This is a genomic window from Reyranella sp. GW821-FHT12G01 (assembly GCF_058806575.1).
Genome location: NZ_JBXAPV010000001.1, coordinates 55857 through 280895 on the forward strand (window position 1 = coordinate 55857; position 225039 = coordinate 280895).

Sequence of the window (225039 nt, forward strand, 5' to 3'; positions counted from 1 at the left end):
CGATGTGGGTCGACGGCCGCAATCTCAATGACATGAAGGAGATCGCGTCCGTGCTGAGTTCGGCCGGCCTCGATCCGGCCAAGGTCGGCGCCCGCATCCAGGACCAGGACGTGAAGGACCGGCTCAAGGCCACGACCGAGGAGGCCGTCGCGCGCGGTGTGTTCGGCGCGCCGACCTGCTTCGTGGACAACATGATGTTCTTCGGCAACGATCGCCTCCCCTTCGTCGAAATGGCCCTCAAGGGAGAGCTCAAATGAAAAGACTTGGCGTCCTGATCGCCCTCGGAACGCTGTTCGCCGCGGCGCCGTCCTTCGCGCAGACCGTCGGCACTTGCCCGCGCGGCGGCGGCAGCAGCCAGCCCAATCCGGTCCGCATCCTGTTCGCCCTCAACAGCTCGGTGATCCCGCCGGCCGAGAAGCCGGCGATCGTGCAGGCGGTGAAGACCGCCAAGGATCGCCAGGTCTCGGCGGTCTGCATCATCGGCCACACCGACAAGCTGGGCGACAAGGCCTACAACCAGAAGCTCGCCCGCGCCCGCGCCCAGTCGGTCGCCGCCGAGATGATCCGCGACGGCTATCCGGCCAAGAACATCACCATCGTGGCCGACCCCGAAGCCTTCGGGAACATGAGCTTCGGCAGCGACAACGCCTCCGAGATCGACCGCAAGGTCACGATCTTTTACGCGCGATAGGCAATTGTCGTCCTGAGCGAAGCGAAGGACCTTACATAGCGGCCAGACGACTCCGGAGCGGGCGCGAGATCCTTCGCTTCGCTCAGGATGACAATGAGGTCATCTCGATCGCGACCTTGCCGACGACCTTGCGGTCGATCAGGACCTGGAACGCGTCGGCCGCCCGTTCCATCGGGAAGCGATGCGAGACGTTGGGGCGCATGACGCCGAGCGCGGCGAGCCGCGGCAGTTCCTCGACATAGTCGCGGCCGAGTTCGGGCGAGAGGCGCAGGATCGTCTCGCCCGCGCGCACGCCCAGGACCGACAGGCCCTTGATCAGAATGTGGTTGGACATGAGCTTGCTTGGCCCGCCCGAAGTGAAACCCACCACCAGCAGCCGCGCGCCGTAGGCTGCAGCGCGCACCGACTTCTCCAGCACCTCGCCACCCACCGGATCGTAGATCACGTCGCAGCCCTTGCCGTTCGTCATCTCCTTCACGGCGGCGACGAAGTCGCCGGTGCGGTAGTTCACGACCTCGTCGGCGCCGTTCGCGCGCACAACGGCCAGCCGCGCATCGTCGCTGCCGGTCGCGATGACGCGCGCGCCGAGATGCTTGCCCAACTGCACCGCCGCCAGGCCGACGCCGCCCGAGGCGCCGTGCACCAGCAGGACGTCGCCCTTCTTCACCGCCGCGCGATGGACCAACGAGTGATAGGCGGTCTGCGCCGCGACCCGAAAGCCCGCGCCCTCGGCAAAAGACCAGTCGGCCGGCAGGCGCATGAGATGGCCGCTCGCCTTGACCTTCACGTATTCCGCGAAGGCGCCGGGGCGCACGCCGAAGATCACGCGATCGCCGGGCTTCCAGCCGGTGACGTCCGCGCCGATCGCATGAATCGTCCCCGCGCCTTCCATGCCGGGCACGAAGGGCAGCTCGGGCTTGTGCTGGTAGCCACCGGCCACCATCAACACGTCGGGGAAATTGACCGATCCCGCGCCAACTTTGACGACGATCTCACCCGGTCCCGCTTCGGGGATCAGACGCTCTTCGATATGGAGAACGGAAGGATCGCCGAGACGATCGCAAACGAGGGCGCGCATTACAGAAGCGCCCACCTGACTAGTCGAGCTCGAAGGCGTTCTTGTAGTCGAGCTTGAGCGACGGGTCCTGGTCTTCCTTGCGGAGCAGGCAGTTGCCGACGACCAGCACTTCGATCTCGCTGCCCATGAAGCAGCGCCACGCATCCTCGGGCGTGCAGACGATCGGCTCGCCGCGCACGTTGAACGAGGTGTTCACCACCACCGAGCTGCCGGTCTTTGCCTTGAACGACGAGATCAGGTCGTAGAACGGCTTGTTGGTCTCTTCGTGGACCGTCTGGATGCGGCCCGAATAGTCGACGTGGGTGACCGCCGGAATGTCGGAGCGCGGCACGTTCAGCTTGTCGATACCGAACAGCGCGTCTTCCTCGGCGGTCATCTTGCGGCGGCGTTCCTCGACGACCGGCGCGACCATCAGCATGTAAGGGCTGTCGGTGTGGAACTCGAAATACTTGTCGACGTCCTCGCGCAGCACCGCCGGCGCGAAGGGGCGGAACGACTCGCGGTACTTCACCTTGAGGTTCAGCGTCTTCTGCATCGACGGCGAGCGGGCATCGCCCAGGATCGAGCGGGCGCCCAGCGAACGCGGACCGAATTCCATGCGGCCCTGCATCCAGCCGACCGCCTTGTCGTCGGCCAGCGCCTGCGCGGTCTGGTCGATCATCTCGTCGCGGGAGAGGCGCGAGAACTTGGCGCCGACGGCGGTGAGGCGCTCGGCAATCTCGTCGTCGTTGAAGTCCGGGCCGAGATAGGAGCCGGCCATGCCGTCCATGTGGCCGTTCAGCTTGCGCGGCTGGCCGAGGAAGCCGTGATAGGCGGCATAGGCCGCACCGACCGCGCCGCCGGCATCGCCGGCCGCCGGCTGCACCCAGATGCCGTCGAAGATGTTCTCGCGCAACAGCTTGCCGTTGGCGACGCAGTTCAGCGCGACGCCGCCCGCGAGGCAGATGTTCTTGACGCCGGTTTCCTTCTTCACCGACTTGCCCAGCCGAATCACGATCTCCTCGGTGACGGCCTGGATCGACGCCGCGAGGTCCATGTGATGCTGCGTCAGCATCTCCTCGGGGTTGCGCCGCTTGCCGCCGAACAGATCGCCGAACTTGTCGTTCGTCATCCGCAGGCCGGTGCAATAGTCGAAGTAGCTCTGGTCGAGGCGGAAGGTGCCGTCTTCCTTGAGGTCGACGATCTTGTCGAGGATCAGGCTCTTGAACTTGGGCTCGCCGTAGGGCGCCAGGCCCATGACCTTGTACTCGCCCGAGTTGACCTTGAAGCCGGTGTAATAGGTAAACGCCGAATAGAGCAGGCCGATCGAGTGCGGGAAGTGGATCTCGCGCAGCATCTCGAGCTTGTTGCCGCTGCCCATGGCCAGCGACGTCGTGGCCCATTCGCCGACGCCGTCCATGCAGAGCACGGCGGCCTCTTCATAAGGCGACGGGAAGAACGCGGACGCGGCATGGCTCTGGTGGTGCTCGCCGAACAGCAGGCGCTTCTGCCAGTCGAAGTCGGGCTGCCACTTCTTCATCTCGTCGCGCAGCAGCGTCTTCTGGAACAGCTTTTCCTTCAGCCACAGCGGCATGGCCATGCGGAAGGAATTGAAGCCGCGCGGCGCGTAGGCGAGGTAGGTCTCGAGCAGGCGCTCGAACTTCAGGAACGGCTTGTCGTAGAAGGCGACATAGTCGACGTCCTGAAGCTTGATGCCGGCGCGGTCCAGGCAGAACTGGACCGCGTTCTGCGGGAAGCCCGCATCGTGCTTCTTGCGGGTGAAGCGCTCTTCCTGCGCGGCGCTGACGAGATGGCCGTCCTCGATGAGCGCGGCCGCGCTGTCATGATAGAAGGCCGAGACGCCGAGCACCCGCATGGAAGTGTCCTTAGCCGCTTAGAACAGCGTGTAGATGAAGGGCGCGATCGCCGAACCCTTGGTGAGCACGATGAGGCCACCGAAGATCACCATCATGATCAGGATCGGCAGCAGCCAGAACTTCTTGCGCTCGCGCATGAAGGCCCAGAGTTCGACGATAATGGATCCCATTGCTCGGTCCCTTTTTGGATCAGAACTGGTTGCGCATGGATTGCGGGGGCGGGCCCGGCGGGCTGCGATCGATCCAGTAGCTCTTGGCGTTGCGATCGAGCTTAAGCCGCAGGAAATCCTTGCCGGCCGCGCGCATGATCAGGCCGATCGGCATGATGGTGACGAAGAACAGCAGGCCGAGGACCAGCGGGTTCATCACCTTGTAGAGGAGCAGTCCGAACTTCAGCCACAGCCGGTTCAGCGGGCCGAGCGCCTTCGGATAGACGAGCGCCACGACGAGGAACGCCGCCGCGACCGGAAGCATCCACTTCCAGGCGGCGCCCTGTTCCATCCCGTGGTGCCACAGGTTGATTACCGTCAGGATTCCGAAGAACCCCGCGAAAACGAACCCGAAGCTGCGATCGGAGCCCGCCTTGACGTGCTCCTCGCGCGAGAAATCTTCATGAAGCTGGCTGGTCGCCATTTACCGAGCGTTCGTCAATTGAATGGGGCTCTTAACTCTCTGATCCCATACGCCAAGTCAATCGGCGACCAGCAGTAAGGTGGCTATTCCGCCGCGACCGAGGCGAAGCGGTGCGCCAGGAGCGCGGTGAGGGTCATCCGCCAGACGGCGGCGGCCCGCTCGAAGCTCAGATTGTCCCGGCGGCGCAGGACGACCCAGGCATCCAGGGAGAGGGCGGCGCCAATGGCGTCGGCCAGCTCTTCACGGGCCTGCTCGCCCAGATTCGCGAATTCCGGGGCAAAAGTCTCGAAAGTCGAGGCCCGCAGCTCCTGCTTGAAGGCCTGGCCGCGCTCGATCAGGGCCGGATGGCCGACGAACTGGCCGGCGGCGACCCGCAGCGGGACGATCTTGTCGAACACTTCGGTCAGGCTCTGGACCACCGAGGCGACCCGGTCGGCCAGCGGACGGGTGTTGGCGGTCGGCGGCGGGACGACGATGTCCTGACGGATGGCGTCGGTGACAGTTACGAAAAGTGACTCAACGTCGCCGAAATGCTGGAAGACCGAGCGGACCGAGACATCGGCCCGGCGGGCGACCGCCACGACGGTCGGGGCAGTGCTGGTCTCGGCGATCATGGCCTTGGCGGCCTCGATGATCTTGCGACGGGTCTCCGCGGCCCGGCGGTTACGCCCATCGGGACGAGCCGTACCGTTACCGTTCGCGTCCGTCGCTGCCGCCACTACCGCCACTGCGTTGCCGCGCGGCATCACCGCTGCTTCGCTCATGTGTAAATTCCTAATCAGGTGTTCAGGCCGATGGTCAACGCACGACCGCTCGCCTATGGAGGGCGTGAGATAAGGGCCGACTGAGGCAGCAACAAGGTAAAGACCGTCGCACCACCATGAATACGAGCCATGCAAAAACCCCGCTCGCGGTACTCTGGGACTTCGGCGGCGTGATCCTCTCCAGCCCCTTCGCAGCCTTCAATCGCTACGAGGCCGAGGCCGGTCTTCCCAAAGATTTCCTGCGCGGCCTGAATGCGCGCAATCCTGACACCAATGCCTGGGCGAAAATGGAACGAAGCGAAGTTTCCCTGCAGGGCTTCGTCGACCTGTTCGAGGCAGAAGCCCGCCTCCAGGGACAACGAGTCGAGGGCTGGAAGATATTGCAGGCACTAAGCGGCGACATTCAGCCGCAGATGGTCGAAGCGCTGCGGCGCTGCAAGGCGGCCTTCCGTGTGGCCTGCATCACCAACAACATGAAGGCGGGCGAAGGGCCCGGCATGGCGCGCAGCCCCGAGAAGGCCAAGGCCGTGGCCGAAATCATGTCTCTTTTTGAGCATGTCATAGAATCGAGCAAAATCGGCCTGCGCAAACCCGATCCGCGCATCTACCAGCATGCCTGCGACCTGCTGGGCGTGCCGCCCGACCGCTGCATCTATCTCGACGATCTCGGCATCAACCTGAAGCCGGCGCGTGCGATGGGCATGCGCACCATCAAGGTCGGCGATCCCGACGTCGCGATCGACGAACTTCAGGCGATGGTGGGTATCCCGCTCAGAGGCTGATGCCGTGAAGCGCACCGCCTCTCCGATCACGGCGAAGTATCTGCAGAACGCCGCCGTGTTCTATCTCGAGCGGTACGCCAGTTCGGCCGAAGGCCTGCGCCGCGTGCTGCGGCGGCGGGTCTCGAAAGCGAAGATGCTCGACGCGCCGGTCATGGAGAATGTCGAGGAGGCGATCGAAGCGGTCGTCCGGAAATTCATCGCGGCCGGCCTGCTCGACGACACCGCGTTCGCGCAGACCAAGGCACGGTCGCTGCACCGTCGCGGCATGTCGGGCCGCCTGACGCGCCAGCGCCTGCAGGTGGCGGGCGTCGGTCGCGAGGATGTCGACAAGGCGATGGCCGGCCTCGACGAGGAACTGGGCACCGATCCCGCCAAGCGCGAGATCCAGGCCGCCCTCGCCTTCGCCCGCCGGCGCCGGCTCGGCCCCTTCCGCATGAAGGACCGCGACGAGAACAAGGCGCGCGACCTTGCCTCGATGGCACGCGCGGGCTTTGCCTACGAGCTCGCCCGCAAGGTCGTCGAGGCGGCGGACCCTGATGCGCTGGACGAAGGCTGAACGGCTCGCCATGGTTCGATCAACGAGGAACCCATGACCGTCACGATCTGGCACAATCCGCGCTGCACCAAGTCGCGGCAGATTCTCGAGCTGCTGAAGAGCAAAGGCGTCGAGCCCACGATCCGCGAGTATCTTAAAGAGCCGCCCAGCAAGGCGGAGGTCGAGAAGCTGATCGCGCTGGTCGGCGGCGATCCGCGCGAGCTGATCCGCGACGGCGAGGACGAGTTCAAGGCGCTCAAGATCAAGAAGGCGGATCTCACCAAGGCCGACATCGTGAGCGCGATCGCAGCGCATCCGATCCTGCTGCAGCGTCCGATTGTCGTGAAGGGCAGCCACGCCGCCATCGGCCGGCCGCCCGAAGCGGTCCTTCCCGTCCTGAAATGACGTCATGATCGGACGGCTTCGCCTCTGGTCGGGCTACGTCCTTTTCTTCTACGTCGTCACCCATCTCCTCAATCACGCGCTCGGCCTGATCTCGCTGCGCGTCCTGGAAGCGGGCCGCAACTGGTTCGCCTTCCTCTGGATGAATCCCGTCGGGCAGACCGTGCTCTACGGCGCGCTGTTCGGGCATTTCTTCCTGGCGCTGTGGTCGCTGTACCGGCGCCGCGCGCTGAAACTGTCGCGCTGGGAATGGACGCAATGGATCCTCGGCGCGTCGATCATTCCACTCGGCACCGTCCACGTCGTCGGCACGCGACTGGCGGAAACGCTCTACGACGTCGACTCGGGCTATCCCTGGGTGCTGGGCTCGCTCGTCGCCGGAAGCTGGACGAGCATGCTGCGGCAGTTCTCTCTGCCGCTCGTCGTCTGGATGCATGGCTGCATCGGCCTGCATTTCGCGCTGCGCCTGAAACCCTGGTATCGCGACTGGCTGCCGCTGCTCTATGGCCTCGCGCTGTTGATCCCCGCCGCCAGCCTCGCGGGCACCGCGGTGGCGCTGCGCGATGTCGCCGAGCTGGCACAGCGCCCCGGCTTCCTCGAAGCGCTGTTCGAACGCGCGCGCATTCCCGCGCCCGACCAGATCGCCAACCTCTATTCGATCGCGGCCGGCCTGGAATATGCAGCGCTTGCCCTGCTGCTCGCCGCGATCGCCGCGCGGCCCTTGCGCGATCTGTGGGAGCGGCGCGCTGGCGTCGTGCGCCTCGACTACGGCGAGCGTCGCAGCGTGTCGCAGCCCGCCGGCCACACCATCCTCGAGATGAGTCGCATCGCCGGCATTCCGCACGCGTCGGTGTGCGGCGGACGCGGCCGATGCTCGACCTGCCGCGTGCGCATCACCGGCGACGAGCGCCACAAGCTGCCGCCGGCCTCGCCCGAGGAGGCGAAGGTACTGGCGAGGGTGGGCGCCCCGGCGAACGTGCGCCTCGCCTGCCAGCTGCGCCCGCCGCCCGGCCATTATCGCGTGACGCCGCTGCTGCCAGCCGCCGCCGGTCCGGTCGAGGCCTACCGCCGGCAACCGCAAGCGCACGGCGGCGAGCGCTACATCGCCGTGCTGTTCGCCGACATCCGCGGCTTCACGACGATCTCGGAGGGCAAGCTGCCCTACGACGTCGTGTTCCTGCTCAACCGCTACTTCCGCGCCACCGGCCAGGCGGTCGAGGCCGCGGGCGGGCGGCTCGACAAGTTCATCGGCGACGGCGTGATGGCGATCTTCGGCCTCAACCAGGAGCCGCAGGTCGCCTGCCGCCAGGCGCTCGATGCGGCGCGGCGCATGGCGCTGGCGCTCGACGATCTCAACGAAGCGATGTCGGGCGATCTCGACTTGCCGCTGCGCATCGGCATCGGCATCCATGCTGGGCCCGCCATCGTCGGCGAGATGGGCTATGCACGCGCCGCCCAAATCACCGCGATCGGCGACACGGTGAATACCGCGAGCCGACTCGAATCGCTCACCAAGGAATTCACCGTCGAGCTGGTCGTGTCGCAGGAGCTGCTGGATCGTGCGGGCGTCGATCTCGGCGAGGCGCCCAAGCACGAGGTCGAGATCCGCGGCCGGCAGGGACGGCTCGCCGTGCGCGCCGTCGCGAGGGCAGCCGATCTCACGGCAATGTCATAAGATTTTCGTTGTCCGGCGGCCGGGCCGGGCGAGAATCGCACCACCTTCAGGAGGTATCCCATGCGCGCCCTTTTCCTTGCTGCCGCGATGACCGTGACGGCCCTCGGCCTGTCCCTGCCCGTTCACGCTGCCGGTGGCGGCTCGATGGAATCGACGCCGGCCAAGCCGGTCGACGCCAACTTCACGCGCGCCAAGGCGATGATCGAGGCCCGCGACTACAAGGGCGCCCTGCCGCTCTTGCAGCAGGTCGTGGCCAAGGACCCGAAGAACGCCGACGCCTACAACCTGATGGGCTTCGCCACCCGCAAGTCGGGCGATCCCAACGCCTCGCTGCAGTACTACCAGCAGGCGCTCTCGATCGACGCCCGCCACATCGGCGCGCACGAGTATCTCGGCGAGGCCTATCTGATGCTGGGCCGCCTGCCCGAGGCCGAGCAGCAGCTCGCCCGCCTCGACTCGCTCTGCACCTTCGGTTGCGCCGAATACCGCCAGCTCAAGGCCGCTGTCGCCGACTACAAGGCCGGCAAGCGGCCCGCCACGAACTAGAATTCAGTCCCTTCCCCATTCAAATGGGGAAGTGCCCCGTCTTACGGGGCGACGGGGTCATGGGCCGAGCGAAGCTTATGACCCCTCCGGCGGCGTAAGACGCCGCCACCTCCCCATTTGAATGGGGAGGACAGCTCCCGAAGCGAAATTCACCACGCCCAAACGCCTCGACAGGCTTTTGCGCCGGCGGCTTCGCCCGCTATGCTGGCGGCAATAAACGCCCGTTCACGCCGCCGCATCGGAGGGCTCCCGCGATGAGCACCGTCACCCCAGTTCCGCTCGTTTTCGGCGACTACGCCCTCGAGGACCGCTACCGGCTCGGCAAGGGCCGGGTCTACATGACCGGCATCCAGGCGCTGGTGCGCCTGCCGATGATGCAACGCCAGCGCGACCTCGCGGCCGGGCTCAACACCGGCGGCTTCATCTCCGGCTATCGCGGCTCGCCGCTCGGCATGTACGACAACGCGCTGTGGGGCGCGAAGCGGTACCTGAAAGAGAACAACATCCACTTCCAGCCCGGCCTCAACGAGGACCTCGCGGCGACAGCGGTGTGGGGCAGCCAGCAGACCAACCTGTTCCCCGGCGCCAAGGTCGATGGCGTCTTCTCGATCTGGTACGGCAAGGGCCCGGGCGTCGATCGCTCGATGGACGTGCTGAAGCACGGCAATGCCGCCGGCACCTCGCCGCATGGCGGCGTGATCGCGCTCGCCGGCGACGACCATGGCTGCCAGTCCTCGACCCTGCCGCACCAGAGCGAGCAGGTCTTTGCCGCGGCGATGATCCCGGTCGTCAATCCCGCGACCGTCCAGGAATATCTCGACTTCGGCATCCTGGGCTTCGCGCTGTCGCGCTACTCGGGCTGCTGGGTCGGCTTCAAGGCGATCTCCGAGACTGTCGAGAGCGGTGCCTCGGTGTGGGTCGATCCCGAGCGCATCCAGATCGTGATGCCGACCGACTTCCAGTTGCCGCCGGGCGGCCTCGGCATCCGCAATCCCGATCCGCCGCTCGAAGCCGAGCGCCGCCTGCACGGGCCGAAGATGGCGGCCGTGAACGCGTTCGTGCGCGCCAACGGCTTCGATCGCACGGTGATCGAGCCGACCGAGACCGGCACCAAGGCCCGCATCGGCATCATGACGACCGGCAAGGCCTATCTCGATACGCGCCAGGCGCTGGAAGATCTCGGCATCGACGACGCGCGCGCGCGGGCGCTCGGCATCCGTCTCTACAAGGTGGGCGTCACCTGGCCGCTCGAAGCCGAAGGCGCGCGCCGCTTCGCCGAAGGCCTGCAGGAAGTGATCGTCGTCGAGGAGAAGCGCTCGAACCTCGAGGACCAACTCCTGCGCATCCTCTATCACCTGCCGGCCGACCGCCGCCCGACGGTGATCGGCAAGGCCGACGAGACCGGCCGCATCATCCTGCCGAGCGAAGGCGAGCTGACGCCAACCGGCGTCGCGATGGTGATCGCCGGCCGCCTGATGAAGCACGAGGGCGATTCGCCCGAGTTGCGCCAGCGCCTCGCGCGCCTCGAAGCCAAGGAGAAGCTGCTGGCCGCGCCGCCGCCGAAGGTCGCGCGCACGCCATTCTTCTGCTCGGGTTGCCCGCACAACACCTCGACCAAGGTGCCGGAAGGCAGCCGCGCCATGGCCGGCATCGGCTGCCACGGCATGGCGATCTGGATGCCCGAGCGCCGCACCTCGCTGATCAGCCACATGGGCGGCGAGGGCGTGGGCTGGATCGGCCAGGCGCCGTTCCATTCCGACAACCACATCTTCCAGAACCTGGGCGACGGCACCTACTACCACTCCGGCCTGATGGCGATCCGTCAGTCGGCCGCCGCCGGCGTCAACATCACCTACAAGATCCTGTTCAACGACGCGGTCGCCATGACCGGCGGCCAGCCGCATGACGGGCCGCTGACGGTTCCCGAGATCACGCGGCAGGTCGAGGCCGAGGGCGCCAAGAAGGTCGTCGTCGTCACCGACGAGCCGGACAAGTACCCGATGAACGCCGGCTTCGCGCATGGCGTCACGATTCGCCATCGCGACGAACTCGACGCCGTGCAGCGCGAGCTGCGCGAGATCCCCGGCCTCACCGTGCTGGTCTACGACCAGACCTGCGCCGCCGAGAAGCGCCGCCGCCGCAAGCGCGGCACGTTCCCCGATCCCGACCGCCGCGTGTTCATCAACGACGCAGTCTGCGAGGGCTGTGGCGATTGCTCGGAGAAGAGCAACTGCGTGTCGGTGAAGCCGCTCGAAACCGAACTCGGCCGCAAGCGCCAGATCGACCAGAGCAATTGCAACAAGGATTTCTCCTGCGTGAACGGCTTCTGCCCGAGCTTCGTGTCGGTCCGCGGCGGCGTTCCCGCCAAGGCCCGCCGCCCGAAGCTCGAGGTGGTGAAGGAAGATCCCTTCGCGTCACTGCCGATGCCGACGCTGCGCCCGCTCAACGAGGCCTACGGCATCCTGGTGACCGGCATCGGCGGCACCGGCGTGATCACCGTCGGCGCGCTGATCGGCATGGCCGCGCACCTCGAAGGCAAAGGCTGCACCCTCCTCGACTTCACCGGCCTTGCCCAGAAGAACGGCGCGGTGATGAGCCATGTGCGGCTCGCGCCGAAGCCTGAGGACCTCCACGCCGTGCGCATCGCCGCCGGCGGCGCCAACCTGGTGCTGGGTTGCGACATGGTCGTGGCCGCCTCGCCCGCCGCGCTGTCGCGCATCGAGCAGGGCGTGACCAAGGCCGTCATCAACGGCTACGTCCAGCCGGTCGCCGCCTTCGTCATGAACGGCGACATGGATCTCGGTGCCGAAGCAATGATGAAGGCGATCCGCGACGCCGCCGGCGACGAGGCCACCTCGTTCATCGACGGCACCGGCCTCGCCACCGCGATCCTGGGCGATTCGATCGCCACCAACCTCTTCATGCTGGGCCACGCCTGGCAGAAGGGCCTGGTGCCGCTGTCGTTCGAGGCGCTGATGCGCGCCATCGAGCTGAACGGCGTCGCCGTCGAGAGCAGCAAGCGGACCTTCAACTGGGGCCGCCTCGCCGCGCACAACCTCGCCGCCGTGCAGGCTGCCGCCAAGCCCGCGCTGCGCATCGAGAAGCCAGTGGCGCGCACGCTGGCCGAGATCGTGTCGAAGCGGGTCGAGCTGCTGACTGCCTATCAGGACAAGGCCTATGCCGAGCGCTATCGCGCGCTGGTCGACAAGGTCGCCAAGGTCGAGAAGGACAAGGCGCCGGGCCGCCGCGGCCTCGCCGAGGCGGTCGCCAAGTCGCTCTACAAGCTGATGGCCTACAAGGATGAGTACGAAGTCGCCCGCCTCTACAGCGACGGCGAGTTCCACAAGAAGCTGCGCCAGCAGTTCGACGGCGACTACAAGATCAGCTTCCATCTCGCGCCGCCGCTGTTCTCCGATCGCGACCCGGTGACCGGTGAGCTGAAGAAGAGCGAGTTCGGCGCGTGGATGATGCCGGCCTTCCGCATCCTCGCCTCGCTGAAGCGGCTGCGTGGCGGCACGTTCGACATCTTCGGCTACAGCGAGGAGCGCCGCATGGAGCGCCGTCTCATCGGTGAGTACGAAGCGACGCTCGACACGCTGCTGGCGACCCTCAGCCAGGACAACCACGCGATGGCGGTACAGATCGCCGGTGTGCCGGAAACGATGCGCGGCTTCGGCCACGTGAAGGAAAAGAACGTGAAGGCCGCGAAGGAGCGGGAAGCCTCGCTGCTCGCCGCCTACAAGAGCCCTGCGACCCAGTCGATCGCCGCCGAGTAACGTTCCGGTGGGAATGCCGGCCGCATTCGTAGAACCCGGTGTCGAGCTGTCGCGCAATCAGGTGGCAGGACGAAGCAGAAAGAGAAACCTCGCCGCCGCTTCGCGCACCTTGATCCAACCGGGATGGTCGATCACCTCCTGCCACGGCAGTTCGGGACCACCGATCTTGTCGAAGTCCCGCATGCGATCGACGAATTCCTTGCCGGCTGCCTTCTGAGCCTCGTCGAGTGAGAGGTCGGGATCGGCGTACTCGTCGATGATCGCGTCGCTGAAGACGTTATTGTAAATCTCTTCAGGCCACGAGACGTAGCGGCTTTTCCCCGACCAAGCATCTCGCAGAAAGTCCGGATCGGCAATCGCGTCGAGGATTTCGCACGCATTTTTCAGCCAGATCTCTTTGATAAATGGCATCTCTCATCTCCAGGAGAAGCAAACATCGTGGGGAATATGAGCGTCGGCCTCGTGTCCTGGCCTCGGCCCACCGATCCTTTGACCGGCTCTGTTCACGGTTGCGCCCCAGTTCTGATCGCTGCAGGTTGCAGCGGCGGCTGCTTTGCCGATGGAGACTTCGGGGATTACGGCGAGGACCGCTGCTTTGACGGCGTCTCCTGACGAGCTTGGGCCTGGTGCCATTGCACGCTCGCCGCAGTCCTTGAGCGCCATCGCGCTTCGCTTACGGATACGCAAACCGGCGAGGCGAGCGTCGTCCCCAGCCATTCCCTTACTCAAACCAGCAGATATCGTTGATGTTGGGGTCGCCTTTTGTGGGGTCCCACTCTTGGTCGATTCGCGCGACAACGGCGTCAGGCGCCTGGTCCGGCCACAGAATGAGCCTGGAATCTCCATAGCGCTCGAATTGTCCGGCGCGGAATCCGCGCTCCATCAGAATGTGGACGACCTTCAGAGAAAGCCGCTTTACCTCGTCGTTGTCGGTAATATCACAGCGACGCCTGACAAAGTTCGCGACCACCACGAGCCCCAACCAATCTTCGGCGCGACCGGCTTCACAATTGGCGATGAAATCCTTCACCTTAGCGTCGAACTCAGTCGTATTCATAACATCCTCTCTACTTATAGTAGAATCTTATTGAGCCCGTGTGCGGCGAGTTTATGTCTATCGTTGGCAAGCCGTCCTTGTTGATACGATAGCCGACATACATATCCCTGCCCGGCAGTCTCAAAATGGATTGCGATGCCGCATGCTGACCAGAAGAGACCGCATGGGGCGTCGCCTGCTTACTCAACTCAGCAAAATCGGCCTCAGCTTTGGCGTTGCCTCCCTGCAATATCGAACGTCCTCTCCGTTGCCTCGTTCACCATTCAGCGTCTTGTCGTCGGGATATTTGCCGTAGTTCTTGAAGACGAACCGACCAAGCTTTCCTTGGACGACAGCCTCGACCTCCTTCTGAATGCCATCGACGATTACCTGGTCAGGTGGCACGCCGGGCACCGGTTCGAGCTTCAGCAGAGGATTGTCCGGATCGAGCTTCTGCAGGTGCTCGCGGTAGGTCGTATAGGTGTCCATCCTCTCACGGGCCGCCTTCTCCTCCACGGCAGCTGCCGGTCCGGCCGTATCGGGCGTGGGCTGTGTGCCCGATGGCTGAGGTGAAGGCGGAAACCAATGCCGCCAATTCTCGATTGCCTGTGGCAGTCCGGGCTGCACCTCCCGCGGCTGCCGATTATGCCCGGGGCCCGGTGTGGGCCGTTGGCTTGGCGCCGCAGGTGGACGGGACGGTGGAGGAACGCGGCCACCACCACCACCACGAGCACCACCACCTCCGGCTTGCGCGAGAATGATGTTCTGCGGATCGAAGGCTTCACCTACCTCCGCGCTGCTGTCTTCGTTGTGAGTAATGCGGGGCTCCGCCCCGTCGAGCGCTTACTTCGCTTCGACCACTTGCAGCGGCGCTTCGTCCAACTGGTCGCCCGAGACCTGTATGACATTCGGATCGGGTTCCTGGCTTGGCAGCATGCCGCCCACGACGTCATCGACGAGGCCGCGAATGTCGGCCATCGTCGGCGGCTTGCCCTCGACCGTCTCGAAGGCGCCGAGCAGCCTGTCGAATTTCTGCCGGGCGGTCCGTGCCTCCGCTCCGTCGGGATCGACGTTGGCAGCTCGCAGTCCCTCGCCGAGGAACAGGCGGCCGAGACGGTGGCGCTCGAAGGCGGGATCGGGTTTGCCCTCAGCAAGAACCTGCTGGAGCTCGGTCAGGCGGTTGTACTCGATGTCGCCGAGCGACAGGCGGTGTTGAGCGAGATCGAGACCGGTGAACTCTTCCGGATTGTTCACGGCCTGGTCGTCGAGCCTGTCGTAGAGGTCGCGGTCCGTGACGACGCGGCCGCCGTTCATCGCCGTCCGGTCGAGCGCCTCCGTTTGCTCCGGGCTCAACCCGTCGCGCAGGTCCGCCGGCATCGCCATCAGCGGCGCCCCGGGATTGGCGCCGAGCCAGTCGAGCGCGCGGGTGGCCGCGCGGCCCCGCGACGCCTGCCATGCGCGATCGGCGCGCGCCTGTTCGATCCGCGCCATCCTCGATATCTGCGCCCGCACCTCCGGCGAGGCGTCCGGCGGCGTCGCGTCGATGGCTCGCGCCTGGTAGTCGTCGGGGGCCGGACGCCGCGCCGGATCGTCCGGCGTGTCGGCCAGGTCGCCCACGATCTCCGTCACGCGACGCTCCTCGCGCGCCCGGTCGATCCGGCGCTCGACCGCCGCCTGCCGGTCCGGCTGGATCACGTCGCGCGCGTGGTCGTAGAGCTTCGCCGCGCGCTCGGGATCCTGGCCGAGCGCGGCCTCGACCGCGCCGGCATAGAGATCGCTGAGGCCGGTGCGCACCGCCGTGTCGGTCCGAACCTCGTCCCAGCCCTTTCGTTCGCCCTGATAGCGCAGCTCGCCCACCGCCGTGCGGCCCAGCGTGCGCAGATGGGCCCGGTCCTGCCAGGACAGCGCCGCGTCACGCCCCAGGTCGGCGAGGCGCTCGGCCACGATGCGGTCGTCCAGCACCGACGTCGCCTGCGCCACGATCCGGCCGAGGTCGCCGCCCGCGCGGTCGAGGCGGCGGTCGATCAGCGGCTCGAGCATCGCCTTCTGGCGCGGGCCGATCGCCTGCGAGAGGTACCGGTCCTTCAACTCGGCCAGCAGCGGGATGGTCCCGGCGATACCGGCAAGTGCTCCCTCGGGGTCGCGGCCCGCGAGGCCCGTCGCCGGGTCGTTCACCAGCCCGCGCACCTCGCCCGCGAACCCGGTGTCGAGCTGGCGCGCGAACATCTCGTCGGCCTGAAGGCCCAGCGGATGATCGTCGCCCAGCTCGTTGCGCGGCCATGACTCCGCGGCCGGGCTTTCCGGCACCGACGACCAATATCTGGCTCGCCGGAATCGCCTCTGCTGCGGCAGTTGCTCGCTAAAAACTCTTCCCGACGTCAGACCTTTGCGAAAGCTGGCTTCTCGACGCCGGTCATCGTGTCGTAAGCCTTGAGGATGGTCTCCTCCGGCGTCCGCGTGACGCCGCTGTCGTGGTAGATCGCCTTCAGCCACATCGCCATCTTCGTATGATAGCCGTTCTCGATGAAGCGTTCCGACATGACCTTGCGCAGCATCTCCTCACCCTTGGCAACATAGACCGCGTCAGCCTTGCCGCCATCGGCGAGATGACGGCAAGCCCATTGCCCGTACATCAGTTCCGCCCGCACGATGGCCGGTGCCGACGAAGGCTTGGTGGTGAGTCCCGCCTCCTGACAGAGCTTCAGGCCGACGTCATAGCGTCGAGCCGCCATGTTGAGCGGCAGCGCGAGTTCGAGCCCTTCCCGCATCAGCAGCTTCGCCCCGTTGGGCAAGAGGCGGTCGAACTGGTCCCACTGTCGCCAGTCGGCTTCGCTCCCGCGGGTGAACTCGGCCACTGCCGGATCACCATCGATCAGCCACTTGCATAAGCCCAGCGTCTGCCACCATTGATAAGCGTCAAAAGATTCATCGGAATCCTTGCCCTCTGGCGGCGCCGTTTGTACTTCCATCCAGGCCACAAGCGCCTGCGCCGTCGGCAGTACCCGATCGCGCAGGCCCAGAAGATGGGCCCGAATCAGATCACTTAATCTAGACGACATATAGCCTGCTCGATTGAACGAGCCGGTCTTTTCAGGCTCGAACTTCGTTACCCGTGGCATATGGAAGTCGAGGTAGAATTTGCGGTCATCCACGGGGTCAAAGTTTCTGGGCATCAGGGCCTCCGCTCTGGATGGACGACGGCGCGCTCGCCACCCACGATTCGTTCAACCACACCGTTGCGCGCGCTTCCAGTACCGACCGTGATGATGGTCACGTTCCTGTTGTCCACATTCTCCATGGCCTTGGCCCCGGCTTCAGGCGATAGACGTCCGCTCTTCACCGCTGCATCGATACTGTCTCTAGTGTGTTCTCGTGCATCCTCGGAGGTCGGGGCGCTTACGGGTGCAGCCCATGGCGAGAAGAGCGAGGCCTGGCTGGCTCAGCGCACTGGCGATCGCGACCGGGACTGCGAGACGCGGGCCGACACGGTCGAGCTGCGCATCTCGAAGCTACGCGGTCATCGCCTCTCCGGTCTTCCTGAGATTCCAGTTCTCATCGGTTGATCTGCCCGTCATCGAGCGCATCAACGCGTGCTTCGGCTTCATGGAAGGGCGTCACGGGCGACTTCGGATACTCGCGTCGACCGCCGAGGACGGGACGCCCGCATTCCCTGTTTGGGGTTGGGGAAAGGAAGGCGGACGTCCCGGGTACGCACGTCGTCCGCGAAGGGAGGCAGGCGGTCGACGTCCTTGCGCTATAGGCCCGTTTGCCTGGGGAAGTTAAGTACAATCCAGACGCGAACACGCACACCTGATGCACCGCAATGCATGCAGGTTTTCTGCACTCGCAGATCAGCTGTTTTGGAAGCTACGCCCGGCCCGATTGGGGAGAGAAGGACGCCAGGTCGAACTTGGCGCCGGGGCCGCCGCGGCCCAGGCGGTCGAGAGCACGCTGCCACTTGGCGGCGAAGTCGGCGTCGAACACCAGTTCGGCATCGCCGTCGACCACGAGCCAGGCATTGTCCTGCATCTCGCGATCGAGCTGGCCCGGCGCCCAGCCGGAATGGCCGAGCGCCAGCCAGGCGTTCTTGGGGCCGCTGCCGCCGGCCATGTCCTTCAGGATCTCGAGCGAGGCGGTGAGCGCCATGCCGCCCTCGATCAGCAGGGTCTCGTCACGTTTATAGTCGGACGAATGCAGTACGAGGCCGCGCGAGGTCTCGACCGGGCCGCCGAACAGGACGGGCCAGTCGGCCGCGGCCTTCGGAACCGTGATCCCGAGCTGCTTGTAGACCTGCCCCAGCGGCAGGTCGTCGACCTTGTTGTTCACGATGATGCCCAGCGCGCCGTCGTCGTCGTGCTTGCAGATGAAAACGACGCTCTTCTGGAAGCGCTCGTCGGGCATCGACGGCGCGGCTACCAGGAAGCGGCCGACCAGAGTGGCGGCGGGAGAGCTAGACCCGGGCATGATCAATCATCTCCTGAATCCATGGGGATTGTCCGGTCTAAACGCAAGGCCTGTGCCGCCGCCTCCTCGCATGGACAAAAACCCCACCCCGGCCTAGGGTCCGCCGGTTCGCAAAGGCCGCGGTTGGGCGGCGCTATATTAAGGAGCTAATAATGGCGAAAGTCGGCGACAAGGTCCCCAGCGCCACGCTGCGCACGATGGGTCCCGAAGGCCCCAAGGCCGTGACCACCGAAGAGCTTTTCGCACCGGGCAAGAAGGTCGTCGCCTTCGCTCTGCCGGGCGCGTTCACCCCGACCTGCTCGGCCAAGCACGTGCCGGGTTTCGTCACGGAATTCGACAAGCTGAAGGCCAAGGGCGTCGACACGATCGCCTGCATCTCGGTCAACGACGCGTTCGTCATGGGCGCCTGGGGCAAGGACCAGAAGGCCGGCGACAAGGTCATGATGCTGGGCGACGGCAACGGCGAGTTCACCCAGGCGATGGGCCTGACGATGGACGGCTCGAAGTTCGGCCTCGGCACGCGCAGCCAGCGCTACGCCATGGTCGTCGAGGACGGCACCATCAAGCAGCTGTTCGTCGAGAAGCCGGGCGCATTCGAGGTCTCCTCGGCCGAGCACGTGCTGAAGAACCTCTAGCGCTGGGCATCCCGCACAGCCAAGATCGACGGCGGAGCGCAAGCTCCGCCGTTTTCTTTTGAGGGCGCATGAATCTGAACGATCCGCAGCTCTTCAACGGCCTGTTCCAGGTCAACGGCGCCACGCGCCTCTACGGCACGATCGGCGATCCCATCCGCCAGCTCCGCATGACCGGCGTGATGCCGCAGGTCTTCGCCGCCACCGGCGCCAACGCCGTGTGGCTGCCGTTCGAAGGCGGCCCCGACCTGCTGCCGCTGATGCTCGATGCGCTCTCCAAGATGCGCAACCTGGGCGGCTTCACCGTCACCATCCCGCACAAGACCGCGATGCTCGAACTGCTGGGCCGCGCCACGCCGCGCGCGCTGGCCGCCGGCAGCGTCAACCTGGTGCGCCGCGATCCCGACGGCGCGCTGTCGGGCGACAATGTCGACGGCGTGGGCTTCGTGCGCGGCCTCGAAGCGCAGGGTCATCGCGTGACGGGCGCCAGCGTCTGGCTGGTCGGTCTCGGCGGCGCCGGCGGCGCCATCGCCGCGGCGCTCTGCGAGGCCGGCGTCGGCCGCCTGCTCGTCACCGAACTGCAGGAAGCGCGGGCCGGCAAGGCAATCGACCGCCTGCTCAACCACTATCCCGACGTGCCGGTCGCCGAGGTCCGCTCGCCCCCCAAGGGCATTCACATCGCGATCAACGCCACGCCGCTCGGCCTGCGCCCCGACGATCCGCAGGCCTTCGATCCGGTGACGCTCGATCCCGACGTCGTGGTGGCGGACGTGATCATGAGCCCGGCCGAAACGCCGCTGCTGAAGCGCGCCCGCACCCACGGGCGGCGCATCCACCATGGCCGGCACATGCTCGACCACCAGGTCCCGCTCTACCTCGACTGGTTCGGGATCGACGCCAAGGGCATCGACATCATCCGCCTGGTGGGCTCGATCGGGTGAGCGACCGCCCGCACCACCTCATCCTGAGGAGGCCACGAAGTGGCCGTCTCGAAGGATGGGCACAAACGTGGTGCGCGCGCCCACCCTTCGAGACGCGCTCCTGCGGAGCGCTCCTCAGGGTGAGGTCGTTGTTTGAAGGCTCGATGTGGATTCTGCGGGCTTCGATTCCGCGCTACAGCGTCACGCCGCCGTTCACGTGGACGGTCTGGCCGGTGATGTAGCTCGCGGCCGGCGAGCACAGGAAGGCGATCAGCGCCGCCACTTCGGCGGGCTTGCCGTAGCGGCCCATCGGGATCGACTGGGTGATCTTCTCCATGCCAGCGCGCGGCACGGCGGCGTGCGCATCGGGATCCTTCTCGATGAAGCCGGGGGCCACGCAGTTCACGGTGGCGCCTGAGCCTGCGATGTCGACGGCGAAAGCCTTGGAGAAAGCCTCGACGCCCGCCTTGGCCGCGGCCGAGGCCGGGAAGGTCATGAGGCCGCGCGCGAAGGCGTGCGCCACGAAGGACGAGACACCGACGAGGCGGCCTGCGGCGCCTGCCTTCACGAGCCACGGCTTGGCGGCCGTCGCCAGTTCGAAGAAGGCGGCCGTCATCGCATTCTGGCTGGCGTCCCAGGCGGCGCGGTCGAGCTCGCCCACCGGCGTGCGATTGGCAAAGCCCGCGTTGCTCACGATCACGTCGAGATGGCCGAACTTCTTCGCGGTCTCCTCGACGAGGCGCGCCGCCGTTCCGGTCTCGGCGAGGTCGCCTTCGAGGATCAGCGTCTGCCCGCCGGCGCCGGTGACGAAGGCCGAGACACGCTCGAGGCCGGCCTTGTTCCGCCGCGCATGCAGGGCGATCGCCGTGTCGGGCGCGGCCAGCGCGCGGGCGGTTGCGGCGCCGATGCCCGAGGAGGCACCGGTGATGAGGATCACGCGGGACGGAGAAGTCATGCCACAGAAGTAGAATCCCGCGCAGCGACCGGCAAGCCTTCTACCGACACGTCTCCCGCACGACGGGCGTGAGCAGATCGGCGAAGCGGCGCGCGCCCGCCGCCGAGAAGTGTCCTTCGTCGACGAAGTCGGCCGGGCCGAACGCACTGGCGGGCAGCGCGACATAGGTGTCGCCCAGCGCCCTCGCCGTGCGCTCGAGCAGCGCGTTGGATCGATCCAGCAACGTCCCCAGGTCGCGGTCGCGCACCCGCGGCAGCCAGCCATAGAGCCCCTCGCCCTTCAGCCGCTCGCGGTTGACGACCTGTCCGACCCAGATGGTCGGCGTGCCGCGCTGCCGGTTGATGGAAGAGATCGAGCGAACGTTGCGCTCGAAGATCGCTTCCTGCGCCGCATCGGGCCCGCTGGCGGGCGGCAGTGCGTAGGGGTCCTTGGCGTAACGCACGGTGTCGATCTCGGCGGAGACGAGGCGCGTCAGCACGGTGAGCAGCGGCGAGAGCGTGACGTTGGAGCCGCCGAGCCGACGCACCTTCAGCGAATCGACCTGGCTCGGCAGGTGGAAGTCGGCATAGCCGGCGTCGAGGCTGGGAATGTGCGCGTTGCGCAGGTCGTTCCAGCCCACGAAGTAGAGGGCGCAGCGCGGCGCCTTGCCGAACTTCTCCGGATAGAAGGCGGTCTGCAGCACGTGCTCGGCCGTCGTGTAGCCCGGCACGCCATGATTGACGACGAGCAACCGGTCGCCGCGCAACGCCGCGTCGAGACGCTCGGGCCAGGTGTCGCCCTCGCCGTTGCCGATATCGTAGGTCGCCGATCCGCCGAACGCCGCCACGACGCCGCTGTCGGCCAGTCGCGCAGGCTCGGGATCGCGTCCGCGCGTGCCTTGCGCGGAGTGGCGGATGGCGAGCCCGGTCGCGCTGGTGAAGGCGAGGCCGGGCACCGGTGCGGCCTGCAGCAGCGGGTGCCATTCGAAGCGCGCGGGCTCCGCGGTGACCGGCGGCAGAAGCGACGGCGCGCCGGACGGCGCCAGCGCCCACGAGCCCAGCCCCCAGGTGAAGTCCACGCAGGCCAGCACCAGCAGCACGCCGGACAGGCGCGGCCAGCGCGCCACGAGGGTCGCGCCCGCGAACAGCGCCGCGAGGTAGAGGAAGTAGTCGGCGCGGGGACCGCCGAGCCTGAGCTCGTCGAGCCGCGCCAGCCAGATCGCGGCGCCGGCGAGGACAGCAAGGCCCAGCAGGCCGGCGGAGCGCAAGAATTTCGACACCTTGCCCAAGTCTAGGCCAGGCCTCGCCGTTTGGGCAGGCGGGAGGTTTGTGCCACAAGAAGGCGATGTCCGTGCTGCAGCGCTTGCTCAAATCGACCCGATCCGGCCGGCAACGGCGCGTGGTCTTCGATTACGGCTATCATCCCCGGGAGCGGGACTGGAGCCGGTCGCCCGGCGTCAACGCCCTGACGCGCAAGGCCTATGAAACGGCCGACGACTACAAGGCGCTGTTCGCCCGCTTCACCGCCTATCGCCCCTGGTTCGAGAAGATTCCCGCCCGCGCAAGCGACGACGATCCAGCGCCGCGCTGGATCAATGGCTCGTTCCCAGGCCTCGACGCCGTCTCGCTCTACGGGCTGCTCGCGCTGAACAATCCGTCGGTCTATGTCGAAGTGGGCTCGGGCAACTCGACCAAGTTTGCCCGGCGCGCGATCCAGGATCATGGCTTGCGGACCCGGATCGTCTCGATCGATCCGCATCCGCGCCGCGAGGTCGATGCGATCTGCGACGAGGTGATCCGCCATCCCTGCGAGGACATGGACATGGGCTTCTTCGCCGGCCTGCCCGGCGACGCCATGCTCTTCGTCGACAATTCGCACCGCGCTTTTCAGAACTCCGACGTCACGGTCTTCTTCATGGAGATCCTGCCGGTCCTCGCGCCCGGCACTGTCTGGGGCCTGCACGACATCTTCTTTCCCTGCGACTACCCGCAGGCCTGGCGTGGCCGCTTCTTCAACGAGCAATACCTGCTGATGGCCTACCTGATGGGCGGTGGCGGCGACGACACGATCCTCCTGCCCAACGGGCTGGTCTCGAGCAGCCCCGCGCTGATGCCCTACGCGCTGAAGATCTTCGAAGGACCGCACTTCGGCGACGTGGAGAAGCACGGCGGCTGCTTCTGGATGCAGCGCAAGGCGAAGGCGGCCTAGCCGTTCTTGTACGCGCCGACCGACGGATCGAGGAACTTGTTGTTCGCTTCCCGGAGCCGGGCGGCCGCCTCGTCGTAGAGGAACGGCAGGAACGCGTAGCGCCGGCCGCGCGTCACCGGGGAGACGGCATGCATCAGCGAGCAGGAGAACACCACGGCGCCGCCGGGCGGCGGCTTGAAGCCCTGCGGGCCGTATTCGGGAAAGCTCACGTCGCCGCCGTCGAAATCCTCGTTGAGGTTGATCGAGATCGCGAAGCGCCGGTGCGCCGTGCCCTTGGTCGTGTTGTCGCGATGCTGCGCGAAGTGACCGCCGTCCTCGGCCGTGTAGCAGCCGACGAGATAGCGTTCGATGCGGGTGGCCTCGAAGAAATAGAGCCGGGCGATCTCCGGCACGATGCGTCGCCTGATGCGCTGCTGCACCGCCAGGATGATCTGCTGGTCCTCGACGATGCAGTCGCGGCGTCGCTTGCGCGCCGGATCGACCAGTTCGACGGTCTTGCCGTCGACCTCGCTCATGAACCCGGTGTCGCGGCCACCGTCGGTCTCGTGAAGCGCGATGAGACCGCGGCAGAAGGCGGGCTCGAAGACGTTGGGCAGCAGCAGCACCGGCGCCTGCAGCGACCGGCCGGCATGCAGGGACGGCGGCGGCAGCGAATCGAGATAGGCGAACACTTCCGCGCAGTCCGCGCCGCCGGGCTTGAAGGGAAAGATCTCCAGCACGCGCAGGGTCGGGTCGAGCACCAGCCAGAACTGCCGCACGTCGATCGGCGTGCCGGTCGTGGCCTCGCGCGGCACCGCGCCGTAGGTCTTCGACACCGCCCCGTCGAAATCCCAGAAATAGCGGATGCCGGGAACGCTCGGCACGGCCCGGCCGGTATCGCGATCGGTCGGATCGACGGTGACGCCAAAGAAGCACGCCCGCTCGTCGTCGAACTTCTGGCGATTGGCCGCCACGGCCTGCAGCGCGGCCGCCCCGCCGGGCGAGGTGCCCGACACGAAGAAGCAGAGCACGACATAACGGCCCGCCACCGTGTCGAAGATGTAGCGCGGGTTGCCGGTCGTCGCGGCCTGGAAGCGGGGAGCGGGATCGCCCCGCAGCAGATTGACGTAGCTCTTTTCCATGGCTCGGCGCCCTCTCCCATCCGGGCGCTACCGGCAGGATAGTCGCTTTACCGCCGGCCTCAAAAGCCGGCCGACGAGCGCCGCCTCCTATTCGCGACGCCAGTCGGGATAGACGAAGCTCTTCCAGCCCGAGCGGTCGAACTTCCGCCACTGGCCCTCGGGCTGCGCCAGGCGGTCGGCCACGGCGAACACCGCCGCTGGATGATGACCGAGGCCGCAATGGCTGCCGATCACTTCGATGTTCTCGGCGTTGTCGGCCTCCTCGTTCAGGCAGTTCTGCCACGCGCAAATCCCATCAGTCCGGCTGAAGATCGAGGTGGTGGGAACAGGCGGCGCCTCGGCGAGCGCGCCGCTGCTCAGTTCCAGCTGGTCCTCGACCCGGGTGCCGGACGCCCATTCGTAGACCTGCCAGGCGTTCGTGCTGAGCGGCGAGCCGTTGAAGGGGCTGCCCAGGCTGATCATGCAGCGGATCTTGTCGGCCCTGATCTTGGCGATGTGGCGCGCATAAAGCCCGCCCAGGCTCCAGCCCACGAGGCTGATCCTGCGCCGGCCATGGCGTTCGAAGAGTTCGTCGACCCTCGCCACCATCTCGGCCTCGACATTCTCGCGCAGTCCGCAATTGCGGCCCTGCTTCCAGCCGTGGACGCGATAGCCATGGCCCTTGAGAAAGTCGCGCAGTGGCCGCGTGCTGGCGTCGTCGGCGAGCAATCCCGGCAACACCAGCACCGGATGACCATCGCCGCCGGGCGCAAGCGACAGCCATGGCCGCATCATGCAGAAGGCGCTGAACTCGGGGAGCGCCCGGCTTTCGAGGAAGAACAGGGCTTTCGAGGGCGGCGGGACCGCTTCAATCACGGACATCGAAAAACCTCACACTGGTGGAACACCACCAAGAAACGGGATGGGGCTGGAAAAGGTCCACAGCCGCACTGCGGCGAAGTGGCTGCTCTTCGATCATCCGTGCGTTCCGCCGCGCACGCGGCCAAACTGAAGCGGGATTACCTCCCCGGCAAAAAGATATTCCGCGGTAATGCCCGGAGCCCGTTTCCGGCCGAACAGACCGCCACCAGCAAAGAGCGTTGAGTGCGCTTCATGTTTCCGGCCTAGCCCGGAACCCAGCCCAGAACCCCAGCGAGGAAACATGCGTCTCAAAACAGGCCTTCTCGGCGCGCTCACCGCTCTGTCCCTCGCGCCGGTTGCGACGGTGGCGAGTGCCGCCACGATCAGCGGCACCTTCTATGCGACCCAATACGACTTCCAGGATTTCTGGACGGCGGCCGACGGAAAGAACTTCCGCGTGGTTCTCGCCGGCAATCCCTTCGACGCGTTGCCGCCCGAGCAGGCGGCCGCGGGCTTGCTTCCCGTCATGCAGGCGGCCAAGCCCCGTCCCAGGCTGACCTTCACCTACGCGGCGCCCGTGGACGAACCGCGTCCCGACTATCGCCTCGTGCTGGTCTCCAACGCCGCCAACGACCTGAACGGGGACAGCGTGTGCAAGGGCACCACGCGCTTCAAGGCGGGACGTCCGGGCGCGCTCAACCTGTTTGCCGTCTACTGTCGCAACGACATGGCGATGTCGATGACGACGGCCCGGACCGCGGCTTCGACGCCGGACGATCCCAAGGTTGCGGAACTCTTCCGCGAACTGTTCCAGGTCGTGTTCAGCGATTCGCAGGCAATGAGGCCGAGTACCGGCGGCCCGGTGCGACGCTAGGACGATATAACGAAGGGCAAGGCTATCTGCCTGCGCCTGGTCACACGACAGCCCGCTCCGGATCCCCGGGGCGGGCTTCTGTTTGGGGGATGCAGGTGATGTTTCCGCCGGACAGCAAAACGGGCCAGCGTTGGAACGCTAGCCCGCTTGGAGACGAGAGAGAATGGCGCGCCCGGAAGGAGTCGAACCTCCAGCCTTCTGATTCGTAGTCAGATGCTCTATCCAGTTGAGCTACGGGCGCACGGCCGAGCCCCGAGGGGTCCGGCGAAGAAGGGCGCAACCTAATGAAACTGTTCCGGCGTTGCAAGCCGAGTACGGCCAGATTCGCAGCTGCGACGCGGCGCCGCCGCGGATGCGAAATCACCCGGCAAAAAGCCCCGGAAACAGCGTGCAAACGACCGGCAAGTCATTCAACTCGTTGGGAAAACGACCTGTCAGTTTTGCTTGCTTTCAGATAGCATGACTGCCATCTGGATTTGGGGACACGTGTCCCGAGCTGGCCTTTCCTGCGCGCGGGAGCCGGATCGGAGCACCAGATCGATGCTACCGGGGCAGGTTCGAGGCCAAAGATGGCGCTAAGAGTTCCACGATCAGCGCTTCTCCTGGCTGCGATCGTCCTGAGTGGATGCGCGGAGAACAACGTCTTCGCCCCCGCCCCCAGCGCGCCTCCGCAGAATTCCGCCAATCCGCCGATCACCCAGATCGGTACGCAGACCGTCCGCCAGCGCATCCAGCAGCTTCGCAGCGACCAGGCGTCGTTGAACAACGGCATCGCGACCCAGCAGGCCCAGCTCAACGCCACGCGCGGCCAGCTCGCGGGCGACACCCAGGCCTATTCGAGCCTGGTGAGCGGCATCACCTCCCGCCTGCAGGCCGGCACGACGCCGGGCAATCCCGACCTCGTGAACCAGTGGAACGCCGCGCAAGCCAAGCTCGACGCCATCACGCTGGGCGTCGGTTCGCTGAATTCGCTGGCCAGCCAGGTCACGACCCAGGCGTCGGTCACGGGCTACCTGCTCGAGAACGTGCGCGCGACCTTCATGGTCGGCGGCGCCGTCGACCAGGATCACCGCGACCTGCGCGCCATCGAGGCCGACACCCGGCGCTCGATGCAGCAGATCGACAAGCTGATCACCGATCTCAACGCCGAGATCAGCCGTGACAACGCCTTCCTGGGCCGCGAGCGCAGCAATCTCGCCGCCCTCGCCTACGGCGTGAACATCGGCCGTCTCGGCGCGCCGGCGGGCGGCGCGGGCAACGCCGTGACGCCGCAGCCGACCCGGCGTCCCGTTCCGCTCCAGTAGCCTCCCATCAGTCACTCACCGATCGGTGAGCTGATCTGCCGTCAGAGCAGTCGCGTATCCAGGACCTGGAGCGTAACATGACGTGCATGGCCCTTCGCTTCTTCGCTCTTCTCGGCGTGATGCTCGCCCTGGCGCTGCCGGCCGCGGCGCAGGTGGTCTCGCCTTCCGACCAGACCGCTATCCGCGAGGCGATCGAGGGCCAGGTCGAGGCCTTCCGCCGCGACGACGGCGATGCGGCGTTCGGTTACGCCTCGCCCAACATCCAGGGCATGTTCGGCAGCTCCGAGACCTTCATGGACGTAGTGCGGCAGGGCTATCGCCCGGTGTACCGGCCGCGTGTCTTCGAGTTCCGCGAGATCGTCACGCTCCACGGTATGGTGACGCAGAAGGTCCATGTGATCGGTCCCGATGGCCGGCCGGTCAACGCCTTCTATCCGATGAGCCAGCAGCCCGACGGAAGCTGGCGCATCGAAGGCTGCTACCTGCAGGCGCCTGAAGAACACCAGGCCTGATCGCTTCCATCCGCTGATGTCTCGTGTTTCGCCCAAAGTGCTGGCGCTGCTCGGCGCGTTGACCCTCATGTGGGGGACCAACTGGCCGCTGTTCCGGATCGCGCTCAGCGAGCTGCCGGTACTGACCTTCCGCACCCTCGTCCTGTCGTCGGGCATCCTGATGATGAGCGCGATCCTGCTGGTGCGCCGGGAGAGTCTCGCCGTGCCGAAGGGCAAGTGGCCGGCGCTCCTCCTCGCCTCGACGATGAACATCGGCATATGGAACATCGCGACCTCGTTCGCGGTGCTCTACATTCCCTCGGGCCATGCCTCGGTGCTGGCCTATACGATGCCGCTGTGGGTGGCCGTGCTGGGCTTCGTGGTGTTCGGCCAGAAGCTGACGGGGCGGTTGCTGGCCGCCATCCTGATTGGCGCGGCCGCCGTCGCAGCGTTGATGATCCCCAACTTCCAGAGCTACGCCTCCGCGCCGCTCGGCCTGTTCTGGGGCCTGCTGGCGGGCTTCTGCTGGGCGATCGGCACCTTCGTCGTGAAGCGCACGAGCTGGGGCGGCATGGGGCTCTCGCTCACCTTCTGGCAGCTCCTGCTGATGCTGCCGCCGATCGCGCTGGGCGCCCTGATCTTCGACGGCCTGCCGACACACTGGCCCTCGACCACGGTGCTGGTCGCCACGATCTACACCGGCGCCATCCCGATGGCGCTGGGCACCAGCGCCTGGTTCATGCTGGTGAAGCTCCTGCCGGCGCAGGTCGCCGCCCTCTCCTCGATCGCCATTCCCATCGTGGCGATCGTGAGCGGCATCGCGATCCTGCAGGAGCCGTTGTCCGCTCTGCAGGCCGTCGCCATCGCCTCGACCGTGATCTCGCTCTGGCTCGCCTTGATGCCAGGACGAAATCGGTAACCGACAACGGTAGTTGCCTCCGGCCAAGGCAATTCCCACATTGGGGTGGGTATTGGAGGCCCGGGCTTATGACGAGAGGCGATCCCCGAGACTGGATGTGGTCGGAAGCGCTGCAGATGCTGGCGCAGGCCGAGCGACTGCATCAGCAGGTATTCAAGCCGCAGGTGGCAGGCCGCCTGCGCCCCAACTGGGAGCCGCCGGTCGACGTGCTGGAGACCGAGCGCGAGGTGCTGATCCTCGCCGCGCTGCCCGGTGTCGACGTTCAGAAGGTCGAGGCCGTGATCGAGAACGGCACGCTGGTCCTGTCCGGCGAGCGCACTGTTCCGGCCGAGCTGCGCACCGCAAAAATCCATCGCATGGAGTTGCCGCAGGGCCGGTTCGAGCGCCGCATCGAGCTGCCGGCCGGCCGGTATGGCGAAGTGCGTCGTTTCGAAGTGAACGGTTGCCTGGCCGTCACACTGGCCAAAGCCGTCGCGCGGAGGCAGCCATGAGCCCGCAGGACGAAGTGATTCAGCCTATGAGCGCGAAGCCCGAAACCGCGGCGCCGAAGCCCGACGCCAAGCCCCTGCCGTCCGATGCGCTGATCGTCGTGCCGGTGCGCGACCTCGTGCTGTTCCCCGAGATGGTGTTCCCGGTCAGCGTCGGCCGTCCCTCGTCGATCGCCGCCATCCAGCAGGCCGTGCGTGAGCAGCGCCAGGTCCTGCTGGTGCTGCAGCGCGATCCCGCGAAGGAAGACCTCGTGCCCGCCGATCTCCATTCGGTCGGCACGATCGTGAACATCCTGCGCTACGTCACGACGCCGGACGGCAACCATCACATCGTCTGCCAGGGCGTGCAGCGCTTCAGGATCAGCGACTTCGTCGAAGGCTATCCCTTCATGCTGGCGCGCGGCCTGCACCTGGCCGAGCCGACCACGACGGGGCCGGAGATCGAGGCGCGCTTCAATGTGCTGAAGCAGCAGATCCGCGACACGCTCGACCTGCTGCCGCAGGTACCGCAGGAGCTGCGCCAGACGGTCGAGAACACGACATCGGCCGGGTCGCTGGCCGATCTCGCGGCCTCCTATCTCGATTCCAAGCCCGACGAGAAGCAGGAGATCTTGGAAGCGCTCGACCTCGTGCCGCGTCTCGACAAGGTGACGGAGCTACTGTCGAAGCGGCTCGAAGTGCTGCGCATCAGCAGCGAGATCGGCAGCAAGACCAAGAGCTCGCTCGATGCCCGCCAGCGCGAGATGGTGCTGCGCGAGCAGATGGCCGCGATCCAACGCGAGCTGGGCGAGGACGATTCCAACAAGCAGGCGATCGCCGATCTCGACAAGGCGATCACCGAGGCGAAGATGCCGCCGGAGGCCGAGACCGCCGCGCGCAAGGAACTGCGTCGCCTGCAACGCACGCCCGAGGCGTCGGCCGAGCACGGCATGATCCGCACCTATCTCGACACGCTGGTCGAGCTGCCCTGGGCGCTGCCCGAGACGCAGCCGATCGACATTGCCGAGGCACGGAAGGTGCTCGACGCCGATCATTTCGGCCTGGAGAAGATCAAGAAGCGCATCGTCGAGTATCTCGCCGTGCGCAAGCTGGCGCCCGAAGGCAAGGCGCCGATCCTGTGCTTCGCGGGCCCGCCGGGCGTCGGCAAGACCTCGCTGGGTCAGTCGATCGCCAAGGCGATGGGCCGCAAGTTCGCGAGGGTGAGCCTCGGCGGCGTGCATGACGAGTCCGAGATCCGCGGACATCGCCGCACTTACATTGGCGCGCTGCCGGGTACGATCATCCAGGCGATCCGCAAGGCGGGCTCGCGCGACTGCGTGATGATGCTCGACGAGATCGACAAGATGGGCAGCGGCGTGCACGGCGATCCGTCGGCAGCGATGCTCGAAGTGCTCGACCCCGAGCAGAACGGTACGTTCCGCGACAACTATCTCGACGTGCCGTTCGACCTGAGCCGGGTCGTGTTCATCGCCACGGCCAACATGCTCGACACGATCCCCGGCCCGTTGCGCGACCGCATGGAGATCATCCAGCTCTCCGGCTACACCGCCGGCGAGAAGCTGCAGATCGCCAAGCGCTACCTCGTGCGGCGCCAGCTCGAAGCCAACGGCCTGACGGCCGAGCAGGCCGGCATCGACGATGCCGCGCTTAAGCTGATCATCGAGGGCTACACGCGCGAGGCCGGCGTCCGCTGGCTCGAACGCGAGATCGGCCGTGCCCTGCGCCACGTCGCGGTGCAGGTGGCCGAGGGCTCGGCGACCAAGGTGCAGATCGGCACCGCCGACATCGAGGAACTGCTGGGACCGCTCCGTTTTGAGAACGAGGCGGCGATGCGCACCAGCGTGCCCGGCGTGGCGACAGGCCTTGCCTGGACACCGGTCGGCGGCGACATCCTGTTCATCGAGGCGACGCGTTCGCCCGGTGGCGGCCGGCTGATCCTCACGGGCCAGCTCGGCGAGGTGATGCGCGAGAGCGCGCAGGCCGCACTCAGCGTTCTCAAGAACAAGGCCAAGTCGATCGGCATCGATCCGGCCCTGTTCGAGAAGAACGACATCCATGTCCACGTGCCGGCCGGCGCCACGCCCAAGGACGGGCCGAGCGCGGGCGTCGCGATGTTCATGGCGCTGTCGTCGCTGATGACGGGCCGCACCATCCGCAGCGATACCGCCATGACCGGCGAGATCAGCCTGCGCGGCCTGGTGCTGCCGGTCGGCGGCATCAAGGAGAAGGTCGTGGCTGCCGCCGCCGCGGGCATCACGCGCGTGATGCTGCCGGCGCGCAACAAGCGCGACTACGACGACATCCCCGAAGAGGTGCGCAACACGCTCGAGTTCATCTGGCTCGAGAAGGTCGACGACGCCGTGGCGCAAGCGCTGACGCCGGATGCACCGGACGAGAGCAACGACGGCTGACTGTCGTCCTGAGCGTTAGCGAAGGACCTAGCCGAGCGACCAGAGTACTGCGTAGCGAAGATTAGATCCTTCGCTACGCTCCAGAGCGGGGGTTACCCCGCTCGCGATGACAAGGCTAGGCAATCGGCAACGACAGCGGCGAGATCTCCTCGCCGGGGCGGTTGGCGTAGTCGAGCTTGACCGAGTCGCGCAGCATGCGAGCCTGCGCCTCGGCCAAGCGCTCCGCGGCAGCGGCCGGGTCGAGATGGACCGGGTCGCCGTCCTTCAGCACCACCTCGCCGTCGACCAGCACCGTCCGCACCGCGCGATCGGCGGCATGGAAGACGAACGATCGCAGCGGGTCGCGTGCCGGCTGCATCAGCAGATGGTTGAGGTCGACCAGCACGATGTCGGCCGACATACCAGGCGCCAGCGCACCGATATCGTCGCGGCCGAGCGCCGCCGCTCCGCCGAAGGTTGCAGCCTCGAAAGCGCCGGCCGTGTCGAGGCTGCGGATGTCCTCGCTCATCAGGCGACCGGCAACGATCGCGAGCCGCATCTCCTCGATCAGATTGTGCGGCGCGCAGTCGGTGCCCAGCCCCACGTTGACACCGCGCGCGCGGTAGCGACCGACATGATCCATGGCGAGGCCATAGCGCGCGAACGGCTGCGGGCAATGCGCCACCGACGCGCCGGCCTCGGCGATCAGGTCGAGGTCCTTGCGCGTGTGCCAGTTTATCTGCGGATGGTCGTCGAGCAGGATGCAGTGCGCCATGATCGTGTCGCCCTTCATCAGCCCCTGCTGCGCCGCCCACTGGATGGGCGTCATGTTGTGGCGGCGGATCATCTCGCGCACCTCGACCACCGACTGGCCGACATGGGTCGAGAAGCGGCGACCCGTATCGTCCGCGTGCTTGCGCCCGGCGGCGAACAGTTCCGGCGTCACCGTGTCGATCTGCGCCGGGAAGACCACGGCATCAAGGCGTCCGGAATTATGCGCCTCAGCCTCGTCCATCACCCGCTTCGCCTTCTCGAATTGCGCGAGGCCGGCCGCTTCGTCCCACTTCCAGGTCACGGTCTGCGGCGAGGCCATGCCCCAGCGCGCCGAGGCAAAAGTCGGCGCCGCATGAAAACGCATGCCACTCTGTGCCATCGTCTCCAGCCAGCCGTCGAACGGCACGGTGACGTCGCACGCCGTCGTGGTGCCGGCGCGCAGCATCTCGGAATAGGCCATCGTCGCCGCGCTTTGGCGACCGTCGTCGCCGAGACGAAACGCCTGCAGGCGTTCCATCAGGCCGGTCATCTGCTGCTCAGGGACCCCATGATCCTCGCGCACGCCGCGATAGCCGGGCTCGGTCGAGGGATGGGAATGGATGTTGATCAGGCCGGGCAGCGCCAGCATCCCGCTGCCATCGATCACCGTCTCGCCCGGCCCCGTGGGTCGTGCGCCGGCCGGCGTGATCTCGACGATGCGGCCGTCCTTCAGGTGCAGGTCGATCTCGCGGCGATAGATGTGGCGCTTCTCGGCGCCGTCCCGGACCACGGCCCAGGAAACGTTTCGGATCGAATCGGGCCGGCCATCCATGTTTTTGCGCTCCTGCAAGGCATGCCTGTTGCATAGGCACCGCAACGGGACGATAGAATCGGGAAAACGAGAGAACAAGGAGGCAGGTGATGCGGAAGATGAAGTGGGCGGCGATTGCCGCGGCGACGACGGCGCTGTTCGCGGCCTCGGCCGAAGCGCAGACCCTGAAGGTGGTCATGCATTCGGACGTGAAGATCGTCGACCCGATCTGGACCACCGCCTACATCGTCCGCAATCACGGCTACATGGTCTACGACACCTTGCTCGCGGTCGACGACAAGCTCGACGTGAAGCCGCAGATGCTCGAGGGCTGGAAGGTGAGCGACGACAAGCTCACCTACACTTTCACCCTGCGCGACGGGCTCAAGTTCCATGACGGCGCGCCGGTGACAGCCGAGGATTGCATCACCTCGATCAAGCGCTGGGCCTCGCGCGATGCGATGGGCCAGAAGCTGATGACCTTCACCAAGGCGATGAACGCCGTCGACGACAAGACCTTCACGCTTACCCTCAACGAGCCCTATGGCCTGGTGATCGAGTCGCTGGGCAAGCCCAGCTCGAACGTGCCGTTCATCATGCCCAAGAGGGTCGCCGAGACGCCGGGCAACACGCAGATCAAGGAGTTCATCGGCTCCGGTCCGTTCGTGTTCCGCGCCGACCTGTGGCGGCCGGGAGAGAAGGCCGTCTACGACAAGTTCAAAAATTACAAGCCGCGCGCCGAGCCGCCTTCGGCCCTGTCGGGTGGCAAGACCGTCTATGTCGATCGCGTCGAATGGGTGAACATTCCCGATCCGCAGACGGCGGCCAACGCGCTGCTGACCGGCGAGATCGACGTCCTCGAACAGCCGCTGATCGAGATGCTGCCGCTGATCGAGAAGGACAAGAACATCGAGGTGAAGGACCTCAATCCGCTCGGCAGCCAGTACAGCCTGCGCTTCAACGTGCTGCACAAGCCGTTCGACAACGCGAAGATCCGCCAGGCCGCGCTCTACGCGCTGAACCAGAAGGACTTCCTGCTGGCCGCCATCAACGACCCGAAATACTTCAAGGAGTGCAAGGCGCTCTTCATCTGCGGCACGCCCTACGCGACCAACGCCGGTTTCGAGGACAAGCTCGAATCGAACTTCGCAAAGTCGAAGGAAATCCTGAAGCAGGAAGGCTATGACGGCACGCCCGTGGTGCTGCTGTTCGCCACCGACACCAACACCGGCCGCTTGACCCCAATCGCCAAGTCGCTGCTGGAGCGCGGCGGGTTCGTCGTCGACATGCAGGCGATGGATTGGCAGACGGTGCTGTCGCGCCGATCGCGCAAGGAGCCGCTGAACGCCGGCGGCTGGAGCGGCTTCATGACGTCATGGGTTTCGGCCGACCTGCTCGATCCGATCGTGTCGGCCTTCATCGGTGCGGCCTGTGACAAGGCCGCCATCGGCTGGCCCTGCGACGCCAAGCTCGAGGAACTGCGCGACGCCTTCGCCAAGACGACCGATCCCGCCAAGCGCAAGGAACTGGCGACCGCCGTTCAGGTGCGCGAGTCGGAATATCCGACGATGGCGCAGCTCGGCCAGTTCAACATCCCGATGGCGATCCGCAAGAACATCACCGGCAGCCTCTCCTCGCCTGCTCCGGTCTTCTGGAACGTCAAGAAGGCCCCTTAGGACCTGACAGGCAAGGATCAGCCGAGCTCCAGGCTGGTCACGCCGAACAGGCCGGCATAGTCGACGTCGGGGTCCGCGCCCGTGTACATGCGCGCGGCCTCGAAGGAGGGCTTCAGGCCCATCTTCTCGAACAGCGTTACTGCCGGCTTGTTGCGATCGGGCACGTCGATCGCGGCGGCCTTGACGCCGAGGCGGCCCGAGAGCGCGCCGACCAGCGCGGCGGCGATCTCCGGCGTCGCGCTGTAGAGCGGGCCGACGCGCGCAGCCGACGCCGAGTGGCGCATCACCGCGAAGCCCACGATCTCGCCGTCGCGCACCGCCACCAGCGCGGCCCGTTCCGGCAGCGAGATCCAGGAGGCGAGGAAAGCGTCCCGCGGTTCGGGGAAGAAGCGGCGGTCGTAGGCGGCCAGCCTGTCGAAGGCGATGCTGCGCGCATCGACCAGAGTGACGCCCGCCGGCGGCAGCGAAGCCGGAACGGCGCCTTCGTAACGGACGTTGTTCCAGGCGCGGCGAAAGCCCGACTTCTGGTAGTTGCCCTGCTGCGCCACGACGCCGTCGAGCCCGACATTGCGTCCCGCGAGCCGCGCCATGCCGGCGCGCCAGACTTGTATGCCGTAGCCCTTACCACGCACCGCCGGCCGGGTGATGTAGAAGCCCAGGAAGCCGAAACTGGCGCCGTACTTCACGACCGAGATGCAGACCTGCGGCTCACCATCGAGGCGGCCGATCAGGAACGCAGCCGGATCGGCGGCGAAGAAGGCGTGGGCATCCGTGTTGCCGGGGTTCCAGCCTTCATCGTTGGCCCAGGCGGCCATGCGCTGAACGTCGTCGGCGCTGCCGACCGAGATCTCGAAGCTCATGGGCGCGGAGCTTACTCCGCCGCCTTGGCCGTTGCCGCGAAAAAACGGTTCTCCGGTCGCGGCAGCCCGAGATTCTCGCGCAAAGTGGTGCCCTCATACTCTGTGCGGAAGAGACCGCGGCGCTGCAGTTCGGGCACGACCTTGTCGACGAAGTCGTCGAGCCCGCCCGGCAGGTAGGGGAACATGACGTTGAAGCCGTCGCAGGCTTCGCGCTCTAGCCACTCCTGCATCTGGTCGGCGATCATCGACGGCGTGCCCAGCATGCCGAGCCCGCCATAGCCGCCGAGGCGACCGGCGATCTGGCGCACCGTCAGGTTCTCGCGCTTGCCGAGGTCGATAACGCGATCGCGGCCGCTCTTGCTGGCCTCGGTCTCGGGAAGATCGTCGGGCAGCGGCTTGTCGGGATCGAACTTGCGCGCATCGACGCCCAGCGCCATTGAGACGGCGGCGATCGAGCTGTCGTAGTTCACCAGACTGTCGAGACGCGCCCGCTTCTCCTTCGCCTCGTCGAGCGAATCGCCCACCACCACGAAAGCGCCGGGCAGGATCTTTATGTGATCGGGGTTGCGGCCGATCTTCGCCGCACGGCCCTTCACGTCGGCATAGAAGGCGCGCGCGCCGTCGATCGGACCGCCGGCGGCAAACACCATCTCCGCCGTCTCGGCCGCGAGCTGGCGGCCGGCATCGGATGCGCCGGCCTGCACTATCACCGGCCAGCCCTGCACTGGCCGCGCGATGTTCAGCGGCCCACGCACCTTCAGGTACTTGCCCTTGTGATCGAGCACATGCAGCTTCGACGGATCGAAATAGATCCCGTTCTCGACGTCGCGCACGAAGGCGTCGTCGGCCCACGAATCCCACAGGCCCGTCACCACGTCGAAGAACTCGCGGGCGCGCGCGTAGCGCTCGGCATGGGGCATCTGGTCGTCCATGCCGAAGTTCAGCGCGGCGTCGGGATTGGACGTCGTCACCAGGTTCCAGCCGGCGCGGCCCTCGCTGATATGGTCGAGCGAGGCGAAGCGGCGCGCGATCGTATAAGCCGGCTCGAAGGTGCTCGACGCGGTGGCGATCAGGCCGAGATGCTTGGTCGCCATCGCCAGCGCCGGCAGGAGCGTCAGCGGATCGAACGAGGTCACCGTGGCGCTGCGCTTCAGCGCGTCCATCGGCATGTTCAGCACGGCCAGGTGGTCGGCCATGAAGAAGGCGTCGAACTTCCCGCGCTCCAGGGTCTGGGCGTACTTCACCAGCGCCTTGAGGTTGAAGTTGGCGTCCGGTGTGCCGCCGGGATAGCGCCACGCGGCGGTGTGGATGCTGACAGGGCGCATGAAGGCGCCGAGGCGAAGCTTCTTCTGGGTCATGGGCAATATCTTGCCCCCGCCGGGCGGACCGGCAAGGCCCGCTCGGACGACAAGAACTAATTCAACGAATTATTTCCCCAATCAGAGGATCGGCGGATGCTTTTTGTCCGTCCCGGCCACGCGCTCCCAGGCGCGCGCCACCTGGAAGACCGTCGCCTCGTCGAAATAGCGACCGACGAACTGGACCGAGACTGGCAGGCCGTTCACGGCGAGGCCCGCCATCATCGCAAGCGCGGGATGGCCGGTGACGTTGAACGGCGTGCGAGCCTGGCGCGGATAGGTGCGCTCGACCTCGGCCAGGTCGTCGATGCGGCTGGCCGGGTCCATCGAACTGGCGCAGAGCAGCACGTCGACGTCACGCAGCGCCGCCTCGACCTCGGCGATCATCTGCAGGCGACGACGGCTCGCCAGCATGTAGTCGCCCGCGCTCATGAAGGCGCCGGCCATCAGGCGGCGACGCGCGAGCTGGCCATAGTCGCCGGGACGCTCGCCGAGCCACGGGCCGTGGATCGACCAGGCCTCGCTCTGCAGGATCACGCGGTTCACCGCACCGAACTCGTTCAGGGTCGGCAGGGTGATGTTGCGCACTTCCGCGCCCTCGACCTGCAAGCTGCGCGCGACATGCTCCAGCGCCGCGGTGACTTCCGGGTGGGCCGGCGTGTCGATCTCATGGAAGTGACGCACGAAGCCGACACGAAGCCCGCGCAGGCTGCGGTCGAGCGCGGCGCCGTAATGGCCCTGCGCCGCGGCCGCACTGCCGGGGTCGAGCGGATCGTGGCCGGCGATCGCGCCCAGCATCAGCGCGTTGTCGGCGACGGTGCGGGTCATCGGCCCGACATGGTCGAGCGTGAAGGAGAGCGGGAAGACGCCGCGGCGCGAGACGAGACCATAAGTCGGCTTCAGGCCGACGATGCCGCAGCAGCTCGCCGGGTTGCGCACGCTGCCGCCGGTGTCGGTGCCCAACGCCATCGGGAACAGGCCTGCGGCCACGCCCGAGCCGGAACCGGACGAGGAGCCACCGGGATGATGATTGGTATTCCACGGGTTGCGCGCCGGCGGCCACGGCAGATCGAAGCTCGGACCGCCGATGGCGAATTCGTGCGTGGAAAGCTTGCCCAGCACGATGGCACCGGCGCCACGCAGCTTCTCGACGCAGACCGCGTCGGCGCTCGCCATGTTGTCCTGCAGCACCTTCGAATGGCAGGTCGTCGGCAGGCCCGCGACGTTGATGATGTCCTTGATGCCGACCGGCACACCGTGCAGCGGCCCGCGCAGGCGGCCCGACGCGGCTTCCGTCTCGGCCGCCAGGGCAGCCGCCATCGCAGCCTCGCCATCGACGAGGATGAAGGCATTGAGCCTGGGATCGAGTTGCTCGATGCGGTCGAGCAGCGCCTTGGTGAGATCGACGGGCGAAAGTTCCCTGGCGGCGATGGCGCGCGCGGCTTCCGTCACCGTCATCCAGTGCAGGTCGCTCATAGCGTGGTCCCCGCCTTCATCGGCGGCCAGGGTTCGGCCGTCGGATCGGCCGGGCGCTTGATCTTCTGCGCTACATCGGCCGCCTGTGTCGCAGCGACGGTCACATCCTCGGGAAAATCCGCCAGTGCCTTGGCGAGCCCGGCGGAACGCGCGAGCACTTCAATCGTTTCCTTGTTCAAGCGATTGTCTCCTTCAACCCGGAAGAGGTCAGCACGAGTCGTGCCAGCCGTCCATCCGTGACAGGAAGAGAGGCGGCGCGACCGGGGGAACGGCGTGGCAGATCATACGACGGCAATCTTCGCAGCCGAGCTGATCCTGCTGCTGTTCTTCGGTCGCCTGATCGGCGAGCTGATGACGCGGATCGGCCAGCCCGCCATCTTCGGCCAGCTCCTGGCCGGCGTGCTGCTCGGGCCCTCGGTCTTCGGCCTGCTGCTGCCCGACCTGCGGGCCATCGTCTTTCCCAATACACCTGCGCTCAAGAGCATGATCGATGCCGTCTCGCAGATCGGCATTTTGCTCCTGCTGCTGCTCACCGGCATGGAGACCAATCTCGCGCTGGTGAACCGCAAGCGTCGCGCCGTGATCTCGACGTCGCTGCTGGGCATCGCCATTCCCTTCGCCTGCGGCGTGGCACTCGCCTACCTGTTGCCGATGGAGCTGATCCCTTCGCCCGCCGCCCGGTTGGTGACGGCCTTGTTCCTCGGCACCGCGCTGTCGATTTCTTCCGTGAAGATCGTGGCCATGGTGCTGATGGAAGTGGGCGCCATCCGCCGCGACCTCGGCCAGTTGATCCTGGCGACCGCCATTCTCGACGACACGCTGGCCTGGGTGATCATCGCCGTCATCTCGGGCATCGCCGCGCACGGCACCGTCAGCCTGGCCGATGTCGGCTCCAGCCTGGCGCTGACCGCCATCTTCCTCGCCGCCAGCCTCACCGTCGGCCGTCGGCTGGTCGCGCGCATCATCCTGTGGTGCAACGACAACCTCACCATCGAGATGCCAGTGATCAGCGCGATCCTGGTGATCACGCTCACGATGGCACTGATGACCGAGCTGATCGGCGTGCACACCGCGCTGGGCGCCTTCATCGCCGGCATGCTGATCGGCCAGTCACCGATTCTGACCGAGCATATCGAGGGCGAGCTGCGCGGCTTCATCATCGCCTTCTTCAGCCCGGTCTTCTTCGCCGTGGCCGGGCTCGGCATGGACCTGCGCACGCTGTTCGACCCGACCCTGGCGCTGTTCACGCTGGCGATCATCGTGGTCGCCAGCGTCGGCAAGTTTCTGGGCGCGTTGGCCGGCGGCAGGCTGGGCGGGCTGACCGGACTCGAATCGCTGGCCCTTGCGACGGGCCTCAACGCCCGCGGCTCGACCGAGGTCATCATAGCCAGCATCGGCCTGTCGATGGGTGCGCTCAGCAACCAGCTCTACACGATGATCGTCGCCATGGCGGTCGTCACGACCATGATCATGCCGCCCACCCTGCGCTGGGCGATGGCGCGCGTGCCGTTGCGCGACGACGAGCTGAAGCGGCTCGACAAGGAAGACGCCGAGCAGAACCAGATCGTGCCGAAGATGGAGCGCGCGCTGGTGCTGGCCGACGACAGCGCCAACGGACGCTGGACGACCGCCGCCGCCGGGCTCTTCGCGGGCCGCCAGCAGGTGCTGACGACGGTGCTGCAGCCGGCGAGGACCGACGGCGCAAACGAGGAAGGCAAGCTTTCGGCGAAGGACAGGCTCGCCGAGGCGATGCGCGCGGCCCTAGACCGCGGCTCGCCGCCGTCGGCGAAGGCCGAGGCCTCCGAGGGCGCTGCGCCGGTCCGGGTGCCGGTCGAGGAGCTGCTGCAGGTGCGCAGCCCGACGGCCGAGGACGCGATCGAGAAGGAAGCGGCCAAGGGCTACAGCATCGCCTTCGTGGGTCTCGACCAGCCGATCTCCCGCGAGGCGCCGCGCTTCGAGGAGCGACTGCAGCGGCTGGTCGCGTCGTTCGACGGCCCTGTCGCGATCCTGGTCAATGGCGGCCATACCGCCGTATCGACCGGTCCGCTCGACATCCTGGTCCCGACCGGCGGCAGCCCCGACGCCCGCCTTGCCACCGAGATCGCCCTCACCCTGGCAGCCGCCAGCCACGGCAAGCTGACCGCCCTGCACGTCTTCGATCCGAGCGAGGACACGCTGCTGCTGCGCGGCCGCGCCCGCCGCCTCGGCATGTCGGTGCTGGTCGACGTCCATCGCCTCGGCAAGCGCGGCGGCGTGCCGGTGCGCGGCCTCACCGCGACCAACACCCATCCCGAAGCGGAGATCCGCCGCGCCGCCTATCGCGGGCGGTACGACCTCGTCGTGCTGGGCACCTCGCTGCGCCATGGCGACGCGAAGTTCCTGAGTTCGCGCAGCCTATCGCTGATCCGTGCGATCAGGAGCCCGGTGCTGCTGATCGCCCGCTGATCCGGAGTCAGCGGGTCGGCACGGCGGTCAGCGTTCCCAGGCCGGGCGGTTGCTTGTGCCAGGCCTTGCCGTCGACCATCTGGCGCACGCCGTATTCGTAGAGCGCGTTCATGTAGGTCTGGTCGAACTCGCCCTTCTTGGGCGCATCGAAGTCGGAGCCGATATAGGCCAGGTTGTAGTCGACCTTGTCGCGCTGAGCGACGAAGTAGGTCCGCAGCACGTCGTTGGTGCCGCTGGCGGCCAGCATGGCGATGATCGCGCGGCCGGCGATCGAGATCGTCCGGCGTTCGGACATCGCATAGTCGGGGTCGAGGCGGCCGTTGCGGATGATATAGGCAATGCGCGGCCGCTTCAGGCTCGCGATGTCGATCGACGGCGGATAGAGGAAGAGCTGGGCGATGGCGCCGCCGTCGACATGCATCTCCTGGTACTTCTTGCCGTCGAGTTCGACGTCCATCATCACCGGCTGGAAGAGGCCGGGGATGGCGGCCGAGGCGCGCAGGATCTTGCGGAAGAGTTCGAGCGCGCCGGGATGGCCGCTGGCGGCGATGGCACCGATGTTCCAGATCACCGGCCGCTGGGCGTCGAGATCGGTCGTGCCGATCATCAGCAACCGGCCCTTGTTGTATTCGACGGCAATCGCATCCAGCAGCTTCTGGTCGGCGTAGCTGGCGATCACCTCAGCGAGCGGCGCCGAATCGGCCATGCTGTCGTCGAACACGGCCGCCGTGATGAAACGCCGGCGATAGACCTTCTCGGCCGTCATGGTCGTGTAGACGTCGCGCAACTGCCTGTCGTAGGCGGAGCCGAGGAAGGCGAACGGAGCGATCAGCGCCCCGGTGCTGACGCCGGTGACGATCTTGAACTGCGGCCGCGTCCCGAGCGCCGTCCATCCGTTCAGCAGGCCCGAGCCGTAGGCGCCGTTGTCGCCGCCGCCAGAGATGGCCAGGAAGTAGGCCGGCGTCATGGTGGTCGGCGCCTTGCCTTCGGCCCGGAGCGCCGCGGCCTCGCGTATGCCCGACTGCACGCCCTCCTCGACCATCGCCTTCGGATCGGCGTCGGCGAAGAAGCGCGCGTTGGGAATGCCGAGCGGCATCGCCCGCGTAGTGTCGGCGCGCGGCACCGCATCGCCACGGTCGGGGATCGAGCAGCCGGTTCCGACAAGGCAGACAATCGCAACAGCGAGAAGAAGCTGGCGCATCATGGTGCTGTCTCTTCGATCACTTCGGTGGCTGGGCGCCGGGTTGATTGGAGGCATAGAGGCAGCTGCGGATCTTCCAGCCATCCGCTTCACGCCGGAAGACGATCATCTCGTTGAACGAGTCGGTCGTCTCCACGCCGGTCGTGAGGAGCTTGATCTTTCCCCTGGAGACCGCGCGCAGCCAGCCCATGTCGCCGGCGATCTCGGCTTCAACGACATCGAAGGTGAGATCGAGCTTCAAGGTGGCGAAAATCTGGCGATAGGCCGCGCGCAAGGCGTCGCGCCCGACCACCGCGGGCATGTCCTCGCGCATGAAGACGCCGTTGGCGGTGTAGAGGGACACGAGAGTATCGACATCGTTGGCGCGAAGGGCGGCGGCGTAGCGCTCCATGATCGCACGCAGCGGCGCCGCATCGGCTGCCGGCTGCGCTTCGACCGTGCCGGCAAGGGCGATCAGTGCCCCGGCAACGATGACGCCGCGCCGCGACGGCGCGTTACCTTGTGTCGACATCCCCTCTCCCCCGTCACGCGATCAGTCGAGTTGCAGCACCATGGCTTTCAGATAGGCCGTCTCCGGCAGGGCCGGATGGACCGGATGGTCGAGCGCCGCACCACTGGTGCGCAGGATGCGGCCGCTGCGCTCGGCATCGCGCAGGCCGCGGCGGACCTGTTCGGCGAACAGCGGCACGTCGACGAGATGCGAGCATGAGGCCACGAAGAAGAAGCCGCCCCGGGTGACCAGCGGCGCGGCCAGCCGCACCAGCTTGCGATAGCCCTGCGCGCCGATCTTGAGATCCTTGCGGTTCTTCACGAAGGCCGGCGGGTCGCAGATCACGACCTCGTAGCTGCGCGGCTTCTGCTTCTCCAGCGCCTCGAACACTTCGGTCTTCTGCAGCGTCACGATCTTGCCGACATCGTTCAGCTCGACGGCCCGTGCCGCGGCATCGAGCGCGGGCTGCGAGCGGTCGAGGCAGAGGACCGACTTTGCACCATGCTTCGCGGCCAGCACGCCGAAGCCGCCGCTGTAGCAATAGGCGTCGAGGACGCGCGCATCCTTGGCCAGCCTCGCCATGAAGCGGCGGTTGTCGCGCTGGTCGTAGAACCAGCCGGTCTTCTGGCCTTCCGAAAGGTCGGCCACGAAGCGGGCGTCGTTCTCGATCAGCTCGATGCTGCCGGCCTCGCCCTTGGCGACCACGACCTCGCGCGGCAGGCCTTCGAGCACCCGCACCGGCGAATCGTTCTTGAGGATGATGGTGGCCGGCTTGAACTCCGCCTCCAGCGCCTCGAGCAGGACCGGCGTCAGCGCATCCATGCCGGCGGTGTTCACCTGGACCACGAAGGCATCGCCGAAGCGGTCGATGATCACGCCCGGCAGCCCGTCGGCCTCGGCATGGATCAGGCGGTAATAGGGAACGCCCACCAGCCGGTCGCGCAGGGCGGCCGCCTGGGTCAGCCGGCGGCCGAGGAACAGCGCATCGACTTGGGCTTCAGGGTTCGTGGTGAGAAGGCGGGCCGCGATCAGCGAGTGCGGGTTGAAGGTGCAGAGACCGAGCGCCTCGCCACCCGGCGCGCGCAAGGTCGCCAGGCTGCCCACGGGGATCGCCTTGGCATCGGCGTCCATCAGGATCTCGTTGGAGAAGGCCCAGGGATGGCCGCCGCGGACACGGCGATCCTCGCCGGCGCGCAGGATGACGGAGGGGAGTTTCTTCAGGGCCACGTCTTATTCTCCTCGGGCGACGCCATCGCGTCGCGGGTCGGCGCCCCCTTCCCACCCGTCGCCCGTGCGCCGGAGGGCCGTCAGGCCGCCTTCATGCCGGCGGACTTGTACTTCATGGCCCAGCGCGCGCAAGGCACCCGCCTGGTCGGCGATCGGCGTCCCCTCCTCCAGCTCGGTCGCGTCGTTCATGTTGGCGACCCGCGGCAGGTCGACCGCCGCCTGGGCCGACAGGTCCCAGTCGAGCATCCCGATCAGGGCCTGCAGGGTGTCGCCGATGATCCGCGGCCCGCCCGCCGAGCCCGCGACCACCACCAGTTTCTTGTCCCGATCGAACACGAAGGACGGCGACATCGAGGAGCGCGGCCGCTTGCCGGGCTGCACGCGGTTGGCGACCGGCTTGCCGTCCAGCTCGGGCCGCGGCGAGAAATCGGTGAGTTCGTTGTTCAGCAGGAAGCCTCGCACCATCATCCCGGCGCCGAACGGCGCCTCGATGGTGGTGGTGAAGCTGACGGCATTGCCCCAGCGATCGACGATGCTGATGTGGCTGGTGCCGCGCTCGACATAGCCCGGCGGCACGCCGGGACCGACCTTGCCCATGCTGCGGTCGGGCGACATCAGCTTGCGCCGTTCCGCGAGATAGGCGGACGACAGCAGCCCGGCCACCGGCACATCCACGAAAGCCGGATCGGCGACGTAGCGGTCGCGGTCGGCGAAGGCGAGCCGGCTCGCCTCGGCGATCAGATGGGTGGCCCGCAGGTCGTTGGGCGCATCGCGCTGGATGTCGAAAGGCTGAAGCAGCTCCAGCACCTGCAGGATCGCGATGCCGCCCGACGACGGCGGAGGCATGCCGCAGACGGTCCAGACGCGATAGGGGCCGCACACGGCCTCACGCTTGACCGGCTTGTAGTCGGCGAGATCGGCAAGGGAGAGCGTGCCGGGTCGGCGATGGCCATGCACCCGCTCGATCATCTCGGCGGCGACAGGGCCTTCGTACATCACGCGCGCGCCCTGCTGGGCGATCAGCTCCATCGTCGCGGCAAGCGCTGCGTTGGTGATCTTTTCGTTCAGCTTGCGCGGGCTGCCGTCGGGATTGAAGTAGGTCGCGACGATGCCCGGCTCGTCCCGCAGCAAGGGCATCATCCTCTGGAGCCAGGCGGCGAGACGCGACGAGACCGGGAAGCCGTCGCGCGCCGCGACGATCGCCGGCCCGAACAGATCGCCCCAGGCAAGCTTGCCCTTCTCCTTGTGCGCGAGTTCCAGCATGGCCATGACGCCAGGCACACCGACGGAGATGCCCGAGAAGACGGCCTCGCGATAACCCAGCGGCTTGCCGTCGGGCGCGAGGAACATGGTGGGCTTCGCGCCGGCCGGCGCCGTCTCGCGACCGTCATAGGCGGTGATGGTCTGGGTCGCGGCGTCGTAGTGCATCAGGAAGCCGCCGCCGCCGATGCCCGAGGCATGCGGTTCGACGACGCCTAAAACCATCTGCACGGCGATCGCCGCATCGACGGCGGTGCCGCCACGGCGCAGCATCTCCAGTCCCGCCTCGACGGCCAGCGGATGGGCGGCCGCCACCATCGACTGCGGCGCCGCCTGCACGGAGGGCGCGCGAGCGGCCGCGAGCAGCAGCAGCGCGAGGCCGAACAGGCGGCGCACGCTCATGCGCGGCGCCCCACGATGAACAGGCGGCGGAACGGGAACAGCGTGATGCCGTCGGGCCGCGTCGGATAGGCCTTGGCCAGAAGGGCTGCGTAGGTGTCGTAGAACTGCGTGCGCTCCGGCTCCTGCAGCAGCTCGAGATAGGGCCGAAGGCCAGTCGACGAGGTGTACTGCGCCACCGGATCCTTGCCGGTGAGCGGCTGCTGGTAGATCGATTCCCAGACCTCGAGATCCGAACAGAACGGCTTGAGCACGTCGTAATAACGGTCCGGTTCCTCGACCCGCACGATCGGGCGCACCTTGGTGAGCTTGTCGCGCCACGGGCCGGCGATGGCCGCCTCGTGCATCGAGGCATGCGAGGGTGCCTCGTGGTTACGCGGCATCTGGATCGCGAGCTGGCCGCCGGACGGCAGCAGCTTCATCAGGCCGGGGAACATGTCGATGTGGCCGTCGAGCCACTGATAGGCGGCGTTACTGTAGAGGATGCCGGCCGGCAGGTTCGGCTTGAAGTGCGCGAGGTCGCCCTTCTCGAAGGTCACGCGCGCATCGACCGTCTGGCTGCGTGCCTTGGCGAGCATCTCCTCCGACGAATCGATGCCGACGACCTGCGCCTCGGGGAAACGCTCGGCCAGGATGCGCGAGATGTTACCGGCGCCGCAGCCCAGATCGTAGACCGCATGACCGGGGCGCGCGCCGTTCGCCGGATCGAGCCGGCCCATCAGGTCGAGCGCCGGCCGCATGCGGTGATCGGCGAATTTCAGGTAGAGATTGGCATCCCACGTCGTGGACTTTCCGTCGCTCACGTCACTTCTCCTCGAACGCTGCATCGACTGGCACACGATAGGCCGTCGCGATCTTGTTGCCCTTCTGCGCGGCCAGCACGACCGCCATGAACTCTCCGAACATCTCCTCGGTCATGCCCTTCTGGCGCGCCATCGTGCCGTGCGAGGCGATGCAGTAGTCGCACTGGTTGGCGACCGACACCGCGAGATAGATCAGTTCCTTGGTGAGGCCGTCGAGCGTGCCGGGCGCCATCACCGCCTTCATCTCGGCGGCGAAGCGCTCCATCGTGTCGGGATGGTGGGCGAGCGCCTTCCAGACATTGTTGATGTTCGCCGGATCGCTACCGCGCGCCTTGGCGATGCCTTCGACCACCGCCTTGGCCCGCGGGTTCATGTCCTTGTACTCGGTCAGCTTGGCCACGTGTCGCTCCCACGAAAGAACACGAATGAAAAGGGCCGGCAGAATATGCCGGCCCGCATCTTGGCGTTTTCGCGCCGGTTGTCAGCCCCAAGCTGACGTCAGTACATGTGCTGGCCGCCGTTGATCGACAGGGTCGAGCCGGTGATGAAGCCGGCATCGTCGGCGATCAGGAACATCACGCCGCGGCCGATTTCCTCGGCCTTGCCGAGACGGCCGACCGGGATCTTGGCCACGATCTTCTCCAGCACGTTGGCCGGCACCGCCGACACCATGTCGGTGTCGGTGTAGCCCGGCGCGATCGCATTGACGGTGATGCCCTTGGGCGCGCCTTCCTGGGCCAACGCCTTGGTGAAGCCGTGGATGCCCGACTTGGCGGCGGCATAGTTCACCTGGCCGTACTGGCCGCCCTGGCCGTTGATCGAGCCGATGTTGACGATGCGACCGAAGCCACGCGTGTTCATGCCGTCCCACACCGCCTTGCTCATGTTGAAGCAGGAGCCGAGGTTGGTGTCGATGACGGCGTCCCACATGTCGCGCGTGAGGCGGCGCATCGTGGAATCGCGGGTGATGCCGGCGTTGTTCACGAGCACGTCGACCGGACCGAGATCCTTCTCGATGTCGGCGATCACCGACTGGCAGGCCGCGAAGTCGCCGACGTCGAACTTGTAGACGTTGATGCCGGTCTCGGCCTTGAACTTGTTGGCGGCCTCGTCGTTGCCCGCATAGGTCGCGGCGACCTTGTAGCCCTTGTCCTTCAACATCCGGGAGATGGCGCCACCGATGCCACGTGTTCCGCCCGTTACGACTGCTACCCGTCCGGCCATTGTTTCCTCCCTGATGAAAACGCCCCCACACTCTAGCCGGTTATCCCCCATCGCGGGCAAGCGTCAGATTGATGTCGCTTCGATATCTGAATTGAGCGACGCCGGCGGATAGAGGCGCGCGGCAACGCGGCCCTAGAACGGCGGCATGAAACCTTTCACCGCCCTGCTCGGCGCCGCCGCCGGGACCCACGCCGCCGACCAGATGGCGCTCGCAACCCTGCCGCTGACCGCGACCCTCGTCCTGGGCGCCGGTCCGGACCTGCTCGGCCTTCTGGTGGCCGCGCAAAGTGCATCCTGGCTGCTGGTCTCCCTGCCGGCCGGCGCCTGGATCGACCGCATGCCGCGCCGCCGCATGCTAATCGTGGCGCTGGCGCTCGGCCTCACCGCCTCGATGGTCGCGGTCGCGGCGGCGGCCACCGGCTACGTCTTCCTGCTGGGCCTGGCCGCCATCGCCGGCGCCTCGGGCACCGTGGTCTATGTCCTGACCTCGGTCTCGCTGCTGCCGAGCCTGGTCGCGGCGGGCGACCTGCCGCGCTCCAATGCGCGCCTCGAACTGGCGCGCGCCGTAGTGAGCCTTGCCGCACCGTTCGTGGCGGGCCTGCTGGCGCAGCACCTGTCGCCGACCTGGGGCTATGCGCTGGCGGCGCTGGGCGCGGCCCTGGCGCTGGTCTGCGTGCTCGCCCTGCCGGAGGGCAAGGCCCCGGCAGCGGGCGCCGAGCGGCCGAGCCTCGCCAGCGCCATTCGGCTCGGCACGTCCTTCGTCGTGCGCAACGAGCTTTTACGCGGCATCAGCCTCTGCGCGATCTTCTGGAACTTCGCCTTCTTCGCCCTGCTCGCCATCTGGGCGCCGCTGGCGCTGGGACCGCTCGGCCTCGACCCGGCGCATATGGGTCTCGCGCAATCGACCTACGGCGCCGGGCTGATCCTCGGCGCGCTGGTGGCGCCGGTCACGGCGCGCCGCCTGCCGCCGCTGGTGACGCTGATCTTCGGACCGGCCGTGTCGATCGTCGCGGCGCTGCTGTTCCTCGCGGCGCCCTCGGGCAACGGCCTCGTCTTTGCGGCCGGCGGCTATTTCCTCGTGGGCTTCGGGCCGATGCTGTGGCTGATCTGCCAGACCACCGTGCGCCAGCTCGTGACGCCGTCGCCGCTGATGGGCCGGGTCAACGCCACGGTGCAGACCGCGATCTACGGCGTTCGCCCGCTGGGCGCCCTGGCCGGCGGGCTGGTGGCGGCGCAGGCCGGGATGCACGCCGCCCTGCTGCTGATCGTCGTGGCTTTCGCCCTCTCGACCCTCGTCATCGTCCTGTCACCGCTGGCACGGCTGCGCGTCCTGCCCGCGCCAGCGACAGGCTGAGGCTTGACCCGCAGGCCCGTCCGTCGGAATTTGCCGGCGGAGGTCGTTGCATGAAGAAGTTTCTGGGCGCCGCGTTGCTGGTGCTTTCCCTGTCCGCCTGCCAGCCCGGCCCGGGCTCGCCGTCGCCCTGGTACCAGGCCTATGGCACGAACTCCTTCCCGGTCGCGAAGGACGGCATGGCCGCGCTCTACATCGTGCGCGACACCGCTCCGCCGGATGCGCCGAACATCCCCATCACCATGAGCCGCAACGCCGTCGGCAGCCTAGCCGGCTCGACCTGGATGCGCCTCGACCTGCCGCCCAATCCCTACGACCTGCGCGCCTACGGCAGCCAGGAAAACACCGAGCTGATCATCACGGTCGTCCCCGGCGAGACCCGCTTCCTGCTGGCCCAGACCAAGGGCACCAACGACGCCCAGCTCACCTGGCTCTCGCAGGACGACGGCCGCGCGCTCGTCCGCAAGGGAACGCAGGTCGGGACGCAGATCAGCTACTGAGCCTCTGCCAGCCGCCAAAAGAAAACGCCCGAGGGATTTCTCCCTCGGGCGTTTTTCATTTCGGCGCGGACCGGACTAGTCGCGCTGGACGCACATCGCGATGCCCATGCCGCCGCCGATGCACAGCGTGGCGAGGCCCTTCTTGGCGTCGCGCTTCTGCATTTCATAGAGCAGCGTCGTCAGGACGCGCGCGCCCGAGGCGCCGATCGGATGGCCGAGCGCAATGGCGCCGCCGTTGACGTTGAGCTTGCTCTCGTCGAGGCCGAGCTGCTTGCCGACGGCCAGCGCCTGCGCGGCGAAGGCTTCGTTGGCTTCGACGAGGTCGAGATCCTTGACCGTCCAGCCGGCCTTCTTCAGCGCTTCCTGCGAGGCCGTGACCGGGCCGATGCCCATGATCGACGGATCGACGCCGGTGGTCGCCCACGACACGATCTTGGCGAGCGGCGTGACGCCGCGCTTCTTGGCCTCATCAGCGCTCATCAGCACCAGCGCCGCGGCGCCGTCGTTGATGCCCGAAGCATTGCCGGCGGTGACCGAGCCGCCTTCCTTGGTGAAGGCCGGGCGCAGCTTGGCCAGCGCCTCGACCGTCGTGCCGTGACGCGGGAACTCGTCGCTGTCGACGACGACCTCACCCTTGCGGGTCTTCACGGTGACCGGGACGATCTCGTCCTTGAAGCGGCCGGACTTCTGCGCCGCCTCGGCCTTGTTCTGCGACGAGGCCGCGAACGTGTCCTGCTCGGCGCGCGTGATCTGGAACTTCTGCGCGACGTTCTCGGCGGTGTTGCCCATGTGATAGCCGTGGAACGCATCCCACAGGCCGTCCTTCAGCATGGTGTCGACCATCTTGAGCTCGCCCATCTTGGTGCCGTCGCGCATGTGCGCGGCGTGCGGCGCCTGGCTCATGCTCTCCTGGCCGCCGACCACCATGATGCTGGCGTCGCCGTTGCGGATCGCCTGCCAGCCGAAGGCGACGGCGCGCAGGCCGGAGCCGCAGAGCTGGTTGATGCCGAGCGCGGTCTTCTCGACCGGGATGCCCGAATTGACGGCCGCCTGGCGCGCCGGGTTCTGGCCCTGACCGCCGGTCAGGATCTGGCCCATGATGACTTCGTCGACTTCCTCGGGCTTCACCTTGGCGCGCTCGAGCGCACCCTTGATGGCGACCTTGCCGAGATCGTGCGCCGGCACTGCGCTGAACGCGCCGTTGAACGAGCCGATTGGCGTGCGCGCTGCGCTCGCGATAACGATGTCCGTCATAAAATCCTCCATGGCAGGCCGCCCTTGCGGATATTTATAGGCCTGCCGCGCGGCGGGGCAAGGACCGCCGGGTCGCCGTTCCGACGGCCTTCATTCCGAACAGCGGCCGGATCCAGCGCCACGGGCGCACCAGCCCTGCATAAATCGCCCATGTCCCCGCGAAGGTCGCGACCACTGCCACGATGAAGCCTAGGACCGGCGAAGCACCGGCCTTCAGCAGCGCCCAGACCGCGATCACCGTTACCGTCTGGTGAATCAGATAGAACGGATAGACCGCTTCGGTCGCCTCGGAGAGGAAAGCCGGCCGCCGCGTCAGATAGCGGTGCGCGAAGCCGATGATCGCGAACAGCCACGCCATGACGTTGATCGCCGACAGCAGCACGAAGACCGGCCGCGCCGCCGGCGGGATGGTCGGCCGCACCGTGCCTTCGAAGTAACCGAAATAGAGGAACGCATAGGCCGCGACCCCGACGACGAGCGAGACAAAACGCTGCCGCTGCAGGGCGCTTAAAAGGTCGGTCGAGCCGAAGAGGAAGGCGCCGTAGAGCAGCAGCGCGCCGTAGGAGACGAGCCCGTTCCAGTCCCCTACCAGCCCGTTGATGTTCCAGGAGATCGGCGCCAGCCAGAGGTACGACGCGGCAAGCGGCAGCACCATCAGCCACTGCAGGCCATGGCGCGCCGCGATCCGGCCGGCCTTCGCGACGACCGCCTGCCCGGCTTGCGATCGCGCCCACAGGAAGACCGGCAGCAGGACCAAGGTGAGCACCAGCACGTAGGCCACGAACCAGAGGTGATGCCAGCTCATGTTGCCCTTCGGGTAGACGCCCTCAAAAGCATGCGGCAGCCATTGCAGGAACGAGCCGGTGAACTGGCCGCTCGACAGGCGCTCCAGATAGACCTGCGGCGGCACGATCACGACCATGCCGAAGGCGAGCGGCAGCAGCAGCCGCTTCAGCCGGTCGCGCACGAAGGCGCCCGGCGTGCGGTCGCCCAGCGCCAGCATGATGGCCGCGCCCGAGACCACGAAGATCAGCGGCATGCGCCAGCGGTTCAGGAAGCGCATGGCCTCGCGCAGTCCTTCCAGACTGTCGGGGCTGGTGACGTGCCAGCTCCAGCCCGACCAGGCCATGCCGGCGTGGTAGAAAATCAGCAGGCCGAAGGCGAGGACGCGCAGCCAGTCGAGGTCGGCGCGGCGGTCAGAAAATGCGACAGGGGGCATGGCGGGCTCCGGAGGAAGGACACCCTCGACCTATCCTGCAAACCGTTGATTTCACGTCGTTTTGTGACGACCGGCGTGGCCGGTGGGACGACCGGCAGGCCTCATGGGACGTCCGGTCAGGCTCTTACGGGGGCCAGCGCCTCGAACCGCTGGCGGTAACGGCGGCTCAGGTTTACCTCGGCGCCGCCCTGCAGGCGGATGCGCCAGTCGCCGTTCACCCAGGGGGTCACCTCGACCACGCGGGCGATGTTCACCAGATGGGATTTGTGCACCCTCACGAACCGCTTCGGGTCGAGCTCGCCCTCCAGCCTGGTGAGCGAGGAGCGGATCTCGAAGGTCTCGTCGCCGACATGGAGCACGGCGTAATTGCCCGACGCTTCGATCCAGTCGATGTCGGCCACCTCGACCATGATCTCCCGGCCCTTGCGGCGAACGGCGAAGCGTTCGGGCAGAGGCGCCGATACAGGCTCCGGCGGCGCGGCCGCTTCGACGGCCTCCGACGGCGCCGGCCGCGTCAGGTAATGACGCAGCGCCACCGTGCCGGCGCTCAGCAGGCCGTAGGCGATGATGTCCTTGGCGAACTCGTAGAGCATCCGATCAAGGGTGAGCGGAAAGCTGTGCGGTTCGCCGACGATGCCGCCGAACCACAGCAGCCGAAGGGCCGCCATACCCAGCGTATGGGCGATGCTGAACGGCACGATCGCGGCGACATGGATCGCGAGGTTGCGCGGATGATGCGGGATGGGCCAGCGCCGGTGCAGCCAGTAGATCGCCGGCAACAACGCCGCCACGACCAGATGGCTCGACACCTGGATCGCCATGGCGCCGCCGAACGACAGGCGCACACCGCGCGCCGCTTCGTTGGCGATCTCGACATAGACATGGGCGAAGACCGAGACGGTCAGCAGCGCCGCCCAGACCGCCGGCACCCGCCAGTCGAAGGACCTAGCCGGTGACGACACGGGACCGTCGCGACGGAAGGTTGCCCAGCCACTCGATCAGCGGCGTCCAGCACAGTTCGCGGGCGCGGCCGCTCACCACCATGCCGATATGGCCGAGCGGCAGGTCGATGCGCGTTGCGTTCTTGAGGCCCTTCTTTGGATCGGCCAATGCCGCGGCCGAGAGCGGCGGCACGATGCGGTCGCCCGAGGGGATCATGACCAGCGACGGCACCTTGATCTTGGACGGCACGATGCGGCGGCCGCCGACGACCCATTTGTTGCTGCCGGGAATGTTGTCGCCGTACCAGCCGACCAGGCATTCGCGCGCCGTCGGACCGGCCAGCGGCGCGCCGCCGTTCAGCCAGTCCTCGAGCAGCACGAATTCCTTGGCGTGCTCGCCGTTCGGATCGAGGCCGAGGAACCGGCCGAACTTCTTCACCGATAGCCAGGGATCGAGCGACCAGAACAGGGTCTGCAGGATATCGACCGGCAGTTCGCCGACCTTGTCGGCGACCTCGGCGAGCAACGGTCCGGACGACAGAAGGAAAGCGTGGCCGGTGCGATCGGCGTGGAAATCCCACGGTGCGGCCATCAGCGCGAGGCCCGCGACGCGGCGCGGCTTGCGGGCGGCCAGCGCCACGGTGAGCGTGCCGCCCATGCAATAGCCCAGCACCGCCGGCGCCCGACGCGCGCGTTTGGCCACGAAGGCGAGCGCCCGTTCGAGCCGCGCCACATAGGCCGTCGTGTCGAAGCCGCGCTCCTCGCCGTTGGGCGTGCCCCAGTCGACGAGATAGGGCCGCAACCCCTGCGCCGCCATGGCGCGCAGCAGGCTCTTCTCGGCGGTGAGGTCGAGCACTTCCCAGCGGTTGATCAGCGAGGGCACGACCAGCACGGCGCGCGTGCCGCGCTTGCGCGATGCGCGATTGGTGGCGCCGTAGTCGAGCAGCCGCGTGTTGCCCTCGCTCCAGACGGCAGGCGGCTCGTCCAGGGTGCGATGGATGTCGTTGCGCTGATAGGCGAGCACGCCATCGGCCAGCCGGCCCATGCGGCGCAGGATCTCGCGCTTCAGCGCCTCTTCGAACTTGCCCTCGCCTGCCTGCGCTTCGAGGGCGCCGATCTCCGGCAGCAGCGCCGCCAGCGACTCAGGAGGTTGTTGTGCGGGACTCGAGTTCTGCGAGCCGGGCTTCAAGAGCTTCCACGCGCTTTCGGAGCTCGCCCAGGTCATCAGGGCCGTTCCCAGATGGAGCGGCAGCGGGCGGGGGCCTAGTCGTGCCAGCATGAGAAGCTCCTTGGGCTGCCTGCAACGCTGAGGCGACTTGCGTGTTCGCAGCCGCAAACAGGCGGGCGATCTGCTCGGTCACGGCCTGGTCCGACGCCAGCCCGGCCAGCTGGGCCTGCCACAAATCGAGGTAACGCCGGGCCAGCTTGTCGAATTCGGCGCCAGTTCCCTCAGTCTTGTCGTCGTTTCCGGAGGCCATGCACTCACTATAACGCATCGGAACGCCACGTCGCGCTCGCGCTGCCTTCGCAGCAGCAAAGCCCGTCTTGTCGCATTGCGGCATCGGCGCTAAGGTGAACGATCCCAGTAAACGAGCGTTCACTGCGCTTGGGAGCTAGAGGAGCGAAGCGTAATGGCCGACCAGGCAGTACCCGAAGGCGGACCGAAAGCGGCGCCGGTGGTGATCAAGAAGTACGCGAACCGGCGGCTCTACAATACCGCGACCTCGGCCTATGTGACGCTCGACCATCTCTCCCAGATGGTGAAGGACAAGACCGACTTCGTCGTCTACGACGCCAAGACCGGCGACGAGATCACGCGCTCGGTGCTGACGCAGATCATCTTCGAGGAAGAAAGCAAGAGCGGCCAGACGCTGCTGCCGATCCCCTTCCTGCGCCAGCTCATCTCGTTCTACGGCGACAGCCTGCAGGGCGTGGTGCCGCAGTATCTCGAAATGTCGATGACGCAGTTCGCGCGCAATCAGGACCAGATGCGCCGCTACATGCAGAATGCCTTCGGGTTCAACCCGTTCCAGCAGTTCGAGTCGATGGGCAAGCAGAACATGGCGATGTTCGAGAACGCCATGCGGATGTTCAACCCGTTCGGCACGACGCCCAACGGCCAGGCCCCGAACGGCGCGATGCCCAACGGGCAATCGCCGTTCGGACAGATGCCGGTGCCGACCGCCGCCAACGGCCACGAGCCGGAAAAGACCGAAGCCGCCGCTCCCGCCAACGACGCGGCGATCGACGACCTGAAGCGCAAGCTCGACGAGTTGCAGAGCCAGCTCGCGGAGCTCGGCAAGAAGACCTGACCGCGCCATGCCTCCATCGACATCGTCGATGACCCGCCGGGTCGTCTCGCCCTGCATCGGCATCTGCAAGCTCGATCAGAAGAGCGGCTTCTGCATCGGCTGCAAGCGCACGATCGAGGAGATCGGCCGCTGGGCGATGCTGGAAGACCCGGCACGCCAGGCCATCATCGACCAGCTTCCGACACGGAAGCTCTGATCATCCGGACCGCGGGCCTCCGGCCCGCTCATGAATGCGGGCCTGGAGGCCTGCGGTCCGTTCAACGCCCCTTGAACGACGGCTTGCGCTTTTCGCGGAAGGCCGACGTTCCCTCCTTGTAGTCCTCGGTGAGCCCCGTCAGCACGTTCTGGTCGGCATCCATGTGGCTGCCGAGATCGTCGAGCGCGTGGGCGAGCCGATTGACCGTGGCCTTGGTCATGCGCACGGGAATCGGCGGCTGGCGCGCGATGCGTTCGGCGAATGCCATCGAGGCGGCCAGCGCCTGGCCATCGTCGACCACGTTCTCGACCAGGCCCCAGTCCAGCGCTTCCGCCGCGCCGATGCGATCGGACGCCAGGATCACCGCCTGCTTGGTGCGCGCCGGGCCCATCAGCGCCAGCATGCGCGGGATCGAGCCCCAGCTCATGTTCATGCCGAGCTCGACCTCGGGAATGCGGAAATGCGCCGAGCGCCCGCAGGTGCGGAAGTCGAGCGACACGACCAGCGCCGCGCCGCCACCGACGCAATGGCCTTCGATCGCGGCGATGGTGACCTGGTCCATGTCCTGCCAGGCCTTGCACATCTTCGGACCGACACGCTGCTTCTGGATGCGCTCGCCCACCGGCAGGGTCGCGCGCGCCCATCCTTCAGGGTCCTTCAGATCGAAGCCGGCCGAGAAGGCCTTCGCCGTGCCGGTGAGGATCACCACCGTCGTCTCGATGTCGTCCTCGAAGTCGCGCGGCACGTCGCGCAGCTCGCGCATCGCCTGCTGGCTCAGCGCATTGATGTTGTCGCCGCGGTCGAAGCGCACGACGGCGATGCGGCCCTGCGGCCCCAGGCCCTTCTCGATCTTCACGAACTGACGATCCATCGCGCGTTTCCTCCGTCGTTTCGTCCGAAGGTACCGGCTCGCCTTTACAAGGGCGAGCCGCTTCGATTGACTGGCTTGCATGTCGAAAGCCATCGAATCCACCGTCTTCGAACGTCGCGTCAACGCGCTGTTTGCCCCCTACACCAAGCCCGGCTCGCCGGGCGCCGTCGTCGGCGTGATGCGCGGCGGCGAGATCGAGTTCTGCAAGGGCTTCGGCCTGGCGAGCATCGAGCTCGGCGTGCCGATCCGACCCGACACGCGCTTCCGCATCGCCTCGGTGAGCAAGCAGTTCACCGTGACGGCGGCGCTGATGCTGGCGGCCGAGGGCAAGCTCAAGCTCTCCGATCCGCCACACAAGTACCTGCCCGAGCTGCCGCCGCTGCCGGTCACGATCGACCAGATGATGCGCAATTCGAGCGGCCTGCCCGATTTCCTCGAGCTGCTGCGGCTGGGCGGCCACGGGCTCGACAAGCCGGCCCGGCCCGAAGACCTGTTCGACGCCTGCACGCGCAACCGCCATCTCAACTTCGCGCCCGGCAGCCGCTTCCTCTACAGCAACACCAACTTCCTGCTGCTCGGCCGCATCGTCGAGAAGCTCGCGAAGAAGAAGCTGGGCGATGTGCTGGCCGAGCGCATCTTCAAGCCACTCGGCATGGCGCAGACCTCGCTGATCGCCGAGATCGACGCGGTGATCCCGAACCTCGCCACCGGCTATCTCGGCGATCGCGAGCAGGGTTTCCGTCGCGCCGCGCATGCCTATCCGCAGGGCGGCGAAGGCGGCCTCACCTCGACGGTCGAGGACCTGCTGATCTGGAGCCGGCATTTCGACAAGCCGGTGCTCGGCAAGACGATCCCGGCCCAACTGACCGCGATTGCACCGCTGACCGGCGGCAAGGCCAACGACTATCGCCGTGGCGTCGCCGTGCAGGAGCTGCGCGGCCTGACCACGGTCGGCCATGGTGGCCTGTGGCCGGGCTTCCGCACCGAGTTCCTGCGCGTGCCGAAGGCCGATCTCACCGTCGTGGTGATCGCCAACCTGGGCAGCATCGATCCGTGGCGTCGCGCCCGCGCCATCGCGGCGCTCGCGCTCGAAGACAACAAGAGGATGAAGCCCGCTCTGCCGCCGATTACGGCGGCCGAGACCCGGCCGCTCACCGGCACCTGGTTCAATGCGGCGGAGCCGTCGCTGTTCGACCTGGCATGGCGCAACGACGAGGCGATCGTGACGCAGAACGGCCTGCCCTTTGCGCTCGGCCGTCGCGCCGGCGGCTGGTTCGCGGCCGAGCGCGGCTCCTACGAGTTCGCCCTGAAGCCCGGCCCGAAGGGCACGCTCAAGGTCGATCTCGGCGCGGGCCGTGTGCTCGCCTTCAGCAAGGTCGGCAAGCGCGCGGCCGTGCCCGCGGCGATCGCCGGCACCTACGTGTCGTCCGATTGCGCCGCGGTGTGGCGTATTTCGCGGGCGGGCGCGGACTGGCAGGTCGAGGTCGGCGGCCCGCTGATCTCGGGCGGCGCGCCGTGGATGGTGCGCGGCCTCGACGCCGACACGGTCGAGCTGGAATCGCCGGGCAGCTGGATCAAGGCCACCCAGCTCGCCCATCTCGTGCGCGACCGCGCCGGCAAGATCGTCGCCCTCGAAGTCTCGACCGGCCGCATCAAGAAGATGCGCTTCGATCGCGAGGATTGAGTTTGAAAACGCCGGGGCGTCCGCGCCCCGGCGGCTCACGTTCGACGATTTAGCGGAACGGGATCGCGTACATCAGGCCGCCATTCGTCCAGAGCGCGTTCTGGCCGCGGTCGAGCTTGAGGGCGGTCGCGGGGCCGACGTTGCGGTCGTAGCTCTCGCCGTAGTTACCGACCTGCTTGATGACGTTGTACATCCACTTCTCGTCGACGCCGACCGCCTTGCCGAAGCCCGGCGTGATGCCGAGGAAGCGCTTCACGGCGGGATCGTCGCTCTTCATCTTCTCGTCGATGTTCTTGGAGGTGATGCCCATCTCCTCGGCCTCGATCATGCCCATCAGGGTCCACTTCACGAGATCGAACCACTGGTCGTCGCCGTGGCGCACGATCGGGCCCAGCGGCTCCTTGGAGATGCGCTCGGGCAGGATGACGTGCTCGCCCTTGCCCGAGAGCTGGCCGGCGCGCGCCGCGGCGAGGCCCGACGCGTCGGTCGTGTAGGTGTCGCAGCGGCCGGCAGCATACGCCTGCAATAGCTCGTCGAGCTTCTCGATCAGCACCGGCTTGAAGGTCATCTTGTTGGCGCGGAAATAGTCCGCGAGGTTGAGCTCGGTGGTGGTGCCCGGCTGCACGCAGACCGTGGCGCCGTTCAGCTCCTTGGCGCTCTTGATGTTGCTCTTGGCCGTCACCATGAAGCCCTGGCCGTCGTAGAAATTGACGCCGGCGATGTTGAAGCCGAGCGAGGTGTCGCGCAGCAGGGTTTGCGTGGCGTTGCGGGTGATGACGTCGACCTCGCCCGACTGCAGGGCGACGAAGCGCTGCTGGGCGGTGGTCGGGGTGAACTTCACCTTCTCGGCGTCGCCGAACATCGCGGCGGCAATGGCTTTGCAGAGATCGACGTCGAGGCCGGTCCACTTGCCCTGGCTGTCGGCGAACGAGAATCCCGCCAAGCCGGTGTTCACCGCGCACTGGACGAAGCCCTTGGCCTTGACCGCGTCGAAGGTCTGGCCGGCCGACGCCGGACCGGCGGCGAGCGCCGCGCCCGACAATACGGCAACGGCTGCGATGGATTTGAGTGTCATGGCTGAAGCCCCCTGTTCTGTCTCAGGGCTTCAGCATAGCAAAAGACGAGCCGCTAGACGGTACGTTCGACCATCAGCTTCTTGATCTCGGCAATCGCCTTGGCCGGATTCAGGTGCTTCGGGCAGGTCTTGGTGCAGTTCATGATCGTGTGGCAGCGATAGAGCCGGAACGGGTCCTCGAGGTTGTCGAGGCGCTCGCCCTTGGCTTCGTCGCGGCTGTCGGCGATCCAGCGATAAGCCTGCAGCAGGATGGCCGGGCCGAGATAGCGCTCGCCGTTCCACCAGTAGCTGGGGCACGAGGTCGAGCAGCAGAAGCACAGGATGCACTCCCACAGGCCGTCGAGCTTGGCGCGCTCTTCCGGCGACTGCAGGCGCTCGCGCGTCGGCGGCTGGGTCGACGACTTCAGCCACGGCTCGATCGAGGTGAGCTGGGCGTAGGGCACGTTGAGGTCGGGCACCAGGTCGCGCACCACCGGCATGTGCGGCAGCGGGTAGATCTTGATGTCGCCCTTCACCTCGTCGATGAACTTGGTGCAGGCCAGCGTGTTGGTACCGTCGATGTTCATCGCGCACGAACCGCAGACGCCCTCGCGGCAGGAGCGGCGGAAGGTCAGCGAGCTGTCGATCTCGTTCTTGATCTTGATCAGCGCGTCGAGAACCATCGGACCGCAGGTGTCCATGTCGACTTCATAGGTGTCGACCGACGGGTTCTTTCCGTCTTCCGGCGTCCAGCGGTAGACCTTGAACTTCTTGATGTTCTTGGCGCCCGCTGGAGCCTTGTAAGTCTCGCCGACTCCGACCTTGGAATTGGCGGGGAGAGTAAACTCGGCCATTTTCTTCCTCAACTATGCGCACAGGCGCCTTGAAAAACATCGACCTTCAAGCGCTTTGCGTCACGAAGAATGTCTTCCTCAACATTGCCTCCGCAAACAAGCTTCGCTCGGATCGTCCACTTTTCACCGCTCAGTCGAGCCATTGCAGCGAGAATGCTTCGATACTTGACACACTGATAAAGGCCTTTTCGATGCTCTAATCCCGCGGCATTCGAGGGCTTTACTTCAACTAAATCGAAAGTCGATTTGTCATGAAATAGAACGTCTATCTCATCACCTGAAGGCAGGCGAAACTCGCCTTCATCGATAGGATCAGGCTTTAGTCTCTTCGAGATACCAAAAAGATGGGGTTTCCGCCTGACAATTTCCTTAAGTCTCTTATGTTCTTCGCCTTCGGGACCGCCGCCAAACGAAGCTTGAATTGCTTTATTTGCAGCCTTAGCTCGGAGCGTACGCCTTCTGCTTTTTGAAACTTCGGCATCCCATGCCGATTTTGTTAGTGCAGCACGTTTTCTCGCAAAGGCAAAAACTTCATTCCACTGCCCAAAAGTTCTTACCTCGCGATGAACAACTGCTGTCCAATACTGCTGAACGGAAAGTGGCGCATCCGCGAGACTCGCCAGTTTCAGACCATATCTCCGTTCAACAAAGGCGTAGAAGCCATGCCCTGGGACTTCTAACTTTCCGTTTACAGCAAACGACTGAAGCTCTGGACATTCAACGCCTCTCTCATCGCCCCACTCAATCAGAAGGCCGCCAAGCGTCCCTAAGATTTCACCCACTCGAACAGGAATCCAATTTAGCTTGGTCCTGCCCTTTACTGCAGCGCAAAGATCGCCGTAAGTGATTGGCGCGTTGTCTTGAACACGCGGCAAAAGTACGGAGGCAACGATAAGAGCCTCGCGAGCTCCGAAAGGCGTTATATCTCCGTTTGTGTCACGAAGATCTTTCAAGCCATATCGAATCGCTTTCGGCACTTAGGCCTCAGTACACGCGGGCCTTGGGAGGGAACGACTGAACGTCGTTGCTCATCGGCTGCAGGTTGACCGGGCGGTAGTCGATCTTGGTCTTGCCCGTAAGCTCGTCGACCCAGATGACCGTGTGCTTCAGCCATTCCTTGTCGTTGCGGTCCGGGAAATCCTCCTGCGCATGGGCGCCGCGGCTTTCCTGGCGGTTCGCGGCCGAGCGGATCGTGCCCTGGGCCTGGAGGATCAGGTTCTCGAACTCCAGCGTCTCCATCAGATCGGAGTTCCAGATCATCGAGCGATCCTTGACGCGGACGTCGCCCTTGCCGGCGAACACCTTGTCCATGTTCTCGCAACCCTCGTTGAGGGTCTTGGTCGTGCGGAACACCGCGCAATCGTTCTGCATGGTCTTCTGCATCATGGCGCGAAGCTGCGCGGTCGGCGTGCCGCCGTTGGAATGACGCGCCTTGTCGAGACGGGCGATCGCCTCCTCGCCAGCGTTCTTCATGTCCTTGTGCGGCTGGCCGGGCGTCAGCTGCTCGGCGACGCGGTTGGCGGCGGAGCGGCCGAACACGACCAGCTCGAGCAGCGAGTTCGAGCCCAGGCGGTTGGCGCCGTGGACGCCGATCGACGCGGCCTCGCCCAGCGCCATCAGGCCGGGGACGACGGTGTTGGGATTGCCGTCCTTCACCGTCATGACTTCGCAGTGATAGTTCGCCGGGATGCCGCCCATGTTGTAGTGGCAGGTCGGCAGGATCGGGATCGGCTGACGCGTGACGTCGACACCGGCGAAGATGCGCGCGGTCTCGGCGATGCCGGGCAGGCGCTCGTGGATGATCTTCGGATCGAGATGCTCGACGTGCAGCTCGATGTAATCCTTGTTCGGGCCGCAGCCGCGGCCTTCGCGGATCTCGACGGTCATCGAGCGGCTGACGACGTCGCGCGAGGCGAGGTCCTTCGCCGTCGGCGCATAACGCTCCATGAAGCGTTCGCCGCTGGAGTTGGTGACGTAGCCGCCCTCGCCGCGCACGCCCTCGGTGATAAGGCAGCCCGCGCCGTAGACGCCGGTCGGATGGAACTGCACGAACTCGAGGTCCTGCAGCGGCAGGCCGGCGCGCAGCGCCATGGCGCCGCCGTCACCCGTGCAGGTGTGGGCGGAGGTCGCCGTCTGGTAGACGCGGCCGTAGCCGCCGGTCGCCAGCACCACCTTGTGGGCGCGGAAGCGATGGATCGTGCCGTCGTCGAGGTTCCAGGCCATGACGCCGCGGCAGACGCCTTCGTCCATGATCAGGTCGAGGGCGAAGTATTCGATGAAGAACTCGGCGTGGTTCCTGAGCGACTGCTGGTAGAGCGTGTGCAGGATGGCGTGGCCGGTACGGTCGGCCGCCGCGCAGGTGCGCTGGGCGATGCCCTTGCCGTATTCCGTCGTCATGCCGCCGAACGGGCGCTGGTAGATCTTGCCCTCGGGCGTACGGCTGAACGGCACGCCGTAATGCTCGAGCTCGATGATCGCGCCGATGCCGTCGCGGCACATGTATTCGATCGCGTCCTGGTCGCCGAGCCAGTCGGAACCCTTGACCGTGTCGTACATGTGCCAGCGCCAGTCGTCCGGGCCCATGTTGCCCAGCGCCGCCGAGATGCCGCCCTGCGCCGCCACGGTGTGGCTGCGGGTCGGGAACACCTTGGTGATGCAGGCGGTCTTGAAGCCCTTGTTGGCCATGCCGAAGGTCGCGCGCAGGCCCGCGCCACCGGCGCCGACGATGACCACGTCGTATTCGTGATCGATCACCTTGTAGGCGGTGTTGCCGATGTTGATGACCCCAGCGACCGGCGGGGTGCTGTTGCTCGCCTCGGCCATGTTCAGCTCCCGAATCCAATACGCAGGATGGCCACCGCTGCGGCCAGCCCGAAGAACACCGCAATGAACTTGATGCCCACGATGCAGGCCAGCTTGAGGCCTTCGCTATGGACATAGTCCTCGATCACGACCTGGATGCCGAGCTGCGCGTGATGCAGCCCGATGCAGATGGTGAGGATCAGCAGCACCATCACGACCGGCGAACCGATCCAGGCGCGGACCATCCCGTAGTCGGCGCCGCTCAGCATCACCAGCGAGACGGCGAACCAGGCAACCAGCGGGATCAGGGCGACCGCCGTCAGGCGCTGCACCCAAAAGTGATGGACGCCGCTCTTGGCCGAGCCGAGACCGCGCGCGCGGCTGAGATGACTTCTGAGATCGCTGTTCATGGAGGGCTCCTCAGATCAGCCGAAGGCCGACGATCCAGGTGGCGGCCGTCGCCACGGCGGTGACCGCCACGACGATCCAGCCGCTGCGATCGGCATCCTTCAGTTCGAAGCCGTAGCCGAAATCCCAGAAGAGATGACGGATGCCGTTGAACAGGTGGAAGAAGAGGCTGAACAGCCAACCGCCCAGCACGATGCGGCCGACGATCGAGCTGTTGAAGGCCTGGAACTTCGCATAGGTCTCGAAGCTGCCCGAGGCGAACACGACCCAAGTCGCGAGGTAGAGCGCACCCACCGACAGGGCGATGCCGGTCGCGCGATGCAGGATCGAGAGATTCGCCAGGAACGGCAGTCGATAGACTTGCAGATGGGGGGAAAGCGGCCGACTGGTCGGCCGATTGGCAGCGCTCATCGCGTGATGACCTCTATTGCCGATATCGGCTGGCGCTGTTTTTAGCGCGCAGCCGTATCAAGTCAACGAATGTCGGCGTTGCACGTGCGTTAAGCCCCGGATTCGCAAGCGAAAATCCGCCTGATGAGCGGCATTTTCAGGCAATGCGCCTCGGCATGAGCAGCCAGTAGTCGAGATCGAGCACCACGGCGGGATGGTACTTGCCGTCGGCGCCCTTGCCCGGCCACGTGCCGCACGGGCAATCCTTCGCCGCAATGCTTCTCATTCGCAACGCGCCGACGTCCGAGCGGCCCGGCAGGGGCGCCGTCTCCAGCACCTCGGACCAGGCGTAGATCGTGTCACCGCCAAAAGTCGGCGCGACATGGCTGCCGGCATTGAAGGCCGCGACCCGGAAGCCGTTGGCCAGCCCGTTGAACGACAGCGCCCGCATCAGCGAAATCACGTGGCCGCCATAGGCGAGGCGACGGCCGAAGCGCGTGTCCTTGCCGGCGAAGGCGTCGAAGTGAACGCGCGCGGTGTTCTGATAGAGCCGCGTCGAGAACATGTGGTCGGAGTCTTCGAGCGTGATGCCGCTCACATGGTCGATGCGCTCGCCGGCGACATAGTCTTCCCAGCGATGCGACGACCCGGCCGCACCGTCGTCGTAACCCGCCAGCGACAGGCCTGCCGGGACGACGAGGTCCTCCGGCTTCACCGACGGCGCCGTCTTCGGCACGGTGGTCGGCTGAACGGCAGCGGCGGGATCGCGCTTGTGCACCATCACCCAGCGCACATAGTCGAGCACCATCTCAGCCCGTTGATTGACGCCCGTCGAGCGCACCCAGACGACGCCGCTTGCCCTGTTGGAGGTCTCGCGCAGGCCCAGCACCCTGGAATGCGCCGACACCGTATCGCCGGGATAGACCGGTACGCCCCAGCGGAACTCGGCATAGCCGAGATTGGCGACGGCGTTGGTCGAGATGTCCGGCACGGTCTTGCCGATCACGACATGGAAGACCAGCAGGTCGTCGAGCGGCGCGCGCGGCAGGCCGATCGCCTGCGCGAACACATCGGACGAGTTGATGGCGAAGCGCGATCCGTAGAGCGCGATGTTGAGCGCCGCATCGGCCTCCGTCAGCGTCCGCGGCGTGGCGTGGCGGAACTCCTGCCCGACGCGGAAGTCCTCGAAGAAGTTGCCGTTGCTGGTCTTGCTCATGCCGCGCCCTGCAGCTCCTTGATCGCGGCGGCGAGCGCCAGCCCGCGCTCGGCCTGCTCGACATGCAGGTTCTCGATCATGCGTCCGTCGACGGTGACCACGCCCTTGCCTTCGGCCTGGGCCTGCTTGAAGGCGGCCACGATCTTGGCCGCCATCTCGAGTTCGGCGGCAGATGGCGCAAACACCTCGTTGCAGGGCTCGACCTGGCTGGGATGGATCAGTGTCTTGCCGTCGAAGCCCATCTCGAGGCCCTGCTGGCAGACGGCGCGGAAGCCTTCCTCGTCCTTGATGTCGTTGTAGACGCCATCGAGGATGGTGAGGCCGTGCGCGCGGGCGGCGAGCATGCCGAGGCCGAGCGCCGTCACCATGGGCAGGCGCATCGGCGTGTGACGCGCGCGCATGTCCTTCACCAGGTCATTTGTGCCCATGATGAACAAAGTGAGCCGCGGATGTGATCCCGCCACCTCTTCGGCACGCAGGATGCCCTTGGGCGTCTCCATCATCGCCCACACCGCCATCGTCTCGGGCGCGCCGGCGGCATCGAGCAGGCCGACGACGCTCGCCACTTCGGCCGCGCTCTCGACCTTCGGCACCACTACTGCATCGGCGCCTGATTTCGCGATAGCGGTGATGTCGGCGGCGCCCCATTGCGTGGCAAGACCGTTGCAGCGGATCGCGATCTCGCGCTTGCCGTAGGCCTTGCTCTGCGCGGCGGCGACGACGTTGGCGCGCGCGGCTTCCTTCGCATCGGGTGCGACGGCGTCCTCGAGATCAAAGATCAGCGCATCGGCCGGCAGGCTGCGCGCCTTCTCCAGCGCGCGCGTGTTGGCGCCCGGCATATAGAGAACGCTGCGGCGCGGACGGACGGACATCGACATCTTATAAAGCCTCCCCGGAACGCGGCGGACTATAATGGCGGACCTCCTTGTGGCAAGGTGGCGCCGGCCATGCGCTTCCTGTCCCTCCAGAGCCATGTCGCCTACGGCTATGTCGGCAATCGCGCAGCGACCTTTCCCCTGCAGCGGTTGGGCCACGAAGTCTGGGCGGTGAACACGGTCGAGTTCTCCAATCACACGGGCTACGGCGCGTGGCGCGGTCGCGCGGCATCGGCGGAACAAGTGGGCGAGATCGTCCAGGGCATCGAGGCGCTGGGCCAGCTCGCACGCTGTGACGCTTTGCTGACCGGCTACGTCGGCGATGCAGCACTTGCCGACATCGTGCTCGATACCGCAGGCCGCGTGCGAGCCGCCAACCCGCGCGCCGTCTGGTGCTGCGATCCCGTGCTGGGCGACATCGACACCGGCGTCTACGTGAAGCCCGGCATCGACACCTTCTTCCGCGACCGCGCAATTCCGGCCGCCGATCTCGTGACGCCCAACCATTTCGAGCTGGAATTGCTGACCGGCCGCAAGGTCGCGACCATGGACGAGGCGCTGGCGGCGGCGCGAATACTGCTCGGCGGGGAACGACAGGGCCCACGTCTTGCGCTCATCACGAGCCTGCGCCGTGCCGATGCAGCCCCCGACACAATAGAAATGGTGGCGGTGTCACGCGAAGCGGCCTGGCGCGTTGCAACACCGATGATCGGTTTTCCCATCGCCCCGAACGGCACCGGCGACGCGGTTGCAGCGCTCTTCACCGCCCATTGGGTGGCCGGCGACGAGATCGGCGAGGCACTGGGCAAGGCTGCCTCCTCGATCTTCGCCGTGCTCGAAGTCACCCAGGCGATGGGCGAGCGCGAGCTTCAGCTCGTGACGGCCCAGGAAAAGCTGGTCGCGCCGCCGCGCCCCTTCAGGGCCGAGAGGTTTTAGGCGCGATGACCGTGCCGGGCTTCGCCTTCAATCCCATCGCGCTCGCCATCGAGGGCGCGGCGATCGGCTTCCTCATCGCCGTGCCGGTCGGACCGGCGGCGGCGCTCTGCATCCGCCGCTCGATCACCGTCGGCGCGATGGCGGGCTACATGACCGGTATCGGCGCGGCTTTGGGCGACGCGGTGTTCGGCGCGGTCGCGGCCTTCGGCCTGTCGTTCGTGCAGCGGTTCGTGATCGAGCGCGAGGCCTGGTTGCTGGGCATCGGCGGGCTGGTGCTGGTGATCATGGGCTGGACGACGATGCGCCACCGGCCGCGCAACGTCGGCGATCCGGTCGCCGACGACCAGGAGCACACTTTCTCGACGCACTTCCACTACGCCAGTTCGAGTTTCTTCATCACCGTGTTCAATCCGCTTACGGTGATGGCCTTCGGCGCGGCCTTCGCGGGCCGCAACCTGGCGGGCGTCGGCTCGAGCCTGCCCGACGCCACGCTTCTCGTCGCATCTGTGTTCTGCGGCGCGCTCGCCTGGTGGACGATCATTTGCACGGCGTCGGTGTCGCTGCGCGCGCGCTTCACCGGCACCGGCCTGTTGTGGCTTAACCGCGGATCGGGCGCGGTCATCCTGGGCTTCGGGCTGGCGGCACTGATCTCGCTGCTGCCGCTGCCCTGGAAGAAGATCGGCGCCTTCGTCGGGCTCTAAGCTCAGACGATCTTGCAGACCTCGTCGAACTCGAAGCGCGGGCTGCGCGCGAACACCTTCGAATGGTCGCCGTAGCCGATGTTGCACAGGAAGTTCGTCTTGAACTTGCCGTCGGGGAAGAAGGCCGCATCGACCTTGGCATTGTCGAAACCGCTCATGGCGCCGCAATCGAGACCCAGCGAACGCGCCGCGATGATCAGGTAGGCGCCCTGCAGGGTGCCGTTGCGGAACGCGGTCGGCTCGGCCGACGGCTTGCCCTTGAACCAGTGGATCGCCGTCTGGTCGTGCGGGAACATACGCGGCAGGTGCTCGAAGAACTCGGGATCGTAGGCCAGGATCGCCGTGACCGGCGCGGTCATCGTCTTCTCGGTGTTGCCCGCGCTCAGCGCCGGCTTCAGCTTCTCCTTGCCCTCCTTGGTGCGCACGAAGATGATTCGCGCAGGCTGGCAATTGGCCGAGGTCGGACCCCACTTCATCAGATCGTAGATCTCGTGGAGCTGCTTGTCGGTCACCGGCTTGTCCTGCCAGCCATTATGCGTGCGGGCATCGCGGAAGATGGTGGCCAGCGCCTTGTCGTCGAGCATCGAATTCCCCTTGGAAGTTGACGGACCGTAGCGAAGCTTCACCGAACGGTCGAGACGCACGCGCGTGATCGAGTTACCGTCCGGAACCCGCCGTTCCGCCGCCGGTTCCGTTGCACGAACTGTGCTAGGCTTCCCCATCAATGTTTGCGCAGGATTCAATGCTGCCCGTTCTGCTCGATCCCGCGAAATTCAAGGATGCCTGGATCACCGCCAAGGGCGAAACGCGCGCCCATGTCGGCCTGAAGGCGCTCGAGACGCTGTGGTTCAACACCGGCACGCTGTGCAACCTCACCTGCCGCAACTGCTACATCGAATCCTCGCCGCGCAACGACCGGCTCGTCTATCTGACGGCCGCCGAGGTCACGGCCTATCTCGACGAGATCGAGCGCGACGGTCACGCGACCAGGCTGATCGGCTTCACCGGCGGCGAGCCGTTCATGAATCCCGACCTGCCGGCGATGCTGGACGACGTGCTCGCGCGCGGACTCAAGGCGATGGTGCTGACCAACGCCATGAAGCCGATGCACAAGATGAAGCCGGCGATGCTCGACCTGCTGGCGCGGCACGGCAGCGACAATCTCGCGATCCGCGTCTCGGTCGATCACTACGAACGGGAGCTGCACGAGGAAGAGCGTGGCCCCAGAAGCTGGAAGCCGACCATCGACGGACTCGTCTGGCTGGCCGAAGCCGGTTTCGACCTGCATGTGGCCGGTCGACATTTCTCGAACGAGACCGACGAGGAAGTCCGCGCGGGCTATGCGCAGCTCTTCGCGCGGCTGGGCGTGCCGATCGATGCGCGCGATCCCGCGACACTCGTTCTGTTTCCGGAAATGGATCCCACCGTCGATGTTCCCGAGATCACGACGGCGTGCTGGGGCATCCTGAAGAAATCGCCCGACAGCGTGATGTGCGCGTCGGCGCGCATGGTGGTGAAGCGCAAGGGCGCCGAGCGTCCCGCCGTCGTCGCCTGCACCCTGCTGCCCTACGATCCGCAGTTCGAACTGGGCGAGACGCTGGCGGAAAGCGTCGGCGAGGTGCGCCTCAACCATCCGCACTGCGCCAAGTTCTGCGTTTTAGGCGGGGCCGCCTGCAGCGCGTGACGACGGAAATCGACATCGTCATTCCGACGCTGAACGCAGGCTCGACGCTTGGCCGCACCTTGGCGGCGCTGCCCCATCATCCCGATCTCGCCGTTAAAACGACGATCTGCGACGGCGGATCGCGCGACGACACGGCCGCAATCGCCCAGCAGGCCGGCGCGCTTGTCGTGACGGCGCCGCCCGGTCGCGGCGGCCAGCTCGGCACGGGGGCGGCGGCCGGTAAGGCACCGTGGCTCCTGTTCCTCCATGCCGACACGCAGCTCGATGTAGCCGCCGGCGAGACCATCGCGCGCTTCATCTCGGCGAGCGCAAACGGAGACAAGGCCGGTTACTTCCGCCTGCGCTTCGATGCCGGCGAAGCGAGCGCCCGCCGGATCGAGCGGCTCGCCGCCTGGCGCAGCCGAACCTTCGGCCTGCCCTACGGCGACCAGGGCCTCCTGATCGCGCGGACACATTACGACCGGCTCGGCGGCTTTCATCCGCTGCCACTGATGGAAGACGTCGATCTCGTGCGCCGCATCGGACGCAAGAATCTCGTCGCGCTCGAGGCCGAGGCCGTCACGTCGGCAGAGCGCTACCGGCGCGACGGATGGTTGCTCCGCCCGATGCGCAACCTGAGTTGCCTCACGCTCTACTTCGCCGGCGTCTCGCCGAATGTCCTGCGCAGGCTCTACGGATGAGGCAGCGCCACCTCGTCATCTTCGCGCGTGCGCCGCAGGCCGGGCGGGTCAAGAAGCGCCTCGGCAGCGAGATCGGCACGATGCCGGCGGCGCGCTTCTATGCCCGCACGCTCAGGCAGCAGATCGACCGCATGGTGCGCGATCCGCGCTGGACGGTCTGGCTGTTCGTGACGCCCGACACCGCGCTCGACCATCCGGCCTGGCAGCTCGTTCCCGCCTCGAAGCGACGGCCGCAGCGACAGGGCGATCTCGGCCATCGCATGAAGCTGCCGTTCGAAACGCTGCCCCCAGGTCCGGTCGTGCTGGTCGGCAGCGACATCCCCGCGATGCGCACGCATCACATCGCGCGCGCCTTCGCTCTGCTGGGCCGACACGATCTTGTCTTCGGCCCGGCGCGCGACGGCGGCTTCTGGCTGGTCAGCGCGAAGAGGATGCGGCCTTTGCCCTACACGCTGTTCGACAAGGTGCGCTGGTCGACGCCGACGGCGCTGGCCGACACGCTGGCCAGCCTCCCCTCGCACGTCACGACTGCATTGGCTGACACGCTGGACGACGTCGACGACGCCGAGGCGATGCGAAAATCGCAATCAAAAAACCCACCGTCGTCCTGAGCGGAGTGAGCGAAGCGAACGCAGTTGAAGGACCTCTCTTCCGGCGCACGGTGTGTCGAAGCGAAAAGAGGTCCTTCGACTACGCCGCCCTGCGGGCGGCTTCGCTCAGGACGACGGTGGAGTGCTTTTCAGCACGTCGAGCTCGCGCGCCACGTCCGCAAACACGTCGTTCCAGTTGCCCGCGACCGTCTGCTGGAAGATCCGCGCCGAGGGATACCAGGGCGCGTGGTTGCCGCCGAGCTGCCAGCGCCAGTCGGCGACCGAGGGCAGCAGCACCCAGGTCTTCACGCCCATCGCGGCCGCGAGATGCGCGACCGGCGCGTCGATCGAGATCAGCAGGTCGAGTTGCGAGAGCGCGGTCGCGGCTTCGCCGAAATCGAAGATGCCGCGACCGACATCGTGCACCAGCCCGCCCGCGCCGAACGCCTGGATGTCCTTCTGGTGAACGCCGCCCTGCAGGCTGAAGACCAGCAGCTCGGGATCGCCCGACAGAGCGAGGAATTGCTCGAACGACACAGAGCGTTGCCGGTCCTGCGCCTGGCCGGGCATGGCGGCCCAGTAGATGCCGATGCGCAGCTTCGCCTGTTCGAGCTTGCCGAGCTTGATGCGGCTTTCATCGGGCGCGCGCAGATACGGCGGCTCGGCCGAAAGTGCGGCGAAGTCCGCCTTGCAGAGATGCGGCAGCGACACCATCGAGGCGTGGACGTCGAACTCCGGCAGCTTCTCGCCCTCGGCCACGACTTCGTCGACATAATCGACGGCGCGCAGCAATTCCTTCAGCAGCGCCTGGCACAGCACGATCACCGTGGCGCCGCGCCGCTTCAGCTCGCGCGCGAAGCGCACGAACAGCAGCACGTCGCTCAGACCCTGCTCGGGATAGAGCAGGATGCGCCTGCCCTGCAGCGGTTCGCCGTCCCAGGCAGGCTGCGCGAACTCCGGCGTCGGGATCTCGGGCAGGCGCTTGCGCATCTCGTAGGACGCGAAGCCTTCCGCGAGGTCGCCGCGCATAAGCAGCGCGATGGCGAACTCGACACGGGCCCGCCGGTTGTCGGGGTTGATCGTCAGGGCGCGGCTGAAACAGCCGATGGCCTCGTCGAGCCGGCCGAGGTCTCGCAGGCAAAGCGCCAGATTGAAGAAGCCCTCGGCATAGTCGCGGCTGAGCGCGATCGACCGGTAGTGATGCTTCACCGCCTCGTCGAAACGATGCGTCGCGCGCAGCGCGTTGCCGAGATTGGAATGCAATGCCGGGTTTTCAGGATCGGCGGCCAGCGACAGGCGATGATGCGACACCGAGGCTTCGAGCTTGCCCGCGAGGCGCAACGCGACGCCGAGATTGTTGTGCAGCTCGGCATGATCGGGACGGACGGCGAGCAGCCGCAGATAGGAAGTGATCGCCTCGTCGAGGCGTCCCGCGCGATGGGCCTGCGATGCCAGCCGCATCTGCTGCACGAAGCTGTCGGCCGCGCTGCCGAACAACGGCGTCGGCGCGTTGGCGACCGCTGATTCCGGCTTTGTCGGATGGATGTGAGGCGTGTCGTTCACGTTGCCGGCAGTCTACCTCAAGCAAGCTCCACAAGCATCCGCCCACAAATGACAATGGCGCGAACCTTTCGGTCCGCGCCATTCGATCTGCGGTAATTCCGAAGATGCAGCTCTAGACGTAGCCCTTGATCAGCTCTTCGGCGATCTGGACGGCGTTCAGCGCCGCGCCCTTGCGCAGGTTGTCGCTGACGACCCACATCGCCAGGCCGTTCTCGACCGTGGGATCGGAGCGGATGCGGCTCACGAACACGCCATCCTGGCCGGTGACTTCCTTCGGCGTCACGTAACCGCCGGGCTCGCGCTGGTCGACGACGAGCACGCCGGGCGCCGCCGCGAGGATGCGCCGCGCCTCGTCATCGTCGAGCGGCCGCTCGAGTTCGAGGTTCACCGCCTCGGCATGGCCGACGAAGGTCGGCACGCGCACGCAGGTCGCGTGGACCTTGATCTTGGGGTCGAGGATCTTCTTGGTCTCGACCACCATCTTCCACTCTTCCTTGGTCGAGCCGTCATCCATGAAGACGTCGATCTGGGGAATGACGTTGAAGGCGATGTTCTTGGTGAACTTCACCGGGTCGAGCGTCTGGTTGACGAAGAAGCTCTTGGTCTGGCTGACCAGCTCGTCCATCGCTTCCTTGCCGGCGCCCGAGGTCGACTGATAGGTCGACACGACGACGCGCTTGATACCGACTGCGTCGTGGATCGGCTTCAGCGCCACAACCATCTGGATGGTCGAGCAGTTCGGATTGGCGATGATGCCGCGGCCCTTGTAGCCGGCGATCGCCTTCGGGTTTACCTCGGGCACGACCAGCGGAACGTCCGGGTCCATGCGCCAGAACGAGGTGTTGTCGATCACCACGGCGCCGGCCTTGGCCGCGCGCGGGCTGTGCTCGGCCGACACCTTGGCGCCCGGCGAGCTCAGCACGATGTCGATGCCCTTGAAGTCGAACTTGGCGAGGTCCTGGACCTTCAGCACCGATTTGTCGCCGAACGATGCCTGCAGGCCGACCGAGCGGGCCGACGCCAGCGCCACGACGTCATCGGCCGGGAAATTCCTCTCGGCCAGGATCTGCAACATTTCGCGCCCGACATTCCCGGTCGCGCCGACGACGGCAACTCTGTAGCCCATGACTATATGCGCTTAGCGTGCGCGCACCCCTGTTTTGAAGGACAGGGGGAGATACGCGCACGGCCCCCCTTTGGCAAGGAACAGGGCCGGAAGCCCTGCTATTCGGCCGTCGCGCCCGACGCCTTGATGATCGGCACCCAGAGCGCCAGCTCGTCGCGCACCAGCTTGTCGACGGCGGCTGGCGGCTCGGGCGGCATCAGGTCGATGCCCTGGCCAGCCATCTTCTCGCGCACCGCCGGCAGCCTCGCGATGCGGATGAACTCCGCATTCAGCTTCTCGACCACCGGCGCCGGGGCGCCCTTCGGCATGGCGAAGCCCATCCAGGTGTTGAACACGTAGCCCTTCACGCCCTGCTCGACCATGGTCGGGACCTCGGGCAGCAGCTCGGAGCGCTGCTCGCTGGTGATCGCCAGCGCCTTCAGCTTGCCGCCCTTGATCTGACCGATGACGGTCGGCGTGTTGTAGAAGCCCATCGCCACTTCGCCGTTGGCGACGGCCATGATGCCGGCCGGCGTCGTGCGATAGGGCACGTGCTGCATCTTCACGCCGACGTCGCGCTCGAACAGCAGGGCCGACATGTGATGGCTGGTGCCGGTGCCGCCCGACGAATAGGTCATCTCGCCGGGCTTGGCCTTGGCCTGCGCGATCACGTCGGCGACGGTCTTCGCCGGATTGTCGGGATGCACGACCAGGATGTTGGAGACCGAGCCCGCGACGGCGACGGAGTCGAAATCCTTCACCGGGTCGTAGCCCGGCTTGGGATAGAGCCCGATGTTGAACACCACGGTGCCCTGCGAGATCAGGATCATCGTGTAGCCGTCGGGCGCCGCACGCGCCGCCTCGGCGGTCGCGATGGTGCCGCCCGCGCCGGTCTTGTTGTCGACCACGATGTTCTGGCCCAGCGCCTTGCCGAGTTCGTCGGCATAGATGCGCGTGATGATGTCGGCGGTGGCGCCGGGCGCCAGCGGCACGATCAGCCGGATGGGCTTGGCCGGCCAGGCTTGCGCCATGGTCCTCGTCGAGACGGCAGTCGTGACGGCGCTCAGACCAGCCGCCAAAAGGGTTCTCTTCGTCAGGACCATGGCTAACTCCTCCTAGAGGCCGACGGACCTCGCGACCAAGGCGGCGAGTTGCTTGCGTAATCGCGCGACCAGCCCCTGCTCCGATCGCTTGCCGATCAGGTTCTTCATTTCGTAGGGATCGGTCTTGAGGTCGTAGAGTTCGTCGCACGCGACGCCGTCGAGCGACTTCTGCGTCCAGTGGATGTACTTGTGACGCTTGGTGCGGATCGCCTTGTAGCTCATGCCCACCAGCCACGGCATGGCGTTCTCGCTGAAGTATTCGCACATGAACGAAGTGCGCCAGCCCTTCGGCTTCGCCCCCTTCGCCAGCGGCTTCAGCGACAGGCCCTGCATGGTCTTGAAGTCGGCGGCCTTGCCGCCGGCGAGATCGACCAGCGTCGGCGCGATGTCGAGCGCCAGCACCAGCTCGTCGCTCACCGTGCCGGGCTTGAACCAGGCGGGATAGCGGATGAGGAACGGCGACTTGATGCCTTCTTCGTAGGCGAAGCGCCGCTCCGGCCCGAGCCCGTGCTCGCCGAAGAAGTAGCCGTTGTCGCCCAGGAACAGGATGAAGGTGTTGTCGAGTTCGCCGTTCTCCTCGAGCACCTTGAAGATGTCGCCCATGCCTTCGTCGACCGAGGCCATCATCGCGGCGCGCAGGCGGATCTCCTCGTCGGTGCCGGCCAGGATGCCGTCCAGCACCTTGCGCGAGGCCTCGTTGACCCGCAGCGCATGGGCTTCCGTCCAGGCCGGCTTGTCCTTCACGACGTCGGCGGCCGGCAGCGCATTGGGCCGGCGCGGGAAGTGCTCGCCCTTGTAGAGATCGGCATGGCGCGGCGCGGGGCGGTAGCCGCCGTCGGTGAAGTCGATCGTGCCATCGGCCGCCTGGTAGGCGTCGGGATGCACGGCCTTGTGGGCGAAGAACAGGGCGAAGGGCTTGTCGCGCTTCTGCTTCAGGAAGTCGACGGCATGATCGTTCAGGAGATCGGTGATGTAACCTTCGTACTTCTTCTCGTCGCCGTCGATGTTCAGCACCGGATCGATGATCGAGCCGTGGCCGGGGAAGCTCACCCACTTGTCGTAGCCCGGCCGCGGGCCGCCGGAATTGCCCATGTGCCACTTGCCGATATGGGCGGTCTCGTAGCCCAGCCGCTGCAGGACGACGTGGTAGTTGGGCAGGCGGTGGCTGTGGGCGTCGCGCGCCACGTTGTCGATGATGCCGTGGCGGCTCGCATACTGGCCGGTCAGGATCGAGGCGCGGTTGGGCGAGCAGAGCGGCGTCGTGTGGAACGCCGAGGTGAACATCGCGCCTTCATGGCCGATGCGGTCGATATGCGGCGTCTTCATGTAGGGATGGCCGCAGATCCCCAGCTCGTCGAACCGCAGGTCGTCGATCAGGACGATCAGGAAATTGGGCTTGCGCTTCTTTGCCACGATGAAGTCCCCACACTGGAATTCCGCCAAGCACACCGCGTGCCGAAACGAGGCTAGCGAGCGGTGTTGACGGAGACCAGAGCCCCGCGCCCATATCGGCCGCGAAAGGGAAATTCCATGACCGAGACTGCCCTGCCGCTGGCGGGATTGCGCGTACTGGACATCAGTTCATTCATCGCTGCACCGGCCGCGGCCGTTGTGCTGGGCGACTGGGGCGCCGACGTCATCAAGGTCGAAGGGCCGGACGGCGATCCCAACCGCCGGATCATGCACGATTCGGCGAACTACCCGAAAAGCGAGGTCAACTATCCCTGGCAGATGGATTCGCGCAACAAGCGCTCCATCGTGCTCGATCTCAAGCAGGCCGACGCGCGTGCGGCCCTCGACCGGCTGATCGCGGTCTCCGACATCCTGATTTGCAACTTCCCGCCGCCGGTGCGCGACAAGCTCAAGCTCGCCTACGAGGACGTGAAGAAGGTCAATCCGAAGCTGATCTATGCGTCGCTCACCGGCTACGGCGAGAGCGGCCCCGACCGCGACCGGCCGGGCTTCGACGCCACCGCCTATTTCGCCCGCTCCGGCCTGCTCGATGCGCAGCGCTATGAAGGCGGGCCGCCGGGCGTACCCGGACCCGCGCAGGGCGACCGCGCCACGGCGATGGCGCTGGTGTCGGCGATCCTGATGGGCCTCATGAACCGCACCAAGACCGGCGAAGGCTCCTGGGTCGGCACGTCGCTGCTGGGCAACGGCCTGTGGTCGTGCGGTGTGATCGCGCAAGCAGCCCTGGTCGGCGCCTTCCTGCCGCACCGGCCGCCGCCCGACCGGCCGCGCTCGGCGCTGGGCAACATCTACCGCACTTCTGACGACCGCTGGCTGCAGCTCACCATCGTGCGCGCCGACAAACTGTGGGCGCCGCTCTGTCGGGCGATGGGGCTGGAAGCCCTGATCGAAGATCCGCGCTTCGCCACCGAGCCCGAGCGGCGCGCGCGTGCCGGCGAACTCGCCGGCATCCTGAGCGACACCTTCGCCACCAAGCGCTACGAGCACTGGCGCGAGGCGCTGGCGACGCACAGCGTCACCTTCGGGGTCATCAGCCGCCCGCAGGACGTGCCCGACGACGAGCAGGCCGTGGCCTGTGGCGCCGTGGTCGAGACTTCCATCCCCGACATGCCGCGCACCCTGGCCGATCCAATTCGCCTCAGCTTCGCCAGCCAGCGCGTCGCGCATGCCGCGCCAGCACTCGGCGAGCATGGCGAGCAGGTGCTGAGCGAAGCCGGCGTCAGCGCCCAGGAGATCGCGACCCTCAAGGCAAGCGGTGCGCTGCGATGAGCCCGTCGATGACCCCCGACGAACCGCTGCCGCTGGCCGGCCTCACCGTCCTCGACATCAGCTCCTTCATCGCCGCGCCCGCGGCGGCGGCGGCGCTGGGCGATTTCGGCGCCGACGTGATCAAGATCGAGCCGCCGGTCGACGGCGACCCGCATCGCAACAGCTTCCGTAACGCCAGCTACCCGCAGAGCGACCAGAATTTCCCCTGGCAGCTCGACGGCCGCCACAAGCGGTCGATCGCGCTCGACCTCAAGACCGATGGCGCCCGCACCATCCTCGAGCGGCTGGTGAAGCGCGCCGACGTGATGATCGTGAACTTCCCGCCGCCGGCCCGCGAGCGGCTGCGGCTGCGCTGGGAAGACATCGAGCCGATCAACCCTCGCCTCGTCTATTGCTCGCTGACGGGCTACGGCGAGACCGGTCCCGACCGCGACCGCCCGGGCTTCGACATCACCGCCTATTTCGGCCGCTCCGGCATCCTCGACGCCGCGCGCTATGACGGCGGACCGCCGGGCGTCTCACTGCCGGCGCAGGGCGATCGCGCCACCGCGATGACCCTGGTCGCCGCGATCCTGATGGGACTGCGCCGCCGCGACCAGACCGGCAAAGGCGGCTGGGTCGGCACCTCGCTCTATGCCAACGGTGTGTGGGCCAACGGCACCACCGCCGCCGGCGCCCTGGTCGGCGCGCAGCTGCCGGTGCGGCCGCCGCCCGACAAGCCGCGCAATGCGCTGACCAATCTCTACCGCACGAAGGACGATCGCTGGCTGCAGCTGCTGATGGTCCGCGACGACCGGCTGTGGGCCACCTTCTGCGGCATCATCGAGCGGCAGGATCTGGTGGCCGATCCGCGCTTCGTCGGACGCCCGGAGCGGCGCGCACATGCGCAGGAACTGCACGACCTGCTGCAGCCGGTGTTCGCCGGCCGCACCTACTCGGAGTGGGAAAAGCTGCTGTCCGGCACCGGCATTCCCTTCGGCGTGATCGGTCTGCTGTCCGACGTGATCGAGGACGAGCAGGCCGAGCATGCGGGCATCTTCGCCGACACGACCAACCCGGCGATCCCGCGCACGGTGAACACCCCGATCCGACTGGGCTTCGCCAAGCCGCGCACCGCAGGGCCGCCGCCCGAGGTCGGCCAGCACAATGACGAGGTGCTGCGCGAGACCGGCTTCAGCGAGGCCGAGATCGAGGCCCTCAAAAAAGGCGGCGCTTTGGGTTAAACTGTCGGCATGGCCTCCCGCTTCCGGACCTATGCCGAGTTCTGGCCCTTCTACCTGCGCGAGCACGCGAAGCCGTCGACGCGGGCGGTGCACTATGTCGGCACCATCGCGTCCGCGGCCCTCCTCATCTATGCGGTCGCCTCCCAGAACTGGTGGTGGCTGCTCGGCGTGCCGCTGTTCGGCTACGGACCGGCCTGGTTCGGCCACTTCTTCATCGAGAAGAACAAGCCCGCCACCTTCGAGGCGCCGTTCTGGTCGCTGATCAGCGACTACAAGATGTGCGGCCTGTTCCTGAGCGGCCGGCTGGGTGACGAACTGATGAAACACCAGGTCCGGGCGCCCTGAAATTCGAAGGAATCCCGGGGTTGCGTCCCCGGGGGTGCGACGCCACATTGCAGTCGAACCACCCCATTCCGGTTGAGGATTTATGGAAACGATGCTGCAGGGCGCCGCGCCGCAGGCTGCCCCCGCCGACCTGATCAAGGACAGCGACCAGACGAAGTTCGCCAAGGACGTGCTCGAAGCCTCGCGGACCGTCCCGGTCATCGTCGACTTCTGGGCGCCGTGGTGCGGCCCGTGCAAGACGCTCCAGCCGATGATCGAGAAGGTCGTCAAGGAGGCCAAGGGCGCGGTCAAGCTGGTCAAGATCGACATCGACAAGAACCAGATGCTGGCCCAGCAGCTGCGCATCCAGTCGATCCCGGCGGTCTATGCCTTCTTCGGCGGCCGTCCGGTCGACGGCTTCATGGGCGCGGTGCCTGAGAGCCAGCTCAAGGAATTCGTCGACCGCCTGATCCAGGCGTCGGGCGGAGTCACGGGCGATCCGGCCGCCGCCGAGGTGGCCGAACTGCTCGAACATGCCAAGGCCGCGGTCGCGCAGAACGACATGGACACCGCCGCGCAGATCTACAGCGAGATCCTGGGCGTCGAGCCGACCAACGTCGCGGCCCTGGCCGGCCTCGCCCGCTACCAGGTCTCGCTCGGCGACGTCGAGCAGGCCAAGGAGCTGCTGGAACAAATCCCCGCCAAGGAGCGCAATGGCGCCGACGTCGTGGCCGCGCAGGCCGCGATCGACCTCGCCGAGAAGGCCAAGGATGCCGGCCCCGTCGCCGACCTCAAGGCCAAGGCCGAAGCCGACCCGAAGGATTTTCAGGCGCGGCTCGACCTCGCGATGGCCTACTGGGCCGGCAGCCAGAAGCAGGAAGCCGTCGACGAGCTGCTCGCGATGATCAAGGCCGACCGGAACTGGAACGAGGCGGCCGCGCGCCAGCAGCTGCTGAAGTTCTTCGAGGCGCTGGGCTTCACCGATCCGATCTCGGTCGATGGCCGCAAGCGCCTGTCGACGATCCTGTTCTCGTGAGCGCCTTCGTATGAGTGATCGCGCACCGTCGTCGACGAGTCCGGGGCGCAATCCTTTCGAGCCGAGCTTCGAGCAGTTGCCCGAGACGCTGCCGATCTTCCCGCTGTCGGGCGTGCTGCTGCTGCCCGGCGGCAAGCTGCCGCTCAACATCTTCGAGCCGCGCTATCTGGCGATGATCTCCGATGCCCTCGCGGGCACCCGCATGATCGGCATGGTGCAGCCGCTGCAGCCCGGCGGCTTCGCCGGCGACGGTCTGCCGACCGACGATGGCCGCCCCAAGGTGCACCGGGTCGGCTGCGCCGGGCGCATCACCAATTTCAACGAGACCGAGGACGGCCGGCTGATGCTGGTGCTGAGCGGCGTCTGCCGCTTCGACATCGTGCGCGAGCTCGACCTCGCGCAGGGCGGCTACCGGCGCGTCTCGTCGGTGTTCTCGCCCTATCGCGCCGACCTCGACCATGCCGACGACATCGTCGAACTCGACCGCGACCGGCTGATGGCCGCCCTCGCCGCCTTCTTCCGCGGCCGCAAGCTCTCGACCGACTGGGACGCGGTGAACCAGGCGGCCGACGAGAACCTCGTCACATCGCTGTCGATGGTGTTGCCGCTGGGTCCTGCGGAGAAGCAGGCCCTGCTGGAAGCCGCCGACAGCACGGCGCGCGCCAAGCTCCTGATCGCGTTCCTGGAAATGAACGCTTTCGGCGATCCGTCCGACACACCGTCCGGCCGCAAGAACTAAGACCCATCCGTCAGCGGGTCTCGACCGTCACGTGCGCGAGTTCGTCCACCGGCGCGAGACGCTGGCGGATCGTCTCGCCGTCGACCGAGCCCGCGACGCTGACGATCGCCGCATGGGCGCCGGGACCGATCCGCCAGATATGCAAGTCGGTGATGCGCGCATCGCCCGGCCCTTCGACCTGCTCGCGGACTTCCGCCTCCAGGTGAGGATCGCTGGTGTCGAGCAGCACGGCGGAGGTGTCGCGCATGAGGCGCCAGGCCCACACCGCGATCACGATTCCGCCGACGATGCCCATCACCGGATCGAGCCAGACCCATCCGAGATAGCGCCCCGCCACCAGGGCGGCGATCGCCAGAACGGAGGTCAGCGCGTCGGCCAGCACATGCACGAACACCGAACGCAGGTTGTTGTCCTGGTGGGCATGGGCGTGTCCATGCTCATGCTCGTGGTGATGATCGTGATGTCCATGATTACCAGACAGCAGGAACACGCTCGCCACGTTGACCGCCAGGCCGAGCACGGCGACCAGCGTCGCTTCGCCGAAGGCCACCGCTGACGGATCGAAGAGACGGCCAACCGATTCCGCGGCGATCCCGACCGCGATCAGCGCCAGGACCAGCGCCGAGGCGAAACCCGACAGATCGCCGACCTTGCCCGTTCCGAAGGTGAAGCGCCGGTTGGCGGCGTGCCGGCGCGCGTAAGCATAAGCGCCGGCCGCCACCGCGAGCGCGCCGGCATGCGTGGCCATGTGGAAACCGTCGGCCAGCAGGGCCATCGAGTTGAAGGCGATGCCGGCGGCGATCTCGCCGACCATCATCAACGCGGTCAGCACCACGACCCACAGCGTGCGCCGTGCGTTCTCGTCGTGCCGATCCCCCAGGAACACGTGATCGTGGGAGAGCCGTTCGATATCCCGCAACGTGGTCATGATGTGCTCCTCACTTCGCGTAGCGGCGGACGACGGCGATCAGTTCCTCGGCACCGGCCGCACGGGCCGCGCTGTCGAGGCCCGGTCGCGCGACATGCTCGCGCACATGATCCTCGATCAGCTCGCCCATCAGGCCGTTGAGCGCGCCGCGGGCGCCCGCGACCTGCTGCAGGACCGCCGCGCAGTCGGCCTCCTGTTCGATCGCCTTCTCGATCGCCGCCATCTGACCCGCGATGCGACGGACCCGCGCGACGAGCTGCGCTTTCTTCTTCTGGAGATGTGCCATGATATACCCCCCTATACTATCAGGCACTCGATGGAAAGCCCCGGCACCCTTTGGTAGGCTGGCGGACGCTTCCGTCCGACCGTTCAGGATCAGCCCCTCATGCTTCCCAAGACCGCCGCAGCCGCCGTCCTTGCCCTGACGGTCCTTTCCGGCACGCCGGCCGATGCCCTGGCCTGGGGTGCCACCGGCCATGAATGGATTTCCGGCATCGCCCTCGAGAAGCTGCCCGACACCGTGCCGGCCTTTCTCCGCACGCCGCAGGCGATCGCCGAAGGGGCGGTCATGGGGCGCGAACTCGATCGCTCCAAAGGATCTGGCCGCACGCACGATGCCGAGCGCGACGCCGGCCACTTCGTCGCCCTGGCCGACGACGGCTCGGTGCTGGGCGTGCTGCCGCTGGCGCAGCTTCCGCAGACCCGCGAGGAATACGACACGCTCCTGCGGGCCAAGGGCTTTACGCAATACCGGGCTGGCTACCTGCCGTACGCGATCGTTGATGGCTGGCAGCAGCTGCGAAAAGACTTCGCCTACTGGCGCGCGGCGGTGAAGGGCGCGGAGACCGCGACGACGCCGGAGGAGAAGGCGTGGTTCGAGGCCGACCGGAAGCTGCGCGAGAAGCTCACGCTGCGCGACCTCGGCATCTGGAGCCACTATGACGGCGACGCCTCCCAGCCGCTTCATGTCTCGGTGCACGGCAACGGCTGGGGCAACTTCCCGAACCCCGGCGGCTACACGACCGAGAACATCCATGCCTATTTCGAGGGCGAGTTCGTGAAGAACAACCTTTCGCGCGCCGCCGTGGCGGCCGAGGTCGGTCCCTATCGGTCCTGTGGCGGATGTTCGGTCGAGGCGCGCACCAGGCAGTTGCTCGAAACCACGCTTGCCCAGGTCGTGCCGCTCTATGCGCTGGAGAAGGAAGGCGGCTTCAAGGCGGGCGATCCGCGCGGCATCGCGTTCGTGACGGGCAGGCTCGCGGCAGGTGCAGGCACCCTGCGGGACATGATCGTCGATGCCTGGGAGGCCAGCGCGGAAACGCCGATCGGCTATCCCATGGTCAACGTGAAGGACATCGAGAGCGGCAAGGTCAGGGCCACGATCGACCTGTTCGGCGCCGACTAGGGCCGCCGCCGGCCGACGTGCTATAAAGGAGGCCGCTCAAGAATCAGGAAAAGAAACGCGCGATGAGCCCTCCATCGGACGACCCCGCCGCCCCGCGCCGTGCCGGCGTGGACCCCAAGCTGCTCGAGATCCTGGTCTGCCCGGCCACGCATACGACGCTGGAGTACGACGCCGCGGCCGGCGAGTTGATCAGCCGCAAGGCGGGCCTCGCCTATCCGATCCGCGACGGCATCCCCATCATGCTGGTGAGCGAAGCCCGCCAGCTCCGCGACGTGCCATGACCGCCGAGTTCCCCAAGGCCGTGCCCGACGACGGCAGCTACGAATCGACCACCGCACCGTGGCCGACCGAATTGCGCGTCTTCAAGGAGGAAGGCCGGCTGGAAGTCGATTTCTCCGACGGCCACGCCTGCGCGCTCTCCGCCGAATATCTGCGGGTCGAGAGCCCGTCGGCCGAAGTGCAGGGCCACGGACCGAACCAGAAGAAGATCGTCGCCGGCCGACGCCACGTGAAGATCGTGTCGGTCGAGCCGGTCGGCCACTACGCGATCCGCATCGTGTTCGACGACCGCCACGACAGCGGCATCTACAGCTGGGCCTATCTGCGCGAGCTCAGCGAGACGCGGGCCGAGCGCTGGGCGACCTACGAGGCGGCGCTGGCGCAGCGCGGCCTCAATCGCGACACCTGACGTCCGGTCGATGAAGATCGTCATTGCCGGCGCCGGGATCGGCGGGCTGACCGCGGCGATGTGCCTGCATCGCGCGGGCTTCGAGGTCCATGTCTACGAGGCCGTGTCGGAGATGCGGCCGCTGGGCGTCGGCATCAACATCCAAGCCAACGCCGTGCGCATCCTGAGCGGGCTCGGCCTCGAACCCGCACTCGCCGCCACCGCCGTCGAGACGCGCGAGCTGCGCTTCGCCAACCGGCACGGCCAGACGATCTGGGCCGATCCGCGCGGCCGCCATGCCGGCCTGCCGTGGCCGCAATTCTCGATCCATCGCGGCGAGCTGCAGATGATCCTGTTCCACGCCGCGCAGGAGATGCTGGGCGCGAACCGTATCCGCTTCGGCCGGCGCATCGCGCGCTTCGCGCAGCATCACGGCAAGGTCACGGCGCACTTCACCGATCGCGACGGCATGCCGGCCGAGAACGTCGAGGCAGACCTGTTGATCGGCGCCGACGGCATCCATTCGGCGGTGCGGGCGCACTATTATCCCGACGAAGGCCCGCCCAAGTGGCAGGGCATCCTGATGTGGCGCGGCGTCACCGTGGGCAAGCCGTTCCTCGGCGGCAACACGATGGTGCAGGCGGGCCATCACAACCAGAAATTCGTCTGCTATCCGATCAGCCGCGCCCATGCCGAACGCGGCGAGGCGCTGATCAACTGGATCTGCGACCTGCATCTGGGCGGCGGCGAGCTGCCCTCGCGCGAGGACTGGAACAAGCCCGGCCGGCTGGAGGATTTCCTGCCGCGCTTCGCCGACTGGAACTTCGGCTGGCTCGACGTGCCGGAAGTGATCCGCACCGCGCACACGATCCTGGAATTCCCGATGGTCGACCGCGATCCGCTGCCGCGCTGGAGCCGTGGCCGCGTCACACTGCTGGGCGATGCGGCGCACCCGATGTATCCGATCGGCTCGAACGGCGCCTCGCAGGCGATCTTCGACGGCGAGGCGATCACGCAGGAGCTGAGCGTGGGCGACGATCCGGAGAAGGCGCTGCAGCGCTACGAAGAGCGGCGCCTGCCGCCGACCGCGCGCATCGTCGAGAGCAACCGGCGCAAGGGCATCGACGTGATGCTCGACATCGTCGAGCAGCGCGCACCGCAGGGTTTCACCGATCTCGAAAGCGTGCTGCCGGCGGACGAACTCGAGAAGATCGTCGGCGACTACAAGAAGCTGGTCGCGCAGGATCGCGAGACATTGCTGAAGATGGCGGGCGCCCCGACGTGAGGTGCACAAAAGAAAACCGGCCCCTCTCGGGACCGGCCGTGGTGATGGTTTAAACCGACCATTACATCGCCGGCCACCACCGAGAGAGAATATGCCAGAGAGCGATGACGGATTTATGGCTATCAGATCGGCTTTTCCGTTCCTCTCCCCCGATAGGGGGAGAGGCTAGGTGAGGGGGTTACAGGTGGTGCGTCGCCCCCTCACCCAACCTCTCCCCCTATCGGGGGAGAGGAGACAGAGGAGGAGAAGGGCGTGAGTCTCGCGCGATCCATCGCAACGGTCGGCGGCTTTACCCTGCTGAGCCGCGTCGTGGGTTTCGTACGCGACATCGTCCTGTCGGCGGTGCTGGGCTCGGGCGCCGTCGCCGACGCCTTCTTCGTCGCCTTCAAGCTGCCGAACTTCTTCCGTCGCCTGTTCGCCGAGGGTGCCTTCTCGGCCGCCTTCGTGCCGCTGTTCGCGCGCGAGCTGACGGGCGGCGGCCGCGCCGAGGCGATGGCCTTCGCGCGCCAGGCACAGGCGGCGCTGCTGCTGGTGCTGATCCCGTTCACCGTGATCCTGATCTTCGCGATGCCCTGGGTGATGGGCCTGCTCGCGCCCGGCATGGTCGACGACCTCCCGACCTTCGCCATGGCCGTCGATTTCGGCCGCATCACCTTCCCCTATCTCCTGTTCATCTCGCTGGCCTCACTCTATGGCGGCGTGCTGAACGGCATCGACCGCTTCGCCCATGTCGCGGCGACCCCGGTGCTGCTGAACCTCGCGCTGATCGCCGCCGTGCTGGGCCTGACGCCGCTGCTGCCCAACTCGGGCTATGCCGCCTCGATCGGCGTGGCGATCGCCGGCGTCCTGCAATGGGTCTGGCTGCTGATCGCCTGCGCCCGCGACGAGGTCGGCATGGCGCTGACGCGGCCGCGCTGGACGCCCCGCGTGGCGCGGCTAGTGAAGCTCGCGACGCCGGTCGCCATCGGCGGCGGCGTGCAGCAGATCAGTGTCGTGCTCGATGTCGTATGGGCCTCGCTGCTGCCCGTCGGCACGATCTCCGCGCTCTATTATGCCGACCGCATCGCGCAGTTGCCGCTGGGCGTCGTCGGCATCGCCATCGGCACGGCGCTCCTGCCGCTGCTGGCCCGCGAGCTGCGGGCCGGCAACACGCAGTCGGCCATGACCAACCAGAACCGCGCCCTCGAATTCGGCCTGCTGTTCAGCCTGCCGGCCGCGGTGGCCCTGTGGTTCCTGGCCGATCCGATCATCCGCGTGCTGTTCGAGCGCGGCCGGTTCACGAGCGAGGACACGCTCCGCACGGCCGGCGCCCTGGCCGCCTTCGCCGTCGGACTGCCGGCCTTCGTGCTGGTCAAGGCGCTGGCGCCTGGCTTCTTCGCCCGCGAGGACACCCGCACGCCGCTCTACATCGCGCTGGCGGCGATCACCGCCAACATCCTGTTCAACGTCTACTTCCTGTTCGCGACGTCGCTCGCCCAGGTCGGCATCGCGCTCGCCTCCTCGCTGTCGGGCTGGCTGAACGCGGCCCTGCTGGCGGCGGTGCTGCGACGGCGCAATCACCTCGTTCCGGACCGACGCCTGATCTCGCGCACGATCCGCGTCGCCGGCGCGACCGCCGGTATGGGCGTGGCGCTGTGGCTGGGGTTGATCTGGCTGGCCAAGCCGCTGTCGCACGCCGATGTCGCGGGCGGCATAGCGCTGGCCGGCATCTGCCTGATCGGCATGGTGGCCTACGCCGTGCTGGGCACGGCGCTGGGCGTCGTTCGGGTCTCGGAGCTGCGCTACGTGATGCGCCGCCAGCCCGGCCTCAGGTCAGCCGACCCAGGCGAACAACCGTAACGCCCGGCCGCAGCGGCCGGCTCGACGAGGGCATGACCAGCACGCAGTTGTCGTAGGGCGTCGTCACCGGCTCGTCGTCGTCGTGGCCCAGCACGGTGCCCGCCTTGGCGATCACGTCCTGACCCTCGAAGCGCTGCGCCGCCGTGAAGTTGCCGCGCTTGGTGGCGACGGCATGGGTCACCTCGACGACGCGCTGCTTTTCCGGCGTCGGCTGGCGCCAGCCGGCCGGCAGGTCGCTCTCCTCGAGGATGCCGGCCACGACCAGGAAGCGCGCCGTCACGTCCTTGGCGACGACCACCGACGAGGCGCGCCAGTGCTGGCCGGTCTCGATCAGCAGCGCGTTCTTCGGGCTCTTCGGGTCGCCGAAGCCGCCATAGTCGCGCATGCGCATGCCGGCGGCGTGACCGGCGTCGCGCACGATGTCGACCGGCGTGCCGATCGCCTTGGCGAATGCAACGCCCTTGTCGAGCGGGCCCGACAGCATCAGCGGCACGCAATCGTCGTGCATCGAGTGGAGGTCGAGCAGCAGGTCCGCACGCTCGACGAACGGCTTCAGGACCTGCGCGCGCTTCGTCTCTACGGTGGTCGCGGGCTCGTCGATGCGGCCCCACACGCGGTTGAAATCCTCGTCGACCAGGCGCGACTTGAAGGGCGTCTTGTGGTCGAACGAGTGATAGGCCTCGATATTGTTGAAGGTCAGGATCAGCGTGCCCTTGCGCGGCTTCACCTTCGCTGACAGCAGCGCATCGACCACGATGGCGCCCGACACCTCGTTGCCGTGCGTCAGCGAGGTCACCATCACGGTCGGCCCCGGCTTGCCGCTCTCCAGCACGTGGATGTAGGGCGCGGCGCCCTTCTCCCACTTGCGCAGGTCGGGGAAGGCAAATTCGATCGGCGGCGGCGTATCGGGCATGTTTCTGACCATCGGCAGGTTGCACCGTTCCTTCGCATGCTAGTTTAGCGCCGACAAGGAGAAGCAAATGGCGCGCAGCCGTTACCGGTGGTTCATCATCTTCCTGCTGTTCGCGATCACGGTCGTGAACTACGTCGACCGGGCGGCCCTCTCCTACGCCATTCCCCTGATCCAGCGGGACTTAGGCCTCTCGCCGGCCGAGACCGGCGGCATCCTGGGCGCCTTTGGCCTCGGCTATGCCATCACCACCCTGATCGGCGGCTTCGCCGTGGACCGCTACGGGGCGCGGCTGATCCTCACGATTGCAGCCGTGCTGTGGAGCCTCTCCATCGGCGCCACCGCGCTCGCGAACAGCGTCGCCATCCTCTATGCAGCCCGTGTGCTGTTGGGCGTCTCCGAAGGCCCCAACTTCCCGGCCCTCACCGGCGCGGTCAGCCACTGGCTGTCGCCACACGAGCGGGCGACGGCGCTGGCCAACGCCCTGCTGGCGGTGCCTCTGGCGCTGGCCATCGGCGGCCCGCTGGTGACGCAGCTGCTGGGCTGGCTCGACTGGCGCATGACCTTCGCAGCACTCTTCGTGCTCTCGGCCGCCTGGATCCCGCTCTGGTACTTCTGCTTCCGCGACGATCCCTCGCAGTCGCGCCACGTGAACGAAGCCGAGCTCGCCCATATCCGCACGACCGAACCCGGCATGACCGCCGCCCCGCATGCGGTGCTGAAGTCGTGGCCCGAGGCCTCCGTGCTGAAGGAACTGCTGACCAACCGGACCTTGCTCGCCAACTACTGGGCGTTCTTCGTGTTCGGCTATTTCCTGTTCTTCTTCATGACCTGGCTGCCGAGCTACCTGGAGCAGAAGTACGGGCTGAACCTGGCTTCGGTCGGCCTGTTCTCGGTGCTGCCCTGGCTGTCGGCCGCGGTCCTGCTCTGGGCGATGGGACGCTGGTCGGACCATCTGCTGAAGACCACCGGCAGCCTGCGCATCTCGCGCTCCTACCTGATCGCGGGCAGCCAGTTCGTCGCCGCCCTCGCCGTCATCCCGGTGGCGCTGACCAACGATCTCACCGTCGCCATCGCCGGCATCACGCTTGCGGTCGCTTCGTCGATGGGCTCGAACGCCGCCTATTACGCAGTGAACGTCGACATCGTGCCGCAGCGCGCCGCGACCGCGCTCGGCATCATGGATTTCGCCTTCGCCATCGCGGGCTTCCTGGCGCCCGCCGTCACCGGCTGGGTGCTGAACCTGCGCGGCGACTTCGCCGACGGCTTCCTGCTGATGACGGCACTCGCGCTGTCGTCGGTGCTGGTGGTCCTGCTGTTCCACCATCCCGACCAGGATCGCGAGGCAGCAGGCCCGGCCTGACCAGGCCGGCGCTCTAGACGACGATCTGGCCGCGCCGCGATGCAACGCCGATCGTTGCTATGGCCCCGCTGTTGAAGGCAAGGCGGTCTTCTTCGATGCCATCGCTGAAGATCGTGCCGTTCTCGGGCATGAGCGATGTGATCCGCAGCGTCTCCCCTCCCGTCACGCGGCCGAACACCAGATCGGCCTGCGAGCTGCGACTGGGGAACGGCTCGCGGACACAGAAGCGGAGTTCCCTCGCATTCCAGGCGAAACGACTGTCGAGAGAGGTCACGGTTCCGCTCAACGCGGCGTTCATGCCGGCCCATCCCGCATAGATGCTTCGCATCCAGCCCGTCGACCCGAGGCCGGTCGAGACGATCACCCCGCTCGAGGACTGGCGTTCCTCGCGGTCGCCGAGCGCCAGCACGTAGCGCGCCGAGACGTGGCTGCGCGGTCCGATGAACAGGTCGTTGACGGCGAACAGCTCCTGGCCGTCGTTGAGCGTCGCCCGCGCCATTGCGATCTCTTCCGTCCGCCGGCGGCCGGCGAGATGGTCGCGCAGGGCAGCGCCCACGTCCCGGGGCGTGAACGGCAGCAGCACGCCGTCCCAACGTGCCGGATCGGGATTCACCCCGACGACGGCCTGCGTATCGAGATACTTCAGGGCGTTGGCGACCAGGCCGTCCTGACCGAGCGCCACCACGACGTCCGTCGGACCGAACACGTAGCTGGGCAGATGCTTGCGCTGCAGGCGATGAATGCGCCCGATCTCCCGCAGCGCGTCCTCGGTTTCATGCAGCGCTTCACGATAACGGTCGTGCTCGGCGACATAGTCCGAGAAGTCCGCACCGAGGCTTTCGACATAGAAGCGCGCCTGGCCGATCGTGTTGAACCTGCCCACCAGCTCATCCAGCCGGGAGGGCCGGACGACCACCACGAGGCGTCTTTCGGTGATCTGGGCCATGACCCGCCTACCGGCTCTTCATCAGGTCGCGGAGCAGGTCGGGCTGGATGTTCAGCTCGCCGATCCGCTGGGCGTTTTCGGCGAGAGAGCGGAACGCCGTCGCCACGATCTGGTCGGGTTGCATGCCGGCGGTGGCCAGGGCCTGGACGACCGTCGGGTTGGCATCGGCGAAAGCTTTCATCGCCGCGGCGATGCCGTAGGCTCTGGCGTCGGCCTCTTCGCGCGCGTTCTCGGTAACGAGCGAGATCAGCTGGCGATTGCGCTCCTCGATCTCGATCTTGCCTTCCATGCCGGCGCGAGCGATCTCCTGCTCCTTGGCCTTGACCGCGCGCTCGACGTCCATCTGCGCTTCGCGAACCTGCTGGCGCTTTCCCTCGACGGCGATCTCGGTATTGAGTTCGTTCTCCTTGATCGCCCGCTCGTGCTCGACGGCGGCGTTCCGGCGGCTGTAGGTCGCCTCGTCGGCTTGTCGCAGCAGCGCCTCGCGGGCTTCCGCTTCGAGAGCCCTCGCCGTTTCGGGCTTGGGGCGTACGGCAAGCACCGACAGGCCCAGTACCTCGACACCGAGTGCAACGATGACCGGGTTGGCCTTCAGGGCTTCGCCCACGTTGAGGCCGAGCCTGTCGCCGGCCGCGAGCACCGCGCGCAGATCGAGAGACTGGACCTCCGAGCGCATCAACACCTGGACCTGATGCATGACCCGCTGGCCGAGCTTGCCGGGATCTTCCGACACGTACTTGCCTTTGGCATCGAGCGTGAAGTTCATCATCTTCGCCAGCCGGTGCGGGTCGTTGACCCGGTACGAGACCTGGCCCTGGACGGTCACTTCCTGGAAATCCGCCGTGGTCTCCTGGACGATGAACGGCTCGTCGACACTGGCGGTCGGGACCAGCGCGATGCCGGCCGTCGGGGCGAAATAGAAGAACGACTGTCCCGTGCCCTCACGGCGCAGCCGTCCGTTACGGAAATACAGGATGTGCTGGGTGGGCTCGCTCTTGATGAAACGCATTCCGAACATCGGTTCCTCCTAGTTAGTGTCTATTATCTACTAACTTATATTCCCATTGTCAATAACTGAAATCTCGCGCAAATAGCGAGCGTGGGAGGAAGCGATGGCGAGCAGGGACGAGAGCGGAAAAACGGCAGGCTGGACGACCCCGATCGCTACCGTGGACGTCGTGATCCTGCGGCTGGCCGGGCAGGCATTGAGCGTCCTGCTGTCGCAAAGGAGCGAGGAACCGGCGAAGGGAGCCTGGGCGCTGCCCGGCGGCTTCATTCGAAGCAACGAGGACGGCTCGCTCGAGGATGCGGCACGGCGCGTCCTTTCGGCCAAAGCCGGCGCGCGGTCTCCCTATCTCGAGCAGTTGCAGACATTCGGCGGACCAGATCGCGACCCGCGCGGATGGTCACTGACCGTCGCCTACTTCGCTCTGATCGGCGGCGATGCCATCGACCCTCCCGACATTGGCCGCTGGTTCCCGGTGCGTGAAAGCGGCGTCGAGGCCGACCTGCCATTCGACCATGCCAACATATTGGCGGCCGCGATCGAGCGCGTGCGACGCAAGGTCGAATATTCAAGCGTGCCGGTGCACCTGCTGCCGGAAGCCTTCACGCTTTCGGAGCTCCAGGAGGTCTACGAGATCTTGCTGGGCAAGCCGCTCGACAAGTCCGCCTTCCGCAAGAAGATCGCGGCCATGGACTTCTTGGAGCCGATCACCGGCGAGCAGCGGCGCGGCAGCAATCGGCCGGCCCAGCTGTTCCGCGCCCGCGATCCACGTGGCCTGGTCTTGTTCGATCGTCTCGTCTGACCGTTACCCGTCGCGATACCAGTTCGCGAGGTCCCAGGTGTTGTTGTCCCAGCCGCTGATGTTGGCGACGAGGTTGTGGATCAGCGCGACGGCGCCGGGTCGCGCGACCAACGGGATGACGACCTGGTTGTTCACCACCAGCTCGTTGCACTTGATCAACAGCGCAGCCCGCTTGATGGGGTCGAGTTCGGTCTGCGCTGCCTTGTAGGTCTCGTCGTATTCCGGGCTCTGCCAGCGCGTGATGTTGCGGCCCTGCCACTTGTTCTCTTTCTGCGCGGCCTCGAACGAACAGAACTGGCGCAGGAACACCTCCGGGTCGGGGGCATTCATGCCGTTGTTGTACATCTGCAGGTCGGCATAGAAGTGCGGATAGGTGTCGGGATTGGCGACGTCCGACGAGAAGAACACCGACGCCGTGACCGACTTCAGGTCGACGTCGATGCCGGCCTTCTGCAGCGCCTGCTTGATGATCTGCTGCGTCTTCTGGCGCGGCTGATTGATCGAGGTCTGGTAGACCCATTTCAGCTTCTTGCCGTCCTTGGCGCGGATGCCGTCGGGACCGCGCGCATAGCCCGCCTTGTCGAGCAGGGCGTTGGCCTTGTCGATGTTGAACTCGTACTTCGTCGTCTTCGAGCGGAACTTCTCGGGATTGTTGATGTAGTTCGCCGTCGCGAGGCCGATGCGGCCATAGATGTGCTTCTCGATCGAATCGCGGTCGATCAGCAGCGCCAGCGCCTGCCGCACCGCCGGATCGGTGAGCGTCGGGTGCTTGACCTTGAGGCTCGACCGCTCGCCGTCGATCTCGACATTGGGGTCGGTGTTGTTCACCTGCAGGTGCTCGATGCCACCGCCGGGCGAGATGACGACGCGGCCCTTGCCGCCCTTCTCCATGCGCACGAGGATCTCGTCCTCGACCTGCAGGTTCCAGGCGAAGTGGAATTCGCCGGTCTGCAGCACGGCGCGCGCCGCCGACACGGCATCGCCACCGCCCTTCATCTCGATCGCGTCGAAGTACGGCCGGTTGGGCACGTGATAGTCGAGGTTGATTTCGCCCGCGACCAGGTCGCCCGGCTTGAAGTCCTTGTACTTGTAGGGGCCGGTGCCGATCGGCTTCAGGTTGGCCGGCGCCTCGCGCGACTTGGCGCCGATGTAATCGGCGAACAGGTGCTTGGGAATGATGCCGCCCGCCCAGCCGACGAAGGCGTCGGCCCAGAACGGCGTGGGCTGCTTGAACTTAACGACGACGGTGTAGTCGTCGATCTTCTCGACCACAACGTCCTTGTAGGAGCCGCTGCTGACCGCCGAGGTCGCGGGATCGCTGGCATAGGCCCAGGTGAAGACGACGTCGTCGGCCGTGAAGGGCTTGCCGTCATGCCATTTGACGCCGCGCTTCAGCTTCCAGGTCACCGACTTGCCGTCGGCGGCGATGCCGTCCTCGCGCGTGGGGATCGACGCGGCGAGCTTGGGCTGGAGATTGCCATCGCGGTCCCAGGCGCCGAGCGGCTCGTAGAACAGGCGCGACGCGTCCTGGTCCTTGGTGCCGACGGCGAAATGCGGATTGAGGAGCGTCGGCCCCTGCCACCACATCACCTTCAACAGGCCGCCGCCGCCGCGCTTGGTCGGTTTGTAGGGCGCGTTCGATTGCGCCATCGCCACGCCCGAGAAGGCGAGAAGCTGGGTCGCCATCGGTGCGGTGAGCCCGACCGCCGCCATCCGTTTCACGAAGCCACGACGGGACAGCCCGCCCGCCTTCACCTTGTCGATGAGACCACGCAAGCCACGCTCGTCCATTGGATGCCTCCAATCAGAGTGTCGAAGCCGATTTCCCTGACGCTCCTGCTATCTTGCAAGATGCGTGCAATTCGATCCGATCAGTCGCGAGCGACGCCGTCAACCTGCGATGGGTAACCGAGGACACCATGAACAACCGCAAGATGGCTTCCGGCGCTCTCGCCGCCTTGATCTCCGGCGTGCTGGCGACCGCTTCCCTGGCAGCCGATCCGCCCGCCCCCGATTGCCATCAGGTGACGGACTACGCAGCGATGGTCGAGTGTCACACGCGTGACGCGGAAACGACCAATGCCAGGGTCGCGCAGGCCTATGAGCTGCTCATGAAGAGACTGGGCGCAGCACCCGCCGCCGAAACGCTCGCCCGGTCGCAGAAGGCCTGGCTCGACTATCGATCGAGCTATTGCGACTACATGGCCCTGGCGAACGAAGGCGGCAGCATCGTGCGGCTGATCCGGGCGCAATGTTACGCGGCCATTTCGAAAGCCCGCCTGGGTGAGCTCGAGTATCAGGTCGATTGCCGGGAAGGCTTTTTCGGCTGCTTCCGGCCGCGCTGAATGCCTTGATTACGCCCCCCGACTGCGCGATACCCGCGCGCCCCTGACCTTCCACCGGCGGGGTGCGCGGAGGTCCAAACCCCGCGCCATCGACCTGAACCGGAGTCCACATCCAATGACCGACACCACGACCGCGGCCGCCACCGGCGCGCCCAACCCGCACCTCGCCGCCTACGAAGCGCGCGGCCTCAAGGGCCGCATCCTTTCCGGCGTGCAGCCGACGGGCAACCTCCATCTCGGCAACTATCTCGGCGCGATCCGCAACTTCGCGCGCCTGCAGAACGATTACGAATGCCTCTACTGCGTGGTCGACCAGCACGCGATCACCGTGTGGCAGGATCCCGCGCAGCTCGCCGCCCAGACGCGCGAGATCGCCTCGGCCTTCCTCGCCGCCGGCGTCGACGGCGCCAAGCAGATCGTCTTCAACCAGTCGATGGTGCCCGAGCACGCGCAGCTCGCCTGGATCTTCAATTGCGTGGCGCGCATGGGCTGGATGAGCCGCATGACGCAGTTCAAGGAGAAGGCCGGCAAGGACCGCGAGAACGTGTCGCTGGGCCTGTTCGCCTATCCGGCGCTGATGGCCGCCGACATCCTGATCTACAAGGCCACGCACGTGCCGGTCGGCGAGGACCAGAAGCAGCATCTCGAGCTGACGCGCGACATCGCGATCAAGTTCAACAACGACTTCGCCCAGCCCGACTTCTTCCCGATCACCGAGCCGCTGATTTTTGGCGCGGCGACGCGCGTGATGAGCCTGCGCGACGGCACCAAGAAGATGAGCAAGTCCGATCCGTCGGATTACTCGCGCATCAACCTCACCGACGATGCCGACGCGATCGCCCAGAAGATCCGTCGCGCCAAGACCGATCCGCTGCCGATGCCCGACACGTTGGAGGACGCCGAGAAGCGCCCCGACGCCGACAACCTGCTGGGCATCTACGCCGCCCTCGCCGATCAGGAGAAGGACGCCGTCGTCGCCCAGTTCGCCGGCAAACAGTTCTCCGAGTTCAAGACGGCGCTGACCGAGCTCGCGGTCGCCAAGCTCGGCCCGATCGGCGCGGAGATGCAGCGGCTGATGAAGGACCCCGGCCATGTCGACAGCGTCCTGCGCAGCGGTGCCCAGCGCGCCCGCGCCGTCGCCGCGCCGATCCTCGACGAGGTCTACAAGACGGTCGGCTTCCTGAAGCCGTAGTCGTCGCCAACCTGAGAGGGGATCACGATGGTTAGCCGTCGGCATCTGGCGGGCCTGATGCTGGCCTGCGCGGCAATGACGGTCCAGCCGTTCGCCGCGAAGGCCGATACGACGATCGGCGCGCGACTCCGGGCGATCCTCGACGGCCTGTCTCGTCAGGCACCCGATCAGGGCAGGCTGATCGACCAGGCCTTGAATGCCTCGCCGCAATTGATGGGGCAATTCAATGCCGCCGCGAACAGTGGACGCCTGACCGCGCTCGAACTCTCCTCCCAGCGGCCGGGGCCGTTCGCCGCCACGGCATCTCGGGGAAAGCTTCTGTTCGCGCCGGACTTCGTGACCCAGCAGCGCAAGCAGCGTCTCCACGACGTCGTGCGCCCCGACGACATCCTGCCGGACAATCTGGTGTTCGCCCTCGGCAGCCTGATCTTCTACGTGGATGCGCCGCCCGTTGCGTTCGGCTCCAACCCGCAGGCTTTCGTCAAAGCCGCGACCGAACGCGACGCCAAAGCCTTCATCAACGGCTGGAATGCCATGGTCGATGCCGCGGTGAAGGAAAATCGCGGCAAGACACTGTCGCCGCAGCAGATCAGCTCGCTGCTGCTCAACCTGAAATACCGGCAGGTCTTCGCGAACCAGACGGCGCTGGGGAAATACAAATTCTCACCTGACGGCAAGATCGCGCCGGATCAGCAGAACGTCGAGGCCGTGGCCGCCGGTCTCGGGAAGCTCGGCCTTCTCGATATCGGCGTCGCGCCCGGACCGTAACTAGCCTTCCATGCGCGTGAGGGCCCACTTCACCGTGGTGCCCTCGGCCGGGACCTGGCCCACCAGCACGATCTGCTCGGTGCGGCGCACCCTGCCCTCTTCACCGAGATAGATGCTCTCGGCGAGGCCGATGCCCGCGCCGGTGGCGCGCAGCCGCCAGCCGCGGCCGCTCGGCAGGCGCATCAGCACGGCCTGGCCGCTCTGCGCCAGCGTCGCCTTCACCGTCGGATGGAGATGGAAGCGCACGATGTAGCGCTGGTCCGGCGAGGTGACCGGCCGTCCCTCGTAGCCCAGGAACGAATCCTCGCCGCGCAGGTCGCCGCCATCGGGCGACAGCCACAGGCGGCGGCGATGGATGATGCCGTAGAGCGAGCGATAGCCGTCGTGGCACATGTCGAGCCACTGCGCGCCGGCATCGTCGGCGCGATCGATCAGCACGTTGCCCGCGCGATACTCGAGCGAACCGTGGTTGGTGATCTCGGTCGAGTTCACGTCGTCGACCACGGCCGTCGAATGCGCGGCCGTGTAGCGCATGAAATGCTGCCAGTCGCGCGGCGCACCGGGATAGGTGCCGCAGTTCACGACCAGCCGCTCGTGCGCGGCGCTCATCTCGAAGCTGAGCGTGCCAGCATGGGCGATGCCGTCCATGCCGCGGCCCGGCGGGCTGCCGGCATCGGCGATCACCAGCGACGTGCCGGCGGACAGGCGCTGGAAGCCGCTGGCCAGCGCCATCGTCGGCGCGACCTCGCCCGAACCGGAGCGCGCCAGCACGAGGTCGATCAGGCGGCGGTCGCCCTCCCAGGTGCCGTTGAACAGGGAGAGCCCGCCATCGCCGTGGCGGAAGAAGCGCAGCATCGGCGCCATGCGATCGATCGCGGCGACCAGCTCGGCGGGCGCGCGACGCTCGGCCGAGGCAAGGGCTGCACGCACGTCGATCAGGTGACGCAACACGGCGAGCTGAAGATGCGGCGCGCGCTCCGACACGATGCCGTCATGCAGCACATAGCGCTTCAGGAATTTGGCGAGCCGCCCGAGCGACTGATCGAGGCTCTTCTCGAAATGCTTGCCGTCGCGGATGAACGCCAGGTCGGCGAAGACCAGCGCCTTGTAAACGGCGACCGCCTCGTGCCCGACCATGCCGCGGCGCGCGACGCGGCGCAGATGCATGCGCTGGCGACCGAGCGAGAAGACGAAGCGGGCCGCGAAACCGGAATCGGCGGCCGACGCCATCCACTCGTAATGGCGGATCCACGAGACGATGCGCGATGCCAGAACATCGCGCTTCCAGGTGATCGGCGACCAGCGCCATTCGCGATTGGTCCAGTCGTCGACCAGCTTCGCCGCGAGCAGGGCGCCGTGCGGATCGCCGTTGTCGCGCAGGTCGCGCAGCCAGGCGAAGCCGTTCAGCGCATCGAGCCACAGCGGCGCCGCGCCGGCGCGCTGCCACGGCGGATCGTCGGAATCCGGAAGCACGGTGCCGACGCTGCCGGCGGCCGCGAACTCACCGGCCAGCAGGAGCCGCTGGCCCAGCACGGCATCGCCCGGCCAGGCATCGGCCGCCACGGCGAAGAAGCTGCGCGGGGTGCCGTAACCCAGGGTGAGCGAATAGAGGGAGGAGCCGAGGAACCAGCGGCCGAAGGCGCGCCGTTCCTTCTTGGCCGCCGCCGAGGGGCGCACGGGAACCGAACGGATCGGCCGGGCTCCGGAAACCAAAGGCTCCCCGGGCCGTCTTGTGTCAGAGGCGACCAGCGTCATCGTTTCTGTTCTTTGGCCCGGGAGGCTCGAGTAGCCGGGCAGTGGAGGGGTTTGTGGACATTTTACCCCAGCCCGAGCCCCGTGGCGATGGGCTGGAGAGCCGGGCCTTGAACCCGGCCGTCCGCACCCCAGATTCATCACAAGGGAAGGCCCGTACGGGGTTCCCGGCCACTCGCTCCACGGAGGGGGGTTCTATGAGTCGTGTGTCGATGTTCAATTCGCCCTTGTTACTGGGCTTCGACCAGCTCGAGCGGACGCTCGACCGGCTGGCCAAGAACGCCGAGGGCTACCCTCCCTACAATATCGAGCGGATCGGCGAGCACGGCCTGCGCATCACGCTCGCGGTCGCCGGTTTCACGAGCGACGGCCTGGTGATCGAACTGGTCGAGAACCAGCTCACGGTGCGCGGCAAGCAGGCCGACGACGCCGACCGGGTCTATCTCCATCGCGGCATCGCCGCGCGCCAGTTTCAGCGGGCCTTCATGCTCGCCGACGGCATCGAGGTGACGGGCGCCCGTCTCGACAACGGCCTGTTGTCGATCGACCTGGTGCGACCGGTGCTCGAGCCGCGCATCCGAACCATCCGCATCGACGCGGGCAGCCCCGCCGGCGCCGACCACACGATCGATATCACCGCGCGTCGCAGCCGTTGAGGCGGAGCGCGTTGACGCTGCCAAGGAGGTAGCCATGGAAAGCAATGCAGTAGCCTTTACCCCCCTCGCCGATGAGGCCTTTCTCAGCCTCGGCTCCGAGCAGATCGCCTATGTCAGGCCGGTGAGCATGCCCGACGGCGCCCACGCAGTCGGCATCTTCTCGGCCGACGGCAAGCCGATGGCCTCGGCGCCGTCGATCGAGATCGCGGTGGCGCTGATCCGCCAGCACGAGCTCGAGCCCGCGCTGGTGCACTGAGGATCTGGCTAAAGGAGCCTGAGACGGCGGTTCAGGCGGCGCTTTGCGCCTGGACCGTCTCGACGAGCAGCGCGTAGAGCGCCTCGGCATTCTCGGTCGCCCGCAGCTTCTCGACGAGGCTGCGGTCGCGCAGCAGGCGCGACACCCGCGCCAGCGCCTTGAGGTGATCGGCGCCCGCACCCTCGGGCGTCACCAGCAGGAACACGATGTCCACGGGGCGCTCGTCGATCGCGTCGAAGTCGACGGGATGGGCCATCCGCGCGAACACGCCCATCGGCTTCGCCATCGTGGTCAGCCGGCCGTGCGGGATCGCGATTCCGCCGCCGATACCCGTCGAACCCAGCCGCTCGCGCTCGAGCAGTCGGTCGAACAGCTTGCGCTCGTCGATCTGGAAGAGACCGGAGGCCCGGCTGGCCAATTCCGCCAGCAACGCCTTCTTTCCGGTCGCCTTGGCGCTGGCCAGAACGGCATCCGGACCGGTCAGCAAATCGGCGATTTCCACAATGTCACCAATGGGTTAGCAAGCGCGGACTAAATCCGCTCTGCGAGGAGTGCGCCCCTATAAGCGCCTCCCCCGGTCGGGTCAAGCCGTGGTTCCAGAGCACGCCGACGGTCCCGGCGGCGCCATTCAGTCGGCCGGACCGGTCATCGCCTGGGCGGCGACGGCGGCGTTCGACAGGCCGCCCGGCATCGGACGGTTCATGCCGAGGCGTCCCAGGCGACGGCGTTCGGCCGACGAGGGAATGCGCATGGCTTCGCGATACTTGGCGACCGTGCGGCGCGCGATCTCGACGCCCTCGCCCTTCAGCAGGTCGACGATGCGATCGTCGCTGAGCGGCTGGTGCGCGTTCTCGCCGCCGACCAGCAGACGGATGCGCGAGCGCACCGACTCCGAGGAGACGACGACGCCCGGCGTGCGCGCCGGCAGGGCCGAGGTGAAGAAGTACTTCAGCTCGAAGATGCCGCGCGGCGTGTTGATGTACTTGTTCGAGGTGACGCGGCTCACCGTGCTCTCGTGCAGCTCGGTGGCGATGGCGATGTCGCGCAGCACCAGCGGCTTCAGCGCGCTGACGCCGTGGCGGAAGAAGCCGTCCTGCTGGCGCACGATCTCACGCGCGACCTTGAGGATGGTGGTGGCGCGCTGCTCCAGCGTCTTCACCAGCCAGTTGGCCGACTGGAAACGCTCGGCGACGAAGTCGCGATCGGGCTTGGCGCGCGCGCCCTTCATCAGGGTCGCGTGGTAGTTGCGATCGACCAGCACCTTGGGCAGCGCATCGGTGTTGAGCTCGATGTGCCAGCCATCCTCGCCGGTCTCGGGATCCTTGGCCGGCGTCAGGTAGAGATCGGGCTGCACCGGCTGGATCGGCTCGAAGTCGAAGGCCTGGCCGGGGCGCGGATCGAGCGTGCGCAGCTCCGATAGCATGTCGCGCAGATCCTCGTCGTCGACGCCGCAGCGGCGGCGAAGCTGGCCGAGTTCGCCGGCGGCGACGAGATCGAGATTGTCGAGCAGCGCCTTCATCGCCGGATCGAGGCGATTGCGTTCGGCGAGCTGGGCGCCGAGGCATTCCGCGACGGTGCGCGCGAACATGCCGGCCGGCTCCATCTGGCGCAGCCGCGCCCAGATCTTTTCGACCAGCGCGATGTCGGTCGCGACGGCTTCGGCCACGGCGGCCGGGTCGAGGCGGCAGTAGCCGGCCTCGTCGAGGCCCTCGGCGATCTTGAGCGCGATGCGGCGCTCGGCCGGGTCCTCGAACATGATCTCGAGCTGCTCGAGCACATGGACGGCCATCGACTGCGGGCGCTCGGCCACGAAATCGAGGGCGTCGGGCGCATCCTCGCGCTGGCCGACGCGGCTGGCGGCGGCATCGCCGCCGCGGTCGGCATGTTCGCGGGTCCAGCGGTCATCCGCTTCGGACAGGGCGGGAGCCGCCTCGGCCAGGGCGTCGGCGGTGTCGCGCGGCGTCTCCAGGACCGGCGCCTCGTATTCGGCGACCGGGCCCTCGTCCGGGCTGCCCTCGGACAGCAGCGGGTTCTTTTCCAGTTCCTGTTGAATGAAAGCAGCCAGCTCCAGGTGCGAAAATTGCAGGAGCTTGATGGCCTGCTGGAGCTGAGGCGTCATCGCCAAGGTCTGGCGTGACGCGAGAATGAGACTCGGACCGATACGCATTGCACCCCACCCCGAAGGTCGTTGGACCTCCCCGTTGGGCAGTCTAATGCAAGAACCGTGCCAACGTCAGCACGGCCGATTTTTTAGTGGGCGAAAATATCCGTCTCAGGCCAGCCGGCGACGTCCAGACGCGCGCGGGTGGGCAGGAACTTGAAGGCGGCGTCGGCCAGCTCGCGGCGGCCTTCGCGCTCCAGGAGCGCATCCAGCCTGGTTTTCAGCGCATGCAAATGCAGCACGTCGGAAGCGGCGTAGGCAAGCTGCTCCTCGGTCAGGGTCTCGGCGCCCCAGTCGGAGGTCTGCTGCTGCTTGGAGAGGTCGATGCCTAAAAGCTCGCGGCAGAGTTCCTTCAGGCCGAACCGGTCGGTGAAGGTGCGCACCAGCTTGGCGGCGATCTTGGTGCAGTAGACCGGCTCGCAGCGCACGCCCAGCGAATGCTCGAGCACGGCGATATCGAAACGGCCGAAATGGAAGAGTTTCAGCACATTCGGGTCGGCGATCAGGGCCGCCAGCCGCGGCGCCTTGGCGGCGCCCTTGGGCGCCCCGCGCGGGATCTGCACCAGATGGGCATTACCGTCGCCGCCGGAGAGTTGGACCAGGCAGAGCCGGTCGCGATGGGGGTTGAGACCCATGGTCTCGGTATCGATGGCCACGATCGGGCCGAACGAAACGTCCGCGGGAAGATCACCGCGGTGAAGGCTGATCGCCATTACTGGATGCTCCGACTGACCTGCATGCGCCTAGGACTAACGGCGGCAAGAAAGGTCTAAACTACTGATATTCCACGATAAGATGCGGATACGCCGGGAGCTTGTACGCCAGTCCAGTGGCGCAGTCCATCTGGCAGGAGGGCCTCACCTGTCGACTTCCCAAGGTCCATCGCCGACCTTGCATACCCAAAAGGGCATTTCCCCATCTGCCGCCCCATTCAGCCGCATCCGTTTCACACCTCCCGCGCGCTGGCTCAGCTCTTCCTCGAAGCACTTCCATTTCCGGTCAAGTTCTTCCTGGTTGAGTGGCAGCATTTTAGTTCTCCCATAATTAGCGTAGTACGATATCCGTGAGCTTTCTCATCGTCATCGGCCGGCATGGATCATCACTACATTCCGCAATTTTATTTGAAGCAGTGGGCCGATCCTGACGGGCGAGTACCAAACTATCGGCTGATCCAAGACCGAGTGGTATTCGGGCATGTCCCGTCTACCAAGGGCACCGGCTATGAACCAAACCTCTACGCCCAAGAGCATGTTTCACTCGAGAATAGACACAGAGTAGAGACTCATTTCTTCAAACTGCTCGATGCGAAAGCCGCCATCATTCACTCCCGCTTTGTGAACTTGGAGCACTTTTCGCTTACGGCTGAGGAGCGGACTGATTGGGCCATCTTCCTGGCCGCCGCAACAGCGCGAACACCCGAAAAGATCACTCATTTCAAGCAGATCTTGTCGGCCGCCGTCCGCGCCAACCTTCGCGACACGGCGCCGGAGGAGGTCGAAAAGGCCTTGGGCTACAAACCCGAATTCACGCTTCTAGATTGGACAGAGAAGCACTTCCCCGACCAGATCGCCAACTTTCACCTCCGGATGCTTATCAAGCACATGACGCGGCCGGAACTCGTTCAACTCTACATGGATATGGATTGGACCGTGCACAGGGTCCGCTCGCGTCACAAGGAGCTTCTCACTTGCGACCGTCCGCTCTGGTATCGGCATAACCCACCCCATCCCGCCTTCACCATGATGATGACGCTGTCTCCGCATGTAGTGTTCATTGCGGCGAAAGACCCAGCGTTAGCCGACAAAATGGCGGCAACGCCGACAATGAGGCTCGCTCGCCTTGTCAACGAGTCAGTTTTTAATGCGGCTCAAGAGCGTGTGTACGGCAGGACTACTCTTGCCTATGCGCAACGCGCATTCAGTCTGACCAGGAGAGGCCGCCTAGAGAGAGCCCAAAGGTGGGGAATATCGCAAAGGCCATCTTATGACAGAGGGCGAGAAATCGGCTCGTCGTCTTGAGCTGTACAACAGTCGAGTAAACTCGCGGTGAGGTTGGGGCAATGCCAATATATCGGTTCGGCAAGAATGCTATCGAGCGCGTTGAGGAAACCACCTTCAGCAACGAAGGGCTCCGCGAACGTGCCGACCTTCAACGCCTTCTTCGGGAGCACATCGAGGTCATTTCTCCAAACACCCTTATTATTTCGGAAGAATTTGGGGAGTGGGAAGAATCGCGTAGACGCATAGATCTCCTCGGAATCGATGAAGAGGCCAACATTGTAGTCATTGAACTGAAGCGCACTGAAGATGGCGGCCACATGGATCTACAAGCTATTCGCTATGCGTCCATGGTTTCCACTTTGACATTCGATCAATCAGTGGACGTGTACAGCAGGCACTTGGCCCGACTTGGGAGGGACGAGCAGGATGCTCGTCGGATGTTGCTCGATTTTCTCGAATGGGACGAAGCAGACGATGACAAGTTCGCGCAGGATGTCCGGATTGTTCTGGCATCTGCCGAATTTTCCAAAGAACTTACATCGTCGGTCTTATGGCTTCTCGACCACAACATTAATATTCGATGCGTTCGCTTGAAGCCTTATCGTTTGAGCGATCAGATTTTGGTGGATGTGCAGCAGATAATTCCGCTGCCTGAAATTGAGGAATATCAAATCCAAGTTCGGGAGAAGGTTCAAAAGGAGAGAGAAGCCCGAACCAGTAACGCTGACTTTACGAGATTCGATGTTCAAATTGGCGGCGAGCGCAGCGCCTCCATGTGGAAGCGCAACGCCATTCACTTTCTTTGCAAGCGCGTTTGCGAAAAGGGAATTAGCCCAGACGAGGTGACCGCATTATTCAATTGGCGTCCAAACCGAGTTTGGTACGCCGTCGACGGTATAGTCGATGCCACACGATTCAGAGAGCTGGCCACCGAACAGGCGTCTTCTGGCGGACCTCATTTTGATCATCGCCGTTGGTCATGTGACGATGACCAGCTTCTCCGCGTGAACGGGAGAACGTATGCGTTCTCCAGTCAGTGGGGTGGAGCGGGGTGGCACAAGGCGATGAAGCTACTCCAAGAGCGATACCCTCAGTTCGATATCAGCTACTCACCGACTGCGTAAGCAGAGCCACCCACCAGCCCACGCCCTCAATGATGATCCGTAACGGCTGGACCGCCGATCGCTTCTGGAACCAAGTCACTGCGAGCAGACACAGCCCTCGCCACAGAAGCCTCTTTGGCGCCGCTGCGCACTTCCGCATGTCAGATGGAGTACGCTTAACGGACGCGCGATTGCTTTACGGATCGGTGTACCGCACCAATCGGCGCGACATAGCCGGGCGCTCTTCGAATATGTGCCGGTCAGCGCAAGCTCTTGATGCGGCTTGGCTATTTGGTTTCAAAGAGAAACCAGCCGCATGGTGCCCAGGAGAAGACTCGAACTTCCACGCCTCGCGGCGCTAGTACCTGAAACTAGTGCGTCTACCAATTCCGCCACCTGGGCACGGCATGCGGTCTAGTGCGGGCGCTGAGTTAGGGCCGTGCCGCTCAGATGTCAACCGCGCCGGACACGCGCGCGACATCGCGGGCGCGCTTCGCCCTTGAACCTTCATGGGTTTGGGCTATAGGCAGCTACCATGAGCATCAAGCAGGTCACGGTTTTTGGCGGTAGCGGCTTCGTCGGCCGCGCCATCGTTCGGGCGCTGGCGCAGGACGGCTACCAGGTGCGCATCGCCTGCCGCCGCATCGAGCTGGCTGAACGGACCAAGACGGCCGGCGATGTTGGCCAGATCACGCTGATGCGGACCAACCTGCGCAACGCCGCCTCGGTGAAGGCCGCGATCGCCGGCAGCCAGGCGGTGGTGAATGCCTCGGGCATCGCCTTCCAGCGCGGCCGGCAGAGCTACAAGACCGTCCATGTCGACGGCTCGCGGCTGATTGCCGAGGCCGCCAAGGCCGCCGGCGTGCAACGCCTGATCCATATGTCGGGCATCGGCGCGGACCAGCGCAATTCGACCAACAAGTACATCCGCTCCAAGGTCGATGCCGAGGACGCGATCGTGTCCGGCTTCGCCGACGCCACGATCCTGCGGCCGAGCGTGGTCTTCGGGCCCGAGGACGCGATGTTCAATCGCATGGGCCAGATCGCGGCCAAGGCGCCGTTCCTGCCGGTGGTGGGCGACGGTTCGGCCAAGGTCCAGCCGGTGTTCGTGGGCGATGTCGGTTCGGCCGTGGTGGCCGTGCTGGCGCGGCCCGACACGGCCAAGACCGTGTTCGAGCTGGGCGGACCCCGCGTCTACACCTATCGCGAGATCGCGGGCTTGGTGCTGCGCGAGATCGACCGCCAGAAGCGGATCATCGGCGTTCCCGCTGGCCTGATGCGGATCGCGGGCTTCTTCTCGGAATTCCTGCCGGTGCCGCCGCTGACCCACGACCAGGTCGATCTGCTGGTGACCGACAACGTCGCCCGCCCCGGCGCCCCGGGCCTGGCCGCTCTCGGCATCGAGCCGACCGCCGCCGAGGCCATCCTGCCGATGTACCTCGACCGCTACCGGCTCGGCGGCCGCTACAACCTCCACGCCCCCGCTTAACTACGCCCAATAAAGGCGTCACAGATCGCGCCTATGCTTGCCCAAAGCCGTTAGTCCTAAAACGGTATCAAAATAGACTTCCCTTGAATCTCCTTGCGAGACGAGTCGTTTGTGGTCGCTGCACAGACCAAAAATAGGTCAGTACTGTTGACTATCGTCTCGGCGCATGGTCTAAGGCGTCCAACAAAGCAGTAAAGGCGCGATCGGCGCGCTTCTTGCGTAATAAAATTTCACACAATTATCCGAGGAGGCCGGGGATGGCCGAGAGGATGCTGAAGTTCGTCGGAACGCCGCAAGCCATGCCCGACAAGCGGCCGGCCTCGGAGCGTCGTCGCGACTTCGACGAGATCTACCAGAGCTTCGCCAAGGACAAGGCGGCCGAGCAGGCCGCGCGCTGCTCGCAATGCGGCGTGCCCTTCTGCCAAGTCCACTGCCCGCTCCATAACAACATCCCGGACTGGCTGAAGCTGACCGCCGAAGGCCGGCTCGACGAAGCCTACGAGCTCTCCTCGGCAACCAACAACTTCCCCGAGATCTGCGGCCGCATCTGCCCGCAGGACCGGCTGTGCGAAGGCAACTGCGTCATCGAGAAGGGCTTCGAATCGGTCACGATCGGCTCGGTCGAGAAGTACATCACCGACACGGCGTGGGAACGCGGCTGGGTGAAGCCGATCCAGCCGCGACGCGAGCGGCCCGAGAGCATCGGTATCGTCGGCGCCGGTCCCGCGGGTCTCGCGGCGGCCGAGCAGTTGCGCCGGAAGGGCTACCAGGTCGCGATCTACGATCGCTATGACCGGGTCGGCGGCCTGCTGATCTACGGCATCCCGAACTTCAAGCTCGAGAAGGAGATCGTGCAGCGCCGCGAGAAGCTGCTGCGCGACTCCAAGGTCACCTTCCATATGAACTGCGATGTCGGCCGCGACGTCACGCTGGAAGAACTGCGCGCGCGTCATAGCGCCGTGCTGATCGCGACCGGCGTCTACAAGGCGCGCGACATCGCCGCGCCCGGTGTCGGCCTGAAGGGCATCGCGCCGGCGCTCGACTATCTCACCGCGTCGAACCGCCAGGGTTTGGGCGACACGGTCGCCGAATTCGAATCGGGCACGTTGAACGCCGCGGGCAAGAACGTCGTGGTGATCGGCGGCGGCGACACCGCGATGGATTGCGTGCGCACCGCCGTGCGCCAGGGCGCCAAGTCGGTGAATTGCCTCTATCGCCGCGATCGCGCCAATATGCCGGGCTCGCAGCGCGAGGTGAAGCACGCCGAGGAAGAGGGCGTCGAGTTCGTGTGGCTGGCCGCCCCGCAGGCTTTCCTCGGCAAGGAGACGGTGAGCCACGTCCGTACCGTGCGCATCCATCTCGGCATGCCGGACGCGTCGGGTCGCCAGACGCCGCAGGAGATTCCCAACAGCCACGTCAACATCGAGGCCGACCTCGTGCTGATGGCGCTGGGCTTCGACCCGGAAGACCTGCCGGCCGCGATGAGCGCGCCCGATCTCGGCGTCACCGGCTGGAACACGCTCAAGATCGACTGGAAGAGCATGATGACCAGCCTCGACGGCGTGTTCGCCGCCGGCGACATCGTGCGCGGTGCTTCGCTGGTCGTGTGGGCGGTGCGCGATGGCCGCGACGCCGCCGAGCGCATCCACACCTACCTGACCACCAAGGCGCTGGCCGCCCAGCGCATCGCGGCCGAGTGAGAGAGCCATGCTGAAGGTTTACGACTTCACCGGGTCGGGGAACGGCTACAAGGTCTGGCTGCTGATGTCGCAGCTCGGCATGCCGTTCGAGCGCATCGAGCGCGACATCCTGAAGGGCGAGACGCGCACGCCGGCGTTCCTCGCGAAGAACCCGAACGGCCGCATCCCGACGCTCGAGCTGGAAGACGGCACGTTCCTCTTCGAATCGGGCGCGATCCTCTGGTATCTCGCCGAGGGCACGGCGTTCGCGCCGAAGGACAGACTGGCGCGGGCGCAGACGCTGCAATGGATGTTCTTCGAGCAGTACAGCCACGAGCCCTATATCGCGGTGGCGCGCTTCTGGAAGCACTTCTTCGACAAGCTGACGCCGCAGCAGGAAGCCAACCTGCCCGACATCATGAAGAAGGGTTACGCCGCCCTCGACGTGATGGAGAAGCATCTCGCGACGCGGACGTTCTTCGTCGACGAGCGCTACGGCCTCGCCGACATCGCGCTCTATGCCTACACGCATGTCGCCGACGAGGGCGAGTTCGACCTGTCGCGCTATCCTAACGTCACGGCCTGGCTGGCCCGCGTGAAGGCGCAGCCCGGTCATGTCGCGATCGATCACACGTTCTGACCAAGGGAGAAGAAGAAAATGCCGATGATCAACGTCCAGATGTTCGAGGGCCGCACCATCGAACAGCGCCGTGCACTGGCGAAAGAGCTGACCGACGGCGCCTGCCGCGCGCTCGGCTGCACGCCCGACGCGGTGCAGATCATCCTCACCGACATCAAGAAAGAGAACTGGGCCGAGTCCGGCAAGCTGTTCTCCGACACGTAGTTTCCGTCATCCCGAGCGCAGCGAGGGACCCTTATCGGGCGCCGCCCAAAGGTCCCTCGCGGTGCGCGGGATGACAACGATCTCCTGAGCTGGAGTTGACCATGTCCGTCCTTCCCTTCGATGCCGAGCAATTCGTCCGCGACTACAAGAGCGGAACCGACAAGCTCACCGCCGCCTACGGCTACAACCCCGCCGAGGGACTCGATTCCTGCGGCGTCGGTCTCGTGGTCGCGCTGGACGGCAAGCGACGCCGCGACGTGGTGGCGGCGGGCATCGATGCGCTGAAGGCGGTGTGGCATCGCGGCGCCGTCGACGCCGACGGCAAGACCGGCGACGGCGCGGGCATCCACGTCGAGATCCCGCAGGACTTCTTCAAGGAATATGTCCGCGAGGCGAGCGGCGAGCTCCCGCAGGTCGGGCGCATCGCGGTCGGCATGGTGTTCCTGCCGCGCACCGACCTCGGCGCGCAGGAGCGTTGCCGCACCATCGTCGAGGCGGAGATCCTGCGCTTCGGCCACACCATTCTTGGCTGGCGCCAGGTGCCGGTCGACATCTCGGTCATCGGCGCCAAGGCCAACGAGACGCGGCCCGAGATCGAGCAGATCCTGATCGGCCGCGGCGATGCCAAGCTCGACAACCGCGAGTTCGAAAAGCAGCTCTACATCCTGCGCCGGCGCATGGAGAAGGCCGCGCTCGCCGAGAACATCGCCGAGTTCTACGTCTGCTCGCTGTCCTGCCGCTCGGTCGTCTACAAGGGCATGTTCCTCGCCGAGCATCTGTCGACCTTCTATCCCGACCTGCTCGACGAGCGCTTCACCTCGCGCTTCGCGATCTTCCACCAGCGCTATTCGACCAACACCTTCCCGCAATGGAAGCTGGCGCAGCCCTTCCGCGTGCTCGCCCACAACGGCGAGATCAACACCATCCTGGGCAACGTCAACTGGATGAAGAGCCACGAGGCGCGGCTGGAGCACGAGACGTTCGGCCGTTTCATCGAGGACCTGAAGCCGATCGTGCAGCCCGGCGCGTCGGATTCATCGGCGCTCGACAACGTGTTCGAGCTGCTGGTGCGCGGCCATCGCAACCTGCCGATGGTCAAGACGATGATGATTCCCGAGGCCTCGGCCACGAACCCCAACGTGCCGGCCGATCATCGCGCCATGTACAACTACGTGAACGGCGTCATGGAGCCGTGGGACGGACCGGCCGCCATCGCCGGAGTCGCCGGCAAGTGGGCGCTGGTCGGGCTCGACCGCAACGGCCTGCGCCCGATGCGCTATGTCATGACGTCCGAGAACCTGCTGATCGCTGGCTCAGAGGCCGGCATGGTCCCGCAGGACGAGGCCAAGATCGTCGAGAAGGGCCGCCTCGGCCCGGGCGAGATGCTGGCCGTCGATATGGATCAGCCCAGGGTCTACAAGGACCGCGAGCTGAAGGACATGCTGGCCGCGACGCACGACTATGCGAGCTGGACAGAGCGCACGGTCGAGCTCGATTCGCTGATCCGCCAGGACACGCCGGCCACCGAGCATTTCCCCGCCGACGAGTTGCGCCGCCGCCAGTTCGCGGCCGGCTGGTCGATCGAGGATCTCGAAGCGATCCTCCATCCCATGGTCGAGGACGGCAAGGAGGCCGTCGGCTCGATGGGTGACGACGCACCGCTCGCGGTGCTGAGCGACACCTATCGCGGCATGCACCATTACTTCCGGCAGAACTTCAGCCAGGTCACCAACCCGCCGATCGACAGCTTGCGCGAGCGCAACGTGATGACGATCCGTACGCGGCTGGGCAACCTCGGCAACATCCTCGACGAATCGCCCGTCCAGAGCGAGATGCTGTCGCTGCAGTCGCCGATCGTGCTCAACGCCGAGTTCGAGGCGATGCGCAAGTACATGGGCGACACGGTCGCGCGCATCGACTGCACCTTCGATCCGAAGGGCGGACTGGACGCAATGCGCCAGTCGTTCGACCGCATCTGCAAGGAAGCCGAGGACGCTGTCCGCAGCGGCTGCCTGCACATCGTGCTGACCGACGCCAACATCGGGCCGGATCGCGCCGCCCTGCCGATGATCCTGGCAGCGGGCGCCGTGCACTCCTATCTCGTGCGCCAGTCGCTGCGCACCTTCACGTCGCTGAACGTGCGCTCGGGCGAATGCCTCGACGTGCACTATGCCGCCGTCATCATCGGCGTCGGCGCCACGACGGTGAACCCCTACCTCGCCGAGGAGACGATCGCGGCCCACCACGCGCGCGGCCTGTTCGGCAAGCTGTCGCTGGCGCAAGGCTTGGCCAACTTCAAGAAGGCGCTGGACGAGGGCCTGCTCAAGGTCATGTCCAAGATGGGCATCTCGGTCCTGTCGTCGTACCGCGGCGGCTGCAACTTCGAAGCGGTCGGCCTGTCGCGCTCGCTGGTCGCCGAGTTCTTCCCCGGCATGCCCTCGCGCATCTCGGGCATCGGCCTGCGCGGCGTGCAGGAGGAGATCGCCGAGCAGCACGCACGCGCCTTCGACGAGGAGGTGATCGCCCTGCCGATCGGCGGGTTCTACAAGGCCCGCCGCGGTGGCGACCGGCACAATTTCGAGGGCGCGCTGATCCACATGCTGCAGGACGCGGTGAACACCGAGTCCTACGCGAAGTACCGCAAGTACAGCGAGGCGGTGCGCCGCCAGCCGCCGATCAACCTGCGCGACCTTCTGGACTTCAAGCCCGACCGTGCACCGATTGCATTGGACGACGTCGAGTCGATCACCGAGCTGCGCAAGCGGCTGGTGGCCCCCGGCATCTCGCTGGGCGCGCTCGGTCCGGAGGCGCACGAGACGCTGTCGATCGCCATGAACCGCATCGGCGCCAAGTCCGACTCCGGCGAGGGCGGCGAGGATGCCGCGCGCTACAAGCCGCGGCCGAACGGCGACAACGCCTCCTCGGCCATCAAGCAGGTCGCGTCGGGCCGCTTCGGCGTCACGGCCGAGTACCTGAACAACTGCCGCGAGCTCGAGATCAAGGTGGCCCAGGGCGCCAAGCCCGGCGAGGGCGGGCAGCTGCCCGGCCTCAAGGTCACCGAGATGATCGCCAAGCTGCGTCATTCGACGCCGGGCGTCACGCTGATCAGCCCGCCGCCGCATCACGACATCTACTCGATCGAGGATCTGGCGCAGCTGATCTACGACCTGAAGCAGATCAACCCCGAGGCGCGCGTGACCGTGAAGCTGGTCGCGCGCTCCGGCATCGGCACGATCGCGGCGGGCGTGGCCAAGGCCAAGGCCGACGTGATCCTGGTGTCGGGCCATAACGGCGGCACCGGCGCGTCGCCGCAGACCAGCATCAAGTATGCCGGCATTCCCTGGGAGATGGGCCTGTCGGAGACGCACCAGGTGCTGACCCTGAACCGCCTGCGCGACAAGGTGCTGCTGCGCACCGATGGCGGCATCAAGACCGGCCGCGACGTGGTGATCGCCGCGATGCTGGGCGCCGAGGAATACGGTCTCGGCACGGCCTCGCTGATCGCCATGGGCTGCATCATGGTGCGGCAGTGCCATTCCAACACTTGCCCGGTCGGCGTCTGCACGCAGGACCCGAAGCTGCGCGAAAAGTTCGAGGGCAGCCCTGAGAAGGTGGTGAACCTGTTCAGCTTCGTCGCTGAGGAGGTGCGCGAGATCCTGGCGCAGCTCGGCTACAAGTCGCTGCTCGAGATCGTCGGGCGTTCGGATCTGCTGAAGCAGGTGGGTCGTGGCGCGCGCCATCTCGACGATCTCGACCTCAACCCGCTGCTGACGCGCGCCGACGGCGGCCACGAGACCGTGCACTGCACGGTCGAGGGCCGCAACGAGGTGCCCGACACGCTCGACGCCCAGATGCTGCGCGACGTGCAGCCCCTCTTCACGCACCGCGAGAAGATGCAGCTTCAGTACAGCGTGCGGAACACCCATCGCGCCGTCGGCACACGCCTCTCGGCGATGATCACGCGCAAGTACGGCATGGCGGGCCTGCCGCCCGACACCGTGACCGTGCGCCTGCGCGGCACCGCCGGCCAGTCGCTCGGCGCCTTCGCGGTGCAGGGCATGAAGCTCGAAGTGTTCGGCGACGCCAACGACTATGTCGGCAAGGGCCTGAGCGGCGGCACCATCGTGGTGAAGCCGACCATCTCCAGCCCGCTGGTGCCGGAAGCCAACGCCATCATCGGCAACACGGTTCTCTATGGCGCGACGGCGGGCAAGCTGTTCGCCTCGGGCCGCGCCGGCGAGCGCTTCGCCGTCCGCAACTCGGGCGCCGACGCCGTGGTCGAGGGCCTGGGCTCCAACGGCTGCGAGTACATGACTGGCGGCACCGCGGTGATCCTGGGGCCGATCGGCGTCAACTTCGGCGCCGGCATGACCGGCGGCATGGCGTTCCTCTACGACCCCGAGGATGCGTTCAAGCTGAAGGTCAATCCCGAGACGGTGAGTTGGCAGCGCATCGACCATCCGCACTGGGAGGCCGTGCTGAAGGCGCAGGTGGCCGAGCATGTCGCGGAGACCAAGTCGCCGCTGGGCGCGCGCCTGCTCAACGACTGGGACCGGCAGGTCGAGCATTTCTGGCAGGTCGTGCCGAAGGAAATGCTGACGCGCCTGCCGCATCCACTTACCGTGGCGCGAGAGAAGCGCGCGTAAAAGCGCCGCGCACCACAGGAGGAAACATCGATGAGCGACGCGCGGGCATCGCGCGTGGCGTGGCTGCAGCTTGGCGCCGTCGTCGTGCTGTTCGGCCTTGCCTGGCCGGTCATCCGGATCGGCCTGGGCGCCAGCACGCCGATCTGGATGGCGGCGGCGCGCGCCACTTTGTCGGCGACGACGGCGTTCCTCCTCGTCGGCGCGCTGAAGCGGCTGGCGTGGCCCAGCCGCGCCGACTGGCCGATCATCCTCTCGGTCGGCGCGCTGCAGCTGACATGCTTCTTCGCCTTCGCCAATCTCGGCGTGCAGATCGTGCCGCCGGGACGCTCTTCCGTGCTGGCCTACACGACCATGCTCTGGATGGTTCCGCTCTCGTGGATGGTCGGCGAGAAGGTCGGCCGCCGTGGCTTCCTCGGCGCTGCGCTCGGTGTCGCCGGCATCGTCGTGCTGATCGAGCCGCTGCGCTTCGACTGGCACGACCGCACCGTGATGCTGGGTCATGCCTGGCTTCTGGCCGCGGGCTTCACCTGGGCGCTCGCCATCCTGCATGCGCGCCGCCATTCCTGGCGCATGTCGCCGCTCGACGTGCTGCCGTGGCAGATGGGCGTGGCCTCGGTGCTGCTCTGGCTGCTCGCCGTCACGCTCGAACCGGCGGGCCATCTCGACTTCGGCAAGCCGTCGCTTTGGATCGCCCTGCTCTATCTCGGCGTGCTGGCCGGGCCGACCGCGACCTGGGCCGCCGTCTCGGTCGCGCGCGCTTTGCCGCCGGTCACGGGTTCGCTCGGCATGCTGGGCGTGCCGCTGCTCGGCATCGCGAGTTCGGTCGTTCTGGTGGGCGAACCGATCACCTGGCCCCTCGCCTTCGGCACCGCGCTGGTGATCGCGGGAATTGCCATCGTGATCCTGGACAGGAAGAATTGAACGCATGTCCCTGATCGAAATCGAACGGCGCCAAGCCGTCGCTGTCGTCCGATTCAACAATCCGCCCAAGGGCTACATGAACGCCGCGATGATGGGCGAGCTCGATGCCGCCGTCGAAAGCCTGCTGGCCGACGAGACGGTGCGCGTGCTGGTCTTCACCGGCGCGTTGAAGGGCGTGTTCATCGAGCACTATGACGTCTCGGAACTGCTGGGCCTCTCCGAGCGCCTGCGCGCCAAAGGGACCACTTTCTCGCTCGACCGGCCCTCGCCCGAGGGTGCCTATCACAAGATCCTCACCCGCCTCGAAGCAGCGCCCAAGCCGGTGATCGCCGCGATCAACGGCACGGCCATGGGCGGCGGCTTCGAGTTCTGCATGGCCTGTGACATCCGCCTCGCCGAGCGCGGCCCCTATTGGCTGGGCCAGCCCGAGATCAACATCGGCATCCTGGCCGGCGCCGGCGGCACGCAGCGGCTGGTGCGCCTGGTGGGCGAAGCCCGCGCCCTCGAACTGTCGCTGACCGGCCGCACGGTATCGCCTGACGAGGCGGCGTCGCTGGGCATGGTCCACGCGGCGGTCGACGGGCCGGTGCTCGACCATGCGATGACGTTGGCGTCACGCCTCGCCGCACAGCCGCCGCGGGCGGTGGCGCACATCAAGCGGCTGGTCCGCTCGGCCACTGAAACACCCTTGTCACAAGGGCTCGCCAACGAACGGACGCTGTTCATGGACCTCGCGGTGAGCGACGATGGGCATCGGTTGATGGGCGAATTCGTCGCCGGAAAGCGCACGATTCGCGATTGATTGACAGGCAAGCGCCGGCCGCTCCAAATGCCTGCGAACTCGGCGAGGACAGAACCAGGCGATGGCAAACAAGGTCTACAAGGATGCGAAGTCGGCGCTCGAGGGCCTGCTGCGCGACGATCTGATGCTGATGTGCGGCGGCTTCGGCCTGGTCGGCATTCCCGAGCGGCTGATCGGCGCGGTGCGCGACTCCGGCGTGAAGGGCCTGACCTGCATCTCCAACAATGCCGGCATCGACGGCGCAGGCCTCGGCCTGCTGCTCGAGACCGGACAGGTCCGGAAGATGATCAGCTCCTACGTCGGCGAGAACAAGACCTTCGCCAAGCTCTACCTCGAGGGCAAGCTCGAGCTGGAATTCAACCCGCAGGGCACCCTGGCCGAGCGCGTCCGCGCCGGCGGCGCGGGCATCCCGGCCTTCTATACGAAGACCGGCGTCGGCACGCTGGTCGCCGAGGGCAAGGAGACCAAGGTCTTCGACGGCGAGGAATATGTGATGGAGCGCGGCCTGTTCGGCGACATCGCGCTGGTGAAGGCCTGGAAGGGCGACACGTCGGGCAACCTGGTCTTCCGCAAGGCCGCGCGCAACTTCAACCCGATGATGGCGACCGCGGCCAAGATCTGCGTCGCCGAGGTCGAGGAACTCGTGCCGGTCGGCGCGCTCGATCCCGATCACATCCATACGCCGGCGGTCTTCGTGAAGCGCATCTTCTGCGGTGCGCCCTACGACAAGCAGATCGAACAGCGCACAATCCGCAAGGCTTGAGGAGAGAACGATGGCCTGGACCCGCGATCAGATGGCGGCACGCGCCGCCAAGGAACTGGAAGACGGCTTCTACGTGAACCTCGGCATCGGCATCCCGACCCTCGTGTCGAACTACGTGCCGGAGAATGTCGACATCACGCTGCAGAGCGAGAACGGCATGCTGGGCGTCGGCCCCTTCCCTTACGACAACGAAGTCGACGCCGACATCATCAACGCCGGCAAGCAGACCGTGACCGAGGTCAAGGGCACGTCCTACTTCAGCTCGGCCGACAGCTTCGCGATGATCCGCGGCGGCCACATCGACCTCTCCATCCTGGGTGCCATGGAAGTGGCGGAGAACGGCGACCTCGCCAATTGGATGATCCCCGGCAAGATGGTGAAGGGCATGGGCGGCGCCATGGACCTGGTCGCCGGCGTGAAGCGCGTGATCGTCACCATGGAGCATGTCTCCAAGGACGGTGCCTCGAAGCTGCTGGCCGAATGCAGCCTGCCGCTGACCGGCCGCCGCGTGGTCGACATGGTGATTTCCGAACTCGGCGTCTTCTCCGTCGACAAGAAGGGCAACGGCGGCGTGACCCTGATCGAACTCGCCGACGGCGTCACCGTCGACGAGGTCAAGGCGAAGACGAAGGCGAAGCTCTCGATCGCTGCGGGTTTGAAGGTCGCTTAAATAAAAGACCCGTCGTCCTGAGCGAAGCCGCCCAAAGGGCGGCGCAGTCGAAGGACCTCTTTTCCGACGCACGGCGCGTGGAAGCGAAAAGAGGTCCTTCGACTACGCGCCGGAGCCTGCCCCGAGGCACTCGAGGGGGCGCTCCGCTCAGGACGACGGGATTTTTTTATGGAGGCCGCGGTTCGCCCGCGTCCTACCACTTCGACAGATACTGCCTGAGCGGCTCCGCACCCGGGTTGGTGTAGCGGCGGTCCAGCACGACGCCCTTCGCGGTCGCGCCGCTGCCGTAGTAGAGCGCGTTCCAGTCGTTGTCGGCGTCGATGTAGGAGCCTTCGAGCGAGGCGCCCGCGAACAGGCCCTGCGAGTTGGCGAAGGCCACGATGTCGGCGCCGCCGGCCGCCGTCGAGGCGCCTTCGAGGCCGATGCCGACCGCGACCATGGTCACGCCCGCTTCCGCGCCGAACTTGAACTTGTGGTCGATGACCGCCTGCAGGCCCTTCTCGGTCCGGATGATGAACACGATCTCGGAGACCTTGCCGCCGACCTGCAGGCCGACGCTGCCGGAGCCCATGCCGTAGAAGGCCGGGTAGCTCCAGTTGTTGGGCGAGTTGCGGCCCATCAGGACGCCACGGCCGCCGGCGGCGCCGAAGATGAAGCCGCCCTGCACCAGCTCGGGAATGATCATGACGCCGCGTGCCGTGGTCATGACCTTGGCGGCATCGGGAAAGTCCGGACCGCCCAGGATCTTGCGGGCGGTCGCGAGGCAGGAATCGACCAGGGACTGGCGCTTGGCGTCGGCGCGCGCGGGCATGGACGTGAGAAACGGCGCGGCGAACGCGGCCGCAGTCCCCGAAAGGACGGTTCGGCGATCGAGCTTCATTTTATGCTCCGTTGGCTGGCGACCGACGCCGAGGGAGCGCCTGAATGGTCACAAGAGCTGAATCATAACACGTTTGCGGCCGTGTTTCCGGGCCGAATTGCGGCGCTCAGCGCGACAGCGCCGGCCGGTCCTTCATCACCAGCGGCAGCCCGGCGGCCATGAACAGCACCCGGTCCGCGCGCGCCGCGATGCGCATATTCAGCCGGCCCATCGCGTCCCGGAACGATCGGCCGAGCGGCGTTTCCGGCACAACGCCGAGGCCCAGTTCGTTGCTGACGAGGACCACCGGCTGGTTGTGATCATCCAGTGACTGCACCAGATCGTCGGTCGCCTCGTCGACGTCGGCGCCGGCGTGGATGAGGTTCGAGAGCCAGAGCGTCAGGCAGTCGACCAGCACCGGCTGGGCGTGCTGCTTCGCCGTCTCCAGCGCGTCGCTCAGCTTCAGCGGCTCCTCGATGGTGGTCCAGCCGACGCCGCGCCGGGCGCGATGCGCCATGATGCGGGTCGCCATCTCGACGTCGCCCGCCTCGGCGGTCGCAATATAGACCGCCGGCCGCGGCGGCGCGCCGTGCAGGGAGCCGGTGACCAGCCGTTCGGCATGGGTGCTCTTGCCCGACCGCGCGCCGCCCAGGACGAGGGTCACGGCCGGCAGCGGAAAGGTCGAGATGTGCTCCATCAGACGGGGCGTCCGCTCACCAGCCAGCAGGCGCCGGGCAGGCGCACGCCGTCGGGCGTCGCATGCGGCGTGACCGCCTCGCCGATCGCGGCCTTTGCCTTCGCGGCAGCCTCGGGGCCCGCTTCGGCAAAGGCCCGCGCGAGCGCGCCGAAGCGGCCGCTATTCTCCACCACCTCGGCCACGTCCTTGCCGATCCAGATCGGCAGGTCGAGCGGCTCGATCGCCAGCGTGCCGAAGCCCGCTTCTAAAAGGATGCGCTCGACCCGCGCGCGATCGCCGAAGGAATACTGGCCGGGATCTTCCGGGCCGGGCCGCGGCAGCGGCGGCAGGAACGGTGCTGCGGCCTTCACCGGCACGAGGCCCCAGGGATTCTCCTGCGGCGTCCGCCAGCAGACGAAGGCGAGCCGGCCCGACGGCTTCAGTGCCCGCCGCAGGTTGGCGAAAGCGGCCACGGGATCGCCGAAGAACATCACGCCGAAGCGCGAGAAGACGAGATCGCACGACGCCGGCTCGAACGGATGCACCGTTGCGTCGCCGACGGCGAAGTCCGCATTCGTGAGCCCTTGCGCCCGTGCGACCGCGATCAGGGGCCGCGAGACATCGACACCGAGCACATGGCCCGCAGGCCCGACGGACTTCGCCAGCGCCGCCGTCGTGCCGCCGGTGCCGCATCCGACATCGATGACCTTCTCACCGGGTCGCGCGTCGGCAAGAGCGAGCACGCGCGGGCCGATCTCCACCAGCGACCGCTCGATGCGCGCATAGGCATCGAGCCATCCCTGTCCGCCCGGCCCGTTCCAGAACGCCGCCTGATCTGCTGCCAGTTCGGTGGCGCTCTTCGGACCGGAGGTCACGCAGGCCCGCCCTTGGCGAAGGCGAGCGCCCGCGGCATGTAGTTCACGAACGACACGCGCCAGGCATGCTCGGGATTGGCCTGCTCGAAATGCTCGATCAGGGTGATCGAGACATTGTCGATCTCGAAGCGCACCGCGGCCTCGGGATGCAGGTTGAAGGCATGGGCCAGCGCCGCGCGGATGGTGCCGCCATGCGCCGTCGCCACGATGTCGCGGCCCTTATGCTCGGCGGTCAGCCGGTCGATGCTGCGCACCGTGCGATCGCGCAGGTCGACGAAGCTCTCGCCGCCCTCGGGCCGGAACTCCGGCGGTCCCAGCCAGAACAGATGATTGTCGGCATGGTTCTCGGCGATCTCGACATAGGTGAGACCCTGCCACTTGCCGAAATGCTGCTCGGCGAGATCGGAATCGATATGGAGCTTGCCCATCTCGGCGCCGGCCTTGGCGAGATGCTCGGCGGTCTTGCGCGCGCGCAGCAGGTTGGAGGAATACCAGACCGCGCCCTTGGGCAGCAGCTTCGCCTGGTGCCGGAACAGCTCCTCGTTGCTCACGTCGCAATCCATGTCGGACTGGCCGTAGCAGCGGCGCTCCGGATTGGGGACCACGGCATGCCGCACCCACCACCACCGCGTGACCGCACCCGTGATCTTGGCGCCCGTCGCCATGCTCTTCCTCCGATGATCCTTTAAGCGGTGGCCTTCTTAGCGGCCGATGAAGAGCGCCGCCACCACGAGGAAGACGATCTCGGCCTTCTGCTGGACTGCACCGAGAGTATCGCCGGTGTAGCCGCCGAGCCGCTTGGCGATCCAGTGCGTGGCGAACCAGGCCGAACCCATGGCGGCGAGCGGCGCCAGCAGCGCCACGAACAGGCCCTTGCCCAGCAGCAGCAGGAAGGCGAGCCCCGCACCAATGGCGATGGTGAGCCAGACGTCGTTGTCGGTCGGCTTGCCGGCCCCCGCCTGCGCCCCCAGCCCGTCGCCATGGACCGGCGAGAAGGCGAGCAGCGGATAGGCCAGCACGGCGCGCGACAGCGCGTGCGCCGAGATGAGGACGACAAGCCCGGTGGCGCTGCCGAACTGCGCCAGGCACGCGACCTTGATCAGGACAGTGAGCGCCAGCGCCAGCACGCCGAACGTGCCGTTGCGGCTGTCGCGCATGATTTCCAGCCGCCGGGCCGGCTCCAGCGCGTGCGGGCCGAGCCCATCGGCGGTGTCGGCCAGACCGTCTTCATGCAGGGCGCGCGTCAGGATCACCGCGGCGCCGACCGCCAGCACCGCCGCCAGCCAACCCGGCCCCGCGATGCCGCGCACGATCGCGAAGACCAGCCCGGCGCCCAGCCCGATCGCCGCGCCGACGAAGGGCAGCACCGGCAGCACCTCGGCCAGCTGCCAGCGCGGCAGGCCGACATCGAGCTTCAGCCCGGTGAAGAACGTCATCTGCTCCTTGAAGGCCTGCAGCCATTCGTCGAACGACGCGGGGCGCTGGGCGCCGCCGCCTCCAGAGGAGGAAGAGGAGGGTTCGTGGGGACTGGTCATGGTCCCGCGAATATAGGATGGTCCGCCCCCTTCCTGAATGCCCCCGGACAAACAATGTCGGCTGCCTCCTTCGATGAAATGCGCCGGATCCTGCGCGAACTGCCGGGACCCGATCTCACCGCCCAGACCGAGGTGGTCCGCCGCCAGGCCGAGCTGACCAAGCCGCAGGGCGCGCTCGGCCGACTGGAGGAGATCGCCGAATGGCTGGCCTGCTGGCAGGGCCGCGCCCAGCCGAAGGTGGAACGGCCGCGCATCGTGGTGTTCGTCGGCACCCATGGCGTGGCGGCGCGCGGCGTCTCGGCCTTTCCGCCGGAAGTGACGCAGCAGATGGTGAAGAACTTCACCAATGGCGGCGCCGCCATCAACCAGCTCGCCGCCGCCATCGACGCCGACCTGCGCATCTACGAACTCGACCTAGACCATCCCACCGCCGACTTCACGCAAGGCCCGGCGATGGACGAGACGCGCGCGGCCAACGCCATGGCCTACGGCATGATGGCGGCCGAGCCCGGCCTCGACGTTCTGTGCCTGGGCGAAATGGGCATCGCCAACACCACCGCCGCCGCCACGCTTTGCGCCGCGCTCTATGGCGGCAGCGGCGCCGACTGGGCCGGTCCGGGCACCGGCGTCAGCGGCCGCGCGCTCGCGCACAAGATCGCGGTGATCGACGAGGCGCTGCTCCATCACAAGGAAGCGGTCGCGCGGCGCGATCCGCTGGAGCTTTTGGCCACGGTCGGCGGCGAGGAATTCGCGGCCCTGACCGGCGCCATCGTCGCCGCCCGCATGGGCCGCATCCCGGTGCTGCTCGACGGCTATGCTTGCACCGCCGCCGCCGCGGTGCTGCACGCCGTCGACCGCCGCGCGCTCGACCATTGCCTCGTGGCACACCGCTCGGCCGAGCCCGGCCATGCGCGCCTGCTCGACGCGCTCAAGATGCGGCCGCTGCTCGACCTCGACATGCGCCTGGGCGAAGCCTCGGGCGCGGCACTCGCTGTGCCGCTGCTGAAAGCCGCCGCCGCCTGCCACAACGGCATGGCGACCTTCGCCGAAGCCGGCGTATCTTCGAGGAATGCGTAGACGCACCCTGATCGGAGCGCTCCCGCTCCTCGCCCTGGCGCCGCAAGCCGCCCTCGCCCATCCGCCGCGCCAACCCGACCCGGCTGAGGCGAAGCAGTTCATCGCGGAAGTGACCGACTTCCGCGCGAAACTCGCCAAGGCCGTGCTCGCAAAAGACTTCGCCGCGATGCGTCCGCTCTACGCCGACAGCTTCACCCACACGCACGGCTCCGGAAAACTCGACAACAAGGACGCCCGCCTGGTCGCCGCCATGGCCGGCGAACCCTTGATCGAGGCCGCCCCCACGACCGACCTCAGCTTCCGCGTCTTCACCGGCCCGACCGTGATCGTCACCGGCAAGAGCCCGATCCTGAACGTCAAGGAACAGAAGACCTACGATTTCAGGTGGGTGTGCGTTTACGTGACGGCGCAGGACGGGTGGCAGTTGGCGGTGAGTCAGGCGACGCGGCTATCGGGGTAAGCGCGTTAAAGGGTCAGGGCCACCCGCAATGCTGCCTTGGCGCAGAAGGGTAGTAATGCCGGAAGTTAATAAGCGAGCACTCATGTCGGCTAACAATTTCGCACGCTCGCCACAGAAGTTGCCGCCGAACATCGAACCATCGACGTAGGATAAGTACACATTTACCTAGCGTTGGCTGCGACGACTCTCTTGAATTCATTGATCCAAAGCGCGTGTTTGTCGTGTTCGGTTCGTCCAAGCCGCGTCGCGAGTTTAAAGAATCCCGGCCCAGGCATAGGGTCTGACTTATAGACAACCAAGACCGAAATCAGTCCTCGCCCGGCATCATTCTCATCCTCTGACAATTGCCCTAACAGCTCATGAAAAACATGCTCATCCGCTTCGAACCTGATTGAAGAGATCTGCGCTGCGAGATCCGAATATGAGATTGTCTGCTCTCGACGCGCTCTCTTCTGAAGAATTTCCAGAACTTCCTGCTTTGCTGCATCCCATTGAGACTGCGGAAATCCGAAAGATGGCATGCAGCCCCCCTCTCAATCGATCCGACTGTGTTTCTAATAATTATCTCCCGTAGATTGCAATAACCATTAAGCCGCGGCAACTGTTCGGCGACAATCGACCTTGCCACCGGCTCTACCTCTGTTGACATCAACCCACCCCGCCCGCTTCCATTGACGCAACAAAGAATGTCGGGCGGAAACGATGGATCTTCTCAAGACCCTATCGGCGGCGGGTGAGTTCGCGACGCCGATCGTCGATGCGCATCATCATCTGTGGGACTTGAAGGCCGGGCACTATCCGACCAAGCAGGACCAGTACGACAACAACTTCTTCCTCGGCGACTATCGCGCGATCTGCCGCGATTACATGCCGTCGGACTATGTCGCGGCGCTGAAGGGTTTCAACGTCGTCGGCAGCGTGCACATCCAGGCGGCGCGCGCGATGGACGAGCAGGTCGCCGAGACCGAATGGCTGGGGACGATGAACCGGCAGTTCGGCCTGCCCTCCGTCGTTGTGGGCCATGTCTCGTTCATCCAGCCGGATTGCGCGGAGATTCTTGAGGGCCATGCGAAGTCGCCGCTGATGCGCGGCATCCGCTCGCGGCCGACGACCTCGCCGGGGCCGAAGGCCTCGGTCGCTGGCGCGCCGGGCACGATGCAGGACGATCACTGGCGGCGGAACTTCGCGCTGCTGGAGAAGCACGGCATGTCGTGGGACATGCGCATCCCCTACTGGCACCTCGAGGAGGGCGCCGAGGTCGCGCGCGCCTTTCCGGGCATTCCAATGGTGGTCAACCATACCGGCCTGCCGCTCGACCGCTCCGAGGAAGGGCTCGCGATCTGGCGCAAAGGACTGGCGGCGCTGGCCGACTGCCCGAACGTGATGATCAAGATCTCCGAGCTCGGCCTGCCGCACGGCAAGTGGGACGTGCCGAGCAACGTCCGCGTGGTGCGCGAGGCGGCGTCGATCTTCGGGCCGGACCGCATCATCTTCGCGAGCAATCTTCCCGTCGCGAGCCTCAGCACGAATTTCGGCGGCATCGTCGCGGTGATGCGCGACGCGCTTGTGAAGGAGACGCCGGAGACGCTGGCGAAGTTCTTCGCGAAAAACGCCATCCGCTTCTATCGCATTCCGATCCACCTGTCCTGAGAGGACGCGCGATGACCCATCGAGTGACGAGGCGAACCCTGCTGGCCGCCACGGCCGGCGGAATCGCGGCGACGTCCCTTCCGCTCGGCAGTGCGAACGCCCAGGATGCCTGGCCCAGCAAGCCGATCAAGGTGATCATGCCGTTCGGCGCCGGCGGCTCGATGGACGTGCTGTCGCGCCTGTTGGCGCCGATCGTGTCGGAAACGCTGGGGCAACAGGTCGTCGTCGAGAACCGGCCGGGCGCCACCGGCACGGTGACGATGGCCGCCGTCGCTTCCGCGCCGGCCGACGGCTACACGCTGATGTTCACCGGCAGCAGCTATTCCATCATCGCGCTGCTGATGCCCAACCTGCCGTTCAAGATGGAAGCCTTCACGCCGCTGTCGCGGCTCACCGTCGGCCCGACCCTGCTGGCGGTGCCGGCGCAGCTCGGCATCAAGACGATGGCGGAGTTCGTGGCGGCGGCGAAGAAGCAGCCGGGCAAATGGTCGTACGGCAGCTCGGGCATCGGCACGTCGGTGCATCTGGGCGGCGAGCTGTTCAAGATGGCGGCCGGCGTCGACCTGGCGCACGTCCCCTATCGCGCCACGCCGGCGATCGTCGCGGACCTCTTGGAGAACCGGCTCCAGATGTCGGTGCTGGGCGTGGCGGATTGCCGGCAGTACATCGCCTCGGGGCAATTGCGCGGCCTGGCGCTGAGCTACACCGAGCGGATGCCGGAGTTCCCCGACATTCCGACGTTTGCCGAGGTCGGCTACCCGAACGTCCGCGCCAGCAACGATTTCGGCATCGCGATCCGCGCCGACACGCCGGCGCCGATCAAGGCGAAGCTGGAGGAAGCCTATCGCGCCGCCGTACGCCGGCCGGAGATCGTGCAACGGCTGACCGACTTCGGCCTGATCGTCGTGGCGACGTCCTCGGCGGATTTCAGCCGCGTGCTGGCCGAGGATGCCGAGCGCTACACCGCCGTCATCCGCGCGGCGAACATCAAGCTGGAGTAACCGTCGTCCCGAGCGGAGTTTAACGACGGAATTGAAAAGCCCGCCGCGGCTCTCACCGGGCGGGCTTTCCGTTTTCAGGCGACGCGGCTCAGGCGTGCACGTCGAAGCGGTCGAGGTTCATGACCTTGGTCCAGGCGGCGACGAAGTCCTTCACGAACTTCGCCTTCGAGTCGGACTGGGCGTAGACCTCGGCCAGCGCGCGGAGCTGGCTGTGCGAGCCGAAGATCAGGTCGACGCGGGTGGCGGTCCACTTCACGGCGCCCGACTTGCGGTCGCGGCCTTCGTAGATTCCCTCCTCGGCGGCCGGCTTCCACTCGGTCGCCATGTCGAGCAGGTTGACGAAGAAGTCGTTGCCGAGCGTCTCCGTCTTCGCGGTGAAGACGCCGTGCCTGGACTTCGCCGTGTTGGCGCCCAGCACGCGCAGGCCGCCGACCAGCGCCGTCATCTCCGGCGCCGTCAGGGTGAGGCGCTGGGCGTGATCGACCAAGCGCGCTTCGACCGACTGCTCCGTCTTGGTGCCGACGAAGTTGCGGAAACCGTCGGCGGTCGGCTCCAGCGGCTCGAAGGAATGGACGTCAGTCTGCTCCTGCGTCGCGTCCATGCGGCCCGGCGTGAAGGGCACCTTCACATCGTGGCCGCCGGCCTTGGCCGCCTTCTCGATCGCGGCGGCACCGCCCAGCACGATCAGGTCGGCGAGCGACACCTTCTTGCCTGAGGCGATGAACTCCTTCTGGATCGCTTCGAGCTTCTGCAGGACCGCGGCCAGCTCGGCCGGCTGATTGACGGCCCAGTCCTTCTGCGGCGCGAGGCGAATGCGCGCGCCGTTGGCACCGCCGCGCTTGTCGGCACCACGGAAGGTCGCGGCCGAAGCCCAGGCCGTCGACACGAGCTGCGACACGGTGAGGCCCGAGGCCAGGATCTTCGCCTTGAGGCTCTCGATCTCGGCCTCGCCGATCGGCGGCTGGTCGGCCGCGGGGATCGGGTCCTGCCAGATCAGGTGTTCCTTCGGCACGAGCGGGCCGAGATAGCGGGCGATCGGGCCCATGTCGCGGTGCGTGAGCTTGAACCAGGCGCGGGCGAAGGCGTCGGCGAACTGGTCGGGATGCTCGAAGAATCGGCGCGAGATCTTCTCGTAGGCCGGATCGAAGCGCAGCGAGAGATCGGTCGTCAGCATCGTCGGCACGCGGCGCTTCGACGGATCGGCCGGATCGGGCACGGTTTCCTTGCCGTCCTTGGCGACCCACTGATGGGCGCCGGCCGGGCTCTTGGTCAGCTCCCATTCATGGCCGAACAGGTTCTCGAAGAAGTTGTTGCTCCACTTGGTCGGCGTCGTGGTCCAGGTGACTTCGAGACCGCTGCCGATCTGGTCGCCGCCCTTGCCCGACCGGAAGCTGCTCTTCCAGCCGAAGCCCTGCTGCTCGATCGGCGCGGCTTCCGGCTCCGGACCAACCAGCGCCGCATCGCCCGCACCGTGCGTCTTGCCGAACGTATGGCCGCCGGCGATCAGCGCGACCGTCTCCTCGTCGTCCATCGCCATGCGCTCGAAGGTCTCGCGGATGTCGCGCGCCGCCTTCAGCGGGTCGGGATTGCCGTTGGGACCCTCGGGATTGACGTAGATCAGGCCCATCTGCACGGCACCCAGCGAGCCCTGGAGCTGACGGTCGCCGCTATAACGCTCGTCGGCCAGCCACTTGCCCTCGGGCCCCCAGTAGATGTCCTCCTCGGGCTCCCAGGTGTCGGCGCGGCCGCCGCCGAAGCCGAAGGTCTTGAAGCCCATCGAGTCCAGCGCGACGTTGCCGGTGAGGATCAGCAGGTCGGCCCAGGAGATCTTCTGGCCGTACTTCTGCTTGATCGGCCACAGCAGGCGGCGCGCCTTGTCGAGGTTGACGTTGTCGGGCCACGAATTCAGCGGCGCGAAGCGCTGCTGGCCACCGCCGGCGCCGCCACGGCCGTCACCGACGCGATAGGTGCCGGCGCTGTGCCAGGCCATGCGGATGAAGAACGGGCCATAATGGCCGAAATCGGCCGGCCACCAATCCTGCGAATCGGTCATCAGGGCACGCAGGTCCTTGATCACCGCGTCGAGGTCGAGGCTCTTGAATTCCTTGGCGTAGTCGAACGCCTCGCCCAGGGGATTGGAAAGCGCGGAGTGCTGGTGCAGCACCGACAGGTCGAGCTGGTTGGGCCACCAGCCGCTGTTGGGCTTGGCGCGCGGGGCGCCGCCAGAGAACGGGCACTTGCTTTCGGTCGTCATCGTCCATCCCTCGTGTTTCGACTTGTCTCGTTCACTTTAGAATGATTCTAAACGAAACGTCACGTTCATTTTCGAACGGAGCGCATGTCAGCGCCAGTGAACCTTTCTTTGGCACGGTTCTCGCCTTCGTGGTCGCGCAACGACCTCGCAAGAAGGACAGGAACCGTCGTGATGATCATCCAGAAGAAGGCGCTGCTGGGCGCCGTGGCCGCGCTGGCGGCCTTTTCAGCCGCGCCGGTGCTGGCACAGGGCACCCTGCGCATCGGCATGACGGCCTCCGACATTCCGCTCACCACCGGCCAGACCGACCAGGGCGGCGAAGGCATGCGCTTCATGGGCTACACGGTCTACGACGCGCTGATCAACTGGGACCTGTCCTCGGCCGACAAGGCGTCGTCGCTGGTGCCGGGTCTCGCCACCTCGTGGGAGGTCGACAAGGCCGATCCGACGCGCTGGATCTTCAAGCTGCGCGACGGCGTGAAGTTTCACGACGGCAGCGACTTCACCGCCGACGCGGTGATCTGGAACATCGAGAAGCTGCTGAACGACAAGTCCCCGCAGTTCGACCCGAAGCAGTCGGCGCAGGGCCGCTCGCGCATTCCCGCCGTCGCTTCCTACAAGGCGCTCGACGACAAGACCGTCGAGATCAGGACCAAGACTCCCGACGCCTTCCTGCCCTTCCAGATGTCCTGGGTGATGATGTCGAGCCCGGCGCAGTGGGAGAAGCTCGGCAAGGACTGGAACAAGTTCGCGCAGACGCCGTCGGGCACCGGCCCGTGGAAGCTGACGGCCTTCCAGCCGCAGACCCGCGCCGAACTCACGCCCAACAAGGACTACTGGGACAAGGCGCGCATCCCGAAGCTCGACAAGATGGTGCTGCTGCCGACGCCGGAGACCGCGACCCGCACCGCCGCGCTGCGCGCCGGCCAGGTCGACTGGATCGAGGCGCCGTCGCCTGACGCCATCCCGAGCCTCGAGAAGGCCGGCTTCAAGATCGTGAGCAACGCCTATCCGCACAACTGGACCTGGCACCTCAGCATGGTCGACGGCTCGCCGTGGAAGGACGTGCGCGTGCGCAAGGCGGCCAACCTCGCGGTCGATCGTGAGGGGCTGAAGGTCCTGCTGAAGGGCCAGATGATCCCGGCCAAGGGCTTCGTCACGCCGGGCAGCCAGTGGTTCGGCAAGCCCAGCTTCGACGTGAAGTACGATCCGGAAGCGGCCGTGAAGCTGCTGGCCGAGGCGGGCTTCAGCAAGGCCAAGCCGGTCGTCGCCAAGGTGCTGATCTCGAGCTCGGGCTCGGGCCAGATGCAGCCGCTGGCGATGAACGAATACATCCAGCAGAACCTCGCCGACGTCGGCATCAAGATCGAGTTCGAGGTCACGGAGTGGAACACGCTGATCAACCTGTGGCGGGCTGGCGCGAAGTCCGACCTCGCCAAGGGCGCCAGCGCGATGAACTACAGCTACTTCATCCAGGACCCGTTCACGGCCTTCATCCGCCATCTCGATTCCAAGCTGGTGGCGCCCAACGGCACCAACTGGGGCTTCTACCAGGACCCCGGCATGGACGTGCTGCTGGAGAAGGCGCGCACCACCTTCGATCCGAAGGAGCAGGAGCTGGCGCTGCAGAAGGTCCACGAGAAGATCGTCGACGACGCGCTCTTCCTGTTCGTGACGCATGACGTCGCCCCGCGCGCCATGTCGCCCAAGGTGACGGGCTTCGTGCAGGCCCAGAACTGGTTCCAGGACTTCTCGCCGATCACGATGAAGTAACGATACCCGTCGTCCCGATCGGAGCGCAGCGTGGTCGAGGGACCTCTTTTCGCCTCGACAGACGGTGCGCCGGAAAAGAGGTCCCTCGACTGCGTGCCTTCGGCACTTCGCTCGGGACGACGGATTAAAGTCTAAGCCCTTACCCGATCCCACCAGTCGCGGGTGCGATACCAGGCGCCGACGAAGGGCAGCACCCATTCGGGGTTGCCGTTGTAGAACGGCACAGTCGGAAACTCCTGGCCGTCGAACGCATTGATCGGCGCGTTCGAGCCGCCGGCGATCTTCCGGGCGGTCTGGTAGCCGAGATAGGACATCATCGCGACGCCCGAGCCGTTGCAGGCCATCAGGTAATGCATGCCTTGCTCCATGCCCATGTGCGGCAGGAAGTCGAAGGCGAAGGCGACGTTGCCGGTCCAGGCATGGGTGATCTTCACGCCCTTGAGCTGCGGCCAGCGCTCCAGCATGTAGCCGTGCAGCACCGGCGCGCTGACCTCGGGCGTCACCTGCGTGAAGCGCGCACGGCCGCCGAAGATCACGCGCTTGTTGTCGGGTGACTGGCGGTAGTAGCAGAGCACCCGCTTGGTATCCGACACGACGCGGTTCTTCGGGATCAGGCTCTGCACCAGATCCTCGGGCAGCTCCTCGGTCGCGATGATGTGGCTGGCGACCGGCACCAGCTTGCGCCGCAGGGTCGGCGTCAGCTCGGTCGTGTAGCCGTTGGTGGCGATCACCACCTCGCGGGCCTCGATCGGACCCTTGCTGGTCAGCACGCGGAACCCGCCGCCCGCCTTGCGCTCGATCTTCTCGGCATCGCAGTTGGCGCAGAGCTTCGCACCGGCGCGATGGGCCGCCTTCAGCAGGCCGCCATAGTAGAGCGCGGGATGGAGTTGGCCGGTGCGCTCCACGACCATGCCGCCATAGTAGTAGTCCGAAGCGATCTCCTCGCGCTGGCGCTCGCGCGGGATCATGTAGGTGCCGAGTGCCGCCTTCTCGTTGTAGGTCGCGACCTTGGCCTGCTGTTCGGCGAAGTGGCGCGGCGTGTAGGCGCCGCTGAAGCGGCCGTTCATGCGCCAGTAGCATTCGATGCCCTCGCGCTGGATCACCGTTTCGACCTGCGCCAGCGAATCGGCGGCGTCGCTCAGCATGCGCGCCATCACCTTCTTCCAGGCCTCGGGATCGCCGCCGACGCCCTTGCCGGAGAAACCCTTGCCCATGGTCGTTCCGCCGCTGACGCCGCCGCCGTTGCGCGTCGAGGCGCCGACGCCGAAATCGCCGCGCTCCAGCACGGTCACGTCGATGCCCGAGCGCGCGAGTTCAAGGCCGGTCGAGAGACCGCCATAGCCCGCGCCGACCACCAGCACGTCGGTCTTGAGCGGCGGGTCCTGGCTCAGCTCGTTGGAGGGATGCCACCATTCCCACCACCACGGCGTCGCCTTGAAATCCTTGTGGAAGACGCTGTCGGCCATGAAACTCTCCTAACGCGCACTATCCTTGAGGCCCCGGCCGAAGCGGCCGATCAGGACCAGCACGATCGACACCAGCAGGATCTGCATCACCGAGACGGCGGCGATGGTCGGGTCGATCTCCATCAGGATGTTGTCGAACATCTTCTTCGGCAGGGTCATGTTGGCGCCGGCCAGGAACAGCGCCACGACCACCTCGTCGAACGAGGAGATGAAGGCGAGCAGCCCGGCCGAAACGAGGCTGGGCCGCAGCAACGGCAAGGTGACCCGCATGAGCGTGCGCCAGCGGCTGGCGCCCAGCCCTTCGGCGGCCTGTTCCAGCGAGCGGTCGAAGTCGCGCAGGCCGGCCACGATCACCAGCACCACGAAGGGCAGCGCCAGCACCGTGTGCGCGATCGTGAGCCCGTACCAGGTGCCTATAAGCTTCAGCTTGGCGAAGAGGCCGTAGACCGCCACCGACAGGATGATGGTCGGCACGATGACCGGCGCCAGCGCCAACCGATCGATCAGCACGCGGCCGAAGAACCTGCCGCGCACCAGCGCGAAGGCGAGCGGCACGCCCAGCACCAGGGCGAACACGGCGGTCGCGCCGCCGATGTAGAGCGAGCGCCAGGTGGCGTCGATCCATTGCGGATCGTCGAGATAGCGCTCGTACCACTGCCAGGAGAGGCCGGGCGGCGGGAACTGCATGTAAGGCGCCGATGACAGCGAGATCGGGAAGACGACCAGCAGCGGCAACATCAGGAAGAAGTAGATGACGCCGCAAGAGATCACGAGAAGACGACGACCTGGACGGGGGCTCATCGCGCAGCCTCCGTCTCGGTGCGCGTGAAGCGTTGCGCGAACGTATAGACGGCGAAGGTGAAGACCAGCAGCACGGCCGAGAGTGCGGCCGCAAACGGCCAGTTCAACGCCTCGCGCACCTGCTGCTCGATCAGCACCGCGATCATCATGACGCGGCCGCCGCCCAGCAGCGCCGGGGTGATGAAGAAGCCCAGCGACAGCACGAACACCAGCACCGAGCCGGCAAAGATGCCGTTCAGGGTGAGCGGCAGGTAGATGCGCCGGAAGATCGCGAAGCTCGACGCGCCGAGGCCGGCCGCCGCGGCGGGAATGGCGGGATCGACCTTGCGGACGGCGCCGTAGATCGGCAGCACCATGTAGGGCAGCAGCACATGCACCATACCGATCAGCACACCGGTGAAATTGTGCAGCAATGGGATCGGATCGGTGATGACGCCGCCCTCGATCAGCATGCGGTTGAACACGCCGTTGCGGCCCAGCAGCACCATCCAGGCATAGGTGCGCACCAGCACCGAGGTCCAGAGCGGCAGCAGGACGAAGATGAAGCCCATGGTCGCCCAGAAGGGCGTCGTCGTGGCCATCAGGAAGGCCAACGGATAGCCCAGCAACAGGCAGAAGAAGGTGACCAGCAGCGCGATCTCGAACGTGTTCCAGAAGACGCGGAGATAGAGCTGCTCGCCCAGCGCCTTGGCGTACCAGTCGAGCGTCCCGCCCTCGAGGCTGAAACCCAGCATGCGCACGACCGGGAACAGGAAGAACACGAAGAGCAGGATCAGCGCCGGCAGCGCGGGCAGGAAGCCCCGCGCCTTCATTGGACCGCGGGCCTCCCGGCCCGCTCATGAGGCGGGCCAGGAGGCCCGCGGTCCGTCTGACTAAAAGACATGGATCGACTCGGGGTCGATGCCGACCGTCACTTTGGCGCCCGCTGCCGGCAGCGCGCCTCGTGCCGGCTGGCGCACCAGCAGTTCGAGGCCGCCGTCGCAGGCGATGCGCAGCTTGAACGAGGTGCCGAGATAGACCGATTCGATCACTTCGCCCGTGAAGGCATTGGCACCGGACGGTGCGAAGCGTTCGGGGCGCATCAGCACGCCGACCTTCGCACCCACCGGCTTGTCGCTGCGCACCTGAAGGGTGCGACCACCGTCGAGCGTGACCGTGCCCGGAGCGGTCATCGTGCCGTGGAAGATATTGCTCTCGCCCACGAAGTCGGCGACGAAATCGTTGGCCGGGCGCTCGTAGATCTCCGTCGTCGTGGCGATCTGCTGGATCGTGCCCTTGTTCATCACCGCGATCCGGTCGGAGAGGACCAGCGCCTCCTCCTGGTCGTGGGTGATGAAGATCGTCGTGAGGCCAAGCCGGCGCTGCAGGCGGCGCACTTCGAGCTGCATGGTCTCGCGCAGCTTGCGGTCGAGCGCGCCGAACGGCTCGTCGAGCAGCAGGAGCCGCGGGTTGAACACGATGGCGCGGGCCAAGGCGACGCGCTGCTGCTGGCCACCGGAGAGCTGGCGCGGCAGGCGCGCCTCGTAGCCCTTGAGTTCGACCATCGCCAGGGCCTCGGCGACGCGGGTCTCGATCTCGGGCTTGGCGACGTTGCGCATCTCCAGCGGAAAAGCGACGTTGGCCGCGACGCTGAGATGCGGGAACAGCGCGTAGTTCTGGAACACCATGCCGATGTCGCGCTTGGCCGGCGGCAGCGAGGTGATCTCGACGCCACCGACTTTGACGGTCCCGCCGGCCGGCGTCTCGAACCCGGCGATGACCTTCAGCAAGGTCGTTTTGCCCGAGCCGCTGGGGCCCAGGATGGTCAACAGCTCGCCCTGGGCCACTTTCAGGGAGACGTGGTCCAGCGCGACCACGTCACCGTAACGCTTGCCGACACCTTCGATGTGAAGGTCAGCTGATCCCCCGCTCGCACTCAACGGATGTTACGCCTTCTTCAGCATCCAGGCGTTCCACAGTTCGGCGGCCTTGGTACCGTTCTCGGCATACCATTCGTCGCTGATCCAGAACTGCTGGTCGAGATAGGCGGTCGGCAGGAAGGGCTTCACCTTGGGATCGACGAAGTTCAGCGATTCGAGGTTGAGGCCGGGATAGCCCAGCTCCGAGGCATAGATCGCCTGCTGCTGCGGCACCGCCATCTCGGCCAGCATCTTGTTGGCCCAGTACGGGCTCTTGGCGCCGCGCGGGATCGCGAAGCTGCCCTGCTTCAGGGCGCCCTCGTTCCATTCGATGGCGACGGGCGCGCCCTTCTTGATGATGTCGTAGAAGCGGCCGTTCCAGCCGGTCGCCAGCACGACTTCCTTGTCGAGCAGGAGCTGGGCGGGCTGCTGGCCGGTCGACCACCAGACGGTGATGTGCGGCTTGATCTGGTCGAGCTTCTTGAAGGCGCGGTCGAAGTCGATCGGATAGACCTTGTCCTTGGGCACGCCGTCGGCGATCAGCGCGAATTCGAGGTTGTCGGTCGGATGGTTGCGCATCGAGCGCGCGCCCGGGAACTTCTTCACGTCCCACCAGTCGGCCCAGCTCTTGGGCTGGCTGCCGTTCTTGAACACGTCGTTCCGGTAACCGATGATCGTCGTGTAGACCGACGAGGCGAAGACGTAGGGGTTCTGCGCCGTGGCGGGATACTTGGAGCGATCGACGACCTTGGGGTCGATCTTCTCCAGCAGGTTGGCCTTGCTGGCGCGGATCGCGTCCTGGCCGCCGATCTCCGTGATGTCCCATTCGACGTTGCCGGAATCGACCATGGCGCGGAGCTTGCCGAAATCGACCGGGCTCGTCTCGACGACCTTGATGCCGTACTTCTTCTCGAAGCCGGTGAAGAAGGCCTTGCGCATGGCCGAGCCCATCGACCCGCCGGAATGATTGACTACGAGCTGGGCGGGCTTGGCAGGTTCGGCCTGGGCGAAGGCGGACCCGGTCGCGCCGACGGCCGCGGCGCCTCCCAGCAGCGAAAGAGCGTGGCGGCGATGCAGGCGCTTGATGTCCATGGCGGTATCCCCTTCAAAATCCCCGCCCGACTGTAGAAGTGCGTTTCCCGGGGAGCAACAACCAAGCCCATAACCTTCTGGAATGACCTGAAGGGACGAATGAATTTCTCCCTCACTGCGGGATGCGCCTAACGTTGTTGCAACGAGATAACGGCGGGGGCCAGAGATGATGAACCGATTGAAGGCGCTGATCTGCGGCGCGCTCATCGCCTGTACGGCGGCAAGCGGCGCGTCCGCCCAGGAACTCACCATGGCGGTGTGGGGCGGCGGCGGCGCCAACACCTGGCGCGAGGCCTTCATCAAACAGTTCACGCCGGGCAACGGCTCGACCATCAAGATGGTCGAGGTGCCGAACCCCGCGGGCGCGCTGCGCTCCCCGGCGGCGGCCAGCCAGTACAGCCTGGCGCTGGTGACCTATTTCGAGGCGATCGCGCTTTCCAATGCGGGGCTCATCGAGAGCTTCGACGACAAGCAGCTCACCGGCATCGCCGACGTCGATCCGAAGTTCCTGACCAAGGACAAGGCCGGCCGCCATGTCGGCCTGCCGGTCTACTTCACCTATTACGGCATCGCCTACAACACCGACCTCGCCAAGGCCGAGGACTTCGCCTCGTGGCAGGGCCTCGCCGATCCGAAGTGGAAGGGCAAGCTGTCGCTGACGCGGCCGGTCTATCTCGCGCCCTACGACGCGGTGATCATGGCCAAGGCGATGGGCGGCAGCGAGAAGAACATCGAGCCGGGCTTCAAGCTGCTCGAGAAGATCGTGCCGAACGTGCTGGCGACCTACACCTCGCTCGCCCACATGAACACGCTGCTGACGCGCGGCGAGGTGGCGGCCGTGCCGTTCTACGCCTCGCGCGTCTGGGCGCTGCGTCGCCAGGGCGCCAACAATGTCGGCATCGTGATCCCCAAGGAAGGCGCGCTGATGCTGCCCTACGTGGTGGTGATCCCCAAGGGCGCCAAGAACCAGGACAAATCGCTGGTCTGGATGAACTATATCGCCGGCGCCGAGCCGCAGCTGCGCGCAGCCCTGCTCGACGGCTGGCTGCCGATGAACTCCAAGGTCAAGCTGCCCGAGGAGCTGCAGAAGACGCTGGGCCAGCCCTACGACGAGATCGTGAAGTCGCTCTATTCGCCCGACTGGCGCATCGTGGTCGAGCACAACGAGGAGCGCGTGAACTTCGCCGAGAAGCTGCTCTCCGGCGTCAAGCAGTGAGCCGAGGCACGATCCAGGTCGCGGGGGTCGGCAAGGAGTTCGGCCCCACGACGGTGCTCGACCGGGTCGATCTCACGATCGACGGCGGCAGCTTCGTCACGCTGCTCGGCCCCTCGGGCTGCGGCAAGACGACGTTGCTGCGCATGATCGCGGGCTTCCTCGAACCGAGTCGCGGCACCATCGCGATCGACGGCGCGCCCATGCAGGGCGTGCCGCCGCGCAAGCGGCCGCTCGGCATGGTGTTCCAGAACCTGGCGCTGTTCCCCCATCTCGACGTGTTCGAGAACGTGGCCTACGGGCTGAAAGTGCGTGGCGCCCCGGCCGGCGACATTGCCGGCAAGGTCTCGCGCTTCCTCGGTCTCGTCGGCCTGGCGGGCTTCGAGCGCCGCCGCATCGGCCAGCTCTCCGGCGGCCAGAAGCAGCGCGTGGCGCTGGCCCGGTCGCTGGCTCTCGAACCCGCCATCCTGCTGCTCGACGAACCGTTGAGCGCGCTCGACCTTCAATTGCGCCGCCAGCTCCAGGTCGAGCTGAAGTCGATCCAGCGCCAGCTCGCCACCACCTTCGTGTTCGTCACGCACGACCAGGAAGAAGCGACCATGCTGTCGGACACGATCGTCGTGATGAACGGCGGCCATGTGCAGCAGGTCGGCACGCCGGGCGAGATCTATCGCCGCCCCGCCTCGCCGTTCGTGGCGCGCTTCGTGGGTGACATCAACATGCTGGACGTCCGCATCGCGTCCGCCGACGCAGCATCGGTCACCGTGACCATCGCCGACCGGCAGGTCGCCGTGCCGCGTTCGTCGGTCGTTGGCAATCCGGTCGCCGCCCGGACCGGCCAGCTCGCGTTTCGTCCCGAATCGGTGCGCCTTGGCGCGGCGACGGACGGCGCGCTCACGATGGAGGCGCGCATCTCGGCGCTGCATCGCGTCGGCCCCACCCTGAAAGTCGTGCTCGACGGAGCGCTCGGCCCGATCGCCGCGCTCGCGATGGCCGATGCACCGCACGTTGCGGAACTCGCCGAGGGAAAGACGGTGCGTCTCGCCGTTCCCTCCGACACCCTCACCCTCTTCGCCTCAACCTGAAAGAACGATCATGTCCGCCCAGGATTTTGCCGGCCGTACCGTCGCTGACCACGTAAAGGCCTTCACCGCCGGAAAGGTCGCCGCGCGCGACATCGTCGAGGGCCTGCTGGAACGCACCAAGAAGGCCGAGCCGTTCAACCCCATCGCGACGCTCGATGCCGACGGCGCCCGCGCCGCGGCCGACGCGCTCGACGCGCGGCGCAAGGCCGGCGGCTCCTTCGGTGCACTGGCGGGCGTGCCGGTCTCGGCCAAGGACCTGATCCTGACCAAGGGCCTGCGCACCGCCTTCGCCTCGATCACCATGAAGGACAATGTGCCGTCGATGGACGCCGAGGCGATCGCCCAGTGGCGTGCGGCCGACGCCGTCCTGTTCGCCAAGACCACGACGCCGGAGTTCGGCCACAAGGTGCTGACCGACAGCCCGCTGCACGGCATCACGCGCAACCCGTGGAACCGCGAGCACACCAGCGGCGGGTCGAGCGGCGGCGCGGCGGTGTCGGTGGCACTGGGCCTCGGCCCGATCGCCATGTCGACCGACGGCGCGGGCTCGGGCCGCATCCCGGCCGCCTGCTGCGGCGTCTACGGGCTGAAGGCGACGCTGGGCCGCGTGCCGCACGAGGTGCCGCCGGACCAGTTCGGCCAGCTCACCTATCTCGGCGTGATGGCGCGCCATCCCAGCGATCTCGGCGCCGGCCTCGCCTCGATGTCGGGCAGCCATCCCAACGATCCGTGGACCCTGGCCATCGGCCGCGAAGCCTTCGCCTGGCCGGACAAGTCCGGCGAGCATCCGATCGCCGGCAAGCGCATCACCGTGATCCGCCGCATGACCGGCGGCTATCTCGACCCGGACACCGAGGCCCGCCTCGATGCCGCGCTCGCCTTCCTCGACAAGCAGGGCGCGAAGATCAAGGAGATGGACGGTCGCGAAATCGACTGGAAGCTCGACGTCGCGCGCATCATCCTGCGCGCCAACCAGATCGAACGCTTCGCCGACATCCTGAAGAACCGCCGCAACGATCTCGATCCGTCCTTCGCCAAGACGCTGGACGAGGGCGATTCGGTCGACGTGGTGCAGCTTCGCCGCGCGCTCGTCGACCGCACGACGGCGTTCAAGTCGGTGCAGGGCCTGTTCGCCGATTGCGACCTGCTGCTGACGCCGACCGTCGCCACCCCGGCGCCGCTCGCCACCCAGAACCAGTTCGAGCCGCTGGTCGTCGACGGCAAGCCGCTCGGGGACCTGCGCTCGGCCTGGTACACCTACACGATCCCCTTCAACATGACGGGCCATCCGGCGATCTCGATCCCGTTCGGCCGTTCGAAGGTGGGCCTGCCCATCGGCATCCACTTCGTGGCGCCGTGGTACGCCGAGGGACATCTCATCAAGCTTGCCGAAGCGTTCGACGCCGAGACCGGTGCCTCGGCCGAATTCCCGCCGGGCTTCGCGGCCGGCACCTGAGATGCGCAGCGCCACCTCCGCACCGAAGAGCCTGGGCTGGCTGCTGCTGCCGGCCCTGCTGGTGCTCTCGCTCTTCCTGGGCTCGGTGGCGCTGCTCCTGTTCCATGCCTTCTGGGTCAAGGACGGGTTCTCGCTGATATATTTCAGGCAGATCCTCGAACGCGCCGACTATCACGAGGTCTTCCTGCGCACCGTGTCGATCGCGTCCATCGTCGCGGTCGCCTCGGCGGTGCTGGCCTATCCGATCGCCTTGCTGCTGTGGCGGCTGCCGAAATGGCGCAACCTCCTGCTGGTGATCGTGCTGGTGCCGTGGCTCGTCAGCCTGGTCGTGCGCACCTATGGCTGGCTGGTGATCCTCGGGCCCAAGGGCTTCCTGAACGAGACGCTGAAATGGGCCGGCGTCATCCAGTCGCCGGTGCCGCTGATCTTCAACGACCTCGGCGTGGTGATCGGCCTCACGCACGTGCTGATCCCCTTCTCGGTGATCGCCACCCTCTCGGTCCTGCTGCAGATCGACAACCGCCTGGAGGAGGCCAGCGAATCGCTGGGTGCCGGCGGCTTCGAGACGTGGCGCCGGGTCGTGCTGCCCTTGTCGCTGCCCGGCGTCTTCACCGGCCTCAGCATCACCTTCCTCACCTCGATGGGCGCCATCGTGACGCCGATCCTGCTGGGCGGCATCCGCCAGAAGATGGCCGGCACGCAGATCTATCAAGAGGTCGTCTACAACTTCAACATGAGCAAGGCCTCGGCCTGGGCGATCTGCCTGCTGCTGCTGAGCGGCGTCGGCCTCGCTTTGCTGCGCGCCGCCGAAGCGGCCCTGGTGCCGAAGGCCGACCGATGAACGCATCGTTGATCAAGCTCGGCCGCGCCGGCTCCTTCGCGCTGCTGCTGTTCCTGCCGCTGCCCATCGTGGTGATCGGCGCAACGTCGTTCGCCGCCGCCGGTTATCTCCGCTTCCCGCCGGGCGAACTCAGTCTCCGCTGGTATGCCGAGGCCACCACCGATCCGCGCTGGATCGAAGCCTTCGCCACCTCCCTCGGCATCGCCGCCGTGGTCTCGGTGCTGGTCACCGCCATCGCCTTTGCCGGCGCCTATGCCTGCCATCGGCTGCGGCCGCGCTGGCTGCCGGGCTTCGAGCTGGCGGTGATGTCGCCGCTGTTCTTCCCGCACGCCGCGCTCGGGGTCGCGCTGGTCAACGTGCTGGCGATGGCGGGCTATCTCGGCTCGGCGACCGGCATCGTGATCGCCCACATCGTCTGCACGCTTCCCTTCGCGTGGCGGCCGATCGTCGTGGCGCTGCAGCGGATCGACGGCGAGATCGTCGAGGCGGCCTCGCTGCTGGGCGCCGACGAACGCCGCATTGCGCTCGGCATCGCGCTGCCGCTCGCGCGCTCCGGCCTCGTCACGGCGCTGCTCTTCTCGTTCATCATCTCGTTCGACGAGGTGACGATCACGATGTTCCTCACCGGCCCCCAGGTCACCACTCTTCCTGTCCAGATCTACGCCTTCATCCAGGAAAACGCCTCGCCGGTACTGGCAGCCATCTCGACCGCAACCGTCGTCGTTACCCTGGTTGTGGTGATGCTGCTGGAGCGGCTGATCGGCCTCGAATTCTTCGTGGCCCATGACCCGGCATAGGTTTCGAGGCGAGCCAGACTCATCTGCCTCCCCATTCAAATGGGGAGGTGTCGGCGTCTTACGCCGACGGAGGGGTCAGACCGGTCGCTCGTCCTTCGGCGCTCTCGGACATTGCAAGCAATGTCCTGTCGCTCATTGGGCCGAGCTTCGCTCGGCCCTACCAACCCTTCGCCTTGAGGTGCGCCTTCACCGCGTCGAGGAAGGCGTCGGCCAGCCGCGAGGGCTTGCGGTAGCGCGGCCGCATCGCGCGGAACAGGTAGCGGATGCGCGGCTCGAACGGCACGACGGCGATGCCGTCGCCGAGATAGTCGCGCGCCGTGAAGGGCTCGACGATCGACACGCCGAGGCCCCGTGCCGCCAGCGCGCAGGCATCGGCCGAGGAATAGACGTCGATTTGCAATTGCCGCTCGATCCGCTCCTGCTCGAAGGCCGCGTCGATCAGGTGGCGCATGCGCCCGTCGAGCGGGAACGACAGGAAGCGTTCGCCGCGCAGGTCGGCGGGGCGGATCACCTTGCGCTTGGCCAGCCGGTGGTCGCCCGGCAGGACGCAGACGGCGGTGGCGCGGCTCAATTCCTCCGTCACCATCGAGGGATGCTCGAAGGGCATCATCGAGAAGCCGAGATCGATCTGCTGGTCGACCATCTTCTGGTTGATGTAGGTCGAGCTGCGGACGTGGAAGACGATGTGCGCCTTGGTGTGGCGCTTCATGAACGTTGCCATGACGTCGGGCAGCACCGAACGGCCGAGCGCCGGCGTCGAATAGATCAGGAGGTCGCCGACCTGACGCTCGCGGATCTCGCGCGCCATCTCGGTCACCCGTTCGAGGCTGTGATAGAGCCGCGTCACTTCCTGTTCGAGCAGCCGCGCCTCGCTGGTCGGCGCCAGCCGCCGCTTGATGCGGGTGAACAGCGGATAGCCGATCTCGTGCTCGAGCCCCGCCAGGATCTTGCTCACCGCGGGCTGCGACACGCCCAGCCGCTCGGCGGCGGCCGTCACCGTGCCGTGGGCCATGATGGCGCGGAAGGCTTCGAGCTGGCGTGACGTGATCATCATAACCTCACGGACTTAACCACGTCGGACAATGACTTTGACCGTCTCGTCGCTCAAGCCGTAACTCAACCCTGTCAATGTTTTGCATGTGAGATAGTTCATGCCCGCGATTAACCAGTCGATCTTCGCCAGCAATTTCAAGGACGAGCCCTACTGGTGGGAGGCGTTCCGGCCGCAGGCCATCACGACGCCGTCGCTGCCGAAGAAGACCGACGTGGTGGTGGTGGGCGGCGGCTATGCCGGGCTCGCGACGGCGCGCGCGCTGGCCGATGGCGGCGTGCAGAGCGTCGTGCTGGAAGCCGGCGAGTTCGGCTCGGGTGCCTCGACGCGCAGCGGCGGCGCGCTGAGCGCCGGCCTCTCGATCGGCAAAAGTTTTACCGGCCGCACGCTCGACTATTCGCCCGATCTGGTGCGCAACGTGGTGGGCTGGGCGATCGACGCCTATCGCGCGCTGATAGACCTGGTCGAGCAGGAGAAGATCGACTGTTACCTCGAACAGCGCGGCCGCTTCCTCGGCGCGTGCGCCGCCTCGCACTATGAGGGCCTGCGCACCCGCTTCGCCAAGCTGCGCGACGGCGGCGCCACCGACTGTCGCCTGATCACCCGCGAGGAACAGCGCGAGGAGATCGGCAGCGACTTCTATCACGGCGGCATGGTCTTCGAGACGGCGGGCAAGCTGCACCCGGCGCTGTTCTACGGCGGCCTGCTGGCGGCGGTGCGCCGCCGCAACTCGGTGACCCTGGCCGGCCATTGCCGTGCTACCGGCCTCGCGCGCGACGGCGAGGGCTGGAAGGTCACCACCAGCCAGGGCGAGGTGCGGGCGCGCCATGTCGTGGTCGCCACCAACGGCTACACCTCGGAGGTCACGCCGCGCCTGCAGAAGCGGCTGGTGCCGATCGCCAGCCACATCATCGCCACCGAGGAACTGCCGGCCGAGCTGATCCGCGAGCTTTGTCCCAAGGGCCGCACCTTCTCCGAGACGCGGCGCGTCCTGCACTACTACCGGATCTCGCCCGACGGGAAGCGCGTGATCTTCGGCGGCCGCGCCCGCTTCACCGAGATCCCCGGCGAGCTGCGCGCGCAACTGCTGCATCAGTCGCTGGTCGAGCGCTTCCCGCAGCTCAAAGACACCAAGGTCACGCACACCTGGCAGGGCAACGTCGCCTTCACCTACGACGCCCTGCCCCATGCCGGCGAACTGGACGGGCTGCACTTCGTCGTGGGCTGCAACGGCTCGGGCGTGTCGATGATGCCGTTCCTCGGCAACGCGATGGGCCAATCGATTGCCGGCCGCCTGCATGGCAAGGTGCCGTTCGCCGAGACGGAGCTGCCGTCCATTCCGCTCTATTCGGGCAAGCCGTGGTTCCTGCCGGTGATCGGCGGCGCCTTCCGCACCCTGGACTATATCGACGAGAAGGTCAGATGAGCGCCGCGTTCTTCTCCGCCACCTATCGCGAGGCCCGGCAACGCTTCCTGGAAGCCGCGCGCGGGGCCGGCGCCGCCGTGCAGCACCATGTCCATCCGCTGAAGGGCGCGGCGGGAGAAGAAATCGGCACCGACACCGCCCTGCTGGGCCCGGCCGATGCGGCCAGGCTGTTCATCGTCAGCTCCGGCACGCACGGGCCCGAGGGTTTCTCCGGTTCGGCCTGCCAGCTCGCGCTGCTGAACGACGACCTCGCGAAGCGTGCCGCCGATCGCGGCATCGCGCTGCTGCTGATCCACGCGGTCAATCCGTTCGGCTTCTCGCACCTGAAGCGGACCAACGAGGACAACATCGACCTCAACCGCAACTTCAACGACTTCGCGACGCCCTATCCCGACAATCCGGTCTACGAGCAGGTCCACGAGCTGCTGGTGCCGCAGGACTGGCCGCCCTCGCCCGCGAACGAAGAGAAGCTCGCGGCCGAGATGGCGCGCCTCGCCGGCCAGCGTAACCCCGGCGTGTCGAGCGGACAGGACAGGCATCCGGACGGCCTCTTCTATTGCGGCACGGCGCCGGCCTGGAGCAACGGCACGATCCGCTCGATCCTGCGCAGCCACGGCACGAGCCGGCGTCACATCGCCTGGATCGACGTCCATACCGGCCTCGGCCCCTACGGCCATGGTGAGAAGATCTTCGGCCGCCATTCCGAGGAAACGACGCGGCGCGCCAGGGCCTGGTGGGGCAGCGACCTGATCGTCAGCACGGCGGGCGAATCGATCTCGCCGCGCACCGTCGGCCACATCACCGGCTGCGCACCGGAAGAATGCCCGGGAGTCGCGATCACGCCGACAACGCTGGAATACGGCACCGTCCCGAACCCCGTCGTGCGGCGCGCGCTGCGCGGCGAGGCGTGGCTGGCAGGCCATCCCGATGCGCCCGACGCGCTGGTCCGCGAGATTCGCCAATCGGTGCGCGACGCCTTCTTCGTCGATGCCGACGACTGGAAGGGCATGATCCTCGGCCAGTTCCGCGCCTACGCGCTGCAGACGATCAACGGCCTTTCAGCCGAAGAATAAAAACGACAAGGGGAACGCTCATGAGGTTTCGTCATCTTCTTGCGGCCGTCGCCGCGCTCGCGCTGGCCACGCCCGCCGCCGCGCAATCGACGCTCAAGATCGTCATGCATTCGGATCTGAAGATCCTCGATCCGATCTGGGCGTCGGCGCAGATCAGCCGCACCCACGGCTATCTCGTCTACGACACGCTGTTCGGCCTCGACGGCGATCTGAAGCCGCAGCCGCAGATGGTCAGCACCTGGGCCGTCGATCCAGCGAACCTCGTCTACAGCTTCACCCTGCGCGACGGGCTGAAGTGGCACGACGGCACGCCCGTCACCGCCGAGGACTGCGTCGCTTCGCTGAAGCGCTGGGGCAGCCGCGACCCGGTCGGCCTCAAGCTGATGGCGAACGTGAAGGAACTGAGTGCGCCGGACGCCAAGACGATCCGCCTCGAACTCGCGCGACCCTACGGCCTCGTGATCGATTCGCTGGCCAAGCCGGCCGGCGTCGTGCCGTTCATGATGCCCAGGAAGATCGCCGACGCGCCGGCCACGCAGCAGATCAAGGACCCGATCGGCTCCGGTCCCTTCATCTTCAAGACCGACGAATGGCGGCCGGGCGACCGGGTCGTCTACGTGAAGAACCCCAACTACGTGCCGCGCGCCGAGCCGCCCGCCAACTTCGCCGGCGGCAAGGTCGCGAAGGTCGACCGGATCGAATGGGTGTCGATCGCCGATCCGCAGACCGCGGTGAATGCGCTGGAGAACAACGAGGTCGATGCGCTGGAAGCGGTGGCGCACGACCTGCTGTCGCTGGTCGAGAAGCGCAAGGGCATCGAGGTGCAGCGCGGCGCCTACGCCAGCCAATATTCGCTGCGCCCCAACTGGCTCCATCCGCCGTTCAATGACCCGAAGATGCGGCTGGCGCTGGGCTACGCCATCGACCAGAAGGGCTTTCTGGACGCCGCCGTCGGTGATCCGAAGTTCTGGCGGCTGTGCAAGACCTACTATGGCTGCGGCACGCCGCTCGCCACCGACAAGGGCACGGCGGGCCTGCTCGAAGGCAATGTCGAGAAGGCCAAGGCGCTGCTCAAGGAAGCGGGCTACGACGGCCGACCGATCGTGCTGCTGCAGGTGACCGACCTTGCGTCGCTCGCCAATCTCGGCCCCGTGGCCAAGGCCCAGCTCGAACGGGTCGGCTTCAAGGTCGACATGCGGCCGGCCGACTGGCAGACGCACCTCGCGCGGGTCATGCGCAAGGAGCCGCCGGAGGATCGCGGCTGGAACATCACCCTGTCGAGCACCGGCGTGATCGACGTGGTGAACCCCATCACCTCGCTGTTCCTGAACTCGGCCTGCGACAAGGCCTCGGCGGGCTGGTCGTGCGACGAGCGGATCGAGGCGATGCGCGAGGCCTATGCGCTGGAGCCGGATGCGGCCAAGCGCAAGGCGATCGCAGAGGAAATCCAGGAGCGTGCCCTGAAGCTCGGCACGCACTATCCGCTCGGCGAATGGTACAGCGCCTCGGCGGTCAGCACGCGCACCAGGGGCTGGCTGCGCCCGCCGTCGACCACGACGTTCTGGAACGTCGAGGTCGCGAAGCGTTAGGTCATTGTAACGACATAACGACCTCACCCTGAGGAGCGGTCCGCAAGGACCGCGTCTCGAAGGGTGGGCACGCGCACCGCGTTTGTTGCCCATCCTTCGAGACGCCGTGCCGCGCACGGCTCCTCAGGATGAGGTTGTGCGACGAGAGCGCCCTACTTCTTCTGGGCGCCCGGCAGGAAGTCGTCGAGCGGCACGCCGAAACTGTTCAGCGCCCACGAGACGAGATTGTACTGGCCGACCGTGAAGACGGCGTCCATGAGCTGCTCGGTCGAGTAGGTCTTCGAGAGCGTGGCCCAAGTCGCATCCGAGGCGACCGAGTTCTCGAACAGGTCGTCGGCGAGTTGCATCAGCGCCGCCTCGTGCTCGTTCCAGCCCTTGGCCTTCGGGCCTTCCTTGAGGTTCGCCACGTCGCCGTCGGTGACGCCGCCGCGCTTGGCGATCAGCTCGTGCTGAGCGAACTCGTACTCGGCCTGGTTCAGCCAGCCGATGCGCAGGATCAGCAGCTCGCGATCGCGGAACGGCAGCGTCTGCTTCGACAGGATGTGGCCGGCGAACGGCGTCCAGCGCTTGGTGAGCGCGGGGTGATTGGCCATCACCTTGAAGATGTTGAACACCTGCCCGTTCATCGAGTTCTTCTCGACGGTCTCGCGATCCTCGGGCTTCATCGTCGAGAGATCACGCAACGGGATACGCTGCTTGCGCTTGATCACGGCTTTCCTCCTTGTCGGTTCCTGATTGGACTAACGTCCCCTCAGGCGACCGACAAGGCGAAAGACATTAATCGGCGCGCAGGCTTTCGCGCGGCGGCTGGAGCTTCGCGGCGGCGAGCTTCGCCTGACCCGGCGTGCTGAACTGGTGGCCTTCGAGCTGGAAGAACGGACGCGTGAAAGCATGGAAGCGGAACGCGTTGCCTTCCTTGAGGACGACGCCGGCGGGCTTTCCCCAGATTTCGACGACGAAGGGCTCGGGCATGGCGCGGTCTCCTTCCGGCTGAACGATCTGCGATCGAGGCTGAGATGGGGTCGACATGGAAAGATGACAATGGCCGGGAGTATCGAAACGACGAACGATCACAGCAGACCCTTTGCGTACGGCATCAATATGGCGGCAACGTTTTTCCATGCTGGTGTTGCGGTCATGCCTGCTGAACAATGACATCCGAATGTCACACTCGCTCACACGCTCCCGCTTCATCGGTCTCGCAAGTGCGAGCGCGCTCGCCATGGGACAAGCGGCGGCACAGACCGGAGCTCGCATGCATCAACGCAAGATCCCTTCTTCGGGCGAGATGCTGCCCGTCGTCGGCGTCGGCACGTGGCGCACCTTCGATGTCGGCGCCAAGCCGGAAGACCGCGCGCCGCTTGCAGAGGTGCTGCGGCTCCTGTTCGCGGCCGGCGGATCGGTGATCGACACGTCACCGATGTACGGTTCGGCGGAAGCCGTGGTCGGCGATCTGCTGGCGGCCAACCACACGCGCGACAAGGCCTTCATCGCCACCAAGGTCTGGACGACCGGCCGCGACAGCGGCATCGCCCAGATGCGCACGTCGATGCGGCTGCTGAAGACCGATTGCGTCGACCTGATGCAGATCCATAATCTGGTCGACTGGCGCGCCCACCTGCCGACCCTGCGCGCCTGGAAGGCCGAAGGCCGTATTCGCTATCTGGGTATCACCCACTATACGCAGAGCGCGCACGACGAGCTGGAAAGCGTGATGCGCGCGGAGAAGTGGGACTTCGTGCAGATCAACTACGCGCTCGACGACCGCGCCGTCGAACGCCGGCTGCTGCCGCTGGCAACCGAGCGTGGCATCGCCGTGATCGTGAACCAGCCGTTCGGCGGCGGCGGGCTTTTACGCAAGCTCTCGGCCCGCAAGCTGCCCGACTGGGCGGGCGAGATCGGCGCCACGAGCTGGGCGCAGATCCTGCTGAAGTTCGTGCTGGCGAACCCCGCCGTTACCTGTGTCATTCCGGGGACCGGCAAGCCCGAGCACATGACCGACAACCTGCAGGCTGGCGTCGGTGTCTACCCGGACACGGCGCTGCTCAAGCGGATGGTTGCCGAGGTCCAGGTCTAGGTCCCGTCGTCCCGAGCGGAGCGCAGCGAAGTCGAGGGACCTCTTTTCGTTTCGATACGCCGTGCGCCGGAAAAAAGGTCCTTCGACTGCGCCGCCCTACGGGCGGCTCCGCTCAGGACGACGTTTACCTAGAGCGGCAACTCCGCCTCGATCCAGGCGGTCGCCGAGGAATGCTTCGGCTGCCAGCCCAGTTCACCGCGGCTGCGCTTGCCGCGGACGCGGCTGTTGGAGCCGAATGTGTAGGCGGCGCTGTTCTCGCCCAGCTCCTTCGCGGCGTCCGCGAACGGCCAGACCTCGGGGCCGTCGAGCTTCAGGCGGCGCGCGATTGCCGCGCAGATGTCGCGATACGAAGCCTCGCCGTTCTCCGCGAAGTAGAAGGCGCCGGCCGGCGCTTTCGTGAGCGCCAGGCGGTAGATGTCGGCCACGTCCTCGACATGGACATTCGACCAGATGTTCAGCCCCTTGCCGACATGGCGCACCACGCCCGAGGCCTTGGCCCGCTTCGCGAGACCGGGGATCTGCGCACTGTCGCGCGCCAGGCCGAGGCCGTTGCCGTAGATCATGGTCGGGCACACGACGATGGAGCGGACGCCGCGCTGGCTGGCGTCGCGAATCGCCCGGTCGATGGCGACGCGGGCCTTCTTCCCGGCCACCGGCTCGAACGGCGTGTCCTCGTCGTAGATCTTCTCCGAGGCGACGTCGCCATGCGCATCGTCGGCCACGATGCTGGAGCCGCTGGTATGGAGGAATGGCTTGTCGGAGCCCGCGAGCGCTTCCAGGAAGGCGTCGATCGCACCGCGATGGTCGCTGTTGGCGGTATTGACCACCGCGTCAGCGCGCTTGGCCTCGGCGGCGAGGATCGCGGCATCGTCGAGGCCGCCGATCACCGGCTCGACGCCGAAGGACGCGAGTTTCTTCGCCTTCTCGGCATCGCGCACCAGACCGCGCAGCTTGTGGCCGTCGTCGAGCAGGCAGCGGGCGATGGTGCCGCCGATATAGCCGGTCGCACCGGTCATGAAGATGTTCATGGTCTTGTCTCCCTACAGGGCCAGCGTCATCTGGGGCGGCACCTTGCGTTCTTCGCGCAGGTGCAGGTTATGGAGCGAGACGCCGAGCAGGCGCACCTTCTTTTCGAGCGGGAAGATCGAGCGCACCAGCTCGCGTGCCGTGCGTTCGAGCTGGTCGCGGCTGTCGACGCTTTCCTCGAGCGTGCGGCTGCGCGTGATGATCTGGAAATCGGCGTACTTGATCTTCACGGTGACGGTACGGCCGAGGATGCCGGTGCGTTCGCAATAGGCCCAGACGTCTTCGAGCACGGAGGCGACGCCCTCCTCGACGGCCGCCGGCCGGTCGAGATCCTCCATGAAGGTGGTCTCCGATCCCACCGACTTGCGCGGCCGGTTGGGCACGACCCGGCGTTCGTCATGGCCGCGCGCGATGGCGTGATAGTAGGTGCCGGAGCGACCGAAATACTGTTCGAGGAATTCGAGCGTCTGGGCCTTGAGGTCAGCGCCGGTATGGATGCCGAGCCGGTTCATCTTCTCCGCCGTCTTCGGGCCGACGCCATGGAAGCGGCCGACCGGCAGGCCCTCGACGAAGGACGGTCCCTTCTCCGGCGGGATCACCGTCTGGCCGTCGGGCTTGCGATGGTCCGACGCGAGCTTGGCCAGAAACTTGTTGTAGGAGATGCCGGCCGAGGCGGTGAGGCCGGTGCGCTCCAGGATGCGGGCGCGGATCTCGCGCGCGATCTCGGAGGCGAGCGGCATGCCCTTGAGGTTGGTGGTCACGTCGAGATAGGCCTCGTCGAGCGACAGCGGCTCCACCAGCGGCGTGTAGTCGAGGAAGATCTCGCGGATCTGGCGCGACACTTCCTTGTAGACCTCGAAGCGCGGTTTCACGAAGACCAGCTCGGGGCACAGGCGCTTGGCCGTGACCGAGGGCATGGCCGAGCGCACGCCGAACTTGCGTGCCTCGTAGCTCGCCGCCATCACGACGCCGCGCTGCCGCCCGCCGACCGCGACCGGCTGGCCGCGCAGTGCAGGATCGTCGCGCTGCTCCACCGACGCATAGAAAGCGTCCATGTCGACATGGATGATCTTGCGGATCTCGGTTTCCGCCATGGCCGGAGTATAGGCTCCTCGCAGGGAGACTGCCGAAGTACGCAAATGACAATCGTTCGCAATTAGGATAATTCTGTTCCCATGCCTGACATCACCCATGCGCGCGAGCCTCGCCTGCTCGCCCTCGACGAATTGCTGTCCCGCCGCTCGGTGGGCCAACTCCAGCAGCCGGCGCCCTCGGGCGCCGACCTCGACCTGATTCTCGACGCCGGCCTGCGGGCGCCCGACCACGGGCGGCTGAAGCCCTGGCGTTTCGTCATCATTCGCGGCGACGCGATGCTGGCCTATGGCGAGAAGCTCGCGGAGGCCGTCGCCGCACGCGATCCGGCGAATGCCGCCACCTTGTCCGAACGCTATCGCGCCTGGGTGCGACGCACGCCGATGCTGATCGCGGTCGGCGCCATCGTGAAGCCGGGCAACATTCCCGAGATCGAGCAGCTTCTCGCGGCCGGCGCGGCGGCAATGAACATGCTGAACGCCGCGCACATGCTGGGCTACGGCGCCATGTGGGTGACGGGGCCGAACAGCTACGACCCGAACGTGAACAGGCTTTTGGGCTTCGAGGCGCCGTCGCGTCTGGTCGGCCTCCTCACCCTCGGCACGCCCGCCCCCTCGACCGCCCCGGTCCCGCCGCGGCCCGACCGGGCCGCGCATGTTGCGGAGTGGAAGGCCGAGCAGAGCTCGGCCTCCTGAGCGTCAGGACATCGCTTGCGATGTCCGGGAGCGCTGAAGGAAGAACGACCAAAGTTGCCTTTAAGCCGCGCTCTTCAGCTTGCCGGCGGCGTCGAGCGCCTGCGACAGATCCGCGAGGATGTCGTCGATATGCTCGATGCCGATCGACAGGCGCACATAGCCATCCGACACGCCGGTCGCGAGCTGCTCTTCGATCGAGAGCTGCGAGTGCGTCGTCGAGGCGGGATGGATCGCCAGGCTGCGTGAATCGCCGATGTTGGCGACGTGATAGAGCAGCTTCAGCGAATCGATGAAGCGCCGACCGGCCTCGCGGCCCGCCGCCAGTTCGAAACCGACCAGCCCGCCGTAGCCGCCCTTGAGATAGGCGTCGGCGCGGCGGCGCGTCTCGCCCTTCTGCTGCGAGGGATGGATGACCTTCGCCACTTCCGGCCGCTTGGCCAGAAAGTCGGCGACGGCCTGCGCGTTCTTGACGTGACGCTCCATGCGCAGTGCCACCGTCTCGATGCCCTGCAGGATCAGGAAGGCGTTGAACGGCGAGAGAGCGGAGCCAAGGTCGCGCAACAGGGTCGTGCGCGCCTTGATGATGTAGGCCACCGGGCCGATCGGCTTCACCGCCTCGACCCAGACCGCGCCGTGATAGCTGGGGTCGGGTGTATTCAGCGCCGGCTGACGCTCAGGCACCGCGGCCCAGTCGAAGTTACCGCCGTCGACGATCAAGCCCGCGATCGAATTGCCGTGGCCGCCGAGATACTTGGTGCCGGAATAGACGACGACCGCCGCGCCGTGATCGAGGGGCCGCGTCAGGATCGGCGCCGCGGTATTGTCGACGATCAGCGGAATGCCGAGCGGCCGGCCGATGTCGGCCACTTCCTTGATCGGGAACACCGCGAGCTTCGGGTTGGGCAGGGTCTCGGCGTAGTAGGCGCGCGTGCGCGCATCGGTGGCGCGGGCGAAGGCCTGCGGATCGGACGGATCGACGAAGCGCACCTCGATGCCCTGGTCCTTCAGCGTATGGGCGAACAGGTTCCAGGTGCCGCCGTAGAGATCGGTCGAGCTCACGACATTGTCGCCGGCCTTGGCGAGGTTCTGGAGCGCGAAGGCCGATGCGGCCTGCCCCGAGCTGACGGCCAGTGCTGCCGCGCCGCCTTCGAGGGCGGCGATGCGCTGCTCCAGCACGTCGACGGTCGGGTTGCCGATACGGGTGTAGATGTTGCCGAGTTCCTTCAGCGCGAACAGGTTCGACGCGTGCTCGGTGTCGCGGAACTGATACGACGTTGTCTGGTGGATCGGCACCGCAACAGAGCCGGTCGTGGGATCGGCGCGCCAGCCGGCGTGCAGCGACAGGGTCTCGGGATGACGGGAATTGCTCATGATCGGCCTCGCTGTTGCGACGAGCGGCCAACCTCATGGGATCGCACGTCGCAGTCAAAGGGAATGGCTGCCGACGCCCGACTGATGGACGACAGGTCCGGCCTGCGGGCCGCGACGGGAGAAGAAAATCCTTCTCTCCGTGTCTTGTCGAGTCCCCGAAGGGGTGAGCTGAAGGCCGCTTATCGTCCGGGCGGCGGGAACGCCGGCGGCGCCGGATTGGCCTGCTTGAGACCACCGATCGGCACCGGCGGCGGCAGGTCTTCCTGACGCCAGCCGCCGCCCAGCGCCTTCACCAGGTTGGCGCTGGCGGTGAGCCGGTTGAGGCGGATGGTGAGCAGCGCCTGCTCGGCGGAGAGCGCCGAGGCCTGCGTCTGCACGACGGTCGTGTAGGGCACAGTGCCGACGCGATACTGGTTGAGCGACAGCCGCTCGGCCTCGCGCGCCGCGGCGACGGCGGCGCGTTGCACCTGTTCCTGCGCCACGAGGATGCGTTGCTGCGCCAGCGCGTCCTCGACCTGCTGGAACGCCGTCAGGATGGTCTGGCGATAAGTCGCGACGGTGGCGTCGTAGCTGGCACGCGCGCCCTGCACCTGCGCGGCCATCGCGCCGCCGTCGACCAGGGTGCCGGCGATCTGCGGCCCCACCGACCAGGCGGCGGTGCCCAGTTGCAGCAGGGAGCCCAGGCCCCCGCTCAGGAAGCTGATGGTCGCGCCCAACGAGATCTGCGGATAGAAGGCGCCCTTGGCGACGCCGATCTGCGCATTGGCCGCCGCCATCTGGCGCTCGGCCGCGGAAATATCGGGCCGCCGTTCCAGCAACGTGGAGGGCACGCCGGAATCGACCGTCGGCACGGTGAGCCGCGTCGGCGCGGGCTCGATGCCCACTTCCGACGGCGCCTTGCCGACCAGCAGCGCGATCGCATGCTCGAGCAGCGCGCGGTTGATGGCCTCGTTCACGAGCTGCGCGCGCGTCTGCTCGTACTGCGTCTGGGCCTGCGCGAGATCAACCCGCGAGACGATGCCGGCATCGACCTGGTTCTGCGCGATCTGCATCGAGCGCAGATAGGCCGCGACCGTGGCCTCGTAGAGACGCTTGCGATCGTCGGAGATGCGCAGCGAGACGTAGTTGATGACCAGATCGGTCTGCGCCGACAGGCGGGCGTTGGCGAGATCGGCATCGCTGGCCTGCGCCGTCGCCGAATCGCTCTCGACCTGGCGGCGGAGCGTGCCCCACAGGTCGATTTCCCAGTTGAGGGTGAAGCCGGTCGAATACTGGCCCACCGTCGAATCGAAGCGCGTCGTCGTCGTGCTGCCGGTGCTGGTGCCACGCAGGCCGCCCGTGCCGGTCTGCTGTGCCGAGCCGGTGCCGGAAATGCTGGGATAGAGCGCCGACTGGTCCTGCCGGATGATCGCGCGGGACCGGCGATAGTTGGCCTCGAATATCTTGAGGTTCTGGTTGGAGACGTCGATCTGCGACGCGAGGCTGTCGAGCGTCGGATCGCCGTAGACCCGCCACCAGGTGCCGCGATCCGCGCCGTCGCTGGGCTGCGCCGGACGGAACAGAGAGGACGCGCCGGGCGGCAGCTCGGCTTCCTTGTATTGCGGCGCGACCGGGCTGGCCGGCGGCGCGCGCTCGTAGTCCGGCCCGACGAGGCAACCGGAGACGAGCATCAGCGGGACGAGCGCTGCGATGCGCTTCATGCCGGCGCTCCGGCGCTGTCCGGTCCGGCGCTGCCCATGGCACGGGCGACGCGGCTCGGACGGTCGCGCTCGCGACTGCGGAAACGGTCGAGATACAGGTAGATCACGGGTGTGGTGTACAGGGTCAGGATCTGACTCACGATAAGGCCGCCGATAATCGAGATGCCGAGAGGTCGACGCAACTCCGCGCCGTCGCCATAGCCCAACGCCAGCGGCAGGGCGCCGAGAATGGCCGCCATGGTCGTCATGAGGATGGGCCGGAAGCGCAGCAGCGCCGCCTGATGAATCGCCACCGCGGGTTCGAGCCGCTCGGCGCGTTCGCGCTCCAGCGCCACGTCGATCATCATGATGGCGTTCTTCTTCACGATGCCGATCAGCAGCAGCACGCCGATCATGGCGATGATGCTGAACTCCACGCCGGAGAATTGCAGCGCCAGCAGCGCGCCGATGCCGGCCGACGGCAAGGTCGACAGGATCGTGATGGGATGGATGTAGCTCTCGTAGAGGATGCCCAGCACGATGTAGACGGCCGCCAGCGCCGCCAGCACCAGCAGGAGCTGGTTGCCCAGCGACTGCTGGAAGGCGCGCGCGGTGCCCTGGAAGGAGCCGTGCAGGGTCGTGGGCACGCCGATCTCGCGCATCGTTTCGTTCACGTACTGCACGGCGTCGCTCAGCGTCTTGCCGGGCGCCAGGTTGAACGAGATGGTGCTGGCCACGAACATGCTCTGGTGGTTCACGGCGAGCGGCGTCGTGCCGTAGTTCCAGCGCGTGACCGCCGACAGCGGCACCAGGGTGTCCGGCGTCGTGCTGATCGCAGCACCTGTCGAGGCCGACCCCTTACCGCTGACCGCGATCTGGTTGGTGCGCAGGTTGCGCACGGCCTGGGCGGGATCGATCGTCAGCGAGGCGGCGCCCGTGCTCACCGCGCCCGTCGAGGTGGAAGTGCTGGTCGTCGAGGCGATGCCGCCGGTCGACTGGGTGCCGCTCAGCGCGCCGCCCGAGGTGCTGACATAGATCTCCTTCAGCGACTCAGGGTTCTCCCACCATTGCGGCGCGACCTCCATGACCACGTGATACTGGTTCAGCGCGTTGTAGATGGTCGAGACCTGGCGCTGGCCGAACGCGTCGTAGAGCGTGGCCGAAATGCTGCGCGTGGAGATGCCGAGCCGGCTCGCGGCGTCGCGGTCGATGGTGAGGTCGAGCTGGAGGCCGCGCTGCTGCTGGTCGGAATCGACGTCGGTGATCACCGACGAATCGGCCTGCAGCGCCTGCAGCAGCTTCGGCCCCCAGGTGTAGAGATCGGGCAGCGAATCGGCCTGCAGGGTGAACTGGTATTGCGAATTGCCCTGGCGGCCGCCGACGCGGATGTCCTGCACCGACTGCATGAACAGCATGGCGCCGGCCACCTGGTTGAGCTTGGGCCGCAGCCGCGCGATCACCTGGTCGGCGGTGACGTCGCGTTCGCTCAGCGGCTTCAGGGTGGCGAAGATGAAGCCCGAATTGGTCTGGCCGCCGCCGGTGAAGCCCGCGACGCTCTCGATGGCGGGGTCGGAGCGCACGATCTCGACGAACTGGCGGAACTTCCGGCGCATCGCCTGGAACGAAATGCTCTGGTCGGCGCGGATGCCGCCCATCAGCCGGCCGGTGTCCTGCTGCGGGAAGAAGCCCTTGGGGATCGTGACGTAGAGATGGATGTTGAGGATCACCGTCGCCAGGAAGACGAACATGGTGATCAGCGGATAGCGCAGCACCAGCCCGAGGCTGCGGCCGTAGGCCCATTGCAGGCCGCCCAGGGCGCGCTCGCTGATGCGGGCAAAGATGTTGGGCTTGCGATGCTCGTTCGGCGGCCGCAGCACGTAGGCGCACATCATCGGCGTGGTCGTGAGCGACACGACCATCGAGATCAGGATGGCGACCGAGAGCGTGACCGCGAATTCGCGGAACAGGCGGCCGACGATGCCGCCCATCAGCAGGATCGGGATGAAGACGGCGATCAGCGACACGCTCATCGACACGACGGTGAAGCCGACTTCGCGCGCGCCCTTGAGCGCGGCATCGATGCGCGACATGCCGGCCTCGAGATGGCGGGTCACGTTCTCCAGCACGATGATCGCGTCGTCGACCACGAAACCCGCCGCGATGGTCATCGCCATCAGCGACAGGTTATTCAGGCTGTAACCCAGCAGGTACATGCCGCCGAAGGTGGCGACCAGCGACACCGGCACGGTGACGGCGGCGATGAAACCGGCGCGGAACGAGCGCAGGAAGGCGAAGGTCACCAGCACGACCAGCAGCACGCCGATGGCCAGCGCCGATTCGACTTCCTTCAGGGCGGCACGGATCGTCGTGGTGCGGTCGCTCACCACCTGCAGCTCGACGTCGTTGGGCATCGAGGCCTGCAGCTCGGGCAGCAGCGCCTTGATCTCGTCGACCGTCTCGATGATGTTCGCGTTCGGCTGCTTGTAGATGATCACCAGCACCGAGCGCTTGCCGTTGGCTTGGCCTTCGTTGCGGATGTTCTCGGTCGAATCCAGCACCTCGGCCACGTCCGACAGCCGCACCGGCGCGCCGTTGCGCCAGGCGATGATCAGCGAGCGGTATTCGTCGGCGACGGTCGCCTGGTCGTTGGAATAGAGCTGGTAGCGCTGGTTTCCGACCTCGATCGCGCCCTTGGGCGAGTTGGCGTTGGCGGCCGCGAGGGCGGCGCGCACGCTCTCCATGCCGATGCCGTACTTGTTGAGCGCCGTCGGATTGAGCTCGACGCGGACCGCGGGCAGCGAGCTGCCGCCCAGCTGCACCTGCCCCACGCCGCTCACCTGGCTGAGCTTCTGCTGGAGGATGTTGGAGCCGGCGTCGAACAGGCGGCCCTGGCCGATCGTGTTCGAGGTGAGCGCGATCACCATCACCGGCGCGTCGGCCGGGTTGATCTTGCGGTACTGCGGATTGCTGCGCAGGTCGGCCGGCATGTCGGCGCGAGCGGCGCTGATCGCGGCCTGCACGTCGCGCGCGGCGCCATCGATGTCGCGCGACAGGTCGAACTGCAAGGTGATGCGCGAATTGCCGACGGTGCTGGACGAGGTGATCTCGGTGACACCGGCGATCGCGCCCAGCCGTCGCTCGAGCGGCGTCGTCACGCTGGTCGCCACCGTTTCCGGCGAGGCGCCCGGCAGGGTCGCCGTCACCTGGATCGTCGGGAAGTCGATCTTGGGCAGCGGCGAGACCGGCAGGCCGAAGAACGCGATCAGGCCGGCCAGCGCCAGCCCGATGGTGAGCAGCGTCGTGGCGACGGGGCGCGCGATGAAGGGCGCCGACAGGTTCACGAGGCGCCGCCCTCCTTCACTTCGGTGCCCACCGGATGCAGCGGCGTGTCAATCGGCACGCCGCGAATCCGGCGGCCCAGGCGATCGAAGGCGAGATAGATCACCGGCGTGGTGAACAAGGTCAGCATCTGGCTGACGATCAGGCCGCCGACGATGGTGAGGCCGAGCGGCTGGCGCAGCTCCGAGCCGGTGCCGGAACCCAGCATCAGCGGCAGCGCGCCGACCAGCGCGGCGACCGTGGTCATCAGGATCGGCCGGAAGCGCAGCAGGCAGGCCTGGTGGATGGCCTCTTGCGGCGCCTTGCCTTCGTTGCGTTCGGCGTCGAGCGCGAAGTCGATCATCATGATCGCGTTCTTCTTCACGATGCCGATCAGCAGCACGATGCCGATGATGGCCACGATGCTGAGGTCGGTGCCCGCGAGCATCAGGGCCAGCAGCGCGCCGATGCCGGCCGACGGCAGGGTCGACAGGATCGTGATCGGATGGATGTAGCTCTCGTAGAGCACGCCCAGCACGATGTAGACGGTGACGATGGCGGCCAGGATCAGCAGGAGCTGGCTGTCGAGCGACTTCTGGAAGGCAAGTGCGGCGCCCTGGAAGTGGGTCGTGATCGACTTCGGCATGCCGATCTCGCGCTGCGCCGCGACGATGGCGTCGACCGCCTGGCCGAGCGCATAGCCCTGCGCCAGGTTGAAGGAGATGGTCGTCGCCGGGAACTGGCCGAACCGGTCGAGGCGCAGCGGCGCGGTGCGCTCCTCGAAGCTGGCAATGGCCGACAAGGGCACCTGCTTGCCGCCGGTCGAGCTCGGCAGATAAAGGTCGTTCAGCGAGGAGATCGAGCGCGCCATCTGCGGCTCGACCTCGTAGATCACGCGATACTGGTTGGACTGCGTGTAGACGGTCGAGACGATGCGCTGGCCGAACACATCGTAGAGCACGTTATCTACGGTGGCGGCGGTGATGCCGAAGCGCGCCGCGGCGTCCCGGTCGATCTTGATGAACATCGACAGGCCCTTGTTCTGCAGGTCGCTCGTCGTGTCGACGAGTTCCGGCAGCTTCTCGAGCTTGTCCATCAGGCGCGGCACCCAGGCGTCGAACTCCGACGCGTTGGCCGATTCCAGCACGAACTGGTACTGCGTGCGGCTCACCGTCGAATCGATCGTGAGATCCTGCGACGGCTGCATGTAGAGCGAGATGCCCTGCACGCCCGAGGTCTCGCGCTGCAGCCGGCGGATGATCTGCGCTGCCGACAGCGAACGCTCGCTGCGCGGCTTCAGGTTGATCAGCATGCGGCCCGAGTTCAGCGTCGGGTTGGTGCCGTCGACGCCAACGAAAGAGGTCAGGCTCTCGACGTCGGGATCCTTCAGGATCGCCTCGGCGAGCGCGCGCTGGCGCTGGCTCATGGAGTCGAAGGAAACGCTCTGCGGCCCCTCGGTCACCGCCTGGATCAGGCCGGTGTCCTGAACCGGGAAGAAGCCCTTGGGAATGACGATATAGAGAAACGCCGTCAGCACCACGGTGCCGATCGCGACCAGCAGGGTCAGCGCCTGGTGCCGGAACACCACGATCAGGCAGCGGTCGTAGAACTGGATCATGCGGCCGAACCAGCCGGCCCCCATCGCCTCGGCCTCGGGCGGATGGACCTTCGCGGCCTCGCGCGCGACCATGCCGGGGCTGGCCTCCGGATCGACCGCGGCCGTGGCCGGCGTCTCGCCGGCGGCGTGCGGACGCTGGCGCAGGAACTGCGCGCACAGCATCGGCACCAGGGTGAGCGACACCACGGCCGAGATCAGGATGGTGACCGACAGCGTGACGGCGAATTCGCTGAACAGGCGGCCGACCACGTCGCTCATGAACAGCAGCGGAATCAGCACGGCGATCAGCGAGACGGTGAGCGACACGACCGTGAAGGCGATCTGCTTGGAGCCCTTGAGGGCGGCTTCCTTCGGATCCTCGCCGCGCTCGATGTAGCGCGCGATGTTCTCGATCATCACGATGGCGTCGTCGACCACGAAGCCGGTGGCGATGGTGAGCGCCATGATCGACAGGTTGTTCAGGCTGAAATCGGCCAGATACATGATCGCCAAAGTGCCGATCAGCGACAGCGGCACCGACAGGCTGGGAATGACCGTCGCGCGCGCATCGCCCAGGAAGGCGAAGATCACCGCGACGACCAGAACGACCGCGAAGCTCAGCTCGATCTGCACGTCGTGCACCGACGCGCGGATGGTGATGGTGCGGTCGGTGAGGACCGCCACGTCCAGCGAGTTCGGCAGGGTCTCGCGCAGGGTCGGCAGCAGCGCCTTGATGCGATCCACCACCTCGATGACGTTGGCGCCAGGCTGGCGCTGGACGTTCACGATCACCGCCTGGGTATTGTTCACCCAGGCCGCGATCCGGTTGTTCTCCTGCCCCTCCTCGACCGAGGCCACGTCGCGGACGCGCACCGGGGCGCCGTTGCGATAGGCCACGACGATGTCGCGGAACGTGTCGGGGTCGGTGATCTGGTCGTTGGCGTTGATGGTGAGCGCGCGCGCCGGCCCGTCGAAATTGCCCTTGGGTGTGTTGACGTTGGCGTTGGAGATGGTGGTGCGCAGATCGTCGATGTTGAGGCCGTAAGCCGCCAGCGCCGTCGGATTGGCGCGGATGCGCACGCCGGGCTTCTGGCCACCTTCGAGATTGACCAGGCCGACGCCCGGAAGCTGCGAGATCTTCTGCGCGAGGCGCGTGTCGACCAGATCGTGGACCTTGGTGAGCGGCTCGGTCTTCGAAGTGACGGCCAAGGTCAGCACCGGCGCGTCGGCCGGATTGAACTTGGCGTAAGTGGGTGGCGCCGGCAGATCGCCGGGCAAGAGATTGCCGGCGGCGTTGATGGCGGCCTGGACCTGCTGCTCGGCGATGTCGATGCCGAGCTTGAGGTCGAACTGCAGGGTGATCGACGAGGCGCCGGCCGAGCTGGTCGACGTCATCTGGTTGAGGCCCGGCATCTGGCCGAACTGGCGTTCCAGCGGCGCCGTGACCGACGTCGTCATCACCTCCGGACTGGCGCCCGGATAGAGGGTCAGCACGCGGATGGTCGGATAGTCGACCTGTGGCAGCGCCGACAACGGCAGGAAGCGATACGCGATGATGCCGACCAGCATGATCGCAACCATCAGGAGCGAGGTTGCAACCGGCCGTTCGATGAAGATCCGCGACGGATTCATGTCGCGGTCCGGCTACTGGTTGGTCTGTGCGGGCGGCTGGGCCGCGCCGCCTCCGGGAGGACCGCCGGCCCCGGCCCCGCCATTGGCCTGCTGCCGCCGGCGCTGCCCATCGGGCGATCCATTGTGGGTCTGGCCGTCGGGCGCGGCGTTGCTGCGCTGGCCGCCATTGGGGGTGGCCCCGGGCTGGCCATTGGGCCGCTGGCCGTCAGGACGGGCGCCTTCAGGACGGGGACCATCCGGCGGCGCATTCGCGACCGGCCGGCCTGCGGGTGCTGCCGGCGTGGCGTTCGGCTTGCGGATCTTGGCGCCATCGCGCAGGCGATCGACACCGTCGATCACGACCTGGTCGCCGACCTGCAGGCCCTTGAGGATCGCCACCTTCTCGCCGTCGGTCGCGCCGAGCTCGACGACGCGGATCTCGACCGAATCGTCGGCCTTGGCGAGGTAGACGAAGGTGCCGGGCTGGCCGCGCTGGATGGCGGCGACGGGCACGACGACCGCGTCCTTCACCGTGTCGGCCAGCAGGCGGATGTTCACGAACTGGTTGGGGAAGAGCGATTCGTCTTCGTTGGCGAAGATCGCGCGCAGCTTCACGGTGCCGGTCGTGATGTCGATCACGTTGTCGGTGGTGTCGAGACGGCCGACGCCCAGCTCGACCTTCTGCGAGCGGTCGAGGGCGCGCACTTCCATGTTTTCGCCGGTCTTCAGGCGCTTGCGGACCAGCGGCAGGGAATCTTCGGGGATCGTGAACAGGACCGAGATCGGCTGCACCTGGATGATGACGCAGATGCCGCTCGAATCGCCCATCGTGACGTAGTTGCCCTTGTCGACCATGCGCAGGCCGATCTTGCCGGTCAGCGGCGCGACGATCCGGGTGTAGGTGACGTTGAGCTTGGCCGCATCGACCTGCGCCTGGTCGATCACCAGCGCCGCCTCGTACTGGCGCACCAGCGACACCTGCGTGTCGTATTGCTGCCGGGCGATCGAATCCTGCTGGACGAGCTTGCGATAACGTTCGAGGTCCGCCTGGGCGTTCTTGAGCAGAGCCTCGTCGCGCTGCTGCTGGCCGAGCACCTGCTGCAGGGCAACGTCGTAGGGACGGGAATCGACCAGCGCCAGCAGGTCACCCTGCTTCACCATCTGGCCTTCCTTGAAATAGACGTCGACAAGCTGACCGGTGATCTGGGTCTTCACGTTGACGGTCTGGAGCGGCGTCACCGTGCCCAGCGCCCGCAGCACGATCGGAATGTCGCCCTTGGCGGCCGTGGCGATACCCACGGGGACCGCGGCGCCGCCGGCAAACCGGCCACCGCCCTGGCGGGCGGGGGGTGCAGTACTGGACTGCGAAATGTACCAGCCCGCTCCAGCCACAATGGCCAGCCCGAAACCGATCCCGAGGAGGGTTCGCAGCCGCGTCATATGTCCAATTCACCCCAAAAAGACAGCTCGTAACAACATACGCGCTGAACCCGCGGAGTCTCCCCCACGGAAATGGCAGACGCAAGGCGGCCGCCACCCGAACAGGGGTCACAACGTCCGAGAGGCCAAAAAGACCCCTCGGACGCCAGACAAATTCGCTCAGTCGGCGGCTTTGCCCTCGACATAGAGGCTGCCGCCGCCCGCCCGGAACTTGGCGCTCATCTCGTCCATGCCCTTCTTCGCATAGTCCCTGATGTCCTGGGTGATGCGCATGGAGCAGAACTTCGGACCACACATCGAGCAGAAATGCGCGGTCTTGTGGGCCTCCTTGGGCATCGTCTCGTCGTGGAACTTCTCGGCCGTGGCCGGGTCGAGCGAGAGGTTGAACTGGTCGCGCCAGCGGAAGTCGAAGCGCGCCTTCGAGAGCGCATCGTCGCGCAGGCGGGCGGCCGGATGGCCCTTCGCCAGATCGGCGGCATGGGCCGCGATCTTGTAGGTGATGACGCCAACCTTCACATCATCTCGATCCGGCAGGCCGAGATGCTCCTTGGGCGTGACATAACAAAGCATCGCCGTGCCGAACCAGCCGATCATGGCGGCGCCGATGCCCGAGGTGATGTGGTCGTAGCCCGGCGCGATGTCGGTCACGAGCGGCCCGAGCGTATAGAACGGCGCCTCGCCGCATTCGCGCAGCTGCTTGTCCATGTTGGCCTTGATCTTGTGCATCGGCACATGGCCCGGCCCCTCGATCATGACCTGGCAGCCCTTGTCCCACGCGATCTTGGTCAGTTCACCCAGCGTCTCCAGCTCGGCGAACTGCGCGGCGTCGTTGGCGTCGGCGTTGCAGCCCGGCCGCAGACCGTCGCCTAGCGAGAACGAGACGTCGTACTTGCGCATGATGTCGCAGATGTCGCCGAAATGCTCGTAGAGGAAGCTTTCGCGATGCTCGGTGAGGCACCACTGCGCCATCATCGAGCCGCCGCGGCTCACGATGCCGGTGACCCGGCTGGCCGTGAGCGGCACATGCGCCAGGCGCACGCCGGCATGGATGGTGAAGTAATCGACCCCCTGCTCGGCCTGCTCGATCAAGGTGTCGCGGAAGACCTCCCACGACAGCTTGGTCGGATCGCCGCCGACCTTCTCCAGTGCCTGGTAGATCGGCACCGTGCCGATCGGCACCGGCGAATTGCGCACGATCCATTCGCGGGTGTCGTGGATGTTACGGCCCGTCGACAGATCCATGACGGTGTCGGCGCCCCAGCGGATCGACCACACCATCTTCTCGACCTCTTCCTCCATCGAGGAGGAAACGGCGGAGTTGCCGATGTTGGCGTTGATCTTCACCAGGAAGTTCCGGCCGATGATCATCGGCTCCAGTTCCGTGTGGTTGATGTTCGCCGGGATGATGGCGCGGCCGGAGGCGATCTCCTGGCGCACGAACTCCGGCGTGATGAACGCCGGAAGAGCGGCACCGAAGCTCTCGCCGTCGGCCAGGCGCGCTTCCGCCTCGTCGAGCATCGTCTTGCGGCCGAGGTTCTCGCGCGCCGCGACGTAGATCATCTCCTTGGTGATGACGCCCGCGCGCGCCCATTCGAACTGGGTGATCGGCTTGCCGTCGAGGCCGCGCAGCGGCTTCGGCGTATGAAGAAACGGCCGCAGCACCGATTCCTTCACGTTGCCGTTGTCGATCGGCTGGATGGCGCGGCCGGTATATTCCTCGACGCCGCCGCGCTCAAGCACCCAGGCGCGTCGTGTCTGGGCGAGGCCCTTGCGCACGTCGATCGCGACGTCGGTGTCGGTGTAGGGGCCGGTCGTGTCGTAGACACGCACCGGCGGTTCCAGCGGCGACGACAGTTCGATCTCACGCAGGGGAACGCGCAGGTCGGGCGCCGCCTCGGGCGTCGCGTAGACCTTGCGGGATGAGGGCAGCGGCCCGGTCGTTACGGTCGGGGCTGTAGCGGTGACGATGGTGTCCATGATGGATCTCCCGTGGCTGGTTGGCGTACGGAGATCCGGTGTTTTGTCGTGCAAAGGATGTATCCATTCCCTTCGCCGGCATGACCCGGATCAGGTTCAAAGGGTCACCGCGCCGACGCCAGTCGGGACTGGCGACCATCGGTATCTCAGCCCCTTGCGGGACCCCCCTTGGACGGGACGAACCTAGATCGTCGAAATTTCGATCACAAGCGCGCGTTCGCAAATTGTCGTGCGCTTTGCGCAATTCTTTAACCGGCCCCCTCTAAGCGTCGCTCTCGGGGAGTGGGGAGCATCCGATGTTGCGAGCGCCAGTGCGTATCCTGTTGGCCTTGCTCGCTTTATCGATGCCCGTGACAGTGCGTGCGCAAACGCCGGCTCCCGATGGCCCTCCTGACGGCCTCAAGTCGGAGCTGCAGCGGTTCCTGTACGACGAAGCAACAGCCGTACTGCATTTCCGCAGCTACCTGTTCGACCGGCACAACCAGACGCCGCCCGATCTGGCGGCCGCGGTGGCGGGCGGCTGGATTGGCCTGCAGACCGGCTGGTTCTACGACACGCTGCAGCTCGGCGCGGTGGGCTACACGACCCAGCCGCTGTGGGCCCCGCAGGGCAACGAGACCACCTCGAATGGCACGTCGCTGCTGAAGCCAGGCGGCTACGGCTTCTTCACCCTGGGCCAGGCCTATGCCTCGGCGCGCTGGCAGAAGCAGACCGTCACCGTCTTCCGGCAATATATCGACGAGCTGGAGGTGAACCCGCGCGACGACCGCGAACTGCCGCAGACCTTCGAGGCCTATGCGCTGCGCGGCATCCTCGGTCCGGTGAACTACTTCGCGGGCTATGTCGCGGCGATGAAGCCGCGCGACTATTCCGCCTTCATCAACATGGGCGAAGCGGCCGGCACGCCGAACGACAACAAGGGCATGGGCCTGTTCAGCGTGAAGTACGGCAGCATGGACAAGCTGCAGGCGCGCGCCTCGACCTACTACGTCCCTGACATATTGTGGTCGAGCTACGCCGATGTCGGCGGCACGATCCGCGTGAACGAGGATCTGCGCGTCCAGCTCGCCGCGCAGTTCGCCGTGCAGGGCAGCAACGGGATGAACCTTCTCACCGGCCAGCCCTTCAGCACCTTCTGGGGTGGCTTCCGCGCCGATGCCTTCTGGGGGCCGATGGCCTTCCGCGTGTCCTATACGCAGATCGGCTCGGCCGCGAACTGGCGGGCGCCCTACGGCATCTTCATCGGCTACAACAAGATGCAGTCGCTTGACTTCAACCGCGCCGGCGAGATGGCCGTGACCGCGGGCGCCAGCTACGACTTCAAGGGCGTGGGTCTGCCCGGCTTCATCTTCCTTGCGACGGCGACCTATGGCGGCAACGCGGTCAATCCCGCGACCGGCGCCGGCATCTCGACCAACTGGGAATACGATCTCGAACTCGCGGTCCGCGGCGACGCGATCACGGACGCGCCGGACTGGCTAAAGCCGTTCAACCTGCGCAACCGGGTCGCCTTCGTGGATCAGTTCCAGGGCAACCGCACGCTCAACTCCTCCTTCACGGAGTATCGAGTGCAATTGAACTATGAGCTGACCTGGAAGGGCCCGCGGTTGCGTCAGTAAAGACGCTCGTGCCGCGTTGTTGTCGTCCTGAGCGTAGCGAAGGACCTAGCCTTGCGACCAACAGACTGCGTGGCTGGCGTGAGATCCTTCGCTTCGCTCAGGATGACAGTCAGCGGTCTCAGACGACCTGGCCCGCACGCATCTCGGCGATCTCGGCCGGCGAATAGCCCGCTTCCTTCAGCACCTCGTCGGTGTGCTGACCGAGCGTCGCCGGCGGGCGGTCGATCGAGCCGCCGCCATGTTCCAACCGGAAGCCCGAACCCACGACCTTGATCGGGCCGTGCTCGGTCTCGACGGTCTGCAGCACGGTGCGATGCTTGAACAGGTCGAGCTGCGCGGTCTCGGGAATGCTGTGCACCCGCCCGGCCGGCACGTCCGCCTTGGCGAAGCGTTCGATCCAGGTGCCGGAATCCTCGGTCTTCATCGCCCCTTCGACAATCTCGTGCAGGGCGGTGTTGTTGGCGATGCGCGTCGCCCAGTCGACGAAGCGCGGATCGTCCAGCGCCGCTTCCTGGCCCAGCACCTTCATCAGGCGCTTGAACTGCGGATCGGTCATGACGGCGAGCACGATCCAGCCGTCCTTGGTCCTGAAGAGATTGCCCGTGGGCTTGCGCGTCACCGACAGGTTGGCGGCCTGGCCATGGACGCGGCCGGTCATCATGTGCTCGGTGAACTGCTGCGCGAGATAGCCCATCACCGAGTCGATCATGGCGACGTCGACGAGCTGGCCCTTGCCGGTATGCGTGCGCTGGTACAGCGCCGAGGCGATGCCCAGCGCCGCCGTTGCGCCCGACATCACGTCGGCGCCGGCGAAGCCCACGCGCGTCGGGCCGTTGTTCTCGAAGCCGGTGATCGACATCAGGCCCGACATCGCCTGGATCATGCCGTCGAAGGCCGCGGTCTTGGAGTCGGGTCCGACCTGGCCGAAACCCGATACGGCGCAATAGATCAGCTTGGGATTGATCTTCTTCAGTGCCTCGTAGCCGATGCCGAGCTTGTCCATCACGCCCGGACGGAAGTTCTCGACGACGACGTCGGCCTTCTCGACCAGGCGCTTGATGACCTCGATCGCCTTGGGCTGCTTCAGATCCATCGTGATCGAGCGCTTGTTACCGTTCACCGCGACCCAGGGAGCCGCCAGGCCGCGCTTTTCCCAGTCGTTGGACCGGGTGCCGAAGCGCATGTCGTCGCCTTCGCGCGATTCGATCTTCACCACGTCGGCGCCGAGCAAAGCGAGCTGATAGGAGCTGTAGGGCCCCGCCAGCACGCGCGTGAAATCGACGACCTTTACGCCCGCAAACGGCTTGCTCATGTCACTCCTACGCCACGCCTGCCTGCTTGCGCTGGCTGAGCGCGACCTGCTTCACCTTGTCGAATTCGGCGCGCCGCTTGGCGACCTCTTCGGGCGGCATGCGCTCGAGATTGTTGTAATCGTTCTTCCAGTCCCCATCGTCGGTCCAGCGCAGCGGCGACTGAACCGTCGTGCGCGGGCCGATGGCGCTTTCCAGAACCTTCAAGGCGAGATCCAGCGTGAAGCGCTGGGTGTCGGGCTCATGCGGCTTGCCGCAGGAATTGCCGAGCGGGAAATCGCTGAACAGGAAGCGGGGCACGCCCGTCCATTCGACGATGTCCTTCGCCGCCCCCATCACCACGGTGGGGATGCCGTTCCGTTCGAGATATCGTGCGACCAGACTCACGGTCTGGTGACAGACGGGTCACGTAGGGACAAGGAGCGCGGCGTCGACCTGGTCCTGGCGGCAGCGCGCGAGGATTTCCGGCGCATCGGTCTCCAGCGTGACGCGCTGGCTGCGATTGGTCGGCGCGCCGTGGAAGCGCGGCGCCAGCTTGAAGCGCCCCTCATTGGCGAACTCACGCATCAGCGGCAGCGGGAACCAGGTGTTGCTGTCCTTCGCCGTCGTGTGCTTGCGGTCGTAGCCGATGTGGGAAATGCGGGTGTCGTGGTCCTGGGCGGTGTCGCCCGAATAGACCGAATAGAACTTGGCCGACGCGTTGTAGAGCGCGCCCGGACCCTGGTCGCCCTTGTCGGGCTGGTAGGGCGCCGCGGTCGAGATCAGCGCCAGCGTGCTGTCCTTCAGCGGCTTCTTGAGCGGCGTGAACGGCGCGTCGGTGTAGTGAGCCCAGCGGTAGGGATTGTCGTAGCCCAGCGCGAGGTAATACTCGCGGGTGCGGCGCATGTATTCGAGCGGCGCGTCGAATTCCGGCGCAAAATCTGTCGTGTCGGCCATGGTCGAAAACTGAGCGCTGGAACGTGCGAAGTCAAACAAGCAGACGTCGGTATTCGCATGACGATATGTCATTCGTCGCGCGCGACACCGAGGACCGGCGGCCGTTCCAAAGGTTGGGAAAGCTGACCCCGATGTAACCCCCCGGCCATAGTGCCGCCCAACTCCATCGCGCTATATATGAAACGAGATCAGGCAGGCTGGGGAGCGCATCGCATGGCGATCAAACGGCGCAGCGTATTGGCGGGCGGAGCGGCCCTTTGGGTCGGCGCCCCGGCGATTCTGCGGGCGCAGACCCCGGCAGCCGCCCCCACGACCGGCTCCGCGACCCAGATTCACGTCAGCCACGGCTTCGCCATGCACGGCGAGCCCAAATACAAGGCAGATTCCGGCCCGCCGGACTATGTGAACCCGAGCGCCCCCAAGGGCGGCTCGGTCCGGCTGGGCGCCCGTGGCACCTTCGATTCGCTGCACCCGTTCATCGTCAAAAGCGTCCCGGCGGCCGGCATCAGCCAGCTCTGGGACACGCTGTGCTGGAATTCGCGCGACGAGGCCTCGACCGAGTACGGGCTGATCGCCGAGACGATCGAATGGCCCGAGGACCGGTCGTGGGCCGCCTTCACCTTGCGGCCGCAGGCGCGCTGGCACGACGGCAGTCCGATCACGGTCGAGGACGTGATCTTCTCCCTCGACATCCTGAAGACCAAGGGCCTGCCGAACTACGCCTTCTATTACGCCGACGTGCTGAAGGCGGAGAAGATCGGCGACCGCAAGGTGAAGTTCACTTTCCGCGACGACACCAACAAGGAGCTGCCGCTGATCATCGGCCAGCTCCCGATCCTGCCGTCCAAGTGGTGGGCCAGCCGCGACTTCGAGAAGGTCTCGCTCGAGCCCGCGCTCGGCAGCGGCCCCTACAAGGTCGAGTCCTTCGATGTCGGCCGCTCCATCGCCTACCGCCGGGTCGACGACTGGTGGGCGAAGGACCTCTGGATGAACCGCGGGCGCAACAATTTCGAGGTGCTGCGCTACGAGTATTACCGCGACGTCACCGTCCAGTTCGAGGCCTTCAAGGCCGGCGACCTCGACATGCGGCAGGAGAACATCGCGCGTAACTGGGCGACTGCCTACGACATCCCGGCGGTGCGCGACGGCCGCATCCAGCGCGCCGAGATCAAGCACGAGCTGCCCACCGGCATGCAGTGCTTCGCCTTCAACACACGCCGCGACTACTTCAAGGACAAGCGCGTGCGCGAGGCGATCTCGACGATGTTCGACTTCGCCTGGGCGAACAAGAACCTGTTCTACGGCATGTACAAGCGGAACATCTCGTTCTTCGGCAACTCCGAGCTCGCCTCGTCGGGCCTGCCCACGCCTGCCGAGCTGAAGTACCTCGAACCGCTGCGCGGCAAGATCCCGGAAGAAGTCTTCACCAAGGAGTTCGTCCTTCCCGAGACCGACGGCACCGGCAACGTCCGCGATCTCGCGCGCAAGGCGCTGGCGCTGCTCAAGGAAGCCGGCTGGGAAATCAAGGACGGCAAGATGACCGAGACGAAGACGGGCAAGAAGCTCGCCTTCGAGATGCTTTTAGGCGACGCCAGCTTCGAGCGCGTCGTCCTTCCCTACAAGCAGAACCTCGAGCGCATCGGCATCGACATGACCGTGCGCACGGTCGACACCGCGCAGTTCAAGCGCCGCGAGGACGATTTCGACTACGACATGATGGTCGACAGCTTCGGCCAGTCGCTGTCGCCGGGCAACGAGCAGCGCGACTTCTGGGGCTCGAAGGCAGCCGACAGCAAGGGCAGCCGCAATACGCTCGGCATCAAGGACGCCGCCATCGACTCGCTGGTCGACACGCTGATTGGCGCGCCCGATCGCGAAAGCCTGATCAACGTGACGCGCGCGCTCGACCGCGTGCTGCTGTGGAGCAGCTTCGTGGTGCCCAACTGGCACAGCAACACCGCCTACGTCGCCTACTGGAACCGGTTCGACCGGCCGGCCAAGAGCGCGAAATACGCGCCCGTGGCCTTCGATACCTGGTGGATCGACGAGGCCAAGGACCGCGCCCTGCAGCGTGAAAGGAAGTAGGCGTCCGGCCGCTCCATGATCGCCTACATACTGCGCCGTCTCATGCTGGTGGTGCCGACCCTGTTCGGCATCATGGTGGTCAACTTCTTCATCATCCAGGCAGCCCCCGGCGGCCCGGTCGAACAGATGCTGTCCCAGATCCAGGGCACGGCGGTCGACGCGACCGAGCGCTTCTCGGGCAGCTCCAGCGGCGGCGAGACCCTGCGCAAATCGGGCTCGGAATCCTCCAGCGGCACCTATCGCGGCGCCCGTGGCCTGCCGCGCGACCTGATCGAGCGTATCGAGAAGATGTACGGCTTCGACAAGCCGATGGGCGAGCGCTTCGTGCTGATGATGAAGAACTATCTCGTCTTCGATTTCGGCGAGAGCTTCTTCCGCAACAAGCGCGTGGTCGACCTGATCATCGACAAGATGCCGGTGTCGATCTCGCTCGGCCTCTGGACCACCTTGCTGATCTACTTCGTGTCGATCCCGCTCGGCATCGCCAAGGCGGTGCGCGACGGCTCGCGCTTCGACGTCTCGACCTCGACCATCTTGATCGTGCTGAATGCCATCCCGGGCTTCCTGTTCGCGCTGCTGCTGGTCGTGCTGTTCGCCGGCGGCTCCTACTTCAAGTGGTTCCCGCTGCGCGGCCTCGTCTCCGACGACTGGAGCTCGCTCGGCACGATCGACAAGGTGCTCGACTATTTCTGGCACATGGCGCTGCCGATCGGCGCCATGGTGATCGGCGGCTTCGCGACGCTCACCTTCCTCACCAAGAACTCCTTCCTCGAGGAGATCCATAAACAGTACGTGCTGACCGCCCGCGCCAAGGGCCTGGTCGAGCGCCGCGTGCTGTACGGCCATGTCTTCCGCAACGCCATGCTGATCGTGATCGCGGGCTTTCCGGCCGCCTTCATCGGCGTGCTGTTCACCGGCTCCCTGCTGATCGAGGTGATCTTCTCGCTCGACGGGATCGGCCTGCTGGGCTTCGAGGCGGCGTTGAACCGCGACTATCCCGTCATGTTCGGTACGCTCTACTTCTTCGGCCTGATCGGCCTCGTCATGGGGATCCTGGGCGACATCATGTACACGGTGGTCGACCCCCGGATCGATTTCGAGGGTCGCTCCTGATGAACCCGATGAACAAACGCCGGATCGCGGCCTTCCGTTCGAGCAAGCGCGGCATGATCTCGCTCGCGATCTTCGGGTTGCTGTTCTTCGTGTCGCTGTTCGCCGAGCTGCTGGCCAACAACAAGCCGATCCTGATCAGCTACGACGGTGGCTTCTACTCGCCGCTGGTGAAGGACTATCCCGAGACGACCTTCGGCGGCGACTTCCCGACCAACACCGTCTATTCCGACCCCGAAGTGCAGAAGCTGATCGAGGAGAAGGGCTGGATCGTCTGGCCACCCATTCCCTACAGCTACGACACGGTGCTGAAGGGCGAAGGCCGAACGACCCTGCAGCCGCCCTCGCGCCAGCATTGGCTCGGCACCGACGACAGCGGCCGCGACGTGCTGGCCCGGCTCATCTACGGCTTCCGCATCTCCGTGCTGTTTGGTCTGGCCCTCACGGTGGCCAGCACGGTGATCGGCATCGCCGCGGGCGCGGTCCAAGGCTATTTCGGCGGCGCGGTCGACTTGCTGATGCAGCGCTTCCTCGAGATCTGGTCGAGCATGCCGACGCTCTATCTCCTCATCATCCTCGCGAGCTTCATCCAGCCGGGCTTCTGGGTGCTGCTGGGCATCATGCTGCTGTTCAGCTGGATGTCGCTGGTCGGCCTGGTGCGCGCCGAATTCCTGCGCGGCCGCAACTTCGACTATGTCCGCGCCGCCCGGGCGCTGGGTATGATGGATGCGCGCATCATGTTCCGGCACATCCTTCCCAACGCAATGACGGCCAGCCTGACCTTCCTGCCCTTCATCCTGGCCGGCTCGGTCACGACGCTCACTTCGCTCGACTTCCTGGGCTTCGGCCTCCCCGTGGGTTCGCCCTCGCTGGGAGAGCTGCTGCTGCAGGGCAAGAACAACCTCAACGCCCCGTGGCTCGCCTTCACCGGCTTCGTCGTGATCGCCCTGATGCTGTCGCTGCTGGTGTTCATCGGCGAGGCGGTGCGCGACGCCTTCAACCCGCGCAAGGTGCTGGCATGAGCGATGCCGCCCTGCTCGAGGTCAAGGACCTCTCCGTCGACTTCGGCACCGGCGCAAAGGCGGTGCACGCGGTGCGCGGCGTCAGCTTCGACATCAAGCGCGGCGAGACCGTCGCGCTGGTGGGTGAATCGGGTTCCGGCAAGTCGGTGACGGCGCTGTCGGTGCTGCAGCTTCTCGCCTATCCGTCGGCCAGCCATCCCACGGGGAGCATCCGTTTCCAGGGCAAGGAACTAGTCGGCGCCTCGACGCGCGAGCTGCTGGCGGTCCGCGGCAACCGGATCTCGATGATCTTCCAGGAGCCGATGACCTCGCTCAACCCGCTGCACACGATCGAGCGGCAGGTGAACGAGGTGCTGATCCTGCACAAGGGCCTGTCGCGCGAAGCCGCGCGCAAGCGCACGCTGGAGCTGCTCGACCAGGTCGGCATTCCCGACGCCGCCAAGCGCCTCGACGCCTATCCGCACCAGCTCTCGGGCGGCCAGCGGCAAAGGGTCATGATCGCGATGGCGCTCGCCAACGAGCCCGACCTGCTGATCGCCGACGAGCCGACGACGGCGCTCGACGTCACCATCCAGGCGCAGATCCTGAAGCTGCTCAAATCGCTGCAAGCGCGCTATGGCATGGCGCTGCTGTTCATCACCCACGACCTCGGAATCGTGCGCAAGATGGCCGACCGGGTGTGCGTGATGACCAAGGGCCAGATCGTCGAGCAGGGTCCGGTGGCCGAGGTCTTCGACCGGCCGCAGCACAGCTACACCCAGCATCTTCTTTCGGCCGAACCCAAGGGCCGGCCGGTGGTGGCCGACCCGTCGGCGCCGGAAATCCTGCGCCTCGACGATCTGAAAGTGCATTTCCCGATCAGGCGCGGCGTGATGCGCCGCACGGTCGGTCACGTGAAGGCGGTCGACGGCGTCAGCATCGCGCTGCGCGCGGGCCACACGATCGGCCTGGTCGGCGAATCGGGATCGGGCAAGACGACGCTCGGCCTCGCCCTCCTCAAGCTGGAGCGCAGCGAGGGCGGCATCCAGTTCGAAGGACGCGACCTGCAGGCGCTCAGCCAGCGCGAGCTGCGGCCCATGCGCCGCGAGATGCAGATTGTCTTCCAGGATCCGTTCAGTTCGCTCAGCCCCCGCATGTCGGTCGGCGAGATCATCGGCGAAGGACTGGAAGTCCATAAAATCGGCACGCCGGCGGAACGCGCCGCGCTGATCGAGCAGGTGCTGCGTGAGGTCGGCCTAGATCCGGCGAGCCGCGACCGCTACCCGCACGAATTCTCCGGCGGCCAGCGCCAGCGCATTTCGATCGCCCGTGCCCTGGTGCTGAAGCCGCGTCTGATCGTGCTCGACGAGCCGACCTCGGCGCTCGACATGAGCGTCCAGGCCCAGATCGTCGACCTGCTGCGCGACCTCCAGCAGAAGTACAAACTTGCATATCTCTTCATCAGCCACGACCTGAAGGTCGTGCGCGCGCTGGCCGACGAGGTGGTCGTCCTGCGCCACGGCAAGGTGGTGGAGCGCGGCTCGTCGAGCCAGATTTTCGAGGCGCCACAGACCCCTTACACGCAGGCCCTGATCGCCGCCGCCTTCAACATGGAGGCGATCGGCGCCGACAGCCGCACCGTCGCGACCTGATTGTTTCAATCGCACGGCAGTTTCTGCGGCTTGCAGGTCACGCGCGACAAACCTATGAGGAGGGCCTGAAAGGGAGGACCGTCATGATCGGCCTTCGCCGCGCCCTGTTGGCTGCAGCTCTCGTCGTCGTTTCGCCCCTCACCGCCCCGGTCGTCGCGCACGCGCAGGCCCAGCCCCTCACCCTGGGCACGGCCTCGGTCGGCGGCACCTATTACGTCTATGGCGGCGTGGTCGCCGCCCTGCTGACCGACAAGGCCGGCCTGCAGGTGATGACGCAGCAGACCCAGGGGCCGAACCAGAACGTCATCATGATCGACGACGGCAAGCTCACCCTCGGCATGACGACGATGGGCGTCGCGCTGCAGGCGCTGCAGGGTTCCGCGCCGTGGACCAAGGGCAAGAAGTACGACAGCATCCGCGCGCTGTTTCCGATGTACGACACGCCGATGCAGTGCGTGGCGCTGAAGAAGTCGGGCATCACCAGCTTCAAGCAGCTCGACGGCAAGACCGTCGGCACCGGCCCCAAGGCGGGCACCGCCGGCACCTACTTCCCGCTGATCTTCGACGCGCTCGGCATGACGGTGACGGCGCGCAACGGCCAGAGCGCCGAGGTCGGCAACCAGCTCAACGACGGGCTGATCGACGCCTTCTGCTTCGGCGCCGGTGCGCCGGTCCCGATCTTCACGCAACTCGACGCCGAGCAGCAGGTCAACTTCTTCGCCTGGACGCCGCAAGAGATGGCGACCATCCGCGCCAAGATGCCGGAGTTCACCGAGTCGACCGTGCCGAAGGGCCTCTACAAGCAGCAGGCGGGCGATCAGAAGACGCTCGGCCTCTACAATTTCGCGATCGCCAGCAAGGACATGTCCGACGCCACGGCCTACGCGATCACCAAGACCATTCTCGAGAACAATCCGGCGATGCTGCGGGCCCACGCCGCGGCCAAGGAGACGGTCGCGGCCAACGCGTCGCGCAACACGATCCTCACATTCCACCCCGGCGCCGTGCGTTATTATAAGGAAAAGGGAATCAAGCTCGACCCGGCGACGCTGCCTCAGTAGAAGAGGGAATGGCCGACGCTATTGCCTACCTCAGCCGCGATACCGACGGCGTACTCTGGAAAAAAGTCCTCGAAGCGGGTCTCGGTCCGCTCGATTTCCGCACCCGGGAGAATCTCGGCAACAAGGACGACATCGAGGTCGTCCTCGCCTGGAAGCCTGATCGCGGCCTGATCGCTTCCTTCCCGAATGTGAAATTGATCGTGTCGCTCGGCATGGGCGTCGACCACCTGCTGGCCGACGATCAGTTGCCGGCCGGCGTGCCGATCACCCGCATCATGGATGACGGGCTGGTCGGCCAGATGAGCGAATACGCCATCTACTACGGCCTGCGGCACCATCGCGACATCGACAAGTATGCCGCCAGCCAGCGGGCCAAGAAGTGGAAGCCCGAGGACTTCGTCGACACCATCCATCGCCGCATCGGCATCACCGGCCTCGGCACGATCGGCCAGGACACGGCGAAGAAGTTCGCCGCGCTGGGCTTTCCGACCGCCGGCTGGAGCCGCACGCAGAAGACCCTGCCGGGCGTCGAAACCTTCCACGGTCCGGACGGGCTGGCCGCGTTCCTGGCGCGCACCGACATCCTGGTGAACGTGCTGCCGCTGACGCGCGACACCAAGGGCCTCCTCGATGCCAAGCTGTTCGCGGCGCTCCCCAAGGGCGCCTACGTGATCAACATGGGACGCGGCGGCCACGTGGTCGACGAGGACCTGATCGCCGCGCTCAACTCGGGCCACATCTCCGGCGCCGCGCTCGACGTGTTCAACACCGAGCCGCTGCCCGAGAACCATCCCTACTGGACGCACCCCAAGGTGCAGGTGACGCCGCACATCGCCGGCGCCACCAACCCGCGCACCGCCTCCCCCGGCGTGATCGAGAACATCAAGCGCGTGCGCGCCGGCCAGAAGCTGATCAACACGGTCGACCCGGTCACCGGGTACTAGTCTTCGGACCGCGGGCCTCCAGGCCCGCCTCATGAGCGGGCCTGGAGGCCCGCGGTCCGAAGAACCTACTTCCCGAACCTGTCGGCGATCGTGCGATAGATCGCGCGCGCCACTTGCGCCTCGCCGCCTTCGGGGCGGCCGGGGCGGCTCGAGTTGTTCCAGGCCATCATGTCGAAATGCGCCCACGGCACGTCGTCGGGCACGAACTCCTTGAGATAGAGCGCGGCGGTGATCGAGCCGCCGAAGGCGCCGGCCGAGACGTTGTTGATGTCGGCCACCTTGCTGGCCAGCATCTGGCGATAGGGCGCGAACAGCGGCATGCGCCACATCGGATCGGTGACCGTCTCGCCCGCCGCGATCAGCGCATTGGCGAGCTTGTCGTTGTTGCAGAACAGCGCCGGCAAGTCCGGTCCCAGCGCCACGCGCGCCGCCCCCGTCAGGGTCGCGCAATCGACCATCATCGCGGGCTTCTCCGACGCGCCCTCGTCCAGCGCATCGCACAGGATCAGCCGCCCTTCGGCGTCGGTGTTGCCGATCTCGACGGTGATGCCCTTGCGCGTCTTGATCACGTCCATCGGCCGGAAGGCATTGCCCGACACGGAGTTCTCGACCGCCGGCACCAGCACGCGCAGCCGCACCGGCAGGCCGGTGGCCATGATCATCGACGCCACCGCGAGCACGGTCGCGGCGCCGCCCATGTCCTTCTTCATCATCAGCATGCCGGCCGCCGGCTTGAGATCGAGGCCGCCGGTGTCGAAGCACACGCCCTTGCCGACCAGGGTCACCTTGGGATGGCTCGCCTTGCCCCAGGTGAGGTCGATCAGGCGCGGCGCGCGCGTCGAGGCGCGGCCGACCGCATGGATCGTCGGATAGTTCTGCTTCAGGAGATCGTCGCCCACGATCACCTTGAACTTCGCCTTGTTCGCCCTGGCGAGTTTCTGCGCCGCCGCGGCCAGCTCGGCCGGGCCCATGTCCGACGACGGCGTGGTGATCAGGTCGCGCGCCATCGAGATGGCCTCGATCGTCGCGCTCGCCCGCCGCTTGTCGGCGCCCTCGGGCCACACGAAGCGCGGGCCTTCCTTGCTCTTCTTGGCGCGGTAGCGTTCGAACTTCCAGGCGCCGAGCCCGATCGCCACGGCGACGTCGGTCATCGACACCGGCGCGGTGTCGCCCTCCAGCCGCCACGTCGCGACCGGCAGCTTCGCGCTGAGCGCACCGAAATCCCACAGGGTCGGCGCATTGGGAATCACTAGCACTGCACCTGAAGCCTTGCCGTCATTGCCCGGCAACACGACGACCTCGCCCGGCGATCCGGCGATACCCAGCGATTCGACCCAGGCCCGGCGCGCCGCGGACTGCGCCTTCAGCCAGGCCCCCCACTTCGATTGACCTACAAACTGCAGGGGCAAGGAGGAAGAAGAACGGTCGACGAACGGCAGCGACATGGCCATGCTCACAATCATCAGAGAGAATGGTTAACATTGCCGGCCAAACTCCATGGCTGGCAAGGAGGGCGTATATGGCCGAATTCACGGTCGTGATCGGCAACAAGAACTATTCGTCGTGGTCCCTGCGCGGCTGGCTGATGGCCAAGATCGCCGGGATCGACTTCGACGAGATCGTCGTGCCGCTCGACAGGCCCGAGACGCAGGCGGCGATCCGCAAGCACTCGCCGTCGGGCCGCGTGCCGGTGCTGCTGCATCGCGGGCTCGCGGTGTGGGATTCGCTGGCGATCGCCGAGTACCTGAACGACCTCAAGCCCGAGGTCGGCATCTGGCCGCCGTCGGCCGCCGCGCGCGCCCATGCCCGCTCGATCTCGGCGGAAATGCATTCGAGCTTCGCCGACCTGCGCACCAACATGCCGATGAACATCCGCGCCTCCTATCCCGGCAAGGGCATGACGCCGGGCGTGCGCGCGGACATCGAGCGCATCACCTTCCTGTGGCGCGACTGCCGCAAGCGCTTCTCCGGCGCCTTCCAGAAGGACGAGGGTTTCCTGTTCGGCACCTTCGGCGCCGCCGACGCGATGTTCGCCCCCGTGGCGACCCGCTTCAAAACCTACAGCGTCACCCTCGACAGCGACGCCGACGCCTACTGCACGGCCGTGCTGAACCATCCCGCGATGAAGGAATGGATCGACGCGGCGCAGCACGAGCCCTGGCTGATCGACAGCGCGGAAATCAAATAAGTCGCTCCTGCGAACGCCCTCACCTCACCCTGAGGAGCCGCGCGGAGCGTGGCGTCTCGAAGGGTGGGCAACGAGCGTGGTGTGCGTAGCCCATGCTTCGAGACGGCTGCTGCGCAGCCTCCTCAGCATGAGGTTGCTGGTGGGTCGTCTACGCACTCTTGCGACGGGCGCTCTTCCGCTTCACCGTCTTCTTCTTCGCGGTCTTGCGCTTGGCGGTCTTGGGCGCCGCCGGCACCTTCTTGCCCTTGGCGCGAGCCTCGGAGAGGCCGATGGCGATGGCCTGCTTGCGGCTGGTCACCGTCCCGCCCTTGCCGCCCGGCCCGCTCTTCAGCGTGTGCTTCTTGCGCCGGTGCAGGGCGCTTTTGACTTCCTTCGCGGCGCTGGGTGAATACTTGGCCATATGTTTTCTCCTGCGAATGATTGCCAATAACGCGCAACAATTTGCAGGGATGCGACGCTAGCCTGCCGTGCAGCCGCGGCGGTTGAAGGCGGTTCGGCGCGGATGTTAGGTCGGAAGCTCGTCGCGAAGCCGGACCGCCATGATTGAAGTCGCTTTCGAGCGCAGCCACCGAATACTGCTCACCCGATTCATCGGCGTCTTTTCCTACGACGACATCGAGGCAATCGACATCATCGTCAAAAAGTTCGTCCACGAGATCGGGCCGTTTACCGGCCTCATCGACTGGACCGGCATCGACACGATCGCCATGCCGCCGTGGCGGCTGGTCCAGCGAGGGCGCTCGCCGCAGCTCGCCCTCGGGCAGAAGCGCGTGATGGTGGCGCCCGACGGGCCGATCCTCGACATGGTCCGCGCCTATGCCAACCAGCAGCGCGACTATGGCAACGTCGAGCCCGTCGTGGTGCGCACGCTCGAGGAAGCCTATGCCGAGCTGGGCATCGTCGATCCGGTGTTCGAACCGGTGGCCTGAGGCGCGTTCTCTGATACCTCCCCGTCCGTGCGGTCGGGGCGTTCTTCCGGCGTCATGAACATCCGCCAGCGGCGGGCGCCGACGCCCAGGCTGCGGCGGCTGGAATAGACCGCAAGCAGCGGCGCCAGCAGCAGGCCCAGCACCACCGGCAGCAACCAATAGAGAAACGACGGCGCGAAGTAGCCCATCACCGCCACCGCGGCGATGCCCAGGCCGATCTGGCCGAGATGGCGGCCCAGCGCCAGGTCCCACGCCATGCCGCGATCCCCGCGCGCCTGCGGCGGCCAGCCGACGGCGCGACCGCCAAGGATGCCCAGCACGAACACCGTGTGGAACAGCATCATCACCGGCGCCAGCAGCATCGAGAACAACGTCTCCAGCAGGACGCTGCCGACCAGCGCCAGGCGGCCGCCATAGGCCGGCGCCGGCGAAAACAGGGCCAGCACCATCGCCAGCAGCTTCGGCAGGAACAGCATCAGCGCCGTCACCACCAGCAACGCGTGGACGTGGCCGGTATTGTATTGCGGCCAGTTGGGAAACAGCGAGGGCAGGTTGCCGAAATAGACCGGGCCGACGATCTCGTGCTCCAGCACGATGGCGGCGCTCAGCAGCAGCGAGCCCAGCCACAGCGGCGAGGCGAGATAGCCCATGATGCCCATCACCAGATGCAGCCGGCTCATCCAGTGCAGGCCGCGGGTGAAGACCAGCCGTGCGTGCTGCAGGTTGCCCTGCATCCAGCGGCGGTCGCGCACCGCATAGTCGATCACGTTGGTCGGCAACTCCTCGAAGCTGCCGCCAAGGTTCGGCAGGTTCCAGACGAAGAAGCCGGCGCGGCGCATGAAGGCCGCCTCGACGAAATCGTGGCTCAGGATCTCGCCACCGAACGGCGCGCGGCCCTTGAAGACCGGAAGGCGGCAATGATCGGAGAAGGCGGCGACGCGGATGATCGCGTTGTGGCCGAAGTAATTGGCCTCGCCCATCTGCCAGAAGGAATGGCCGGTCGCGAGCATCCCGCCATAGAGGCGCGAGGAGAATTGCAGCACCCGGGCGAACAGGGTCTCGCGGCCCATCGCCACCGCATGGGTCTGGATGATGCCGGTGCGCGGGCTTGCCTCCATCAGCGCGGCCAACCGCACCATCGTGTCGCCCGACATCACGCTGTCGGCATCGAACACGATCATGTGGTCGAATCGCGCGCCGTGGGTGTCGAGCCACTCCGCGATGTTGCCGGCCTTGCGGCCGACATTGCTGGTGCGTCGCCGCCAGTGCAGCCGCTCGCCAATGCCAAGCTGCTGGCGCAGCACCTCGATGCCCGCCGCTTCCTCGGCCGCGATCGCATCGTTGGTCGTGTCGCTCAGCACGAACAGCTCGAATGCGTCCGACTGGCCGGTCGCCTCCAGCGAGCGCCAGGTCGTGGCCATGCGCGCGAAGACCTCGGCCGGCTCCTCGTTGTAGACCGGCACCAGGATCGAGGTGCGGCCGCGCAAGGCGGGCACGTCGCCATCGCCGGCCCCTTGCCGGCGCAGCGACAGCGGATGCAGGCCGAACAGCTTCAGCAAGAAACCCGCCAAGCCCGCCCAGAAGGACAGCGTGATCCAGCCGAAGCCCAGGGCGAACACCACGAGCAGAGCGATGGCCAATCCATAAGGAACCTGCGGCCCGAGGGCCGTCGCCAGAAGATGGATGCCGGCGACCGTCGTCGTTGCCGCGAGAACGAAGACGAGAAACCGCCGCCAGCCCGCGCGGCCACCGAGACGATCGAGGTTCCAGAGCGTGCGGTCCTGCGTGTATTCCATGAAGCGCGCCCTCCCCGGGGACTATCAGGGTCGAAGTTGGGTGCTGAATGTCTCGCTCAGCCGCTTGCCGTCCGCGGTCAGGAAGGCGCGGATTTCAGCGGTCTTGCGGCTCTCCGGCTCGATGTCGATGAACAGGCGCCGGTTGGTCGAGCCGGGTGTCCGGTCGATCTCGGCCCGCAGCAGCTTGCCGCCGTTGACCTCTACGTTGGACTCGACCAGCCGTTGCTCCGGGAGCCTGGTCAAAGTGTCGCCCTCGAACTCGACGACGAGGCGACGGGCCTTGTCGTTGCCGTCGATCGGCGCCTGGCGCGTCGCCACGACGCGCGCTTCTGGAGAGAGCGCCGCCTCGTCGCTCAACGCCGAGAGGCGATAGCGGTACTCCAGCGGCTTGCCCTTCTCGACCGGCCACTTCGAGACCCAGAAGGCCACGATATTGTCGTGATATTCCGACGGTGTCGGAATCTCGACGAGACGCACCTCGCCTTCGCCCCAGTCGCCCTTGGGCTCGACCCAGAGGCTGGGGCGCGTCTGGTATTTCGCGACGCCGTCCTGATAGCGGTCGAAATGGCGCTCGCGCTGCAGCAGGCCGAAGCCGCGCGGATTGTTGTCGGAGAACGACGAGACCTGCAGCGCACCGGGGTTGCTCAAAGGCCGCCAGATGCGTTCGCCCTTGCCCGTCAGAAGCGCCAGCCCATCGGAGTCGTGAACCTCGGGCCGGAAGTCGTCGCGCCACGGTCCCATCTTGCCGGACAGGAACATGCTGGTGAGCGGCGCCACGCCCAGCAACGACACCTGGTGTCGCGGGAACAGGCGCGCATCGACGTCGACGGTGGTGCGGGCACCCGGCGTCACGGTGAAGGCATAGGCGCCGCTGGCGCCGGGCGATTCGAGCAGCGCGTAGATCTTCAGCGCTTTGTCGCCGGGCGCCGGCTCGACCAGCCAGAATTCACGGAACTCGGGAAACTCCTCCGAGCGCGGCTGGGCGGTATCGATCGCCAGTCCACGCGCCGAGGCGCCATAGGCCTGGCCGCGGCCGATCGGCCGGAAATAGCTGGCGCCGAGGAACGAGACGATCTCGTCGAACTTCATGGTCTGCAGCGGATGCGTGACCTTGAAGCCGGCGAAGCCGACCTTGGCCGGCGGCTGGCCTTTGCCGAAGTCGAACATGCCGGGCGAGGGTTCGAGCGCCATGACCTCGCCCTTGCGCGGGATCACGTTCAGCTTCACCGGCGTCTGATAGATGAAGCCCGTCGGGAAGAATTCGACATGGAAGCCGCTGCCGCCGGTGCGCCAGAGGATCGACTCGGGCCGGAAGCGGATGTCTCGATATGTGTTGTAGTCGACCTTCGCCGTATCGGGGACCGGCGCTTCCCTGGCGTAATCCTTCGTGGCCGATTCCTTCGCGCGCGAGATCAGCGTGTCGAAGAAGTCCTGTGCCTGTGCCGTCGAGGCGGCGGCAAAATAGACGATGAGCAACGCGAGCAGTTTGAACACGGCGGACCCGGGTTTAGGAGAGCGCGCTCCAGGAATTCGGCGCGCTGCCGCAACGCAGCAATCCATCGTGCGGTTGCCGTACGGCCGCTGACGGAGTGCCTTTGCAGGCGCGAACCGTTCGCCTGCGCTCTATGACATCACGACGACGGTGGTGGCCGCCGCGTGATGGCCGACACGGCGCCATAACCCGCGATGGCGCAGAGGCCGGCGATCACGGCGAAGAACAGCGCGAACGGGTCGCGCTGCACCAGGCCCATCCAGATCGCGACACCACCGAAGATCGAGCTGAGCACCACCGCGCTCCACCAGATGATCCGCACCGACACGCGCAGCGTCTGGATGCGCTCGACAGGCTTCACCGCAGGCTCTGGCGCCTTCGGTTCGTCCGGTGGCGGCGGAGGTGGCGCCGGATCGGGGGGAGACTCAGCGGGAGACAGCAGCCGGGCCTTGAGATCGAGATATCAGGATGAACGTCCTCCGAAGCGAAGGCTTCGACGTGGCGGTTTCACATCCTACTCCCGATCGCGATCGATGGCCCCATCGCAAAGCATCCGTTCGCCAGAGAACATGATGCAACCATCACGGATGATCGAGGAACGTTAATCGCCAAAGGCACGTTGGCTGCTCGCGACCGCCGCGGCGTTTCGCCGGGGAAGAGATCGCCGAGGGAGTTAGCGATGCCAAACACCACCCACACCGACGAGACGACGAACTCCAAACCGGATCTCGGCGCGGCCGTCTCCGAAATCAGGACCGCCCTCACCGGCAAGGCCGAGGAACTGGCCGGCCGCTCGGCCGAGACCGGCGCCGAGGCCGTGTCGGCGCTGGGCAAGACCGCCGCCACGCTCGCCGGCTCCCTGCAGGACCAGTCGCCTGCGGTTGCCGATTACGTGCGCTCGACCGGCCAGCGCATCGACCGTCTCGCCGACGATCTTCGCGACAAGTCCGCCGGCGACCTTCTCACCATGGCGACCGACTTCGGCAAGCGCCAGCCGCTCGCTCTGCTGGCCGGTTCGGCGATCGTGGGCTTTGCCCTCGCCCGCATCGTCAAGGCCGGGATGGGCACCACTGGAGACCCCGCCGGCCCCCGGGCGAATGAGCCCAATGTCGGTCGCATCGACGTCTAGGAGGCCTGCATGAACACCCCCGAAAGGCCCGGCGTCGTCGGCCTCGTAACGGATGCCCTGGGCCGCAGCGCCGACCTGATCCAGACCGAGATCCGGCTGGCCCGCGTCGAGATCGGCGAGAAGGCCGACGCGATGCGCACCAGTGTCGTCAGCGGCCTCGTCATGATGCTGGTGGGCACGGTCTTCATGATCGGCGCCCTCATCCTCGTGCTGCAGGCCCTGGTCGCAGCGCTCATCGAAGGCGGGCTGTCGCCCGCAGTGGCCATCCTGATCGTCGCCGGCGGCTCGGCACTGGGCGGCATCGTCGTCCTGCTGGCCGGCAAGAAGACGATCGGCGCCGTCGATCCCACCCCCACCCGCACCATTTCGTCCCTGCAAAGCGATGCCCGCATGGCCAAGGAGAGCCTGACATGAGAGAGAGCGCCCAACTTCAACGCGAGGCCGAGGCGCAGCGCGCCGGCCTGTCCAACACCCTCGGCCAGTTGCGCGACGGCATGACGAGCTCGGCACTTTCCGCCGAGCTGGTGGGCGTGCTGCGCGACAGCAGCCTCACCCTCGTGAAGAGCCTGGCCGATTCGGCGCGCAGCAATCCTGGCGCGGCCCTGCTGATCGGCGCGGGCCTCACCATGATGCTGACCCGCACGACCGGCGCCGACGTGATGTCGACCGCGACCTCCGCCCTCAAGGCCGCCACGGCAGTCGGCACCGACGCGGCCGTGGCCGCCGCGGGTGGCGTGAAGAGCGCCGCCGGCAGCGCCGCCGATACCGCGAAGTCCCTGGCGGGCCAGGCCAGCGACACGGCCAAGTCCCTCGCCGGCCAGGCCAGCGACAAGGTCACCAGCATGGCCGACAAGGTCGGCCACCTCGCGACGGATACGGCGGCATCCTTGAAGGACAAGGCGACCGGCACGGCGGACGCGCTACGCGACGCGGCCGGCGAGCAGGTCGATCAGGCCAAACGACTGGTCGAGGACGGCAAGGAAACCGCCGAGCATCTGAACCAGGACGCCACGAAGCTGGCCGCCGACACCCGCCAGGCCGTGACGAAGCTGCTCGAAGAACAGCCGATCCTGGTGGCGGCGATCGGCACCGCCATCGGCGCCCTGTTCGGCGCGGCCCTTCCGGTTTCCCAGGCCGAGCGCAACGTGCTGGGCAAGACCGGTGCAGAAGCGATCAGCAAGGGCCGCGATGTCCTCGAGACCGCCAAGACCGCTGTCGGCGAGCAGATCGCCGACGCCCGTCTCGGCGACAAGGTCGGCGAAATGGCCGGCAAGCTCGTCGACACCATGGTGCCGACCTCTTCTCCCCGTCCCGTCTGACCCAACCCGAAGGAAACATCACATGTCTGCCAAACAGGATGCCATCGCCCTGCTGAAGGCCGATCACCGCAAGGTCGAGGATCTGTTCGAGAAGTTCGAGAAAGCCAAGGGCTCGGAGCGCAAGCAGAACCTGGCCACCCAGATCTGCACCGAACTCACGATCCACACCATGATCGAGGAAGAGATCGTTTATCCGGCCTGCAAGGGTGAGGTGGAAGACGACCTGCTCGACGAATCCTATGTCGAGCATGACGGCGCCAAAGTGCTGATCGCCGAGATTTCGACCGGCTCGCCGGCCGACGAGTTCTACGATGCCAAGGTCAAGGTGCTGTCGGAGATGATCAAGCATCACGTCAAGGAAGAGGAGCGGCCCGGCGACGGCCTGTTTGCCCAGTTGCGCCAGGCCGAACTCGACTTGGTGGCGATGGGCGACCGGCTGAAGGCGCGCAAGCAGCAGCTCGCCGCCGAGCTCAAGGGCGCCGACCTGCCGCCGCCGGAAACGCGCAGCTTCACCGGCCATGAGCTGGTGCAGAGCAAGCCGCTCGAAGCCACTGCCTAGAGCGGGCGCTGGCCGGGACGGGCTTTGCCGCTTAAGAAAGCGGAATGTCGTTTCACTGGCAGATCGAATCGAAGACCCAGCGGGTCACCATCACTGCGGATGGTGATTTCACGCGCTCTGATGTGGAAAGCTACCTGAAGGCCGTCGAGGCGGGCGGCGCGCTGACCTGGAGCAAGCTGTTCGACGGTCGCCTCGCTCGCACGGCCATGAACAGCGAGGACCTGCTCGCGCTGGGCGTGCTTTTTCGCAGCTACCATGTGCGCGGCCCCGTCGGCCCGCTCGCGGTCGTGGTCTCCGACGCCCAGGTCGAGAAGGTCGAGCGCCTGCTGGGCATCCTGGCGACGGCCGACCGGCCGATGAAGGTTTTCCGCGATCTCGAGCCGGCGCGGCGCTGGATCGAACGGTTGCCGGTGCACTCAGCGGTGCACTGATCGTCGCCGTGGGGCCGGCTCTTCCATGAAAAAGCCCGGCGAATTGCTTCGCCGGGCTCTTGTTTGCCTAAAAAGGGCAATCTCTCAGGTGTTGGGCTTGGGCAGCGTGGTCGGGCTGATCCGGAGGATCTTGTAACCCACTTCCGCCAGTTTGTTGGCTTCGGCCTGGGCTTCCGCCAGGCTCGAATAGCCGATGCCGATTTCAGACTGGGTGCGCGGGTCCACCGTCCACACCATGTGCTTGCCGAAGGCTGCTTCTGTTGTCATCGCGGCCTTATACAGAGCTTTGCCAGCCGAGTCCGAAGCTTGTGAGGCAGGCCGAACAAGTTACCGGGGGCATGCAAGCCGGGCGCGCTCCACGGCGCCCTGCTGGAAATCCTCGATCAGCGCCGCTGCGACCGTCTGGTTGAGCAGCGCCGTCGGATGGCCGTCGTCGCGCATGTAGAAGCGCTCGACCGGGGCCGCCGGCCGCGGCAGCAGGCCATTGACGTCGAGCACCATGGCGCCCGACCTGCAGAGCAGCGGCACCATCATCTCCCGCCAGCCGACCAGATCGTCGTGCCAGGTCTCGCCGGAATAATAGAGCACCACGAGCTTCGCGCCGTAGTCGCTCGCGAGCTTCGTCTTGATCTCCTGCAGGATGCGGACGAACAGGCGCCGCTCTCCCGCTTCGTCGACCTCGAGTGCCTTCCACACGAGGCCGAACAGCCGCGAGCCGACGATCAACGATTCCACGAAATCCGACTTCTGCACCCATGTGCCGCGCGCCACCAGGCGATCGTGGGAATCGATGACGTAGCGCGGACTGTCGTGCAGCCACTGCACCCGGCCGGCCACGCGCAGCACATGATCATCGACGATCGACATCACCGCCCAGGGAAAGGACTGGTGGCCGGACTTGCGCGGCTCGCCGATCTCGAGCTGCCGCAGCACCTGGTTGAGGCCGTAGCCCTTCACCGCCAGGTTCACCGGCTGCAGCCTGGCGCCCGACAGGTCGCGGAGATACCAGGCCAAGGTCTCCTCGTCAGGCAGGCCCGCGCCGAAGGCGAAGGAATCGCCCAGGATCAGGACCGGCGTGTCGCCCTTCGCCCTCGGATAGGACGGCAGGGTGCGGAAGCCGTTGCCGTCGGTCGTGTAGGTGACGTCGTAGATCGTGTGCCCGTTCTTGACTGCCGTCGCGCGCGCCTGCCGGTCTGGCATCAGCCGGAAGGCCAGGGTCGGGTCGGGCTCGATCAGGGGTTCGAGCGTCGTCACCAGCCCGTGCCGGAAATCGGCGAGATCGCGCTCCTCGACGAAGCGGTTCATGACGTCGGTGCGCAGCAGCAGCTCGGCCCCGAGCAGGCCGGCGGCGATCGTGAGCAGCAGAAGCGACGCCTCGCGCAGGCGCAGCGACGCCGGCAGGGCCAGCGTCATCAGCAGGAACCACACGACCAGCAGCGCCATCGCGCCGAGGATCGACGAGGCCCAGGTCACGGCGGCCCAGAAGGCGAACGCCGGGATGACGATCAGGAAAAAAAGCGCCGCGACGGCCGCCCCCAGCAAGGAGGAGCGGCGCGCCGGTTCAGGTTGGGAGGAGCGCGGCCTCAGCCGTCCACCTTGGCGCCGCTCGCCTTGACGATCGGCGCCCAGACCGCGATCTCGCTCACGATGCGATCCTGCAGGCCCTTCGGCGACATTGGCCAGGTGTCGGTGCCCAGCGCGGCGAACTTCGCCTTCACGTCGGCATCCTCGAGCGCCTTGGTGCCCGCGGCCGCGAGCTTGTCGACGATCGGCTGCGGCACGCCGGCCGGGCCGCAGAAGCCCATCCAGACTTCCACGACATAGTTCGGCACGAACTCGATGATCGCCGGCACGTCGGGCGCGGCCTTGTTGCGCTCGCGGCTGGTGACGCCGAGCGCCCGCAGCTTGCCGGCCTGCACGTGCGGGAAGCAGCTCGGCATGTTGTCGAACATGATGTGCACGTTGCCGGAGATCAGGTCCTGCATCGCACCGGCGCTGCCCTTGTAGGGGACATGCACCATGTCGGTGCCGGTGAGCTGCTTGAACATCTCGCCCGCCAGATGAATGGTCGTGCCCGAGCCCGACGAGGCCATGTTGTACTTGCCCGGCTCTTTCTTCAGAAGCGCGATCAGCTCCGGCACGGTCTTGGCCGGCACGCTGGGATGGACCACCAGCATGTTCGGCCACACCGACATGCCGGCCATCGGCGAGAAGTCCTTGGCCGAATCGTAGGGCAGCTTGGTGTAGAGGGCCGGCGCCATGCAGAACATCGAGACGGTGACGAGGCCGATCGTGTAGCCGTCGGGCGCCGCCTTGGCGATCGCGTCGGTGCCGATCGTGCCGCCGCCACCGGCGCGGTTGTCGATCAGGACCTGCTGGCCCAGCAGCTCCGACACCTTGGCCATGACGATGCGCGAGATGTTGTCGGTCGCGCCGGCCGGCGTGTAGGGCACGATGAATTTGATCTGCTTGTTGGGAAACGCGTCCTGGGCGCGCACGAGGCCGGGCGCGGCGAGGGTTGCGGCGGCGCCGGCCAACAGGGCGCGACGGCTGGTCTTGAACTCGAACATGACTCCTCCACTCTACTTTTTTTGATCTATGGCGCGGACGCTAACAGCCCCTCCGGCAAGCGTCACGCGACGCAATGTCCTTCTCTCGCGCTGCGGGCCGCGAGGTCGCTCAGCGGGTTACGGGAACGACGAATATCTCCACCGGCTCGCCGCGGCCGGGCACCTGCACCGCGCCGACGGGACGGAAGCGCTTGCTGTCGGCCACCACGAAGCCGCCCGAATTGACGGCGGCGGCCAGCGTCTCGGCGCTGGTGACGATCGAGGCGTCGTGCGGCCGCGCCAGATGCTCGAGCCGGCTCGCCACGTTCACCGTGTCGCCGACGGCGCTGTATTCGAGCCGGTTGCGGCTGCCGATCGCGCCCATCAGCACCGGGCCGACATGGACGCCGACAGCGATGCGCACCGCGGGCAGGCCGCGCGACCGCCGGCCGCGGTTCCACGCCTCGACCGACCGCACCATGTCGAGCGCGCAGCACAGCGCGCGCGTCTCGTCGTCGGGCTGCGCATCGGGCGTGCCGAAGGTCGCCATCACGCCGTCGCCGATGAATTTGTCGAGCGTGCCGCCGTGGCCGAAGATGCACTCGGCCATGCGCTCGTGAAAGACGCGCAGGAAGTCGATGGTCTGCTGCGGCGGCTGACCTTCCATCAGGCGCGTGAAGCCCACGACGTCGACGAACAGCACGGTGGCCTTGCTCTCGCGACCGACCTCGAAATCGCGGCCGCCGCCGGCCAGGCGATCGACCAGGTTGGGCGAGAAGTAGCGCGCGAGGCTGTTGCGCTCGCCCTCGGCCAGCAGGGTGCGCCCGAGATGGGCGCGGGCCCGCCACACCGCGACGGCGATGAAGCCGGTGCACAGCGCCATGAAGATGAGCTGCTGCACGAGGAAGGCCTCGGGCGTCACGAAGCCCGGACCGATCAGCCGCGCGAAGATCGACCGCGCCGCCGGCCACAGTTCCGTGGCGCCCAGAAGATCGGTGCCGGAGACGCGCGCCTGGTCGATCGCCGTCCAGGCGAAGCTGCCGATCAGCGCGACCAGCGAAGCCGCTCCCGTCAGGATGACGGTGCGCACGGAGTAGCTCAGCGCGCTCGCGGTGAGATAGATCACGAGATAGAGGAACAGCGAGCGCCGGCCGAACACCTGTTCCAGCCACAGCCCGTTTTCCGCCGCACCCGGAATCGGCACGATCGTGCCGATCGTGATCACCGTCACGTCGAGCACGGTGACGACGAGCTGCAGCGCCCGGGCGTACGGCGAGGCGCGGAAGGCATAGACCGCCCAGGCCGTCGCCATCAGGGTCACGCAGGCGCCGACACCGATGCCCACCCGCGCCGGCCCGGCCGCGAACAGCAGCCAGATCGCGACGGTGCCGAGCGCGATCAGGCGGAAGCGGAAGGCGAAGGCCAGTCCGTTATGTTCTTCTTCCTGCAGGCGAAGACGCAGGCGCGCGAAGGCGCCGTCCTGGGTGAGGGCTGATGACATGTTCTTCCGTTTCCGGATCGGGCCGAACGGCTTACCCGCTTGGCGTGTGCTCGTGAACGAAGTTTCATTCAAAGAACCGTGAATGAGGGTGTGAGAAAGATTCATCTCTTTCCATCGAAATGATTGTTGGCTTCGCCCTCAAGCGACCACAAAGATCGCGGGCCGAGAGAAGAGGAGACGCCATGCTGACCTACCGGACGCCCGCCGAGATCGTCGCGCACGAGGGATTGCGCATCGTGCTGGTGCGCGGGGTGCCGAGCCCGTGGAGCCAGGCGGCCAAGACGATCCTCGAGATCAAGGGCCTCGACTATGTCGCGGCGCCCCTCGATGTCGGCGGCGCCAACGAGGAGATCGTGGCCTGGTCGGGCCAGAACAGCGGACCGGTCGTCGCCTGGCGCGACGGCGCGCCGCTCAACCGCTGGCTCGACATCCTGCTGCTGGCCGAGCGCCTGGCGCCGTCGCCCGCCCTGCTCCCCGCCGATCCGTTGCAGCGCGCGCTGGCCATCGGCCTCGCCCACGAGATCATGGGCGAAGGCGGCATCGCCTGGAACCGGCGCCTGCAGATGTTCGCGATGGCGGTGAAGGCGGGTGTCGGCGCGCGGATGGCGCCGCTGATCGACAAGTACGGCTTCGACGCCGACGACACCGCCAACGCCGGCCATCGCATCGCCGCGCTTCTGCAGATGCTCGCCGCGCAGCTCCGCGCCCAGCAGGCGCGCGGCGTGCCCTACTTCGTGGGCGAGGCGCTGAGCGCCGTCGACATCTACTGGACCGCCGTCATGAACATGATGCTGCCGCTACCGGCCGCGCAGTGCCCGATCCGCGAATCGTCGCGCCCCGCCTTCACCGCCAGCGACCCGCTGGTCGTGGCGGCGCTCGACCCGATCCTGGTCGAACACCGCGCCCGCATCTTCGGGGCGCACTTCCGCGACCCGATGGAGTTTTGATCCTTACCGCCCCCTGCTAGCGCATCGGCAGCGGATACATCACGCCGCCCTGGGTCCACAGCGCGTTCACGCCGCGGGAGTAGCGCAGCGGCGAGTCGGCGCCGAAATAGCGTTCGTAGCTTTCGCCGTAATTGCCGACCTGCGCGATGATGCGATACGCCCACTGCTCGTCGAGGCCGAGCGACTTGCCGTTGCCGGTGTCGACGCCCAGCAGCCGGCGGACCGCCAGCGAGCGCGAGTTGCGGAAGCTTTCGAGGTTCTGCGAAGTGATGCCCAGTTCCTCGGCCTCGATCCGCGCATTGTGCGTCCAGCGCACGATGTCGATCCAGTCGTTGTCGTTGCCGCGCACGTAAGGCCCGTGCGGCTCCTTCGAGATGATCTCGGGCAGCACGAGATAGTCGTCGGCCTTGCCGGTGCTGACGATCGCGGCGACGAGGCCGGTCGATTGCTGGGTGACGGCCTCGCAGGCGCCGGCGATGAACGCCTCGAAGGTCGCTTCGGTCTTGTCGAACAGGACGAGCTTCACCGACATGCCCATGCCGGCGAACCAGTCGAGCGTGTTCTGCTGGTAGGTCGTGTCGCGCGTCACGCAGACCCGCATCTTGTCGAGCTTCACGAGATTGTTGATGCCCAGGCGCTTCGGCACCGCGAAGCCCTGGCCGTCGATATAGGTGACGGCGGCATAACGCACGCCGGTGTCGCCGGTGCTGCGCCGCAGGGTGATCGTGGTGTTGCGCACCAGCAGATCGATCTGCCCGCTCTTCAAGAGCTCGAACCGGTTGGTCGCGGTGGCCGGCACGAACTTCACCTTGCTGGCGTCGCCCAGGGTGGCGGCCGCGATCGAGCGGCAGAAGTCGACGTCGAAGCCGGACCACCGGCCCTGTTTGTCGATGACGGAGAAGCCGTGCAGCTCGCCGTTGACGCCGCATTGGACCATGCCGCGCTTCTTGATGAGGGCGAGCGTGGGCTCCGCGGGGGATTGCGATGTCGTGGCCGCAGCGGCGGGCGTGACGCCGGCGCCGATCTGTCCCGGTGTCTGTCGCGGCAGCGCGGGCGGCGTGGTCTGTGCCGGTGCGGGCGGTGTCGCGGGCGGCCTTGCCGAGTTCTGCACCGGCGGCGTTTGCGCCGAAGCCGGCAGCGACGAAGCGAAGGTCATCGTCGCCGCAGCGGCGAGAAGCAAAGCTGAGATCTTAGTGTTCATGTCACCCACGCGATCACCTGTTGGAATCGTCAGCGCGGGTACTTTAACAGCGAGACTGAACTTGCCGGAAGAGTGAGTGTTCGCATCGCGGCCACTCGATGAAGCGTGCCGGATATTCCAGTCGCCGGTCGCGAAATCCAATTCGCGATCCGGCTCGTATGATTGAACTTGGCTCGTGTCCTACGGCAGGTGCTTGTCGACCCAGCCGGTGATGTCGGCCATCACGGCTTCCTTGCCGGTGTCGGCCAGCAGGTCGTGATAGTGGCCTTCGTAGAGCTTCAGCGTCTTGTCGCTGGAGCCCGCGGTGTCGTGGAAGAACTGGCTGCCCTTCCACACCGTCGCCTTGTCGGCGGTGCCGTGCAGGATCAGCAGCGGAATGGTGATCTTCGGGAATTCATCGTGCAGGCGTTCGTCGGCGCGGACCAAAGCCGCGACGGTGGCAGCCGGCTGTATCTCGTGCGCAATCAGCGGATCGGCGTTGAGCGCGGCCACAGCGGCGGCGTCGCGCGTAAAATCCTCGTTCTTGAGCTTCAGCACCGGCAGGCGCGGCGCGATGTGGCTCAGGCCCTTGATGGCGGCCAGCGCGAAGCCCGGCGCCGGCACCTGGAAGGCGAAGTCCTCGCAGATGAAGCCCGCCAGTTCGGCCTGGTTGTCGAGCGTATAGGTGGCGGAGATGACGCCGCCCGCGCTGTGGCCCAGCAGGAAGACCGGCAGGCCGGGATGGCGCGCCTTGGCGATCGCGATCGCGCCGGCGAGATCGGCGACATAGTCGGCGACGTCCTCGACATAGAAGCGCTCGCCGTCGGACTTGCCGCGGCCGCGCATGTCGGGCGCGAAGACGGCATGGCCCTTCTTCACGAACTCGGCCGCCGGCCAGAGATACTGGCCACTGTGCGAATTGAAGCCCGTGACACATCACGACGACGGCGCGCGGCGCCCCTTCCGGCTTCCAGGAGCGCAGGAAGATTTTTACGGCTCCCTTGCTGTCGAAGGTCTCTTCCGTTGCGGCTGTCGTCATGGCGTCTCTCCCCGAGGTTCGTAAACTTCGGAGCAGATTGTTACTGCGCGGTGACTGAGCGCGCCATTGGACTAAAGATAAAGGGCGACCGCTACCACCCCTCCGTCGTCCTGAGCGGAGCGCAGCGTAGTCGAAGGACCTCTTCTCCGGCGCACGGTGTGTCGAAGCGAAAAGAGATCCTTCGACGACGCGCCTTCGGCGCTTCGCTCAGGATGACGGATTATTCGAGCCAGCGCAGGCAGCCGGTAGCCTCGAGCACCGGGTCGAGACGGCTACGCACGTCGGCCGGAAGCGCCGCGAGCTTCTTGCGCAGCGCGTCGTAGCACTTGGCCTGGTAACGGAATGGCGCCTGGCTCCACGGCCGGCCGAGGATGTCGAGATCGACCGACGGCGCGCCGCTTTCGAGCGCGGCGCGATTGGCGGCGAGGAACGGCAGGTAGGTCTCGCCGCAATGTTTCAGGAGCGCCGTCACCGCCTCGGGCAGCGGCGCATCGGCCGCCAGCCACTCGCCCTCGACGCCCGACGCATCGTCGAGACGCATCAGCCAGCAATAGACGTCGGGCGCGCGCTCGCGCATCTCCATCATCGGCGTCGGATCGACCGACAGGATCTGGAGCTGGCCGAACAGGCCGAACTCCGCCAGCGACGGCCGCGAGCCGAACAGGAATTCCATCTTGCCGACGTGAGGCTCAAGCGTGTCGAGGATGACGCGGTAGCTGTCCTCGATGATCGGCCGGTTGGCATCGGTGCAGCCGACCATCGCCATGCGGCCGACCTGGCGGTCGTTGAACGCCTGCATCGCCTCGCGCCGCTCGGGCCCCGGCATCTGCGGATCGCGCGAGGTGATCACCCAGGCTTTCGCAAACTCGCGGTCGGGCGCATAGAACCAGCGATAATGGAACATGATCTTGGTGACCCACTCGTCGCCGAAATCTTCCAAGAGATCGCTGAGATAAGCGTGCGCCGGATCGTCGGGCACGATCGAACGCTGGCCGGGATGCGCGCGCTCCAGCGCATGGGCGAGCGGTGTCGAATCGTTCATCACCGTGCCGTCGGGGAATTGCAGCGCCGGGATCACCGGCGGCAGGCCGGCCGCCACCGCGACGTCGCGCGGCCAGCCGACGGCCTTCCAGACGAAGGGCAGCCGGCGATAACGCAGGATCGCGCGCATCTTCACCGAATAGGGCGACGGGCCGAAGCCGTGCAGGATGTAGGGGTTCGTGCTCATCTCACCACTGTCCGAAGAAGATGCCGTGCTGGCGATGCTTCGCCGTCCGCGCCTCGACATAGGCGTCGTCCACACTGACGCGGTCCTTGCGCGCCTTGGCCCAGGCGTTCAGCCGCTCCTCCATCTCGCGGAAGATCGGCGCGTAGGTGAGATCGCCGCCGAGGTCGCGCCGCTCCTTCGGGTCGTTGGCGAGGTCGAACAGCATCGGCCTGAACCCCTGCCACCAGACATATTTCCAACGGTCGGTGCGGACCATGATGGCGCGGCACTCGCTGGGCTTGCGGCCAAGGATCTTGCGCGCCTCGCGGAACGAATAGTCGAGCTCGGAGAAGACCGCATCGCGCCAGGTGTCGAGATGGATCTTGCGCAGGAGCGGCAGCAGCGAGCGGCCTTCCAGCAGGTGATCCTGCGGCGGCAGGCCGAGCGTCTCGAGGATGGTCGGCACGACGTCGATCGCCTCGACGAAGCGCTCGTCGACCGTGCCGCGCGTCAGGTCGGCCTCGGGGTCGGGATCGACAACGATGAAGGGCACGCGCTGCGCTTCCTCGTAGAACATCTCCTTTTCGCCGAGCCAATGGTCGCCCAGGAAATCGCCATGATCGGCGGTGAAGACGATCATCGTGTCGTCGAGCCGACCGGCCCGCTCCATGTGGGCGAACAGGCGGCCGAGCCAATCGTCGAGCTGGCGGATCAGGCCCATGTAGGCCGGCCGCACGATGCCGGGCGCATCGGGCCGGCTGAAGGAAACGGATTCCTCCATCTCGCGATAGGCCGCGAGCACGGGGTGTTCGTTCGCCCGCTCCTGCTCGTCGCGGTTCAGCGGCATCATGTCGGCGGCGCCGTACATATCGTGATAGGGCGCCGGCGCCATGTAGGGCCAGTGCGGCTTCACGTAGCTGAGATGCAGGCACCACGGTTTGTCGCCCATCTCGTCGATGAAGCGCATGGCCTCGCGCGTCATGTAGGCGGTCTCGGAATGCTCTTCCTTCACGCGCGCCGGCAGATGGACGTTGCGCATGTGCCAGCCCGAGGCCTTCTCGCCGTTCGGCCCGTCGGCGGCGATCACGAAGTCGCTCCACGGATCGTCGGAGACGTAGCCGTGCTGGCGCAGGTAATCGGCATAGCCGCTTTCGCTGCCCGGCGGCGAATGGCCGTCGTAGCGGTCAAGCTCCTCGAAGCGGCCGGCGCGCAGCAGCGCATCGAGCGCCGAGCCGCCTTCGATGCCGAACCGCTCCAGCGATTCGAGATCGGGCAGGACATGGGTCTTGCCGGCCAGCGCCACCTTGATACCCGCCGGCCGCAGGAAATCGCCCAGGGTCTTTTCGCGCAAGGAGAGCGGCACGCGGTTCCAGGTGGCGCCGTGGCTCGACATGTAGCGGCCGGTGTAGAAGCTCATGCGGCTGGGGCCACAGACGCCGGACTGCACATAGGCGCGCGGGAAGCGCACGCCGCGCGCCGCCAGCGCGTCGATCGCCGGCGTCTTCAGGTGCGGATGGCCGGCGCAGGACAGATGGTCCGCGCGCAGCTGGTCGCACATGATGAACAGAACGTTTTTGACCTTGCCCACGGTTTCCTCGCTCGACGGGTTCTACGTGCCCTGTCTAACTTAAGACGCATGACACAGACCCCGTCCATCCGCGACATCGTCGATTTCTGGTTCCTGCCGCTCGACCATCCCGACCACGGCAAGCCGCGCGACATCTGGTGGAAGAGCACGCCCGAGTTCGACGCCGAGACGGTCGGACGCTTCGGGCCTGCGATCGAGCGGGCCATCGCCGGCGACCTCGACGCCTGGAAGGCCTCGCCCGAGGGCGCGCTGGCGCTGATCCTGCTCTGCGACCAGTTCACGCGAAACTGCTTCCGCAAGACCGCGCGCGCCTTTGCCGGCGACGCCAAGGCCATCGAGATCGCCCGCCACGCCGTCGCGCGCTTCTATCCGTCGGTGTTTCCGGTCGATATCCGTCTGTTCTTCTACATGCCGTTCGGCCATAGCGAGCAGCTCGCCGACCAGCTTCTCGGCTGCGCCTTCTTCGAGACGATCGGCGGCGAGAACAACATCAAGTCCGCCTACGAGCACCGCGACGTCGTCGCCCGCTTCGGCCGCTTCCCCCACCGCAACGAGGTCCTGGGCCGCGCCACGACCGCGGAGGAGATCGAGTTCCTGAAGAGCGCGAATCGCTATGGGCAGTAAAAGAGGTCCCTCCACTCCGCGCTGCGCGCTCCGGTCGGGACGACGGGAATAAAAGACGCGACCCTATTTCCGTCGTCCCGAGCGTAGCGCAGCGAAGTCGAGGGACCTTTTATGCGCCCACGATCTCGCGATAGATGTCTGCCGTTGCCTTGTCGAAGCAGCAGAAGATCACGTGTTCGGGCATGCGGATCATGTTGACCTCGTGCACGGCGATTTCCGCGGCGGCTTCCTTCGGGTAGCCGTAGACGCCGGTCGAGATGGCGGGGAAGGCGATGCTGTGCAGGCCGTGCACGATCGCCAGCGCCAAGGAGTTGCGGTAGCAGCGGGCCAGCAGTTCGGGTTCGCCCTGCTTGCCGCCGTGCCAGACCGGGCCGACCGTATGGATGACGTGGCGCGCCGTGAGGCGATAGCCGGCGGTGATCTTCGCTTCGCCCGTGGGACAGCCGCCCAGGGTGCGGCATTCGGCTAGAAGCTCAGGCCCGGCGGCGCGATGGATGGCGCCATCGACGCCTCCGCCGCCCAACAGGCTCTCGTTGGCGGCGTTCACGATGGCATCGACGTCGAGGCGCGTGATGTCGCCCTCGACGATCTCGATGCGGCTCATGTTTTTACCAGTAGCGCGCTTACCAGTAGCGAACGGGACCGGTGTCGATGTGCACGAAGCCGGAGCGCGGATAGAAGCCGACGCCGCCCATGTTGAGCGAGCGGGCGGCCTGGCGGATGCGGAACACCGGGACGCCCGGGAAGCGGATGTCCATGGCGTTGCCGTTCATGTGCTGGCTGTCGCGCGCCACGCCGCGGCTGACGCTGGCCAGCCAAGCGTTGCTCTCGGCCGAGCGGAAGGCCGACAGGACTTCGACCTGGCCGCCGTAGCCGGCGATGCGGGTGGTGTGCCACAGCACGTCGAACAGCAGCGGGTCCATCTCGGTCACGCCGCTGTCGCGGCTGTCGCGCAGGAACTGGTTGAGCTGGTCCAGCGCACTGCGGTGATAGGCGCCGTTGGACCAGTAGGTGACCGTCAGCTCTTCCTTGGTGTTGAAGTTCACCAGGCTGAGGCTGCGCGGGCTGGTCAGGTCGAGGTCGGGGGCCGGGAGCGGTGCTGCCATCGCGGCCGGCGCAAAGCCGCCGTAGCGGGCGGCGCGGAGCTGCTGCGGGGTGGCGGCGGGCGCCTTCTTCTGCTGGGCCGCGACCTTCTGGACGTTCGCGGACTTGGGTGTCGCGGCAGTCTTCTTCTTCGTGGTAGTGGTCTCGGCAGCGGCAGCGGTCTTAACTTTGGGAGCGCTAGAAGCGCCCGTATTGGTCTGGGCGAAGCCCGTGCCGGCAAATGCCAACAGTGTCGCCAGGCTCAGTACAAAACTACGCATCCGTGCCCCGGTGTTGTTGCATTTTTGTCACAGACACCCATATCAGAGACCCATTCTCGACTCAAAGCTAAATTCCGGGTCGCGACTAAGGGCTAGACCGACCACTTCACCCACCATGCAAAGCGTCGGACCGGTCAAAAACGCCCGCTGGGCCTGCCGGTCGATGGTGGCGAGCGTGCCGACGACGCGGCGCTCCTTCTCGGTCGTGCCGTTCTCGATCAGGGCGACCGGCGTGGAGGCCGGCAGCCCGTGGGCGATCAGCTGCGAGGCGATCTGCTGCAGCGCCCCCGCCCCCATGTAGATGACGACGGTCTGGCGCGGCCGCGACAGCATCTCCCAGTCGAGATCGACCGTGCCGTTCTTGAGGTGGCCGGTGACCAGCACGCAGGCCTGGGCATGGTCGCGATGGGTGAGCGGGATGCCTGCGCTCGAGGCGCAGCCCAGGGCGGCGGTGACGCCGGGCACGACCTCGACGGCCACGCCCGCCCGCACCAGCGCCTCGACCTCCTCGCCGCCCCGACCGAACACGAACGGGTCGCCGCCCTTCAGCCGCACGACGCTCTTGCCGGCACGGGCCAGCGCCACCAGCCGGTCGTTGATCTCCTGCTGGGGCATGCAGTGGTTCGCCCGGCGCTTGCCGACATAGATGCGCTCGGCGTCGCGGCGCGCCATCGCCAGCACCTCCTCCGACACCAGCCGGTCGTAGACCACGACGTCGGCGCGCTGCAGCAGGCGGTGCGCCTTGAGCGTGAGCAGGTCGGGATCGCCGGGGCCGGCGCCCACGAGATGGACGATGCCGGCCGACGGCGTCTCGTTGCGGAAGCCGTCGAGCAGCCGGATCAGTTCGCGGCGCGCGCTGATCTCGTCGCCGGCCAGCGCCAGCTCGCCGACCCGTCCCTCGAACACGCGATCCCAGAAGCGGCGACGCGCGCGCGGCACCGCCAGGGTGCGGCGCACCTGCTCGCGGAAGACCTCGGCGAAGCGCGCCAGCCGGCCGAGCGCGGCGGGCAGGCTGCGCTCGATCTCGGCGCGGACGCGCCGCGCCAGCGCGGGCGCCGTGCCGGCGGTCGAGATGGCGATGGTGATCGGCGCGCGATCGACGATCGCGGGCATGATGAAGCTCGACAGCGCGGGCCGGTCGACGACGTTGACCGGCACGCACTTTCTCTGCGCGGCGGCCGAGACCCTTGCCTGCTCGGATTCGTCGTCGCTCGCCACGATGACCAGCGACACGCCGTCGAGTTCGCTGTCGTCGAACGCACAGCCCGCCCACGAGATGTGACCTTCGGCGATGTACTGCGCGGTCTCGCCGCCCACGGTGCTGGCGATCAGCGACACCTGCGCGCCCGCCTTGAGCAGCAGCTCGGCCTTGCGCGCCGCCGCATCGCCGCCGCCGACGATCAGGGCCCGGCGGCCCTGCAGGTTGAGGAAGAGCGGGAAGGTCTGCATCACGCGGCCTTCACGAGTCGGGCGCTGCGCAACAGCGCGCGAAGTTCCGGACGGCAGGAACCGCAGTTGGTGCCGGCGTGAGTCTTCGCGCCGACCGAGGCCAGCGAGGTCGCGCCGTCGGCGATGGCGGCCTCGACCGCGGCGCACGACACGCCGAAGCAGGCGCAGATCTCGCCGCCGCGATGCATGTCGGTGCCGCCATGCAGCAGCTCGTCGCGCTGCGCCACCGTGAGACGGTCGAGCGCCATGAAGGGGGCGAAGCGATCGCGCACTTCGACATCGTAGGTCGGGCCCAGGCTCATCACCGCCTCGACCCGGCCGTCGGAAATGACGGCGCCGACATCTTTCTCACTCTCGAGCCACGGGCCCGGATTGGTCGCGCGCACGGCTGCAGACAGCGCTCGTTGTGCAACTGCGAAGGACTGATCGCCTGCAATTACATAGGCGTGATAGCCGGCGCCTCTGATCCGCGCCCAGTAAGGAATCTCCGGCAACATCACCGGGCGACGAGCGAGAATCGTGCCATGCCAGCGCATATCAAGACGACGAATCTCGACAGGCGTATGTTTCAGCTCGGGCTGGCCGGAAATGGGATCGACTGCGGGATTCACTGCAGCGTTTATGCGGCCCGCGCGACTGACCTGCGCGGTCCAGTGCATCGGCGCAAAGGCCTCGCCGACGCGCAAAGACTCGCTGACATGAACCCGTAACACGCCCCTGCCCCAGGCACTCGTCACCTCGGCGATATCGCCATCACTGAGGCCACGCGCCGTCGCATCGCGCGGATGCAGTTCGATCAGCGGCTCGGGCCGATGGCCGGCAAGACGCACCGACTTTCCGGTACGGGTCATCGTGTGCCACTGGTCGCGCACGCGACCGGTGTTGAGGATCAACGGCCGCACCTCGTCTGGCGCATTCACCGGCGCGCGCGAGGTCGTCGCAATGAAGCGCGCGCGACGATCGGCATGGAAGAAACCGCCCTCGGCGAAGAAGCGCTTGTCCGCACCGCCACCCCAGGTGAAGGGTTGCATCGATTCGTAGGCGACGTCGTCGATACCAGCGCAGGCGCCGAGGTCGAAGTCGCGCGTGCCGTCGTTCTCGAAAGCAGAGAGTGCGGCGTGCTCGCGGAAGATGTCGGCGACGCCGCGCCACGCGAAGGCTTCGCCATGACCCAGGCGCTGCGCAACTTCGGAGAGGATCCACCAATCCTGCTTTGCTTCGCCGGGCGGCGGCAGGAACGGACGCTGGCGCGAGATGCCGCGTTCGGAGTTGGTGACCGTGCCGTCCTTCTCCGCCCAGGCGAGTGCCGGTAACCGGATACGACAGGCATCGACGGTGTCGGTCGTGCGGATCGCCTCGGAGACGATCGAGAACTCGCAAGCCTTCAGCGCCGCACGCACGGCATCGGCGTCGGGCAGGCTGGCGACCGGATTGGTCGCCATGATCCACACCGCCTTGATACGACCGGCACGCACTGCCTCGAACAGGTCGACGGCCTTGAGACCGGGTTTGGTCGCGATGCGCGAGGCGCGCCAGAAGCGGCCGACACGATCGATGTCGGCGGCGCCAAAATCCATATGAGCCGCGAGTGTGTTGGACAGCGCGCCAACCTCGCGGCCGCCCATCGCATTGGGCTGGCCGGTGATCGAGAACGGCCCCATGCCGGGACGGCCGATGCGGCCGGTCAGCAGGTGGCAGTTGATCAGCGCGTTCACCTTGTCGACGCCGGCGCTCGACTGGTTCACGCCCTGGGAATAGAGCGTCACGACCTTTTCGGTGCGGGCGAACCAGTCGAGGAAAGTCGCGAGGTCGGCCGCTGGCAGACCACAGGCGGCAGCATCCGTCGTTCGCGCGGCGGCGAGGGCCGCGTCGAGACCCGACGTGTGCTTGTCGACGAAGGCGCGATCGATGCACCCACGCTCCGCAAGGCCGGCCAGCAGCAGGTTGAACAGTGCCACGTCGCCGCCGGGCTTCAGCGCCAGATGGAGATCGGCGATGTCGCAGGTCTCGGTGCGGCGCGGATCGACGACCACGATCTTCATCGACGGCCGCGCGCGCTTGGCGGCCTCCAGCCGCTGGAACAGCACGGGATGGCACCAGGCGAGATTGCTGCCGACCAGCACCACGAGATCGGCCAGCTCGAAATCCTCGTAGCGGCCGGGCACCGTGTCGCTGCCGAAGGCACGCTTGTGGCCCGCCACCGACGAGGCCATGCAGAGCCGCGAGTTGGTGTCGATGTTCGCGGTGCCCAAAAAGCCTTTGATCAGCTTGTTGGCGACGTAATAGTCCTCGGTGAGGAGCTGGCCCGAGACATAGAAGGCGACGGCGTCGGGCCCGTGCTCTTCGATCGTCTTCCGGAAGCCGTTCGCTACGGTATCGAGCGCGACGTTCCACGAGACGCGCTGCCCGTCGATCTCGGGATGCAGCAGGCGATCTTCCAGCGACAGCGTCTCACCCAGCGCCGCGCCCTTCGAGCAGAGGCGTCCGTGATTGGCGGGATGCAGCCGGTCGGCTTCGATGGCCGCACCACCCTTTCCATTGGGCGTTGCGACAACGCCGCATCCAACCCCGCAGTAGGGGCAGGTGGTGCGGACGCCTGCCCCGGTCATGACGACGACAACAACGACCTCACCCTGAGGAGCGCTCCGCAGGAGCGCGTCTCGAAGGGTGGGCACGCGCACCGCGTCTGTTGCCCATCCTTCGAGACGCCGTGCTGCGCACGGCTCCTCAGGATGAGGTTGCCGCTAATACACATCGCGCTGATAGCGGCCGGCCTTGGCGAGGCCGTCGAGCCAGGCTTTCGCTTCGGCGGCGCTCTTGGCCCCGGGACCCATCGCCACGTCGATCAAGGCCGTCTCGACATCCTTGGCCATGCGCTTGGCGTCGCCGCAGACATAGAAGTGCGCGCCCTGCTCGAACCATGCCCAGAGTTCGGCGGCGTTCTCGCGCATGCGGGTCTGGACGTAGATCTTCTCCGCCTGATCCCGCGAGAAAGCAAGATCGAGGCGGGACAGCACGCCGCGACGCTGCCAGTCGATGATCTGGTCCTCGTATAAAAAATCGGTGGTGCGCTTCTGGTCGCCGAAGAACAGCCAGTTGCGGCCCTTCGCCCCGCGCGCATCCCGCTCTTCGAGGAAGGCGCGGAACGGGGCGATGCCGGTGCCGGGTCCGACCATGATGGCGGGCGCGGCATCGTCGGTCGGCGGTGCGAAGCCGTGGGCCTTCTGCACGAACACCGGGATGACGTCGCCCGGCTTGGCGAAGTCGGCGAGATAGCAGGAGCCGATGCCGGTGCGGGTGCGGTCGTTAGTGTCCCAGCGCACGGCCGACACGGTGAGATGCACTTCGCCGGGATGCGCCTTGGGCGACGAAGCGATCGAGTAGAGACGCGGCTGCAGCCGGTCGAGCGACTTCAGCAGGCCGGGCAGCGACGGTGAGACCGACGGGAAGGCGTGCAGCAGATCGAGCAGGTCGGCCTCGGCCAGTTCCGGCGGCCCTTCGCCCGCGGCCAGCGCCTGCAGCTTCAGCGCTTCCTCGCCGTCGAACGCACGGTTGGCGAGAAAGAGCATGCACTCGTCGCTCGGCCGCGCGATGTCGACCTTGCTCAAGAGCGCCTGTCGCAGCGGCAGCGCCTCGTGATCGACGCCGACCATCTCCTCGCCGGTGGCGCCGAGGCGATCGAGCACCGCCTGCACGAGCTGAGGGTTCTTGCGCGCGAAGACACCGAGACTGTCGCCGGCTTCGTAGGTGACGTCGCTGGCCGAGAGGTCGAGCACGACGTGGCGCACGTCCTTCTCGGAGCCGTTGCGGTTGAGCGGATGGGCATCGACCAAGGTCGCGAGTGCGGGCCGGTCGCGCGAGAAGCCGACCTGGCCGGCGGGCTTCACCGCGGGCGCGGCCACCGCCGAGCCGTCGCGCATCGGCTCGAGTGCCGCGACGAGTTCCTTCACCTTGCGCTGGGTTTCCTTGCCGCCCGGCACGCAGCGGCCCATGTCGGCCTCGGCGCCGGACCACACCGCCTCGGCATAGGACTGGCAGAGATAGCCGCACTGGCCGCAATCGAGCTGCGCCATCGCCGCCATCAACTGCCGCTCGGGCTTTTTGTCCTTTGCGAGTTCTAGTCTTTCGGCGAGCGACAGCGCCGCATCATGCCAGGGGAAGTCTTCCGGCTCGGCGGGCTCCGCCGCGGCTTCTTCCACGCCACCACCGTTGACGCCGAGATAGGCGGCGAAGAAGCCGTTCAGCCAGGCACGCTGCTCCGTCGAGAACGGTGCGTTCTCCGGAATGATCTGCGGGAGGGGCGAAATCGCGTTCATGCCGCGAGCGCCGAGACGGGCGCGCGCTCCGCCAGTTCGCGCAAGGTCGCGATCTCATGGCGGCGGCAGAATTCGAAGAAAGATTCGGCCGGCGCGTCGCGATGCGCAAGATAGGCGGCCAGCAACCGTTCGAGCAGCGGCGGCAATTCATCGAACGCGATCGATGTCGCGTATTCGCGCGCCATCGCCTGCTCGGCGGTCGAGGCGGCGCCGCCGCCGATGAAGACGTGATAGCCCTCGACACTGTCCTCGCCGCGCTCGACCTTGGCCGCGATCAGGCCGATGTCGCCGACATAGTGCTGGGCGCAGGAATGATGGCAGCCGGTCAGGTGGATGTTGATCGGCGTGTCGATGGCCAGCCGCATCTCGAGATAGTCGGCGAGCTTCAGCGCATGGCCCTTGGTGTTCGAAGCCGCGAACTTGCAGCCGGCATTGCCGGTGCAGGCGACCAGGCCGCGCCGCAGCGCGCTCGCCTCGACGGCGAGACCCAGCGCCGCGATGGCCGCGACGCAGACGCCGACATCGCGGTCGGCCACGTCGGAGATCAGCAGGTTCTGCCACACCGTGAGCCGGATCGTGCCGGAGCCGAAGCGCTCGGCGATCTCGGCGACGCCGCGCATCTGTTCGGCCGTCATGCGACCCACCGGCAGGACGAGACCGAGATAGTTGAGGCCTGCCTGCTTCTGGGCATGCACGCCGATATGGCCGTGCTTGTCGGCCAGCGCGCGCGGCGTCACCACGGCGCCGGTCGCGCGGCGCAGCTTCTCGCCATGTTCCTTCTCGACCTCGGCCACGAAGGCCTCGCGGCCCATGCGGTCGATCACGTATTTCAAGCGCGCCTTCAGGCGGTTGGTGCGATCGCCGTGGATCGCGAAGGCGCGCACCACCGCGCCCGCCACCTTCACGCATTCCTCGGGCTTCAGCAGGATCCCGGTCTCGAAGGCGAAATCCATGTGGCCGGTGATGCCGCCCAGCTGCAGGCGGAAATAGATGCCGGGCGTAAAACCTTCGCCGCCGGTCACTTCGGTGGCGACGAAGCCGATGTCGTTGGTGTCTTCCAGCACCGGCACGCGACCGCCGCCGTCGAAGGCGATGTTGAACTTGCGCGGCAGGCCGTACATCTCGCGATGATTGAGGATGTAGTGGTGCATGGCGCGGCACAGCGGCCGCGTGTCGTAGAGTTCCTGCGGGTCGATGCCGGCGGTCGGGCTGCCCGTGATGTTGCGGATATTATCGGCGCCCGAACCGCGCGCGGTCAGCCCAAGGTCCTGCACGGCGAGCAGAAGATCGACGGCGTGCGCCGCCGGGATCTCGCGGATCTGCAGGTTGGCGCGCGTCGTCACGTCGGCATAGCCGCCGCCAAACGCATCGGCCGCATCGGCGAGGCCACGCATCTGCCAGCTGTTGAGAATGCCGTTGGGAATGCGCAGCCGGCACATGAAGGAGTCCTGCGCCGGCGCGACGAAGAACAGCCCGTGATACTTGGTGAGGAAGACGTCGACGCCCTTGGGGAACTGCCCGGCCTCGGCGCGGCCCACGACCTCGTCCCAACGATCGAGCGGATGCTTCGCGCGCTTGGCGGTCTCCTCCGCGACCAGCTTGCCGCCCGCCGCAATGGTGCGGTCCTGCGCGGCATGCTGCAGGGCGTCGGGTCCGATGGCCTGCCCCGCAGCCGGCGCGCCCGCCGTGCGCGAGGCGAGCTTGTCGGCCGCCTTGCGCGCCTCGATGCCGCTCACGAACCCCTGGAGCCACTGTTTCTGGGCGTCGTCGAATTCCTCGGTCATGGCCGGCCCCATCCGGAAGATGGGCGAAAATCGACCCGTTCCATGTCGCCGAACGGCGACATTTTCGGCGGCCTAAAACCGCTATGCCGCGGCACGGGCCGGCACCCGGTGGCGGGCGTAGAGGAATTCGAGGACGGCGGCGCGGCAGCGGGCATATTCGGCGTCGGTCGCGAGTTCGAGCCGGCGGCGCGGCCGCGGCAGGCCGATGGTCAGGATCTCGCCGATGGTGGCGGCGGGACCGTTGGTCATCATCACCACGCGGTCCGACAGCAGCACCGCCTCGTCGACATCGTGGGTGATCATCATCACCGTGTTGCCGAGCTTGGCGTGGATCTCCATGACGCTGTCCTGCAGGTGCGCGCGGGTCAGCGCGTCGAGCGCGCCGAACGGCTCGTCCATCAGCAGCACCTTGGGCTGCATCGCGAGCGCGCGGGCGATGCCGACCCTCTGCTTCATGCCGCCGGAGACTTCGTGCGGACGCTTGTCCTTGGCCTGGGCCATCTGCACGAGTTCGAGATTGTGCATCACCCAGTCGTGGCGCTCGGCCTTGCTCTTGGAAGAGCCGAACACCTTGTCGACGGCGATGGCGATGTTGCCGTAGACGGTGAGCCACGGCAGCAGCGAATGGTTCTGGAAGACGATGGCGCGGTCGGGACCGGGCTCGTCGACCACCTTGCCTTCGAGGAAGACCTCGCCGCTGGTCGACTTCAGCAGGCCGCCCAGGATGTTGAGCAAGGTCGACTTGCCGCAGCCGGAATGGCCGATCAGCGAGACGAACTCGCCCTGCTCGATGCGCAGGTTCACGTCGCGCAGCACTTCCGTCGCCATCTGGCCGCGGCGGAAGCTCATGCCGATCTGTTCGAACTTGAGATAGGGCGTGGTCATGGAAAGTGCTCCCTACTGCGCCGAGACGCCGTGCGAGACGAAGTGACCGACCACGGCAATCAGCTTGTCGAGCAGGAAGCCGACGATGCCGATATAGACCAGGGCCACGATGATGTCGGAGATGCGCGAGCTGTTCCACGCGTCCCAGATGAAGAAGCCGATGCCGACACCGCCGATCAGCATCTCGGCCGCCACGATGGCGAGCCAGCTCAGGCCCACGCCGATGCGAAGACCCGTGAAGATGTAGGGCACGGTGGCGGGCAGCGTGATCTTGTAGAAGACCTCCCACCAGGAGAGCCGGATCACCGCCGCGACGTTGCGATAGTCCTGCGGGATGTTCCGCACGCCCACCGACGTGTTGATGATGATCGGCCAGATCGAGGTGATGAAGATCACGAACAAAGCCGAGGGATCGGCATGGCGGAAGCCCGCCAGCGACAGCGGCAGCCAGGCGAGCGGCGGCACGGTGCGCAGGACCTGGAAGATCGGATCGAGGCCGCGCATCGCCCAGGTGCTCTGGCCGACCAGCACGCCCAGCGCGATGCCGACGACGGCGGCGAGGCTGAAGCCGATGGCGACGCGGCCCAGGCTCTTGGAGATCTGCCAGAAGGCGCCCTTGTCGATGCCGCCATTGTCGTAGAACGGATGGACGATGAAGTCCCACGCATCCGACACGACCTTGGTCGGCGGTGGCAGGCGCGCACCCGGTTCCGAGCAGAGGAGCTGCCAGGCGAGCAGGGTGATGGACAGCACGATGAGCGGCGGCAGCACGACGCTCGCGACATGCCGGGCGATCCCGATCGCGCGCTCGACCGCCGGCCGCACCGGCGGCCGGAAGGTGACGATCTCCGCCGAACTTTCCGGAACCGGCGTGGCGGCTGCGACCGAGGCGGCGGCGCGTGCGATGGCCGGCATCACGCCACCTTCTTGATCTGCAGCGCCGCGAGATAGGCCTTCGGATCGGCCGGGTCGAAGACCTTGCCGTCGAAGAAGGTTTCCGTGCCGCGCGACGTGCCGCTCGGCATGTCGTTCGCCGAGACGCCGATGGCCTTGGCGGCCTCGCGCCACAGGTCCTCGCGGTTCACCTTGGCGATGATCGCCTTGGTGTCGAGGTCCTGGGCCATCATGCCCCAGCGCTGGTTCTCGGTGAGGAACCACAGGTCGTGGCTCTGGTAGGGATAGGAGGCGTGGTCGCGCCAGAACTTCATCGACAGGTCGCGATTGTCGATCTTGCGGCCGTCGCCGTAGTTCACCTTGCCTTCGATGCGGTTGATGATGTCGGCCGGCGGCACGTTGAACCACTGGCGCTTGCCCACGATGTCGGACAGTTCCTTGGCGTTCTCGAGCTTGTCGCACCACTGCGCGGCTTCGAGCACCGCCTGCAGCACGGCCATCGCCGCCTTCGGGTTCTTGTCGACCCAGTCGGCGCGCAGGCCGAGACTCTTCTCGGGATGGTTCTTCCAGAGATCGCCGGTGGTGCAGGCGGTGTAGCCGATGCCCTGGTTGACCAGCTGCTCGTTCCACGGCTCGCCGACGCAGAAGGCTTCCATGCTGCCGACCTTCATGTTGGCCACCATCTGCGGCGGCGGCACGACGATGGTCGAGACGTCCTTCTCGGGATCGATACCGCCGGCGGCCAGCCAGTAGCGGATCCACAGATCGTGGGTGCCGCCGCGGAAGGTCATGGCGCACTTCGGATCCTTGCCGTCGGCCTTCATCTTGGCGAAGGCGGCCTTGAGCGGCGCGGCGTTGACCGTGGCACCAGTCGCCATCAGGTCCTTGGAGACCGAGATCGCCTGGCCGTTCGTGTTGAGGCGCGAGAGGATGTACATCGGCACCGGCTTGTTCTCCGGCGTCGTGAGGCCCAGCGAGATCTGGTAGGGCTTCGGAGTCAGGATGTGCGCGCCGTCGATGCCGCCCGCGCCCGAACCCAGCACGATGTTGTCGCGCGTCGTGCCCCACGAGGCCTGCTTGGCGATGTTGGCGTCGGTGATGCCGTACTTGTCGAACAGCTTCTTCTCCTTGGCCACGATCAGCGGCGAGGAGTCGGTGAGCGCGATGAAGCCCAGCGTGACCTTGTTGGTCTCGGGTCCCGCGGCCTGCGCGAATGCGCCGGCGGGCAAGGCAGCGCGCGCGGCGCTCAACAGGGCAGCGGTGGCGGCAACGCCGGAGGCGCTCTTGAAAAGGTCGCGCCGTCCCAGGCCCTTGCGGCCGTTCCTAGTCGCCATGATTGCTCTCCTGCTGTTTGAATGTCGTTGAGGTTTCGCTGTTGGGGTCGAACACCGACCCGTCGAGAAAGCTGTCGGGACCCATCGCCACCGGCGCGCCGTTGGTCGGCAGGATCCAGGGATCGGGATGCGCGCCCTCGACCTTGCGGTCGGTCAGAGGGCACGGGAGCCCCAGCTCGCTCGCCGCCGCGCGAAAAATGTCGCTGCGGAAGACGCGGTCGGCGACCGCGCGCATGTCGGGGCGCGGCGCGACCTGGCCCCAGCGGACCATCTGCGCGAGATACCAGTCGGCCTGGCTGCGCCACGGGAAGTTGGCGAGCTGGCGATGGAAGATGTGGAAGTCCGGAAGACTGAGCGAGCGGCCGATCACTTCCGCCGGCACGTTGAGGAAGCGCGGCATCGCCAGGATGCGCGCCGCCTCGGGCCGGTTGGCCGGCTCGTCGAGCCAGGCGCCGGCTTCGGTGATCGCCTTCACCAGCGCGATCAGGGTCGTGGGGTTGCGCTGCGCCCAGGCCTCGGTGGTGCCCAGCATCTTCTCGGGCATCGAGTCCCAGATCTGCCGGCTCGAGGCGGCGATGCGGCCGATGCCGAGCGACGCAGACTGCTGGTTCCACGGCTCGCCGACGCAGTAGCCGTCGATCGTGCCGCCCGAGAGATGCGCCACCATGTGCGGCGGCGGCACGACGGTGAAGCGCACATCGCGATCGGGATCGATACCGCCCGAGGCGAGCCACAGGCGCAGCAGGTGATTGTGCGAGGAATAGGTGAAGACCGACGCGAGCGTGACCTGCGGGCGGCCCTCGCGCGCGCGGCGGGCGATGACGGCGGCCAGTCCGCGCGCATCGAGCGGCGCGCCGGCCGGGCGATTGTCGCCGACGAACTCAGGCGCGGCTTCCTCGATCTCCTGCCACAGCGCATTCGACAGCGTGATCGAGTTGCCATTCAGATGCAGCGTCATGGCCGCGATCATCGGCACGTTGACGCTGTCGATGCCGAGCGTGGTCGCGAGCGGCATCGGCGAGAGCATGTGCGCGGCATCCAGCAGGCCGACCGCGAGCTTGTCGCGGATGTTCGACCAGGAGACTTCGCGGCGCAGTTCGACGTCGAGACCGTGACGCTCGTAGAGGCCCAATACCTCCGCGAACAGCACGGGCGCGCAGTCGATCAGGGGAATGAACCCCACCCTTACCTTCGGTCGCTCGACGTGACCCACCAGACTCGACTCCAAAAAAAACGACGCCCCAAGCGGCCGCGGGAAGGCGACCGTGTGGGACGTCGTTGTCCGGAAAGGCAGACCGCCATTGGCCTGCCCAAAAATTCAGGAGCCGCCCGTCATTGGGCGTCTCGCTGTAAGGACAGCAGGAAGCATGCCAAGCAGTGCCAATATCGCGACGTTTCGCGAAGCGTCTGATCCCATTGGAGAAATCGGTGCGCGCGGTGCGCGAACGCGAAATCACATCCGATTGGCTGTGATACGACCTGCCCGCTTGCGCGCCAGTGCCGCCAAAGAGGCAGGCACGTTTTCTAACTACTCCTCCCCATTCAAATGGGGAGGTGTCGTCGTCTTGCGACGACGGAGGGGTCATCGCTTCGCTCGGCCAATGACCCCATCGCCCCGTATGACGGGGCACTTCCCCATTTGAATGGGGAAGAGTTTGAAGCTCAGAACTTCAGCGCCTTCGCGTACGTCAGAAGATCCTGCGCCACCTCGCCGATGCGCTTGTTCTGGTCCATCGCGAGCTTGCGTAAAAGCTTGTAGGCCGCCTCCTCGCCGATCCCCTTCTGCTCCATCAGGAGGCCCTTGGCGCGATCGACCGTCTTGCGCTCGACCAGCGACAGGCGCGCGCGATCGAGTTCTTCACGCATCGTGTGATAGCGGTTGAAGTGCGCCACCGCGACGTCGACCACCGGCTGGACGCGATCCTGCGTCAGGCCCTTCACGACATAGGCCGAGACGCCGGCCTCCATGCCGGCGGCGATGGTCGCGGGATCGGAGCGGTCGGCGAACAGCGCGATCGGCCGCGGCTGGCGCTCGGTCGTGCGCCGCAGATCCTCGATCGCGTCGCGGCCGGGACTATCGATGCTGACGACGATCACGTCGGGCTGGAGCACGGAGACGCGGGTCGCGAGATCGTAGGTGCCGTCGAGGCGCGCCAGCAGCACGTAGCCAGCATCGCGCAGTCCCGATTCCACGATCTCAGCGCGGGCGGGATTGTCGTCAATCAGCACTACGGACAGAGGTTTCGACACGGCGGCGGCTTGAATCTCTCTTGCAACCCGCGGGGCGCAACTTCCGTGCCACCGATATCAAGGTGTTGATTCGACGAGCTTTCCGTCGGCCCAGCGGCCGGGACGTGTCTTGCCCTCGGCATCGGTGTAGAGGCCGTAGCCATTGCGTTGGCCGTTGCGGAAGGTGCCCTCGTACTTCTCGCGCTCGCCGATGCGCTCCACGCCCGGCCCGTCGAGGACGTCGGCGTGGAATTCGCCGGCCTTGATGACGTTGGGCTCGGCCAGGGTGCGATGCAGGCCGAAGCCTTCGAGGCGGCCGCCGACGAAGTTGCCTTCGGAGCGCTCGACGCCCGGCTTCTCGCGGATGCCGAGACCGGTCGACTGGCCGTCCTTCCACTGCCCCGAATAGCGCGTGTCGTCGGCCAGGCGCACCGTGCCGAGACCGTTCATCCGGTCGGCGGTCCAGTCGCCGGCCTGGCGCTCGCCGTTGCCGAGCTCGGCGACGCCCAGCCCCTGGCGTTTGCCGTCGACGGCCTGGCCGATGTAGCTGGCGCCGCCGTTGTAGGTGATGCGCTCGCTGTTCTCGAGATCGGGACGCGACGCGCGCGCCGCCACGATGCGCGCCTCGCCCGCCATGGCGCGGGCGGCGCGGGCGGCCTCGTCGGCTCGTTCGAAGATGCCGCGTGCTTCGACCGCCGCGCGCTGCGCCTGATCGGCCAATGCCTTCTGCGCCGTGTCGGCCGTGGCCGCGGGTGACGTCACGGGCGGCACCGGCCGGGTGGCTGGCGTGGGCGTCGTCGGATTGGGTGTCGCCGGAGTTGATGTCGTCGGAGTTAGTGTCGTCGGGGCAGGTGTCGTTGTCGGCGAGGTCGGCGCCGGCGTCGTGACGGCGATCGGAACCGGCGTTGGGAGCGCGGCCTGCGTCTCGACCGGGGGCTTTCCAAACAGGCGCTCGCGAATCTGCGGCTGATATTTCCAGACCGCGACCGCGCCCAGCACCAGCAGGATGAGCGGCCACCGCCGGCGTCGCACGCGCCGCTCCGAAGGTGGCGCCTCGACCTCCGTCGACTCGCTCACCGGCCGGCCTGCGCCGCCCAATCGATGCGACTGTTGCGGCGGCGTAGCTGCTGCCGGCGGCATGCGCTGCGTCGGCGCGTCCAAGGCCTGCGGCAGCGCGCGGCCGAACAGGGTGCGCCATTCGGAGATCGTCTGCGGCCGCTGCTCGGGCGCGAAGGCGAGGCCGCGATCGATCGCCGACAGCATGGCGCCGTCGAAGCGATCGCCATGGGTCACGGCCAGCGGCCGGTAGGGATCGGTGCCGACGCGGCTCACGGCCTCGGGCGGGGGCACGCCGGCGATGGCGTGATGCAGCACCGCTGCCGTCGAATAGATGTCGGTCCACGGCCCCTGCTTGCCGTCCATCGCGTACTGCTCGATCGGCGCATATTGCGGCGTCAGGATGCTGGTGAGCGTGCGCGAGCGGCCGCCCATCGCCTGCCGCGCGGCGCCGAAGTCGATCAGGATCGGCACGCCATCACGCCGGACGATCACGTTCGACGGCTTGATGTCGCGATGCAGGAAGCCCTGGGCGTGCACGGTCTCGAGACCGCTCAGCATGCCCTCGGTCAGGCGTCGCACCTCGTCGGGCTGCATCTGGCGGCCGGGCTGGCGCAGGAGCTGGGCGACGCTGTGGCCGTCCTCGAACTCCATGACCGTATAGGCCGTGCCGTTGGCCTCGAAGTAGCGCAGCACCGGCACGATATGGACGTGGCGAAACCGCGCCAGCGCCCGTGCCTCGTCGAGGAAGCGCTCGCGGCCCCAGGTGAAATCGTCGGCGTAGCGCGAGCTGCGGGGCGCGACCTGGCCATCCGGCCGGCGCATCGCGAACTCGACCGGCATATATTCCTTGATGGCGACGAACTTCGCGAGCTGCGTATCGAACGCGCGATAGGTGATGCCGAAGCCGCCATGGCCGATCAGCGCGTCCAGGCGGTAATCGCCGAGCCGCGTGCCGACCGGCAGGGCTTGATCGTGTTCTGCTGTCATGGGCACGCGCAACCTCGGCCCCTAGATGCGCGCTCCCGGCCAGCCGCACAAGCGGCTGAATGCGGGTCTAGCGGCTGGTGCTCGACGCGGTGATGGCGGCCTTCGGCCCGGCATCGCGGATTTCGGGCATTAGCTGCATGATCATGAGGAGGACGCAGAGCCCTAGTCCGGTAAGCATCGTGGCAGGCCCCGTGCGCAGATAGGGGGTGGGCGCAGAGGCCCGTCGCTCGTCCGCCATATCGGACAACTCCAAAAATAAACTTCGTCAAAAAACTACGGCCGAGCGGCCCTAAAATTGGGCCAGGCCTGAAAACATCATAGATCAATTTGCCTTGGAAATCCAACAAAGCCATGGAATCCCAATGGCTTAATAGATGATGCGAAGAACAAAAGTGAACCCACTAGACCTTGCAGTGCCAGCGCTTGCGAATCGGACGCGAAGTCGCCTCACAGGCAGGGTAGGATAGGAACGATGGATACAGCCCTTCCTCGCGACAATGTCCGCACCCTGGTTCTGACCGGTGCAAGCCGAGGCATCGGCCATGCGACCGTGAAGAAATTCAGCGCCGGCGGCTGGCGCGTCATCACCATCTCGCGCCAACCCTTCAGCGCGCTCTGCCCCTGGCCGAGCGGCGGCGAGAACCATGTGCAGCTCGACCTTGCCGATCCGGTCGATATCGGCCGCGGCATCGAGCAGATCCGCTCGCGCCTCGCCGGCGGCCGGCTCGACGCGCTGGTGAACAACGCCGCGATCTCGCCCAAGGGCAAGGACGGCAGCCGCCTCGGCGCGATGGACACGCCGTTCGATCTCTGGCGGCAGGTCTTCAACGTCAACTTCTTCGCCCCCGTCGCGCTGGCGCGCGGCCTGGTCGACGAGCTGTCGAAGGCGCAGGGCTGCGTCGTCAACGTGACCTCGATCGCCGGCAGCCGCGTGCATCCCTTCGCGGGTTCAGCCTATGCCACCTCGAAGGCGGCGCTCGCCGCGCTGACGCGCGAGATGAGCCACGATTTCGGGCCGCGCGGCATTCGCGTCAACGCGATCGCGCCCGGCGAGATCGACACCGCGATCCTGTCGCCCGGCACCGAGAAGATCGTCGAGGAGCAGATCCCGATGCGGCGCCTCGGCACACCCGACGAGGTGGCCGACGTGATTCACTTCCTTTGCGAGAAGGGATCGAGTTACGTTTCCGGCGCCGAGATCCAGATCAACGGCGGACAGCACGTCTAGGAGTTCGCGATGGACAGCACGCTCACCAGCCTGAAGGGCGAAACCGGCCGCGACGCACGCCGTCGCATCCGCAACGGCGGCCATCGCCTGCCGACCTCGGGCATGGCGCCGGGCTACGTCCAGGGCAATCTCGCGATCCTGCCGCGGTCGCTGGCCGCCGACTTCACGCGTTTCTGCATGCTGAACCCCAAGCCCTGCCCCCTGCTGGGCTCGTCGGAGCCGGGCGAATGGCGCCTGCCGACCCTGGGCGAGGATCTCGATATCCGCACCGACATTCCCTACTACCGGATCTGGAAGAACGGCGTGATGGTCGAGGAGGTCACCGACCTCAAGAGCGTGTGGCGCGACGATCTCGTCTCCTTCGTGCTGGGCTGCTCCTTCTCCTTCGAGGACGCGCTGGTCGAGAACGGCTTGGAAATCCGCCACCAGACCTGCGGCACCAACGTGCCGATGTTCCGCACCAACATCGAATGCGCGCCATCCGGTCCGTTCCATGGGCCGATGGTCGTGTCGATGCGCCCGTTCAAGCCCGCCGGCGCCATCCGAGCCATCCAGGTGACGACGCGCTTCCCGACCGTGCACGGCGCGCCGGTCCATATCGGCAAGCCCGAGCTGATCGGCATCAAGGACATCAACAAGCCGGACTATGGCGACGCCGCCCCCGTGCGCGATGACGAGCTGCCGGTCTTCTGGGCCTGCGGCGTCACTCCGCAATCGGTCGTGGCCACGGTGAAGCCCGAGTTCTGCATCACCCACGCGCCCGGCTACATGCTGGTGACCGACCTCCTCAACTCGCAGCTCGCCATCCTGTAATGGCGCGGCTCGAATTCGAGGGTCACGCCAAGGGCGCGGTCGAGAAGGTCGCCGTCGACATCAAGGATCTCGTCATCGCCGGTTGGACCGGCCGCGACGTGACCGCGCTAAACCACCACATCGAAGAACTGAAGGCGATCGGCGTGCAGCCGCCGTCGCGGGTGCCGATCTATTACCGCGCCGCGGCGCAGATGCTGACGCAGGCCGAGCGCATCCAGGTTCTGGGCGACGACAGTTCGGGCGAGGTCGAGCCGGTGCTGATCGGCGCCGCCGACCGGCTCTGGGTCACGGTCGGCGCTGACCATACCGACCGCAAGGTCGAGAGCTACGGCATCGCCGTCTCCAAGCAGATGTGCGCCAAGCCGGTCGGCCGCGTCGCCTGGCGTTTCGAGGAAGTCGAGGCGCACTGGGACCAGCTGATGCTGCGCAGCTTCGTGCAGGAAGGCGGCAAGAAGACCCTCTACCAGGAAGGGCCGCTGGCCAAGATTCGCGATCCGCGCGAGCTGATCTTCGCCTGGAAGGACAACAAGCGCCTGCCCATGGATACCGTGATGTTCTGCGGCACCATGCCGGCGATCGGCGGCATCCGCTCCTCGTCGCGCTTCGAGATGGAACTCGACGACCCGGTGCTGCACCGCAAGATCACCCACGCCTACGAAATCGAGACGCTCCCGATCATCGCCTGAAAGGCCCCTCCCCATTCAAATGGGGAGGTGTCGTCGTTTTACGACGACGGAGGGGTCATAGCGGCCGTTCTTTCTTCGACGCTCCCGGACATCGTTTCACGATGTCCTGCCGCTATCGGGCCGAGCTTCGCTCGGCCAACGACGCATGGCTTGGATGCAGGTCGGGTCTTGCACGAACGGCATCGGTAAACGTACGTTCAGCGCCTTCGGGAGGAAACAAGTGACCACGATCAAGGGCGCCTTCGACGGCATCACCGTTCTCGACTTCACGCAGGGCATCGCAGGCCCGCATGCCTCGATGCTGCTCGCGCTGCATGGCGCCGACGTCATCAAGGTCGAGCCGCCGGAAGGCGATTGGGGCCGGGCGCTCGGCGAGCTGAAGGGCGATCATTGCGCTCATTCCGTCGCCTTCAACCGCGGCAAGCGCTCGATCGCGCTGGACCTCAAGTCGGCCGACGGCATCGCGGTCGCCAAGAAGATCGCCGCCAAGGCGCATGTCGTGATGGAGAGCTTCCGTCCCGGCGTGATCTCGCGCCTGGGCTTTGGCTACGAGGACATCAAGAAGGTCAACCCGAACGTCGTCTACTGCTCGGTCTCGGGCTTCGGCCAGACCGGCCCCTACAGCAAGCGCCCGACCGTCGACGGCCTGATCCAGGCGTTCAGCGGCATGATGGTGATGAACAAGATGCCCGACGGCACGCCGTGGCGTCAGGGCATGATCGCCGTCGACGTGACGACCGGCCTCTACACCTTCCAGGCGCTGTCGACCGCGCTGATGCGCCAGTTCCGTTTCAACGAAGGCTGCTTCATCGATTCCAGCCTGATGCGCGCAGCCGCCGCCTTCCAGGGCGCCAAGCTGATGGAGTGGGTGTTCTCCAAGGGCGCGCCGCCAGTGCTCTACATGCCGGCCGGCAGCTACAAGTCGGCGAACGGCTACATCATGGTGAGCGCCATGCGCCCGCACCATTTCCGCCTGTTGTTCGAACTGATCGGCCGTGACGACATCGCCAACGATCCCGACCTGCAGAGCCACGAGAACCGCATCAAGAACGCCGCCAAGATCATCAAGGCGCTGAACGAGACGATGCCGACCAAGACCACCGAGGAGTGGATCGCGATCCTGCAGCCCAAGGACGTGTTCTGCGAGCGGGTGAACAATTACTCCGACTATCTCGATCATCCGCACGTCAAGGAATCGGGCGCGATCGACTGGATCGAGCAGGACGGTTTCGGCCGCATGCCGGTCGCCAACATCGCGGGCCTCCCGCCGGCGTCGGAACATGCGCCGCAGCAGCACGCCCCGCATATCGGCGAGGATGGACCCGACATCCTGAGCGAACTGGGCTATGCCGCGGCCGACATCGACGCGATGCTGGCGCGCGGCGGCGTGCGCGCCCCGCAGCCGGCGGTCAAGGCAGCGGACTGAACGCGAACTTTTCGATGTCGCGGCGGCTGCGGAGCCGCACGACGCGCTTCTCCTTGGCGAGGAAGCCGCACTCGAGCTCGAAGCGCTCGCGATTGCGGCGGTGCGTCTTCAGCGCATAGAGCAGGATCGAGTTGCGGCTGAGGAAGGCGTTGGTGACCGACTCGCGGTTGCCCGTGCCCCACAGCTCTTCGCGCGTCACGGTGCGCCTCACCGTCCGCCGCAGCAGCTGCGACATCACGGTCGGCAGCGGCAGGTCGAGCCAGACCAAGGTGTCGGCCGGACGCCACACCAGGTCGCGCACCTGCCCGTAGTTGCCGACGACGATCCAGCCACCCTCGCTGGTCTCGCGCTCGACACGATGGCGGAACAGGTCGACCGGCGCGGGCTGCCAGTCGCGGCCCCAGAACAGCGCATCGAGTTCGATCAGGCGCAGGCCGGTGCGGTCGGCCAGCCGTTCGGCCAACCAACTCTTGCCCGACCCCGTCGTTCCGAACACGACCACCCTCTGCATGGTCAAACTGTAGGTCCGCAAGCCGCGTCTGGCAGGGACGCTTTTCGCCACACCCTCTATTGTCGTGCGGCCCTATTGTCGTGCGACGACGGATCAGGGACAGTCGCCCATGCATATTGGACTCATTGCCGGCATCGGCCCGGCCGCCACAGACTTCTACTATCGCGGCCTGATCGAACGGCATGTCGCGTCGGGCATCCCGCTCGACCTCACCATGGCGCATGCCGACGTGCGCGAGATGAGCCGCAACCTCGTCGGCAAGAATCCGAAGAAGCAGGCCGAGATTTTTGCGGGTCTGGTCGGCCGTATGAAGGCCGCCGGCGCGCAGGCTGCCTGCATCACCTCGATGGGCGGGCATTTCTGCGTGAACGAGCTGATGGCCATCTCGCCGCTTCCCGTGCTCAACGCCATTCCCGCGGTCGATGCATCGCTGGCCCAAGGGAAGTTCAGGAAGATCGGCATTTTAGGGACCCGCACCGTGATGGAGACGAAGCTCTACGGCGGCATTCCGTCCGTCGAAGTCGTGCCGACCGAAGCGCTCGACCGGGTGCATGACAATTATGTTGCGATGGCCACGGTCGGCCACGTCACCGAAGCGCAGCGCCAGGTCTTCTTCGAGGAAGGCCGCAAGCTCTGCGCGCGCGGCGCCGAGGCGATCATGCTGGGCGGCACCGATCTGTTCCTCGCATTCGCCGGTCACGATCCGGGTTTCCCCGTCATCGATTGCGCCGACATCCATGTCGACGCGATCTACGCAAAGTCGAGTACCTGAGATGGCCGACGACAATCGCCCGCGCCGCTTCGCCGTCCTGATCGACGCCGACAACACCTCGCCGCGCATCGCCGCCGGCCTGTTCGAGGAGATCGCCAAGTTCGGCGAGGCGAGCGTGCGTCGCATCTACGGCGACTTCTCGAGCCCGCGCCTCAAATCGTGGGCCGAGATCCTGCAGAAGTACGCGATCGATCCCTACCAGCAGTTCGCCTACACGTCGGGCAAGAACGCGTCGGACATCGCCCTCGTCATCGACGCGATGGATCTGTTGCACAGCCGCCGCTTCGACGGTTTCTGCCTCGTCTCTTCCGACAGCGATTTTACGCGGCTTGCGTCGCGCCTGCGCGAGGAAGGCGCCGACGTCTATGGCTTCGGCGCACAAAAGACGCCCGAGAGCTTCCGCCAGGCCTGCCGCCGCTTCATCTACACCGAGAACCTGGTCCCTGAGGCCGCGGTGGCGACACCGGGCGAAGGCCCGGCGCCCAGTTCGCTGCAGCCCGCCAGCGCCGCCGTTCCGGTTCTCGCCAAGGCGATCGCGCAGATGGAGAGCGAGGACGGCTGGGTCAGCCTCGGCGCGGTCGGCCAGCGTCTCGCCAACATCGCGTCGGATTTCGATCCGCGCACCTATGGCTTCCGCAAGCTCAGCGACCTGATCCGCAAGACCGGCGCCTTCGACATGGACCAGCCCGACGGCCGCACCGTGCGGATACGCGCCAAGCCGGTCCAGGTAGCCCCGGCAAGCGGCCCAGGAGGCGGCGCGGGACGAAGCCGCCGGCGCCCCCGGCGGCCACCCGCCTCGTGACCATGGGCGAATCGCCGCGCTGGGCCACTTCGCTCGTTGCTTTTGCCTCTGGCGCCCCCTAAGGCCGACGGGCGGTTTGCTGACGCCCGCCTCCTCTCTCAAGGAAAACAATTCGTTTGAGCACCTCTCCGGAAGCCGCCGGTCCGCGCGCGCACATGGAAAAAGCCGCACGCGCCTGGACCCAGGTCCTGGCGCGCTATCGCGAGCCCAGTCACAGCCGCAGCATCTTCGAGATCGCCGTCACGATCGTGCCGCTCGCCGCCTTGTGGGTGCTGGCCTGGATGACGCTCGACATCGGCTATTGGCTCGCCCTGCCGCTGGCCCTCGCCGCCGGCGCCTTCATGGTGCGGCTGTTCGCGATCCAGCATGATTGCGGCCACGGCGCGTTCTTCAAGCAGCGCTCGGCCAACGACTGGATCGGCCGCATCGCCAGCGTGCTGACGCTCACGCCCTACGGGGTCTGGCGCCGCATGCATGCGACCCACCATGCCAGCACCGGCAATCTCGACCGGCGCGGCTTCGGCGACGTCGACACGCTGACGGTCGAGGAATATCGCGCGCGCTCGTTCTGGGGCCGCCTGCGCTACCGACTCTATCGCCATCCGCTGGTGATGTTCGGCCTCGGACCGGCCTACCTGTTCATCCTGCAGCATCGCCTGCCAGTCGGCCTGATGCGCGACGGCTGGCGGCCTTGGGTCAGCACCATGGCGAACAACCTGGCGATCGTGGCCGTCGCCGGCCTGCTGATCTGGCTGGTCGGCATCAAGGCGTTCCTGCTGATCCACCTTCCCGTGCTGCTGCTCTCCGCGTCGGTCGGCGTCTGGCTGTTCTTCGTGCAGCACCAGTTCGAGCACACGAAGTGGGACAGCGATCCCGACTGGAACCTGCACGAGGCCGCGCTGCACGGCAGCTCGCACTACGACCTGCCGGCGTTCCTGCGCTGGTTCACCGCCAATATCGGCGTGCACCACGTCCATCATCTCAGCAGCCGCATCCCCTACTACCGGCTGCCGCACGTGCTGCGCGACCATCCCGAGCTGCGCGACGTCGGCCGCCTGACCCTGATGCAGAGCTTCCGCTGCGTGCGCCTGGTCCTGTGGGACGAGACGCAGCGCCGCCTCGTGTCGTTCCGAGAGGCCCGCGCCTCAGCCGTCTGACGGGCAGCTTTTAAGCAGGTTGAGAGCGGCCGCATCGCCCGGCACCAGGGCGAGGCTTTCCTCGAAATGACGTCGTGCCGCTTCAGTGTCGTGCCGCAGCAGCGCCGTGATGCCTTCGAGCAGCGGTACCCTCGTCTTCAGCTTCTCGGCGCGAACCGGCGGCGGATCGCGGTCGAACACTTCGAACAGCACGACGGGCTGCGTCTTGCCCCGCACCACGACCACGTCGATCGGCCGGATCGCATGGGCGTCCGGATCGGAAAGATGGTCGTAGGTGTGCTGCGCGATCAGCATGGGGACGCGGTAGACCTTGGTCAGGCTCTCGACGCGGGAGGCGAGGTTGACGGCGTCGGAGATCACCGTGCCGTCCATGCGATGCAGCTCGCCGATCGTGCCCATCATCAGCGAGCCGGTATTGAGCCCGATGCCGACATTGACCGGCACCAGCCCGTCCGCCTCGCGCAGGGTGTTGAAGCGCTCGAGCGATTCCATCATCGCCACGCCCGCGCGCACGGCGTCGTCCGCCTCCTCGAACAGGGCCATGATGGCGTCTCCGATATACTTGTCGATGAAGCCGCCATGCTCGCGGATCACCGGGCCCATATGCTCCAGGTAGGAGTTGATGAAGGCGAAGTTCTCGTCCGGCGTCATCGTTTCCGACAGCGCGGTGAAGTTCCGAATGTCGGAGAACATGATGGTCATGTGCTCGCGCTTGTTGTCGCCCAGCGCCACCGAAACGATGTTGGGCTTGCCGATCTTGGCGAGGAACGCTTGCGGCACGAACCGCTCGATCGCCACGTTGGTCTCGCGCAAGTCGTTGATGGTCGTGCGCACCGCGTCGCGCATCGAGGCGAAGCTGCGCGCCAGATGGCCGATCTCGTCGCGCCGGTCGGTGTTGGCGATCTCCTGATCGAGGTTGCCGCCGGCGATGGCGCCGGCCTCGCCGCGCAGGTTCAGCAGCGGATCGATGATGCGGCGCTGCAGTAGCCGCGAGGTCAGCCAGTAGACCAGCGGCAGCATCACCGCGAGCACGACCATCGAACTCAGGAACACGTGCCGCACCGCCTCGCGGGCCAGCTCCAGGTCGTAGGTGACCTTGCGCACGATCATCATCGGCGTCTCGTCCCGGGCCGTGTCCGCCCTGTTGTAGCGGCTGTAGACCGTGACCAGATGGCCGGCCGCATCCGGCACTTCGTGGCGACCGATCTCCAGCACCTTTGCCGCCAGCACGGGATCGAGCTTCTCGCCGACCCGGATCAGCGACCAGGTTCCCGAGGCATTGATCAGGTAGATGTCCACGCCCGTCACATAGGGGTTGGACTGCACGGCGTCGGAGAAATAATCCTCGAAGAAGTACCGGCTCATCCAGCCAAAGTCGCTCTGCTTCAAGGTCGTGCGGACGTCTGTCGAGGCCTCGATGATGTAGTCCCGGCCGGGCGGACCGTAATAGGTGTAGGTCCGCAACGTGCCGGTGACCGACGACAGGTCGACGCCGTCGCTCATCACCCGGCCTTTGTCGAACACCGAATCGAGGAACCGCGAGAACGGGCCCTTCGGGAAGACGAGGCCCCTGTCGGTCGAGAGGTTGGTGTTGAACACCGTGTAATCGCGATTGATGAAGTAGATGTTCTCGACGCCGTACTTCGCGGCCAGCGCGTTCAGTTCGTCCACCGTCAGCTCGGAAGGCGGGCGGCCAGTGCTGAGCACGTCGGCCTCGATCTGCGGCAGCACCTTCGCCATGACCGCGGTGTTGCGCTTGTTCTCCGAGCGCAGCATCGTCTCGAAGACGTCGAAGCGTTCGCTGAGGCTGGTCTCGATGCGGCGCAGATCCTCGTCCTGCAGGCCCGACACCAGCCGGTACATGGCCAGCGACGCCACGATCGTGGCGCCGAGGCTCACGGCCACCAGCACCGTGAGCAGGAACAGACCGACCTTTCGCTTCATCGAGGCCCTAACTACCCACTCATGTCATCCTGAGCGCAGCGAAGGATCTCACGCCAGCAACGCAGTGCTTCGGTCGTTCCGCCAGGTCCTTCGCTTCGCTCAGGACGACAGCTGACTTCGCCCTCAACCCGCTCAGGTGTTCTGCCACAGCCGCGTCGTGTAGGCGCCCTGGACGTTGGCGTCGATCTGGGCGGCGACGGCTTCGCTCTCGCCGATGCGCGGCGCGATGATCTTGCCGAACGAGATACGCGCCGGCGCCGGCCACGACTTGGGATCCCACAGCTTCGACCGCACGATCGAGCGGGCGCAGTGGAAGTAGCAGTGCTTGATGTGGACGCGGGTCGCCAACAGCGCCGGCTTGCCGAGCGAACTCAGCGAGGCCAGCAGGTCGGCATCGTCGAAGATCTCCGCCGTGCCGGAGATGCGCAGCGTCTCGCCGGTCGCTGGCACCAGGGCGATGATGCCGATCTTGCCGGTGGCGATGATGTTGCTGAGGCCGAAGGCCAGGTTGTTGCCGACGCGCTCGGGGATCACGAGCGTCCTTGTGTCTTCCATGCGGATGAAGCCGGGCTCGTCGCCCTTGGGCGAGACCTCGATCGTGCCGTCGGCCGCGGTCGTGCCGACCAGGGCGAAGGGGCAGCGCTTCAGGAACTCGACCGACTGGTCGTCGAGCGCGTCGAGGATCTTGACGTGCGCGGCCGGACGCGGCTCGGCGATGATGCGCCGCAGCTCTTCCTTCGTGGTGATGCGAGCCATGAGGCAAACTCCTTCGGAACGCGTATCGGGGCAACATCCGTCACTTGCGAACGACTTGCAACCTCGTCTGCGGTGCGGGTTCTTGCCCCTACAGGGTATCAGGCAAAATGCGGCGCGACTTCGAGCATGAAGCGCTGCATCTGCTCCTTCACCATCGCGTGCGGCTTCTGGCCGTAGTTGAAGTAGAGGATGACCTCGGCGACGCCAGCCGCCTCGACCTGCTTCAGGGTGTCGACGATGTGCTGCGGGCTGCCGCACAGGATCGACGACTTGTCCGTCAGCTTCTCCGGCCGCATGTCGCGCAGGATATTCACGATCTCGACGAAGTATTTGTAGGTTGGCGGCACCTTCTCGCCCGACGAGGACGGGAAGGCCGCGATCAGCGCGTCCTGGAAGTAGCGCACCAGCGCCTCCTTGCCGTAGCGCTCCTCCTCCGGGGTCGAGGCAATGTGCACGAAGTAGGAGCACATGGCCCGCCGCATCGGCCGCTTGAACTGGGTCTCGCAGGTCTCGCGATAGACCCGCACCGCGTCGGCCAGCGAACCGTAGACCATGGCCGCCGCGAACGGCGCGTAGATCACGTTCCAGTCGTTCCTGGCCGCCAGTTCCATCGACGGCCGCGAAAAGCAGGCCACGTAGGGCCGAAGCGGGCTCTGCGCCGGCTTCGGGCGGATCTCGACATCGTCGAACCGATAGAACTTGCCCTTGTGGGACCACTTGCCCGGCTCGGTCCAGGCGCGCCACACGATCTCCAGCCCCTCGGCGAACAGCTCGGCCGAGTCGTCGAACGAAGCCTGGAACGGATCGTATTCCTTGCGGTCGTAACCGCGGCCGGCGGCGAAATCGACTCGGCCCCCGGACAGCTGATCGAGCGTCGCCCACTCCTCCGCGACATGCAGCGGGTGATGCACCGGCAGCAGCGTGACCGCGGGCGCGAGCCTGAGCTTCGTCGTGGCGCCCGCGAGCTGCGCCAGCATGGCGAGCGGCGAGGCGTTGACGCCTAAAAGGTTGAAATGATGCTCGCCGATCCAGGCCGAGTTCAGCCCGACCTTCTCCGCCCACAGCGCCTCGGCATAGATGTCCTTGATGAAGGATTCCGCCGAGCGCGGATTGTTCGGGTAGCGATTGTCCGAGAGCGTGAAGTAGCCGAACTGCACGATTAAGCCGCCTGCTGCTGCGCCACTTCGGACAGCGTCACGACCCAGTCACGGAACGCCTTGATCTTGCGCCGCCGGATTGCCTCGGGCGGATAGACGAGATAGTAGGCGAAGTCCGAGGAGCGCTTGAACTCGAAGGGCACGACCAGCCGGCCGGCCTTGAGATCGGGCTCGACCAGGGGATTGCGGCCCAGCGCGACGCCCAGCCCATCCATCGCCGCCTGATAGCCGATCAGCGCGGCGTCGAAGGTGACGCCGCGCGAGGAATCGACGCCCTTCACCCCTGCGGCGGTCAGCCAGACCTGCCAATCGTCGGGAAAGTTGCCGATATGGATCAGCGTGAACCGCTTCAGGTCCGCCGGCTTCTTCAGCCCGTTCGGCCCCTTGAGCAGCGACGGCGCGCAGACCGGCATGACGTCCTCGCTGACCAGCCGCTCGGACATCAGGTTCGGCCACTGGCCGCGGCCGTAGCGGATGCCGATGTCGACGTCCTCGCGCGAGAAATCGACCAGGCCGGTGCCGGTCGAGATGCGCACGTCGATCTCGGTGTTGGCCCTCTGGAAGCCGCCCAGCCGCGGCACCAGCCATTTCATCGCGAACGAGGCCGTGGTCGTCACCGTGAGATGGCCGCCCTTATCTTTTTGCAGCAGCTTCTCGGTCGCTTCGTTCAACTGGTCGAAGGCGGCGCGCACCGACGGCAGATAGGCCTGGCCCGCTTCCGACAGCAGCAGCGAGCGATTGCGCCGCACGAACAATTTTAATCCGAGCCTTTGTTCCAGCCCGCGCACCTGGTGGCTGATGGCCGCCTGGGTGACGCTCAACTCTTCCGCGGCATCGGTAAAGCTCATGTGGCGTGCCGCAGCCTCGAAGGCACGCAACCCATTGAGCGGCGGCAGGGATCGTTTCATCGCGAATCCTTCACATGAGCTATTTTAATCAAAACAGGACAAAGGGTCGTTTGTAAAGGGGCGCCCCCGGGCGCAAATCCACCCTCAACAGAGTTCACACCCCTACGGGAGAAGTCCCATGGCCAACATATCGCTCCATTACAGTTCCCAGGCCCCGCTGGCCGGCACCTTCACCGCCTTCGGCCAGATCCTCGCCACCTGGCGCCGCCGCGCCAAGGAGCGCCGCGAGCTCGCCGACCTCGACCACCGCACGATCCGTGATCTGGGCATCAGCCCGACGGATATCCAGTTCGAGGCGAACAAGCCCTTCTGGCGCGTCTGACATCCGAATCCGGAGCCGTCTCGTCCTACCCTGCACGAGACATTCCCACTCCGGTAACTGGCCGGCGGTCGATCCTCAGCCTCCCTTGTCGACCGCCGGCTTTTTCTTTCCGCATTCGAAAGGCTCTGCTAGAGCCGCCGCGTGCCCCTCAGCGACCAGCAGATCCAGACCCTCGGCCGCGACGCCCTGCAACGCGCGGCGGCGGGTGATTTTGCGTCGGCGGAAGAGACTTTCGCCCGCATCGTCGAGGCGCGGCCCAATGCCGGGCAGGCGCTGCATCTGCTGGGCCAGCTCCGGCTGAAGCTCGGGCGCTATGCCGAGGCGCGCGAGCCGCTGGAGCGGGCCGCGCAGTTCCTGCCGCGCGACGTGGCGGCCCAGACCAATCTCGCCGGCTGCCTGATCCAGCTCGGCCAGCACGAGGCCGCCCTGGCGGCGCTGGCGCGCGCGGCGCGACTGAAGCCCGACGACGCCAACATCGCGCACAATACCGGGCGCGCCCTGCAGGCCTTGGGCCGCAGCGAGGAAGCCGAGCGCGCCTACGACCAGTCCCTGTCGATCGACAACCGGCTGGTGCCGAGCCTCAGCGCCCGGGCCGACCTGCTGGCGGCGCGCGGCGATTGGGTCGGCGCCCTCACCGATATCGAGACCGCCCTCGTCAGCCATCCCGCCGACCCGCGCCTCAGGCTGCGGCGCGGCGAGCTGCTGCTGCGCCAGGGCGACTGGTGGCGCGGGCTGGGCGACCACGAAGCCCGGCTGGAATTGCCGGGCGAGCGTTACACGCCCGAGCTGCCGCGCTGGCAGGGCGAGCCGCTGACCGGCCGCCTCCTGCTCTATCCCGAACAGGCCGACATCGAGAGCGAGGCGGCACTGCGCGACACGCTGATGCTGGCGCGTGGTGTCGAGGGTACCGTCCAATGCACCGCGTCGCTGATCGACTGGGTCGACGGTCCGACCGCACGACGGGGCGATTCGCTCGACGGCTTCGCGGCCGCCGCGCCGCTGCGCAGCCTGCCGCATCTCCTGAACTGGTCGCTCGATGCATTGCCGCCGCCCGCACAGTTGCAAAAGGATGCCGCGGCCACTTCCAAGGTCGGCTGGTTCAGCACCGTCGAGCCGCCCGCCGGGCTCGACATCACGCGTGAGCCGCAGGACATCATCATCTGCCGCCTCGTCGTCGGCGACGATGTCTGGCCCGCCCATGCCGCCGCCGCACTCGGCATCCCGACGGTGATCCTGCTGCCGCATACCGCAGACTGGCTCTGGGGACCGACCCTCGGAATATCGCCCTGGTATGCCTCGCTCGAATTGCTGCGCGACGATGATCGCGAGGGACTGGCGGCGCGGCTCTCCTAGTGCTGTTATCCGCGTCCCGCGGATAAACACCCAAACCCAAAGGCCAAACCCATGGGCAAGACCCTGTTCGACAAGATCTGGGACAGCCACGTCATCACCGATCTCGGCAACGGGTTCGTGCTTCTGCACATCGACCGGCTGCTGTTGCACGACATGTCGGGCGGCAAGGCGCTGAAGGAAGCGATCGACAAGGGCTATCCGCCGTCGCAGCCGCGCCTGATCTACGGCACGCCCGATCACACCATGTCGACCAAGCCCGGCCGCACCGAGTTCACCCATCCGCCGGGCCTGCCGCTGATCAAGTCGATGCGCGAGACCACCAGCGCCTACGGCATCAAGCTGTTCGACCTCGGCCAGGACGGCCAGGGCATCGTGCACGTCATGGGCCCGGAACAGGGCCTCACCCTGCCGGGCACGACGCTGGTCTGCGGCGACAGCCACACCTCGACGCATGGCGGCTTCGGTGCGCTGGCCTTCGGCATCGGCTCCTCCGAGCTGGTGCATGTGATCGCCACGCAGACCATGGTCCAGCGCAAGCCCAAGCGCATGCGCGCCAGCTTCGAAGGCAAGCTGATGCCGGGCGTCACGGCCAAGGACATGATCCTTCACCTGATCGGCGAGCTCGGCACCGCCGCCGGCACCGGTTACTCGGTCGAATATGCCGGCTCGGGCGTGCGCGCTTTGCCGGCCGAGGCGCGGCTCACGCTGTGCAACCTCACCATCGAGATGGGCGCACGCACCGGCATGGTCGCGCCGGACGACACGACCTACGAGTATCTCAACGGCCGCGACTATGCGCCGAAGGGCGCGATGTGGGACCGCGCGGTCGCGCACTGGCGCACCCTGCCCAGCGATCCCGATGCCGAGTTCGATTTCGAGCACACGGTCGACATGAAGAACGTCGCGCCGCAGATCACCTGGGGCACCAGCCCCGAGCACGTGATCGCCGTCGACCGCGCCATTCCCGATCCCACCAAGGGACCGGAGGAGAAGCGCGGCGCCTGGGAGGCTGCCCTCAAGTACCAGGGCCTCGAGCCCGGCAAGCCGATCGAGGGCACCAAGGTCGACTGGGTGTTCATCGGCTCCTGCACCAACAGCCGCATCTCCGACCTGCGCGCCGCCGCCGAGATCGTGAAGGGCCGCCACAAGGCCGACCATGTGACGGCGTGGGTCGTTCCCGGCTCGGTGCGCATCAAGGCCGAAGCCGAGGCCGAGGGCCTCGACCGCGTCTTCACCGAAGCGGGCTTCGAATGGCGCGAGCCCGGCTGCTCGATGTGCCTCGCCTCCAATGGCGAGCGCGTCCCGCCCGGCCAGCGCAGCGTCTCGACCTCCAACCGCAACTTCGTCGGCCGCCAGGGCCCCAACGCCCGCACCCATCTCGCCAGCCCCGCGATGGCTGCCGCTGCCGCGATCAAGGGCGCCATCGCTGACGTGAGGAAGATCTGATCATGGACAAGTTCACCAAGGTGACCGGCGTCGCCACGCCGCTGATGCGCCAGAACGTCGATACCGACCTGATCATCCGCATCGAGCGGCTGGTCGACAACGTGACGCGCGAAGGCCTCGGCCCCTATGCCTTCGAGCAGATCCGCTTCAAGCCCGACGGCAGCGAGGACCCGGACTGCATCTTCAACCAGGCGCCCTATCGCGACGCACCGATCATCCTCAGCCGCGAGAATTTCGGCTGCGGCTCGAGCCGCGAAGGCGCGGTGTGGGCGCTGAAGGGCATGGGCATCAAGGCGGTGATCGCGCCGTACTTCGGCGACATCTTCAACAACAACTGCTTCCAGAACGGCCTCTTGCCGGTGGCGCTGCCGATCCACGAGATCGAGCAGCTCGCCGACGAGATGAAGGCCTCGCCCGGCAACGCGCGCATCACCGTCGACCTCGAAAACTGCGAGGTGATCTCGCCGACCGGCCGCACCATCCCATTCCAGGTCGATGCGCGCCGCCAGCATGCGATGCTGAACGGGCTCGACGACA

General features: G+C 66.6%; 209 protein-coding genes, 2 tRNA genes, 2 pseudogenes and 1 riboswitch (2 of these 214 running past the window's edge). Of the genes and pseudogenes, 100 read left to right on the forward strand and 113 right to left on the reverse strand.

Annotation, left to right across the window (positions count from 1 at the left end; genetic code table 11):
• Both AC1RP5_RS00260 and AC1RP5_RS00265 read left to right on the forward strand, forming a co-directional pair.
• A protein-coding gene (locus AC1RP5_RS00260) for a 2-hydroxychromene-2-carboxylate isomerase (RefSeq protein WP_493108552.1) crosses the window boundary here: on the forward strand, positions 1–257 show its end. Its footprint begins 340 nt before the window's first position; the window shows 257 of its 597 coding nt (coding positions 341–597); the start codon falls outside the window, past its left edge; its stop codon occupies positions 255–257.
• A complete protein-coding gene (locus tag AC1RP5_RS00265) occupies positions 254–691 on the forward strand; it encodes an OmpA family protein (protein WP_493108553.1) in 438 nt (145 codons plus the stop codon). Before AC1RP5_RS00260 ends, AC1RP5_RS00265 begins: the two co-directional genes overlap by 4 nt.
• A gap of 82 nt (positions 692–773) precedes the next feature.
• On the opposite strand, the gene AC1RP5_RS00270 is transcribed toward AC1RP5_RS00265, so the two are convergent.
• The 5 genes from AC1RP5_RS00270 to AC1RP5_RS00290 form a co-directional block, all read right to left on the reverse strand.
• Positions 774–1769: an NADPH:quinone oxidoreductase family protein gene (locus AC1RP5_RS00270; protein WP_493108554.1), complete on the reverse strand. Its 996-nt coding sequence runs from the start codon at positions 1767–1769 to the stop codon at positions 774–776.
• A 19-nt stretch (positions 1770–1788) separates the two neighbouring features.
• Positions 1789–3624, reverse strand: coding sequence for a carbamoyltransferase family protein (locus tag AC1RP5_RS00275; RefSeq protein ID WP_493108555.1), 1836 nt, complete (start codon positions 3622–3624; stop codon positions 1789–1791).
• A gap of 18 nt (positions 3625–3642) precedes the next feature.
• Positions 3643–3795, reverse strand: a complete 153-nt coding sequence (locus tag AC1RP5_RS00280; RefSeq protein ID WP_296345028.1) for a DUF5989 family protein — start codon at positions 3793–3795, stop codon at positions 3643–3645.
• 19 nt (positions 3796–3814) lie between these two features.
• Complete coding sequence (locus AC1RP5_RS00285) at positions 3815–4258, reverse strand: SxtJ family membrane protein (RefSeq protein ID WP_493108556.1); 444 nt, start codon at positions 4256–4258, stop codon at positions 3815–3817.
• An 83-nt stretch (positions 4259–4341) separates the two neighbouring features.
• Complete coding sequence (locus AC1RP5_RS00290) at positions 4342–5022, reverse strand: TetR/AcrR family transcriptional regulator (RefSeq protein ID WP_493108557.1); 681 nt, start codon at positions 5020–5022, stop codon at positions 4342–4344.
• 116 nt (positions 5023–5138) lie between these two features.
• Between AC1RP5_RS00290 and AC1RP5_RS00295 the strand changes: the two genes are divergently transcribed.
• From AC1RP5_RS00295 to AC1RP5_RS00320, 6 genes are all read left to right on the forward strand, one after another.
• A complete protein-coding gene (locus AC1RP5_RS00295) occupies positions 5139–5804 on the forward strand; it encodes an HAD-IA family hydrolase (protein WP_493108558.1) in 666 nt (221 codons plus the stop codon).
• A gap of 4 nt (positions 5805–5808) precedes the next feature.
• Positions 5809–6360 (forward strand): regulatory protein RecX, encoded by a 552-nt coding sequence (locus tag AC1RP5_RS00300; protein ID WP_493108559.1) that lies wholly within the window; start codon positions 5809–5811, stop codon positions 6358–6360.
• A 33-nt stretch (positions 6361–6393) separates the two neighbouring features.
• On the forward strand, positions 6394–6744 hold the full coding sequence (gene arsC / locus AC1RP5_RS00305) for an arsenate reductase (glutaredoxin) (RefSeq protein WP_493108560.1): 351 nt from the start codon (positions 6394–6396) through the stop codon (positions 6742–6744).
• Positions 6745–6748: 4 nt separating this feature from the next.
• Positions 6749–8416 carry an adenylate/guanylate cyclase domain-containing protein gene (locus tag AC1RP5_RS00310; RefSeq protein ID WP_493108561.1) on the forward strand — a complete coding sequence of 556 codons (1668 nt, stop codon included), beginning with the start codon at positions 6749–6751 and terminating at the stop codon, positions 8414–8416.
• A 60-nt stretch (positions 8417–8476) separates the two neighbouring features.
• On the forward strand, positions 8477–8962 hold the full coding sequence (locus AC1RP5_RS00315; protein ID WP_493108562.1) for a tetratricopeptide repeat protein: 486 nt from the start codon (positions 8477–8479) through the stop codon (positions 8960–8962).
• Between the two features lie 254 nt (positions 8963–9216).
• Positions 9217–12738, forward strand: a complete 3522-nt coding sequence (locus AC1RP5_RS00320; protein ID WP_493108564.1) for an indolepyruvate ferredoxin oxidoreductase family protein — start codon at positions 9217–9219, stop codon at positions 12736–12738.
• A gap of 57 nt (positions 12739–12795) precedes the next feature.
• On the opposite strand, the gene AC1RP5_RS00325 is transcribed toward AC1RP5_RS00320, so the two are convergent.
• The 5 genes from AC1RP5_RS00325 to AC1RP5_RS00345 all read right to left on the reverse strand — a co-directional run bounded on the left by AC1RP5_RS00325 (position 12796) and on the right by AC1RP5_RS00345 (position 16947).
• Positions 12796–13149, reverse strand: a complete 354-nt coding sequence (locus AC1RP5_RS00325; protein ID WP_493108565.1) for a hypothetical protein — start codon at positions 13147–13149, stop codon at positions 12796–12798.
• Between the two features lie 310 nt (positions 13150–13459).
• On the reverse strand, positions 13460–13795 hold the full coding sequence (locus tag AC1RP5_RS00330; protein WP_493108566.1) for a hypothetical protein: 336 nt from the start codon (positions 13793–13795) through the stop codon (positions 13460–13462).
• A gap of 183 nt (positions 13796–13978) precedes the next feature.
• Positions 13979–14263, reverse strand: coding sequence for a hypothetical protein (locus tag AC1RP5_RS00335; protein ID WP_493108567.1), 285 nt, complete (start codon positions 14261–14263; stop codon positions 13979–13981).
• 354 nt (positions 14264–14617) lie between these two features.
• Positions 14618–16081, reverse strand: a complete 1464-nt coding sequence (locus AC1RP5_RS00340; protein WP_493108568.1) for a hypothetical protein — start codon at positions 16079–16081, stop codon at positions 14618–14620.
• A gap of 71 nt (positions 16082–16152) precedes the next feature.
• Positions 16153–16947, reverse strand: a complete 795-nt coding sequence (locus AC1RP5_RS00345; protein WP_493108569.1) for a hypothetical protein — start codon at positions 16945–16947, stop codon at positions 16153–16155.
• A 210-nt stretch (positions 16948–17157) separates the two neighbouring features.
• Here AC1RP5_RS00345 and AC1RP5_RS00350 point away from each other — a divergent pair.
• Positions 17158–17289 (forward strand): annotated as a pseudogene (locus tag AC1RP5_RS00350) (transposase); the annotation flags it as partial.
• A 352-nt stretch (positions 17290–17641) separates the two neighbouring features.
• Here the strand turns inward: AC1RP5_RS00350 and AC1RP5_RS00355 are convergent.
• Positions 17642–18238 (reverse strand): YqgE/AlgH family protein, encoded by a 597-nt coding sequence (locus tag AC1RP5_RS00355; RefSeq protein ID WP_493108570.1) that lies wholly within the window; start codon positions 18236–18238, stop codon positions 17642–17644.
• 152 nt (positions 18239–18390) lie between these two features.
• Here AC1RP5_RS00355 and AC1RP5_RS00360 point away from each other — a divergent pair, with 152 nt between their 5' ends.
• Together AC1RP5_RS00360 and AC1RP5_RS00365 are read left to right on the forward strand one after the other, a co-directional pair.
• Positions 18391–18873: a peroxiredoxin gene (locus AC1RP5_RS00360; protein WP_493108571.1), complete on the forward strand. Its 483-nt coding sequence runs from the start codon at positions 18391–18393 to the stop codon at positions 18871–18873.
• Between the two features lie 68 nt (positions 18874–18941).
• Positions 18942–19811: a shikimate dehydrogenase family protein gene (locus tag AC1RP5_RS00365; protein ID WP_493108572.1), complete on the forward strand. Its 870-nt coding sequence runs from the start codon at positions 18942–18944 to the stop codon at positions 19809–19811.
• A gap of 172 nt (positions 19812–19983) precedes the next feature.
• On the opposite strand, the gene AC1RP5_RS00370 is transcribed toward AC1RP5_RS00365, so the two are convergent.
• A complete protein-coding gene (locus AC1RP5_RS00370; RefSeq protein ID WP_493108573.1) occupies positions 19984–20745 on the reverse strand; it encodes an SDR family NAD(P)-dependent oxidoreductase in 762 nt (253 codons plus the stop codon).
• 40 nt (positions 20746–20785) lie between these two features.
• Positions 20786–22003 (reverse strand): SGNH/GDSL hydrolase family protein, encoded by a 1218-nt coding sequence (locus AC1RP5_RS00375; protein ID WP_493108574.1) that lies wholly within the window; start codon positions 22001–22003, stop codon positions 20786–20788.
• A 71-nt stretch (positions 22004–22074) separates the two neighbouring features.
• Between AC1RP5_RS00375 and AC1RP5_RS00380 the strand changes: the two genes are divergently transcribed.
• Positions 22075–22932 (forward strand): class I SAM-dependent methyltransferase, encoded by an 858-nt coding sequence (locus tag AC1RP5_RS00380; RefSeq protein ID WP_493108575.1) that lies wholly within the window; start codon positions 22075–22077, stop codon positions 22930–22932.
• Here AC1RP5_RS00380 and AC1RP5_RS00385 read toward each other — a convergent pair.
• Together AC1RP5_RS00385 and AC1RP5_RS00390 are read right to left on the reverse strand one after the other, a co-directional pair.
• The gene (locus tag AC1RP5_RS00385) at positions 22929–24053 is read right to left on the reverse strand and encodes a 2OG-Fe(II) oxygenase (RefSeq protein WP_493108576.1); all 1125 of its coding nucleotides are present in this window, start codon (positions 24051–24053) and stop codon (positions 22929–22931) included. The two genes, AC1RP5_RS00380 and AC1RP5_RS00385, sit on opposite strands and share 4 nt — an antisense overlap.
• An 87-nt stretch (positions 24054–24140) precedes the next feature.
• Positions 24141–24914: an esterase/lipase family protein gene (locus AC1RP5_RS00390; RefSeq protein WP_493108577.1), complete on the reverse strand. Its 774-nt coding sequence runs from the start codon at positions 24912–24914 to the stop codon at positions 24141–24143.
• A 280-nt stretch (positions 24915–25194) separates the two neighbouring features.
• Between AC1RP5_RS00390 and AC1RP5_RS00395 the strand changes: the two genes are divergently transcribed.
• On the forward strand, positions 25195–25767 hold the full coding sequence (locus AC1RP5_RS00395; RefSeq protein WP_493108578.1) for a hypothetical protein: 573 nt from the start codon (positions 25195–25197) through the stop codon (positions 25765–25767).
• Positions 25768–25931: 164 nt separating this feature from the next.
• Here the strand turns inward: AC1RP5_RS00395 and AC1RP5_RS00400 are convergent.
• Positions 25932–26008, reverse strand: a tRNA-Arg gene (locus AC1RP5_RS00400).
• Positions 26009–26336: 328 nt separating this feature from the next.
• On the opposite strand from AC1RP5_RS00400, the gene AC1RP5_RS00405 reads away from it, so the two are divergent.
• From AC1RP5_RS00405 to lon, 5 genes are all read left to right on the forward strand, one after another.
• Positions 26337–27071, forward strand: coding sequence for a hypothetical protein (locus AC1RP5_RS00405; protein WP_493108579.1), 735 nt, complete (start codon positions 26337–26339; stop codon positions 27069–27071).
• Between the two features lie 86 nt (positions 27072–27157).
• A complete protein-coding gene (locus AC1RP5_RS00410) occupies positions 27158–27583 on the forward strand; it encodes a DUF4864 domain-containing protein (protein WP_493108580.1) in 426 nt (141 codons plus the stop codon).
• Between the two features lie 16 nt (positions 27584–27599).
• On the forward strand, positions 27600–28481 hold the full coding sequence (locus tag AC1RP5_RS00415) for a DMT family transporter (RefSeq protein ID WP_493108581.1): 882 nt from the start codon (positions 27600–27602) through the stop codon (positions 28479–28481).
• Positions 28482–28549: 68 nt separating this feature from the next.
• Positions 28550–28972, forward strand: coding sequence for an Hsp20/alpha crystallin family protein (locus AC1RP5_RS00420; protein WP_493108582.1), 423 nt, complete (start codon positions 28550–28552; stop codon positions 28970–28972).
• A gap of 26 nt (positions 28973–28998) precedes the next feature.
• Positions 28999–31380: an endopeptidase La gene (gene lon / locus AC1RP5_RS00425; protein ID WP_493113261.1), complete on the forward strand. Its 2382-nt coding sequence runs from the start codon at positions 28999–29001 to the stop codon at positions 31378–31380.
• A gap of 115 nt (positions 31381–31495) precedes the next feature.
• Here lon and AC1RP5_RS00430 read toward each other — a convergent pair whose 3' ends face one another.
• Positions 31496–32944 (reverse strand): amidohydrolase family protein, encoded by a 1449-nt coding sequence (locus AC1RP5_RS00430; protein WP_493108583.1) that lies wholly within the window; start codon positions 32942–32944, stop codon positions 31496–31498.
• Between the two features lie 89 nt (positions 32945–33033).
• Between AC1RP5_RS00430 and AC1RP5_RS00435 the strand changes: the two genes are divergently transcribed.
• Positions 33034–34599: an ABC transporter substrate-binding protein gene (locus AC1RP5_RS00435; protein WP_493108584.1), complete on the forward strand. Its 1566-nt coding sequence runs from the start codon at positions 33034–33036 to the stop codon at positions 34597–34599.
• Between the two features lie 17 nt (positions 34600–34616).
• Here the strand turns inward: AC1RP5_RS00435 and AC1RP5_RS00440 are convergent, their stop codons facing one another.
• The 4 genes from AC1RP5_RS00440 to AC1RP5_RS00455 form a co-directional block, all read right to left on the reverse strand.
• Entirely contained in the window at positions 34617–35459 is an 843-nt protein-coding gene (locus tag AC1RP5_RS00440) for a GNAT family N-acetyltransferase (protein ID WP_493108585.1), read from the reverse strand.
• Between the two features lie 11 nt (positions 35460–35470).
• A complete protein-coding gene (locus AC1RP5_RS00445; protein ID WP_493108586.1) occupies positions 35471–36817 on the reverse strand; it encodes an LLM class flavin-dependent oxidoreductase in 1347 nt (448 codons plus the stop codon).
• A gap of 81 nt (positions 36818–36898) precedes the next feature.
• The gene (locus AC1RP5_RS00450) at positions 36899–38293 is read right to left on the reverse strand and encodes an amidase (RefSeq protein WP_493108587.1); all 1395 of its coding nucleotides are present in this window, start codon (positions 38291–38293) and stop codon (positions 36899–36901) included.
• Positions 38290–38472 carry a hypothetical protein gene (locus AC1RP5_RS00455; RefSeq protein ID WP_493108588.1) on the reverse strand — a complete coding sequence of 61 codons (183 nt, stop codon included), beginning with the start codon at positions 38470–38472 and terminating at the stop codon, positions 38290–38292. Before AC1RP5_RS00455 ends, AC1RP5_RS00450 begins: the two co-directional genes overlap by 4 nt.
• 94 nt (positions 38473–38566) lie before the next feature.
• Between AC1RP5_RS00455 and AC1RP5_RS00460 the strand changes: the two genes are divergently transcribed.
• Positions 38567–40738, forward strand: a complete 2172-nt coding sequence (locus AC1RP5_RS00460; protein ID WP_493108589.1) for a cation:proton antiporter domain-containing protein — start codon at positions 38567–38569, stop codon at positions 40736–40738.
• Between the two features lie 7 nt (positions 40739–40745).
• On the opposite strand, the gene AC1RP5_RS00465 is transcribed toward AC1RP5_RS00460, so the two are convergent.
• From AC1RP5_RS00465 to phbB, 7 genes are all read right to left on the reverse strand, one after another.
• Positions 40746–41942: a patatin-like phospholipase family protein gene (locus AC1RP5_RS00465; protein ID WP_493108590.1), complete on the reverse strand. Its 1197-nt coding sequence runs from the start codon at positions 41940–41942 to the stop codon at positions 40746–40748.
• Between the two features lie 16 nt (positions 41943–41958).
• Positions 41959–42450, reverse strand: a complete 492-nt coding sequence (locus tag AC1RP5_RS00470; RefSeq protein ID WP_493108591.1) for a YybH family protein — start codon at positions 42448–42450, stop codon at positions 41959–41961.
• A 21-nt stretch (positions 42451–42471) separates the two neighbouring features.
• Complete coding sequence (locus AC1RP5_RS00475) at positions 42472–43656, reverse strand: class I SAM-dependent rRNA methyltransferase (protein ID WP_493108592.1); 1185 nt, start codon at positions 43654–43656, stop codon at positions 42472–42474.
• 3 nt (positions 43657–43659) lie between these two features.
• On the reverse strand, positions 43660–45318 hold the full coding sequence (gene ggt / locus AC1RP5_RS00480; RefSeq protein WP_493108593.1) for a gamma-glutamyltransferase: 1659 nt from the start codon (positions 45316–45318) through the stop codon (positions 43660–43662).
• Entirely contained in the window at positions 45315–46118 is an 804-nt protein-coding gene (locus AC1RP5_RS00485; protein ID WP_493108594.1) for a methyltransferase domain-containing protein, read from the reverse strand. Before AC1RP5_RS00485 ends, ggt begins: the two co-directional genes overlap by 4 nt.
• A 1-nt stretch (position 46119) precedes the next feature.
• Positions 46120–46518, reverse strand: a complete 399-nt coding sequence (locus tag AC1RP5_RS00490; RefSeq protein ID WP_493108595.1) for a carboxymuconolactone decarboxylase family protein — start codon at positions 46516–46518, stop codon at positions 46120–46122.
• Positions 46519–46616: 98 nt separating this feature from the next.
• Positions 46617–47342 (reverse strand): acetoacetyl-CoA reductase, encoded by a 726-nt coding sequence (gene phbB, locus AC1RP5_RS00495; RefSeq protein WP_493108596.1) that lies wholly within the window; start codon positions 47340–47342, stop codon positions 46617–46619.
• A 145-nt stretch (positions 47343–47487) separates the two neighbouring features.
• Here phbB and AC1RP5_RS00500 point away from each other — a divergent pair, with 145 nt between their 5' ends.
• Complete coding sequence (locus AC1RP5_RS00500) at positions 47488–48696, forward strand: MFS transporter (protein ID WP_493108597.1); 1209 nt, start codon at positions 47488–47490, stop codon at positions 48694–48696.
• Between the two features lie 50 nt (positions 48697–48746).
• Positions 48747–49193: a hypothetical protein gene (locus tag AC1RP5_RS00505; RefSeq protein ID WP_493108598.1), complete on the forward strand. Its 447-nt coding sequence runs from the start codon at positions 48747–48749 to the stop codon at positions 49191–49193.
• 75 nt (positions 49194–49268) lie between these two features.
• Here the strand turns inward: AC1RP5_RS00505 and AC1RP5_RS00510 are convergent, their stop codons facing one another.
• The 4 genes from AC1RP5_RS00510 to AC1RP5_RS00525 all read right to left on the reverse strand — a co-directional run bounded on the left by AC1RP5_RS00510 (position 49269) and on the right by AC1RP5_RS00525 (position 53886).
• A complete protein-coding gene (locus AC1RP5_RS00510) occupies positions 49269–50447 on the reverse strand; it encodes an acetyl-CoA C-acetyltransferase (RefSeq protein ID WP_493108599.1) in 1179 nt (392 codons plus the stop codon).
• A gap of 34 nt (positions 50448–50481) precedes the next feature.
• Positions 50482–51666 carry an acyltransferase family protein gene (locus tag AC1RP5_RS00515; RefSeq protein WP_493108600.1) on the reverse strand — a complete coding sequence of 395 codons (1185 nt, stop codon included), beginning with the start codon at positions 51664–51666 and terminating at the stop codon, positions 50482–50484.
• A 116-nt stretch (positions 51667–51782) separates the two neighbouring features.
• Entirely contained in the window at positions 51783–52628 is an 846-nt protein-coding gene (locus AC1RP5_RS00520) for a LytTR family DNA-binding domain-containing protein (protein WP_493108601.1), read from the reverse strand.
• Complete coding sequence (locus tag AC1RP5_RS00525) at positions 52612–53886, reverse strand: alpha/beta fold hydrolase (protein WP_493108602.1); 1275 nt, start codon at positions 53884–53886, stop codon at positions 52612–52614. Before AC1RP5_RS00525 ends, AC1RP5_RS00520 begins: the two co-directional genes overlap by 17 nt.
• A gap of 352 nt (positions 53887–54238) precedes the next feature.
• Between AC1RP5_RS00525 and phaR the strand changes: the two genes are divergently transcribed.
• Both phaR and AC1RP5_RS00535 read left to right on the forward strand, forming a co-directional pair.
• Positions 54239–54919, forward strand: a complete 681-nt coding sequence (gene phaR, locus AC1RP5_RS00530; protein ID WP_493108603.1) for a polyhydroxyalkanoate synthesis repressor PhaR — start codon at positions 54239–54241, stop codon at positions 54917–54919.
• Between the two features lie 28 nt (positions 54920–54947).
• The gene (locus tag AC1RP5_RS00535) at positions 54948–55115 is read left to right on the forward strand and encodes a DUF1289 domain-containing protein (protein WP_493108604.1); all 168 of its coding nucleotides are present in this window, start codon (positions 54948–54950) and stop codon (positions 55113–55115) included.
• A 61-nt stretch (positions 55116–55176) separates the two neighbouring features.
• On the opposite strand, the gene AC1RP5_RS00540 is transcribed toward AC1RP5_RS00535, so the two are convergent.
• Positions 55177–55986 carry an enoyl-CoA hydratase/isomerase family protein gene (locus AC1RP5_RS00540; RefSeq protein WP_493108605.1) on the reverse strand — a complete coding sequence of 270 codons (810 nt, stop codon included), beginning with the start codon at positions 55984–55986 and terminating at the stop codon, positions 55177–55179.
• Positions 55987–56065: 79 nt separating this feature from the next.
• Between AC1RP5_RS00540 and AC1RP5_RS00545 the strand changes: the two genes are divergently transcribed.
• Positions 56066–57670: a serine hydrolase domain-containing protein gene (locus AC1RP5_RS00545; protein ID WP_493108606.1), complete on the forward strand. Its 1605-nt coding sequence runs from the start codon at positions 56066–56068 to the stop codon at positions 57668–57670.
• A 49-nt stretch (positions 57671–57719) separates the two neighbouring features.
• Here the strand turns inward: AC1RP5_RS00545 and AC1RP5_RS00550 are convergent, their stop codons facing one another.
• The 8 genes from AC1RP5_RS00550 to AC1RP5_RS00585 form a co-directional block, all read right to left on the reverse strand.
• Positions 57720–58745, reverse strand: coding sequence for an amino acid ABC transporter substrate-binding protein (locus AC1RP5_RS00550; protein ID WP_493108607.1), 1026 nt, complete (start codon positions 58743–58745; stop codon positions 57720–57722).
• A 53-nt stretch (positions 58746–58798) separates the two neighbouring features.
• Complete coding sequence (locus AC1RP5_RS00555; protein ID WP_493108608.1) at positions 58799–59578, reverse strand: succinate dehydrogenase iron-sulfur subunit; 780 nt, start codon at positions 59576–59578, stop codon at positions 58799–58801.
• A gap of 8 nt (positions 59579–59586) precedes the next feature.
• Positions 59587–60555: a hypothetical protein gene (locus AC1RP5_RS00560; protein WP_493108609.1), complete on the reverse strand. Its 969-nt coding sequence runs from the start codon at positions 60553–60555 to the stop codon at positions 59587–59589.
• Between the two features lie 7 nt (positions 60556–60562).
• Positions 60563–62401, reverse strand: coding sequence for a succinate dehydrogenase flavoprotein subunit (gene sdhA, locus AC1RP5_RS00565; protein ID WP_493108610.1), 1839 nt, complete (start codon positions 62399–62401; stop codon positions 60563–60565).
• Positions 62402–62403: 2 nt separating this feature from the next.
• Entirely contained in the window at positions 62404–62790 is a 387-nt protein-coding gene (gene sdhD / locus AC1RP5_RS00570; RefSeq protein WP_493108611.1) for a succinate dehydrogenase, hydrophobic membrane anchor protein, read from the reverse strand.
• 10 nt (positions 62791–62800) lie between these two features.
• Positions 62801–63199: a succinate dehydrogenase, cytochrome b556 subunit gene (gene sdhC / locus AC1RP5_RS00575; protein WP_493108612.1), complete on the reverse strand. Its 399-nt coding sequence runs from the start codon at positions 63197–63199 to the stop codon at positions 62801–62803.
• Positions 63200–63335: 136 nt separating this feature from the next.
• The gene (locus AC1RP5_RS00580) at positions 63336–64394 is read right to left on the reverse strand and encodes a MaoC family dehydratase (protein ID WP_493108613.1); all 1059 of its coding nucleotides are present in this window, start codon (positions 64392–64394) and stop codon (positions 63336–63338) included.
• A complete protein-coding gene (locus AC1RP5_RS00585) occupies positions 64391–65272 on the reverse strand; it encodes an HpcH/HpaI aldolase/citrate lyase family protein (RefSeq protein WP_493108614.1) in 882 nt (293 codons plus the stop codon). Before AC1RP5_RS00585 ends, AC1RP5_RS00580 begins: the two co-directional genes overlap by 4 nt.
• Before the next feature lie 69 nt (positions 65273–65341).
• Here AC1RP5_RS00585 and pdxY point away from each other — a divergent pair, with 69 nt between their 5' ends.
• Together pdxY and AC1RP5_RS00595 are read left to right on the forward strand one after the other, a co-directional pair.
• Positions 65342–66205: a pyridoxal kinase PdxY gene (gene pdxY, locus AC1RP5_RS00590; RefSeq protein WP_493108615.1), complete on the forward strand. Its 864-nt coding sequence runs from the start codon at positions 65342–65344 to the stop codon at positions 66203–66205.
• A 5-nt stretch (positions 66206–66210) separates the two neighbouring features.
• Positions 66211–66906: a LysE family translocator gene (locus AC1RP5_RS00595; protein ID WP_493108616.1), complete on the forward strand. Its 696-nt coding sequence runs from the start codon at positions 66211–66213 to the stop codon at positions 66904–66906.
• A gap of 2 nt (positions 66907–66908) precedes the next feature.
• Here the strand turns inward: AC1RP5_RS00595 and AC1RP5_RS00600 are convergent, their stop codons facing one another.
• Complete coding sequence (locus AC1RP5_RS00600) at positions 66909–67490, reverse strand: malonic semialdehyde reductase (RefSeq protein WP_493108617.1); 582 nt, start codon at positions 67488–67490, stop codon at positions 66909–66911.
• Between the two features lie 158 nt (positions 67491–67648).
• Between AC1RP5_RS00600 and AC1RP5_RS00605 the strand changes: the two genes are divergently transcribed.
• Genes AC1RP5_RS00605 through AC1RP5_RS00615 form a run of 3 tightly spaced genes read left to right on the forward strand, consistent with a single transcriptional unit; the run spans position 67649 to position 69881 of the window.
• Positions 67649–68590: a radical SAM protein gene (locus tag AC1RP5_RS00605; RefSeq protein WP_493108618.1), complete on the forward strand. Its 942-nt coding sequence runs from the start codon at positions 67649–67651 to the stop codon at positions 68588–68590.
• Complete coding sequence (locus AC1RP5_RS00610; RefSeq protein ID WP_493108619.1) at positions 68587–69270, forward strand: TIGR04283 family arsenosugar biosynthesis glycosyltransferase; 684 nt, start codon at positions 68587–68589, stop codon at positions 69268–69270. The genes AC1RP5_RS00605 and AC1RP5_RS00610 overlap by 4 nt, the downstream gene beginning before the upstream one ends.
• Positions 69267–69881 carry a TIGR04282 family arsenosugar biosynthesis glycosyltransferase gene (locus tag AC1RP5_RS00615; RefSeq protein ID WP_493108620.1) on the forward strand — a complete coding sequence of 205 codons (615 nt, stop codon included), beginning with the start codon at positions 69267–69269 and terminating at the stop codon, positions 69879–69881. The genes AC1RP5_RS00610 and AC1RP5_RS00615 overlap by 4 nt, the downstream gene beginning before the upstream one ends.
• Before the next feature lie 105 nt (positions 69882–69986).
• Here the strand turns inward: AC1RP5_RS00615 and AC1RP5_RS00620 are convergent, their stop codons facing one another.
• From AC1RP5_RS00620 to AC1RP5_RS00635, 4 genes are all read right to left on the reverse strand, one after another.
• Positions 69987–71423, reverse strand: a complete 1437-nt coding sequence (locus AC1RP5_RS00620) for a tetratricopeptide repeat protein (RefSeq protein WP_493108621.1) — start codon at positions 71421–71423, stop codon at positions 69987–69989.
• A gap of 112 nt (positions 71424–71535) precedes the next feature.
• Positions 71536–72549 carry an aspartate-semialdehyde dehydrogenase gene (locus AC1RP5_RS00625; RefSeq protein WP_493108622.1) on the reverse strand — a complete coding sequence of 338 codons (1014 nt, stop codon included), beginning with the start codon at positions 72547–72549 and terminating at the stop codon, positions 71536–71538.
• A gap of 98 nt (positions 72550–72647) precedes the next feature.
• Positions 72648–73631 carry a Bug family tripartite tricarboxylate transporter substrate binding protein gene (locus AC1RP5_RS00630; RefSeq protein WP_493108623.1) on the reverse strand — a complete coding sequence of 328 codons (984 nt, stop codon included), beginning with the start codon at positions 73629–73631 and terminating at the stop codon, positions 72648–72650.
• A gap of 12 nt (positions 73632–73643) precedes the next feature.
• Positions 73644–75044 carry a sulfatase-like hydrolase/transferase gene (locus tag AC1RP5_RS00635; protein WP_493108624.1) on the reverse strand — a complete coding sequence of 467 codons (1401 nt, stop codon included), beginning with the start codon at positions 75042–75044 and terminating at the stop codon, positions 73644–73646.
• Between the two features lie 117 nt (positions 75045–75161).
• Between AC1RP5_RS00635 and AC1RP5_RS00640 the strand changes: the two genes are divergently transcribed.
• The 5 genes from AC1RP5_RS00640 to AC1RP5_RS00660 all read left to right on the forward strand — a co-directional run bounded on the left by AC1RP5_RS00640 (position 75162) and on the right by AC1RP5_RS00660 (position 79695).
• The gene (locus tag AC1RP5_RS00640) at positions 75162–76373 is read left to right on the forward strand and encodes a CaiB/BaiF CoA transferase family protein (protein WP_493108625.1); all 1212 of its coding nucleotides are present in this window, start codon (positions 75162–75164) and stop codon (positions 76371–76373) included.
• A gap of 8 nt (positions 76374–76381) precedes the next feature.
• Positions 76382–77596 (forward strand): CaiB/BaiF CoA transferase family protein, encoded by a 1215-nt coding sequence (locus AC1RP5_RS00645; RefSeq protein WP_493108626.1) that lies wholly within the window; start codon positions 76382–76384, stop codon positions 77594–77596.
• 9 nt (positions 77597–77605) lie between these two features.
• Positions 77606–77941 carry an Mpo1-like protein gene (locus AC1RP5_RS00650; RefSeq protein ID WP_493108627.1) on the forward strand — a complete coding sequence of 112 codons (336 nt, stop codon included), beginning with the start codon at positions 77606–77608 and terminating at the stop codon, positions 77939–77941.
• Between the two features lie 82 nt (positions 77942–78023).
• Positions 78024–78956: a thioredoxin gene (trxA, locus tag AC1RP5_RS00655; protein ID WP_493108628.1), complete on the forward strand. Its 933-nt coding sequence runs from the start codon at positions 78024–78026 to the stop codon at positions 78954–78956.
• A 10-nt stretch (positions 78957–78966) separates the two neighbouring features.
• Entirely contained in the window at positions 78967–79695 is a 729-nt protein-coding gene (locus tag AC1RP5_RS00660; RefSeq protein ID WP_493108629.1) for an LON peptidase substrate-binding domain-containing protein, read from the forward strand.
• A 10-nt stretch (positions 79696–79705) separates the two neighbouring features.
• Here AC1RP5_RS00660 and dmeF read toward each other — a convergent pair whose 3' ends face one another.
• Both dmeF and AC1RP5_RS00670 read right to left on the reverse strand, forming a co-directional pair.
• Positions 79706–80623 carry a CDF family Co(II)/Ni(II) efflux transporter DmeF gene (gene dmeF, locus AC1RP5_RS00665; protein ID WP_493108630.1) on the reverse strand — a complete coding sequence of 306 codons (918 nt, stop codon included), beginning with the start codon at positions 80621–80623 and terminating at the stop codon, positions 79706–79708.
• 10 nt (positions 80624–80633) lie between these two features.
• The gene (locus AC1RP5_RS00670; protein WP_493108631.1) at positions 80634–80909 is read right to left on the reverse strand and encodes a metal/formaldehyde-sensitive transcriptional repressor; all 276 of its coding nucleotides are present in this window, start codon (positions 80907–80909) and stop codon (positions 80634–80636) included.
• 99 nt (positions 80910–81008) lie between these two features.
• On the opposite strand from AC1RP5_RS00670, the gene AC1RP5_RS00675 reads away from it, so the two are divergent.
• The 5 genes from AC1RP5_RS00675 to murJ all read left to right on the forward strand — a co-directional run bounded on the left by AC1RP5_RS00675 (position 81009) and on the right by murJ (position 85819).
• Positions 81009–82028, forward strand: a complete 1020-nt coding sequence (locus tag AC1RP5_RS00675) for a hypothetical protein (RefSeq protein WP_493108632.1) — start codon at positions 81009–81011, stop codon at positions 82026–82028.
• A gap of 62 nt (positions 82029–82090) precedes the next feature.
• Positions 82091–82309, forward strand: a complete 219-nt coding sequence (locus AC1RP5_RS00680; RefSeq protein ID WP_493108633.1) for a Trm112 family protein — start codon at positions 82091–82093, stop codon at positions 82307–82309.
• Positions 82306–82716: a gamma-butyrobetaine hydroxylase family protein gene (locus tag AC1RP5_RS00685; RefSeq protein ID WP_493108634.1), complete on the forward strand. Its 411-nt coding sequence runs from the start codon at positions 82306–82308 to the stop codon at positions 82714–82716. The genes AC1RP5_RS00680 and AC1RP5_RS00685 overlap by 4 nt, the downstream gene beginning before the upstream one ends.
• Before the next feature lie 10 nt (positions 82717–82726).
• Positions 82727–83980 carry a flavin-dependent oxidoreductase gene (locus AC1RP5_RS00690; RefSeq protein ID WP_493108636.1) on the forward strand — a complete coding sequence of 418 codons (1254 nt, stop codon included), beginning with the start codon at positions 82727–82729 and terminating at the stop codon, positions 83978–83980.
• Between the two features lie 252 nt (positions 83981–84232).
• Complete coding sequence (murJ, locus tag AC1RP5_RS00695) at positions 84233–85819, forward strand: murein biosynthesis integral membrane protein MurJ (RefSeq protein ID WP_493108637.1); 1587 nt, start codon at positions 84233–84235, stop codon at positions 85817–85819.
• Here the strand turns inward: murJ and AC1RP5_RS00700 are convergent.
• Positions 85788–86744, reverse strand: coding sequence for a M14 family metallopeptidase (locus AC1RP5_RS00700; RefSeq protein WP_493108638.1), 957 nt, complete (start codon positions 86742–86744; stop codon positions 85788–85790). The two genes, murJ and AC1RP5_RS00700, sit on opposite strands and share 32 nt — an antisense overlap.
• Positions 86745–86799: 55 nt before the next feature.
• Here AC1RP5_RS00700 and AC1RP5_RS00705 point away from each other — a divergent pair, with 55 nt between their 5' ends.
• Positions 86800–88092 (forward strand): MFS transporter, encoded by a 1293-nt coding sequence (locus tag AC1RP5_RS00705; RefSeq protein WP_493108639.1) that lies wholly within the window; start codon positions 86800–86802, stop codon positions 88090–88092.
• Between the two features lie 13 nt (positions 88093–88105).
• On the opposite strand, the gene AC1RP5_RS00710 is transcribed toward AC1RP5_RS00705, so the two are convergent.
• A complete protein-coding gene (locus tag AC1RP5_RS00710) occupies positions 88106–89038 on the reverse strand; it encodes a diacylglycerol kinase catalytic domain-containing protein (RefSeq protein WP_493108640.1) in 933 nt (310 codons plus the stop codon).
• Between the two features lie 7 nt (positions 89039–89045).
• On the reverse strand, positions 89046–90056 hold the full coding sequence (locus AC1RP5_RS00715) for an SPFH domain-containing protein (RefSeq protein ID WP_493108641.1): 1011 nt from the start codon (positions 90054–90056) through the stop codon (positions 89046–89048).
• A 151-nt stretch (positions 90057–90207) separates the two neighbouring features.
• Between AC1RP5_RS00715 and AC1RP5_RS00720 the strand changes: the two genes are divergently transcribed.
• Complete coding sequence (locus AC1RP5_RS00720; protein ID WP_493108642.1) at positions 90208–90846, forward strand: NUDIX hydrolase; 639 nt, start codon at positions 90208–90210, stop codon at positions 90844–90846.
• 3 nt (positions 90847–90849) lie between these two features.
• Here the strand turns inward: AC1RP5_RS00720 and AC1RP5_RS00725 are convergent, their stop codons facing one another.
• Positions 90850–92637, reverse strand: a complete 1788-nt coding sequence (locus AC1RP5_RS00725; protein ID WP_493108643.1) for a peptide ABC transporter substrate-binding protein — start codon at positions 92635–92637, stop codon at positions 90850–90852.
• Positions 92638–92765: 128 nt separating this feature from the next.
• On the opposite strand from AC1RP5_RS00725, the gene AC1RP5_RS00730 reads away from it, so the two are divergent.
• The 3 genes from AC1RP5_RS00730 (at position 92766) to AC1RP5_RS00740 (ending at position 95151) form a co-directional block, all read left to right on the forward strand.
• Positions 92766–93191 (forward strand): lysozyme inhibitor LprI family protein, encoded by a 426-nt coding sequence (locus tag AC1RP5_RS00730; RefSeq protein WP_493108644.1) that lies wholly within the window; start codon positions 92766–92768, stop codon positions 93189–93191.
• 115 nt (positions 93192–93306) lie between these two features.
• A complete protein-coding gene (gene trpS, locus AC1RP5_RS00735; protein ID WP_493108645.1) occupies positions 93307–94383 on the forward strand; it encodes a tryptophan--tRNA ligase in 1077 nt (358 codons plus the stop codon).
• Positions 94384–94440: 57 nt separating this feature from the next.
• Complete coding sequence (locus tag AC1RP5_RS00740; RefSeq protein ID WP_493108646.1) at positions 94441–95151, forward strand: hypothetical protein; 711 nt, start codon at positions 94441–94443, stop codon at positions 95149–95151.
• Here AC1RP5_RS00740 and AC1RP5_RS00745 read toward each other — a convergent pair whose 3' ends face one another.
• A complete protein-coding gene (locus AC1RP5_RS00745; protein WP_493108647.1) occupies positions 95152–96864 on the reverse strand; it encodes a heparinase II/III family protein in 1713 nt (570 codons plus the stop codon). It lies immediately after the preceding gene.
• Positions 96865–97100: 236 nt separating this feature from the next.
• Between AC1RP5_RS00745 and AC1RP5_RS00750 the strand changes: the two genes are divergently transcribed.
• Together AC1RP5_RS00750 and AC1RP5_RS00755 are read left to right on the forward strand one after the other, a co-directional pair.
• Positions 97101–97559, forward strand: coding sequence for an Hsp20 family protein (locus AC1RP5_RS00750; RefSeq protein ID WP_493108648.1), 459 nt, complete (start codon positions 97101–97103; stop codon positions 97557–97559).
• 34 nt (positions 97560–97593) lie between these two features.
• Positions 97594–97815 carry a DUF1150 family protein gene (locus AC1RP5_RS00755; RefSeq protein ID WP_493108649.1) on the forward strand — a complete coding sequence of 74 codons (222 nt, stop codon included), beginning with the start codon at positions 97594–97596 and terminating at the stop codon, positions 97813–97815.
• 31 nt (positions 97816–97846) lie between these two features.
• Here AC1RP5_RS00755 and AC1RP5_RS00760 read toward each other — a convergent pair whose 3' ends face one another.
• The 4 genes from AC1RP5_RS00760 to AC1RP5_RS00775 form a co-directional block, all read right to left on the reverse strand.
• Positions 97847–98317, reverse strand: a complete 471-nt coding sequence (locus AC1RP5_RS00760) for a PTS sugar transporter subunit IIA (protein ID WP_493108650.1) — start codon at positions 98315–98317, stop codon at positions 97847–97849.
• A gap of 126 nt (positions 98318–98443) precedes the next feature.
• The gene (rpoN, locus tag AC1RP5_RS00765) at positions 98444–99982 is read right to left on the reverse strand and encodes an RNA polymerase factor sigma-54 (RefSeq protein WP_493108651.1); all 1539 of its coding nucleotides are present in this window, start codon (positions 99980–99982) and stop codon (positions 98444–98446) included.
• 83 nt (positions 99983–100065) lie between these two features.
• On the reverse strand, positions 100066–100689 hold the full coding sequence (locus AC1RP5_RS00770) for a ribonuclease D (protein ID WP_493108652.1): 624 nt from the start codon (positions 100687–100689) through the stop codon (positions 100066–100068).
• Positions 100690–100833: 144 nt separating this feature from the next.
• Positions 100834–101004 carry a hypothetical protein gene (locus AC1RP5_RS00775; protein WP_493108653.1) on the reverse strand — a complete coding sequence of 57 codons (171 nt, stop codon included), beginning with the start codon at positions 101002–101004 and terminating at the stop codon, positions 100834–100836.
• A gap of 63 nt (positions 101005–101067) precedes the next feature.
• Between AC1RP5_RS00775 and AC1RP5_RS00780 the strand changes: the two genes are divergently transcribed.
• Both AC1RP5_RS00780 and AC1RP5_RS00785 read left to right on the forward strand, forming a co-directional pair.
• Positions 101068–101994 carry a DUF4238 domain-containing protein gene (locus tag AC1RP5_RS00780; RefSeq protein WP_493108654.1) on the forward strand — a complete coding sequence of 309 codons (927 nt, stop codon included), beginning with the start codon at positions 101068–101070 and terminating at the stop codon, positions 101992–101994.
• 41 nt (positions 101995–102035) lie between these two features.
• A complete protein-coding gene (locus tag AC1RP5_RS00785; RefSeq protein WP_493108655.1) occupies positions 102036–103100 on the forward strand; it encodes a hypothetical protein in 1065 nt (354 codons plus the stop codon).
• Positions 103101–103396: 296 nt separating this feature from the next.
• On the opposite strand, the gene AC1RP5_RS00790 is transcribed toward AC1RP5_RS00785, so the two are convergent.
• Positions 103397–103481, reverse strand: a tRNA-Leu gene (locus tag AC1RP5_RS00790).
• 133 nt (positions 103482–103614) lie between these two features.
• Here AC1RP5_RS00790 and AC1RP5_RS00795 point away from each other — a divergent pair.
• The 9 genes from AC1RP5_RS00795 (at position 103615) to AC1RP5_RS00835 (ending at position 114893) form a co-directional block, all read left to right on the forward strand.
• A complete protein-coding gene (locus AC1RP5_RS00795; RefSeq protein ID WP_493108656.1) occupies positions 103615–104568 on the forward strand; it encodes a complex I NDUFA9 subunit family protein in 954 nt (317 codons plus the stop codon).
• A gap of 257 nt (positions 104569–104825) precedes the next feature.
• The gene (locus AC1RP5_RS00800; protein WP_493108657.1) at positions 104826–106268 is read left to right on the forward strand and encodes an NAD(P)-dependent oxidoreductase; all 1443 of its coding nucleotides are present in this window, start codon (positions 104826–104828) and stop codon (positions 106266–106268) included.
• A gap of 7 nt (positions 106269–106275) precedes the next feature.
• Entirely contained in the window at positions 106276–106887 is a 612-nt protein-coding gene (locus AC1RP5_RS00805; RefSeq protein WP_493108658.1) for a glutathione S-transferase family protein, read from the forward strand.
• A gap of 18 nt (positions 106888–106905) precedes the next feature.
• Entirely contained in the window at positions 106906–107091 is a 186-nt protein-coding gene (locus tag AC1RP5_RS00810) for a 4-oxalocrotonate tautomerase (protein WP_493108659.1), read from the forward strand.
• A 101-nt stretch (positions 107092–107192) separates the two neighbouring features.
• On the forward strand, positions 107193–111737 hold the full coding sequence (gene gltB / locus AC1RP5_RS00815) for a glutamate synthase large subunit (RefSeq protein ID WP_493108660.1): 4545 nt from the start codon (positions 107193–107195) through the stop codon (positions 111735–111737).
• 30 nt (positions 111738–111767) lie between these two features.
• Complete coding sequence (locus tag AC1RP5_RS00820) at positions 111768–112658, forward strand: DMT family transporter (protein WP_493108661.1); 891 nt, start codon at positions 111768–111770, stop codon at positions 112656–112658.
• Positions 112659–112662: 4 nt separating this feature from the next.
• Positions 112663–113460, forward strand: a complete 798-nt coding sequence (locus AC1RP5_RS00825) for an enoyl-CoA hydratase/isomerase family protein (protein ID WP_493108662.1) — start codon at positions 112663–112665, stop codon at positions 113458–113460.
• Positions 113461–113521: 61 nt separating this feature from the next.
• Positions 113522–114223: a CoA transferase subunit A gene (locus AC1RP5_RS00830; protein WP_493108663.1), complete on the forward strand. Its 702-nt coding sequence runs from the start codon at positions 113522–113524 to the stop codon at positions 114221–114223.
• Between the two features lie 10 nt (positions 114224–114233).
• The gene (locus AC1RP5_RS00835; RefSeq protein ID WP_493108664.1) at positions 114234–114893 is read left to right on the forward strand and encodes a CoA transferase subunit B; all 660 of its coding nucleotides are present in this window, start codon (positions 114234–114236) and stop codon (positions 114891–114893) included.
• Positions 114894–115086: 193 nt separating this feature from the next.
• Here AC1RP5_RS00835 and AC1RP5_RS00840 read toward each other — a convergent pair whose 3' ends face one another.
• The 5 genes from AC1RP5_RS00840 to cobS all read right to left on the reverse strand — a co-directional run bounded on the left by AC1RP5_RS00840 (position 115087) and on the right by cobS (position 118838).
• Positions 115087–115773: a lipid-binding SYLF domain-containing protein gene (locus tag AC1RP5_RS00840; protein WP_493108665.1), complete on the reverse strand. Its 687-nt coding sequence runs from the start codon at positions 115771–115773 to the stop codon at positions 115087–115089.
• Between the two features lie 106 nt (positions 115774–115879).
• Complete coding sequence (gene cobU, locus AC1RP5_RS00845) at positions 115880–116449, reverse strand: bifunctional adenosylcobinamide kinase/adenosylcobinamide-phosphate guanylyltransferase (protein WP_493108666.1); 570 nt, start codon at positions 116447–116449, stop codon at positions 115880–115882.
• Positions 116449–117303, reverse strand: a complete 855-nt coding sequence (locus AC1RP5_RS00850; RefSeq protein ID WP_493108667.1) for a class I SAM-dependent methyltransferase — start codon at positions 117301–117303, stop codon at positions 116449–116451. The genes cobU and AC1RP5_RS00850 overlap by 1 nt, the downstream gene beginning before the upstream one ends.
• The gene (locus AC1RP5_RS00855; protein WP_493108668.1) at positions 117300–117968 is read right to left on the reverse strand and encodes a histidine phosphatase family protein; all 669 of its coding nucleotides are present in this window, start codon (positions 117966–117968) and stop codon (positions 117300–117302) included. The genes AC1RP5_RS00850 and AC1RP5_RS00855 overlap by 4 nt, the downstream gene beginning before the upstream one ends.
• 36 nt (positions 117969–118004) lie before the next feature.
• The gene (cobS, locus tag AC1RP5_RS00860; protein ID WP_493108669.1) at positions 118005–118838 is read right to left on the reverse strand and encodes an adenosylcobinamide-GDP ribazoletransferase; all 834 of its coding nucleotides are present in this window, start codon (positions 118836–118838) and stop codon (positions 118005–118007) included.
• A gap of 54 nt (positions 118839–118892) precedes the next feature.
• On the opposite strand from cobS, the gene cobT reads away from it, so the two are divergent.
• Together cobT and AC1RP5_RS00870 are read left to right on the forward strand one after the other, a co-directional pair.
• Entirely contained in the window at positions 118893–119915 is a 1023-nt protein-coding gene (gene cobT, locus AC1RP5_RS00865) for a nicotinate-nucleotide--dimethylbenzimidazole phosphoribosyltransferase (RefSeq protein ID WP_493108670.1), read from the forward strand.
• Positions 119908–120375, forward strand: a complete 468-nt coding sequence (locus tag AC1RP5_RS00870) for a nuclear transport factor 2 family protein (RefSeq protein WP_493108671.1) — start codon at positions 119908–119910, stop codon at positions 120373–120375. The genes cobT and AC1RP5_RS00870 overlap by 8 nt, the downstream gene beginning before the upstream one ends.
• A gap of 161 nt (positions 120376–120536) precedes the next feature.
• Here AC1RP5_RS00870 and AC1RP5_RS00875 read toward each other — a convergent pair whose 3' ends face one another.
• Complete coding sequence (locus tag AC1RP5_RS00875; protein WP_493108672.1) at positions 120537–120896, reverse strand: hypothetical protein; 360 nt, start codon at positions 120894–120896, stop codon at positions 120537–120539.
• A 181-nt stretch (positions 120897–121077) separates the two neighbouring features.
• Here AC1RP5_RS00875 and AC1RP5_RS00880 point away from each other — a divergent pair, with 181 nt between their 5' ends.
• Both AC1RP5_RS00880 and AC1RP5_RS00885 read left to right on the forward strand, forming a co-directional pair.
• Positions 121078–122025, forward strand: a complete 948-nt coding sequence (locus AC1RP5_RS00880; RefSeq protein ID WP_493108673.1) for an amidohydrolase family protein — start codon at positions 121078–121080, stop codon at positions 122023–122025.
• 11 nt (positions 122026–122036) lie between these two features.
• The gene (locus AC1RP5_RS00885; protein WP_493108674.1) at positions 122037–123026 is read left to right on the forward strand and encodes a Bug family tripartite tricarboxylate transporter substrate binding protein; all 990 of its coding nucleotides are present in this window, start codon (positions 122037–122039) and stop codon (positions 123024–123026) included.
• Between the two features lie 88 nt (positions 123027–123114).
• Here AC1RP5_RS00885 and katG read toward each other — a convergent pair whose 3' ends face one another.
• On the reverse strand, positions 123115–125280 hold the full coding sequence (gene katG, locus AC1RP5_RS00890; protein ID WP_493108675.1) for a catalase/peroxidase HPI: 2166 nt from the start codon (positions 125278–125280) through the stop codon (positions 123115–123117).
• 171 nt (positions 125281–125451) lie between these two features.
• Between katG and AC1RP5_RS00895 the strand changes: the two genes are divergently transcribed.
• Positions 125452–127053, forward strand: coding sequence for an ABC transporter substrate-binding protein (locus AC1RP5_RS00895; RefSeq protein ID WP_493108676.1), 1602 nt, complete (start codon positions 125452–125454; stop codon positions 127051–127053).
• Between the two features lie 131 nt (positions 127054–127184).
• Here the strand turns inward: AC1RP5_RS00895 and AC1RP5_RS00900 are convergent, their stop codons facing one another.
• From AC1RP5_RS00900 to AC1RP5_RS00920, 5 genes are all read right to left on the reverse strand, one after another.
• Entirely contained in the window at positions 127185–128519 is a 1335-nt protein-coding gene (locus tag AC1RP5_RS00900) for an NAD(P)/FAD-dependent oxidoreductase (RefSeq protein WP_493108677.1), read from the reverse strand.
• A gap of 9 nt (positions 128520–128528) precedes the next feature.
• A complete protein-coding gene (locus AC1RP5_RS00905; RefSeq protein ID WP_493108678.1) occupies positions 128529–129320 on the reverse strand; it encodes an ABC transporter permease in 792 nt (263 codons plus the stop codon).
• The gene (locus AC1RP5_RS00910) at positions 129317–130132 is read right to left on the reverse strand and encodes an ABC transporter permease (RefSeq protein ID WP_493108679.1); all 816 of its coding nucleotides are present in this window, start codon (positions 130130–130132) and stop codon (positions 129317–129319) included. The genes AC1RP5_RS00905 and AC1RP5_RS00910 overlap by 4 nt, the downstream gene beginning before the upstream one ends.
• A gap of 60 nt (positions 130133–130192) precedes the next feature.
• A complete protein-coding gene (locus AC1RP5_RS00915) occupies positions 130193–131176 on the reverse strand; it encodes an ABC transporter ATP-binding protein (RefSeq protein WP_493108680.1) in 984 nt (327 codons plus the stop codon).
• 69 nt (positions 131177–131245) lie between these two features.
• Positions 131246–132310, reverse strand: a complete 1065-nt coding sequence (locus AC1RP5_RS00920; RefSeq protein ID WP_493108681.1) for an ABC transporter substrate-binding protein — start codon at positions 132308–132310, stop codon at positions 131246–131248.
• A 166-nt stretch (positions 132311–132476) separates the two neighbouring features.
• On the opposite strand from AC1RP5_RS00920, the gene AC1RP5_RS00925 reads away from it, so the two are divergent.
• From AC1RP5_RS00925 to AC1RP5_RS00945, 5 genes are read left to right on the forward strand one after another with little or no spacing between them, the layout of a single operon-like run.
• Positions 132477–133526, forward strand: coding sequence for an ABC transporter substrate-binding protein (locus tag AC1RP5_RS00925; protein WP_493108682.1), 1050 nt, complete (start codon positions 132477–132479; stop codon positions 133524–133526).
• The gene (locus AC1RP5_RS00930) at positions 133523–134608 is read left to right on the forward strand and encodes an ABC transporter ATP-binding protein (RefSeq protein ID WP_493108683.1); all 1086 of its coding nucleotides are present in this window, start codon (positions 133523–133525) and stop codon (positions 134606–134608) included. The genes AC1RP5_RS00925 and AC1RP5_RS00930 overlap by 4 nt, the downstream gene beginning before the upstream one ends.
• Positions 134609–134618: 10 nt before the next feature.
• The gene (locus AC1RP5_RS00935; protein WP_493108684.1) at positions 134619–136064 is read left to right on the forward strand and encodes an amidase; all 1446 of its coding nucleotides are present in this window, start codon (positions 134619–134621) and stop codon (positions 136062–136064) included.
• A gap of 1 nt (position 136065) precedes the next feature.
• Complete coding sequence (locus tag AC1RP5_RS00940) at positions 136066–136905, forward strand: ABC transporter permease (protein WP_493108685.1); 840 nt, start codon at positions 136066–136068, stop codon at positions 136903–136905.
• Entirely contained in the window at positions 136902–137702 is an 801-nt protein-coding gene (locus AC1RP5_RS00945; RefSeq protein ID WP_493108686.1) for an ABC transporter permease, read from the forward strand. The genes AC1RP5_RS00940 and AC1RP5_RS00945 overlap by 4 nt, the downstream gene beginning before the upstream one ends.
• A 157-nt stretch (positions 137703–137859) precedes the next feature.
• Here the strand turns inward: AC1RP5_RS00945 and AC1RP5_RS00950 are convergent, their stop codons facing one another.
• On the reverse strand, positions 137860–138753 hold the full coding sequence (locus AC1RP5_RS00950; RefSeq protein ID WP_493108687.1) for a LysR family transcriptional regulator: 894 nt from the start codon (positions 138751–138753) through the stop codon (positions 137860–137862).
• Positions 138754–138853: 100 nt separating this feature from the next.
• Between AC1RP5_RS00950 and AC1RP5_RS00955 the strand changes: the two genes are divergently transcribed.
• Genes AC1RP5_RS00955 through AC1RP5_RS00965 form a run of 3 tightly spaced genes read left to right on the forward strand, consistent with a single transcriptional unit; the run spans position 138854 to position 142841 of the window.
• Entirely contained in the window at positions 138854–140179 is a 1326-nt protein-coding gene (locus AC1RP5_RS00955) for an NAD(P)/FAD-dependent oxidoreductase (protein ID WP_493108688.1), read from the forward strand.
• Entirely contained in the window at positions 140176–141252 is a 1077-nt protein-coding gene (locus AC1RP5_RS00960; protein WP_493108689.1) for a M14 family metallopeptidase, read from the forward strand. Before AC1RP5_RS00955 ends, AC1RP5_RS00960 begins: the two co-directional genes overlap by 4 nt.
• Positions 141253–141272: 20 nt before the next feature.
• Positions 141273–142841: an ABC transporter substrate-binding protein gene (locus tag AC1RP5_RS00965; protein WP_493108690.1), complete on the forward strand. Its 1569-nt coding sequence runs from the start codon at positions 141273–141275 to the stop codon at positions 142839–142841.
• 152 nt (positions 142842–142993) lie between these two features.
• Here AC1RP5_RS00965 and AC1RP5_RS00970 read toward each other — a convergent pair whose 3' ends face one another.
• Together AC1RP5_RS00970 and AC1RP5_RS00975 are read right to left on the reverse strand one after the other, a co-directional pair.
• The gene (locus AC1RP5_RS00970) at positions 142994–143551 is read right to left on the reverse strand and encodes a carboxymuconolactone decarboxylase family protein (protein WP_493108691.1); all 558 of its coding nucleotides are present in this window, start codon (positions 143549–143551) and stop codon (positions 142994–142996) included.
• Positions 143552–143618: 67 nt separating this feature from the next.
• On the reverse strand, positions 143619–143813 hold the full coding sequence (locus tag AC1RP5_RS00975) for a hypothetical protein (RefSeq protein WP_493108692.1): 195 nt from the start codon (positions 143811–143813) through the stop codon (positions 143619–143621).
• A gap of 283 nt (positions 143814–144096) precedes the next feature.
• Between AC1RP5_RS00975 and AC1RP5_RS00980 the strand changes: the two genes are divergently transcribed.
• Entirely contained in the window at positions 144097–144918 is an 822-nt protein-coding gene (locus tag AC1RP5_RS00980; protein ID WP_493108693.1) for an aldo/keto reductase, read from the forward strand.
• A 128-nt stretch (positions 144919–145046) separates the two neighbouring features.
• Here the strand turns inward: AC1RP5_RS00980 and AC1RP5_RS00985 are convergent, their stop codons facing one another.
• The gene (locus tag AC1RP5_RS00985) at positions 145047–145946 is read right to left on the reverse strand and encodes an NAD-dependent epimerase/dehydratase family protein (RefSeq protein WP_493108694.1); all 900 of its coding nucleotides are present in this window, start codon (positions 145944–145946) and stop codon (positions 145047–145049) included.
• A 12-nt stretch (positions 145947–145958) separates the two neighbouring features.
• A complete protein-coding gene (gene dinB / locus AC1RP5_RS00990) occupies positions 145959–147038 on the reverse strand; it encodes a DNA polymerase IV (protein ID WP_493108695.1) in 1080 nt (359 codons plus the stop codon).
• A gap of 81 nt (positions 147039–147119) precedes the next feature.
• Between dinB and AC1RP5_RS00995 the strand changes: the two genes are divergently transcribed.
• Entirely contained in the window at positions 147120–147731 is a 612-nt protein-coding gene (locus AC1RP5_RS00995; RefSeq protein WP_493108696.1) for a nitroreductase family protein, read from the forward strand.
• Between the two features lie 60 nt (positions 147732–147791).
• On the opposite strand, the gene AC1RP5_RS01000 is transcribed toward AC1RP5_RS00995, so the two are convergent.
• From AC1RP5_RS01000 to thiC, 6 genes are all read right to left on the reverse strand, one after another.
• Positions 147792–149102: an O-acetylhomoserine aminocarboxypropyltransferase/cysteine synthase family protein gene (locus AC1RP5_RS01000; RefSeq protein WP_493108697.1), complete on the reverse strand. Its 1311-nt coding sequence runs from the start codon at positions 149100–149102 to the stop codon at positions 147792–147794.
• A gap of 179 nt (positions 149103–149281) precedes the next feature.
• A complete protein-coding gene (locus tag AC1RP5_RS01005; RefSeq protein ID WP_493108698.1) occupies positions 149282–150802 on the reverse strand; it encodes an efflux transporter outer membrane subunit in 1521 nt (506 codons plus the stop codon).
• The gene (locus AC1RP5_RS01010; RefSeq protein ID WP_493108699.1) at positions 150799–154122 is read right to left on the reverse strand and encodes an efflux RND transporter permease subunit; all 3324 of its coding nucleotides are present in this window, start codon (positions 154120–154122) and stop codon (positions 150799–150801) included. The genes AC1RP5_RS01005 and AC1RP5_RS01010 overlap by 4 nt, the downstream gene beginning before the upstream one ends.
• Entirely contained in the window at positions 154119–157328 is a 3210-nt protein-coding gene (locus AC1RP5_RS01015; protein ID WP_493108700.1) for an efflux RND transporter permease subunit, read from the reverse strand. Before AC1RP5_RS01015 ends, AC1RP5_RS01010 begins: the two co-directional genes overlap by 4 nt.
• A gap of 12 nt (positions 157329–157340) precedes the next feature.
• Positions 157341–158747 carry an MdtA/MuxA family multidrug efflux RND transporter periplasmic adaptor subunit gene (locus AC1RP5_RS01020; RefSeq protein WP_493108701.1) on the reverse strand — a complete coding sequence of 469 codons (1407 nt, stop codon included), beginning with the start codon at positions 158745–158747 and terminating at the stop codon, positions 157341–157343.
• A gap of 159 nt (positions 158748–158906) precedes the next feature.
• Positions 158907–160724, reverse strand: coding sequence for a phosphomethylpyrimidine synthase ThiC (thiC, locus tag AC1RP5_RS01025; protein WP_493108702.1), 1818 nt, complete (start codon positions 160722–160724; stop codon positions 158907–158909).
• 49 nt (positions 160725–160773) lie between these two features.
• Positions 160774–160903, reverse strand: a riboswitch (TPP riboswitch).
• A gap of 165 nt (positions 160904–161068) precedes the next feature.
• Here thiC and AC1RP5_RS01030 point away from each other — a divergent pair.
• Complete coding sequence (locus AC1RP5_RS01030) at positions 161069–162343, forward strand: OprD family outer membrane porin (protein WP_493108703.1); 1275 nt, start codon at positions 161069–161071, stop codon at positions 162341–162343.
• A gap of 118 nt (positions 162344–162461) precedes the next feature.
• On the opposite strand, the gene AC1RP5_RS01035 is transcribed toward AC1RP5_RS01030, so the two are convergent.
• Together AC1RP5_RS01035 and AC1RP5_RS01040 are read right to left on the reverse strand one after the other, a co-directional pair.
• On the reverse strand, positions 162462–163655 hold the full coding sequence (locus AC1RP5_RS01035; protein ID WP_493108704.1) for a CaiB/BaiF CoA transferase family protein: 1194 nt from the start codon (positions 163653–163655) through the stop codon (positions 162462–162464).
• Positions 163656–163662: 7 nt separating this feature from the next.
• Positions 163663–164589: a glycine/sarcosine/betaine reductase selenoprotein B family protein gene (locus tag AC1RP5_RS01040; protein ID WP_493108705.1), complete on the reverse strand. Its 927-nt coding sequence runs from the start codon at positions 164587–164589 to the stop codon at positions 163663–163665.
• Positions 164590–164802: 213 nt separating this feature from the next.
• Between AC1RP5_RS01040 and AC1RP5_RS01045 the strand changes: the two genes are divergently transcribed.
• The 6 genes from AC1RP5_RS01045 (at position 164803) to AC1RP5_RS01070 (ending at position 172442) form a co-directional block, all read left to right on the forward strand.
• Complete coding sequence (locus AC1RP5_RS01045; protein WP_493108706.1) at positions 164803–166674, forward strand: extracellular solute-binding protein; 1872 nt, start codon at positions 164803–164805, stop codon at positions 166672–166674.
• Positions 166675–166689: 15 nt separating this feature from the next.
• Positions 166690–167787 (forward strand): microcin C ABC transporter permease YejB, encoded by a 1098-nt coding sequence (locus AC1RP5_RS01050; RefSeq protein ID WP_493108707.1) that lies wholly within the window; start codon positions 166690–166692, stop codon positions 167785–167787.
• Complete coding sequence (locus AC1RP5_RS01055) at positions 167787–168806, forward strand: ABC transporter permease (protein WP_493108708.1); 1020 nt, start codon at positions 167787–167789, stop codon at positions 168804–168806. The genes AC1RP5_RS01050 and AC1RP5_RS01055 overlap by 1 nt, the downstream gene beginning before the upstream one ends.
• A complete protein-coding gene (locus tag AC1RP5_RS01060) occupies positions 168803–170437 on the forward strand; it encodes an ABC transporter ATP-binding protein (protein WP_493108709.1) in 1635 nt (544 codons plus the stop codon). The genes AC1RP5_RS01055 and AC1RP5_RS01060 overlap by 4 nt, the downstream gene beginning before the upstream one ends.
• 83 nt (positions 170438–170520) lie before the next feature.
• A complete protein-coding gene (locus AC1RP5_RS01065) occupies positions 170521–171498 on the forward strand; it encodes a TAXI family TRAP transporter solute-binding subunit (protein WP_493108710.1) in 978 nt (325 codons plus the stop codon).
• Positions 171499–171506: 8 nt separating this feature from the next.
• Positions 171507–172442 carry a 2-hydroxyacid dehydrogenase gene (locus AC1RP5_RS01070; protein ID WP_493108711.1) on the forward strand — a complete coding sequence of 312 codons (936 nt, stop codon included), beginning with the start codon at positions 171507–171509 and terminating at the stop codon, positions 172440–172442.
• 65 nt (positions 172443–172507) lie between these two features.
• Here AC1RP5_RS01070 and AC1RP5_RS01075 read toward each other — a convergent pair whose 3' ends face one another.
• Complete coding sequence (locus AC1RP5_RS01075) at positions 172508–173887, reverse strand: leucyl aminopeptidase family protein (RefSeq protein ID WP_493113262.1); 1380 nt, start codon at positions 173885–173887, stop codon at positions 172508–172510.
• A gap of 74 nt (positions 173888–173961) precedes the next feature.
• On the opposite strand from AC1RP5_RS01075, the gene AC1RP5_RS01080 reads away from it, so the two are divergent.
• Positions 173962–174630: a glutathione S-transferase family protein gene (locus tag AC1RP5_RS01080; RefSeq protein ID WP_493108712.1), complete on the forward strand. Its 669-nt coding sequence runs from the start codon at positions 173962–173964 to the stop codon at positions 174628–174630.
• Positions 174631–174778: 148 nt separating this feature from the next.
• Here the strand turns inward: AC1RP5_RS01080 and AC1RP5_RS01085 are convergent, their stop codons facing one another.
• Positions 174779–175030, reverse strand: a complete 252-nt coding sequence (locus AC1RP5_RS01085; protein WP_493108713.1) for a DUF6496 domain-containing protein — start codon at positions 175028–175030, stop codon at positions 174779–174781.
• A 139-nt stretch (positions 175031–175169) separates the two neighbouring features.
• Between AC1RP5_RS01085 and AC1RP5_RS01090 the strand changes: the two genes are divergently transcribed.
• Positions 175170–175559 carry a hypothetical protein gene (locus AC1RP5_RS01090; RefSeq protein WP_493108714.1) on the forward strand — a complete coding sequence of 130 codons (390 nt, stop codon included), beginning with the start codon at positions 175170–175172 and terminating at the stop codon, positions 175557–175559.
• Here AC1RP5_RS01090 and mdoH read toward each other — a convergent pair.
• The 3 genes from mdoH to AC1RP5_RS01105 all read right to left on the reverse strand — a co-directional run bounded on the left by mdoH (position 175511) and on the right by AC1RP5_RS01105 (position 179208).
• Positions 175511–177355 carry a glucans biosynthesis glucosyltransferase MdoH gene (gene mdoH, locus AC1RP5_RS01095; RefSeq protein ID WP_493108715.1) on the reverse strand — a complete coding sequence of 615 codons (1845 nt, stop codon included), beginning with the start codon at positions 177353–177355 and terminating at the stop codon, positions 175511–175513. The genes AC1RP5_RS01090 and mdoH overlap by 49 nt on opposite strands.
• 24 nt (positions 177356–177379) lie before the next feature.
• Positions 177380–178849, reverse strand: coding sequence for an OpgD/OpgG family glucan biosynthesis protein (locus tag AC1RP5_RS01100; RefSeq protein ID WP_493108716.1), 1470 nt, complete (start codon positions 178847–178849; stop codon positions 177380–177382).
• Between the two features lie 137 nt (positions 178850–178986).
• Positions 178987–179208, reverse strand: a complete 222-nt coding sequence (locus AC1RP5_RS01105; RefSeq protein ID WP_493108717.1) for a hypothetical protein — start codon at positions 179206–179208, stop codon at positions 178987–178989.
• Between the two features lie 318 nt (positions 179209–179526).
• On the opposite strand from AC1RP5_RS01105, the gene AC1RP5_RS01110 reads away from it, so the two are divergent.
• Genes AC1RP5_RS01110 through AC1RP5_RS01130 form a run of 5 tightly spaced genes read left to right on the forward strand, consistent with a single transcriptional unit; the run spans position 179527 to position 182285 of the window.
• Positions 179527–179976: a hypothetical protein gene (locus tag AC1RP5_RS01110; protein ID WP_493108718.1), complete on the forward strand. Its 450-nt coding sequence runs from the start codon at positions 179527–179529 to the stop codon at positions 179974–179976.
• A 9-nt stretch (positions 179977–179985) separates the two neighbouring features.
• A complete protein-coding gene (locus AC1RP5_RS01115; RefSeq protein ID WP_493108719.1) occupies positions 179986–180390 on the forward strand; it encodes a phage holin family protein in 405 nt (134 codons plus the stop codon).
• Positions 180387–181295, forward strand: coding sequence for a hypothetical protein (locus AC1RP5_RS01120; protein ID WP_493108720.1), 909 nt, complete (start codon positions 180387–180389; stop codon positions 181293–181295). The genes AC1RP5_RS01115 and AC1RP5_RS01120 overlap by 4 nt, the downstream gene beginning before the upstream one ends.
• 22 nt (positions 181296–181317) lie before the next feature.
• On the forward strand, positions 181318–181854 hold the full coding sequence (locus AC1RP5_RS01125; protein ID WP_493108721.1) for a hemerythrin domain-containing protein: 537 nt from the start codon (positions 181318–181320) through the stop codon (positions 181852–181854).
• A 44-nt stretch (positions 181855–181898) separates the two neighbouring features.
• Positions 181899–182285, forward strand: coding sequence for a hypothetical protein (locus tag AC1RP5_RS01130; protein WP_493108722.1), 387 nt, complete (start codon positions 181899–181901; stop codon positions 182283–182285).
• A gap of 84 nt (positions 182286–182369) precedes the next feature.
• Here the strand turns inward: AC1RP5_RS01130 and AC1RP5_RS01135 are convergent, their stop codons facing one another.
• The 4 genes from AC1RP5_RS01135 to AC1RP5_RS01150 form a co-directional block, all read right to left on the reverse strand.
• Entirely contained in the window at positions 182370–182552 is a 183-nt protein-coding gene (locus AC1RP5_RS01135) for a hypothetical protein (RefSeq protein ID WP_493108723.1), read from the reverse strand.
• A gap of 60 nt (positions 182553–182612) precedes the next feature.
• The gene (locus AC1RP5_RS01140; RefSeq protein WP_493108724.1) at positions 182613–183827 is read right to left on the reverse strand and encodes a hypothetical protein; all 1215 of its coding nucleotides are present in this window, start codon (positions 183825–183827) and stop codon (positions 182613–182615) included.
• Between the two features lie 41 nt (positions 183828–183868).
• Positions 183869–184855: a Bug family tripartite tricarboxylate transporter substrate binding protein gene (locus AC1RP5_RS01145; RefSeq protein WP_493108725.1), complete on the reverse strand. Its 987-nt coding sequence runs from the start codon at positions 184853–184855 to the stop codon at positions 183869–183871.
• Between the two features lie 109 nt (positions 184856–184964).
• Positions 184965–186335, reverse strand: a complete 1371-nt coding sequence (locus tag AC1RP5_RS01150; RefSeq protein ID WP_493108726.1) for an adenylate/guanylate cyclase domain-containing protein — start codon at positions 186333–186335, stop codon at positions 184965–184967.
• A 182-nt stretch (positions 186336–186517) separates the two neighbouring features.
• On the opposite strand from AC1RP5_RS01150, the gene AC1RP5_RS01155 reads away from it, so the two are divergent.
• The gene (locus AC1RP5_RS01155; protein ID WP_493108727.1) at positions 186518–187282 is read left to right on the forward strand and encodes a glutathione S-transferase family protein; all 765 of its coding nucleotides are present in this window, start codon (positions 186518–186520) and stop codon (positions 187280–187282) included.
• A gap of 16 nt (positions 187283–187298) precedes the next feature.
• On the opposite strand, the gene AC1RP5_RS01160 is transcribed toward AC1RP5_RS01155, so the two are convergent.
• The 4 genes and pseudogenes from AC1RP5_RS01160 to AC1RP5_RS01175 all read right to left on the reverse strand — a co-directional run bounded on the left by AC1RP5_RS01160 (position 187299) and on the right by AC1RP5_RS01175 (position 192296).
• Positions 187299–188483: an amino acid ABC transporter substrate-binding protein gene (locus AC1RP5_RS01160; RefSeq protein ID WP_493108728.1), complete on the reverse strand. Its 1185-nt coding sequence runs from the start codon at positions 188481–188483 to the stop codon at positions 187299–187301.
• Between the two features lie 180 nt (positions 188484–188663).
• Positions 188664–189383: pseudogene (locus tag AC1RP5_RS01165) on the reverse strand (alpha/beta hydrolase); the annotation flags it as partial.
• A gap of 338 nt (positions 189384–189721) precedes the next feature.
• Positions 189722–190729, reverse strand: coding sequence for a glutathione S-transferase N-terminal domain-containing protein (locus tag AC1RP5_RS01170; RefSeq protein ID WP_493108729.1), 1008 nt, complete (start codon positions 190727–190729; stop codon positions 189722–189724).
• Position 190730: 1 nt separating this feature from the next.
• Positions 190731–192296 (reverse strand): alkaline phosphatase family protein, encoded by a 1566-nt coding sequence (locus AC1RP5_RS01175; RefSeq protein WP_493108730.1) that lies wholly within the window; start codon positions 192294–192296, stop codon positions 190731–190733.
• A 48-nt stretch (positions 192297–192344) separates the two neighbouring features.
• Here AC1RP5_RS01175 and AC1RP5_RS01180 point away from each other — a divergent pair, with 48 nt between their 5' ends.
• A complete protein-coding gene (locus AC1RP5_RS01180) occupies positions 192345–192920 on the forward strand; it encodes a DUF924 family protein (RefSeq protein WP_493108731.1) in 576 nt (191 codons plus the stop codon).
• A 109-nt stretch (positions 192921–193029) separates the two neighbouring features.
• Here the strand turns inward: AC1RP5_RS01180 and AC1RP5_RS01185 are convergent, their stop codons facing one another.
• From AC1RP5_RS01185 to AC1RP5_RS01240, 12 genes are all read right to left on the reverse strand, one after another.
• Positions 193030–193524 carry an O-acetyl-ADP-ribose deacetylase gene (locus AC1RP5_RS01185; protein ID WP_493108732.1) on the reverse strand — a complete coding sequence of 165 codons (495 nt, stop codon included), beginning with the start codon at positions 193522–193524 and terminating at the stop codon, positions 193030–193032.
• A gap of 19 nt (positions 193525–193543) precedes the next feature.
• Positions 193544–194284, reverse strand: a complete 741-nt coding sequence (locus tag AC1RP5_RS01190) for a peptidoglycan L,D-endopeptidase MepK (RefSeq protein ID WP_493108733.1) — start codon at positions 194282–194284, stop codon at positions 193544–193546.
• A 42-nt stretch (positions 194285–194326) separates the two neighbouring features.
• A complete protein-coding gene (gene cysG, locus AC1RP5_RS01195) occupies positions 194327–195733 on the reverse strand; it encodes a siroheme synthase CysG (protein WP_493113264.1) in 1407 nt (468 codons plus the stop codon).
• Positions 195733–198342 carry a nitrate reductase gene (locus AC1RP5_RS01200; protein WP_493108734.1) on the reverse strand — a complete coding sequence of 870 codons (2610 nt, stop codon included), beginning with the start codon at positions 198340–198342 and terminating at the stop codon, positions 195733–195735. The genes cysG and AC1RP5_RS01200 overlap by 1 nt, the downstream gene beginning before the upstream one ends.
• Before the next feature lie 135 nt (positions 198343–198477).
• Entirely contained in the window at positions 198478–200049 is a 1572-nt protein-coding gene (locus AC1RP5_RS01205) for a sulfite reductase subunit alpha (protein WP_493108735.1), read from the reverse strand.
• A complete protein-coding gene (locus tag AC1RP5_RS01210) occupies positions 200046–201833 on the reverse strand; it encodes a NirA family protein (RefSeq protein ID WP_493108736.1) in 1788 nt (595 codons plus the stop codon). Before AC1RP5_RS01210 ends, AC1RP5_RS01205 begins: the two co-directional genes overlap by 4 nt.
• An 81-nt stretch (positions 201834–201914) precedes the next feature.
• Complete coding sequence (locus AC1RP5_RS01215) at positions 201915–202718, reverse strand: ABC transporter ATP-binding protein (protein WP_493108737.1); 804 nt, start codon at positions 202716–202718, stop codon at positions 201915–201917.
• Between the two features lie 12 nt (positions 202719–202730).
• A complete protein-coding gene (gene ntrB, locus AC1RP5_RS01220; RefSeq protein WP_493108738.1) occupies positions 202731–203633 on the reverse strand; it encodes a nitrate ABC transporter permease in 903 nt (300 codons plus the stop codon).
• A complete protein-coding gene (locus tag AC1RP5_RS01225) occupies positions 203633–204946 on the reverse strand; it encodes a CmpA/NrtA family ABC transporter substrate-binding protein (protein WP_493108739.1) in 1314 nt (437 codons plus the stop codon). Before AC1RP5_RS01225 ends, ntrB begins: the two co-directional genes overlap by 1 nt.
• Positions 204936–206159, reverse strand: coding sequence for a CmpA/NrtA family ABC transporter substrate-binding protein (locus AC1RP5_RS01230; RefSeq protein WP_493108740.1), 1224 nt, complete (start codon positions 206157–206159; stop codon positions 204936–204938). The genes AC1RP5_RS01225 and AC1RP5_RS01230 overlap by 11 nt, the downstream gene beginning before the upstream one ends.
• Before the next feature lie 449 nt (positions 206160–206608).
• Positions 206609–207196, reverse strand: a complete 588-nt coding sequence (locus AC1RP5_RS01235) for an ANTAR domain-containing response regulator (protein ID WP_493108741.1) — start codon at positions 207194–207196, stop codon at positions 206609–206611.
• Between the two features lie 57 nt (positions 207197–207253).
• A complete protein-coding gene (locus AC1RP5_RS01240) occupies positions 207254–209221 on the reverse strand; it encodes a protein kinase domain-containing protein (protein WP_493108742.1) in 1968 nt (655 codons plus the stop codon).
• A gap of 472 nt (positions 209222–209693) precedes the next feature.
• Between AC1RP5_RS01240 and AC1RP5_RS01245 the strand changes: the two genes are divergently transcribed.
• The 4 genes from AC1RP5_RS01245 (at position 209694) to AC1RP5_RS01260 (ending at position 213374) form a co-directional block, all read left to right on the forward strand.
• Positions 209694–210449, forward strand: coding sequence for an SDR family NAD(P)-dependent oxidoreductase (locus AC1RP5_RS01245; RefSeq protein WP_493108743.1), 756 nt, complete (start codon positions 209694–209696; stop codon positions 210447–210449).
• A 9-nt stretch (positions 210450–210458) separates the two neighbouring features.
• A complete protein-coding gene (locus AC1RP5_RS01250) occupies positions 210459–211262 on the forward strand; it encodes a putative hydro-lyase (RefSeq protein ID WP_493108744.1) in 804 nt (267 codons plus the stop codon).
• Positions 211262–211948: a DUF2848 domain-containing protein gene (locus tag AC1RP5_RS01255; protein ID WP_493108745.1), complete on the forward strand. Its 687-nt coding sequence runs from the start codon at positions 211262–211264 to the stop codon at positions 211946–211948. The genes AC1RP5_RS01250 and AC1RP5_RS01255 overlap by 1 nt, the downstream gene beginning before the upstream one ends.
• 220 nt (positions 211949–212168) lie before the next feature.
• Positions 212169–213374, forward strand: coding sequence for a CaiB/BaiF CoA transferase family protein (locus AC1RP5_RS01260; protein ID WP_493108746.1), 1206 nt, complete (start codon positions 212169–212171; stop codon positions 213372–213374).
• Here the strand turns inward: AC1RP5_RS01260 and AC1RP5_RS01265 are convergent.
• Entirely contained in the window at positions 213358–213870 is a 513-nt protein-coding gene (locus AC1RP5_RS01265) for a P-loop NTPase family protein (RefSeq protein ID WP_493108747.1), read from the reverse strand. The two genes, AC1RP5_RS01260 and AC1RP5_RS01265, sit on opposite strands and share 17 nt — an antisense overlap.
• 124 nt (positions 213871–213994) lie before the next feature.
• Here AC1RP5_RS01265 and AC1RP5_RS01270 point away from each other — a divergent pair, with 124 nt between their 5' ends.
• The 3 genes from AC1RP5_RS01270 to AC1RP5_RS01280 all read left to right on the forward strand — a co-directional run bounded on the left by AC1RP5_RS01270 (position 213995) and on the right by AC1RP5_RS01280 (position 216616).
• Positions 213995–214657 (forward strand): aspartate/glutamate racemase family protein, encoded by a 663-nt coding sequence (locus AC1RP5_RS01270; protein WP_493108748.1) that lies wholly within the window; start codon positions 213995–213997, stop codon positions 214655–214657.
• A 1-nt stretch (position 214658) separates the two neighbouring features.
• A complete protein-coding gene (locus AC1RP5_RS01275; protein ID WP_493108749.1) occupies positions 214659–215459 on the forward strand; it encodes an NYN domain-containing protein in 801 nt (266 codons plus the stop codon).
• Positions 215460–215614: 155 nt separating this feature from the next.
• Positions 215615–216616: a fatty acid desaturase gene (locus AC1RP5_RS01280; RefSeq protein WP_493113266.1), complete on the forward strand. Its 1002-nt coding sequence runs from the start codon at positions 215615–215617 to the stop codon at positions 216614–216616.
• On the opposite strand, the gene AC1RP5_RS01285 is transcribed toward AC1RP5_RS01280, so the two are convergent.
• The 4 genes from AC1RP5_RS01285 to AC1RP5_RS01300 form a co-directional block, all read right to left on the reverse strand.
• Positions 216605–218560 carry an adenylate/guanylate cyclase domain-containing protein gene (locus AC1RP5_RS01285; RefSeq protein WP_493108750.1) on the reverse strand — a complete coding sequence of 652 codons (1956 nt, stop codon included), beginning with the start codon at positions 218558–218560 and terminating at the stop codon, positions 216605–216607. The genes AC1RP5_RS01280 and AC1RP5_RS01285 overlap by 12 nt on opposite strands.
• 132 nt (positions 218561–218692) lie before the next feature.
• Entirely contained in the window at positions 218693–219316 is a 624-nt protein-coding gene (locus tag AC1RP5_RS01290; RefSeq protein WP_493108751.1) for an MSMEG_1061 family FMN-dependent PPOX-type flavoprotein, read from the reverse strand.
• A 98-nt stretch (positions 219317–219414) separates the two neighbouring features.
• Positions 219415–220473 (reverse strand): LLM class flavin-dependent oxidoreductase, encoded by a 1059-nt coding sequence (locus AC1RP5_RS01295; protein WP_493108752.1) that lies wholly within the window; start codon positions 220471–220473, stop codon positions 219415–219417.
• 2 nt (positions 220474–220475) lie between these two features.
• Positions 220476–221381 carry a transcriptional regulator GcvA gene (locus AC1RP5_RS01300; protein ID WP_493108753.1) on the reverse strand — a complete coding sequence of 302 codons (906 nt, stop codon included), beginning with the start codon at positions 221379–221381 and terminating at the stop codon, positions 220476–220478.
• A gap of 118 nt (positions 221382–221499) precedes the next feature.
• On the opposite strand from AC1RP5_RS01300, the gene AC1RP5_RS01305 reads away from it, so the two are divergent.
• The 4 genes from AC1RP5_RS01305 to leuD form a co-directional block, all read left to right on the forward strand.
• On the forward strand, positions 221500–221703 hold the full coding sequence (locus tag AC1RP5_RS01305) for a DUF1127 domain-containing protein (protein ID WP_493108754.1): 204 nt from the start codon (positions 221500–221502) through the stop codon (positions 221701–221703).
• Between the two features lie 141 nt (positions 221704–221844).
• On the forward strand, positions 221845–223056 hold the full coding sequence (locus AC1RP5_RS01310) for a tetratricopeptide repeat protein (RefSeq protein ID WP_493108755.1): 1212 nt from the start codon (positions 221845–221847) through the stop codon (positions 223054–223056).
• A 51-nt stretch (positions 223057–223107) separates the two neighbouring features.
• Positions 223108–224502: a 3-isopropylmalate dehydratase large subunit gene (gene leuC, locus AC1RP5_RS01315; RefSeq protein ID WP_493108756.1), complete on the forward strand. Its 1395-nt coding sequence runs from the start codon at positions 223108–223110 to the stop codon at positions 224500–224502.
• Positions 224503–224504: 2 nt separating this feature from the next.
• On the forward strand, positions 224505–225039 hold the 5' portion of the coding sequence (gene leuD, locus AC1RP5_RS01320; RefSeq protein ID WP_493108757.1) for a 3-isopropylmalate dehydratase small subunit. 83 nt of this gene lie beyond the right edge of the window; only the first 535 of its 618 coding nucleotides appear in the window; the start codon lies at positions 224505–224507; its stop codon lies off the right edge, out of view.

Excerpts from the sequence above, each read along its gene's own strand:
- AC1RP5_RS00265 (WP_493108553.1), top strand. The coding sequence starts at position 254 with ATGAAAAGACTTGGCGTCCTGATCGCCCTCGGAACGCTGTTCGCCGCG.
- AC1RP5_RS00270 (WP_493108554.1), bottom strand. The coding sequence starts at position 1,769 with ATGCGCGCCCTCGTTTGCGATCGTCTCGGCGATCCTTCCGTTCTCCAT.
- AC1RP5_RS00275 (WP_493108555.1), bottom strand. The coding sequence starts at position 3,624 with ATGCGGGTGCTCGGCGTCTCGGCCTTCTATCATGACAGCGCGGCCGCG.
- AC1RP5_RS00280 (WP_296345028.1), bottom strand. The coding sequence starts at position 3,795 with ATGGGATCCATTATCGTCGAACTCTGGGCCTTCATGCGCGAGCGCAAG.
- AC1RP5_RS00285 (WP_493108556.1), bottom strand. The coding sequence starts at position 4,258 with ATGGCGACCAGCCAGCTTCATGAAGATTTCTCGCGCGAGGAGCACGTC.
- AC1RP5_RS00290 (WP_493108557.1), bottom strand. The coding sequence starts at position 5,022 with ATGAGCGAAGCAGCGGTGATGCCGCGCGGCAACGCAGTGGCGGTAGTG.
- AC1RP5_RS00295 (WP_493108558.1), top strand. The coding sequence starts at position 5,139 with ATGAATACGAGCCATGCAAAAACCCCGCTCGCGGTACTCTGGGACTTC.
- arsC (WP_493108560.1), top strand. The coding sequence starts at position 6,394 with ATGACCGTCACGATCTGGCACAATCCGCGCTGCACCAAGTCGCGGCAG.
- AC1RP5_RS00310 (WP_493108561.1), top strand. The coding sequence starts at position 6,749 with ATGATCGGACGGCTTCGCCTCTGGTCGGGCTACGTCCTTTTCTTCTAC.
- AC1RP5_RS00315 (WP_493108562.1), top strand. The coding sequence starts at position 8,477 with ATGCGCGCCCTTTTCCTTGCTGCCGCGATGACCGTGACGGCCCTCGGC.
- AC1RP5_RS00320 (WP_493108564.1), top strand. The coding sequence starts at position 9,217 with ATGAGCACCGTCACCCCAGTTCCGCTCGTTTTCGGCGACTACGCCCTC.
- AC1RP5_RS00325 (WP_493108565.1), bottom strand. The coding sequence starts at position 13,149 with ATGCCATTTATCAAAGAGATCTGGCTGAAAAATGCGTGCGAAATCCTC.
- AC1RP5_RS00330 (WP_493108566.1), bottom strand. The coding sequence starts at position 13,795 with ATGAATACGACTGAGTTCGACGCTAAGGTGAAGGATTTCATCGCCAAT.
- AC1RP5_RS00335 (WP_493108567.1), bottom strand. The coding sequence starts at position 14,263 with ATGGACACCTATACGACCTACCGCGAGCACCTGCAGAAGCTCGATCCG.
- AC1RP5_RS00345 (WP_493108569.1), bottom strand. The coding sequence starts at position 16,947 with ATGCCCAGAAACTTTGACCCCGTGGATGACCGCAAATTCTACCTCGAC.
- AC1RP5_RS00355 (WP_493108570.1), bottom strand. The coding sequence starts at position 18,238 with ATGCCCGGGTCTAGCTCTCCCGCCGCCACTCTGGTCGGCCGCTTCCTG.
- AC1RP5_RS00360 (WP_493108571.1), top strand. The coding sequence starts at position 18,391 with ATGGCGAAAGTCGGCGACAAGGTCCCCAGCGCCACGCTGCGCACGATG.
- AC1RP5_RS00365 (WP_493108572.1), top strand. The coding sequence starts at position 18,942 with ATGAATCTGAACGATCCGCAGCTCTTCAACGGCCTGTTCCAGGTCAAC.
- AC1RP5_RS00370 (WP_493108573.1), bottom strand. The coding sequence starts at position 20,745 with ATGACTTCTCCGTCCCGCGTGATCCTCATCACCGGTGCCTCCTCGGGC.
- AC1RP5_RS00385 (WP_493108576.1), bottom strand. The coding sequence starts at position 24,053 with ATGGAAAAGAGCTACGTCAATCTGCTGCGGGGCGATCCCGCTCCCCGC.
- AC1RP5_RS00390 (WP_493108577.1), bottom strand. The coding sequence starts at position 24,914 with ATGTCCGTGATTGAAGCGGTCCCGCCGCCCTCGAAAGCCCTGTTCTTC.
- AC1RP5_RS00395 (WP_493108578.1), top strand. The coding sequence starts at position 25,195 with ATGCGTCTCAAAACAGGCCTTCTCGGCGCGCTCACCGCTCTGTCCCTC.
- AC1RP5_RS00405 (WP_493108579.1), top strand. The coding sequence starts at position 26,337 with ATGGCGCTAAGAGTTCCACGATCAGCGCTTCTCCTGGCTGCGATCGTC.
- AC1RP5_RS00410 (WP_493108580.1), top strand. The coding sequence starts at position 27,158 with ATGGCCCTTCGCTTCTTCGCTCTTCTCGGCGTGATGCTCGCCCTGGCG.
- AC1RP5_RS00415 (WP_493108581.1), top strand. The coding sequence starts at position 27,600 with ATGTCTCGTGTTTCGCCCAAAGTGCTGGCGCTGCTCGGCGCGTTGACC.
- AC1RP5_RS00420 (WP_493108582.1), top strand. The coding sequence starts at position 28,550 with ATGACGAGAGGCGATCCCCGAGACTGGATGTGGTCGGAAGCGCTGCAG.
- lon (WP_493113261.1), top strand. The coding sequence starts at position 28,999 with ATGAGCGCGAAGCCCGAAACCGCGGCGCCGAAGCCCGACGCCAAGCCC.
- AC1RP5_RS00430 (WP_493108583.1), bottom strand. The coding sequence starts at position 32,944 with ATGGATGGCCGGCCCGATTCGATCCGAAACGTTTCCTGGGCCGTGGTC.
- AC1RP5_RS00435 (WP_493108584.1), top strand. The coding sequence starts at position 33,034 with ATGCGGAAGATGAAGTGGGCGGCGATTGCCGCGGCGACGACGGCGCTG.
- AC1RP5_RS00440 (WP_493108585.1), bottom strand. The coding sequence starts at position 35,459 with ATGAGCTTCGAGATCTCGGTCGGCAGCGCCGACGACGTTCAGCGCATG.
- AC1RP5_RS00445 (WP_493108586.1), bottom strand. The coding sequence starts at position 36,817 with ATGACCCAGAAGAAGCTTCGCCTCGGCGCCTTCATGCGCCCTGTCAGC.
- AC1RP5_RS00450 (WP_493108587.1), bottom strand. The coding sequence starts at position 38,293 with ATGAGCGACCTGCACTGGATGACGGTGACGGAAGCCGCGCGCGCCATC.
- AC1RP5_RS00465 (WP_493108590.1), bottom strand. The coding sequence starts at position 41,942 with ATGATGCGCCAGCTTCTTCTCGCTGTTGCGATTGTCTGCCTTGTCGGA.
- AC1RP5_RS00470 (WP_493108591.1), bottom strand. The coding sequence starts at position 42,450 with ATGTCGACACAAGGTAACGCGCCGTCGCGGCGCGGCGTCATCGTTGCC.
- ggt (WP_493108593.1), bottom strand. The coding sequence starts at position 45,318 with ATGAGCGTGCGCCGCCTGTTCGGCCTCGCGCTGCTGCTGCTCGCGGCC.
- phbB (WP_493108596.1), bottom strand. The coding sequence starts at position 47,342 with ATGGCCGGACGGGTAGCAGTCGTAACGGGCGGAACACGTGGCATCGGT.
- AC1RP5_RS00500 (WP_493108597.1), top strand. The coding sequence starts at position 47,488 with ATGAAACCTTTCACCGCCCTGCTCGGCGCCGCCGCCGGGACCCACGCC.
- AC1RP5_RS00505 (WP_493108598.1), top strand. The coding sequence starts at position 48,747 with ATGAAGAAGTTTCTGGGCGCCGCGTTGCTGGTGCTTTCCCTGTCCGCC.
- AC1RP5_RS00510 (WP_493108599.1), bottom strand. The coding sequence starts at position 50,447 with ATGACGGACATCGTTATCGCGAGCGCAGCGCGCACGCCAATCGGCTCG.
- AC1RP5_RS00515 (WP_493108600.1), bottom strand. The coding sequence starts at position 51,666 with ATGCCCCCTGTCGCATTTTCTGACCGCCGCGCCGACCTCGACTGGCTG.
- AC1RP5_RS00525 (WP_493108602.1), bottom strand. The coding sequence starts at position 53,886 with ATGCTGGCACGACTAGGCCCCCGCCCGCTGCCGCTCCATCTGGGAACG.
- phaR (WP_493108603.1), top strand. The coding sequence starts at position 54,239 with ATGGCCGACCAGGCAGTACCCGAAGGCGGACCGAAAGCGGCGCCGGTG.
- AC1RP5_RS00535 (WP_493108604.1), top strand. The coding sequence starts at position 54,948 with ATGACCCGCCGGGTCGTCTCGCCCTGCATCGGCATCTGCAAGCTCGAT.
- AC1RP5_RS00540 (WP_493108605.1), bottom strand. The coding sequence starts at position 55,986 with ATGGATCGTCAGTTCGTGAAGATCGAGAAGGGCCTGGGGCCGCAGGGC.
- AC1RP5_RS00545 (WP_493108606.1), top strand. The coding sequence starts at position 56,066 with ATGTCGAAAGCCATCGAATCCACCGTCTTCGAACGTCGCGTCAACGCG.
- AC1RP5_RS00550 (WP_493108607.1), bottom strand. The coding sequence starts at position 58,745 with ATGACACTCAAATCCATCGCAGCCGTTGCCGTATTGTCGGGCGCGGCG.
- AC1RP5_RS00555 (WP_493108608.1), bottom strand. The coding sequence starts at position 59,578 with ATGGCCGAGTTTACTCTCCCCGCCAATTCCAAGGTCGGAGTCGGCGAG.
- sdhA (WP_493108610.1), bottom strand. The coding sequence starts at position 62,401 with ATGGCCGAGGCGAGCAACAGCACCCCGCCGGTCGCTGGGGTCATCAAC.
- sdhD (WP_493108611.1), bottom strand. The coding sequence starts at position 62,790 with ATGAACAGCGATCTCAGAAGTCATCTCAGCCGCGCGCGCGGTCTCGGC.
- sdhC (WP_493108612.1), bottom strand. The coding sequence starts at position 63,199 with ATGAGCGCTGCCAATCGGCCGACCAGTCGGCCGCTTTCCCCCCATCTG.
- AC1RP5_RS00580 (WP_493108613.1), bottom strand. The coding sequence starts at position 64,394 with ATGAGCAAGACCAGCAACGGCAACTTCTTCGAGGACTTCCGCGTCGGG.
- AC1RP5_RS00585 (WP_493108614.1), bottom strand. The coding sequence starts at position 65,272 with ATGTCGATGTCCGTCCGTCCGCGCCGCAGCGTTCTCTATATGCCGGGC.
- pdxY (WP_493108615.1), top strand. The coding sequence starts at position 65,342 with ATGCGCTTCCTGTCCCTCCAGAGCCATGTCGCCTACGGCTATGTCGGC.
- AC1RP5_RS00595 (WP_493108616.1), top strand. The coding sequence starts at position 66,211 with ATGACCGTGCCGGGCTTCGCCTTCAATCCCATCGCGCTCGCCATCGAG.
- AC1RP5_RS00600 (WP_493108617.1), bottom strand. The coding sequence starts at position 67,490 with ATGCTCGACGACAAGGCGCTGGCCACCATCTTCCGCGATGCCCGCACG.
- AC1RP5_RS00605 (WP_493108618.1), top strand. The coding sequence starts at position 67,649 with ATGCTGCCCGTTCTGCTCGATCCCGCGAAATTCAAGGATGCCTGGATC.
- AC1RP5_RS00615 (WP_493108620.1), top strand. The coding sequence starts at position 69,267 with ATGAGGCAGCGCCACCTCGTCATCTTCGCGCGTGCGCCGCAGGCCGGG.
- AC1RP5_RS00625 (WP_493108622.1), bottom strand. The coding sequence starts at position 72,549 with ATGGGCTACAGAGTTGCCGTCGTCGGCGCGACCGGGAATGTCGGGCGC.
- AC1RP5_RS00630 (WP_493108623.1), bottom strand. The coding sequence starts at position 73,631 with ATGGTCCTGACGAAGAGAACCCTTTTGGCGGCTGGTCTGAGCGCCGTC.
- AC1RP5_RS00640 (WP_493108625.1), top strand. The coding sequence starts at position 75,162 with ATGACCGAGACTGCCCTGCCGCTGGCGGGATTGCGCGTACTGGACATC.
- AC1RP5_RS00645 (WP_493108626.1), top strand. The coding sequence starts at position 76,382 with ATGACCCCCGACGAACCGCTGCCGCTGGCCGGCCTCACCGTCCTCGAC.
- AC1RP5_RS00650 (WP_493108627.1), top strand. The coding sequence starts at position 77,606 with ATGGCCTCCCGCTTCCGGACCTATGCCGAGTTCTGGCCCTTCTACCTG.
- trxA (WP_493108628.1), top strand. The coding sequence starts at position 78,024 with ATGGAAACGATGCTGCAGGGCGCCGCGCCGCAGGCTGCCCCCGCCGAC.
- AC1RP5_RS00660 (WP_493108629.1), top strand. The coding sequence starts at position 78,967 with ATGAGTGATCGCGCACCGTCGTCGACGAGTCCGGGGCGCAATCCTTTC.
- dmeF (WP_493108630.1), bottom strand. The coding sequence starts at position 80,623 with ATGACCACGTTGCGGGATATCGAACGGCTCTCCCACGATCACGTGTTC.
- AC1RP5_RS00670 (WP_493108631.1), bottom strand. The coding sequence starts at position 80,909 with ATGGCACATCTCCAGAAGAAGAAAGCGCAGCTCGTCGCGCGGGTCCGT.
- AC1RP5_RS00675 (WP_493108632.1), top strand. The coding sequence starts at position 81,009 with ATGCTTCCCAAGACCGCCGCAGCCGCCGTCCTTGCCCTGACGGTCCTT.
- AC1RP5_RS00680 (WP_493108633.1), top strand. The coding sequence starts at position 82,091 with ATGAGCCCTCCATCGGACGACCCCGCCGCCCCGCGCCGTGCCGGCGTG.
- AC1RP5_RS00685 (WP_493108634.1), top strand. The coding sequence starts at position 82,306 with ATGACCGCCGAGTTCCCCAAGGCCGTGCCCGACGACGGCAGCTACGAA.
- AC1RP5_RS00690 (WP_493108636.1), top strand. The coding sequence starts at position 82,727 with ATGAAGATCGTCATTGCCGGCGCCGGGATCGGCGGGCTGACCGCGGCG.
- AC1RP5_RS00700 (WP_493108638.1), bottom strand. The coding sequence starts at position 86,744 with ATGGTCAGAAACATGCCCGATACGCCGCCGCCGATCGAATTTGCCTTC.
- AC1RP5_RS00705 (WP_493108639.1), top strand. The coding sequence starts at position 86,800 with ATGGCGCGCAGCCGTTACCGGTGGTTCATCATCTTCCTGCTGTTCGCG.
- AC1RP5_RS00710 (WP_493108640.1), bottom strand. The coding sequence starts at position 89,038 with ATGGCCCAGATCACCGAAAGACGCCTCGTGGTGGTCGTCCGGCCCTCC.
- AC1RP5_RS00715 (WP_493108641.1), bottom strand. The coding sequence starts at position 90,056 with ATGTTCGGAATGCGTTTCATCAAGAGCGAGCCCACCCAGCACATCCTG.
- AC1RP5_RS00725 (WP_493108643.1), bottom strand. The coding sequence starts at position 92,637 with ATGGACGAGCGTGGCTTGCGTGGTCTCATCGACAAGGTGAAGGCGGGC.
- AC1RP5_RS00730 (WP_493108644.1), top strand. The coding sequence starts at position 92,766 with ATGAACAACCGCAAGATGGCTTCCGGCGCTCTCGCCGCCTTGATCTCC.
- trpS (WP_493108645.1), top strand. The coding sequence starts at position 93,307 with ATGACCGACACCACGACCGCGGCCGCCACCGGCGCGCCCAACCCGCAC.
- AC1RP5_RS00740 (WP_493108646.1), top strand. The coding sequence starts at position 94,441 with ATGCTGGCCTGCGCGGCAATGACGGTCCAGCCGTTCGCCGCGAAGGCC.
- AC1RP5_RS00750 (WP_493108648.1), top strand. The coding sequence starts at position 97,101 with ATGAGTCGTGTGTCGATGTTCAATTCGCCCTTGTTACTGGGCTTCGAC.
- AC1RP5_RS00755 (WP_493108649.1), top strand. The coding sequence starts at position 97,594 with ATGGAAAGCAATGCAGTAGCCTTTACCCCCCTCGCCGATGAGGCCTTT.
- rpoN (WP_493108651.1), bottom strand. The coding sequence starts at position 99,982 with ATGCGTATCGGTCCGAGTCTCATTCTCGCGTCACGCCAGACCTTGGCG.
- AC1RP5_RS00770 (WP_493108652.1), bottom strand. The coding sequence starts at position 100,689 with ATGGCGATCAGCCTTCACCGCGGTGATCTTCCCGCGGACGTTTCGTTC.
- AC1RP5_RS00775 (WP_493108653.1), bottom strand. The coding sequence starts at position 101,004 with ATGCTGCCACTCAACCAGGAAGAACTTGACCGGAAATGGAAGTGCTTC.
- AC1RP5_RS00780 (WP_493108654.1), top strand. The coding sequence starts at position 101,068 with ATGGATCATCACTACATTCCGCAATTTTATTTGAAGCAGTGGGCCGAT.
- AC1RP5_RS00785 (WP_493108655.1), top strand. The coding sequence starts at position 102,036 with ATGCCAATATATCGGTTCGGCAAGAATGCTATCGAGCGCGTTGAGGAA.
- AC1RP5_RS00795 (WP_493108656.1), top strand. The coding sequence starts at position 103,615 with ATGAGCATCAAGCAGGTCACGGTTTTTGGCGGTAGCGGCTTCGTCGGC.
- AC1RP5_RS00800 (WP_493108657.1), top strand. The coding sequence starts at position 104,826 with ATGGCCGAGAGGATGCTGAAGTTCGTCGGAACGCCGCAAGCCATGCCC.
- AC1RP5_RS00805 (WP_493108658.1), top strand. The coding sequence starts at position 106,276 with ATGCTGAAGGTTTACGACTTCACCGGGTCGGGGAACGGCTACAAGGTC.
- AC1RP5_RS00810 (WP_493108659.1), top strand. The coding sequence starts at position 106,906 with ATGCCGATGATCAACGTCCAGATGTTCGAGGGCCGCACCATCGAACAG.
- gltB (WP_493108660.1), top strand. The coding sequence starts at position 107,193 with ATGTCCGTCCTTCCCTTCGATGCCGAGCAATTCGTCCGCGACTACAAG.
- AC1RP5_RS00820 (WP_493108661.1), top strand. The coding sequence starts at position 111,768 with ATGAGCGACGCGCGGGCATCGCGCGTGGCGTGGCTGCAGCTTGGCGCC.
- AC1RP5_RS00825 (WP_493108662.1), top strand. The coding sequence starts at position 112,663 with ATGTCCCTGATCGAAATCGAACGGCGCCAAGCCGTCGCTGTCGTCCGA.
- AC1RP5_RS00830 (WP_493108663.1), top strand. The coding sequence starts at position 113,522 with ATGGCAAACAAGGTCTACAAGGATGCGAAGTCGGCGCTCGAGGGCCTG.
- AC1RP5_RS00835 (WP_493108664.1), top strand. The coding sequence starts at position 114,234 with ATGGCCTGGACCCGCGATCAGATGGCGGCACGCGCCGCCAAGGAACTG.
- AC1RP5_RS00840 (WP_493108665.1), bottom strand. The coding sequence starts at position 115,773 with ATGAAGCTCGATCGCCGAACCGTCCTTTCGGGGACTGCGGCCGCGTTC.
- cobU (WP_493108666.1), bottom strand. The coding sequence starts at position 116,449 with ATGGAGCACATCTCGACCTTTCCGCTGCCGGCCGTGACCCTCGTCCTG.
- AC1RP5_RS00855 (WP_493108668.1), bottom strand. The coding sequence starts at position 117,968 with ATGGCGACGGGCGCCAAGATCACGGGTGCGGTCACGCGGTGGTGGTGG.
- cobS (WP_493108669.1), bottom strand. The coding sequence starts at position 118,838 with ATGACCAGTCCCCACGAACCCTCCTCTTCCTCCTCTGGAGGCGGCGGC.
- cobT (WP_493108670.1), top strand. The coding sequence starts at position 118,893 with ATGTCGGCTGCCTCCTTCGATGAAATGCGCCGGATCCTGCGCGAACTG.
- AC1RP5_RS00870 (WP_493108671.1), top strand. The coding sequence starts at position 119,908 with ATGCGTAGACGCACCCTGATCGGAGCGCTCCCGCTCCTCGCCCTGGCG.
- AC1RP5_RS00875 (WP_493108672.1), bottom strand. The coding sequence starts at position 120,896 with ATGCCATCTTTCGGATTTCCGCAGTCTCAATGGGATGCAGCAAAGCAG.
- AC1RP5_RS00880 (WP_493108673.1), top strand. The coding sequence starts at position 121,078 with ATGGATCTTCTCAAGACCCTATCGGCGGCGGGTGAGTTCGCGACGCCG.
- AC1RP5_RS00885 (WP_493108674.1), top strand. The coding sequence starts at position 122,037 with ATGACCCATCGAGTGACGAGGCGAACCCTGCTGGCCGCCACGGCCGGC.
- katG (WP_493108675.1), bottom strand. The coding sequence starts at position 125,280 with ATGACGACCGAAAGCAAGTGCCCGTTCTCTGGCGGCGCCCCGCGCGCC.
- AC1RP5_RS00895 (WP_493108676.1), top strand. The coding sequence starts at position 125,452 with ATGATCATCCAGAAGAAGGCGCTGCTGGGCGCCGTGGCCGCGCTGGCG.
- AC1RP5_RS00900 (WP_493108677.1), bottom strand. The coding sequence starts at position 128,519 with ATGGCCGACAGCGTCTTCCACAAGGATTTCAAGGCGACGCCGTGGTGG.
- AC1RP5_RS00905 (WP_493108678.1), bottom strand. The coding sequence starts at position 129,320 with ATGAGCCCCCGTCCAGGTCGTCGTCTTCTCGTGATCTCTTGCGGCGTC.
- AC1RP5_RS00910 (WP_493108679.1), bottom strand. The coding sequence starts at position 130,132 with ATGAAGGCGCGGGGCTTCCTGCCCGCGCTGCCGGCGCTGATCCTGCTC.
- AC1RP5_RS00920 (WP_493108681.1), bottom strand. The coding sequence starts at position 132,310 with ATGGACATCAAGCGCCTGCATCGCCGCCACGCTCTTTCGCTGCTGGGA.
- AC1RP5_RS00925 (WP_493108682.1), top strand. The coding sequence starts at position 132,477 with ATGATGAACCGATTGAAGGCGCTGATCTGCGGCGCGCTCATCGCCTGT.
- AC1RP5_RS00935 (WP_493108684.1), top strand. The coding sequence starts at position 134,619 with ATGTCCGCCCAGGATTTTGCCGGCCGTACCGTCGCTGACCACGTAAAG.
- AC1RP5_RS00940 (WP_493108685.1), top strand. The coding sequence starts at position 136,066 with ATGCGCAGCGCCACCTCCGCACCGAAGAGCCTGGGCTGGCTGCTGCTG.
- AC1RP5_RS00945 (WP_493108686.1), top strand. The coding sequence starts at position 136,902 with ATGAACGCATCGTTGATCAAGCTCGGCCGCGCCGGCTCCTTCGCGCTG.
- AC1RP5_RS00950 (WP_493108687.1), bottom strand. The coding sequence starts at position 138,753 with ATGATCACGTCACGCCAGCTCGAAGCCTTCCGCGCCATCATGGCCCAC.
- AC1RP5_RS00955 (WP_493108688.1), top strand. The coding sequence starts at position 138,854 with ATGCCCGCGATTAACCAGTCGATCTTCGCCAGCAATTTCAAGGACGAG.
- AC1RP5_RS00960 (WP_493108689.1), top strand. The coding sequence starts at position 140,176 with ATGAGCGCCGCGTTCTTCTCCGCCACCTATCGCGAGGCCCGGCAACGC.
- AC1RP5_RS00965 (WP_493108690.1), top strand. The coding sequence starts at position 141,273 with ATGAGGTTTCGTCATCTTCTTGCGGCCGTCGCCGCGCTCGCGCTGGCC.
- AC1RP5_RS00975 (WP_493108692.1), bottom strand. The coding sequence starts at position 143,813 with ATGCCCGAGCCCTTCGTCGTCGAAATCTGGGGAAAGCCCGCCGGCGTC.
- AC1RP5_RS00980 (WP_493108693.1), top strand. The coding sequence starts at position 144,097 with ATGCATCAACGCAAGATCCCTTCTTCGGGCGAGATGCTGCCCGTCGTC.
- AC1RP5_RS00985 (WP_493108694.1), bottom strand. The coding sequence starts at position 145,946 with ATGAACATCTTCATGACCGGTGCGACCGGCTATATCGGCGGCACCATC.
- dinB (WP_493108695.1), bottom strand. The coding sequence starts at position 147,038 with ATGGCGGAAACCGAGATCCGCAAGATCATCCATGTCGACATGGACGCT.
- AC1RP5_RS00995 (WP_493108696.1), top strand. The coding sequence starts at position 147,120 with ATGCCTGACATCACCCATGCGCGCGAGCCTCGCCTGCTCGCCCTCGAC.
- AC1RP5_RS01000 (WP_493108697.1), bottom strand. The coding sequence starts at position 149,102 with ATGAGCAATTCCCGTCATCCCGAGACCCTGTCGCTGCACGCCGGCTGG.
- AC1RP5_RS01005 (WP_493108698.1), bottom strand. The coding sequence starts at position 150,802 with ATGAAGCGCATCGCAGCGCTCGTCCCGCTGATGCTCGTCTCCGGTTGC.
- AC1RP5_RS01015 (WP_493108700.1), bottom strand. The coding sequence starts at position 157,328 with ATGAATCCGTCGCGGATCTTCATCGAACGGCCGGTTGCAACCTCGCTC.
- AC1RP5_RS01020 (WP_493108701.1), bottom strand. The coding sequence starts at position 158,747 with ATGACGCGGCTGCGAACCCTCCTCGGGATCGGTTTCGGGCTGGCCATT.
- thiC (WP_493108702.1), bottom strand. The coding sequence starts at position 160,724 with ATGGACACCATCGTCACCGCTACAGCCCCGACCGTAACGACCGGGCCG.
- AC1RP5_RS01030 (WP_493108703.1), top strand. The coding sequence starts at position 161,069 with ATGCCCGTGACAGTGCGTGCGCAAACGCCGGCTCCCGATGGCCCTCCT.
- AC1RP5_RS01035 (WP_493108704.1), bottom strand. The coding sequence starts at position 163,655 with ATGAGCAAGCCGTTTGCGGGCGTAAAGGTCGTCGATTTCACGCGCGTG.
- AC1RP5_RS01045 (WP_493108706.1), top strand. The coding sequence starts at position 164,803 with ATGGCGATCAAACGGCGCAGCGTATTGGCGGGCGGAGCGGCCCTTTGG.
- AC1RP5_RS01050 (WP_493108707.1), top strand. The coding sequence starts at position 166,690 with ATGATCGCCTACATACTGCGCCGTCTCATGCTGGTGGTGCCGACCCTG.
- AC1RP5_RS01055 (WP_493108708.1), top strand. The coding sequence starts at position 167,787 with ATGAACCCGATGAACAAACGCCGGATCGCGGCCTTCCGTTCGAGCAAG.
- AC1RP5_RS01060 (WP_493108709.1), top strand. The coding sequence starts at position 168,803 with ATGAGCGATGCCGCCCTGCTCGAGGTCAAGGACCTCTCCGTCGACTTC.
- AC1RP5_RS01065 (WP_493108710.1), top strand. The coding sequence starts at position 170,521 with ATGATCGGCCTTCGCCGCGCCCTGTTGGCTGCAGCTCTCGTCGTCGTT.
- AC1RP5_RS01070 (WP_493108711.1), top strand. The coding sequence starts at position 171,507 with ATGGCCGACGCTATTGCCTACCTCAGCCGCGATACCGACGGCGTACTC.
- AC1RP5_RS01075 (WP_493113262.1), bottom strand. The coding sequence starts at position 173,887 with ATGTCGCTGCCGTTCGTCGACCGTTCTTCTTCCTCCTTGCCCCTGCAG.
- AC1RP5_RS01080 (WP_493108712.1), top strand. The coding sequence starts at position 173,962 with ATGGCCGAATTCACGGTCGTGATCGGCAACAAGAACTATTCGTCGTGG.
- AC1RP5_RS01085 (WP_493108713.1), bottom strand. The coding sequence starts at position 175,030 with ATGGCCAAGTATTCACCCAGCGCCGCGAAGGAAGTCAAAAGCGCCCTG.
- AC1RP5_RS01090 (WP_493108714.1), top strand. The coding sequence starts at position 175,170 with ATGATTGAAGTCGCTTTCGAGCGCAGCCACCGAATACTGCTCACCCGA.
- mdoH (WP_493108715.1), bottom strand. The coding sequence starts at position 177,355 with ATGGAATACACGCAGGACCGCACGCTCTGGAACCTCGATCGTCTCGGT.
- AC1RP5_RS01110 (WP_493108718.1), top strand. The coding sequence starts at position 179,527 with ATGCCAAACACCACCCACACCGACGAGACGACGAACTCCAAACCGGAT.
- AC1RP5_RS01115 (WP_493108719.1), top strand. The coding sequence starts at position 179,986 with ATGAACACCCCCGAAAGGCCCGGCGTCGTCGGCCTCGTAACGGATGCC.
- AC1RP5_RS01120 (WP_493108720.1), top strand. The coding sequence starts at position 180,387 with ATGAGAGAGAGCGCCCAACTTCAACGCGAGGCCGAGGCGCAGCGCGCC.
- AC1RP5_RS01125 (WP_493108721.1), top strand. The coding sequence starts at position 181,318 with ATGTCTGCCAAACAGGATGCCATCGCCCTGCTGAAGGCCGATCACCGC.
- AC1RP5_RS01130 (WP_493108722.1), top strand. The coding sequence starts at position 181,899 with ATGTCGTTTCACTGGCAGATCGAATCGAAGACCCAGCGGGTCACCATC.
- AC1RP5_RS01135 (WP_493108723.1), bottom strand. The coding sequence starts at position 182,552 with ATGACAACAGAAGCAGCCTTCGGCAAGCACATGGTGTGGACGGTGGAC.
- AC1RP5_RS01145 (WP_493108725.1), bottom strand. The coding sequence starts at position 184,855 with ATGTTCGAGTTCAAGACCAGCCGTCGCGCCCTGTTGGCCGGCGCCGCC.
- AC1RP5_RS01150 (WP_493108726.1), bottom strand. The coding sequence starts at position 186,335 with ATGTCATCAGCCCTCACCCAGGACGGCGCCTTCGCGCGCCTGCGTCTT.
- AC1RP5_RS01155 (WP_493108727.1), top strand. The coding sequence starts at position 186,518 with ATGCTGACCTACCGGACGCCCGCCGAGATCGTCGCGCACGAGGGATTG.
- AC1RP5_RS01160 (WP_493108728.1), bottom strand. The coding sequence starts at position 188,483 with ATGAACACTAAGATCTCAGCTTTGCTTCTCGCCGCTGCGGCGACGATG.
- AC1RP5_RS01170 (WP_493108729.1), bottom strand. The coding sequence starts at position 190,729 with ATGAGCACGAACCCCTACATCCTGCACGGCTTCGGCCCGTCGCCCTAT.
- AC1RP5_RS01180 (WP_493108731.1), top strand. The coding sequence starts at position 192,345 with ATGACACAGACCCCGTCCATCCGCGACATCGTCGATTTCTGGTTCCTG.
- AC1RP5_RS01185 (WP_493108732.1), bottom strand. The coding sequence starts at position 193,524 with ATGAGCCGCATCGAGATCGTCGAGGGCGACATCACGCGCCTCGACGTC.
- AC1RP5_RS01190 (WP_493108733.1), bottom strand. The coding sequence starts at position 194,284 with ATGCGTAGTTTTGTACTGAGCCTGGCGACACTGTTGGCATTTGCCGGC.
- cysG (WP_493113264.1), bottom strand. The coding sequence starts at position 195,733 with ATGCAGACCTTCCCGCTCTTCCTCAACCTGCAGGGCCGCCGGGCCCTG.
- AC1RP5_RS01200 (WP_493108734.1), bottom strand. The coding sequence starts at position 198,342 with ATGACCGGGGCAGGCGTCCGCACCACCTGCCCCTACTGCGGGGTTGGA.
- AC1RP5_RS01205 (WP_493108735.1), bottom strand. The coding sequence starts at position 200,049 with ATGAACGCGATTTCGCCCCTCCCGCAGATCATTCCGGAGAACGCACCG.
- AC1RP5_RS01210 (WP_493108736.1), bottom strand. The coding sequence starts at position 201,833 with ATGACCGAGGAATTCGACGACGCCCAGAAACAGTGGCTCCAGGGGTTC.
- AC1RP5_RS01215 (WP_493108737.1), bottom strand. The coding sequence starts at position 202,718 with ATGACCACGCCCTATCTCAAGTTCGAACAGATCGGCATGAGCTTCCGC.
- ntrB (WP_493108738.1), bottom strand. The coding sequence starts at position 203,633 with ATGCCGGCCATCGCACGCGCCGCCGCCTCGGTCGCAGCCGCCACGCCG.
- AC1RP5_RS01225 (WP_493108739.1), bottom strand. The coding sequence starts at position 204,946 with ATGGCGACTAGGAACGGCCGCAAGGGCCTGGGACGGCGCGACCTTTTC.
- AC1RP5_RS01240 (WP_493108742.1), bottom strand. The coding sequence starts at position 209,221 with ATGACAGCAGAACACGATCAAGCCCTGCCGGTCGGCACGCGGCTCGGC.
- AC1RP5_RS01245 (WP_493108743.1), top strand. The coding sequence starts at position 209,694 with ATGGATACAGCCCTTCCTCGCGACAATGTCCGCACCCTGGTTCTGACC.
- AC1RP5_RS01250 (WP_493108744.1), top strand. The coding sequence starts at position 210,459 with ATGGACAGCACGCTCACCAGCCTGAAGGGCGAAACCGGCCGCGACGCA.
- AC1RP5_RS01255 (WP_493108745.1), top strand. The coding sequence starts at position 211,262 with ATGGCGCGGCTCGAATTCGAGGGTCACGCCAAGGGCGCGGTCGAGAAG.
- AC1RP5_RS01270 (WP_493108748.1), top strand. The coding sequence starts at position 213,995 with ATGCATATTGGACTCATTGCCGGCATCGGCCCGGCCGCCACAGACTTC.
- AC1RP5_RS01275 (WP_493108749.1), top strand. The coding sequence starts at position 214,659 with ATGGCCGACGACAATCGCCCGCGCCGCTTCGCCGTCCTGATCGACGCC.
- AC1RP5_RS01280 (WP_493113266.1), top strand. The coding sequence starts at position 215,615 with ATGGAAAAAGCCGCACGCGCCTGGACCCAGGTCCTGGCGCGCTATCGC.
- AC1RP5_RS01285 (WP_493108750.1), bottom strand. The coding sequence starts at position 218,560 with ATGAAGCGAAAGGTCGGTCTGTTCCTGCTCACGGTGCTGGTGGCCGTG.
- AC1RP5_RS01290 (WP_493108751.1), bottom strand. The coding sequence starts at position 219,316 with ATGGCTCGCATCACCACGAAGGAAGAGCTGCGGCGCATCATCGCCGAG.
- AC1RP5_RS01300 (WP_493108753.1), bottom strand. The coding sequence starts at position 221,381 with ATGAAACGATCCCTGCCGCCGCTCAATGGGTTGCGTGCCTTCGAGGCT.
- AC1RP5_RS01305 (WP_493108754.1), top strand. The coding sequence starts at position 221,500 with ATGGCCAACATATCGCTCCATTACAGTTCCCAGGCCCCGCTGGCCGGC.
- leuC (WP_493108756.1), top strand. The coding sequence starts at position 223,108 with ATGGGCAAGACCCTGTTCGACAAGATCTGGGACAGCCACGTCATCACC.